At 57.3% G+C, this 230,686-nt stretch carries 180 protein-coding genes and 16 pseudogenes (2 of these 196 only partly in view); 128 read left to right on the top strand and 68 right to left on the bottom strand.

Annotated elements, in window-relative coordinates; genetic code table 11:
• The 8 genes and pseudogenes from QA645_RS39645 to QA645_RS39605 form a co-directional block, all read left to right on the top strand.
• Positions 1-693: the end of an amidase gene (locus QA645_RS39645; RefSeq protein ID WP_283046429.1), read on the top strand. Its footprint begins 735 nt before the window's first position; only the last 693 of its 1,428 coding nucleotides appear in the window; its start codon lies beyond the left edge, outside the window; it ends in the stop codon at positions 691-693.
• A 1,049-nt stretch (positions 694-1,742) separates the two neighbouring features.
• Positions 1,743-2,072 carry an SDR family oxidoreductase gene (locus QA645_RS39640; protein ID WP_283046428.1) on the top strand — a complete coding sequence of 110 codons (330 nt, stop codon included), beginning with the start codon at positions 1,743-1,745 and terminating at the stop codon, positions 2,070-2,072.
• Positions 2,073-2,696: 624 nt separating this feature from the next.
• Entirely contained in the window at positions 2,697-3,068 is a 372-nt protein-coding gene (locus QA645_RS39635) for a reverse transcriptase domain-containing protein (protein WP_283046427.1), read from the top strand.
• A 274-nt stretch (positions 3,069-3,342) separates the two neighbouring features.
• Positions 3,343-3,654 (top strand): transposase, encoded by a 312-nt coding sequence (locus QA645_RS39630; protein ID WP_349253197.1) that lies wholly within the window; start codon positions 3,343-3,345, stop codon positions 3,652-3,654.
• A 230-nt stretch (positions 3,655-3,884) separates the two neighbouring features.
• Positions 3,885-4,751, top strand: coding sequence for a Crp/Fnr family transcriptional regulator (locus tag QA645_RS39625; RefSeq protein ID WP_283046426.1), 867 nt, complete (start codon positions 3,885-3,887; stop codon positions 4,749-4,751).
• Positions 4,752-5,848: 1,097 nt separating this feature from the next.
• A pseudogene (locus tag QA645_RS39620) lies at positions 5,849-6,112 on the top strand (transposase); the annotation flags it as partial.
• Between the two features lie 1,256 nt (positions 6,113-7,368).
• Positions 7,369-8,880 (top strand): porin, encoded by a 1,512-nt coding sequence (locus tag QA645_RS39610; RefSeq protein ID WP_283046424.1) that lies wholly within the window; start codon positions 7,369-7,371, stop codon positions 8,878-8,880.
• Positions 8,881-10,685: 1,805 nt separating this feature from the next.
• Positions 10,686-11,183 (top strand): hypothetical protein, encoded by a 498-nt coding sequence (locus tag QA645_RS39605; protein ID WP_283046423.1) that lies wholly within the window; start codon positions 10,686-10,688, stop codon positions 11,181-11,183.
• 161 nt (positions 11,184-11,344) lie between these two features.
• Here QA645_RS39605 and QA645_RS39600 read toward each other — a convergent pair whose 3' ends face one another.
• The 3 genes and pseudogenes from QA645_RS39600 to QA645_RS39590 form a co-directional block, all read right to left on the bottom strand.
• Positions 11,345-12,589: a CoA transferase gene (locus tag QA645_RS39600; RefSeq protein ID WP_283046422.1), complete on the bottom strand. Its 1,245-nt coding sequence runs from the start codon at positions 12,587-12,589 to the stop codon at positions 11,345-11,347.
• Between the two features lie 1,403 nt (positions 12,590-13,992).
• Positions 13,993-14,976 carry an ATP-grasp domain-containing protein gene (locus QA645_RS39595; RefSeq protein WP_283046421.1) on the bottom strand — a complete coding sequence of 328 codons (984 nt, stop codon included), beginning with the start codon at positions 14,974-14,976 and terminating at the stop codon, positions 13,993-13,995.
• Between the two features lie 1,010 nt (positions 14,977-15,986).
• Positions 15,987-16,274, bottom strand: a pseudogene (locus QA645_RS39590) (transposase); the annotation flags it as partial.
• A gap of 1,003 nt (positions 16,275-17,277) precedes the next feature.
• Between QA645_RS39590 and QA645_RS39585 the strand changes: the two are divergent.
• Positions 17,278-18,876, top strand: coding sequence for a class I adenylate-forming enzyme family protein (locus tag QA645_RS39585; protein ID WP_283046420.1), 1,599 nt, complete (start codon positions 17,278-17,280; stop codon positions 18,874-18,876).
• A 64-nt stretch (positions 18,877-18,940) separates the two neighbouring features.
• Here the strand turns inward: QA645_RS39585 and QA645_RS39580 are convergent.
• A pseudogene (locus QA645_RS39580) lies at positions 18,941-19,090 on the bottom strand (transposase); the annotation flags it as partial.
• A gap of 99 nt (positions 19,091-19,189) precedes the next feature.
• Positions 19,190-19,369, bottom strand: a complete 180-nt coding sequence (locus QA645_RS39575; protein WP_283046419.1) for a hypothetical protein — start codon at positions 19,367-19,369, stop codon at positions 19,190-19,192.
• A 513-nt stretch (positions 19,370-19,882) separates the two neighbouring features.
• Between QA645_RS39575 and QA645_RS39570 the strand changes: the two genes are divergently transcribed.
• The 4 genes and pseudogenes from QA645_RS39570 to QA645_RS39550 all read left to right on the top strand — a co-directional run.
• A complete protein-coding gene (locus tag QA645_RS39570) occupies positions 19,883-20,389 on the top strand; it encodes a hypothetical protein (protein ID WP_283046418.1) in 507 nt (168 codons plus the stop codon).
• Positions 20,355-20,858 carry a 3-keto-5-aminohexanoate cleavage protein gene (locus tag QA645_RS39565; protein WP_349253154.1) on the top strand — a complete coding sequence of 168 codons (504 nt, stop codon included), beginning with the start codon at positions 20,355-20,357 and terminating at the stop codon, positions 20,856-20,858. Before QA645_RS39570 ends, QA645_RS39565 begins: the two co-directional genes overlap by 35 nt.
• Positions 20,858-21,907 carry a 3-hydroxyacyl-CoA dehydrogenase NAD-binding domain-containing protein gene (locus QA645_RS39560; protein WP_349253153.1) on the top strand — a complete coding sequence of 350 codons (1,050 nt, stop codon included), beginning with the start codon at positions 20,858-20,860 and terminating at the stop codon, positions 21,905-21,907. Before QA645_RS39565 ends, QA645_RS39560 begins: the two co-directional genes overlap by 1 nt.
• A gap of 707 nt (positions 21,908-22,614) precedes the next feature.
• Positions 22,615-22,996, top strand: a pseudogene (locus tag QA645_RS39550) (transposase); the annotation flags it as partial.
• A 58-nt stretch (positions 22,997-23,054) separates the two neighbouring features.
• Here the strand turns inward: QA645_RS39550 and QA645_RS39545 are convergent.
• From QA645_RS39545 to QA645_RS39525, 5 genes and pseudogenes are all read right to left on the bottom strand, one after another.
• Positions 23,055-23,666 (bottom strand): annotated as a pseudogene (locus tag QA645_RS39545) (IS110 family transposase); the annotation flags it as partial.
• A 249-nt stretch (positions 23,667-23,915) separates the two neighbouring features.
• Complete coding sequence (locus QA645_RS39540; RefSeq protein WP_283046416.1) at positions 23,916-25,403, bottom strand: lyase family protein; 1,488 nt, start codon at positions 25,401-25,403, stop codon at positions 23,916-23,918.
• Positions 25,363-26,625, bottom strand: coding sequence for an ATP-grasp domain-containing protein (locus QA645_RS39535; protein ID WP_283046415.1), 1,263 nt, complete (start codon positions 26,623-26,625; stop codon positions 25,363-25,365). The genes QA645_RS39540 and QA645_RS39535 overlap by 41 nt, the downstream gene beginning before the upstream one ends.
• A gap of 11 nt (positions 26,626-26,636) precedes the next feature.
• Positions 26,637-27,674, bottom strand: coding sequence for a pyridoxal-phosphate dependent enzyme (locus QA645_RS39530; RefSeq protein ID WP_283046414.1), 1,038 nt, complete (start codon positions 27,672-27,674; stop codon positions 26,637-26,639).
• Positions 27,675-27,683: 9 nt separating this feature from the next.
• A complete protein-coding gene (locus tag QA645_RS39525; RefSeq protein WP_283046413.1) occupies positions 27,684-28,715 on the bottom strand; it encodes a hypothetical protein in 1,032 nt (343 codons plus the stop codon).
• 1,216 nt (positions 28,716-29,931) lie between these two features.
• Between QA645_RS39525 and QA645_RS39520 the strand changes: the two genes are divergently transcribed.
• The 5 genes from QA645_RS39520 to QA645_RS39500 all read left to right on the top strand — a co-directional run bounded on the left by QA645_RS39520 (position 29,932) and on the right by QA645_RS39500 (position 34,216).
• The gene (locus QA645_RS39520) at positions 29,932-30,999 is read left to right on the top strand and encodes a lysine 2,3-aminomutase (protein ID WP_283053550.1); all 1,068 of its coding nucleotides are present in this window, start codon (positions 29,932-29,934) and stop codon (positions 30,997-30,999) included.
• 497 nt (positions 31,000-31,496) lie between these two features.
• Positions 31,497-31,865 (top strand): aminotransferase class III-fold pyridoxal phosphate-dependent enzyme, encoded by a 369-nt coding sequence (locus QA645_RS39515; RefSeq protein ID WP_283053548.1) that lies wholly within the window; start codon positions 31,497-31,499, stop codon positions 31,863-31,865.
• A 31-nt stretch (positions 31,866-31,896) separates the two neighbouring features.
• Positions 31,897-32,229, top strand: a complete 333-nt coding sequence (locus QA645_RS39510; RefSeq protein ID WP_283053546.1) for an aminotransferase class III-fold pyridoxal phosphate-dependent enzyme — start codon at positions 31,897-31,899, stop codon at positions 32,227-32,229.
• A gap of 610 nt (positions 32,230-32,839) precedes the next feature.
• Positions 32,840-33,586, top strand: coding sequence for a hypothetical protein (locus QA645_RS39505; protein WP_283046412.1), 747 nt, complete (start codon positions 32,840-32,842; stop codon positions 33,584-33,586).
• Positions 33,587-34,012: 426 nt separating this feature from the next.
• On the top strand, positions 34,013-34,216 hold the full coding sequence (locus QA645_RS39500; protein WP_283046411.1) for a hypothetical protein: 204 nt from the start codon (positions 34,013-34,015) through the stop codon (positions 34,214-34,216).
• Between the two features lie 918 nt (positions 34,217-35,134).
• On the opposite strand, the gene aepX is transcribed toward QA645_RS39500, so the two are convergent.
• Positions 35,135-35,947 carry a phosphoenolpyruvate mutase gene (gene aepX, locus QA645_RS39495; protein ID WP_283053543.1) on the bottom strand — a complete coding sequence of 271 codons (813 nt, stop codon included), beginning with the start codon at positions 35,945-35,947 and terminating at the stop codon, positions 35,135-35,137.
• A 525-nt stretch (positions 35,948-36,472) separates the two neighbouring features.
• On the opposite strand from aepX, the gene QA645_RS39490 reads away from it, so the two are divergent.
• Positions 36,473-36,724: a helix-turn-helix transcriptional regulator gene (locus QA645_RS39490; protein ID WP_283046410.1), complete on the top strand. Its 252-nt coding sequence runs from the start codon at positions 36,473-36,475 to the stop codon at positions 36,722-36,724.
• Between the two features lie 794 nt (positions 36,725-37,518).
• Positions 37,519-37,674: a cold shock domain-containing protein gene (locus tag QA645_RS39485; protein WP_283053541.1), complete on the top strand. Its 156-nt coding sequence runs from the start codon at positions 37,519-37,521 to the stop codon at positions 37,672-37,674.
• Positions 37,675-38,864: 1,190 nt separating this feature from the next.
• Here QA645_RS39485 and rpoN read toward each other — a convergent pair.
• Both rpoN and QA645_RS39475 read right to left on the bottom strand, forming a co-directional pair.
• Positions 38,865-40,282: pseudogene (gene rpoN, locus QA645_RS39480) on the bottom strand (RNA polymerase factor sigma-54); the annotation flags it as partial.
• Between the two features lie 40 nt (positions 40,283-40,322).
• Positions 40,323-40,748, bottom strand: coding sequence for a hypothetical protein (locus QA645_RS39475; RefSeq protein ID WP_283046409.1), 426 nt, complete (start codon positions 40,746-40,748; stop codon positions 40,323-40,325).
• A gap of 393 nt (positions 40,749-41,141) precedes the next feature.
• Here QA645_RS39475 and QA645_RS39470 point away from each other — a divergent pair, with 393 nt between their 5' ends.
• The 3 genes from QA645_RS39470 (at position 41,142) to QA645_RS39460 (ending at position 46,365) form a co-directional block, all read left to right on the top strand.
• Complete coding sequence (locus tag QA645_RS39470) at positions 41,142-42,773, top strand: CoA transferase (protein WP_283046408.1); 1,632 nt, start codon at positions 41,142-41,144, stop codon at positions 42,771-42,773.
• Between the two features lie 223 nt (positions 42,774-42,996).
• Positions 42,997-44,529 (top strand): alkaline phosphatase family protein, encoded by a 1,533-nt coding sequence (locus QA645_RS39465; protein ID WP_283046407.1) that lies wholly within the window; start codon positions 42,997-42,999, stop codon positions 44,527-44,529.
• Between the two features lie 1,074 nt (positions 44,530-45,603).
• Positions 45,604-46,365, top strand: a complete 762-nt coding sequence (locus QA645_RS39460; RefSeq protein ID WP_283046406.1) for a LuxR family transcriptional regulator — start codon at positions 45,604-45,606, stop codon at positions 46,363-46,365.
• A 600-nt stretch (positions 46,366-46,965) separates the two neighbouring features.
• On the opposite strand, the gene QA645_RS39455 is transcribed toward QA645_RS39460, so the two are convergent.
• Together QA645_RS39455 and mddA are read right to left on the bottom strand one after the other, a co-directional pair.
• A complete protein-coding gene (locus QA645_RS39455; protein ID WP_283053539.1) occupies positions 46,966-47,706 on the bottom strand; it encodes an outer membrane beta-barrel protein in 741 nt (246 codons plus the stop codon).
• A gap of 659 nt (positions 47,707-48,365) precedes the next feature.
• The gene (mddA, locus tag QA645_RS39450; RefSeq protein ID WP_283046405.1) at positions 48,366-49,145 is read right to left on the bottom strand and encodes a methanethiol S-methyltransferase; all 780 of its coding nucleotides are present in this window, start codon (positions 49,143-49,145) and stop codon (positions 48,366-48,368) included.
• Positions 49,146-50,454: 1,309 nt separating this feature from the next.
• Between mddA and QA645_RS39445 the strand changes: the two genes are divergently transcribed.
• On the top strand, positions 50,455-52,554 hold the full coding sequence (locus QA645_RS39445; RefSeq protein ID WP_283046404.1) for a prolyl oligopeptidase family serine peptidase: 2,100 nt from the start codon (positions 50,455-50,457) through the stop codon (positions 52,552-52,554).
• Between the two features lie 888 nt (positions 52,555-53,442).
• On the opposite strand, the gene QA645_RS39440 is transcribed toward QA645_RS39445, so the two are convergent.
• From QA645_RS39440 to QA645_RS39395, 10 genes are all read right to left on the bottom strand, one after another.
• Positions 53,443-54,639, bottom strand: coding sequence for a PLP-dependent aminotransferase family protein (locus QA645_RS39440; protein ID WP_283046403.1), 1,197 nt, complete (start codon positions 54,637-54,639; stop codon positions 53,443-53,445).
• The gene (locus tag QA645_RS39435; RefSeq protein ID WP_283046402.1) at positions 54,636-56,216 is read right to left on the bottom strand and encodes a class I tRNA ligase family protein; all 1,581 of its coding nucleotides are present in this window, start codon (positions 56,214-56,216) and stop codon (positions 54,636-54,638) included. Before QA645_RS39435 ends, QA645_RS39440 begins: the two co-directional genes overlap by 4 nt.
• 1 nt (position 56,217) lies before the next feature.
• Entirely contained in the window at positions 56,218-56,547 is a 330-nt protein-coding gene (locus tag QA645_RS39430) for a cupin domain-containing protein (RefSeq protein ID WP_283046401.1), read from the bottom strand.
• Between the two features lie 24 nt (positions 56,548-56,571).
• Entirely contained in the window at positions 56,572-57,351 is a 780-nt protein-coding gene (locus tag QA645_RS39425) for a phytanoyl-CoA dioxygenase family protein (RefSeq protein WP_283046400.1), read from the bottom strand.
• A 22-nt stretch (positions 57,352-57,373) separates the two neighbouring features.
• Positions 57,374-58,519, bottom strand: coding sequence for an MFS transporter (locus QA645_RS39420; RefSeq protein WP_283046399.1), 1,146 nt, complete (start codon positions 58,517-58,519; stop codon positions 57,374-57,376).
• Positions 58,520-58,611: 92 nt separating this feature from the next.
• Positions 58,612-59,928, bottom strand: coding sequence for a SidA/IucD/PvdA family monooxygenase (locus QA645_RS39415; protein ID WP_283046398.1), 1,317 nt, complete (start codon positions 59,926-59,928; stop codon positions 58,612-58,614).
• Positions 59,929-60,323: 395 nt separating this feature from the next.
• A complete protein-coding gene (locus QA645_RS39410) occupies positions 60,324-60,908 on the bottom strand; it encodes an aminodeoxychorismate/anthranilate synthase component II (protein WP_283046397.1) in 585 nt (194 codons plus the stop codon).
• Positions 60,905-62,299, bottom strand: coding sequence for an aminodeoxychorismate synthase component I (gene pabB, locus QA645_RS39405; protein ID WP_283046396.1), 1,395 nt, complete (start codon positions 62,297-62,299; stop codon positions 60,905-60,907). Before pabB ends, QA645_RS39410 begins: the two co-directional genes overlap by 4 nt.
• A 110-nt stretch (positions 62,300-62,409) precedes the next feature.
• Positions 62,410-62,739, bottom strand: coding sequence for a Dabb family protein (locus QA645_RS39400; protein WP_061849684.1), 330 nt, complete (start codon positions 62,737-62,739; stop codon positions 62,410-62,412).
• 122 nt (positions 62,740-62,861) lie between these two features.
• Entirely contained in the window at positions 62,862-63,515 is a 654-nt protein-coding gene (locus QA645_RS39395) for a GntR family transcriptional regulator (protein ID WP_283046395.1), read from the bottom strand.
• 114 nt (positions 63,516-63,629) lie between these two features.
• On the opposite strand from QA645_RS39395, the gene bioB reads away from it, so the two are divergent.
• From bioB to QA645_RS39345, 10 genes and pseudogenes are all read left to right on the top strand, one after another.
• Positions 63,630-64,625 (top strand): biotin synthase BioB, encoded by a 996-nt coding sequence (bioB, locus tag QA645_RS39390; RefSeq protein ID WP_283053537.1) that lies wholly within the window; start codon positions 63,630-63,632, stop codon positions 64,623-64,625.
• A 52-nt stretch (positions 64,626-64,677) separates the two neighbouring features.
• Positions 64,678-65,031, top strand: a complete 354-nt coding sequence (gene panD, locus QA645_RS39385; RefSeq protein WP_283046394.1) for an aspartate 1-decarboxylase — start codon at positions 64,678-64,680, stop codon at positions 65,029-65,031.
• A 79-nt stretch (positions 65,032-65,110) separates the two neighbouring features.
• Positions 65,111-66,265 carry an 8-amino-7-oxononanoate synthase gene (locus tag QA645_RS39380; protein ID WP_283046393.1) on the top strand — a complete coding sequence of 385 codons (1,155 nt, stop codon included), beginning with the start codon at positions 65,111-65,113 and terminating at the stop codon, positions 66,263-66,265.
• A complete protein-coding gene (bioD, locus tag QA645_RS39375; RefSeq protein WP_283046392.1) occupies positions 66,262-66,906 on the top strand; it encodes a dethiobiotin synthase in 645 nt (214 codons plus the stop codon). Before QA645_RS39380 ends, bioD begins: the two co-directional genes overlap by 4 nt.
• Positions 66,893-68,176, top strand: coding sequence for an adenosylmethionine--8-amino-7-oxononanoate transaminase (locus tag QA645_RS39370; protein WP_283046391.1), 1,284 nt, complete (start codon positions 66,893-66,895; stop codon positions 68,174-68,176). The genes bioD and QA645_RS39370 overlap by 14 nt, the downstream gene beginning before the upstream one ends.
• 572 nt (positions 68,177-68,748) lie before the next feature.
• Positions 68,749-70,824, top strand: coding sequence for a HAMP domain-containing methyl-accepting chemotaxis protein (locus tag QA645_RS39365; RefSeq protein ID WP_283046390.1), 2,076 nt, complete (start codon positions 68,749-68,751; stop codon positions 70,822-70,824).
• Between the two features lie 64 nt (positions 70,825-70,888).
• Positions 70,889-71,194 carry a hypothetical protein gene (locus QA645_RS39360; RefSeq protein WP_283046389.1) on the top strand — a complete coding sequence of 102 codons (306 nt, stop codon included), beginning with the start codon at positions 70,889-70,891 and terminating at the stop codon, positions 71,192-71,194.
• 350 nt (positions 71,195-71,544) lie between these two features.
• Positions 71,545-72,417 (top strand): 3-methyl-2-oxobutanoate hydroxymethyltransferase, encoded by an 873-nt coding sequence (gene panB, locus QA645_RS39355; RefSeq protein WP_283046388.1) that lies wholly within the window; start codon positions 71,545-71,547, stop codon positions 72,415-72,417.
• Between the two features lie 14 nt (positions 72,418-72,431).
• Positions 72,432-73,337 carry a pantoate--beta-alanine ligase gene (gene panC / locus QA645_RS39350; RefSeq protein ID WP_283046387.1) on the top strand — a complete coding sequence of 302 codons (906 nt, stop codon included), beginning with the start codon at positions 72,432-72,434 and terminating at the stop codon, positions 73,335-73,337.
• A 244-nt stretch (positions 73,338-73,581) separates the two neighbouring features.
• Positions 73,582-73,989 (top strand): annotated as a pseudogene (locus QA645_RS39345) (LysR family transcriptional regulator substrate-binding protein); the annotation flags it as partial.
• 168 nt (positions 73,990-74,157) lie between these two features.
• Here the strand turns inward: QA645_RS39345 and QA645_RS39340 are convergent.
• Positions 74,158-74,308, bottom strand: a pseudogene (locus tag QA645_RS39340) (5-deoxy-glucuronate isomerase); the annotation flags it as partial.
• A 1,542-nt stretch (positions 74,309-75,850) separates the two neighbouring features.
• Here QA645_RS39340 and QA645_RS39335 point away from each other — a divergent pair.
• Positions 75,851-76,054, top strand: coding sequence for a hypothetical protein (locus QA645_RS39335; RefSeq protein ID WP_283046386.1), 204 nt, complete (start codon positions 75,851-75,853; stop codon positions 76,052-76,054).
• Positions 76,055-76,542: 488 nt separating this feature from the next.
• Here QA645_RS39335 and QA645_RS39330 read toward each other — a convergent pair whose 3' ends face one another.
• Positions 76,543-76,704 carry a hypothetical protein gene (locus QA645_RS39330; protein ID WP_283046385.1) on the bottom strand — a complete coding sequence of 54 codons (162 nt, stop codon included), beginning with the start codon at positions 76,702-76,704 and terminating at the stop codon, positions 76,543-76,545.
• Positions 76,705-77,904: 1,200 nt separating this feature from the next.
• Here QA645_RS39330 and QA645_RS39325 point away from each other — a divergent pair.
• Positions 77,905-78,603, top strand: a complete 699-nt coding sequence (locus QA645_RS39325; RefSeq protein ID WP_283046384.1) for a lytic polysaccharide monooxygenase — start codon at positions 77,905-77,907, stop codon at positions 78,601-78,603.
• 175 nt (positions 78,604-78,778) lie between these two features.
• Here the strand turns inward: QA645_RS39325 and QA645_RS39320 are convergent, their stop codons facing one another.
• A complete protein-coding gene (locus tag QA645_RS39320) occupies positions 78,779-79,366 on the bottom strand; it encodes a GNAT family N-acetyltransferase (protein ID WP_283046383.1) in 588 nt (195 codons plus the stop codon).
• Positions 79,367-80,574: 1,208 nt separating this feature from the next.
• On the opposite strand from QA645_RS39320, the gene sfnG reads away from it, so the two are divergent.
• Complete coding sequence (gene sfnG, locus QA645_RS39315) at positions 80,575-81,681, top strand: dimethylsulfone monooxygenase SfnG (protein ID WP_283046382.1); 1,107 nt, start codon at positions 80,575-80,577, stop codon at positions 81,679-81,681.
• A gap of 605 nt (positions 81,682-82,286) precedes the next feature.
• On the opposite strand, the gene QA645_RS39310 is transcribed toward sfnG, so the two are convergent.
• Positions 82,287-83,522, bottom strand: a complete 1,236-nt coding sequence (locus QA645_RS39310; protein WP_283046381.1) for a diaminopropionate ammonia-lyase — start codon at positions 83,520-83,522, stop codon at positions 82,287-82,289.
• 870 nt (positions 83,523-84,392) lie between these two features.
• On the opposite strand from QA645_RS39310, the gene QA645_RS39305 reads away from it, so the two are divergent.
• The 4 genes from QA645_RS39305 (at position 84,393) to QA645_RS39290 (ending at position 88,466) form a co-directional block, all read left to right on the top strand.
• Positions 84,393-85,109 (top strand): toll/interleukin-1 receptor domain-containing protein, encoded by a 717-nt coding sequence (locus tag QA645_RS39305; protein WP_283046380.1) that lies wholly within the window; start codon positions 84,393-84,395, stop codon positions 85,107-85,109.
• Positions 85,110-85,251: 142 nt separating this feature from the next.
• On the top strand, positions 85,252-86,097 hold the full coding sequence (locus tag QA645_RS39300) for a hypothetical protein (RefSeq protein ID WP_283046379.1): 846 nt from the start codon (positions 85,252-85,254) through the stop codon (positions 86,095-86,097).
• Between the two features lie 521 nt (positions 86,098-86,618).
• A complete protein-coding gene (locus QA645_RS39295) occupies positions 86,619-86,825 on the top strand; it encodes a cold-shock protein (RefSeq protein WP_061849669.1) in 207 nt (68 codons plus the stop codon).
• Between the two features lie 768 nt (positions 86,826-87,593).
• Complete coding sequence (locus QA645_RS39290; protein WP_283046378.1) at positions 87,594-88,466, top strand: hypothetical protein; 873 nt, start codon at positions 87,594-87,596, stop codon at positions 88,464-88,466.
• Between the two features lie 376 nt (positions 88,467-88,842).
• Here QA645_RS39290 and QA645_RS39285 read toward each other — a convergent pair whose 3' ends face one another.
• From QA645_RS39285 to gmd, 3 genes are all read right to left on the bottom strand, one after another.
• The gene (locus QA645_RS39285) at positions 88,843-89,325 is read right to left on the bottom strand and encodes a MarR family transcriptional regulator (protein WP_283046377.1); all 483 of its coding nucleotides are present in this window, start codon (positions 89,323-89,325) and stop codon (positions 88,843-88,845) included.
• Positions 89,326-90,373: 1,048 nt separating this feature from the next.
• The gene (locus QA645_RS39280; RefSeq protein WP_283046376.1) at positions 90,374-91,321 is read right to left on the bottom strand and encodes a GDP-L-fucose synthase; all 948 of its coding nucleotides are present in this window, start codon (positions 91,319-91,321) and stop codon (positions 90,374-90,376) included.
• Positions 91,302-92,387, bottom strand: a complete 1,086-nt coding sequence (gmd, locus tag QA645_RS39275) for a GDP-mannose 4,6-dehydratase (RefSeq protein ID WP_283046375.1) — start codon at positions 92,385-92,387, stop codon at positions 91,302-91,304. The genes QA645_RS39280 and gmd overlap by 20 nt, the downstream gene beginning before the upstream one ends.
• A 693-nt stretch (positions 92,388-93,080) precedes the next feature.
• Here gmd and QA645_RS39270 point away from each other — a divergent pair.
• Together QA645_RS39270 and QA645_RS39265 are read left to right on the top strand one after the other, a co-directional pair.
• Positions 93,081-93,281 (top strand): hypothetical protein, encoded by a 201-nt coding sequence (locus QA645_RS39270; protein WP_061849665.1) that lies wholly within the window; start codon positions 93,081-93,083, stop codon positions 93,279-93,281.
• 27 nt (positions 93,282-93,308) lie between these two features.
• Positions 93,309-93,557: pseudogene (locus tag QA645_RS39265) on the top strand (hypothetical protein); the annotation flags it as partial.
• Between the two features lie 546 nt (positions 93,558-94,103).
• On the opposite strand, the gene QA645_RS39260 reads toward QA645_RS39265, so the two are convergent.
• A complete protein-coding gene (locus QA645_RS39260; RefSeq protein ID WP_283046374.1) occupies positions 94,104-94,286 on the bottom strand; it encodes a hypothetical protein in 183 nt (60 codons plus the stop codon).
• A gap of 1,431 nt (positions 94,287-95,717) precedes the next feature.
• Here QA645_RS39260 and QA645_RS39255 point away from each other — a divergent pair.
• The 8 genes and pseudogenes from QA645_RS39255 (at position 95,718) to QA645_RS39225 (ending at position 107,760) form a co-directional block, all read left to right on the top strand.
• Entirely contained in the window at positions 95,718-96,578 is an 861-nt protein-coding gene (locus tag QA645_RS39255; protein WP_283046373.1) for an electron transfer flavoprotein subunit beta/FixA family protein, read from the top strand.
• Between the two features lie 40 nt (positions 96,579-96,618).
• A complete protein-coding gene (locus tag QA645_RS39250; RefSeq protein ID WP_283046372.1) occupies positions 96,619-97,899 on the top strand; it encodes a dicarboxylate/amino acid:cation symporter in 1,281 nt (426 codons plus the stop codon).
• Positions 97,900-100,672: 2,773 nt separating this feature from the next.
• The gene (locus QA645_RS39245; RefSeq protein WP_283046371.1) at positions 100,673-101,155 is read left to right on the top strand and encodes a response regulator; all 483 of its coding nucleotides are present in this window, start codon (positions 100,673-100,675) and stop codon (positions 101,153-101,155) included.
• Positions 101,156-101,371: 216 nt separating this feature from the next.
• Positions 101,372-102,031 carry an FkbM family methyltransferase gene (locus tag QA645_RS39240; protein WP_283046370.1) on the top strand — a complete coding sequence of 220 codons (660 nt, stop codon included), beginning with the start codon at positions 101,372-101,374 and terminating at the stop codon, positions 102,029-102,031.
• Positions 102,032-102,479: 448 nt separating this feature from the next.
• Positions 102,480-102,552: pseudogene (locus QA645_RS43410) on the top strand (hypothetical protein); the annotation flags it as partial.
• Positions 102,553-105,277: 2,725 nt separating this feature from the next.
• Positions 105,278-106,294, top strand: a complete 1,017-nt coding sequence (trpD, locus tag QA645_RS39235) for an anthranilate phosphoribosyltransferase (protein ID WP_283046369.1) — start codon at positions 105,278-105,280, stop codon at positions 106,292-106,294.
• 5 nt (positions 106,295-106,299) lie between these two features.
• On the top strand, positions 106,300-107,127 hold the full coding sequence (trpC, locus tag QA645_RS39230) for an indole-3-glycerol phosphate synthase TrpC (RefSeq protein WP_283046368.1): 828 nt from the start codon (positions 106,300-106,302) through the stop codon (positions 107,125-107,127).
• 132 nt (positions 107,128-107,259) lie between these two features.
• Complete coding sequence (locus QA645_RS39225) at positions 107,260-107,760, top strand: flavin reductase family protein (protein WP_283046367.1); 501 nt, start codon at positions 107,260-107,262, stop codon at positions 107,758-107,760.
• Positions 107,761-107,853: 93 nt separating this feature from the next.
• Here QA645_RS39225 and QA645_RS39220 read toward each other — a convergent pair whose 3' ends face one another.
• Together QA645_RS39220 and QA645_RS39215 are read right to left on the bottom strand one after the other, a co-directional pair.
• Entirely contained in the window at positions 107,854-108,882 is a 1,029-nt protein-coding gene (locus QA645_RS39220) for an LLM class flavin-dependent oxidoreductase (RefSeq protein WP_283046366.1), read from the bottom strand.
• A gap of 44 nt (positions 108,883-108,926) precedes the next feature.
• Positions 108,927-110,018, bottom strand: coding sequence for a histidinol-phosphate transaminase (locus QA645_RS39215; protein WP_283053535.1), 1,092 nt, complete (start codon positions 110,016-110,018; stop codon positions 108,927-108,929).
• A gap of 949 nt (positions 110,019-110,967) precedes the next feature.
• Between QA645_RS39215 and metC the strand changes: the two genes are divergently transcribed.
• A complete protein-coding gene (gene metC, locus QA645_RS39210) occupies positions 110,968-112,212 on the top strand; it encodes a cystathionine beta-lyase (RefSeq protein WP_283046365.1) in 1,245 nt (414 codons plus the stop codon).
• A 108-nt stretch (positions 112,213-112,320) separates the two neighbouring features.
• On the opposite strand, the pseudogene QA645_RS39205 reads toward metC, so the two are convergent.
• Positions 112,321-113,218: pseudogene (locus QA645_RS39205) on the bottom strand (LysR family transcriptional regulator).
• Between the two features lie 1,407 nt (positions 113,219-114,625).
• On the opposite strand from QA645_RS39205, the gene QA645_RS39200 reads away from it, so the two are divergent.
• On the top strand, positions 114,626-115,018 hold the full coding sequence (locus tag QA645_RS39200) for a MerR family transcriptional regulator (protein WP_245318526.1): 393 nt from the start codon (positions 114,626-114,628) through the stop codon (positions 115,016-115,018).
• A gap of 119 nt (positions 115,019-115,137) precedes the next feature.
• Complete coding sequence (locus tag QA645_RS39195; RefSeq protein ID WP_283046364.1) at positions 115,138-116,247, top strand: branched-chain amino acid ABC transporter substrate-binding protein; 1,110 nt, start codon at positions 115,138-115,140, stop codon at positions 116,245-116,247.
• A gap of 264 nt (positions 116,248-116,511) precedes the next feature.
• Here the strand turns inward: QA645_RS39195 and QA645_RS39190 are convergent, their stop codons facing one another.
• On the bottom strand, positions 116,512-117,501 hold the full coding sequence (locus QA645_RS39190; RefSeq protein WP_283046363.1) for a LysR family transcriptional regulator: 990 nt from the start codon (positions 117,499-117,501) through the stop codon (positions 116,512-116,514).
• A gap of 972 nt (positions 117,502-118,473) precedes the next feature.
• On the opposite strand from QA645_RS39190, the gene QA645_RS39185 reads away from it, so the two are divergent.
• From QA645_RS39185 to nifA, 10 genes are all read left to right on the top strand, one after another.
• Positions 118,474-119,067, top strand: a complete 594-nt coding sequence (locus QA645_RS39185) for a NodA family N-acyltransferase (RefSeq protein WP_283046362.1) — start codon at positions 118,474-118,476, stop codon at positions 119,065-119,067.
• A gap of 41 nt (positions 119,068-119,108) precedes the next feature.
• A complete protein-coding gene (nodB, locus tag QA645_RS39180; protein ID WP_283053533.1) occupies positions 119,109-119,717 on the top strand; it encodes a chitooligosaccharide deacetylase NodB in 609 nt (202 codons plus the stop codon).
• Between the two features lie 15 nt (positions 119,718-119,732).
• Entirely contained in the window at positions 119,733-121,097 is a 1,365-nt protein-coding gene (gene nodC, locus QA645_RS39175; RefSeq protein ID WP_283046361.1) for a chitooligosaccharide synthase NodC, read from the top strand.
• A gap of 13 nt (positions 121,098-121,110) precedes the next feature.
• Complete coding sequence (gene nodS, locus QA645_RS39170) at positions 121,111-121,740, top strand: nodulation methyltransferase NodS (RefSeq protein ID WP_283046360.1); 630 nt, start codon at positions 121,111-121,113, stop codon at positions 121,738-121,740.
• Positions 121,741-121,753: 13 nt separating this feature from the next.
• The gene (gene nodU / locus QA645_RS39165) at positions 121,754-123,475 is read left to right on the top strand and encodes a nodulation protein NodU (RefSeq protein WP_283046359.1); all 1,722 of its coding nucleotides are present in this window, start codon (positions 121,754-121,756) and stop codon (positions 123,473-123,475) included.
• Positions 123,463-124,377: a nodulation factor ABC transporter ATP-binding protein NodI gene (nodI, locus tag QA645_RS39160; RefSeq protein WP_283046358.1), complete on the top strand. Its 915-nt coding sequence runs from the start codon at positions 123,463-123,465 to the stop codon at positions 124,375-124,377. The genes nodU and nodI overlap by 13 nt, the downstream gene beginning before the upstream one ends.
• A complete protein-coding gene (locus QA645_RS39155) occupies positions 124,377-125,165 on the top strand; it encodes an ABC transporter permease (protein ID WP_283053531.1) in 789 nt (262 codons plus the stop codon). The genes nodI and QA645_RS39155 overlap by 1 nt, the downstream gene beginning before the upstream one ends.
• A 164-nt stretch (positions 125,166-125,329) precedes the next feature.
• A complete protein-coding gene (locus QA645_RS39150; RefSeq protein WP_283053529.1) occupies positions 125,330-127,378 on the top strand; it encodes a carbamoyltransferase in 2,049 nt (682 codons plus the stop codon).
• Between the two features lie 268 nt (positions 127,379-127,646).
• Complete coding sequence (locus tag QA645_RS39145) at positions 127,647-128,633, top strand: nodulation protein NodZ (RefSeq protein ID WP_283046357.1); 987 nt, start codon at positions 127,647-127,649, stop codon at positions 128,631-128,633.
• 1,224 nt (positions 128,634-129,857) lie between these two features.
• Entirely contained in the window at positions 129,858-131,675 is a 1,818-nt protein-coding gene (nifA, locus tag QA645_RS39140) for a nif-specific transcriptional activator NifA (RefSeq protein ID WP_283046356.1), read from the top strand.
• A gap of 264 nt (positions 131,676-131,939) precedes the next feature.
• On the opposite strand, the gene QA645_RS39135 is transcribed toward nifA, so the two are convergent.
• Complete coding sequence (locus QA645_RS39135) at positions 131,940-132,185, bottom strand: hypothetical protein (RefSeq protein ID WP_283046355.1); 246 nt, start codon at positions 132,183-132,185, stop codon at positions 131,940-131,942.
• A 647-nt stretch (positions 132,186-132,832) separates the two neighbouring features.
• The gene (locus QA645_RS39130; protein ID WP_283046354.1) at positions 132,833-133,486 is read right to left on the bottom strand and encodes a transglycosylase domain-containing protein; all 654 of its coding nucleotides are present in this window, start codon (positions 133,484-133,486) and stop codon (positions 132,833-132,835) included.
• Positions 133,487-133,853: 367 nt separating this feature from the next.
• On the opposite strand from QA645_RS39130, the gene QA645_RS39125 reads away from it, so the two are divergent.
• Complete coding sequence (locus QA645_RS39125) at positions 133,854-135,053, top strand: IS256 family transposase (protein WP_283046248.1); 1,200 nt, start codon at positions 133,854-133,856, stop codon at positions 135,051-135,053.
• Positions 135,054-136,066: 1,013 nt separating this feature from the next.
• Here the strand turns inward: QA645_RS39125 and QA645_RS39120 are convergent.
• The 3 genes from QA645_RS39120 to QA645_RS39110 all read right to left on the bottom strand — a co-directional run bounded on the left by QA645_RS39120 (position 136,067) and on the right by QA645_RS39110 (position 139,329).
• Complete coding sequence (locus QA645_RS39120) at positions 136,067-137,602, bottom strand: AMP-binding protein (RefSeq protein ID WP_283046353.1); 1,536 nt, start codon at positions 137,600-137,602, stop codon at positions 136,067-136,069.
• A 273-nt stretch (positions 137,603-137,875) separates the two neighbouring features.
• Entirely contained in the window at positions 137,876-138,544 is a 669-nt protein-coding gene (locus tag QA645_RS39115) for a hypothetical protein (protein ID WP_283053527.1), read from the bottom strand.
• Between the two features lie 35 nt (positions 138,545-138,579).
• Positions 138,580-139,329: a hypothetical protein gene (locus QA645_RS39110; protein ID WP_061846398.1), complete on the bottom strand. Its 750-nt coding sequence runs from the start codon at positions 139,327-139,329 to the stop codon at positions 138,580-138,582.
• Between the two features lie 259 nt (positions 139,330-139,588).
• Here QA645_RS39110 and QA645_RS39105 point away from each other — a divergent pair, with 259 nt between their 5' ends.
• A complete protein-coding gene (locus tag QA645_RS39105; RefSeq protein ID WP_283046352.1) occupies positions 139,589-139,870 on the top strand; it encodes a hypothetical protein in 282 nt (93 codons plus the stop codon).
• Between the two features lie 235 nt (positions 139,871-140,105).
• Here QA645_RS39105 and QA645_RS39100 read toward each other — a convergent pair whose 3' ends face one another.
• Genes QA645_RS39100 through QA645_RS39090 form a run of 3 tightly spaced genes read right to left on the bottom strand, consistent with a single transcriptional unit; the run spans position 140,106 to position 143,695 of the window.
• Complete coding sequence (locus QA645_RS39100) at positions 140,106-141,713, bottom strand: carboxyl transferase domain-containing protein (protein WP_283046351.1); 1,608 nt, start codon at positions 141,711-141,713, stop codon at positions 140,106-140,108.
• Position 141,714: 1 nt separating this feature from the next.
• Positions 141,715-142,218, bottom strand: coding sequence for a biotin/lipoyl-containing protein (locus QA645_RS39095; RefSeq protein WP_283046350.1), 504 nt, complete (start codon positions 142,216-142,218; stop codon positions 141,715-141,717).
• 1 nt (position 142,219) lies between these two features.
• Positions 142,220-143,695, bottom strand: coding sequence for a biotin carboxylase N-terminal domain-containing protein (locus QA645_RS39090; protein WP_283046349.1), 1,476 nt, complete (start codon positions 143,693-143,695; stop codon positions 142,220-142,222).
• Between the two features lie 1,445 nt (positions 143,696-145,140).
• Here QA645_RS39090 and QA645_RS39085 point away from each other — a divergent pair.
• On the top strand, positions 145,141-145,509 hold the full coding sequence (locus QA645_RS39085) for a hypothetical protein (protein WP_283046348.1): 369 nt from the start codon (positions 145,141-145,143) through the stop codon (positions 145,507-145,509).
• Between the two features lie 383 nt (positions 145,510-145,892).
• Here the strand turns inward: QA645_RS39085 and QA645_RS39080 are convergent, their stop codons facing one another.
• The 3 genes and pseudogenes from QA645_RS39080 to nolL form a co-directional block, all read right to left on the bottom strand.
• Positions 145,893-146,534, bottom strand: a complete 642-nt coding sequence (locus QA645_RS39080) for a hypothetical protein (protein WP_283046347.1) — start codon at positions 146,532-146,534, stop codon at positions 145,893-145,895.
• Between the two features lie 1,003 nt (positions 146,535-147,537).
• Positions 147,538-148,641 (bottom strand): annotated as a pseudogene (locus tag QA645_RS39075) (IS3 family transposase).
• Between the two features lie 154 nt (positions 148,642-148,795).
• Positions 148,796-149,935 carry a nodulation factor fucose acetyltransferase NolL gene (nolL, locus tag QA645_RS39070; protein WP_283046346.1) on the bottom strand — a complete coding sequence of 380 codons (1,140 nt, stop codon included), beginning with the start codon at positions 149,933-149,935 and terminating at the stop codon, positions 148,796-148,798.
• Between the two features lie 1,601 nt (positions 149,936-151,536).
• Between nolL and glmS the strand changes: the two genes are divergently transcribed.
• Positions 151,537-153,363, top strand: coding sequence for a glutamine--fructose-6-phosphate transaminase (isomerizing) (gene glmS, locus QA645_RS39065; RefSeq protein ID WP_283046345.1), 1,827 nt, complete (start codon positions 151,537-151,539; stop codon positions 153,361-153,363).
• A 134-nt stretch (positions 153,364-153,497) separates the two neighbouring features.
• Complete coding sequence (locus QA645_RS39060; RefSeq protein ID WP_283046344.1) at positions 153,498-154,820, top strand: glycosyl hydrolase family 28 protein; 1,323 nt, start codon at positions 153,498-153,500, stop codon at positions 154,818-154,820.
• A 219-nt stretch (positions 154,821-155,039) separates the two neighbouring features.
• On the opposite strand, the gene QA645_RS39055 is transcribed toward QA645_RS39060, so the two are convergent.
• Complete coding sequence (locus QA645_RS39055; RefSeq protein WP_283046343.1) at positions 155,040-156,008, bottom strand: pectinesterase family protein; 969 nt, start codon at positions 156,006-156,008, stop codon at positions 155,040-155,042.
• Positions 156,009-156,647: 639 nt separating this feature from the next.
• Between QA645_RS39055 and QA645_RS39050 the strand changes: the two genes are divergently transcribed.
• From QA645_RS39050 to QA645_RS39035, 4 genes and pseudogenes are all read left to right on the top strand, one after another.
• Positions 156,648-157,961 (top strand): LLM class flavin-dependent oxidoreductase, encoded by a 1,314-nt coding sequence (locus QA645_RS39050; RefSeq protein WP_283046342.1) that lies wholly within the window; start codon positions 156,648-156,650, stop codon positions 157,959-157,961.
• Positions 157,962-158,046: 85 nt separating this feature from the next.
• Positions 158,047-158,197 (top strand): annotated as a pseudogene (locus QA645_RS39045) (6-carboxytetrahydropterin synthase); the annotation flags it as partial.
• A 678-nt stretch (positions 158,198-158,875) separates the two neighbouring features.
• A complete protein-coding gene (locus QA645_RS39040; protein WP_283053525.1) occupies positions 158,876-159,667 on the top strand; it encodes an SDR family oxidoreductase in 792 nt (263 codons plus the stop codon).
• A gap of 222 nt (positions 159,668-159,889) precedes the next feature.
• Entirely contained in the window at positions 159,890-160,084 is a 195-nt protein-coding gene (locus QA645_RS39035; RefSeq protein ID WP_061846412.1) for a 4Fe-4S binding protein, read from the top strand.
• 643 nt (positions 160,085-160,727) lie between these two features.
• On the opposite strand, the gene QA645_RS39030 is transcribed toward QA645_RS39035, so the two are convergent.
• Entirely contained in the window at positions 160,728-161,198 is a 471-nt protein-coding gene (locus QA645_RS39030) for a response regulator (RefSeq protein ID WP_283046341.1), read from the bottom strand.
• 338 nt (positions 161,199-161,536) lie between these two features.
• On the opposite strand from QA645_RS39030, the gene nifH reads away from it, so the two are divergent.
• From nifH to fdxB, 9 genes are all read left to right on the top strand, one after another.
• Positions 161,537-162,427, top strand: coding sequence for a nitrogenase iron protein (gene nifH / locus QA645_RS39025; protein WP_061850877.1), 891 nt, complete (start codon positions 161,537-161,539; stop codon positions 162,425-162,427).
• 68 nt (positions 162,428-162,495) lie between these two features.
• Positions 162,496-163,998, top strand: coding sequence for a nitrogenase molybdenum-iron protein alpha chain (gene nifD, locus QA645_RS39020; RefSeq protein ID WP_283046340.1), 1,503 nt, complete (start codon positions 162,496-162,498; stop codon positions 163,996-163,998).
• 47 nt (positions 163,999-164,045) lie between these two features.
• Positions 164,046-165,605, top strand: coding sequence for a nitrogenase molybdenum-iron protein subunit beta (gene nifK / locus QA645_RS39015; protein WP_283053523.1), 1,560 nt, complete (start codon positions 164,046-164,048; stop codon positions 165,603-165,605).
• Positions 165,606-165,711: 106 nt separating this feature from the next.
• Complete coding sequence (gene nifE / locus QA645_RS39010; RefSeq protein ID WP_283046339.1) at positions 165,712-167,370, top strand: nitrogenase iron-molybdenum cofactor biosynthesis protein NifE; 1,659 nt, start codon at positions 165,712-165,714, stop codon at positions 167,368-167,370.
• 22 nt (positions 167,371-167,392) lie between these two features.
• Positions 167,393-168,775 carry a nitrogenase iron-molybdenum cofactor biosynthesis protein NifN gene (gene nifN, locus QA645_RS39005; RefSeq protein ID WP_283046338.1) on the top strand — a complete coding sequence of 461 codons (1,383 nt, stop codon included), beginning with the start codon at positions 167,393-167,395 and terminating at the stop codon, positions 168,773-168,775.
• A 23-nt stretch (positions 168,776-168,798) separates the two neighbouring features.
• On the top strand, positions 168,799-169,194 hold the full coding sequence (nifX, locus tag QA645_RS39000; protein ID WP_283046337.1) for a nitrogen fixation protein NifX: 396 nt from the start codon (positions 168,799-168,801) through the stop codon (positions 169,192-169,194).
• Positions 169,195-169,206: 12 nt separating this feature from the next.
• A complete protein-coding gene (locus tag QA645_RS38995) occupies positions 169,207-169,677 on the top strand; it encodes a NifX-associated nitrogen fixation protein (RefSeq protein WP_061846416.1) in 471 nt (156 codons plus the stop codon).
• 8 nt (positions 169,678-169,685) lie between these two features.
• On the top strand, positions 169,686-169,886 hold the full coding sequence (locus QA645_RS38990) for a CCE_0567 family metalloprotein (RefSeq protein WP_061846417.1): 201 nt from the start codon (positions 169,686-169,688) through the stop codon (positions 169,884-169,886).
• 10 nt (positions 169,887-169,896) lie between these two features.
• Positions 169,897-170,181 carry a ferredoxin III, nif-specific gene (gene fdxB / locus QA645_RS38985; RefSeq protein WP_283046336.1) on the top strand — a complete coding sequence of 95 codons (285 nt, stop codon included), beginning with the start codon at positions 169,897-169,899 and terminating at the stop codon, positions 170,179-170,181.
• A gap of 228 nt (positions 170,182-170,409) precedes the next feature.
• Here the strand turns inward: fdxB and QA645_RS38980 are convergent, their stop codons facing one another.
• A complete protein-coding gene (locus QA645_RS38980; RefSeq protein WP_063690387.1) occupies positions 170,410-170,724 on the bottom strand; it encodes a hypothetical protein in 315 nt (104 codons plus the stop codon).
• A 435-nt stretch (positions 170,725-171,159) separates the two neighbouring features.
• Complete coding sequence (locus QA645_RS38975) at positions 171,160-171,750, bottom strand: hypothetical protein (protein ID WP_283046335.1); 591 nt, start codon at positions 171,748-171,750, stop codon at positions 171,160-171,162.
• Between the two features lie 314 nt (positions 171,751-172,064).
• Between QA645_RS38975 and QA645_RS38970 the strand changes: the two genes are divergently transcribed.
• The 16 genes from QA645_RS38970 (at position 172,065) to QA645_RS38895 (ending at position 181,030) form a co-directional block, all read left to right on the top strand.
• A complete protein-coding gene (locus QA645_RS38970; protein WP_061846421.1) occupies positions 172,065-172,385 on the top strand; it encodes an iron-sulfur cluster assembly accessory protein in 321 nt (106 codons plus the stop codon).
• A gap of 36 nt (positions 172,386-172,421) precedes the next feature.
• Positions 172,422-172,715, top strand: coding sequence for a NifU family protein (locus QA645_RS38965; RefSeq protein WP_061846422.1), 294 nt, complete (start codon positions 172,422-172,424; stop codon positions 172,713-172,715).
• A 12-nt stretch (positions 172,716-172,727) separates the two neighbouring features.
• Positions 172,728-173,951, top strand: coding sequence for a cysteine desulfurase NifS (nifS, locus tag QA645_RS38960; RefSeq protein ID WP_283046334.1), 1,224 nt, complete (start codon positions 172,728-172,730; stop codon positions 173,949-173,951).
• On the top strand, positions 173,923-174,147 hold the full coding sequence (gene nifT, locus QA645_RS38955) for a putative nitrogen fixation protein NifT (protein ID WP_061846424.1): 225 nt from the start codon (positions 173,923-173,925) through the stop codon (positions 174,145-174,147). Before nifS ends, nifT begins: the two co-directional genes overlap by 29 nt.
• Positions 174,144-175,010 (top strand): SIR2 family protein, encoded by an 867-nt coding sequence (locus QA645_RS38950; protein ID WP_283046333.1) that lies wholly within the window; start codon positions 174,144-174,146, stop codon positions 175,008-175,010. The genes nifT and QA645_RS38950 overlap by 4 nt, the downstream gene beginning before the upstream one ends.
• A gap of 317 nt (positions 175,011-175,327) precedes the next feature.
• Positions 175,328-176,884: a nitrogenase cofactor biosynthesis protein NifB gene (nifB, locus tag QA645_RS38945; RefSeq protein WP_283046332.1), complete on the top strand. Its 1,557-nt coding sequence runs from the start codon at positions 175,328-175,330 to the stop codon at positions 176,882-176,884.
• A gap of 13 nt (positions 176,885-176,897) precedes the next feature.
• Positions 176,898-177,122 carry a 4Fe-4S binding protein gene (locus QA645_RS38940; protein ID WP_283046331.1) on the top strand — a complete coding sequence of 75 codons (225 nt, stop codon included), beginning with the start codon at positions 176,898-176,900 and terminating at the stop codon, positions 177,120-177,122.
• A gap of 14 nt (positions 177,123-177,136) precedes the next feature.
• Positions 177,137-177,442: a hypothetical protein gene (locus QA645_RS38935; RefSeq protein WP_283046330.1), complete on the top strand. Its 306-nt coding sequence runs from the start codon at positions 177,137-177,139 to the stop codon at positions 177,440-177,442.
• A 19-nt stretch (positions 177,443-177,461) separates the two neighbouring features.
• On the top strand, positions 177,462-177,995 hold the full coding sequence (locus tag QA645_RS38930; protein ID WP_283046329.1) for a hypothetical protein: 534 nt from the start codon (positions 177,462-177,464) through the stop codon (positions 177,993-177,995).
• Positions 177,985-178,758: a 4Fe4S-binding leucine-rich repeat protein gene (locus QA645_RS38925; RefSeq protein WP_283046328.1), complete on the top strand. Its 774-nt coding sequence runs from the start codon at positions 177,985-177,987 to the stop codon at positions 178,756-178,758. Before QA645_RS38930 ends, QA645_RS38925 begins: the two co-directional genes overlap by 11 nt.
• Positions 178,755-179,114, top strand: a complete 360-nt coding sequence (locus QA645_RS38920; protein ID WP_283046327.1) for a nitrogen fixation protein NifZ — start codon at positions 178,755-178,757, stop codon at positions 179,112-179,114. The genes QA645_RS38925 and QA645_RS38920 overlap by 4 nt, the downstream gene beginning before the upstream one ends.
• A complete protein-coding gene (locus tag QA645_RS38915; RefSeq protein ID WP_283053520.1) occupies positions 179,092-179,304 on the top strand; it encodes a nitrogen fixation protein NifZ in 213 nt (70 codons plus the stop codon). Before QA645_RS38920 ends, QA645_RS38915 begins: the two co-directional genes overlap by 23 nt.
• 16 nt (positions 179,305-179,320) lie before the next feature.
• Positions 179,321-179,674, top strand: a complete 354-nt coding sequence (locus QA645_RS38910) for a hypothetical protein (protein ID WP_283046326.1) — start codon at positions 179,321-179,323, stop codon at positions 179,672-179,674.
• A 557-nt stretch (positions 179,675-180,231) separates the two neighbouring features.
• The gene (locus tag QA645_RS38905; RefSeq protein WP_283046325.1) at positions 180,232-180,489 is read left to right on the top strand and encodes a BolA/IbaG family iron-sulfur metabolism protein; all 258 of its coding nucleotides are present in this window, start codon (positions 180,232-180,234) and stop codon (positions 180,487-180,489) included.
• Positions 180,486-180,683 (top strand): hypothetical protein, encoded by a 198-nt coding sequence (locus QA645_RS38900; RefSeq protein ID WP_283046324.1) that lies wholly within the window; start codon positions 180,486-180,488, stop codon positions 180,681-180,683. The genes QA645_RS38905 and QA645_RS38900 overlap by 4 nt, the downstream gene beginning before the upstream one ends.
• Before the next feature lie 8 nt (positions 180,684-180,691).
• Positions 180,692-181,030 (top strand): (2Fe-2S) ferredoxin domain-containing protein, encoded by a 339-nt coding sequence (locus tag QA645_RS38895; RefSeq protein ID WP_283046323.1) that lies wholly within the window; start codon positions 180,692-180,694, stop codon positions 181,028-181,030.
• Positions 181,031-181,169: 139 nt separating this feature from the next.
• Here QA645_RS38895 and QA645_RS38890 read toward each other — a convergent pair whose 3' ends face one another.
• A complete protein-coding gene (locus tag QA645_RS38890) occupies positions 181,170-181,583 on the bottom strand; it encodes an arsenate reductase family protein (protein WP_283046322.1) in 414 nt (137 codons plus the stop codon).
• Between the two features lie 727 nt (positions 181,584-182,310).
• Between QA645_RS38890 and QA645_RS38885 the strand changes: the two genes are divergently transcribed.
• From QA645_RS38885 to QA645_RS38755, 27 genes and pseudogenes are all read left to right on the top strand, one after another.
• On the top strand, positions 182,311-183,006 hold the full coding sequence (locus QA645_RS38885) for a nitrogen fixation protein NifQ (protein ID WP_245318589.1): 696 nt from the start codon (positions 182,311-182,313) through the stop codon (positions 183,004-183,006).
• Between the two features lie 5 nt (positions 183,007-183,011).
• Entirely contained in the window at positions 183,012-183,530 is a 519-nt protein-coding gene (gene irrA, locus QA645_RS38880; protein ID WP_283046321.1) for an iron response transcriptional regulator IrrA, read from the top strand.
• Between the two features lie 114 nt (positions 183,531-183,644).
• A complete protein-coding gene (nifV, locus tag QA645_RS38875) occupies positions 183,645-184,820 on the top strand; it encodes a homocitrate synthase (RefSeq protein WP_283046320.1) in 1,176 nt (391 codons plus the stop codon).
• Positions 184,821-184,958: 138 nt separating this feature from the next.
• Positions 184,959-185,285: a nitrogenase stabilizing/protective protein NifW gene (gene nifW / locus QA645_RS38870; protein ID WP_061850882.1), complete on the top strand. Its 327-nt coding sequence runs from the start codon at positions 184,959-184,961 to the stop codon at positions 185,283-185,285.
• 800 nt (positions 185,286-186,085) lie between these two features.
• On the top strand, positions 186,086-187,198 hold the full coding sequence (locus QA645_RS38865) for an electron transfer flavoprotein subunit alpha/FixB family protein (RefSeq protein ID WP_283046319.1): 1,113 nt from the start codon (positions 186,086-186,088) through the stop codon (positions 187,196-187,198).
• A 12-nt stretch (positions 187,199-187,210) separates the two neighbouring features.
• Positions 187,211-188,518 (top strand): FAD-dependent oxidoreductase, encoded by a 1,308-nt coding sequence (locus tag QA645_RS38860; RefSeq protein WP_283046318.1) that lies wholly within the window; start codon positions 187,211-187,213, stop codon positions 188,516-188,518.
• A gap of 36 nt (positions 188,519-188,554) precedes the next feature.
• On the top strand, positions 188,555-188,851 hold the full coding sequence (locus QA645_RS38855; protein WP_283046317.1) for a ferredoxin family protein: 297 nt from the start codon (positions 188,555-188,557) through the stop codon (positions 188,849-188,851).
• A 414-nt stretch (positions 188,852-189,265) separates the two neighbouring features.
• A complete protein-coding gene (locus QA645_RS38850) occupies positions 189,266-189,505 on the top strand; it encodes a hypothetical protein (protein WP_283053516.1) in 240 nt (79 codons plus the stop codon).
• Between the two features lie 482 nt (positions 189,506-189,987).
• Entirely contained in the window at positions 189,988-190,347 is a 360-nt protein-coding gene (locus QA645_RS38845) for a hypothetical protein (protein ID WP_283046316.1), read from the top strand.
• Between the two features lie 851 nt (positions 190,348-191,198).
• Entirely contained in the window at positions 191,199-191,411 is a 213-nt protein-coding gene (locus tag QA645_RS38840) for a hypothetical protein (RefSeq protein WP_283046315.1), read from the top strand.
• A 73-nt stretch (positions 191,412-191,484) separates the two neighbouring features.
• Positions 191,485-192,810, top strand: coding sequence for a DUF3422 domain-containing protein (locus tag QA645_RS38835; RefSeq protein WP_283046314.1), 1,326 nt, complete (start codon positions 191,485-191,487; stop codon positions 192,808-192,810).
• Between the two features lie 880 nt (positions 192,811-193,690).
• Complete coding sequence (locus tag QA645_RS38830; RefSeq protein WP_283046313.1) at positions 193,691-194,782, top strand: hydrogenase small subunit; 1,092 nt, start codon at positions 193,691-193,693, stop codon at positions 194,780-194,782.
• An 18-nt stretch (positions 194,783-194,800) separates the two neighbouring features.
• Entirely contained in the window at positions 194,801-196,594 is a 1,794-nt protein-coding gene (locus tag QA645_RS38825; protein WP_283046312.1) for a nickel-dependent hydrogenase large subunit, read from the top strand.
• Between the two features lie 8 nt (positions 196,595-196,602).
• Positions 196,603-197,337: pseudogene (gene cybH, locus QA645_RS38820) on the top strand (Ni/Fe-hydrogenase, b-type cytochrome subunit); the annotation flags it as partial.
• Positions 197,338-197,355: 18 nt separating this feature from the next.
• Positions 197,356-197,934 carry a HyaD/HybD family hydrogenase maturation endopeptidase gene (locus QA645_RS38815; RefSeq protein WP_283053514.1) on the top strand — a complete coding sequence of 193 codons (579 nt, stop codon included), beginning with the start codon at positions 197,356-197,358 and terminating at the stop codon, positions 197,932-197,934.
• Between the two features lie 32 nt (positions 197,935-197,966).
• Positions 197,967-198,254 (top strand): annotated as a pseudogene (locus QA645_RS38810) (HypC/HybG/HupF family hydrogenase formation chaperone); the annotation flags it as partial.
• A gap of 385 nt (positions 198,255-198,639) precedes the next feature.
• Positions 198,640-199,491 carry a hydrogenase expression/formation protein gene (locus QA645_RS38805; RefSeq protein WP_283046311.1) on the top strand — a complete coding sequence of 284 codons (852 nt, stop codon included), beginning with the start codon at positions 198,640-198,642 and terminating at the stop codon, positions 199,489-199,491.
• A 260-nt stretch (positions 199,492-199,751) separates the two neighbouring features.
• Positions 199,752-200,162, top strand: coding sequence for a [NiFe]-hydrogenase assembly chaperone HybE (hybE, locus tag QA645_RS38800; RefSeq protein ID WP_283046310.1), 411 nt, complete (start codon positions 199,752-199,754; stop codon positions 200,160-200,162).
• A 71-nt stretch (positions 200,163-200,233) separates the two neighbouring features.
• On the top strand, positions 200,234-201,259 hold the full coding sequence (locus QA645_RS38795) for a hydrogenase assembly protein HupF (protein WP_349253152.1): 1,026 nt from the start codon (positions 200,234-200,236) through the stop codon (positions 201,257-201,259).
• Positions 201,252-201,593, top strand: a complete 342-nt coding sequence (gene hypA / locus QA645_RS38790; protein WP_283046308.1) for a hydrogenase maturation nickel metallochaperone HypA — start codon at positions 201,252-201,254, stop codon at positions 201,591-201,593. The genes QA645_RS38795 and hypA overlap by 8 nt, the downstream gene beginning before the upstream one ends.
• A complete protein-coding gene (gene hypB / locus QA645_RS38785; protein WP_283046307.1) occupies positions 201,593-202,498 on the top strand; it encodes a hydrogenase nickel incorporation protein HypB in 906 nt (301 codons plus the stop codon). The genes hypA and hypB overlap by 1 nt, the downstream gene beginning before the upstream one ends.
• On the top strand, positions 202,495-204,753 hold the full coding sequence (hypF, locus tag QA645_RS38780) for a carbamoyltransferase HypF (RefSeq protein ID WP_283046306.1): 2,259 nt from the start codon (positions 202,495-202,497) through the stop codon (positions 204,751-204,753). Before hypB ends, hypF begins: the two co-directional genes overlap by 4 nt.
• A complete protein-coding gene (locus tag QA645_RS38775) occupies positions 204,753-204,989 on the top strand; it encodes a HypC/HybG/HupF family hydrogenase formation chaperone (protein ID WP_283046305.1) in 237 nt (78 codons plus the stop codon). Before hypF ends, QA645_RS38775 begins: the two co-directional genes overlap by 1 nt.
• A complete protein-coding gene (hypD, locus tag QA645_RS38770; protein ID WP_283046304.1) occupies positions 204,986-206,128 on the top strand; it encodes a hydrogenase formation protein HypD in 1,143 nt (380 codons plus the stop codon). The genes QA645_RS38775 and hypD overlap by 4 nt, the downstream gene beginning before the upstream one ends.
• Entirely contained in the window at positions 206,125-207,165 is a 1,041-nt protein-coding gene (hypE, locus tag QA645_RS38765) for a hydrogenase expression/formation protein HypE (RefSeq protein WP_283046303.1), read from the top strand. The genes hypD and hypE overlap by 4 nt, the downstream gene beginning before the upstream one ends.
• Positions 207,166-207,378: 213 nt before the next feature.
• Positions 207,379-207,717 (top strand): hypothetical protein, encoded by a 339-nt coding sequence (locus tag QA645_RS38760; protein ID WP_283046302.1) that lies wholly within the window; start codon positions 207,379-207,381, stop codon positions 207,715-207,717.
• 134 nt (positions 207,718-207,851) lie between these two features.
• Complete coding sequence (locus QA645_RS38755) at positions 207,852-208,124, top strand: DUF3551 domain-containing protein (RefSeq protein WP_283046301.1); 273 nt, start codon at positions 207,852-207,854, stop codon at positions 208,122-208,124.
• 2,649 nt (positions 208,125-210,773) lie between these two features.
• Here the strand turns inward: QA645_RS38755 and QA645_RS38750 are convergent.
• The 11 genes from QA645_RS38750 to QA645_RS38700 all read right to left on the bottom strand — a co-directional run bounded on the left by QA645_RS38750 (position 210,774) and on the right by QA645_RS38700 (position 220,968).
• A complete protein-coding gene (locus QA645_RS38750) occupies positions 210,774-211,283 on the bottom strand; it encodes a hypothetical protein (RefSeq protein WP_283046300.1) in 510 nt (169 codons plus the stop codon).
• Positions 211,284-211,324: 41 nt separating this feature from the next.
• Positions 211,325-211,693 carry a hypothetical protein gene (locus tag QA645_RS38745; RefSeq protein WP_283046299.1) on the bottom strand — a complete coding sequence of 123 codons (369 nt, stop codon included), beginning with the start codon at positions 211,691-211,693 and terminating at the stop codon, positions 211,325-211,327.
• A 349-nt stretch (positions 211,694-212,042) separates the two neighbouring features.
• Positions 212,043-212,693: a chloramphenicol acetyltransferase gene (locus QA645_RS38740; protein WP_283046298.1), complete on the bottom strand. Its 651-nt coding sequence runs from the start codon at positions 212,691-212,693 to the stop codon at positions 212,043-212,045.
• A gap of 147 nt (positions 212,694-212,840) precedes the next feature.
• Positions 212,841-213,530: an ATP-binding cassette domain-containing protein gene (locus tag QA645_RS38735; protein ID WP_283046297.1), complete on the bottom strand. Its 690-nt coding sequence runs from the start codon at positions 213,528-213,530 to the stop codon at positions 212,841-212,843.
• Positions 213,517-214,263, bottom strand: coding sequence for an ABC transporter ATP-binding protein (locus QA645_RS38730; protein ID WP_283046296.1), 747 nt, complete (start codon positions 214,261-214,263; stop codon positions 213,517-213,519). Before QA645_RS38730 ends, QA645_RS38735 begins: the two co-directional genes overlap by 14 nt.
• Positions 214,260-215,276 carry a branched-chain amino acid ABC transporter permease gene (locus QA645_RS38725; protein ID WP_283046295.1) on the bottom strand — a complete coding sequence of 339 codons (1,017 nt, stop codon included), beginning with the start codon at positions 215,274-215,276 and terminating at the stop codon, positions 214,260-214,262. Before QA645_RS38725 ends, QA645_RS38730 begins: the two co-directional genes overlap by 4 nt.
• Before the next feature lie 4 nt (positions 215,277-215,280).
• Positions 215,281-216,144: a branched-chain amino acid ABC transporter permease gene (locus tag QA645_RS38720; RefSeq protein WP_283046294.1), complete on the bottom strand. Its 864-nt coding sequence runs from the start codon at positions 216,142-216,144 to the stop codon at positions 215,281-215,283.
• Positions 216,145-216,228: 84 nt separating this feature from the next.
• On the bottom strand, positions 216,229-217,464 hold the full coding sequence (locus QA645_RS38715) for an ABC transporter substrate-binding protein (protein ID WP_283046293.1): 1,236 nt from the start codon (positions 217,462-217,464) through the stop codon (positions 216,229-216,231).
• Positions 217,465-217,580: 116 nt separating this feature from the next.
• A complete protein-coding gene (locus QA645_RS38710; protein WP_283046292.1) occupies positions 217,581-218,816 on the bottom strand; it encodes an ABC transporter substrate-binding protein in 1,236 nt (411 codons plus the stop codon).
• A 123-nt stretch (positions 218,817-218,939) separates the two neighbouring features.
• The gene (locus QA645_RS38705) at positions 218,940-219,776 is read right to left on the bottom strand and encodes a phosphodiesterase (protein WP_283046291.1); all 837 of its coding nucleotides are present in this window, start codon (positions 219,774-219,776) and stop codon (positions 218,940-218,942) included.
• 19 nt (positions 219,777-219,795) lie between these two features.
• Positions 219,796-220,968: a cobalamin-independent methionine synthase II family protein gene (locus QA645_RS38700; protein WP_283046290.1), complete on the bottom strand. Its 1,173-nt coding sequence runs from the start codon at positions 220,966-220,968 to the stop codon at positions 219,796-219,798.
• 816 nt (positions 220,969-221,784) lie between these two features.
• Here QA645_RS38700 and QA645_RS38695 point away from each other — a divergent pair.
• Together QA645_RS38695 and QA645_RS38690 are read left to right on the top strand one after the other, a co-directional pair.
• Positions 221,785-222,669, top strand: coding sequence for a LysR family transcriptional regulator (locus QA645_RS38695; protein ID WP_283046289.1), 885 nt, complete (start codon positions 221,785-221,787; stop codon positions 222,667-222,669).
• An 885-nt stretch (positions 222,670-223,554) separates the two neighbouring features.
• A complete protein-coding gene (locus QA645_RS38690; protein ID WP_283046288.1) occupies positions 223,555-225,207 on the top strand; it encodes a Ulp1 family isopeptidase in 1,653 nt (550 codons plus the stop codon).
• 278 nt (positions 225,208-225,485) lie between these two features.
• Here QA645_RS38690 and QA645_RS38685 read toward each other — a convergent pair.
• From QA645_RS38685 to QA645_RS38670, 4 genes and pseudogenes are all read right to left on the bottom strand, one after another.
• Positions 225,486-226,131 (bottom strand): annotated as a pseudogene (locus tag QA645_RS38685) (FMN-binding negative transcriptional regulator).
• 215 nt (positions 226,132-226,346) lie between these two features.
• Positions 226,347-227,789 carry a phosphonoacetaldehyde dehydrogenase gene (phnY, locus tag QA645_RS38680; RefSeq protein WP_283046287.1) on the bottom strand — a complete coding sequence of 481 codons (1,443 nt, stop codon included), beginning with the start codon at positions 227,787-227,789 and terminating at the stop codon, positions 226,347-226,349.
• Between the two features lie 150 nt (positions 227,790-227,939).
• Positions 227,940-229,100: a phosphonopyruvate decarboxylase gene (gene aepY / locus QA645_RS38675; protein WP_283046286.1), complete on the bottom strand. Its 1,161-nt coding sequence runs from the start codon at positions 229,098-229,100 to the stop codon at positions 227,940-227,942.
• A gap of 66 nt (positions 229,101-229,166) precedes the next feature.
• Positions 229,167-230,243 (bottom strand): methyltransferase, encoded by a 1,077-nt coding sequence (locus tag QA645_RS38670; protein ID WP_283046285.1) that lies wholly within the window; start codon positions 230,241-230,243, stop codon positions 229,167-229,169.
• 433 nt (positions 230,244-230,676) lie between these two features.
• On the opposite strand from QA645_RS38670, the gene QA645_RS38665 reads away from it, so the two are divergent.
• Positions 230,677-230,686, top strand: the beginning of a protein-coding gene (locus QA645_RS38665) for an NAD(P)/FAD-dependent oxidoreductase (RefSeq protein WP_283046284.1). It continues 1,628 nt past the right edge of the window; the window shows 10 of its 1,638 coding nt (coding positions 1-10); its start codon is at positions 230,677-230,679; its stop codon lies beyond the right edge, outside the window.

The raw sequence follows: 230,686 nt of genomic DNA, 5'->3' as shown, positions 1-230,686 counted from the left end.
GAGTCATTCGTGGAGCTTTCTACTAGGGAACCACGACGGTTGCGCGTTGGTCTCGCTACCTCGTTGCCGTTGGGATTCAAGATTGACTCTGAGATTGCCGCTTGTCTCAACCAAACAGCTCGCCTTCTGGAGAATGCTGGGCATTGGGTCGAACCCTGTGAACTCAACCTGTTCACAGAGGCCTGTCGCGTAGCGCGAGGGCGAATCATTGCGGTCCAATTAGCGCAGCGGGTCAATGCGATGGAAACTGCGTTGGGTTCGCGCATGCTCGATGACGACTTTGAGCCGACCACCCTCTCATCAATCGAAGAAGGCAAATCAGTCAACGCGATCATACTAGCCAGCGACATCGAGACGGTTCGCAACAGTGCACGCGACATAGCCGGACGACTTGCAGCTTACGACGTCGTGCTGTGTCCGGTCTATCCCGCTCACACCTTCCGTATAGGAGAAGGTGCCTATGAAACCCACTCTTACGAGCAGCAGTTCGCATTCTGCGAATATCTCTCAACGATCAACACATGCGGGGTGCCCGCGATTTCACTTCCAGTGGGCGTATTCCACGATGGGCTGCCATTGGGCGTACAACTAGTAGGGCATTACGGGGATGAGGCGACGCTACTACAGGTTGCAGAATGCTTGGAACAGCAGCTTGGCTGGCACGAACGACGACCCCCGCTTCTCAGAGGATGAGTGTCACGGCGTTCGAGTTACTTGTTACTCCGCGGCTTGGGTGCTTCGGGCACACTTTTTTGCTGACGCAATAGCAAGGCGTCCTGGCTCTAAGGGTACCAGGAACGAAGTCTCGTGTAAGGGGTCGCTTTCAGGCACATGGAGATCGTCTAGTTGCAGCCGACTGCTGCTGCTGCAAACAAGCGTTGGGCGGAGCAATACAACGATCAGTGCAATCTTTCGGCAAAATCGGCGGAATGATCCGTGCCGTGCTCAAGATCATCTCGCCGGCCGGTTGCTGCGCTTGGGGGTGAGTCTGATAATGCCGAGCGCTTCGCAGATATCCGCGAGCTTCATGGGAGAGTGAACAGCTACCGCTGCCACGGTGGGCAGCCTATAGCTGATCACGGGTCCGCTCCGCGCGGTGGTCGCACGGACGAGGCGGGACATTGGCCTTGCGCCTGGGCTCGTTTAGGGTTGCGCACGGAGCATTCCATTCAGAAGGACCGGACAACGTTATTTTGCTTGCACTCAGGTGGGCTCAGATTCTGGAGATGTTGCAACCTTCTATAAAAGGGGTAGTCGCGCGGTGGAAATAATGAACAAAGGGGGCTTAAGGCAGTACGAAATGTCCCTGAGCTGCATTTAGTCAATCAGGACGGCGCGCTACCATGCAGGACGATAGAGCAACTTCTGGGTTGGGATGGGTCGATGATTTCTTATAACTTGAATGGAAAGGCTGCACTCGTGACTGGCGCTGCAAGTGGCGTCGGGGTTTGCTACTGCCAAAATGCTTGTCGAAAGCGGTGCAGCAGTTGCACTGAACTTTCTCCCTGACGATCCCCGAGGGCCGCAAGCCGTCACGGAGCTTGGGGGGTACGGTAAAGAAATCGCGGCTCCCGGAACGTCGGCGAGTCAGCATCAGCCGATCGAATGATCTCGAATGCTTTATCTGAACTGGACAAATTGGATTTGCTTGTCAATAATGCCGGTCCTCCGGTAGTACAACGAACGATTCCGCCGGAGCGTCTCGACCTCATGACGGAATAACTTTGGAACGTTCTTGTTCGGTGGCTGCATTTGACCTGCGCGGTAGCACCATCGGCTACGCTGCTATAAAAGCCGGCGTGGTAAATCTGACGAAGAATCTCGCCCGAGCTCTTTCTCCTGAAGTGCGCGTTAATGCCGTCTCTCCTGGTTTCATTAATAGCACCTGGATGCTCTGGCCGGAGGAGACACTGCGCGCTGGTGTTGAAAAGCCCCTGCTGAAGCGCAGTGCCGAGCCAGCCGATATTGAGGAAGTCATCGTCTACCTTGGTTTCGGGCCAAGATGGTTACGGGCGCCACCCCGCGGAACGAGTACCCAAATCAAGTTTACGCGCGTGAGCGCATTGGGGTAGTAGCGTCACTCGTTTCGGGATTCCGTCCCAAGGGTTCATCACCTGTTGTAGCACCTTGCCCTCGGCCGGCCTGCGCCGGTCAGACCGTACAAGTAGCAAGGCAGAATAAAGAGGAGAAGTTACTAAGCTCCGGCACCATGTCAGGGTCAATCTGCTCGAGAAGGCGTTCTAAGATCTCAAGGCGGACGCCGCGCCTTGGATTGACGTGTAAGGACTACGAGGCAGGCCTCGAACACCATCTTGAGGATTTGCACGCAAGGTCCACCGGGAAGCATACCGGGCACTGCCGTCACGGCGCGTGTCACTTACCCAAGCCGGATGGCCGGCAACGCCCACTCGCAGTCCCCGCGCTGGAGGACAAGATTGTTTAGCAGGCGAGGGTTGAGGTGCCGAATGCGATCTACGAGGAAGACTTCCTCGGGTTCTCATACTGATTCCGGCCCGGACGTGGGACACACAGAGCTCTTGATACGCTCGTGGTCGGAATCAGCAGCAAGAAGGTGAACTGGATACTGGACGCCGACATTCGCTCGTTGTTCGACACTTTGAGCCAGGGATGGCTCATACGCTTCGTCGAGAACTGGATCGGCGACCAGCGCATCATCCCCCTGATCCAGAAAGGGTTTGAAGCTGGGCATCCTGGAAGATGCGGTCGTGAAGGCTATTGGCAGGAGAACGCGACAGGGCTCGGTGATCGCGCTGCTGCTCGCCAACATCTACCTGCACTACGTCCGCGATCTCTGGGCCGAGCGCCGGCGACGGCGCAAGGCTGGGGGCGATATGATCATCGTGCGCTATGCCGACGATATCGTCGTGGGCTTTGAGCACGAGACGGATGTCCGGTACTTCCTCGACGAGATGCGCGAGCGCTTTGAGAAGTTCTTGCTGTCGCTTCACCCGGACCAGACCCGACTGATTGAATTTGACCGCTTTCCGCGGCCAATCGCAAGCGGCGCGAGCTCGGCAAACCGGACACCTTCAACTTCCTGGGCTTGATCTTCATCTGCGGCAAGTCTCGCCGGGGCAAGTTCCTTGTCAGGCGTAAGAGCCGGTGCGACCGCATACGGGCGAAGCTGCAAGCTATCAAACAAGAATTGCGACGGCGGATGCACCGGCCGGTACCCGAGCAGGAAAATGGCTGAGGCAGGTAGTCAAAGGCCACTTCAACTACCACGCGGTGCCGATCAACCGTAAGCGCTGTTCAGTGACCACCTACCGGACGACGGGCGATCTGCGAGTTTGCGGTTCGGTTTCGACCGTTAGGCTTAAAATGGACACAGTGCATACTGCTATCACGGAGCCGATGCGGCGGCTTGAGGTCTTCACCGGAGCCGGTCGTCGGCGGAAGTGGAGCGGCAAGGACAATGCGCGGTTCGTCGCGGAGATCGTGGCGAGTGGCGCCTCGGTGTGTTCCGTGGCTCGACGGCAGGGATTGTCACCGCAGCAGCTGTTTGGCTGGCGGCGTCAGTTGCGAGAAGCTGCAGCCAGTCATTCCGAGGCAGACGAGGTACAGTTTGTGCCGGCGGTGGTGGACCAGCATTTGATACTGTCCCCGAGAAAGGTGGCCCAAGCTGAACCGTAGGCCTCCTCCATTGAGTTGGACTTCTATTTTTAAATAGGATGTTGATATGCAGAAAAGCATCGCACGATGGAATACATCGCTGATCTGGGTTTATCGAAGGATTTACGCGTCATCCAGGCATTGATTGCATGGAACGGAGCCGGCCGAAGGCTAAAATTTGGAGGCAATGATGCTGAAGGTCAAAAGGGTTGACTGCTCAGAATTTCACTCACCAAGAGACGGACCGCAGTATGACCGATCAGTTCCTATCCGTCTCCGGCGGGCGCAAATATTTGGAAGCCGCAACTTTTAAACAGGCATCTGATATGCAGGGATTGCTCTATCGACGGAGTCCGGTTTGTTCCGGGACGCGGCCCTTTGTGAAAAACGGGATTCTTGCGAGCATTGCCCTTGAAGAACTCGCGGCAATAGGAGAATACCTCGAGCCGGTCGTTCTGAGAGAACGCATGATCCTTCAAGAACCTAAAAAGCAAATTGAGCACATTTACTTTATAGAATCGGGCCTCGTGTCGCTAAGGATCCTCGCGGCGGAAAGCATCCTTGAAACAGCCGTAATAGGCCATCGAGGCGTGGTCGGGGCCTCGCTTCTCGCCGAAGGGCATCTTGCCACACGTCAATCTGTTGTCCTCGTTTCCGGAAGCGCATACAGAATTCTCGTCCAGGAGTTGCGACGGCTCTTGCCCAAGTGCTCCGAAGTACGTGAACATCTCGTTCGGTATGTCCAAGCGCAGAACTTGCATTGCGCTCAGACTGGATTGTGCGGTGTTCGACACGATCGGGAAAAACGGTTGGCGTGCTGGCTCTGTTTGGCGAGTGACGCTCTCCAGGCTGATGTGCTTCCAATCACCCATGACTACCTTTCTTCTATGTTGGGATTGCGCCGCCCTGGGGTAACGGAAACGCTGATCCGTTTCGAACAGCAAGAATTGATTCGAAAAACGCGTGGCATATTGCAGATCAGGGATCGGCGTAGCCTCGAACAGAAGGCATGCAGTTGTTACAAGCTCATTACCGGCGCCTATTTTGCGACCGAGTTCGTTAGCTCAGCGACCGATGGGGTGTGTGCCAGCTTCGATTCCCACGTCAGTTCAATTTAGCGGACAATTACAATTGGACTGTTGCATCCGCGTATCGGTCCGTCGCGGATCTCCCCTCCGCATTGCTACCAACCAGACATGTTTGCCGGCTGAAGTTCTACAGGTCCTCCCGAACGGCGGCCGATCGGGCTGAGCACACGCACGTTGCAACTTGGGTTAATATACCAGCTGCCGAAAGGATGACCAGCGCGTTCAGCTCTCTAAAGGGTCAGGGATTTTGGACAAATGCGGTCTGTATTGATCCTCACGGAGAGGAGCCAATCCCAGCGCGGCTGCTCACCGATAATTCCATGCAAGCATAGGGCAGACCTGAGGGAGCCGTGAGGCTACGCAATCGGCATCGCGGCGGCTTAAGCTCCTACAAGCCTTTTGAGCCAGGCTGCCACTGCATGCCATTTCCATTCGCTCATAGTCCATCGGAAAGACCAAATCGATCTTCGCCGTGCTGTTGCTCGCAGCAAGTTGAAGCCGATGGGTTTAGCCTCGATCTCGCCTCAGGCAATTGCGATTTGAGCGGCTCAGGAAGGCGCACCAGTTTGAGGACGTCCAACGGCGGTAACAAAATTGAGCTCCCGCCTCAGCGTAAGTATCCGGTGAGGCTCATAAAGTGCAGGCCAAGGTCACCGCCAGATTACATGGCCTTTTGCTGCCCGTGCTCGCATCTTGGGTGTCGCCTGGATTGGAGTCGGCAAGGAAGGGGAAATGCTATCAATCGGTTTGTGTCTTCGTTGGTCTCGACATACACACAAGGAGAAAAGTTCTGTGGCGGACGTTGGGCGAGCGGTTGAGGTTCGGCATGTCGGCACTATCAAGAACGATCCGACGGCAATCGGCAAATTCGCTTGGAGTCGGGCGCGTCGACATGGTGTCGTCGAGTTCGTCTACGAGGCTGGATCATGCGACTACAACGTTCAACGTCAATTCTCGACAATGGAGATGATCTGCAGAGTGTGCGCGCCCGTCGCTGACGCCACGCAAGCCGGGCGAGCGGATCAAGAATGACCGGCGCGACGCCATCATTTTGGCTCGTCTGCGTCGGGGGCAAATCCGCGAACTACTCGCGAACTCCCCGTGGCCAAACGGATGCAGGCTCTGCAGCCTTGAAGGGCGTTGGTCCGATCGTCGCCGCTACTATACTCGCCGAGATCGGATACTTCTCCCGCTTTGCTCATCCGCGGCAGCTCGTTGCCTCGGCCTCGCCCCAGGCGAGCACAGCAGCGGCGGTACAGTAAGGCCGCGCGGCATCACCAAGGCGGGCAGTTCGATCGCGCGGGGTTGCTCGGGCCTGGAAAGCGCAGATACGTCTGCACAAGACATATCGGAAGCTTACCGCGCGCGGAAAGCGCTCAGTCGTTCGAATTCATTTTCATTTTGGACAGCGGAAACGCCCACGTCCGAGGCCAGAGCGAGGCAGCCCTTCGAGCACCGTCATCATGGGGTAGCCAATCCCCGCATAGGAGTCTAAGCGACCGTCGAGAACACTCGGCGTCCTCACCCATGCGGATCGTATGCATCAAATATCCACGTCCCCAAACGGGCGATCGGGAAGCTGTGTTCAAAATAGTTGACAAAGGCCATAGGAGATGAACCGGCCACGGTCCAGTCGCTTGGCGTAGAGCGACAGCCCGACTCCGTCGCGCCAAAGGGCTTTGATCAGGGTGCTAGCACGACCACGGAACACAAAGACATCACTGGCAAAAGGATCTTGCCCCAGTCCCTCTTGCACCAGCAATGGCAGGCCCGCATGCCTTCGCGCATGTCAGTGTGACCGGTTGCGATCCAAATTCTCGCCTCTGCCGCGATCGGGATCATCGCCGTTCCAGCAGATCCAACACGCAAGACAACGCGGTCATATCAACACCGGCGTCCACCCGGCAGCCCTTGCCGATGATAACCTCCATGTCCGATCGCTGGCCACGCTAAAGCTATTGGCAGCACCGCCGGTTAGTCAGCACCCTCATCGCCGGCACAAACGCTGACTGAGTTGTTCAGTACCGCTCGTCCGCGTCCCACTCGATCGTCGTCAAGTCAATAGGAGCGAGCGCGAAATGCCGTATCGTCGTACTGTCGACGAGACCGCACGCGCTGCCTTCAAACTCTCCAGAACGATCTTGACTTTCTCATCGTCGGTCCAGCGACGGCCAGTCTCGACAACCTTGAACCGTTCAATCTGAGCACCGAACTTATTGCTGTCCATAAGGGCTGTTACACAGCACTCGTCTTAGCCCGACAAGACGGCCCTCACCGGAGAAAGACGCTTCAGCTTTGCCTGAATCGTTGCAATTGTTGCGCGAAGTATGGGAGCGGGTACGAAACGTACATCTGTTAGTAGATAAGGTTCAAATCGTACGATTGTGAAGCGCTCTAAACACGCTGTCCGCGCTAGCGCGCGCGTTCGTCCGTTTCGGACGAACTTTTCGCGCCATTAAGTAGCGCAATCTGTCAACGTAATAACGCGAGCGGCGGAATGGTCCGCACCGCGACATCAGTGGGTTCGATCAATCCGTGGTGTTGGAGCAAGGCCCTGTAGGTCGGGAATGATTTGGGGGCGAAGGTGGCTAATCTCCTGAATGCGAGACGAGCCATTCTTGAGTTAAAACAACTGGAGGTCTTTATAATGAAGATGGCGAAGAGCCTTTTTCTAGGTTCAACGGCAGGTCTAATCGCTATCGGCGGTTCGCAGGCGGCCGATCTCCCCATCAAGGCCAAGGCGATCGAGTACGTCAAGGTCTGCTCATTGTATGGTGCTGGATTCTACTACATACCGGGCACCGACACCTGCATCAAATTGGGCGGCTATCTGCGTGCTGAAACGACATTCGGCACGAGCTATCATTATGACGCGCCAACCAGTTTTGTTGGAGGCGCGCAGAACCGCCTGAGCGAATATTACAGCTGGCGCGCTCGTCAAGACATTACGGTGGATACGCGCACTGCCACCGAATACGGTATGGTCCGCACGTTTGGTGAGTTCGCCTTCACCTATACTGGGGGAGCCTATAGTGGTGCCGGGACAGGTGGTACGACGTACACGTCATCGATCGGTAGTCAAGTCGCTTCCGGCACCCCCGGTCTTTACTACGCATTCATCCAATTCGCTGGCTTCACGATCGGCAAAGCTACGTCCCAGTTCAGCACGCCGTGGGGCCAGTATGCGGCCAACGCCATTGAGCTACCAGGCGCCGGCGGCTGGGACCCGGCGAACCAGGTCGCGTATACGTTTGATTTCGGTCAAGGCGTCATCGCGTCGGTCTCGGCCGAGGATCCGGTGTCTCGTAGCCAACTTGCTATCTGGAACGTGAGCGCGGCGACGGCTGGCGGACTTGCCGCCGGTGCGTACGGGGCCAGCGACTTCGGTGGTGCGAGGGCTCCAGACCTCATCGGCTCAGTCACTGTTGACCAGACATGGGGTTACTTCAAGGCCTCTGCTGCGGCGCACAATAATCATGCTGCCTACTATGGTGCGACGGAGGTGACAGGTCACCCGGCTGACAAGTGGGGCTGGGCCGGTCAACTGGCGTTGTCGATCAAGAATATCCCCACGGGTGCGGGGGATTCAATCAGCGTGACAGGCGTTTATACCAATGGCGCAAGCCGCTACAACTTTCACGACTATACGGGCGCGCCAAGCTACGCGATGTACGGAGGTACTGGCATTGCCGGTGCTTATCAGAGCGTAGCGGTATCTGGTGTGTCTGACGCGGTATTCGTGGCTGGCTCCGGTCAGGAGCTAACCACAACCTACGGCATCTCAGGGGGCTACAACCACAACTGGAGCCCGCAATGGGCTTCCAGCATCTTCGGCGCCTATGCTGCCGTGCGCTACAACACGACTGCCAAGGGCTATATTTGCGGCGCATTTGTCGCAACTCTCGCGCTCTCGAGCGGTCCTGGAGGCTGCAATCCTGATTTCAACTACGCGGTTGTTGGCACGAGGACGGGCTGGACTCCGGTTAAAGGCCTTACCTTCTCGGCCGAGCTCGCATACACGATGCTCGACCAAAAGTATGCGAGCGGAAGCACGGTGGCGTTGCCTCTGCAGACATCAATCGCCAAGCCCGCTGCTACTTACGAGCTCAAGGATCAGAATGCTCTTACGCTTCTGCTTAGAGCTCAGCGGACTTTCTGATTTCTCTATCAATCTACTGGAAGGAGAAAAGGCAGTTTTACTTATCTAAGTGTTACCTCCAAGAAGGCCTCCGGCATGCCCGCCGGAGGCCTTTCGTATCAGGTCAAAAAGCTCATGCGTTCGGGGGCTTTGAACGTCGATCGCTTGCTGTCCCGCCCGGCCAGCCGCTATTATGCCGATATCTAGCGGGAGAGCACCACACTCTCTGTTGCATCGACGGTGCATCAACTGTATTTTCAGACCCGGTCGCTCCGCCGGGCACGGTCTGGCTCTTTCCGACAATCGCGTTCCGAGCTTCTCACGCCCGAGAGGCCGCCGCTGTTCACTTCGGCCTTCAGCGTGCCAGTGGCGCATTCCTGCATCACGCCAACTCACCATTACCATTGGCAGCGCAAGGCCCACCCCTTTAGGAGAAGCTACAGCCGAACGTGCCAGACGGGCGTACGGGCTCATCTGCATAGCAAACTGCAGCCCAGCGGTCGAATACGCTCCCTCATCAATTCCTGGCACAGCAGTGGCAATCCACTCGCGCGGATGCTGCGCAGAGACCAGCCATCTGTCCTCTCTAAACGCCATCCGGAACTGCCCCGCATTGTCTTGCTAAAAATGTCACCGAACAACTTACCTGTCCTGTCTGGGGCGGAGCTGCCGAAAAAGTTCAGTGGCCGCTAAGGCAGGGAAGATCAGCATGCGCGCAAAGCGCGAGATCACATCAGCGCTGGCCGAGCGTTATCGAGCGAGCGGGCGGGCTCGAGAAGGGAAGAAACCTAGACGAGCTATGCGCCGTTGCGGGATGGTAAGCACACGATCCGAGCGCTGTCATTTGACGGGGCATCGGGATCGGCCGTGCCGCGGCGGCGTGGCCGGACCTACGGAGCTTCCATTCGCATGGCAATAATTGTGCTATGGGACGCGTCTAACCGGCTCTGCAGCAAGTGGCTCGTCGCGATGATCCCGTTCTTGCTTGCGGCTCTTCAACGGCACGGCAAATTGAGACTTTCTGCCGATGGTTTTGAGGGTGAGCGCGGCGACGATCGATCGCCTGCGGAGCGACGTAAGGATCGCAGCAGCCGGAGGACGACGACGGCGGGCGGGCTTTTCTAGTGCTGTTACGGCGCCAAGCGCCGGTGCGTACATTCAATGACTGGGGTTCCGCCGGGGTACTGCGAAGCGGATCTGGTTGCGCACGGTGGCATGTCCGTATTCGGCTCGTTCATTAAGACGGTAACAATGGTGGATATCGCAAAGGGGGGGGGGGACCGAATGCTTTCCGCTGGCCGTGCCAGCTCTTGTGGTCGAAGCTCTCGAGCGCGCGCAGAGCCTATTTCCCTGGCCCGTTCGGGGACTCGATTTTGATACGACAGCGCCTCATGAACGACACGGTCGTATCGTGGTGCCGTCCTCACGATGTCGAAGTCACTCGTTCGAGGGCCTACAAAGAACCATCAGTCATTTATTAAACAAAGGAACGGAGCTATCGTTCGCCGCCTGGTGGTCTTGGCGCCTTCGCGGTGCTTCTTCTTCAGCGTAACCGAGGGCTGGAAGAACTTGATGTGCAACCGTGCAGCCGCAAACAGGCGAGCAAATGAGGGAGCGGCATCAATGACTTCAAACCGAATGATCAAGCGCTATCTTGCTCCCGCTACACCGTACGAAAGAGCGTTAGTCCACCCAGGCTCAATGAGGCGTTCAAAGGTCGGCTCGAGGATATACCGGACGCTTGATCCGGTGGCATTGCTGGCACAGATGCGGACGCTCAGAATGAGCTGGGTAAGCGCGTCGATGAGCGGGCTGGGAAGCCAGCGATGACTGCCGCGCAGGAGCACAGCGACTTGGTGGCCTGTGCCCGAACGCTCGGCGATGGTTGGAAACAGGGTGAGCAGCGGAGTATTCATCGGCGTCGCTATATGCGACGCAAGCCCGTGCCATGTCGACCATCGATGCTCGACCCCTACATTCACATCATCGAGGAATGGCTCGCCGCGGCTCCACAGTTGCCCGCGGTCGATCTTCTCTCCGGGTTGGAAACGCACGCGCCTGGTCGTTGCAGCGACCATGAGCGGCGCACGGTGCAGCGATTGGTGAAGAATTGGCGATCAACGGCCGCTCGACAGCTGATCAGCAGCAAAGAGATCACACATCGGTCCAGGCTTCGTTCCTTAGTAGTTAATCCTCAAAGGTTCCTTCGCCGAACCGCCGCAAGCCGCTCGCTCGCTACGGCGCGCTTCGCGAGCGGCTTGCTCGGACTCGCGGTGTCCAATTCAGCAGACGCCAAGGTGCGCTTCGATGACATTATCATCTGAGGTAATATGAGCGGCACTTTTCCATGACGCGCGACAGTCTCCTGAAGTCGTCTGGGGCAGCGAGGTGGCGATTCAGCGCACGTGCTCTGCAGACAGGCCAGCCTGGCGTGCAATTCGTGCGATAAAGGCTGCCTACTCAAAGGAAATACGCGGATTAAAAATCATCCGACAGCGCCTTCAGCGCGAAGTTGCGCAATCATAGCGGAGTTGTAGCCGATTTCCGTGAGGAGTTGTTCCGCATGCTCTCCAAGAATCGGACCGGGTGTTGCAGATCCGGGGATAGGTTCGCCATTGATGTGAATGGCGCTAGCAACGGTTTTGACGATTCCGCACTTCGGATGTTCGAATTCAACGATCATACCACGAGAGCGTGTGTGTGGATGATCTAGTGCTGCACCAATGCTAGCAATCGGAGCATGCGGAATCCCTGCGGCCGCAAATACGTCGCACCATTGTGCGACTGTCTTCGCTTTAAGCCGTTCGCCCAGAGCAGAGTCGACCTCTTGCCGTCTTTTGAGACGACCAGCATTTGTATTCAGCTCTTTATCTGCGGCGAGTTCTGGTAGGTCGATGGCGCGGCACAGGGAATGCCACAAGTGATCGCCGTAAGCCGCGATGACGACGTCGTCGTCCGCAGCGCGGTAGACACCATACGGGACCGCCATAGCGTCGCCGGAGCTTGTCGGAGTGGGTAGTTCACCATCAGCCAAGTAGCGACTCGCAAAATAGGGATATGTTGTAAGGAGAGATTCAAACAAGCTGAGATCAATCACACAGCCTTGACCAGATCTAATGCGGCCGACCAGAGCCGATGCGATCGAAACAGAGCCATACACGCCGGCAAGAATGTCACCAATCACAATACGCAAGGGTGTTGTACCCTCTTTACTCAGGCTTATCAGCCCTGTCATTGCCTGGGCTACGAGGTCAAAGGATTTGTAATCCCGCAGAGGGCCAGTCTGGCCGAAACCCGAGATCGAACAGATGACGAGGGCGGGATTCAATTCCAGGAGATGATCGTACCCAAAACCGAGGGATTCGAGCGTGCCTGGGCGGAAGTTTTCAACGAGGACGTCCGCTCGATCCACCAATTTTTCAAGGACGCGTCTGCCCTCATTGCGCTTCAGATCAAGGGCCAAGCTGCGCTTATTCCTGTTTAGCGCGGCAAAGTAATAGCTTTCCCCCTCGCGGCAGGGCTCGACCTTGCGCGATATATCTCCGTGACCGAGCCTCTCGATTTTGACGACATCCGCGCCTAGGTCCCCAAGGATGGTGGTGCAGATTGGCCCGGCTAGAACGTGCGAGAGATCCAGGACGCGGATGCCTTGGAGCGGTCGCCGGGCAAGAGTTTTCGTATCTTCTCCTTGCGACGTCTCCGGCCTGCCGGCTGCTTGCTCAGCAATCATGATAAGGATCCCTTGGTTGATGCCCTACACGTAAGTCTCCAATTCCCTCGGGGTAGTCGGATGCCTTCCTCTTCCGCAGAAGGTCCAGCCACGTTATTTAGCCTTAAGCCACAAACCGAATTTCGCCACCTGGGTAAGCGATGATTGCACTTTACCAATTTTCATACTCCTAAACATAAACCTCAAATGGGCAGCGCGATGCGCAGAGGTCCGGTATGTGTATGATTTGACTCTGTCGAACGTTGGCGGCGACGCTAGTTTGTTTTATTGCTTGGAGATGACGTGCTCCGCGCAACGATTAACTGCTAGAATGGTTGCGCATTTGTGCACGGAGCGAGAGTTCCGGGACGGCTGCCAATTATTGATAATTGATTTGGCGGGATCGAGAAACTACCTACTCTGGTGGCCGACGTTGCATCAGCCATCTCGAGAGCCGGTGTTGTGGTGGTGTGTAAGGGCCGCGGTTGTGGAGTATGAGGGCGATCAACTCCGATGAGCCTCATTGTTACTCTGAAAGCCCCAGGATTTATCCACGATTGCGACGCGCTTCCGGTTAGACGATTGATTATGCACAGGCTAGTCGCCATAGCGGCGTGGACGGCTACACGGGATCTTACAGGGATTAAGGGAGCAGAGGTCTGTCCTGTGAGATAAAAGCTTCCCACACGTTAAATCATAAGCGATTCTCCAGTATCCAAGGCTGCCGTTTGCTGTCTCGAGGTATTCACGAGGATTGCGTGAGTGTACTTTTGGGGAGCGCCAAGATTGGCACCGCAGCATAAATCAGTAGCGGAGAGTGCGCCCATCGCAATTGGTTGAGTGCTTGTGCTAAACAGCGGCATGTCACCGTGGCTGGCTAATGCAGCGTATCGAGGGAAAGACATTGACGATGCAGCGTTGTTACCGCATTTGCAGTCGACCAATTCGGCACGAGATTGTAGCGCTTTGGCCCAGGCGGTTCGATCCACGCTCTGAGCAGCCCATTCCGACGGATCGATGAATCAGTCAGTTGGGCGATCGTTACGTATTTCAAAGACATTTCGGTTGATAGAGCCGAATTGTACGCCTTTATGTTAACATGCGCGCGCGTCCCCCAACCAACCAGTTCCCCTTGCGAAAATCAACGGCGAATCCGAGATCGGCGACCTCCGCCAAGTGTCACCAGATAGCTGTCCGCGATCGCATTTCGGGTTCCTCTGTTTCGCGGAGTAGAAACCCTGCGACGAGCCAACCAACTGCTCCGCGGCGGTCAAAAGACATTCAAAATACATTCATATTCCACTCCACAACAAATGAAGATCGCTAATCTCGGCGCTGGTAGCGCATGCGAGCTTCTGTCAGTTGAAATTGGAAAGTGGCAGACCGAGACCCGTGGCCGGGTTCGGCGATGTCGGTCCTCCAATTCACCGCGTGCTTCGCGCGGCGATACCAACTCCGAAATACCGGTTGTGAGCGAGATCGAGAATGCGATCGGTCAAATTCGCAAAGCTGTATCCGCCAGCTATCGCCGCCCGAACGTAAGAGTGCGTGCTGTGGAGTGACGGGCTGAAGTTGATCTCGAGCACAAAAGGGTGGCCGGAGCGATCGATGCGAAGGTCAACGCGAGCATAATCCCGGCCAAGGCAGGCGCGGAAGGTCGCAAGCGAAATATCCCGCAGTTTCGAAGCAAGCTCATTTTCGATTTGAGCAGGGCAAATCTTCCGGAGCTCCGCGATCGATCGATGACATTTGTCTTCCTGGGTGATAACGTGTGTTTCGCGACTGCCGAAGTCGTGTTCAACTGGAGGCAAGATCTCAACCCCTTCGTTTCCCAGTAGGGAGATACAGATTTCCCGCCCCTCGATGTATTCTTCCACGAGCGCATCCTGCGAATATTCGGTGACCGTCTCTTCTACAGCTTGCTTCAGCCGGCTAGTGTCCTCTACCAGTTGTACTCCCAGGCTGACGCACTCGTAGCGTGGCTTCACTATCAACGGAAATCGCAGGTCGCCGATGCTCTCGATCCCGGTACGCATCACTCGAAAGTTCGGTGTCGGCACTCCGTCGTCTCGCATGAGCTTCTTAGCAATCACCTTGTCGAGCTCAAGTGCAGCCCCGAGCGGACTCGGTCCAGTGTAGGGGATGCCAGCCATCTCAAGCATGGTCGGAACCTGGCTGCAACGCCACTCGCCCTTATTTCCGTAAGCCATGTTAAAGGCCATTCCGGAAGCGCTGCCTTGCGGATCGGCCGGCATGAACTGCTCCAGCGTGGTGAGCAGTCCTCCATCACTCGCGCAAAGCAGCGTCTCGTGCCCGCTCTCTTGCAAGGACGCCATTACGTTATCGACTGTTGCGTCATAAATCGCACGGCCGGATAGATCCGACGTATTAATGACAGGCTCTTTCACGACCGCTACTCGCATAAGCTACTCCGTTTGGCTTGAAAATGCGCAAAATTAGAAGCCTGTTGATCAGAAGCACGTAGTCGCAGTGGGACCGGAAACGAATGACGACCTCCAAGCTGTCTCGGCTAGGTGGTCCACGTCCCGCCCCTAATTGTGCACCATAAACGGTGTACAACAGGCGTTTCAGACGGAGAGGGACTAAAGCCCGTCGGGCGACTGATGGGCAGTCCGCGGCGAAAACTATGAGCCGCAATTATCAAACCGCACTCAAGCAGTGGTGCACCTAGCGCATCAGCTAGGATGGTTCGGGCAAGCTTCATATGGCCCTCTCCGGCGCAGATTGCGAGACCGCTATAGCCGTATGGTCTCCACTGGGTCTAAGCAATCGTTGTGCCAACAGAGCATCTGCGAGTAGTAACGCCAAAGCGGTGTATTTCGCATCACACCCATCGAATACCGGTGCCGCGACGAGGCTGATTCCGAACATAAACGTCTTCAACCGGACGAGCCTAAAGCAGGCAAACGAACTTCGAACCTCGGCGTCGGCACGAGTTCTCGTCGAGTAAACGCAAGGGAGTCCTACGTGAAGGGGAACGAAAGATCTTTCGGCGCTGGTTGCTTCGAGAAATCAATTCCGATAATCGTGTCCCATCGTGGCGCCGAGTTCCCTATATCTCCATGCTCGCCTGAACGACACGGTCATCGATTGGCGCTTTATCGCGGCGGGAAAGTCGATGCAGAACGGCTTCATCGAGAGTTTCATGTATAGACGGCCCCCTGATGCATGGGCTTTTTGCAGCATTTTGGATATCTGTCGGGTGCGTTCATGTATACGGCCTGTCATTGCGGCCGATAGCATGGTCGTGGCCCCGATGGCGATCGCGGATCGAGGCCTCATCAACGGGCCGCACTTGTTGCGCTTAAAAGTCTTCGGGCTTTCTCGATCCCCAGCTCTGCCGGTTTCCATCACGCTGTCAGCTGCGCTCACACCTTAGGGTGGCCATCGCGGCGGCTCAGGCCGCGAGCTTAGGCCGATAGAACTCACCGCTCGTCATCATTGCCCAGATGAACCGAGCCAACTTGTTGGCGACAGCGACAGCAACAGCCATGGGCCGGCGCCCGTTCAAGCCGAGCTTCGATCCAGCCACCTCCCACCCGGGACCGGCCTTTGCATACCGAACGACGTTGCGTGCCCCGATGACAAGCAAGTGCCTGAGATAGGAATCGCCTTGCTGGGTTATGCGGCCGAGCCGGTCCTTCCCGCCGGTGGAATTCTGCTTAGGCGTCAGGCCAAGCCAGGCCAAAAGCGCGATCAACAGCTCAACGAGCCCCTGTTCTTCGATCTGGATGACCGCCGCCCGAAGATGGGTACTTTGATCGCCGACTACAGTATCCGGCGGCATCGTTCGTGCCTGAATTGCCTGACGCGCGCCGCCTCATTGCAACGGACGGCCGGCTACACAACCCCGACTAGCTGCGCCGATCGTCCGTGGCTCCGAAACTCCGGGATCTAACCGCGCTGGATGAGACTTCGTGGCAGATCATGGCTTCTCAAAGAGCAGCGGTGCGGGCTTCTCAGCCTCCGAGTTGCGGCCCTATCCCAAAGGCGCCAACTGGAGAGCTGGGTCTGGTGTAGGGCGGGGAGCATATGAGTCTGCTCAAGTTGATCGGTGGTTCGGGGGTAACGCCGACGGTACGACCTTGAATGCCAAGCGCGCGCCACTCCAGCATCCGATGCAGGCCCTCGCTCAGTTGAGATGCCGCCGATAATGCCTGACGGCAGCCGCTCGCCTTTGAAGATGACGGTCTTCATTGAGCAACGCAATGCCGCCCCCATACACCAGAGTTGGTAGTGTCTCGGTCGTTGAGAATAGGGCAAGGTCAAATCCTGAGCGGTCGGGCAGGCCGTGAAACATCTCAACGATCGTCGAAAAGGTACGGCAATGGTATCGCAATTTGTTGCACGTCTCGCGTTGGTTCAAAAAAGCTTGGCGCCCAATCAAGCATCAGGATCTCGAATATCACGACAATGCGAGGTAACCGCGAATTCTTCGGCGGCCGATCGAATGACCTGGGTGAGCTGCGTGCGGACAAGTTCCTTGCGGTTCCCATCATGCGCCTAAGTGCAATCTGGTCTAGATCTTGAGATCGGCGGCGTGGTGACGGCTGTGAATGAGAATTCCTAGTGAGCTGTCCGTACAGAATCGTGCTCAATAGCTGAGCTTTGGTTGCCTAGTATGAAGTGCAATAATGCCCCTAAGAAAACTGAGCTCCTGTCACCCCAGCGACCGCGTTGCTCGTGTGATGCGCAAGATCGAAGCGCTGGAATCCGCCTATAAGACGATTACAATAGGTCAACTGGTGTCAAACAGAGCGAGCTCGCACGGCGCGGCGACTGCAATAAACGTTTTCGAACGCGGCCAGCAAGCAAGCTACTCAGAGCTTGACCAACTATCTAACAAATATGCGAATGCGTTTCGTGCATTGGGTGTGCGCAAAAGAGATCGCGTTGGGGCAATGCTGTCCAATCGCATCGAATTCCCGATAATATGGTTTGCGCTTGCTAAGCTCGGTGCAGTGATCGTCCCAATCAACATGCGCTACACTCCAAGGGAAATAGAATATGTTCTTAGCGATGCACAGGTCGAGTTCGCTGTTGTCGACGAGTCAACGTGGTCAGTGTTCTGCGCGATGGAGCCTTGGCCGGAGCACCTCGCTCGTGAGCGAGCAATTCTCGTTGGTAACGCTTCTGATAGCACAACGACTACCCTCAATAAATTGCTCAAAGGTGCGGATGAGTGCCAGGTGGAGGAGGATGTGCACCCTGATGACGTGTTAAACATTCAGTATACTTCGGGGACGACGGGCTTTCCGAAAGGCTGCCTGTTGACGCACGACTACTGGAGTGTGTTCTCATACCAGGCCGCAAATTGGGACGAGCAGCCTTACCAGAAGTACCTCTCTGCCCAACCATTTTTCTATGTGGATGGGCCATGGCATCTTCTGCAATCGTATCGACATGGGGCTACTCATTACCTAGCTCCGCAGCTCAGCTCAACTCGTTTCATGGGTTGGGTTAAGCAGCACCGCATCGAGTGGTGCCAGTGCCCCGAGCTGGTCGCGCGACAAGCGGAGGCCCTCGAGGAAGACGGCGCGACAAGCCTGAAGCAGATCCTGAATTGGGGCTGGGGGCCTGACACCGTCCGCCAATTCCGGAAGCGCTTTCGGGTGCGCACCCAGGAGGCTTACGGGATGACGGAAATCGGTTTCGGTACAAGAATGCCGAACCAATTTGACGAACTATCCGACTCGGGCTCCGTGGGGATTCGGGCACCTTTTCGGGACTTGCGGCTCGTAAACGAAGATGGGAGCCCCACGCCGGTTGGCGCTGTCGGCCAGCTGTGGGTGAAGGGGCGTGGGATTTTCAAGGGCTACTGGAAGAAACCCGACGCAAATCTTACTTCGTTTGAGGGCGGATGGTTCAAGACCGGTGATCTTATGCGCTGTGACGAACTCGGCTTTTATTGGCTGGTAGGGCGCACGAAGGACATGATCCGCCGGTCAAGCGAGAACGTCGCCGCGCGCGAGATAGAAGCAGTGATCCGCGAGATTCCCGAAATTTCGGATGTGGCGGCGGTGCCTGTTCGCGATGCAAAGCGCGGCGAGGAGGTTAAGATTTACGTTGAATTAAGGGAAGGTGTCACGCCAGACAATCTAGCTGTCAAACGCATTCTCGAACATGCTCGTGCGCATCTTGCTGCGTTCAAAGTGCCGCGGTACATAGGCTTCACTTCAGTTCTTCCCAGAAGCACGTCCAGCAATAAAGTACTTAAACGTGAGCTGATGGCTGTGAGCGATCCGCTTGCCGGCGCTTACGACACTGAGAAGAAGTGCTGGAGGTGAAGCCAGATCTCGCATTAGGTAGCCCGCCTAGAGCGGCGGTTTCTCTTCAATGCGGATCAATCTTTTCATCGACACAGAGCTTCGAAGAGGCGAGCAGAAGCTGGCGCGGACGATGCCACAACAGCTTCAATTCTTGGACGGCGTAGCCGACACAGAAGGCGAGCGTGGAACGGTCGATGGCGATACCGTGCGTCGCCAGCGTCTGCGCCTGACGTCAGCATGAACGTGCCCGTCGCAGTGCCATGAACACATCACTAGCACCGCAATGCCAGGCGTCCCCGTACCTCCACCCGTGCACCCTGGAGCTCAACAGTCACGATTCCGGCAATCCGGTGGGCTCTGTGGACGCCGGTAACGCTGATTCCGATACCACTGGCACGAACGACGGCGCGTCCGCCGAACCGGGTAGCATCAACTGGCCCAAACGCGCCCGGCGTCGCCAATCATGCACCTGCTGCGGCCGGCAGCCATGGCTGCGTGCGATATCCGTCACAACCGCACTCGGCTCGAGGCTTTCCGCGACGATCTGGGCTTAGATCATCGGGCCAATTCTTTCTAAGCCAGCTAGCGGCGCTCGAAAGACCACGCACAAACAATCTGAATGCCTCGGCGCTACGCTTAGCTGGAGCAACGTTCCCCCAGGATGAATCGACTTCCAAAAGCTGGCGCTCTTATGGCCTACAAGGTCGCCACCAGGCGAGAGCGACTCCCTGCTCAAACCATAACGAGGCGCTTCTAAGTCTGCCTGAGTTCCGTGTGTCCTATCTGCGGAGAGTCGCCAATGCGCCGCTCGATGATGGGATGTTGCGATTGCTTTCCGTAAAAGTTGAACTGTGGTTTGATGTAGGCCAAACACAGTTGCCGCTGGAGGGGGCAACGTACTAACTAAGTCTGGAGAACCGATACCGCGGCGTCTGTCTCGACAAAACACGTGACCCGGCCTTGTTCGACGGGTCACAGTCTAGCACCCCGATCCTTTGATAGTCTTATCTTGGAGGTGTCGAGCGTGAAAAGCTGGCTGCTTGATCACGCACCCGACTCAATGGCAAGCTGGAACCATCGAGCCCTCTCGACTGCGGATGGCTATGACGATCTTCGTCGTCAAATGGCGCGTCAAACTCGTGCGACGGCAATTGTTTCATTGTTTCTTTATACACGCCATGTGCAATTAATTGCGGGTTGTCGGAAGTCTGACACCCCGCAGCCTCATCCACTAGCTGGTAGCCGCTATAAGTGCTTTCGCTGCGTCGGGCGCGAGAATTTTATGGTTGGCACACCGATTGCTGTAGTGAACTCTGCCGTTGCTGACGCATTCACAAGGCGCATCTCAGGGGCTGCCGGTGATACCCAGCTAATCGCTGTTGCTAAATTGGCTGGGCGACACATGATCGTGAAACTTACTAAGGTCGTTTCGTTGCGAAAAGACCAAACGTTGAAGCGAAAAAAGATGACGATGCTTTCCGAGTTGTCCATCACGTGTGCCGTTACTGGAATCGAAAGCGGGGGAGCGTAGTCCCTATGTGCCCGTCACACCAGAGCAGATTGCGGACTCGTCTATTGCAACAACGCGAGCAGGTGCTGCGGCTGTGCACAGCCACATGCGTGATTGTAGTACTGCGCGGGGCTCGCGAGATCTGGCGTTGTATCGGGAGGCGGTAAAACGTATTCGAAACTCGGATCTGATGATTAATCTTGCCACAGGCATGAGCAGCGATTTCATCCGACGTGGAGTGAACTTTCCTCACCGATCGCCCGTTCGAACATCTGGCGCGCTGGAGGGATTTGTGCATCACCTAGATCTGTACGGCACTGCAGGAAGCCGACGCTTAGCGACGGGAAGAGTACTTGATGTTCACACCCCAGGCTCGGTTTGCGATGGTTGCTCGCGTGCAGGAGCCCCGAGTCCGTCCTGGAGTCGAGCTGTTGATATCGGCCAGCTAACATTTTGGCGGGACCGTTTACCACAAGTCTGGAGAGTTTAATGTCGGAGAATTCAAACGAAATGTCAGAGAGTTCAGCGTCCCCATCAGAAGCGCGTCCCCGAGCAGTTGGGTTGCTCGGGGGGGGGATCGTTGGCGGCGGCTGGGCCGCGCGATTTATTCTAAATGGGGTGGATGTGCGACTGTATGGTCCATCCTCTGGTGCAGTCGAACGCGTGCAGAAGGTGTTGGCGAAGGCCCGCCGGGCTTACGCGCGACTCACACAGGTCCCGCTCCCAGCGGAGGGGGCGCTGACGGTGGTGGATTCAGTGGCGGACGCGGTTCGCGATGTAGAGCTCGTGCAGGAATCCGCCCCGGAACGACTAGACCTGAAGCAGCAGCTTCTCCGAACCGCCAGCCGGGCGGCGGCGCCTGGAACGCTTATCTGCTCTTCAACTTCCGGTTTTCCTCCAACATTGCTACAGAAGGAGATGGAATTCCCCGAGCGACTGCTCGTTGCCCACCCTTTCAACCCGGTATATTTGTTGCCGCTAGTTGAGTTGTGCGCCGGACAGCGCACGGTGCCGGTCTCTTTGGCGCGAGCCGCGGAAATCTATCGTGCCGTGGGGATGCACCCACTCGTCGTGCGCAAAGAAGTAGATGGGTTTATAGCAAACCGCCTGCAGGAGGCAATGTGGCGTGAGGCACTGTGGCTCGTACACGACGATGTGGCCAACGTCCAGGAGGTCGATGATGCGGTCCGATATTCCTTCGGGCTGCGCCGAGCAGTCATCGGTCCTTTCCGAATCGGCGGCGGTGCGATCGGCATGCGCCGCTATATGGAGCAATGGGGACCCATGCTGAAGTTTCCGTGGACGAAGCTCACCAACGTGCCTGAGCTGACGGAGGCCTTTCTGGAAAAGCTGGCCGAACAGTCGGATGCTCAGGCTGCCACGGAGAATTTGACCGTCGCAGAGCTGGAAGAAAAGCGCGACGACGGTCTCGTGGCGGTGCTGCTGGGGCTCCGAGCTCAGGGCTTCGGCGCGGGTGAGACGTTGGCGCGCTGGGAAAGAGGTCTGCGCGACCGTGTTTCTCCAGCCACTAGTAGCTGAAGGAATCGTCAAAATCCTGCTCCGTTTAGATCTACTCTCGGCGATGCTCCTCAAGCAGGGCAGCTCCCAAGTAAGAATCAACTTTTCCACGTGGGGGAGCTGTACTCCCGCGACCGACCTGAACTGCTTACTTTGACCCTCGCCGTAGAGCACAAGCACCCGCATTAAGAGCCGGCGGTCACGAGTGCACAGAGGCCGGTTCATACAATAGCCGTTCCGGTTGGTGGCAGGCTCTACCTGCAATCTTACTTCCGATCCGATCGGCGCAGTGGTCGAGCCGCTCTCCGCCTGATACAAAACGATCGTCGGCGCCAGCGGCTTTACCGAACTACTTCTTTACCCTGCTATCTGCGAATTGGCCGCGGTGGACGTACTTTCCGATCGTCGAGCGATACTAACTGTAGGGTCCTTGGTCCACAGCTGACCCTCGCACGTTACCTCTTCAACATCAGGCACGCCGCTGGAACATCCGGAAAAAACCGCGTCTTGGCAGGTGTGCACTAGTATTGCAAAGCACCGGAATACCCGTGATCTTCCAGTACTCGACGAAAACCTCGAGATGTTGTGCTAAGAAGTCCGTGATACCATCTGCAATCGTGCAAATTTATCCAGACGTGCGACCGCGGCGATTTTGCTGCCATACCGCTCGCGTCTGATGGTCAAAGAGCATGTACTTGAAGGCGGCGATGCGCGAGCTCGCAAGCGCCGCCAACCGTGGCGCGTTGCCGGTGCACCTGCCGCGTATCGAGGTCATCGTCGACATCAAGAACAAAGCCCGTCCCTGCTGCCAAGGCGAGTTTGCACCGGATCGAGTGAGGGCAGAAGCGAGCGGCTGGACCTAGTCCCGACGCAGTTCCCGATCCTCGTGACCCGCCGCCCAAATACACCTGCCGGGCCTGCGAGGATGGCGTCATGCAGGCGCCAGCCCCCGGCTAGGCTGATCGAGGGCGGATCGCCCGACCGACGCTACCGTCACCAAGGTGCTGGTCTCCAAATATGCCGATCACCTGCCGCTCTACCGGCAGGCGCAGATTTACGCCCCCCAAGGGCATTGAGCTCGATCGTTCGACACTGGCGGACTGGGTAGGCGGGCCGTCAAGCGGCTCTGCACTTTCCACGCAATCTCACGAACGGCTGGCGATGCCTATTCGAGCCGGTATAGCTTTGTCTTGCCTATCTTCGGCGGGTGTCGACAGGTCCAGGCGCTCTCGACCAACAATATCACCGCGACGATCAGATCGATCCCTCGTAATGTTTGAAGCGCCCGCACGAGCGACTCCAGAGAACAGGCTGAGACGAACTCTTCGATCGTGCGCGCCAGACGTTCGACCCGCTCCCGGGCGACGCGAACTGCTTCGACCGTCTCCTGGAGCGCGATCTGGTGTGCGCGGTGATCGAACTGCTGTTCCTGAAGCCAGCGCAGATAGCGTATCGTCCAGCCCTTCTTGCGGGGATAGGTGCGGCCGTGCTTGAGCATGAAGGCGCTCATCTGTTGCCGGTGGACCCGCAGTGCCTCAACCGCTGCCGCTCGGGCGCGAACGAGTTCGCGTATCGCCTCGTGGCCTTCATCGGGAGCCAATACCGCCGTCAGTTCGCCAGCGCGCAGCAACCGGGCGAGAGAAACGTCTCGGCGGTTCGTCTTCACCCGATCGCCGGCCTTCCTTGGGATCAACGATGGCGCCACCACCGTGCATTCGTGGCCGAGCGACCGGATCAGACGATAAAGGCCATCGCCCGTCGGGCCGGCCTCGTAACAGAAGGGGGGCGGGCCCCCTATTCAGGTTAAGAATTCCAAGAGGACGAGAATTGTTCCTTGTCATAAAAGTTTCCGAGTGATAGCTGGTTATCAACGTGCGTCCGCTGGCGGACAGTAAGTATGTCAAGCAGCCCTTGTTGCCTGGCCGCGTCGGTGTAAAAGTCATGAGCCGCACGAGCTGAGCATGGCCAACAGTGGTTGCGCTCATTTTGTGCTCAGAAGCTGTTCGGCTCCCGTCTGCTGGCTCGGGTCTCATTGTTGGGCTTCTTCTCCGGTATCGATCCCTTGTCGTGTGGGTCTCTTGACATTCGCAATGGCTGTCCGAAGCTCTTCTTCAGCGCGGCTCCAGCCTTTGCCGAGATCACGCAAAACGGCGGCCGCTCGTTCAATCCCGCTCTCCAGCTCCTCCAGCGATGTCACTATGGCATCCGGCGCGGGTCCTCCACCTGCCCGAGCCGTTCGCGCGATAACGTCCGGGGGGGGGGAGGTCTCTGAGTTGAGCCTCCAATCGTGTTGCACGATCGTCAAGAGGCTCGGCGCGCCATTCTCGATCGCTGTGGTAACCAACTGCCCGACTTCATTGTGGGCGGAACGAAAATCGAGATCTCCACCGAGCGTGAGGCGAGTTGCCGTTTCCATGGCATTCACGAATGACGTTTCGAGCATTGCGGATGCTGTGTCTTCGGCGATGATCAAGCCCGAGAGACACAGGCGGACGAGGCGCGTCGCCCCAATGGAATGGTCGATCCCCGGCCAGACATTGCGCGTAGCTTCCGTTCCGACCGCGACACAGTTCGTGAAGGGCGTGCTATGCATCGCAGCGACTGCGGCCACGAAATACCCAAGGATCCCGCCTGCTTTTCCTTGGGCTTGCTCAAGAAGGAAAGGGTTGCGCTTGTGCGGCATCGCGGAGCTAGATCCAACTAGCTCGTCAGGTAGAGTGGCCAATCCAAGATCGCCCACCCACAGCAGCAAAGTTTCGGCGATGCGGCTTAGAGATGATCCTAGGATCGCGCAAGCTGCCAGGACGCGAAGAACCAAATCCCGAGAGGCCACGCTGTCAATCGAGTTAAGTGGCGGGCTCGAGAAGCCAAGCAGCCTGGCTGTCAACTCCGGGAGGATGGGCAAGGTCGTGCCGCCGCCGGCGCCGGCCCCGAGGCAGGAAAGGTTGAGAATCGGATGCACGCTAAGGAGCGCATCTAGATCGCGCGCGAGCACGCTGGCGAAGGCCGTCAGATGGTGCGCAAAAGTGGATGGCAATGCTGGCTGACGGTGGGTGTGCAGCGGGAAGACGGTCTCAAAGTGCTCGCGAGCCAGACTGCACAGCAGTCGCAGAAGTTTTAGTAATTCGTCTGACAGTTCTTGATACGGCGTTCTCAGCTTTAGTTTCAACAGGGTCGCATTAATATCGTTTCGGCTCCGGCCAAGATGTAGATTGCTGGCTTCGTTGCCAATTACTGAACGGAGATGATCCTCATAAGCGAGATAGGAGCCACGGGGGGCGGGGCGACCTGCAATGCTCTGAAAGGATTCAGCTTGCAGTTTGTCGAGCTCGGTCAGCACTTTTAGGGCGAGAACGCGGTCAATCAATCCTACTTGCTCAAGCATGATGGCCTGGGCGCGATCGATATCGGCGTAGAATGATAGCTCGTCCTTCGCTGCGCGCTGTAGATCACTGTCGAAAACGATCGCGCTGGCTTCAGGATGAAGAGTCGATTTGATGCGGCCTGTGCTCTGCAACGATCTCTCCACATGCGCCAAGGATAAAAGCGACGGCAGCTTCGGCGCGCCGTGCAACAGCAGCTGGGTCGTCGCCAACTGCAATGACGTGACCGATCCGGTCGCGGAAATCGTTGCACCGCCTGAACTGTAATGGGGGAGTTTGATACAGCACGAACTCCGTCACTCCGAAGCGGTCGACGAGCTGCTCGCAATTCGGGGGAAGGGTGAAGAAGCCGTCACGCTCCGGAACAATGAATCGTATCGAGCCGTGTGCGCCTCCGGCCAAAGCAGGCGGGGACATTCCGAGTAGGCTACGGAGGACCGCGAGGACCGGGTCAAAACCCGTTGTGTAACGAAAAAGGGTGGGGATCGAACCGCCAGCGAGGCGTGGATTGACCTCGATTATCGTGACGCGATCCTCGCCGACCCGGAGTTCGACATGGGCTGGTCCTTTCGCGTGCCCGAGAACTTGGATAGCACGCAGCGCCTCATTTTCGATCTTCGCGCGCAATTTGGACGAGATCGGCGCTGGTATATCATGTCCAACTTCAACGAAATGCGGCAAATGTCCAAGGTGTTTCCGCGTTACGCCGATTATCTTGCTATCGAGAATCTCGACTGAATACTCCTCGCCGGCGACATACGACATAAGAAGTGCACCAGGCTGAATAGCGCGGCCACGCACGTCCTTCGTTGTCCCGAGTAGCTTGCGCAAGGCATCCCCTGCGCCTGTTTCGGTCTCGGCGAGGGTGACCCCGATGCTGCCGGTCCCGCTGATCGGCTTGGCTACTGCAGGCACCCCGATTTGTTTGATCGCGTTGCCGATATCGCACTCCGCTCGCACTGTCGCGCTATAGGGCACGCCGATACCTGCCATCCGCAGGGCGGCGGCCTGGCGATCCTTATCTTGACAAAGCGCGATTGCGTTCGGGTCCGGACCACTAAGTCCTAACCGCCTAGCTTCCAGCGCTGCTGTATAAAGGTAGAAATCGCTGGAAGTCGTGAGCAGCGCGATCGGCGTGGTCGCGGCGATGCTGTCGATCACAGCTCTAACAGCGGTTTCTGAAGATGTATCGCATTGACGCAGTTCGAGGTCCGAAATGCGACTCAGAAAGGAATACCGTTCGGTTGACGCTGTAACAAAGATCGGAACAAGCCCAAGTTCTGGTGCGCGCAGAAGAAAGTCGGCGCCCGAGCCTGTCGTGTTGGATTCGATGAAGATCGCAGCTGAGTTGATCACTTGTGTATACTTCAATTGGAGGAGGGTTGATCACCCATTACCTCGGTCAACGAGCGACGGCTCCAGTTGAAGCGGCACCATCCGCTATCAGCATGGAGCGGATGATGGACAAGGACAGGCTCGGTCGCGGCGAGTACGGCCTGATAGCCGTTGGCGGACATCCACGTGGGATCGTAAACGTTGTGCTCGTAGCGATTACTGTCGTCTGGAAAGACGGCGAGCACCTTGCTTTTGGTAAAGCGCTCAGCGTACCACTTAGCGACGAGAAAGGCCGCCCCGCTCGTCGGCCCACGCCTTAACGAAGTCTCGCGATGAAGCCGATGCGCAGCTTGATATGCTTCGTTAGCACCGAGCCAATGAATTTCATCAAACGCTTCGTGGAACAAGTTGCCGGGTAGAACGCTATTGCCGAGCCCCCGCAAATCACGTCGGCTCGCCGGTTGGCCGAACAAGACGCTACCGAAGGTGTCGATCCCGATGAGCTTCATTTCGGGAAAGAATGCTCGACAATAGCGGGCAAGGCCACAGGATGAACCTCCGGAGCCCACAGTTGCGACCAGAATGTCGATCTTCCCGAAGTGCCTTATCGCTTGCTCAGCTGGGCGCGCATACGAAAGATGGTTGCCGAGGTTGTCGTACTGTCGTGACCACGTAGCTCCGGTCCGATCCATAAAGTTGAGGAGGGCCTTTTTACGGAGCTGCTGGACGTTCGGGTCGCACGCTGTCGCCTCGACGAGGTGAACTTTAGCGCCTAACTCCTCGATCGTGCGTTTAAGGGGGGGCTCGATGGCGCGGTCGCCGAAGATGTGTAACCTCAGCGAGAATTGCATGCAAACGATGGCGAGAGCGAGAGCCATCGTTCCGCTCGACGTTTCGACAATCGTCGTGTTGGAGCTGATTGTGCCATCGCGAAGGCCTGATTCGATGATGTTGAATGCAGGAAATACTTTCATGACCCTGAAATCGATCGCGGCAAGGTTTTCTGGCCGCAGGGAAACGATCTTGAGGGGCGCATGGGCGTCGATGGTATCGGAGAGCGTGTGCGCCATCGCCTATCCTCAGTAAGGAGTCGAGAAACTGCGGAGGATATCGAAGCCAAGGCGACCGATCGCGGATTTAGCCTCATCCAGTCGGCTGCGAAGGTCGGCTAAATGCGGGTCGAAGATCAGGCCGGCGACCGTACCGCTATGGGCAACAACAATACCGGCCGATCCCGTGTCTTCCTTGATGCGGAGAAGTTCGTCAAACTTCGGCTTCTTGTGGGGATTCTGCAGGGCGGTCTCGCTCTGTATAGCGGAGAAAGTCGCCACCCGGCCGGCGAGTGCGACGCTCTGCTCTGCGATCGCACGCTCCAGGACGGCCAATGCGCAGCCGAAGGCGGCGATCTGATCACGCGAGTAGCGCGCTCGCGGTAGGCAGTCCGTTCCAATGCCTCCGTTGGCCGCGCCGGTGTCGAACCCCAAAATGTACATTTGTGGGAGCGGGCCGTTGAACAGCTGCACAACTTTGCCCATTCGTTGAGCGAAAAGAATGGTGCTGCTTGTGCAGTCGAACATCAGCGAGTCGCAGGCATGCTCAGCCGCCACGGCAAGCTCCGCCTGAAGATGGGGCGCCAGAAGCACCCGTGATCCCCGATAGGCTGTTACGCACTTAGCGATCGCACGGATAGAGGCCACTACGCCGCTCGTCGATGAGCCCATGCCGGCGCCTTCCGGAACAAAAGTCCTGACATCAAGAGTGGCTGCCATATTCCTCAATCCAAAGGCATCGAGGGCAAGTCGAGCGGCGAGCTCACATTTGTAGAAGTGACTTGGTGTCACTTGGATGCCGGTGCGGCCGACTTGCTGCACAAACTTCCCGATGCGGCTCGGCTCCAACGTCGCACGGGCTTCCGATCCATCGGCGTGCGGCATGTGAACTGAAACGAGCGCGCGCACCGTGCGGCGGTCCGCCCCTTTCTCAAGGGCGAAAGCTCCCTGGAGCAGCTCGCCGAAGTGAGGGTGGCAGGTTGCCACCCCGCTTGGCTTCGCGAGTGAGTGGGAGCTAGCAATCTTGCCGTCCCCCGGAGTCCTCGTCAGCATCTCCATCATATCATTCCCCCTACCGCGGCCGCGCGGCCGAAGAGCAAGGGACTTGCGTGAAGATGGCATAGAAGCCGATGGAAGCGGCCGTCATCCTGTGATGTCCTTTACGAAGAGTGTCATTGAAACCAACCTAGAGCTTCATCTGCATCACCGCCGTCTCATTACTTACGCAAATATAGACCTCAATCCAATCATGCTCCGCAAAACTATGCCTTTGAATCGACGATTGTAGTCATGACAGCGTCCGGTTCTTTGGTGCCCGCATGCTTTCGCGTCGTACCATGCCAGACCGACTTACTGGATTAGCAGCCGCACATTTAGCGAAGCGTACAGATGTGCGCACCTACCAACAGAGGGAGTTCGCGCGTCAAAATCGCGTTCAGCGACCGTCGGCGCTGCTCGACGTACAAGATTGTGGCGTAAGAGCCAGGCAACGCCAGTGTTTAACGGACATGTTCGTATCCGCAGCCATACAGTAGAGGCGGTGAGCAAGGTACGAAAATCTTAAGAAGGTAATTCGGGAGGCAGTGCGGATATATCTTCATATTGATTCAGATGCGGTGGGGGTAGTGCTCTCATTCCAATGTCGTGCAGACCGATTGCCCTGTTCGAATCTCGCTTTGACCTGAGTTCAGAAATCGCTGATCAGTTGGCTGACTTGGTCTCCGCCTAGAAGTGCACGATCTATGCGGTGCCTATTTCGATCGGCGCAAACGATCCTTTCGCGATCGCCGGTCTCATGGGATGAGTACGTCTACCAACGCTCTAAGAGTCCGTCGTAGCGAGGAGGACCTTTCTTGTGATCTCCCAAACATTGGGACGATGGTGTCTGATCGATCGGACCGTTCTAACGCGTCCAGTGGGGAACGGTTGAAGCAAATGAGCCTTCTTGTCTCATCGGAGCTTATGTCCAATCGAAATCATCCTGTTTGAAGCCCGACAAACGGACGACCATTGTTTACTCGACAGCCGAGAAGTCGGTTCGAGTCTGATGTGTTGCGCTGATGCTGCGCCAAATCTTGTTGGCATGCGGATTGCTGGAAGCTGAGAAGCACGTCACTACGGGACGATCTCCCTCCGTTTCGAAGGAGTTCAAATGAAAACCTCTCCGTTGACTCAAATAGCTGACGCGGGCAACGCACCAGGCGAATTGACGGCCGCTGGAGATCTCTCGCCTCTGTTGTCGTCGGCCCAATCAGAGGCATCCCCCGGCACCGTGGTCATGAGATTTATAGAAGGTGAGCGCAGGATTAAGGAGACGGAGCTGCAAGCCCGTAGCATCACACGCCATCATGTCACAAAATTCTACCGCCAGCAGATTGCCAACAATAGTTTCTACGAGCAGCTAAGACGTATTGTGGAGCCCTCAGTCAAGGAGCTCGACAGCCCGGGGGTTTTGGACACGAGTGGTGAGCACGACAACACCGTGGTGCGTGGACTTCAGCACAAGTACGCACAGACCGGATTGCTGCTGGTGACTAACCGTTGTGCCTCATATTGTCGTTTTTGCTTCCGAAAGCGACTTGTTGGCCGAGAATCAGATGAGATCGTACCAGATGTAGCGAAAGTTGGTCGGTACATCAGCTGCCATCCTGAGATGACAAACGTGCTGCTGTCGGGAGGCGACCCCTTTATTCTTAGTACGGCAAAGCTCGACGAGATTCTTGCTCATCTGCTCTCGATTCCACATTTAGCTTCCATTCGAATCGGCACGAAGCTGCTCGCCTTTGAGCCAAAGCGCTTCGAGGATCCTGCTCTACCTGCGTTCTTCCAACGAATACGTGATGCGGGCAAGACTGTGGTGCTTGTCACGCACTTCGATCACATCGGTGAGATCTCGGTCGATGCTGAGCAAAATATCAGATCCTTGCGTGCACAGGGAGTGCAGTTCCTCAATCAATCTGTGCTTCTTGCAGACATAAATGACAATCCCGAAATTTTGGCAGATACCTTCGCTAAGTGCCACCAAATCGGCGTCCGCCCCTATTATCTCTTTCAAGCAAGGCCGGTGAAGGGTGCGTCCCATTTTCAGGTCCCGCTTCGTCGCGGAATAGAGATTGCGAACGGGGTCAATCAACGTCTGGCAGGAATGGAAAAGACTTTCAAGTATATCATGTCGCATTACACCGGAAAGATCGAGATTCTTGATCTGGGTGACGATGGAAGAATCTATATGCGATATCATCAAAACAGGATCCCAGACAAAATTGGAAAGATCTTCTCAAGGCAATACGTCGAGTCCGCTTGCTGGTTAGATGATCTGCCGGAGGATGATCGATTGAAGAACTAGAGGCCGCCGTGGGACGACGAAAAGCACCTCCGTATTGGGCGGAAAAGTGCAGAGGAGGATCAAACCATTGGGCGGCAGATCCTGGGTTGCGGCCTCAGCTACTCGGCGGCAACAATTTACCAAATCGTCATCCAGGAGCGGAACGCAAGGGGTCGGTCGCTCCGATCTCCGGTAAGTGAGCGAACTAATTCAGGAATACATGCTGTCGTGCCGAGCAGGCGCCGGGCTGATTGCTGTTGGAGGCGCGCTGCACGAAGTGGGTAGCGAACCGTATAAAATGCACGACTTGAGGTCGCTAGAATGGAACAGCCATCTTGATAAGGGGACCTCTCCTGTCATTTTAAGCCGAGCACGCGGCTCCGTTGCTTTGACGGTGGATGCCGAAGAATTGTCGACTTTTACTCAGGTGCCGGGTCGCTAAACTATGGCCACAACAATCATCAGAGCAGGGAGGCTATCCTGGGCCCGTCGTTAGCACAACCGACTATTTGCAAAAGGTGCTGCTTGACCAGCACACCGGCATTGATCGTCCGGCTGCCATTCTGGTCGAAGCTGTGCAGCGACAAAGTGGCATGGTTGTCGCGCGGAAAGAGTGGTTGCTGTCGCTCCAGGAAATGGCGAAAGAGATTGGCGCCGTTCTGATACTCGACGATAGAGAAATGGGCTGTGGCAGGACAGGCCAATTGTTTAGTTTCGAGTTCGCAGGCTTATCTCCGGATATCGTTGTGATGTCGAATTCTCTGAGCGGCTGTGGTCTGCCATTGTCAATGCTGTTGATTAAAGATGAGATCCACCACACTTGGCCTGTGCAGCACGCGGGTACGGAAAGACTGACATTGCGTTTGCGGCTGCAACCGCCGCCATAGATATCTATTGGCGCGACTGCATCCTCTCGAGGTGCAGCGCTTGGGAGAGCTTGCGCGCTGCCGGCTCAACGCCATTGCATGCCACTACGGGAGCAGCTTATCTGTTCGAGGGAGGGGGCTGGCGTTGGGATTTGATTGCCAGACGTCCCAAATTGCAGAAACGACCACACGTAGCGCATTCGCGAGGGGGCTGTTTATTGAGAGATGCGCTTCGGTTGGTGAGGTCATACAAATCTTGCCGGCACTCACGATTGACCGCGAGACTCTCACTCAGGGCCTTGAAATATTTGAAGAGGCCTTGGCAGAGGCCCTGGATCGAAGAGGGACTTCGAGGGCTAAATCAGACAAAGATGATGTGACCTGACCTGGCACTGAACTGCGTGTCACCATTTTGTTCGCAAAGTAGCGTGATCAATGGACCTCCGGATTGCGCAGACCATGTCCTTTGCGGCGAGATGGGCGGCATCGGCAGTTGAATGGTGATACAGGAAAGGGTTTGCAAGCAAGCGAGGGTTGCGCACATCTGACCGAAGGGCAGAACTATTTTGAGTGAAGAGCAGTTTAGCCGAAAATACATCGGACGCTAGGCGCAGCTGGATCCAAACTGAACGGGAAGTTAAAGCATGGAAGTATCGTCAGCCAATGCAGACAGGCAGGACGACCAAAATGATTATGCTGCGTGAGGCGCGGCTCAGGTGAAGCTTGGTGAACGGGTCCCGTGTTCCTCGAGAAAACATGCAAGCTGAAGCGAAAGAAGTTCGCGATTGCATGCGCATTGGTCCGTCCAACAAGACTTGCGAGCTGTTTGATTTCGGTTAGTTCAATGTGAACGCCACCAGGCTCGTCCTCTCGCGCGTACCTGCGTACGAACGATCCCACAACCTGGCCTGTAAGCTTGCCCACGAGAAAAGGTAGTACGACGTTCATTGTCCAGAGCATATCATGTTTGATCGTTATAGCGTGCGAGGTAACCCATGACGGTCGACGAGCGAGCGGCAGCAATGTGCGCAACCATTCCGGTGCATGTCTTACGGTCAATTCCGATATACGACACCATCGCGGCCCAGAAAGACATCAACCTGTTCTTGGGATTCGATTTTTATGAATATGTCTCAATTACCCAGGCAACTCCGACGAAGGAGCGAACATTTCCAAACTTTCGGCCTGACCGATCGACTATTCGCCCAGGCGAGGGATATTGGGTGGTTGGCCTCGACAAGAACAACGACGTCGTGCTTACAAATGCTACTCGGCTCTATGACCTTTCGCACAGTAACTTTGCAGAGCATCTTCGGACGCTGAGAGCATTTTACAGTGAGCCGATCACACATGCGCATCATCACGATCGTTGCGCTTGCATAGCACCCGCCGCAGAGGAGATGACCGGAAAAATAGCCTACAATGGGGATCTTTGGGTACGCACGGATCTCAGAGGACAGGGTCTGCCGAGGATGATAGCCCGAATTACGCGCCGCATCGCTTATGCTATATGGGCTCCCGATTTCTTATGCGCGCTTGTGGCTCGCTGGCGAGTGGATAAAGGGCTTCCACACTATTATCATCATGAACCTGACGGATCGATCTTGCGGCTGGTTAGAGAGAATATTGCTGAGGACAACTGGCTTGTGTGGGTAACTGGTGAAGAGTTGAAGAGCGAAGTCCGTTGCGATCCTTTCGCCGCACCCTCAAACGTTTCGTGGTCCGATACAGCAGGCGGTTGAATCCGTATTGTCCGCAACCATGATTGAAATGCCGATCGATAAATTTGGTGAGGTGCACTTTGCGCACCAAAAATCAGGTTCAGATTCGACTTTAAAGAGATTGGTTCGGAGGAGCAGTCGCTTGCAGGAGAGCCTCGATCCGGAAAAGCGCAAGCGAGCAAATCGAAGTCATCCGGCTCCTTCAAATCGTAGATGTCGTCCCATTCCTGCGGCAAAAGCGGCCGCGGGCCACAACTGTTTACCTTGCCACCATCGCTTGCACGCTCCATGCCGGGACGAACCGGTCGCGTTCTGCTGAGACAATAACCGGCCGCGTTTGGTTACGGCCCCCGTTAAGCTTGCGAGTCTTAAGGGCTTTTACGCGCCGGCAACAGACGCAGCCACCAAAGTGATAAACAGGTGCTGCGGCAAAGTTCCGTGACTATCATGAACCTCAGCCTCGGGCGGCTGGATAAACGTATGGGCTTTCCCGAAGATGCGCTCGGCGGTACACAGACCTTCCGCATCATGGCTTTGGTCCACCTGAGACTATCGACCTCACGGTCAATCAGCAGGCCTGTGTTCGGCGCGATAGGAAAGCAGCTCGTCGCTTTAGGTCTGGGTAGCTCCGGCCCTGATCATATCACCTAGGACCGGAATTATCTCCGTTCGCAGAGTAGACGCTGTTCGCCGTAAGAGGTTCTTCGTCTTGGAAAGAGCAGTTCCATCTGCATGAACTCTCTCTCTCTCTCTCTCTCTCTCTCGGTTTGCTTCAAATTAAATTCTGAAATGAACTCAAGATCCGACAGCAGGACCGCATTGATCCATGCATCAGATCATGGAAGGGCGCGACAGCAGCCGCGTCGGGCGCTTCACTGATGATCAGCTGCCGCAGGGCATTTTCCTTGATGAAGACGTCGCCTCACGAGAAGGAAGTGGTCCCCGGAATTGAGCGCGTCGCGCGCCAACCAGAGCGAATAGGCATTCCCAGCACGGTCGTAAACAGGCAATTCGACCTACTTAATTGCAACACCGCCAGAGCGCCTGGCGCAGGCATTTGGATCGCCTCTTTGCCATACCGACATCATTGTCGCCTGTTCCACGCCGGCACACCCAAGGTTATGTAGCGCGTTGTGCAGGATGGGAGTACCATGGATCTGGACCAAGTGTTTCGGGTTGAGATCCGTTAGTGGCCGCAGACGAGCCCCCACTCCAGCGGCAAGAATGAGCGCACGCTTGGGAGCATTCAGGGCCTTTCATCTGCGTTTTTCATCCCGAATTTCACTGCTGAAGGCGTCGTGGACCTCCATTCGGGCTTGCCGCGAACGTGCGAGATTTCCTCGTCGATTGAATGAGAAATGCATGATTTGTAGTCGAGGCATACACTGGCATCAGCCGCTGTGTGTGCTTCCTTAAGCTGTAGGGACAGCTGTTTGCGATGCCCATAGCGTGTCCGGGAGTTTACATCGCAGCCCGGCGGGTGACACTGGTGCGGGACCGACGAGAGTGAGAGCGCATCGGGCAGGTTTGAAGAAGGGCAACGTCAGGCGCCAACCCTGCTGTCCTGTGCTATCGGGGATGTAGGTATTGCTGTTCGGCTAAGGCGAGTTCGTCATACTTCAGGAGCTCGAAAATCTCGCTGAGCGGTGCAATATGAGATTCAATGCTGGCAACGCTCTCCTCAGCTGCGATTCTATCGCAGACCCGTCGCATTGCAGCTGCCGCAGCTCGCATAGAGTGATTGGCCCAAACGACCGTGGAGATGCGCGCATCGCGATAGGTGGAGACTGGCGTTCGATAGTAAGTCGTCGGAACGATCACGACAGGAAGCCGGTTTCCCCACTCGGTGACGAACGAAAGAATTTCGTCCGCGGTGCTCTTTCGCGAGTGAATCAAGATGGCATCCGCTCCGGCGTCGGCATAGGCGTGAGCACGAACGATAGCATGGTTCAATCCGTGACCCGCGATCAGCGCTTCGATCCTAGCCACGAGAAGAAGGTGTTCCGCGACCTTATCCTTCACAGCCCGCAGACGCCCGGAGAATTCATCGATATCGGCTAGGGGATGCCGCTCACCGATGAGCGAGTTCATCTTCGGGAAGCGGCTGTCCTCAAGCGAGACGCCCGCGGCGCCAGCCTGGCAGAGCTTGCGTGCAAGGAGGCGGGCATTGTTGAAGTTGCCGAAGCCCCCATCCCCGTCAACGAGCACCGGTATCTCAGTCGTATCCACGATGCGTTCGACGCGCTCGACGAGCTGGCTCCATGAAGCTTCGTTGGCATCGCGAAAGCCCAGCGAGCTGGCAATCGACAAACCAGAAGCCCACAGCCCCTTGAATCCCGAACGCTCGGCGATTCTAGCCGAAAGGCCATCATGCGTCTCCATCAGAAACGAGAGCTCACCATTCGAACAGACCTCGGCGCGAAGCCTTTCGACAGGGGATGGCCCGGTGTATTGCAGACCTGCGGTGGGCCGAACGGCTTGTGGTTGATACCGCATTCACAAATCCTGAAAGCTGAGCTTCGGTTGACGCAAACGCCGCTGCTAATACCCTTTTGGATTGACGGCTATCAATGACCATCTTTGGTAGTTTATTTTGACGTAAAGGGCTTGCATGATTGCCAAAGATTGACATGAAACGCAAAGTCGCCGCTATGAGTTATGGGCGTAAATCAATGCTCTCTGGCGCGAGGAGCGCTTAGTGAAGGGATTATATTCCACGCAGAGTGTGGTATCGACCGCTGCGATTGTCGTGATGCGGTTGCAGCGTTTACGACATGTGGCGAGAGCTCTTCTACATGGCTGGCTTGAGATGGCAGCCTCGCGCCAGAGTGGAGCCGCTATCTCCGAAGAGCTTGCTCTGATTCGGCGGGAGTTTGCCTGGGCGAGTGAATGGTATGGCATTTGCTGATGCCGTTCCTGTTCTCTCAAGCCCAGGAAAAAGTCATGGCCGATGTCGAAGAGAAAGTGGCTGTACTGTCGGAACGGGAAGTACAGTGTTTGCGATGGGTCGAGAAGGGGAAGTCATCCTGGGCGATCGGGGTCATCCTGAACGTCAGCTATAACACCGTCAACTTTCATATCAAGAATGCGATGCGAAAGCTCGAAACGAGCACCCGTACCCAGTGTGTCGTCAAAGCGCGACGTCTGCGTCTGATTTAGACCGCCGTTCGCGGTAGGGCTAATAAGGCCGTGGATTGCTGTGTCGAAATACGAAGCAAGTTGCGTCCTGCCAACTGTATGCGATCAAAGAGGCGCCGATATGGCGTGCTTCCAGGTCGTAGCCTATCGTAATGGTGAGGCGCAACGCGGACGAGTGAGTTGACATATGCCACCGGCACGTCACGCTCTTGAAAGCTCGACGGTGAGCCCGGCCGGAATCGTCTGTCTCCCTGTTGCGAACCTATTGGCATATACCTGTCACAGGTTGAAGTCCGTTGGCTATCCAAAGGCGGCTTGGACAGCGTGGGCCGGACATTTCGAGGCGGCAGCGAAGGCCGGCAGGCGCATTTCCAAAACCCGCTGCTGTTAGACGTTCCTCGAAGTCTAGGGATCTACACGCCTCACCATATTCGGCTGATGCTCACGGCGCTTTGCCGGCCCGGCAAGCGATCCTCGCGGCCCACCAATACTCAGCTCGTCTTTGGTATGATCAGAGCGACGTGTGCTAAGCATGCAATTCTCTAAACCGTTAGACACAGCAACCGAAGGAGACAAAAGCGTCATCAGGGTCCTGAGGCCTCGCGCCAGCGACGTTTCTATCGTTCTCGTATTGAGCCTAGCTAGGCCATCCGACAAAAAGAGCGCGAGCCCTTCGCATCGAGTCCGCGGCGTTAGTTGTCGCTGCTCTTGATGATCGGAAGACTCTTCGCTAGATCACAAGCGTTCCGTATGGAGGTGCCGCCGTGGCGATGGGTTTTGTGAAGTAGTTCAATCCGACCAAGGGTTATAGGTTCATCAGGCCCGAGGATGGAGGCCCCGATGTCTTCGTGCACCTTAGTGCCGTTGAAAAAGCTGGTTTCACCACCCTCGAAGAGGTAGCCCGCGTAAGTTATGAGCTAAAGACGGGCGTACGGGCAAAATTGTCAGCTGAGGATCTCCGGGTTGGCTGATACGAGCAAGCTGATGATGCCCTAAACGAGAGCACGGCTTGTTGAGGATAATTGTGCAGTGATGGTGACGTCTCGCTCACGTGGCCACCTCTTTTCCGCGCAAGGAACATAACTTTGACGTGCTCCGCCGGAGCATTGCGATGGTCAAGGAGGTGTGGCCCTAGTAACACAGGAGTCATTAGCTTGTCGTGGGACAAAAGGGTCTCTCAGCGCGGGCCAGTACGCGGTCGTGGTCTCAGTGCAGCGATCTTTTCACCACGAGATCTGAGTTACAAGAACGCGCCAGTATAGCTCCGCACCGTGCTGTGTTGTTGGTCCGCGCGTTTTCTTTGGCTGGATTGCCTGCTCAAGAATCTCCGTCAATCTCAGTATTGGTAAGCACCTCCTGAGACGGGACATCGCGTAAGTTTCGCGAGCATTCGCTAATTGCTGATCAAGGAGCTCTTGCGACTTCTAGCCGGTCTCGCGATCATTCCACGCGTGCTGGACCTTCATCAAAAGCGCCCCCTTAGATGGGTATGTTTGTCCCGGGCTCACCATGCCTTTCGTAAACAAGGACGGCTCCGTTACCCCAGAAACTTTGCGAGAAGCTGACGAGCGTAGCCGCTGGCTCGGAAAAGGGCGAGGCGGCCCGTGCCGCTTCCGCTCCTGCCGTTCGCGGGCTGCGATTGTCATAGCGCAATTGTCTAGACCACTGCCGGCGGCTTTGCCAACCTGCTTGGGACCGAAACGTTTAAGCGCACGAGAACGGTGCCAACTGCCTTCTGAGCGTTCTCGTCATCGACCTGGCGCGCAAAGTCTCTGAGGCGAAGAAGCCGCGTCCTATCGCGATCGGCGGTGTTGCCTCGAGCAACGTTACTAATGATCTAATCCAAAGCCGCGCGTTGGTAGCAGCGGCCCGCCGGGATCATCATCTGAACCTCCCCGAATTGCACCCTCTAAGAGGCCTAATAAGCCCTCCAGCCACGCGTACCAACGGATTTCATCTCGATGATGTGATCGAGCCAAGCCGGGGAAAGTCTCGCTCTCCAATATCGCAGCAGCCCAGTCGTCGCTTATCGCTCCTGGCCATCGCAGTCCGCGGCGAGTAATAGCGCCCGACGAAGTTCAAGGCCGCTTTTCGGTAGTGCGACAAAGGGTCGCCTTCGGCCTCCCCAATCAACGGCTTGGGGAGGATGGCGAGATATGGCCGATGCTCGGCTGTTGATTGTTGCCCACTCTTTGTCGTGACGGCGGTGCACTGAGGACGGAATGCGCATGGCTTCGCGGTACTTCGCGACCGTGCGGCGATTAATATATCAATCCCCGAGGCGCGCAAGCGTTCCACGATGGTATCATTCGACAGGATCGCGGACGGTGCTCCGAATCGATCAGCTGCTTGATTTGGTGACGCACGACTTCCGCTGATGCGCCTCGCCACCGTCGGCCGACGCGATCGACGCCATGAAGAAATATTTCAACTCGAATGTGTCGCGAGTTGTCGCCATGTATTTGTTGGCGGTAACGCGCGACACTGTGGATTCATGCATCTGGATGCCTCGGCAACCGCCTTCAGATTCAGCGGCCTTAAGTGCGCGACATGGGTGAAGAAGCCGTCCTGCTGGCGCACGATCTCGGTTGCAACTTTCAGGATCGTGCGGGCGCGCTGGTCGAGGGCGCGCACCAGCCACGACGCGTTCTGCAGTGCATCAGTGAAATACGACTTGTCGCCGTCCCTGCCGATTTTCTTCGACAGCTCGGAATAGTAAGTCTGGTTAACTAGCACGTGCAGCAAGGTGTCGCTGTTGAGCTCGACATACCAGCCCCCGTCCGGACGCGGTCGGACATAGACGTCGGGCACCATGGTCTGGAGCCGCGCCGAACCGAACTTCATGCGGCGCTCCGGATTGAGCCGGGGATCTCGCCGATCATGTCGGCGATGTTCTCGTCGTCGACGCCGCAGAGCTTGCGAAGGCTGGCGATGTCGCGCATGGCGAGAAGATAAAGGTGCTCGACGAGGGCCTGCATCGTGGGATCGTAGCGGTCGAGCTCACGCAGCTGGATCGCCGGGCATTCGCCCAAATTGCGCGCGCAGACGCCAGATCGAATTTTTGCAGCACGGCAAGAACGTCCTCGACGTCCTGTTGCGTTACCCCAAGCCGCTCGGCCGCCCCGCCGAGATCGGGCGGCAGATAGGCGGCTTCATCGACGAGGTCAATCAAATACTGCCTGATCATCCGCTGCGTGGGTGAGGTAACGGCGACCGAGAGCTGCTCGGCGAGAGAGCCCAACAATGTTGTCTCGGCAGCGACAAAAGCGTCAAGATTGTAGCCTTCGTCACCCGATGTGCCGGCGCCCCATCGGTGTAGACGGGCGCCGCGTCCTCGGCGTTCGGCGCGGCCGCCTCGGCCGGCTGTTCGCCACTGACCTCACCGACCCCAGTCGGGGATCCGACGCCGGCTGCCTCGCCACTGGCGCGCTCGAGCACAGGATTGCGCTCGAGCTCCTCCTCCACGAACGCCGTGAGATCGAGATTGGACAATTGCAGCGGCTTGATCGCCCGCATTAACTGCGGCGACATGACCAACGATTGCAAATGCCGGTACTCTAATCTCTGCGCGAGCGACATAGAGCCGAACCAATACTGAACTTAGCCGAGGTTCCTTCATCTAGTCAGGAGCTGATCCAAGCGCTTTGACGTGGCGCAAAAGAGAGTCGAGGCGGGATTTCTGGTGCGAACGACTGGAAGGACGGCAGGTATGCAGGAGGAATTTATGGGTAATTCCGGATGCTCGCCTCGTTCCAGCATGATGCGGATCGTTGCTTCTCCGACCACTGCCGGCCGGCGCTTTACTTGGTCCGATTTCCACTTCATCTTCGCTCTTGGTGGCGATCAGGAGCCAGGAACTCTCGCTCAGTGCGATCGTGCCACCACAATCGAAGATGTTCGCGACATTCGGGTATTTAGGCTTGTCCGGCAGATAACCGAGTGCAAGCTGGCGCTGTGTCTCATTTCGCACATTTTGTGTTAGTCGCTTCAGTGCGGTCAATCGCATCGGATGCGCTGTAAAATCCGTCCGGCCTTTGTCTCGCATCGTGAGTTTCGGGCTCGACGTAATTGGTACGATAGTTGCTGGCGCTGATCTCACTTTCTCTTCAAGAGCGAAAAGAGCGCACACGGCTTTGTTTGCATCCAGCTGTTCCTATATTCCGCATAAATCCGGCAATGCAGCCCACCGTGGACAGCCGAGCGCCGGCCACTTGATGACATCGTGCTTGTTCGAGCCAGATGTTGAGTATCCTGATCCGGACCCGCCTGATGTTGGCCGTGCTCGGGCTCGCTTCCGAGTACCGGCTTGTGCGTATCTCACTGGATCTAGCAACCAACGGCGGTATGAGACGGAACGCGGCCCTCGATCGCTTGGCCGCGACGGCCGGGGTAGCCATGGCCCCGTTAAGCAGCGGAACGCTCGCTGTTCGAGGCACGCATGGTAGGTGATATTCGGGGGCATTGTATAGATAGGAAAGAGAAGCAGTCTCCCGGGGGGCTGTCCCATCTGAGCGTGATCGATATCGGCAGCTCGGACGCGAGCAGCTATTGCGCTCGATTGTTCGGAGGTTTCGGGGTTGACGTTCAGAAGATCGAGCCGCGGCTGGGAGATCGAATGCGCCCTACTGCGCCAGTCACTCTCAAGGATCAAAGTGCGTGGTTCGTATTTCGCAAGTTTAACAGATCGATCACTATCCTCGATCCTGCTGAGGCGGGCGCGATCACCCGACTAACAGCACTGATCGAGGATTGCGATTTCTTGATCGATGGTCGGGATGTTGATTTCGCGAATTGTCCTTTCATTGATGCCGGACGGCCGCCGTTGGATGGGGGGCGCGTGGTAGACTTTTCGATGGGGTGGGCAGGACCGTCGTGTACGCGTATCCCGGCGGATCTTGGTGCGGACGTCATCAAAATCGAGGCCATCCAAAATCCGGATTTGGGGCGCGGCGTTGACCGACGCCCAGCTGTCATCGAAGACAAGATGTACGAGGGGGCGCCATGCTTCTGCAACATGAACCTCGACAAAAGCGGCATTAGGCCCGACCTCACGCGGCCACGGGGTCTCGCTCTTGTTGAGCGCCTTTTGGCGAAAGCTGATATTGTTGTCGATGATTATCCAGTAGATTTCCTGCCCAAACTCGGACCACGTTGTGATGTGCTCCGAGCGCTCAACCCTCGATCTGCTAAGTTGTCGATGTCCGCGTTTGGCGCGGATAGTATTTATCGCGATTGTCGGACTTACGGCTCGACACTCGAACGGAGCTCGGGTTTGTCGGGCGTAGTCGGAAAGTCCGACATGTCGCCCGTGATGAGCCATGTTGCCTTCGGAGATGCTATCGGCAGCTTGAACGGCTGCGCCGCAGTTCTGATCGCGCTGGTTTGTGCCCGCTATGCCGGGCAGGGGCAGCTTATTGACCTTGCCCAGATCGAATGCATGCGGCCAATTGCGGCGCCATGGTTCACTATCCACTCGATCGACCCTATGTCGCCGAAAAGATACGGCAATCGAAATCCGCAGCTCGTGCCTCACGGCTGCTTTCGATGCGCGGGCGAGGATAACTGGCTTATAGTAGCCGCCACCGACAATGAGATGTGGCAGAGGCTTGCCATTTTTATTGGTCGACGAGACTGGGCTGTGGACGCGTCGCTTAATGCTGGGGAAGCCCGCCGTTGCGTTGAGGACAACATCGAAAACGCGATCGAAGCCTCGACGCGCACCCGCAATGCAGATCAGGTGATGTTCGAATTGCAGTCGGTAAGTGTTGCGTCCGGCGTAGCTCGGCACCCAATCGACCTGCTCCAGGAGCCCCCTAAGGTCGCGCGCATTTCTGCAGCAAGTCGAGCGCCCTGTCATAGGCGCGCATCTACAGCCATCGATGCCGAACGGCGAAGGGTCGGACTTTATACGATTCGCGCGGCGGCGCCGACGTTGGGGCAGCACAATAGCGAGATCCTAATGGGCTTCTCGAGCTCTCTGATAGCGATGCTGCAGAGTCGGCGGGAGAGGCATCGTCGGAACGACAATGCTCTGCGAGAGAAGTTAAGAAAGAGTGTGTCTTCAGGATAACCGGCCCAGTTGTGTCCGGGAGCGGCTGTCAAGTGTGATGATCGCACGATCTCTCGTCCTGAGCGCCAGTCGTGATGGGATGAGGAAAGGTTCAGATAGACGGCGCGAAAAGTATCGGTGGCATAGTCTCACCCAGCCTGCGCCGATCTCTCAGCGTGTTGCGGCGCTTCAAGCGGGCAGCCGTGGAGACCCTTGAAACAGATAGCTAAGCGAGCATGCCATTATGTCAGATCGATCAGGTCCAAACCGCGTTATCATCGTGCTATTTGGCGGGCTTCGGCCCGATCTTATTAGTCGATCGCTGACGCCGAACTTGGATAGACTTAAGCGCCGCGGTGCTACGTTAGCGCGGCAGCGCACCAGCTATCCCAGTGAGACCCGGATTTCGCTGACCAGCCTCATCACTGGCGCGACGCCGGATCGTCATGGCATTGTCGGCAACAGGTTTCTCGACCGCGTGGCCGCAGCGCCGCGCTTGATCGATACGAGCGACGACCGCCTAGTCGAGGACCTCGATGCCGCGAGCGGCGGCCATCTGGTCGGCGCGCCGTCGCTGGGCGAGATCCTCGCGGCGAATGGCAAGACGTTTGCGGTTCTCGCCTCCAATTCGGCCGGAGCAACTCGCATGCTGAACCACAAGGCTCGATCCCTGAGCCAAGTGACGCTCTCGGGTCATTTCGCTCGCGTCGCCACGTCGGCCGCAATGCTCGAAAGGGTAGAGGCGCGGCTTGGCCCGACGCCCGCGCCGACGCCTCACGGTACGCCGGATCTTGCCGCTCAAGCCTTTCTAACTTCGGCGTTGCTTGATGAGGTCTGGCCTCAAATTCAGCCTGATGTCGCAATTCTCTCCTTCGGCGAGCCTGACACCTCGTCGCATCATTGTGGAATCGGCGCGACGCCGACGCTGGAGGCGATCCGCTTTCTCGACCGCCAGTTCGGCCGGGTGCTTGATTGGTGGGAATCCGAAGGGGCACCCAAGGGCGTGCATCTTCTCGTAGCATCCGGGCATGGCCATGTCACGGTGCACGCGCAGGCTGATCTCTTGGAGACGTTAAAGGCGACTGGGATGCGGTGTGACCAAGTGCCCGGACCGGGGGTCGACGCGGTCGTCATATCGGGGCAGGTTGGCGCCATTTACCTGACCGAGCCATCCGACCGCGCCATCCGCCGCTCGGTTGCGGCAATGATGGAACGGCCCTGGTGCGGACCCGTTTTTACGGCCGCTAGGAGCGGGGAGGATGGGATCGCCCCAGGTAGCCTTGCCCGTCATCTGGTCTTCGCCGATCATCCCCGATCGGCTGACATATTGTTTTCGTTTCAGGGAGACGATGGTCTCGATTCCTTCGGTCTTCCCGGCCGCTGCTGGAGCCCAAATTCGCCGGTTGGGCTCGGTGTGCACGGCGGGCTGCACGCCAAGGAAATGTCGTCGCTCGGCATCCTAGCGGGCCCATTGATCAGAGGCGGCGTGGAATCGCATGTGCCTTCAGGTATCTGCGACTTTGTGCCGACCGTGCTCAGCCTACTTGGCATTTCGCGACCGTCCACGATGACCGGCCGCGTCCTCGCGGAGGTCCTTATCTTCGGTGCAAAGGATCCTCCATCCATCGAGACGGTTCATAAGGCGAGAGCCGGTGGATACCGGCAGGACCTGCGTCGCGTGCAGGTTGGCGCGACAATTTACGTCGATTCGGCGGATGCTTCTTCATCCAATCAATCACCGCAGTTGATCGTACGCGAAGGTCGATCCCCACCGTGAAAAAACGCCGCTGATGGCCTTCCCATAATCAGCCCTGATCTACGTCGAGGGGCGTCGTGGCTCGTACAAGCAGCGCTGTCGCAAATCCGACTAGTGTCGCAGTGCTTCTGTTAAGACCCATCAATCTCTTCCAAGTGCTTGTCTTGACGACTTAGCCCTCCGAGGGCGCGACTGGTACGATACTTGCTGTGCTCATTTCGTCCCTTGCAAAGTTCTCGCAAAGTTCTCGGAGAAGCGGATGCTCAGCGTCTTTTACATCAATCGGGCTCCGGGGCTTGCCCGTACCTCCGCGGAACATCTCGCCAATCTCAGCGAGCAGCACGGCGGTGACCAGCATGAACGGCTTCGATCGGCTCGTGCTGAGAGAAGCGGTGGACTTAAGGGAATAGTTCGACGGCAACATCAGCGTTCTCACAATAAGGGCAACAAACGTGGCGCATTCTTTACCCAAACCCCGGTCCCTTGGATCCGGGGCCGCCGTGCGCTTCAAAGATCGCGTCTGCGCCGCCCCCGGCTCGCTGCCGAACAGCTATGCGCCGCTGTTCGTGATACGGAAGAACTGATTGGCGATAGAGTGAGGACTAAGTTATCCTCGCTTGCAACCGGGTCATTGATGGTGGGAGCAAGCTGCTGGAGCCGGGTATCAAGAAAATCTGCGTACCGCGGCTCAGGTGCCTGCCTAAGCCTTGGAGTCTCGATCTCGCCCAACGCGCGATCGAACAAGTGGCTGGTGCCTGCAGGGCGTAGCGGGAGCGACAACAAGGCCAATCGACCTGCGACGAAATATAGGCGCAGGCATTTCCCTCGCGATCCGCCACGATTTGATCGCCGACGGAAGCAATCTGGACACGGTAATGCAAACAGGCCGGAATACGCCGGCGCTCCGATTTTTCCGATATCAGCAACGCGTGCATCTCTACCTGCGCCGACGGCCCTTTCAAACCCTGGCTATCGCCGCATTCGTGCGACTGCGTTGCGATCTGGAGCATGTCAGAACCGCAACGAACCTCGTCTGAAACAGACCAAATCGAACGGCGCACAACGGCCTTTCGGCGCGATCGCGTGAGGCGCCATATGAATCTCTTTAGCTTCGTCGAATGCGCTGAGCGAACGCAATCTCAAAAAGCGCTGTTTGATCTGCTTGTGAGCTGTACGAGCGAAGAGGGGTTTACTGAGGTCGCTTACGGAGCACTCACCTTCCCGGAGCCGCTTCGTCTACCGGGGTGCCCACCGCCTCTGGTAGCTATGAAGGTTCCGCCTGAGTGGTGGCGGCGCTATCTGGAACGCAAGTACTACACTCTCGATCCGGTGGTCCGGCGGACGCCGATGTTTGCGGGTCCGTTTCTATGGGACGAGCTCGCCAAAGAGCATCGACTGCAGGCATGTGAACAACGTGTACTACGGGAAGCGAGAGAGGCAGGCCTGAAGAATGGTGTCAGCGTGCCATTGTTTGGGCCATCAGGGCGAATATCTGTGATCTCGTTTGCATCCCGCTTTGATGACGCCGATCCTCAGAGGAATGTGAAGCATCTCAACGCGCTGGCCTGGCAATTCCATACCGCCTTTGCGGAGATCGCGAGGCCCTCGGACAGCGGTTCGAACAGAGTGAGCCTATCCGAGCGCGAGAAGGATTGCCTCCGATGGGTGGCGGAGGGCAAATCGTCCTGGGAAATCGGGAAGATACTGAACGTGAGTGAGAATACGGTCAATTTTCATATGAAGAACGCAATACGCAAGCTCGGCACGGCGAACCGGACTCATGGTCTTGTAAAGGCGATTCGTCTCGGGCTCATTGAATTTGCCGAGCCTGCGTTGGCAACGCCTATGGTGGCCTAACGGGGTCACCTCCGCTCGCAGAACGCCGCCACACGAATGTCGCAAGCTGATCTGCGGAAGAAGCGAGCCGCGCGCTGGCGAAGTGACGGCCGCGAGCTCAACGCAATTTTCGCGGCAACTAGAATCGCTAACGTGCGCTTCACAGTAAATCAGGCGCGGGCAAGATAGTCCACGTCACACATCATCCAACCTTGCAGATCGCCCTGGAGCGTGCCTCGCGGGCATAATGGAAAGTCCTCTGCTGCGATTGCCGAACCCCAGGCCATCGGGGGATTAAATGCGATCAAGCAGGCAAAAAGCCCAACGGTCGCGGCGTTTGACTTGTTTTATGGCGCTGGATCAACGAAGGCGAAGCTTTTGCGTAGATCGGCAGTGACACACCTCGAACGTAGTTGTGGAACGGTCACACTGCGGCGCCTCTCGCGTTCGGTGTCGCTCAGCACATAAGCCGAGACGACCTGAACGGACATGAAATGCGTTAGAGCTGGCACTTCTAAAACATGGAGGCACCTAAGCGACCTTGCGCTCTTGAATTAATCAAGAAGGAGCCCCGACCATAGGGCCGGGGCTCTGGATCGCTGTTTGGAGGTAGGGAGATCGTTACTTGAGAGCTACGGGCCAGATAAATTTGTAATTGACTCGCGCGGTCACGACGTCGAAATCCTGGCGGATGCGATCGTTCCCAAACGAGCCGCCACCGGCGGCGGTGAAGTTCACGTCGCTAGTCGGCATGAACACGTGGTCGTACTCGAGTCCAGCTGTCCAGTTGGGCGTCAAGTTGACCTCGAATCCGGCGCCAACGACGCCGCCCCAACGTGTGGTGTCCGCGCTCCCAAGCTGCGTGCCTGAAGCAACGGAGTTAACCTGATAGCTGCTGCCAACGATCGCGGTGCCCCCTTTCGCATACAGCAGAACGTTGCTGACGGCATATCCGATCTGGCCAGTGATCAGGCCGAACGCATCGACCTTTGTCTGGTTCCTGTTGCTTGGAAAAGCAGTGCTGACATTGGAGCCGTTGAAATCGGCCCAGTTGCCCTGGCCTTCGACGCCAAGCACTGTCTGGCCGATCTGCCAGCGATAGCCGATCTGCCCACCCACCGTGCCGCCGCTTGCGTCGTGGGAGCCCTCAGGGGTCGTGCCTGCGAAATCCCACGAGTTATGGCTCGAACCCCAGCCGCCGTTGACACCAGCATAGAAGCCGCTCCAGTCGTAGAGTGCGAACGCAACCGGTGGGGCTGGCGCCTTGGTGTAAACGGGCTGTGGAGCGAGATCCGCAGCGATTGCAGGCGCCGCAGCGGTGAGTGCGACGATGCTCGCAGTCATAAGCAACAAGTTCTTCATTTCGAGCTTCATTTCCTTTAGTGGCCCCCGGCCTCGCGCGTGATAGCAGCGCCAACGCGAATTGCTGTAACTGTGGCGCAACATTCGCTCTCAAAGAAAGGACTTGATCCTGACGCTGCGTGAGGTTGTACGCTTGATTGTCGAAGAGCAATGAACGCATCGATCTGTACCAGACGCGCGCGCTAATTCGGACAATGGAGTAGGTGGCTGTGTGTCGAAGCTCGTTGGTGAACGCTGGCCGCCCCCAATGCGGTCGCTTATGAATAAAGGATAGAGTGCGGCACGAGTGCATTTGGACCGGCAACGGCAACAAAATGTGCCCTCCTCGAAGCTGTCGCTCATCTGCGAGAGAAAAGGTCGGGGCAGCGGCCGCGCAGTATTGCCAATCGGTCCATGGAGAGCTGCGCGCTGTATCATCATGGCTTTAAGGTACCGAGGCGGCCGCGCGCTGAAACAATTTGCTGTACCGACTCGGACTCATGTGATGCGCTTCTGTATGCGCAGCAGCGAACGTCAGAGTGCTTAAGAAGCGGTCTGTCTTTGGTTGCTTCGGACATCCTGGTGGCTGAGACGGAGCTGGGCCGCTCGCGAGCTTTCTAGGGCGACTGCGAGTCTGGCGATGCGCCATTTCGGTCGGGTCCCCATTATCTATCTGATTCCTATGAGCGTACTTTTCGCCACGGGATGAGCATGCAGGCTTGTCGCTTGTACTGGTGGTACTGCTCCCCGTACAGTTTGAGAAGATCTCGCTCTTCGAAGAAAATCCCGACAAAGATGTAGATAGTGGTTACGGCCGCAAACAGTAAATGCCCGATTGTCATGACCGGCGCGGCCCAGAAGGCGATGATAAAGCCGAGATAAAGGGGATGTCGCACGTATTTGTAGTATAGCGGCGTCCGAAACTGAGGTGCCGGTATGCCGCGACCCCTGAGTTTGGCGTAGACCTGACACAGTCCGAACAATTCGAAATGATCGATAAGAAACGTGCTGGTAAACACGAGCGCCCAGCCAATGAATGATAGCGTCGCAACCATTACGAATATGTCGGGGTCCTGGACCTGCCAAACAATCGCCGGGAGCGGTCTCCACTGCCAGAACAACAACATGAGGCATAGGCTCGCTATGAGGACGTAAGTACTTCGTTCAATGCTGTTCGGAACATATCGCGTCGACCAGTTCTTGAACCACTTGCGGGCCATGCCGGTGTGCTGCGTAGCGAACAGAGCCATCAATAAGAGATTTATGGAAAGCGAATGGATGACCGGCGCGCTGCGCCCGCTATCAATCGTCTTCGGCACAGCTATGCCGCTTACGAAGCCGACCGCGTAGACAATCGTGAAAAGGAACATCGCGTAAGCCATCAAACCGTAGAGGAAAAGGATAAATCGAGCCGATCGTATTTGGCAACCTGCTCGTCTCTTAGAGTTTATCTTGAGCATTGATCGGCTCCGGTTTTAGGCAACGGCTCGCTCAAGGCCGTGCCGCACTGATGAAACACGAGGATCATCTGATCAAAGGCGCGTGGTCCTCCAAATCCGTTGGAGATGCTGCCGATATGCGGCGCTGAGCGAATGTTCGATGATCTTCATCACCAGCAGCGAGGCACTGAATGTACCGGACCGCGGGGCAATGCGGGCCAGGGCAAGGCCATGTCTGACTAGCCTCAGAGCGGTATGGTGATGCGCAGCTTTCATCGTGAACTCCTTTGCTCCTTCTGCAGTTCGCTGCGAGCAACATCAGTTTCAGGGCCTTCGTCATCAGCCGAGGCAAATGGCATGCCGATCGCGGAGGAGGGCGTGCCTCTAACCTAGCGCGAGAGCGGGCGTGCCATCAGCGGCTCCAAAGTAGGAATACTGAAGCTTGTGGGATTTCTGACACCACCGTAGTCACCGTGCAGTGCTGGCAAGATAGGCAACTATGTGACGCCAGCTATCCTCGCGCCGCGCTTGTGCGAGTCATGAGGATAGTGCGATCGAGGGCGCGAGTCGGTGCCGTAATACTTCGGACACGCTTCAGAATACAACGCGACGGTGGCTCAAGTAGGCATGTCCGGACTTCCAATGCCTCACCTGGTCAGCGCAATTGACACCGCCAGCCGCTCGGTAGTTCCGCCAGCTTTTCGAAACGCTCATCACGGTCGATGACGCCCGCGGTAAGGCGGTGCGGCCGTGCCTTACTGAGCATTGGGAGCGGATCGATGGTCAGCGGCTCGGCATTCCGTTTTCACGACGAAAGCCCGGTGATGCTAGAAGACGTCGCTTTGAGGCTCTGTCATTATCTTTTGAGGTCTCGCCGTGACGGAGGAGGCGCGGCAGTCGCTCGATCGACTTGAGAAGAGGTCCGCTTGCCCTTTACGGTGATCGCACACGCTCATGGCGGCGAGACACTCCTCGAGCAGCGTCTTGGGCGCTCCGGTCGCGGCAGTTCCGTGCTTAGTGGCCACTGGAGACAAAAGACTGTTCGCCATGTGCGAGGGCCGCGGCTGCGAAGCACGCCGCGGATCCCGAACCTGCCCGTCAGCGACCCGTTCACATAAAGCGGCGATCGGAACAACGATGAGAGCGCGAATCTTCTTCTGATGCGCAGACAGATCCTGCTCCTCAGAACGGCAAAGCCTGAGGCGCGGACGTTCCACTGCTATTAGTTAAGGAATGAGCTTGAAGTGACTAGCGCGTCAGGTTGTAGCCTGAGGGCAAATGAAGCATGCATTGGCGGCGTATCGAAACGCGGTTGAGGTAGGAGTGAATTGTGTCTGAAGCGAACTCGCCCCTCGAGCAGATAAGCCATGGAAGGCCAACGCTATCCGTTCCTGACGATGATCCGTATCTCTGGCTGGAAGAGATAGAGGGGGCGCAGGCGCTCGAATTTGTCGAGCAGCAAAATGCCAAAACTCTGGAGGTCTTTGGCGGAGCCACATTCATGCAGGATCGCGACCAACTGGCTTCGATCTATGACCGGGCGGACAATATACCCTATGTCAGCCGGCACGGTGATCATCTCTACAACCTTTGGAAAGATGCAGACAATCCGAGGGGGCTTTGGCGGCGGACGACTTTAGCAGAGTTTCGAAAGTCGAGGCCGTCATGGGATGTTTTACTCGATGTGGATCAGCTCGCGGCCATTGAACGGAAGGACTGGCTTATAAGCTGGATCGCCATGCTGCCTGGTAGCTCGCAAGTGATACTCGCTCTGTCACTGGGCGGTAGCGATGCTGTGACGCTGCGCGAGTTCGAACTGACTAAGAAGAGTTTTGTGCCTGATGGTTTTGTGCTCGATGAAGCGAAGGGTAGTGCCGCTTGGGTCGATCAGAATGCGCTGCTATTGTCCAGCGCCTATGGCGAGGGCATGGCGACATTGTCGGGCTATGCGCGGACCGTCCGATTGTGGCGCCGCGGTGAACCCATCGAACGAGCGCGCGTGGTGTTTGAGACGATCGCCGATCACACGGGCGTCAGCTGCAGAATCGATCGTACCGGCCAAGAGAAGCGGGTCTGGTTCACCAAACAGCTGAATTTCTTCAATTCCCACACATGGCTTGGAACCGAACAAGGGGCGCACATCAAGCTCGACCTTCCTACCGATATCCGGCTGGAAGCGCATCAGGATTGGCTAGCAGTGAAGCTCCGCTCGGCCGCGACAATCGAGGGAGTAATCTACCCGACAGATACCCTGCTCGGCATATCGCTGACCGCCTTTCTCGCTGGAAAGCGCAACTTCTCGGTCCTATTTCTGGCAAACTCGCCGCGGCGAGCACTGCAGGGATTTTTCTGGGTCGATGGTAAGCTTGTCCTCTCCCTCCTCGACGAGCTGCGGCCGGTGTTCGAGATCTGCACGCCTTTCCCTACGACTTGGGGCCGCGAGCAGCTGAGCAGGCTTCCCGATATGGGCCTCGTCAATGCCTGGCCGCTTGATCGCGATCCATCCGAGAGTAATGGTGACCTGCTCGCAAAGATCGAGGATCCGCTCACGCCCCCGTTACTGATGCTCCTGGAGCAAGGCGTCGCAAGTCCAGCCGTGCTGAAGGAGGCGCCCAAGACCTTTGTCGCTGATGGTCTGGTGGTCACCCAGCATGAGGCGATCTCGGTCGACGGCGAGCGCATTCCCTACGTCCAGACAGGACCGAAACAGGAGACCGGCGAGGCGCCCGTCCATATGAGCGGTTATGGCGGGTTCGGCATTTCAGTCAAGCCGTACTACAATTCGGCGCTCGGCAAGCTGTGGCTCGAGCGTGGTGGCACAACGGTGCAGGCACATTTGCGCGGCGGCGGTGAGTTCGGCACACGATGGCACGATGCTGGACGGCTCGCCGGCAAGCGGCTCTCCCATGATGACTTCGCAAGCGTTGCGGCCGACCTTGTCCGCCGCGGCGTCACACAGGCAAAGCGGATCGCGGCCGAGGGCGGATCGAACGGCGGCATTCTCATCAGCAATATGCTGACGCGCTATCCTGAGCATTTCGGCGCTCTGTTCTGTACTATCCCGCTGATTGACATGCGCCGCTACACGAAACTGCTTGCGGGCGCGAGTTGGATCGCGGAATTTGGTGACCCTGATAAGCCCGAAGAATGGGAATGGCTCAAGACCTATTCCGCCTACCATATTGCTAAGCCCGGGCAAGGCTACCCGCCAATCCTGATCGCCACGACGCGGCGGGACGATCGGGTCCATCCCGGACACGCCCGCAAGATGGTCGCCAAGCTTCAGGGGATGGGCTATGAGGCTTATCTCTACGAGCCAGCCGCGGGCGGTCACGGCTATGGCAGGGACAATAAGGATCATGCCGGCTTTCAGGTGCTGGGCTTCCAGTTCCTGAAAAGCAAGATCGGCTGGCTGGACGGGAAGGCGTAAGTGAGCGTCACCCCTACGATCTTGCAAACACGAGCCGAAATTGCTGGCCGGATTTTTAGGCGACGCAGACCAGCGCTGGGTCCGAAGTGAGCGCAGGCGTCTCGAGTTCAGTACTTTGGGAACGCTTGTTGGGCGGTGCGTTCGTGCACTATCAGTGTGTACCGCTCAGATTTCTGCTTGGCAGTGGACATATGGCTAACTGACAGAGCAGCTTCAGGTCGCCCCTAAGCTTCGAGTGAGGGCATCCGATGGGTTCAGGAGGTTTCGCGCATGCAACCCTGGCATGCTTGGCAGCTCCACTTCATCCCTGCTAGATGTGTGCACAGAATGCCAACGGAGTTGTTATGCCCAAGACGCTGAACAAGAAGATTGTACGTCGCGAGTACACGAAGACGGATGTAAAGGAACTGCGCGCACACTCTAGGGCGAAGACACCCGTTACGAAGATCGCAAAACTTACAAAGCGAACGGTTGGATCGCTGCGGCAGAAGGCACTCAAGTTAGGAATCCCGCTCGGGCACCGCCGCTAGTCAGCGCGCCGTGTGGGTAAATGCACCGCGCGGAAGCCCCGAGATCGAGCGCATCGGCAGGAAGACGCTCAGCGTCTTCTGGTGCGGCCTCATGCACTCAGCGCGGTCATCCAAAATCCCGGCCTAGTCTTCGCCGAGCTGGAGTTGCTGCTGCTGTCCAGTCCTTAATGCTTTGCTCGGCTGGTCGCCGCCGCAACCGCGCTCATCACGGAAGACAATCGTTGCCAGACGTCGGACGTCATCCCTACCGTTCGGGAGGCAATCTTAAAGGTTGCAACGCATCTCGATAGGTGCAAGTCGTCGAACTTGCTTAGGTATTGAACCGGCGCGTCACTGCTAGGCAGAAAAGTAGAGCATGTCACAGTTCGAGTCGGCCGTTTTCGGCGAGCGTTCGTACCGATCTCCCGTACAGCTTCGCATGCAGCTTATCTAATCTCCTTAGTCCCTCCTCGATGAGATTCATCGGAAGATAGCTAAAGCACAGGCGTACATGGTGGCCACTCCGCGGGCCATAATGACCGCCGTGCACCAGGTGCACGTCGTGCTCGCAGCGCGCAGCCTCGATGAAAGTCTTAGCCTCAATTCCGGGGTTAAGCCGTACCCAAAACGAGAAGCCACCGCTTGGAAGGAGATATTCTGGTTCGCAAAAGCGGCTACCCTGCAGAAGCGTGTGCATGCTGTCCCGCCTGGCACGATAATGCTGGCGTAATCGCGCAATGTGGGCACCGAGTTCGCCCGTCTGCAACAATGCTAAGACGATATTACTGACGATAGGGCTGACGCCGCCGTCGCATTTGAGGCGCGCCAATCTGTTGATGATATCCGAATCTGCAAGCACCCAGCCCAGCCGCAATCCCGGTCCGGCGACCTTGGAGATGCTATGTACATTGATGACGTTGCCGCCCGATGGAAGCCAATCAGCTACACCGTTGTACGGCAACTCCGAATAGACGAGATCCTGTACCAACGCCACCCCATGCTGGGCTAGCATCGCTGCAACCCGGGCCATATGGGCGCGCGATATCTGGCGCCCAGTCGGATTGTGAAATGCTGGTGTCGTGTAGAATATTTTCACGCGCGCATAGCGGCGCAAGGTCGATTCAAGCTCGTTCAGATCGACCCCGTCAGCGCTCATCCCGAGCTGGACGATAGTTGCCCCCGCAATCGAAAAGATGCGCAGTGCACCCAGGTAGGAGGGGTCCTCGGTCAGGACAACATCGCCCGGGTCAAGCCAGGCATCGCCGAGCAACTGCAAAGCCTGTGAAGCACCAACGGTAAGGATAACCTCCTCATGCTGCACATTATACCGCTGTGCGAGACCGCTCCGGAGCTTGGGCAAACCGACCGCGTCCGTATACTGAAGCAGATCGGCGGTCTCGACACCGAAATTTTGGCTTAATGCGTCTGGCCAGGCCAGCTCCGAGAACATCACCGGGTCGGGAAGCCCATATCCAAAATTGATGACGTGCTTCGCACCTGAGTAGTTGAACGGTGCGAAGCCCTGAGCGAGGGAGCTGCGCGTCGAGACAGGCAGGTTCATGGCTTTCTCGTTCATTGATTTTGCTTGGCTTGGTGCTTACGAAAACGCTCATTATACGATGCGATGAAATGCGCGGGCACCGCGGCGCTGAGGCATGGAAAGTCTATCTTTGGTGGCAGGCCAGCTTTTGGTGCCAGTTTGTCGAAAGACGGCGGCCATGCTGCACCGAAGAAATGCCGGCCATATCGGATCGAAAGCTCGGGTACCACGGGATACAGTAGGCTCAGGAACAACGAAATCTCCATGGCGTTCCACAGGCCGCTGTCGTCACGCGCAAAATCGGCGACCTCGAAGTACCTATCGACGATATCAAGCGCATCCCAAAATCGGAGTTCCTCGATTGCATCCGCGTAGCGCTGAGTGAGAATGCGTAGACGAGATCTAAGGCGTCTACTGTCCAATGTGCGGGCGTTGTTCGCACATTGGCGCAATGCATCTTCCCAAACCCGAAGGCGTGATGCCGCCGTGACCAATCCGTCGACATCGAACTCGTTTTCGTCACGGCCGAATGGCCGTGCAATTCGAGCGAGCGCGTAACGAAGTACATTGGGGTCTACTTCGCGCGCTACCTCGTCGGCCCAAAGTGCATGGTCGCGACTGGTCGAAAACTTCCCGCCCTCGATCTTGTAGAAGTCCTGGATCGAGTGGTTTGTGGGAATAGGATAGCCGCGTGCGAGCAGGGCGCCGGACACACCGATCGTGTAGTAGAAGCGGTTGTCCTGGCCCATGAAAAACAAAAGCCGGGTGCTAGGGGCGTGCATCGTTGATTCTGCGCTCAGAAAGTCATTGGCGCATTGCTCGCGGATCCCGGTCTCGAAGCACCACAAGCCTTCAAACCATGTGAGCAGGGTTTGGCCGAACAGATCTTCAGGGTGCAGTAGCTCGACACCATGACTGAAGTGGCGGGACATCGGTAGACCATGCGCATCGCTGGCGAGCCAAGCTCGCGCCTTATCTCGTATGGGTTCGGGCCAGGCGCTTTGTCCGATCGCTGTGTCGAGCGCCCGGGCAAGGCGGGGCGTATCGAACACGGCCTGCTCGATCCGCCTTAGTACAAGATTGTGGCCGCACGTCGTATGCCGGGCGTTGCATAACGTGTCGTGCCGAATTGCCAGGCCACAGTTCTCACACAGATTACTGTCGGTGGCCGAATTGCATGCCGGACAATTCCCGGCTGCCAGCGAGTCCGCGACAAATTCATCGCAGTGCTCGCAATAGAGTTGGACACCCTCGCGGATTTGGACGTAACCGGCCTCCTGTAGCGCGCGGAAAATCGCCAGAGCATTGTCCTTGTGGATCTCGCTGGACGTGCGAACGAACACATCAGGTGTGATGTGCACCGCACGCAGGCACTGTAGGATCTCATCAATGTGCTCTTGCGCGACCTCGCTAACGGGTTGGCCGAGCTTTCGCGCCTTTACGAGCGTATACGTGCCGTGCTCATCGGCGCCCGTGATGTAATGCGCGCGATGGCCGGCCATCCGTTGAAAGCGCACGAAGATGTCGGCGAGTAAGTACACGCCGCCGATGTGACCGAGATGCAATTTGCCGTTAGGGCAGGGGGGAGCTGGACATACGAAATAGGTGCGCATGTCAATCCCACCAGATAGCCAGGAATTTCATGGTGTTCTCCTGGCTGAGATTGCGGATAGCGTGCGTCTGATGTGGTGGCATGTAGAATAAAGTCATGTCCTTCACCGAGCGAGTCTGACCGCCAGCTTCGAATTCTCCCTCACCTGAGATCAGCACCCACAATTCGTGCTCATGGTGCGCGTGCAGATCGACCGCGCCACCGGGGACGACCTCAACAACCGAGGTACCAAATTCGGGGCTGAGATCATCCGGCAAATGCTCCAGCAAGCGACAAACCAGCACGCCATATTCGCTTCGCATTAGGGAGCGATCGATCTGCTTCGTATACACGTGGTCTTTCCTTATGAGTTGCGATCACTCGCGATAGAATATGCCGTTAGGCGCTTTCAGATCTTCAAGCTCAGATACCTTGCCCTCAGGTGGGTTATAGCCACGCTTCATACGGTTGTATTCGGCACGATCAGGCCCCCCAGTGGATGCCCGCTGGAACACCAAATAGAGCGTGCGACGAGAGCGATCGCTCTTGTTCGGTAGTGAGTAGTGGGGCGCGTAGTCGTCGAAAATAAACACGTCGCCGGCCTTCCACGGCACCGGTTCCCATTCAAAGCTCTCGGCCACTTCCGGGTTGATGACACCGCCCGCATCCATGGGAAAAACACCCTCCTTATGGCGCCCCGGAGTGAAGAACAGACCTCCATTGTCCGAATCCGAATCATCGATAGCGATGGCTGCTATGGCATGCACCATTCGCTCCGGGAGCTTGTGGGGGATATGATATATGTCCTGATGTGGGCGGTACCCGCCGCTATCAGGATACTTAAAGATCAGCAGCTCTTTGAGCATCCGCGTGTCTTCATCGAGTAATTTCTCGATCGCGCTGACGATGCGACCGTCGGCAAGGAGCGTCTGGCGTAGAGCGTCATGGTATTCCAAGAAGTTTTCGACCTTCGAGATGATTTTTCGATCATCATCGGTCTTCTCGAACCACATCATCCATTTGTCGACGCTTACGTCCCAGCGCGAGACGTTGTCTACGAAATCAGAAATCTTGTCGCGCGTAGGTGGATCGAAGAAACTTTCGAGTCGAAGATATCCATCCTGATGCCATTTCGCCTTTTGTGCGTCGGTCAGCATTTTGCGAGCTCCTTATTTGAGGCTACAGAGAGCCAATTCTTGCCTTTGGGCGGAGTGTGGTTGCCAGCACTCCGTTGAAGGCAGTCCCACCCAATAGCGTGAGCAACATCGCATCGGGGCCAAATTCGCGGATCAACTGCCCTCCAAGGAACGGAAAGCCAAACAACCCGAGAAAATAGGCTAAGGTGAAGATCTGTGAGGTAACTGGTACGGAGAGCCCACGCTCGCCAGCGAGATTGACGGCCATTCCGTTAAGGGTGGAATAGCTGAGCCCGTAGCCTGTGGCGAAGATTGTGGCGGCCAGGATATAGATCAAACTGTCCTCAGTATTGACAATTAACAACGCCAAAGAGGCGCCGGTCGCGATAAAGAGCGTGAGCGCAAGCCGGTGTACAGGCACCCGGTCCAGCAGATGGGCGACAGAAAACCGGAGCGCCACGCTGGTAAGGGTGAATACCAGGAAGAAGATGTCGGGATTGAGCTGACGTGATGCTGCATAGGCGCTCTGATAGGTTGACAGCCCCGAGAAGATACAGGCCGCAACCACGATCATGACAATCGGTGCGGCCGTCGCGTGTCGAAGCAGAGCGACAGTCGTGGCCAAGGTGACCTCGATGTGCGGCATAGATAATGAGGGCATGCTCAACATGGCACGTCGCGCCACGCCTACGCAGATGGCTGCGATGACGCAGGCGATCGCGAACAGTACGTACATGATCGCCATTGAGCCTGTGTAGGCTGCCAAAAGGTGGCCGAGCGGAGTTGCGAGGCCAAGGCCGGCCATCTGTGCGCCAGACAAGATCGTCAGATGTTGGATACGGACCGTCGGGTGTAGATGGCTGATGATCTGCAGCGGCGACAGGATGAACAATACGGACCACCCTACGCCAACGAGCATGCCGCCGGCATAGGCAAGACGCTTGTCGACGACTGCAGCGGCAAAGGCTGCCATGGCCAGCGCCATCACGATCGAGGCGGCCGCGATCGTCGGCATAATTCCAATACGCTGAGCCAGGCGACCTGCCAGGCAGCAACACACGATTGTTGTAACCATGCCACTTGAAATTATGGAGCCCGCGACGTCATGCTCCATGCCGAGAATTTCCATATATTCCGGCAATATGAAGCTCGTGCCATAGGCTGCGGCAATGACGCTCGATGCCAGCAAAAATGGTCCGGAAGCGCGGTAGGGCAGTCTGCAAGCGAGGCGGTCTGCAGCTGCAGGGGGGGCGATACGCAAGATAGAGGACCGTGCCGTGTTCATGTGATCACGCCCATCTTTTCTGCCATTGTCATTGCATCGAACACGGCGTTCTGCTCGGCCGGACTCTCGTAGCCGCCGAGGAGTTGCCCCGATTGATCGACATAGAATGGCTGTCCGAGCAGGCTGTTGATAATGAGGCTATTGCGGTAAGCCACCAACGACAGGTTTGCGCTCTGTAATCCGTGCTGGAGACGGCTTTGATTCTGCAAATAGACCGGTCCTGGCATGTTCTGCGTGAAGCTGACGGCGTAGTCAGCGCCGAGCACGGGCAGGTCGTCCTCCATGTGCGCGTTGCTAAGGAGCGACTGCAAAAAGAGGGGAGTGCGCGGCTGAAAGCCCGTAGCGAGGACTATGCGATCAACGACGATCCTGTGATGCTGCTGCTTCGTGAGACCGGTCAGATCTACTTGCCAGCGCTTGTTGAGTGGCGTGATTTGCTTGACGGCGACACTGGGGAGTAAATGGAAACTCTCAGACAATGCACCTTCCACCGCGCGTTCATACAGAACGTCATAGAGCCGATTGCACAATTCGGCTGAAATGCCATCGCTTGTCAGCTTTTCATTGTCGATGATGGCACGGCGGTGCTGAAGCGGCAGGGCGTGAAAGCGCCGGCTGTAACGGGGCATATAGGCCTCGTTGACGAAACTGGTATCGTCCATCGCAAACAGGTTTGAACGCGAAGTGACCCAGGTTATCCGAGGAGAATCGGCGCGATTGAGCATGTGCTCGGCAATCTCCGCGCCGCTCTGACCACCTCCCACAATGAGCACATGCTCGTCCGGTCGAGGTGAGCCACGGCCAAGATAGTCGGCCGCATGGTAAACGCTGTCGCCAATGTAGGCTTTAGCGCACGGGGGGATCTTTGGCTCGACGCCAATTGCTACCACCACGGCGCGTGCCAGGTGTGAAGTTGTGCTCGTACTGACGCGATAGGCGTCCCCGAAGGGGGCAACGTCTAAGACTTCTTCGTTGAAGCGGACCGTGCCGAGTTGACGTGCGACCCACCGATAATAGTCAGTGAACTCCCGCCGCGAAGTCGAGCCGTTGCGTTTGTTGATGAAACTGTAGAGCCGCCCGTGGTGTGCGAGGTAATTGAGGAAAGAATAGGGACTGGTAGGGCTTACCAAGGTCACGCAATCCTTGAACGGCGATACTTGCAGGCGGCTGTTTGGAAGCGCCATCCCCGGATGCCAGCAGAATGCTTCGCGCTTCTCCAGGAATAGTGCGCGTAGAGGTGTAGGTTCAATCAGCGCTGCTAAGCTGAGATTGAACGGACCGATTCCGACGCCGATGACATCCAACGTATCCACGAAGTTCTCTCTCACGCTTTTGTAAGGTCCCGCTTGAGGAAGATTGTCAGTTGCAGCGTATGAAAGCCTACAATCTGACGCTGCGTGAGATGCAAGATGTTTTGTCGTCCTCCGTACCGAATGTTTTGAGTGAGGTGCCGCCTCTCCTCGCCGACTGCGTCTCACACACGGACGAATCTGATCGACCGCGAAAAGACATAGATCGGCATAAAGCCCTGCCAGGACATGTATAGTCACCAGCCGCGCGCAAGCGATGTGAGCGACTGTCGGATCTGCTGAAAAGCGTTATCTAGGGGCTGCTGGCGGACACAGCTTGCTGAGGATGCGGTACGACTTGAGGTGTTGCGGCTGCCGCCATCTAAGTGAGGCGAGGCGTGCGATAGAAAAGCCTATCGTCAGGCTCGAAAGCTCTTTGCTAGTCGCAAAAAGTTCTTCAGCAGAGCATCCCCTTGTGGGGTCAGTATCGATTCGGGATGGAACTGGACGCCAAAGGTCGGTTGATCGCGATGCGCAATGGCCATGATCTCGCCCTCGTCCGAGCGTGCCGTTACCATGAGGTGTGAGGCGTGTGACTGATCGATCTCAACAATAAGAGAATGGTAGCGCCCCACGCGGAGAGGAGAAGGCAGTCCTTCGAATAGCCCTGCGCCGCCATGCGTGACGTAAGAGGACCGGCCGTGCATGGGGCGACGTGCACGTGCCACCTGTGCGCCGAACACACTCCCGATGCACTGGTGCCCAAGGCAAATGCCGAAGATCGGGACACGGCCTGAAAGTTCGCGAACGATCGAGGTAGATATTCCCGCCTCTGATGGGGAGCAGGGGCCGGGGGATATGACCACGGCGCGTGGCTTGAGACGGGCAATATCATCGACGCCGATCACGTCATTGCGAACCACTTCCGTTGATTCACGGAGCCTGCGGAAGTGGCGGGCAATGTTGAAGACGAAGGAATCGTAGTTGTCGATGATGACGATCAAGAATCACCGAAATAATTTGTCGCAAATGCGTCAAACATGCGCTGTGCCTTTACGATTGTCTCCTCGTATTCGGCCGCTGGATCCGACATCGCCGTCACCCCGCCGCCTGCGTGAAACACAGCCAAGCCGCCATCGATCGTGACAGTGCGGATTGCAATATTCGTATCCATGTGGCCGTTGAAGGCGATGAAGCCGATCGCCCCGCAATAGACTTCACGTGCCACCCGTTCGATTTCAGTAATAATTTCCATCGATCTCACCTTCGGCGCTCCGGTGATGGAGCCGCCCGGAAAGCAGGCGCGAAGAAGGGCCACCGCATCTTGGCTGCTTTTGAGTTCACCCGTAACGACCGACACGAGGTGGTGCACCGAGGCGTAGGATTCGAGATTGCACAGCGCCGTAACGTCAACTGAATGCGAAGTGCATACACGTGACAGATCGCTCCGCAGAAGATCGACGATCATGATGTTCTCGGCACGATCTTTGTCTGAAGCGACCAGGAGTTGAGCCCGACGCTTATCTTCCTTGGGATCAGTAGAGCGCGCGCACGTGCCTTTGATGGGGCGCGTTTCGACCCCTCGTCCGTCGAGCTTCAGGAAACGCTCCGGCGAGCTTGATGCAATAGCGAGAGTGCCGTAGCGCAAGAGCGCTGCAAACGGTGCCGGGTTCAATGACCGCAATTGGCAGTAGAAGGCAACGGGATCAAATGAGGTCGGTAGGCGCGCGCTAAAACGCTGCGCAATGTTGACTTGAAAGACGTCTCCGGCCTGAATCAGGTCGATCACGCGATGTACCGCCGCAATGTAGCCCTCGCGGCTAAAGTTCGAGTGCCATGGTCCGACCGCGCCATAGGTGTCATTCTGCGCCGGATCTGAGGCGGCAAGAAGAGCTGCGAACTCATTGGCTCGATGGCGCGCACGGGCGGCTCGGCGCGTGGGATCCTGCTCCGGCCACCCTGTAGAGACGATCCAGCATCTGTTCTCCTGGTGATCGTAGCTGATGACCACGTCATAAAAATGCAGAATGGATTGAGGCGAGCGGTGTTCGGAGGCTGCCGGAACTGGCAATCGCTCCAACGTCCTGTTCAGGTCGTAGCTAAAGTATCCGGCCGCACCGCCTTGAAATGGCGGCAGATCAGGGCGACGCTCTTGCGGATAGTTAGCAAGCAGGGTGCGAAGGACGTCCCATGGATCACGCTCAACACCCTCTCCGTTCCAACTTGCCCGTCCGTCCGCAACCATATAGGTGCCGAACGGATCGCAGGTCAGATAAGAGTAACGTCCAAGGATCCCGTGGCTTGCTGCGCTGTCAAGAAATGTAAGATGGGGGCGGCGGGCGAGGCGCCGCATGGCCGTGACAGGGGCAATCCATTGCAGTTCCTGGACATGCATTGGCTATCAGTCACCAGCGAGTGGTATTCGCGCGCTTCCGATTGTGGCCCGACAGGCGAGAGCGAGGGTCGATCGGAGACAAGCTCGTGAGACCGGCGGTCAGCTTAGCCTCAGCCAGCAGAGACCGCGCGCCGAGTGAGGAGCCGGACATCGGTCGATACACAGTAGTCTACCGCGAACCGCAGTTCGCGCAGCGGCCGTACTCGCCTGATCGATTCCTGGTAAAGATCATGCGCCTTGTAGGCTGCGAGTTCCGCCTCGCTCTCGAACTCACCATAAACGATGACGTCAATCTCGTTGCCGAGCTGGTCGCTCTTGCGGTTACGAGCAACCTCCAGCCGGCTTGCATGCGGGATATTCTTTAGAACCGATAATCCTTCGATGATCCGGTCAATGTGCGCCTCATCCTTGGCGGTGAACAGAACGATGTGACGGATCATGGTTGGCTCTGGGAGTGCTATTAGAGATGGGGCGCATAACTAGCTTGGGATCGTGCGCCGCGCAATGCAACTCTGCTGCATCGTTGCTTGATGATAAATTGTGCGCTGTTGCACTCCGCAACTTACCTTGGCATGGGTGTTTCTTGATCAAGAGGAAGGGCCAAGCGCTCAATGGTTTGAATGTGACGCGCGAGCAGGTTACAAGCTTGATCAAGGTTGCGCCCTCGCAAGGCCTGCAAGATGAGGCGGTGATCTTGGTTGGACCGTGGGCGCCAGCCGGCCGTCCGTGCCATCGCGAACACTAGCCTAGAGTTCGCAAGTTGTAGTTCATCAAGGCTGGCGAGCAATCGCGGCATCGCACAGGGTGCAACCAGAGCGTAATGAAAGGCCCGGTTGGCCATCTCAAAATCCTCAATGGTCTTGGCGTTGTCTCCTTCAAAGAGGGCGAGTTCAATGCGTGCCAGGTGGACCGATGAGAGCTTTGGAGCTGCATTGCGTAGCGCGACCACCTCCAGCGCAGCACGCATCTCCGCGATCTCCTTGACCGAATTCGTATCGAGCGGAGCAACCCGCACGCCGCGGCGAGGCGCACTCACAACAAGATGTTGAGCCTCCAATTGTCGGAAAGCCTCGCGCACCGGGACGTGGCTCGAGTTGAATTCCCGTGCGACATGATCCTGCCGAAGTGGAGAGTCTGGCTGCAGCGCGCCGTTGATAATGCGCTCACCAATCGACTCGGCGATGCGTCCTGAAGTCGTTCTGTTCTCGCCCATCATAGATTATCTACTGGAAAAATGCGTGCGCCCCGATAACACATCGATTAGCATCGATCCAATGTCGCTGACGATGGATAATTTGCGCGATTATCTATGATTACGGGCTCGATGCTTATGGACGTTTGTGCGGAAGTTGACCAGAAGGAAAGCTGCGAGCTCGCGCAGGTCGGCGGGAAATGGCAACGTGCCGAGGCCGAGGCGCTCTATGGTCAGCCTTTCGCTGAGCTGGTGTTTCGATCGCAAAACGTTCACCGCAATAACTTCGATCCAAACCACGTCGAAACAGCTAGCCTTCTCAGCGTCAAGACGGGTGGCTGCCCGGAAGACTGCGGCTACTGCTCGCAGAGCGCGCACTACGAGACGGGGGTGAACGCGACCCGCCTGATGGATTGCAGCGATGTGGTCGCGAAAGCGCAGCGCGCCAAGGAGGCAGGCGCGACCCGGTTCTGCATGGCTGCGGCTTGGCGAAGTCCGAAGGACCGCGATCTCGATCGGGTCTGCGAGATGGTTAGCGCCGTCAAAGAGATTGGCCTGGAAACCTGCGTCACGCTCGGCATGCTGACGCCGAAACAGGCGACGCTGCTTTCCGAGGCGGGGCTCGACTTCTATAATCACAACGTGGACACCTCGCCTGATTTTTACGGCAGGATCATCACCACCCGCACGCTGCAGGACCGCATCGATACGCTTGAGCACGTGCGCGAGGCAGGCATCAAGATCTGCTGCGGCGGCATTATCGGTATGGGCGAACGTGTTGAGGACCGCCTCGACATGCTCGTCCTGCTCGCTAACCTCCGAACACCTCCGGAAAGCGTGCCGATTAATCTTTGGAACGAGGTCAAGGGGGTTCCTGTCGTTGACGCCGCGGAGGCTCCCGATCCGATCGCGCTGGTGCGTCTGGTCGCAACCGCCCGGATCATGATGCCGAAGAGTGTAATCCGGTTGTCCGCCGGACGGCGTTCCATCAGCGACGAATTGCACGCACTGTGCTTTTTGGCAGGTGCAAATTCAATGTTTATCGGGGATGTGCTGTTGACGACTAGGAATCCGACAGCCGACCGCGACGCAAGGTTGCTGACCAAGCTCGGCATCACATCCGCCCTTGCCTGAACCAAACAGGCAACGAGCGCGCTATGTGCAGACCTCCAAGATTAGGTGAGAAATGCAGATTACCTTGTTGAAAGGCAAAATTCACTGCGCATCGGTGACCGAAGCCGATCTGCACTACGAAGGCTCGATCTCGATTGATCGTGGGCTGCTGGACGCGGCAGGGGTCCTGGTGAACGAGCGCGTCGAAATTCACAACGTCGAAACCGGCGCGCGGTTCGCCACTTTTGTCACTGAAGCGCCGAGCGGCTCGGGTACCGTAGACTTGAACGGTGCGGCTGCGCGACTGGCGTTACCCGGAGACAAAATTAGCATCTTTGCATACGTCTTGCTTGATGAGGCGGAAGCCAAGACGTTCAGACCCCGCATTGTGCTCGTCGATCGAGAGAATCGAATATTGCCGGTTTGATCGCCAAGCGACCAACTGAAGCCGTTTTTCTGCGCGCTGGTCAGAATTTTGCGCGATTTCAAAGCCCTCAGAGTGCACAATGAATTCAATCCAAGAGAGAAATTGTGCCCCTTATACCCTGGCGTTGAACGTCCTGAAGGAAGACCACCGGTTGCGCAGCCTCACTCCGCGTGCAGGAATTGATTTCACCTCGAACGACTATTTGGCGCTCGCGAGCGCGCCGCGCATGAAGAAGGCTGTCTTGGGAGCGATCGAGGCCGGCACACCGATCGGGGCCGGCGGTTCGCGGCTCCTGCGTGGCAACTGCGAGGAACACGAAAGTCTTGAAGCCGAAGCTGCAAGGTTCTTTGGCGCCGAAACAGCGCTCTTCTTTGGCAGCGGTTATGTCGCAAATTTTGCGGTCCTGACGACGGTGCCGCAGAAAGGCGATCTGCTCGTTCTCGATTCTCTGGTGCACGCGAGCATCCATGAAGGCGCGCGAGCTGGCCGCGCTGACTTTCGGATGAGCGCGCATAACGACCCACAGTCGGTTGAAAGCACGATTTGTGACTGGCGGGCAAAGGGCGGAGTTGGCCGCATCTGGATCGTGGCCGAGAGTCTCTACAGCATGGACGGCGATTTCGCGCCCCTCAAAGAGCTGGTTGCGCTCGCCGATCGACATGATGCGTTCCTGATGGTGGATGAGGCCCATGCAACAGGTGTTTACGGTCCGAAGGGGCGGGGGCTCACCGCCCCTTACGAGGCGCGAGAAAATCTCCTGGTCGTTCATACTTGCGGCAAAGCGCTCGGCGCTGCGGGGGCACTTGTCACGGCATCCGGCATCCTGCGAGACTTCATGGTCAATCGGTGCCGTCCCTTTATCTTCGCCACCGCCCCCTCGCCGTTGCTTGCCGTCGCCGTTCGCGAGGCGATTCTGATCCTGCAGCAGGAACCCGAGCGTCAGCAGCGCCTCATCGAGCTCGTCGCGTTCACTCACCGGCAGATGAAGCAGTGCGGTCGGAAAAGTTCTTCGGACTCGCAGATCGTGCCATACATCGTGGGCGATAACGCGCGTGCGATGCGGCTCGCCTCTGCGCTGCAGGCTCGCGGCTTCGACATCCGTGGAATTCGCCCGCCAACCGTGCCGGCGGGCACGGCCCGCTTGCGAGTTTCGCTGACGCTCAATGTCTCCGAGGGTGACATACGCGCAATGCTCGATGCATTGGTCGAGGAGACGGAAGGCATTCTTCAATGAGTCCAAGGATCGTGGTGACGGGCACAGATACCGGAATCGGAAAAACGATATTTTCGGCTGGGCTTGCGAACCTTCTCGCTGCAAATTATTGGAAACCGATCCAGGCTGGCCTCGACGGAGAGACCGATACCGAGACAGTCATACGATTAGGTGGCTTGTCGGCCGCTCGCATCATCCCAGAGCGCTACCGCCTTCGAACCCCCGCTTCGCCCCACTATGCCGCTGAGGTCGAAGGAATTCGCCTCGAGGCAGATTCGCTCGATGTGCCAGACACCGGGGAGCAGCCATTGGTCATCGAGGGCGCGGGCGGGCTGATGGTGCCGCTGAGTGGCGATACACTTTATATCGACGTGTTCGAGCGCTGGCGGATTCCTGTTGTGCTCTGCGCGAGCACAGAGCTGGGCACTATCAATCACTCACTGCTCTCGATAGAGGCTCTCCGAAAGCGTGAGATCCCCATTCTCGGAATGGCCTTCATCGGCGAGCGAAATTCCGAGACTCAGACCGTCATTCGCGAGATGGGGCGGGTGCGTTGGCTGGGGCGGTTGCCATGGCTCTCTCCCCTTACGGCGGACACGCTGCAGGCGGCGTTCATAACCTCATTCCGGGCAGATAGCTTCAAGTTGCATGCCAAAGATTAAGTCTCCGATCTGGCATCCGTTCACGCAACACGCTCTTCAAGCCGAAATGACAAGGGTTGTTCGTGGTATTGGTACCTATCTCTACACTTCGGATGGTCGCCGTATCATCGATGCAATCTCATCCTGGTGGGTGGTGACGCATGGTCATTGCCATCCACATATTGTGCGCGCGATTCAGGAACAAGCAGGCAAGCTCAATCAGATCATCTTTGCCGGCCATACCCACGATCCTGCGGAGGAAGTTGCCGCCCAGCTCCTGAAGCTCGCCCCACGCGGCCTCGAGCATGTCTTTTTCTCGGACAGCGGCTCAGCAAGCGTCGAAGTGGCGCTAAAAATGGCGCTTGGCTATTGGCATAATGTAGGCAAGCAACGAGTACGCATCGTCGTGATGCAACATTCCTATCATGGCGACACCATAGGTGGGATGTCGGTCGGTGCCCGCGGCGTCTTCAACGAGGCGTACGGACCCTTGCTGTTCGACGTCACCTCAGTCCCGTTTCCCACAACAGGACGTGAGCAGGACACGCTGGACGCCCTTGAGGCGGCTTGTCGAAACGAAATTCCGGCAGCGTTTGTTGTGGAACCTCTGATACTAGGGGCCGGCGGAATGCTGATGTATCCAGCCTGGGTGCTCAGGGAGATGAAGCGGATCTGCGAGGCTTCTGACGTCCTTTTCATTGCCGATGAGGTCATGACCGGCTGGGGTCGCACGGGAACACTCTTCGCGTGCGAGCAGGCCAATATCACACCAGATATCGTCTGTTACTCCAAGGGCATTACGGGAGGAGCGCTTCCCCTGGCGGTAACACTCTGTCGCGCGGATATTTTCGACGCCCACTATTCGAAAGATCGGACGCGCACGTTCTTTCATTCGAGCTCATATACCGCAAATCCCGTGGCCTGCGCGGCCGCAAGAGCCAATCTGGATCTCTGGCAAGATCCAAATACTCGTCAACGCTTGGCGGCAATCGCCGTGATGCAAGAACAGGCAATTGAGCCATTCCGGGCCGATGCACGCTTCGAAAACGTTCGTCGAACTGGCACGGTTGCAGCACTCGATCTGAAGACCCGCGATTCGGGCTATCTGGCGGACATCGGTCCGAAGCTTCACGCCTTCTTTAAGAATCGAAACCTGCTGCTGCGGCCGCTCGGCAATACGGTCTATGTGATGCCGCCCTACTCCGCGACAGCGGCAGATATTGATGAGATCTATGCTGGCATCTGGGATGCCGCGGATGCGCTGGCTGGAAAGGACGCACTGCTGGCATAGGAAGGCGAAAGCGAGTGTTTATTACTTTCTCGGCGCTGTTGCGATGATCGCAATCGCCTAAACCTTACCCTGCCGAACGCGTCAGTAAGGACTGACACAGCGCTGAAATTGGCACGCGTCCGATCCGACCCGACGCGCTATGCTTTCAGCCATAATAAAATGCAGCCCGGAAGTATCAAACGTCCTTCGTCATGCTGGATGAACGCTGATCTGCACCGTGGCTATCGGTCGCTTGTCCAAGCGGACCCAGCAAGATGCAACGTCTCGATCCGCCCGCCACGATCAGCGGACCGACCTCATCGACATGAATTCTGCGCGATTGCTCCTAAGTTCGCGCTATTTATGCGCGTCTGCGGCCTACGTAGCGAGTCTGCAGCGAGAGGGCGTGATATGCCGATGTCCTCATCGGTCTTGGGACTGTCGACGATCGGCCAGGAGGCCGGTCGATCGCGCAGAGCGAGCCACGCAAGGACAAAGAACGCAAAGCAAACTGCGTGGCTGTTGTCACGGCCTGCCCATCGACCCCGGTCTTTCGTCAATCTCGTGTAACAAACCCAAACTAGAGGCTGCGAATGGTCGACATCTCGCCCAGCTCTCGCTTCGAGCGTGCTGATCAGAAACGCAGCGGAAATGAGCATGGACTGAATAGCATTCTGATGCGTGCCTCAATTATTGCAATACGGCTCATACTACCAATTCTTCGTCGTCTTCGCCCGAGCCTGCGAACCGAGATTGCCATGCTTGGAATAGGGGGCGTGCTCGTCACAGGGGCAATGAGTGTCCTTGGGCTCGATTATATTGCTCAGGTTCAGCGAGAGGCAGACCGGAGCATTCACCTTCGTGCTCACCTGGCGGCGATTTCAGAAGCGTTTCTTGAGTCGCAGCAGCTTGCGTTGGAGTTTCTGCGCAAGCACAATGAGGCATTGATCACGCGGCAGGCCCAAAGCCTCAGCAAGGAGCTGGTCGGCCTCGATCAGATCGAGGAGTACGTTGCCCCCTTGCCGGAAGGCGATCCGTTAAAGGACGTATCGTTCCTGCGCGCCGGAATTGGCCTTTATGCGACACGTTTCAACAATATCGTTTCAGCGCAGCGCGTGCTCGGGTTCGCAGAAAATGATGGCCTCCAGGGCAAGCTGCGCGAGGCCGTGCATCAGGCCGAATCCCGGCTTACGTTGATCGATCAACCCCAGCTAACTGTGTTGATGCTGAAGATGCGGCGACACGAAAAGGATTTCATGCTCCGGCGCGAGGAGAAGTACGGCGATGAGCTCGACAAGCGGGTCGCCGAGTTCCAGGCTACCCTTGCTGCTTCGGAGTTGGCGCCCTCCGCCAAGGCGGAACTCAAGAGCCTTATCGAGTCCTACCGGTCGAGCTTCGTCGCCTTTCTGGTGGCTCAACAGGCGTTGGATGATCAAGTTGACGATCTCGGCCAGATCTACGGCCGGAATCGTCCTCTCCTATTGAAAGCGATGGCGACAGCCGACGCCCGCGCTGTCGCTGCGGAAGAGCGCGCATCGCGGATCCGCCAGATGCTGGGTGTGGGAATTGGGCTTGCCACGCTCGTCATCGGTTTTGTTGCCATCGTTGTCGGGCAGACAGTGGCCCGGCTGATCACCCGTATGACCAAAGCGATGCGTCAACTGGCGGCGGGCCAGTTCGAGGTGACTCTGCCTGGGCTTGGCCGTTCGGACGAGATAGGCGAGATGGCGCAGGCCATGGAAGCGTTCAAGCTTAAGTCAAAAGAAACGGCGCAGGCCGAGTTTGCTGCGAATCTGGAACAGGATCGCTTGGCGGGAATGCGACGTAAGGAGGAGCTGGAGAAGCTTGCCAAGATCTTTGAAGATGCGGTCAGCGGCGTCATCGACACACTGTCATCTGCCTCGACCGAACTGGAGGCCTCTGCCCGCAGCTTGACTGACACGGCGCACAATACACAGGAATTCTCTGGCAAAGTCGCCTTTGCCTCGGAGGAAGCTTCGGGCAACGTTCAGGTTGTCGCTGCACGTACCGCGGAGATGATGGCGTCTGCTACGGAGGTTGAACGCCAGGTCGAGCAATCTGCAGTAATCGCCAGAGGCGCCGTGCGTCAGGCCGAAGAAACCAACCGAAGGATAAAACACCTGTTGGCAGCGGCCCTAAAGATTGGTGGCGTGGTTGAGCTGATCGCCGCAATTGCGAGGCAAACAAACCTTTTGGCTCTTAACGCGACGATCGAGGCTGAACACGCGGGTAGGGCCGGCCGCGGCTTTGCCGTCGTGGCGCACGAGGTAAAGTCGCTGGCAACACAGACGGCGAAAGCGACCTCTCAAATTGCAGAGCAAATCGCAGGCATCCAGGCGGCCACGGAGGAGTCGGTCAGCGCTATCGCAGAGGTCGGCAACAGTATCGGCAGGATCTCGCAAATCGTATCGACGATTGCTGCTGCGACCGAAGCGCAGGGTACGGCAACCAAAGATATTGCACAGAATATCCAACATGCGGCACAAATGTCGACGCAAATCGCCGGCACCATCCGGCAGGTTGCATTGAGCGCCTCAAGCACCGGTGCGTCATCCTCGCAGGTGCTGACATCTGCGAATGCGCTGGCCCAAAGCAGCCATCGCCTCAAACTGGAAGTCGATGGCTTTCTCGCCGGGGTCAGGTCGTGATCATCTGGAACTACTGCAGGACTATTTCGCGATGTGATTATTTGCTCTCATTTGGGGTCTCAGAATGCCTGCCTATCTAGCGTCGTATGATTTGAAGGAGACCAAGCCCGATCCTCACCCTACCTTTTTGAAACAAGCAGCGGCGCAGGGCTGGAAACTGTGGATCCTTGGCTCGAACAACGTGCGCTATCGGCTTCCAAACACGACCTTGGTCGGCACATTTGACAGTTTGGCCGTTGCCGAGGCTAGGCTCGAAGCAGCCCGCTTGGCAACAGAGAACGAAATGGGGGGCACCGTCACGACGAGCAAGCGGATTGTTGCGGAATACGGACCAACTCGGTTCAATTCTGACGAGCGGCTGAGCGCGTAAAGGCAAAGACCAACGGAGCTGTGCTGGCTGCCGATCTCTTGCGTCCCTCGTCAATATGCGAGCGCCGGCCCTGTCAGGATCCTGTGCACAAGCCGTCGTCTTCGTCTCTGGCAAGGCGAGTAAGGGACGGGCCTCCTCTGTTGCTAGGCGCATGTGTTAAGCAACCGGTCCCCATTTGCAGGCTGACCCGGAATCTTTTTTTATGGTCGCGCAATCATTGGATGTACCGGCGCATCTATTCTTGACTTTTGAGGCGCACGTTTGTTGTTTCACGCTGATATCGACAATTCCTGTCTTCCTGGCGAAGCGACGACTCTGGATATGGGGTCGGATGACGGATCGGACTTAAGATGAGCCACATTTCAGAATCGCCTGTTGAACGCGTCACGATTCCAGTATTGCAGCGGTGGAAAGGCGAGGGGCGGCGTGTCGCGATGACCACCGCTTACGATGCAGTCGCGGCACGCATCGCCGACCCCATTGTCGACATTATTCTTGTCGGGGATAGCGTTGGCAATGTCTGCCTCGGTTTCGACAATACGCTGCCGGTCAGCATGGCGATGATGAACCATCACCTCGAGGCGGTAGCGCGCACAAAACCTCGTTCATTGCTTGTGGCCGACATGCCCTTTCTAAGCGTTCACCTCACTCCCGAGGCGACAATTCGGAACGCCGGAGGCTTCCTGCAGGTTGGAGCCGATGCCGTGAAACTCGAGGGTGGGGCAAAACGTGCCGAAATCGTACGTACCTTGGTCGATTGCGAGATTCCAGTGATGGGCCACCTCGGCCTGACGCCGCAGAGCGTCAATATGATGGGTGGATTCAAAGTGCAGGGCCGGAAAGCCGATGATGCGTTGCGTCTGCTCGACGACGCCCACCGACTGCAGGAGGCCGGATGTTTTGCTCTCGTCTTGGAGGGTATCCCGGCAGAGCTCGCCGCCCGTGCGACCGAGTCCCTGAGGATACCGACGATTGGAATCGGGGCCGGCCCCAGTTGCTCGGGCCAGGTACTTGTACTGCATGATGTGCTCGGCTTGACCGAAAGTCATCGGCCAAAATTCGTTCGCACCTATGTGGAAGGTTTTCGGCTACTTCAGGAGGGGCTGTCGCGCTGGGCCGCAGATGTCCGCACCGGTGCATTCCCGACGCCACAAGAATCCTATCGTCTTCCCGAAGGGCTGAGTGATGCGATCGCAAACTGGGCACCTTCCAATCCAACCTGATGTAAAGCTCAAACATGCAAACGATTGCGACGGTCACAGAGCTTCGTAGCGCTCTTGCAAGAGTTCGGGACAAGCATGTTGGCTTCGTACCGACAATGGGCTACCTGCACGACGGCCACATGGCATTGGTCAAGGCGAGTCGTGCGCGATGCGACGTCACCCTCCTAAGTATCTTCGTCAACCCCACTCAGTTCGGGCCAACCGAGGACCTCAGCACTTATCCGCGCAACTTTTTGCGTGATGAACAGCTGTGTCGCGACGCTGGAGTTACGATCCTCTTCGCCCCAGATGCACACGAGGTCTATCCGGCTCAGTTTGAGACCTTCGTCGAACCCGGCGAACTCGCAAGATCATTATGCGGGGCTTTCAGGCCTGAACATTTTCGCGGTGTGGCAACCGTCGTCTGCAAGCTGTTCAATATGGTTCTGCCGGATATCGCATTTTTCGGACAGAAAGATTTCCAGCAATGCGCGGTCGTGCGTCGGATGGCCATTGATCTCAATCTTCCGATCGAGATCGTCACCGTGCCAACCGTTCGGGAGCCGGACAGGCTCGCCATGAGCAGCCGTAATCGATATCTCAATAAAGAAGAGCGGCTGCGAGCTCTTGCGATCAGTCGCGGTCTATTCGCTGCGGAGGCCGAATTTCGCGTAGGCGAGCGTGAATGCGAGAAGCTTATGGCAGTCGCCAGGCGGCATTTGGATGCAGTTGACCGTCTGCAGTACCTCGAGCTCGTCGATGCCGACACGCTTCAGCCGGCCTGTAGTCCCCTGAGCCAACCTGCGGCTCTGTGCGCTGCGGCCTATGTCGGTTCGACGCGGCTTATCGATAACGTGATTCTTTCGGCCGGAAGTGAGCACGGATCACGGCCCGATCAAACTCGAATGACACTATCGAGGTGTGACGACGCTGGGCGGTAGAACCACTACCCGCTCTGCTCGCTTATGACTGCGGCTGTCACAAGTCCATATATAGCGAACCAAGGGCCAATGGGGCATTCCAATTCGGCCGGTCTTGCTTTTGGCGCCCGCAATCCGCCTTAAAGGTTAGATGTCAGCTGGCCCGCAGTGACGATCCTGACCCAAGTGCTCGAGACGGGAATCGGATTGCCGCCCTTGATCGTGCGCGCTGCTGGGTGCCTTCGCCTTGGCCCATCCTGACCTGGTGGTGCAACTGGTCGCGCCGCCCAGGACCTTTTCGCTGTCGCGGCGCGCCGACATCGTGGTGACGTTCGACCGACCAAAGCAGGGACGTCTCTTCGTGCGCAAGCTGACCGACTGCTCGCTCGGAATCTACGCCGCCCGCGACTACCTCGATACTCATAGGGCGATGGAGGACAAGGCCGATCTCGCCGACTACCCTTTCGTTACGCATGTCGACGATTTGGCCCACAGCCGCGCACTCGACTATTCGGCCTCCCTCGCAAACCGCATGAGGCGCCGCTTCGAGTGCGGCAGCGTGATCGGGCAGGTCGAGGCCGTCCGCGCCAGTTCAGGAATCGGTATCCTGCACGACTGCATCGCCCGAGAGGATCCGGACCTGGTCCGGGTCCTGCCCGCGATCCGCTTCACGCGCAGCTATTGGCTCCTGGCTCACCCCGACACGCGTGACCTGCGGAGCGTCGCCGAGGTGCAGCGGGAGATTGTCGACAGGGTGAAGGCGGCGCAGCGTTCGGTTTCTGGTCGACTGAGGCGCGACACCCCTGGATCTTATGCGTCGCCAGCAATCCACTCGACCAAACCATTTGCGCAGGAGGCCGGCCATGACATTCAAGCCGTAGGGCATCCCGCAAGGATGATGGCCGCGCGGCACCGTACGACGTCGCCCCGGAAACAGCCATGTTCGCCGCAAGCTGCTGGTCCTCGGTGTAGAAGCGCTGGACTCTGAAACCGTGGCGGAGTGCAAAATGGTTGCGATCGGCCATCTTAAGCTAAAATCCGTTGGGAATCATTTTCCGTCCGCAGGATTTCGGCCCAACTCCCCTCCGGATTGCAGTAATCACAATTGGATTGCCTTTATAGTCAGTGACCTCGGTAGAGCCCCTCAAATGGAGCGGTTGCTTCCACATCATACGCTGTCGAACCTGATCTCCTCCGTACGGCCCGGCAGCTTGACTAGTGCCAGAGTCGCGCGTGCTGCGCGTAGTGCTGCGCCGAAGAAATAACGCGGGAAGGTATCCACCAATACGCCTACAGGAGGCGAGAATGCGTAATGGCTTCCAGAATTCGGAGCATGGTTCGGCAAACGGCTGTGCGGTCTGCGGTGGCCGGTTCGGTCTGATCCGCTACTATTGCTGGCGAATGGCCCTTTGCTCCAAGAAATGCGTCGATCGGTCCAGGGCGCGTCGGGAGGCCGATCAAAAGTGGCTTCACTGGTCGCGAGCGGCCTAACACGTGCCGTGTATCACATAGACCTCAAAGGCGTTTGCATTCTTCGTTTCGGATGCTCCACGACTGCGTTACCGGGCATAGTCATTTGTCTGCGAGACAGTCGGAAAATATCCACCGCTATCGCCGAAGCCGCATGTGATTGCGGCCGGAACGAGAATTGGCGCGCCTTCGGACCTTGAACGCCAAACTCTCAAGACCGCACGGAGTACACTAACGAGCCCATGCTATGAAGTTCATTCTCGTGAATCACCGGACCCCGCACGGCGAGCAAAGCTGTACCGCCTGTTCTCGGTCGTTAGGTCCTGGTTACCTGCGAGATGTTGTCACGCGTAGAGAATATTGCGGCTACGATTGCTATCAGCGCTGTCGCTTAAAAGACCTTCCCCTTCTTTTCCATACTCCGCGTGCCTTCCTTGGACATGATAGGAAGGATGCTTTTCCAGTTGGGTTAGCGGCCCTGCTGACTGCGGCTTCGTGCTGGATAGAGGTCGGGGTAGCCACAATCTCGTGGATCAATACAGTGGCGTGTTCCGCAGAACCGTCTAAATCTGAAAGACCTCCCTCGGTTTAAGCACGGAGGGAGCGTGGGGAGGCCGCGCGTTACGGCCTGGTGATTGCAGGTCGAATCGTTTGGACCTCGCGTGATGCCGAGAACGGCCACCAAAGCCGACCTGCGGTTGATTTTCGAGGGAGAGTGAAGTTGCTTCCTTGCGTTGAGCCGTATGCCAACACCATCGACAGAGAAGTCGCGAATGATAAAGTGGCGCGGGTTCTGTCATCTGGTCGCCGCTCTGGAACGGTGCTCGCCCCGGCGGGGCCGCCGCTCGTCGAAGCGGCGGCCCCTTGCCGCGAAGGAGCCGGCTACGCGAAACATCGGCTCCTCGGCGGCTCATCAGGATGGCCGCGGTTGATGCTGGCGACAACGAGCTTTGCCCATTAGCGTTACCGATTATGGTTTTCGGCGTGCAGTGTTGCAGTGCTGCATGCTACTGTCGTGATGTGATAAATGGGCCATTTAAAGCAACTGCTTGTTTGAGAGATAGATGACGCTTTCGGTTGAGTTGATCGTCAACGGCTATGTCAGGCTGAGGGATCGTGGGGCGCTAGAGGACCTTCTTCCGCATCGGCGCGAGCTGCTGAGGCAACTAAGAAGCGTCACCGGCATCGATCCAGGGCCAATTGCCGAGCAGGTAACCCAAGAAATCTCAGTTATCGAAGCTGGACTTGCGACGATCGCGCCAGAATGATTGGCGCCCTCCGACCATTGAGTTGAGCCGAGCAACTTGCAGCGGCCCCGTCGCTCCTTGCCTTCCACTCCCTTCCCGGGTTGACCAGGGATCGACAAGGGCGAGTAACGCGATCCTGAAGCAATATGGGCAGCTGCGGACAGCGTCTCGCGCAATAGCGCTTTTCAAACAAGCAAAGCGCCGCGCCTAGTATATCGGCGCGACGACTTCGCCTTGGGTGAACCAGGACGGGTAATGTCCGGTGTGTGGAGCTTAGTGCCCTGCGGAACCGCCGCAGCCAAACGCTTGCATTCAGTTTGATGTCGCCGCAGCAAGTTAGTCCTGGTACTGGCATCTGCAGCCGACGTTGGCTGCACGCGTGTCAGCTGGGTCGGCAAGCATATGGCCTATCGGGAGAATTGATGGCTGCCAAGGCGCCGCGGCCACGATCAGAATGAAGCCCTCGCTGGAAATCCAAATCACGGGCCGCTGGGCTTTGGTCTTGCGGTTCACTCGCTCACCTTCTTAGGCGGATCGAGAAAATCGAGGGCGGTTCTTATCTTTTCAAGCTGTTGCTCGATCTCTTCGCGCTGCCGAACGTCCTGGGTAGAATCAAGTTGTTCGATGAGCTTCTGCTTTCGGGCAAGCAGATTCTTTATAACCGTAGTCATCTGACCTCCGTGTACAGCTCGCAATCTATCGCGGATGCTGCCTATTCCTTATCTTGATCCAATGCTGCTACTTCCATGAGCCAGGAAGCAAAGCAATGAGCTTGCGGTCGCTGAAAACGCAGCACGAGCGCCCGATTTAGACAGTAGAGACGATCGACCTGACGCATATAACAACATTTTGCCCAGCTCGACTTTCTGGGCAGTGACAGGATTATCTTTAATCGCGGGGACAGCAGGGAGGAACGGCTTGAAAATCTGTCTAGCCGCCATCATCAAATCGACATTTGCAATAGCGTGGGATGAGATGAGCACTACAACAGCAGCAATAGACGGCTTGCGCATCGCGTGGGACTTCCGGATTTATTGCCGCAGCTACCGAAAACTGTTTGTTCAGAGGGCGCTCACTACATGATCACTGCCGCCATGCAGGAACCGAGCCATCCCCGCGAGTGAATCGTTACGGCGTTTCCCTGCTCAATGTTGGCTTGGCGACACATTGCCGCCAGCCCGACAAAAATACGTTCGGCGCGGCATGAAATGTCGGTTGCCGCTCTTAGAGCAGGCGCAAAGCAGCTCTCTCGAACGGCACATCAATTGCAAAGAAGCAAGCACATCGCGGACGCCTGTCCGACGAATTCAAATGAAGTTTTCTCAATCGGATCAAACTCGATGCCAGAAATGCTGCATTATCAACTTGGTCCGGCCGATTGAAGCTATGCCGTCTCCATCGCTGCACCGCAGTCGTCTCCAACCAATTGGCTTCCATATCTACGCGTCTGCAAGGCGGTCGGCTTGGCGGAGTTCGATACCGCTGGCTTCTTGTTGAGCCAGATGCATGCTGGCGCGCGTCATGACACCCAAGTGCTATGACATCGTAGGAGACTTGAACTCTGATGAGGTGTGAAGGAGAGCAGATTAAGCGTTCCCATGTGAAAGAGAGGTCATTTGAACCATCGGCCCGCCGCCGTCGTACAACCTAACTAACCAGCACGCGTGTGGTCATCGGACAATGTTCGGAGGCCAGATAGCTGGGTTCGGCTCGCCAGGCGCTCTCGAAATCGCGGCGGGCGCGTGGAAGAAGCAGCACGGGCGGCGACCGCCTTGCCTAGCAACCTGCCGCGTCCGCCTGCCTGGTGACGGACGTCTGAATCGATTTGGCGGCCCTTCTTCAAGAGTCAATCGGACATTGTGAGGAGAACCATGAGGTATGTATTCCGGCACTGGCCCAGTGCGCGCTTCAGTGCCGCAGTATCGCTGCTCGCTGTTGCGGAGGCGTACGCACAGGGACGTCTCACCGAACCGGCTTCACGCGTTGTGCTGTGTGTCGAACATAGTAACAAAGACTGCCCAGTTGATTTGCGGAGGGCAAACGCGATGGAAAGCGGCAAGTTCTTTCCCGCGATGAGGGGAGAGATGTTAGACCAAACTGCGGCGACCGATGTGCAGAACGCGGCGCCACCAACGGACGGTCACATCGCCGGCAGCAGCGTGAGCGGCGATGTACCCTTGCTCGATGAGCAGACACCGACGCGCTGGGAGAAAGTTCGGCTACACTCAGGAGCGAAGCAAAAATTCAAGTGGGAATACGCTACGGCTCGACCGACACGGCGTTGGAACTACTTCATTACACGGGTCGACTGGAATTCGTCTTCTCCGCTTACGCGCGCGCAGTTCGAAGTGAAGCCGTTCTGCACGATTCAGAATCCTGGCCAGCCGTTTTGGGATCCGAATGCCAAACTGATGCCCCAGGAGCCTACCGTTCATATCTGCGACCTGCCAAAACGCACCGGCTATCACATTATTTTGGCGGTGTGGGAGATCGCCAACAGCCCGATGGCGTTTTATCAAATCGTTGACGCGACGTTTGAGGAACCGAAGTCGTCGAGCTCCAGTCACTAGGATTGACGGCGCGACAGGCGCCTGTCGCCGCCGAGGTTCAGCAAACGCTTCGCCGACCTGCACGGATCCACCACGGGCAGCCTTTTCGAGCAAAGGAAACGGCGATTGAAGCTGACTTCGACGGGACGCTCAGGCTACCGCCAGCCCTCATTCGGGAAATGTGTGCGTATGCCACTCAATGGGCTGTCCGCAACATTGGCGTTAGCGAGGGCGAATCACCATACTGTATCTCACCAATGACCTCGAAGCCGTGGCGCTCGTAAAAGGAAATGTTCTCCGGATTTGAGCTTTCGAGATAGGCGGTGGTACCCTCCGAATCACATCGTTTAAGAGCGTGTTCCATTAGCAATCTGCCAAGCCCGTGTCCGACCCAGTTCGGATCGGCGGCAATGAGCGGCAGATACCAATGTGGCTCGGGTGGATGATGTTCGGCCATTCCCAGCCGTATCTGTGCCATAGCTTCGGTGATCTCCGGGCGCAGGGATCGAGCCATAATTGCGTCGAGTGCCTCCTCATCTTGCTCCACGCCGGGTGGCAGCCAGAGCGCCGCGGCTCGAACTCCTCCCGTCACGTATGCCGTGCCATGCTCGAATGCTCGTCCACCACAGGCCTTAACGAACTGAGGCATGATCGTAAGATATTGGTCTGAATCAGGCCAGCTCCATCGAGCCAATGGGTCAGCGGCAAAGCCGAGCACAAGTGTCCAGACGGTGGTTGCCTGCATTTTCGAGGACGCCGATTTGATGTCAGTCTCCGCTGTCATGACTTCTGTTCCAGGTCTCTATTTGGGCGCCAGAGTTGCAATGCTAGAACGCACGACACGTGCCTCTGAACGGCGCAGAAGGGTGCGCTAATGGAGGTTTCGTCCGCTTCATCTCGTTTTCCGTTTCGAGCTCTTGTCTTTTCTCAGACTTGCGCTAACGACCCGGCGAGACAAAAGCTCGTCAGCGGGTTTAACCCTTGAACTGAAATTTCTTGGCGAGCTTAGGTGCTTCGTGGGTCTAGGAGCGTCAACTTGAGAACGCACTTCCGAAAGTAGGCTGGCCTCTCGTATCGATAGAGCGTCGGCCGCCCCAATCGCTCGTAGCGAGAGACACGGACGTTTTCGAGTTTGCGATGAGAGGATATCGCGGGCCGACGCTTGGTAGGAACAGCTGCGCCTGAATCGTGTTCCGGTATTCGCCGGGCAGTTAGCGAGCCTCGTACGTGGAGGTCGCAGATACGCAATGACCTTCGATAACACCTGGACTCCAGTGGTCTATTCCGGATGAGGTCTCTCTATCAAAACGCGTGCCAACTGCGCGCCTCGGTGAGGCCATCCTTTGCATGTTCGAGCCCAGGCATTTTTGACATAAGTGGCGCTTGATCAGGAATTAGCAAGCCTGATCCTTATCGATGTCGTGCTGGCGATGCCGAGCCTCGAGGGCCGGCACAATCTGGATGAAGCGTAAGGGCGACTAGATAGACGAACCTCGATCTGGTGAGAGACGCGAGCTATCCCTTCCGACAAAAGCTGATCGCGAGCATAGAGACAAGATTGTCGCCTTTCATCCAATCTGAGCTTCTCTTCGCAATAAACGTCGCGTCGAATGGAGAATTACAAAATTGGATTATCTCAACGGTCGGAAAAATAGTTCGTCTTCGACTCGCGCGGGCGCAAGTTCTTTGCGAGGATAGTCAGGCAATGATGCCGGCCAGGGACGCTCTTGATGCGCAACAGCATTGTCGACCAAGCGAGTGATTTGACGAAGTCCGCAGCTTGCCGCTGCGTTTGGGCGTCCTCGTGTTGACGCCATTGTAATGCGCGCGCTCGGATTATGTCCGAGGATTGTAGTGCTCCCGAACCAATAGCTTAAACGACGGACGTGAATAGCACGTGAGCCCCGTCTTGCCGAGCGCGACGGCTCGGCGTTGCCTGTCTCAGATTGTCGCTTTTCTCCGCGCAAGCCTAACTCTTGAGGGACAAACAAGATGACTGTGAACAACAATCCGATCAGATTCGCTTACTGGGTGCCGAACGTATCGGGCGGCCTCGTGATTTCTTCGATTGAACAGCGAACCAGCTGGGACATCGATTACAATCGCAAGCTTGCTCAGATCGCCGAGAAAGCCGGCTTCGACTATGCTCTGAGTCAGATCCGATTCACCGCCGGTTATGGCGCCGACAATCAGCACGAGTCCGTCAGCTTTTCCCACGCGCTCCTTGCCGCAACCGAGAGGCTCAAGGTTATCGCTGCGCTTCTTCCTGGGCCTTGGAACCCGGCGCTGGCCGCAAAGCAGATTGCGACGATCAGTCAACTCACCAATGCGCGCGTTGCGGTCAACATCGTCTCAGGGTGGTTTCGCGGCGAATTCCACGCGATCGGCGAGCCTTGGCTGGATCATGACGAGCGTTACCGCCGCTCGGAGGAATTCATCAACGCGCTTCGCGGGACTTGGACCGAGGAAAAGTTCACGTTGAAGGGCGACTACTATCGGTTCAACGACTATTCGCTCAAGCCAAAGCCGCTCGATCCGCTGCCGGAGATCTTTCAGGGCGGTTCATCGCGGGCGGCTCGTGACATGGCTGCTCGCGTGTCCGACTGGTACTTCACCAATGGTAATACGCCAGATGGCCTAAAGACCCAGGTCGATGACATCAGGACGAAAGAAAAGGCTTTCGGCAAAAGCTGGCGTACCAAGATTGGAATTAATGCTTTCGGTATCGTCCGACAGACGGAAAGCGAGGCGAAGGAGGTTTTACAAGAGATCATTGACAAAGCGATCCCGGATGCGGTGCGCGGCTTCCATCATGAGGTCCAGAATGCTGGCAGTGCCAGCCCCGAGCGCGAGGGCAATTGGGCCAAATCCACATTTCAGGACCTCGTTCAATACAACGATGGCTTCCGCTCGAATCTGATCGGGACCCCGCAACAGGTCGCCGAACGCATCATCGAGCTCAAACAGGCTGGTGCCGATCTGATCCTGCTCGGCTTCCTCCATTTCCAGGAAGAGGTCGAAGATTTCGGTAAGCATGTGATCCCGCTGGTCCGCGAACTCGAGGCGAACCAATCCGTGCGCGCTGAGGCTGCTGAGTAGGTGGAAGGAGAGGCGGCCAAGTGACTGAGATTGTGACTGAAGCGAGTACGCTTCGTCTGGATGAGGCCGCCCCCAACCAAAGTGTCCGTGCCTCGAGGCGCGAACGTAGCGAGTTAAGTGGGCCGGACGGATCGTGTTGCGCTCATATGCCCGGCCCTTTGCGAGGGGGCTCGCCAACTCGTAAAGAGTAGACCCTCTCGATCCCGTTAGCTGAACAGAATTCGACGGTCGCGCTACGCTTTTCGGTTCATGCAGTCGGCCTTGAGAGCGGACCATGGTGTCTCTTCCAGCGCAACAATCGCCTTGCGCAACCGCGACGGCATTTAAGGCGCTTTATTTCGGCGGCTCACCGCAAGCTCCTCCAGAAAGAAAGGGCTGACGCACGCCGTTGCTTGAACTCGCGGAAAAGGAAAGACTGACCATGGGTACCAGCCAAGCTGGCACACAACTTCGACCTCTATTCTCGAATCCATCGCTGCGCAGACACCCAAAGTGGAATAAGCAGGGTGCAAGGGGAGGAGAGCTCGGGACAATATGGAGCGATAACGCGGCGATCGTTGCCGCGGTCTAGAATCGGTCATCATTTATCTCGGTTCGTTAAAAGCTCACGAGCGAGCTTCATCCATCGACCTGTTGTCGTCAGCTCTATCGTGCTTCGCAGTCACTTGCGCAGGCGCTGTGCCAACCAACTCTTCATAAAGGCTGGGATCGGTCGCACCCTCGGTGTTGATCAGAAAAACTCGTGCATTCGGTCCAAGACCAATCTTGGCGCGCAGGATCGGATTGGAGGCAGCCTTCAGTAACGCTGCAAGGCCAACACCACCGCTTTCGCCAGCAACAACAGCCGGATCGCCATCGTTCGGATTTGCCAACCGCTTCATGACGCTGATTGCGTCTTCATCGTCGACCGTCATGAAAGCGTCCGCTGTGCGCGAAAGGATACGCCACGCGATGAGGGAGGGTTCGTAGCATTCGAGCATTGCCATCACGGTGGATTGCCCGGAATCCACTTTGACAGGATGCCCCGCCTGCGCGCTTTCGAGGAGGCACGCCGCCCGTGAGGGGTCGACAACGGTGAAGAACGGCCGATCGTTGCCGAACAGGACGGAAAAATGTCCGGCAATCGCACCGGCAAGCCCACCCACGCCAGCCTGAATGAAGACATGAGTAGGAGGTTCACGCAATTGGCGCAGAGCCTCACTCAATAGAGCAGTGTATCCCTGCATCACGAGCCCCGGGATGCGCTCGTAACCGGGCCAGGACGTGTCAGACACCGTAATCCATCTGTTTTTCGCCGCTACTCTGGCTGCCTCAGCTACCGAGTCGTCATAGTTGCCCTCGACGCGGATCATCTGCGCGCCAAAGCGAGCAATAGCGGCGACGCGCTCGTTGCTCACGCCTGAATGAACAAAAATGGCGCACTTCGCCGTAACTAGCTGGGCGCCGTAAGCAACTGATCTGCCGTGGTTGCCGTCCGTGGCACAGCAGACCGTCATGCTTCGCGCGACGGCCTGAACGTCAGGTCCATGCAATTCGGACAGCTCAACATTGCGACCGAGCTGACGAGCTGCTTCCTCAAGCACCAGGCGGATCACAGCATAAGAACCGCCTAGCGCTTTGAAACTTCCAAGGCCGAGACGATGACCTTCATCCTTGAGATGGATCGAACCAACTCCGATGTCACGAGCAAGGCCCGCCAAAGAAACCAGTGGAGTTTCCTTGTGTCCATCGCGACGCCTGAGAAACCGCTCGACCTCGCGAGCGGCTTCGACGCTCAGCATGTCGGCGTCTGAAGCATGGAGGAAAGTGCGATGATCGGCGTGAGAGTTGGGTAGAAACATAGTTCAAATCTCCGCTCGTTGGCACGTCTTTATGGATTATTACATCGCGATGACAAAGTAATTGGCTTCACCAGCAGCAGAAGCCGGAAATCGGCTGGTGAAATTCATCTAAAAAGCGTCTCGGGCGCCGAATTTGGGCGTCCATGCGCAATTCATTGCATTAATCAGTATCAATCAACCGCTACCATGCAGGGCTAGGCACAGTAGTTTGGGGTCGGCAAGAACGGCCGATCTCAGTCCCGCAGCGGCAAGGAGCGGAACATGGCCAGCCATTTCTACGGACTCCATATCGCCCGCGTGCCGAGTCGTTGTTTCGGCATAGCAAGAGCGATCTGCAGCAATGGCTTTGGCTACAATACAACCTGATGCGGCTCGGGAGCGAACTACTAGCGCGATCCGGCGAGGCGGACCGCTTGCCCGGAATGCACATAATGCGGCCGAATGGTCATGAGCTGAATTGACTTGATCAGAGGCGGTAAGAAAACTCTCTCATGGCTGAAGCAGCGGACGGGCGAGCTTCTCACAAAATGTGCACCTGAACGTCGAAGCCGCCAGGTGGATCGGACCTGACGGCTTCAAACCCACCCCATGTGGTCGAGAGCCGTCATGGGATAGGCCTGGTAAGGCGACCTGATGTTCTTCTGGTCGTTGCCCGCGGTCAATCCCGGCTCTCGTTAGGAGAGGCGCATGGCCAAGACATTTACACCGGGTGAAGAAGCCCAACGATCAGGACAATACGAGCGAGTCGGCCGCCCGTGGCGGACGGACCGGAGAGGAGCGCACCTTACCCAGGGCGAACCACTTCCTCCGACTACCGCTCCGGGCATGGGCTACGCCTTGTCGACTCGCGGCGGACGGTGAGAGGACATCATGGCTAGATGCACAGCACCAGTAAGGGGCCATCGCACAGCGAGCGCAGCAGCGGACTGCCCAGCATGTGGTGGCCGCTATGGCGGCTTCAGGACGCACCCGTCCTATACCCCCTCTTACTCGCCATCGTACGCCACGCCGTCCTACTCCGCGTCGGGGAGCAGCGGGGGCGACCGAAGTAACGGCGGCGGGTCTGGCAGCCGCGCAAGAGCGCGATGGTCGCGACCCGGTTCGCCCGTGATGTACACGCCGACCGAGGTGCGGGAGCTCACGCCGGTTCGCGAGGCCGTCGAAAAGCAGGCGTTCCTTGATCTTCGGGACGTCTTTCTTTGCCATGCGTGGGACGACCGGCAAGGGGCAGCTAAGCAATTGCACGACCTGCTTGAGGCACGCGGTGTCAAGGTATGGTTCAGCGAAAAGGACGTTGGCCTCGGCGTGCCATTACTTCGCGCCATCGACAAGGGCCTAGCGAACTCGCGGATTGGGATCGTATTAGTGACCCCTGCGTTGCTGCAACGCCTCCCAAAAGAAGGCATCGCCGACAAAGAACTTTCGGCACTCCTGGCCGGTGCGCGTCTCGTTCCCGTTGTGCATGAGACGACGTATGAAGCACTCCGGGAAGTCAGCCCTATGCTCGCCTCGCGAACCGGCCTCGACACTGCGGAAGAGTCAATGGTTGACGTCGCGGCCAAGCTCGCCGATCTGGTAGCCCTCTAGCTCTATCGCCGGGGTTTGGATTTGGAGCACATCGCTGCATGTCCTTGAATAACAATGCCTGGCCCCAAACTTCGGACTAACGGTTTGAGTTTTCAAGAAGCAGTTACCGCCACACGCAGCAGTGAACAAGCTGGCCTACAGGATGGCTCTGATTTTCAACCCCGGTGCAGAAAGGACGGCTCTTCCCGAAGATGTCGTCAATGAAGGAAACAAACCCGCTTTGCTGAAGGGAGTATCGGATCAGGTTCGATTGGCTGAGTGGCTCGCCGCGCGAATCGGGGGAATCGATCGCCTTACGGGAACTATGCCATCAATGGCCGTCCATGGTTGCATGGAAGAAGGCGTCGAGCCTCTTGCAAGAGAACGCGGCGCGGCCCTTGCAGATCGCAGCCTTAGCGCCGTCGCTTGCGCTCGTGGGCAGAGCGTCGGACAGGACAAGGACATCCGAGTCTTCGACGTGCAGCACATCAATGGCCTAGAGTTCGAGGCCGTGTTCTTTATCGATGGCCTGGCCGATCGACTTCCAGACCTGTTCGATAAGGACCCGTACGTCGGCACGGCTCGGGCGGCGACCTTTCTGGGAAGAACCCGTCAGTGGTTTGGCTCTGCCCGAGGCGATCAGGTCGCTGGCGGAGCATTTCCAAGAAAGTTGCATCTCGTGATCGGAGTCCATGAATCTTGGACGAGTGGAAGAGTTCGGTGCTACCCTCGCAGGCGCTCGCAAAGTCGGCGTGATGAAAGACCCGACCGAACGATTTATCCGCGTTCTTCGAGGAGATCGTGCGTGTGGTCAACGGACGCGCCGGTACGCCATCGTCACACTTGTTCGAAATCGAAAGAGCCTCAGCGCGTGACAGCTCATGAGAAGGAACCGCGCTTTACTAAAGTACATCCGGGTGAAGCGTTTGTGACGGGCCTCAGGCAAAAATCGCAGCCGCTCCAGCGCCTTATCACACCGTGGGACGTGTTGGCGTCCTCTCTGGAGTGAAGCTCAATTGAAAGGAAGCGGCGCTCTAGCCGCCGTCAGATGATGCTCGTGCGCGGTTGCCGCCAGGCGGCGTTCCTTGCGAGGTGTTGCGTGAAAGCCGGTCAAGATCCGCTCATTGAGCACGACCAAGCGCTCGGCCCCCAGACGCCGGTGCAAGTAGCTGCTTACGATGCTGTCCGATAGCCTCGCAGTCTTTGTTGCGGACTAAATTACATTCCGTATGCGACTTCCGTTCCGATGAGTACGATGAGGCCCGGTGGGATTTGGATAGGTGAGCACCTTCCACTCGGGCGTCTCGATGTCGGCGAAGGAGACAGCCGCAGCACCTTGCTTCCCGAGTTGCTTCGTCGATATTGATCGTCATTTTGAGTTCTGCGACCGCTATGATCCCGAGCAACGCGCGCGAAATAGGGCGGCTTTAGAATTCGTAGAGTGGGCTCCGGCTACCACACACTGCAGATGACCTTGATACGGAGAGGAACTCTGGCTATATCCCCCGCGTTCAATTCGGAGTTACTTTCGTGGCAATAGGTACTGTGAAATGGTTCAGCCCTACTAAGGGCTACGGCTTCATCAAGCCTGACGATGGCGGCGCCGATGTCTTCGTGCACGTTCGGGCCGTTGAAAAGGCCGGCTATACCGAGCTGGCAGAGGGTGCAAGGATCAGCTACGAGATAAGAGCCGGACGTTCTGGCAAAATCTCCGCGGAAAATCTTGGACTTGGATAGTCTTGTTCGCGCGAAACATTGGTACGGCCTTAGCATATCCCCTCGGAGCCGCTGAGGCCGTTTTCTTGTCTGGCGCCGTGAGCCTCCGTGCCCTGAATAGACAAGACGAATTGCGTGAGTGCGTCATCAAACGCTACGTTGAAGCATTCTGGGCGCTTGCTTTGGTACGAATGTCGGGGCCCTAACGAACAGGAGCGAGAGCCTTCCAAGGGCAGTCTCGCCGAGAACTCTCGAGCGCATCAACAATGTGACTTTCAGCCGCTCCATTATCTTAACTAACTCGCGCATTAGCTGCGCTTTTGTAGTGGCGCTCGCGCGGCAATGGCGCCAAATTTCATGCGTCTGGCACTTTAGTGAAAGCAGTTGCTAGGCCCGCTCAAGGTTATCGAGCCTCGGATCGATTCGAGAGGCGGTAGGCCGACGCTCGGTGGGAGGAAAAAATGCGCGCTCTCGCGAGCGAAGGCAGAATTTCGGCGAAACAACGCATAAGAAAGCGAAGTTTCTCATGCGTTGCAAAGGTACCTTGTGCGACGCGTGGAGCTAAGCTGGCGCTAGAGAACCGGCTATCCATTATGATCCGCACAAGGGGCAAATGGGATGGACGGCGCTGCTTGGCCTCAGGTGAGGGGCGATCTTTCATCGACGCGGTGGGGTGCGGCCGCGTTCCTCAACAATCTCGAAGCCGCTTGCACAACCATAAGCCGAAGTGAATGGGCTGTAAGATGGGCTAATATTGGGGACGCCCACCGCCTTCTTGGTGATACGAATATGCAGAAGGGGCACCGCGATGAGGCGGCAGAAGATTCGCTATGCGCCCTAATCGCCTTTGAAGTTGCCAGGCGATTAGCTTATGACGACGCTTCGGGAACCGCAGGCATTTCGGGCAGGATCAACGCCGTCATTCAAAAATTGGGAACGCTGAACCAGAAGATCGAACGAGTACAAATTAATTGCTGCGATCACTTTGAAATCCCAGCCTACTACTTGTCCGCTTGCGGTCCGAATACAAACGCCCCAGCAATCCTTTGCATCAGCACGGAAGAGGAAACCGCAACGATACTGCTCGGAAGGATTTTGCCCGTCGTGATGGATAGAGGCATGTCCGTCCTGGTGATCGCTCATGATGACCTGTCAGACACTCGACGCAGTCAATCGGACATGTTCATGTCTTGCTGTATGGACTATTTATCAACCCGGTCTGACGTTGATGCTACTCGCATTGGCGTCTACGGAGACGGGTTGTCCGCTCCCCTGGCAACCGACCTCGCCGTATTTGACGATCGTGTCGCTGCCGCTGTCTGTGATGGCGGTCTCTGGAACCTAGCTCGCTCGTTGGCGTCGGTCGACTGGCTTACTCGAACTGCAGATGCACCCGACGAAGAAGTGGTCTCAGCCCGTCGCTTGCGAGTGGTCCGGCGACTGAGATGCCCAGTTCTCGTGGTGGCCGGTGGGCGCGGTATCGTCAGTGCTGCGGAAGCGATGAAACTACTAGTCGATGACACCCCAGATCTGCAGTTGGCCATACCGAGGATGATCACGACGGACGGAGACGAGGTCGAAAATTTTCTGACGGCCGACGACCGCATCTTCGGGTGGCTTGAGCATAAGCTTGTGCTGAATTCGCCCTCGAGCAATTGTTAAGTTGCACGATAGCGGAAGCCTTTGTGATTCGCGGCACTATGGCGATCATGCCGTAGACGGCGTCTCATCAATTTCTGTTCCAAATCTCAGGCCAGCAGCCGCCATTGAGCTCGCCGCTGAATTTGTCTTGCAACCAAACTTGCCGCAATTTGACTATGGCCTCGACGTGCATGGCCGCTGATAGCCGGAACAAGCTCATGCCGCTTGTAGAAGGTCGCTTAGGTCATTAACCCTTGAGCCTGCCAAATCAATTGCGCTGCCACGCTATGCTCGCGTGACGCTTCGTGCCGTCATGAGATTGCGGGGCAGCGCAAGGGTCTCCAGGAGTCCAAGCGGTGCCAAGCAATCGAGCTGTAATGCTTGCACAGGACGTAATTTACAAAATCCCGATGCTGAGCTTTTGAGATGCCAACCGGCTATTTCTGGCGATTAGCACTAGCCGTTTGTTGACGTAGTGAAGAGCCTCCTCGTCGAGTCCTTCGAGCATGGTGGAGTTGAGGGATTGTCTTTTGATTGACAGCTTCCTGACTTCCGCCTGCGCCTTTGGGGTCAGTGATATCCGCAAGTATCTCGCATCTTCGGGCGAGGTCACGCGAGAGAGGAGCTCCATTGTTTCGAGTCTCTTTGTTTGGTTGGTAACGAAGGCGGGATGAATTCGGAGCTTATTCGCAACCGCTGTTCCAGAGACCCCGTTGCCTTCATCGAGTTCGTCGATGGCCATCAAGATCAGCCACTGCGCCTGCGTTATGCCTAGTAGCTGGGCCCAACTCTTGTGTATTTCCTCGAGTTGGGAATGGACCTCGACGATATTCCAGATGAAGTCATTGACGGCTCTATCGAGTTGTTCTTTCACTTGCATGTTTGTTTTCCCCGGCAGCTCAGGTTGGCCGATATGCGCACTCCGGCAGAAACGTAAGTATCCTTGTTGGGCCACCAAAAAAAGAGCTCACACAACACACTCGCATCAAAAACAATTGAGACGTGCAATTGATCTCAGAGTGCATTGACGTTGGATATCGAACAGATGTCAACTCTGTGTGTAAACGTACTTGGGGCGGCCGTTGTCCTCCTGCCGATGTACTTATCCGCCCAACTGGCTTCGTCCACTGGATCGTCTTGCGATAGAATAATATTGCCCTTATCGAGACGCGTGAATTCCGATATGCCAGCTGATCTTGAGTTTGCCGTGCGGCAAGTTCTGGCGAAATTTCTATGCTTCAGCCGGCTGCTGTCTGCGAACAGCAGTTCAAGAGAATGACCTTACTTGATAGATTTTGCTTCAAGTCTCCGACGAGCATGCTGACAACGGCTGCGCGTTCTAATCGTTGTCATCCTTAGGACATGACGCGTTTCTAAAATATAAGCTGCGCAGCGACTTATCCCTTAACAAGGCTAGGGTGAAGGCATGCGGCGCAGGTCGTGCTGCGGCCGCTCGGGAATCTTGCCCGTCGTGTGGCGATTTGTTGGGCTCGTAGGTTCCCGCGCATCCAGCAAAGGCACAGCTTGAATGGTGACGCCGGCTTTGTCCGTTCAGCTCTAGTCTACCGTGATGATCAGGAGCCAGCGAGTGCGTTGGGAGGCTCTTTCCAAGCAGGCGAGATCGTTGCGCGGAGACAGGAAGCCTCACTCGATCGTCTGAGTGATCTGGTGTAACGTCACTATCGCAATGCACACGTTTATCGCGATTGCGCATAGAGTCGCAGGCCAAGTGCGTGGCACAAAATTGGCTGCGTTGACGGCTCAGATCTCGTCGGGTCGCGCTCCGAGAAATCGTTATTCGAGAGGTTACCTCAGTCTGCGATCAGAATCGCAATGACCTGACCGCTTACCAGCAGCGGAGGATCGCGGTATGCCAAAAAGAGTTGCGGAAGCGAACGCCGAAGACGAGCCCTTAGGCGCAATCATCTTCAGTCCTCGCCTAATGTCAGAAAGGCGTGGTAAGCCTGCTGGATACCGTCCTTCAGGGAAGTTTTCGCGTGCCAGCCCAGCTCTGCGAGACGGCTGACGTCGAGCAACTTACGCGGCGTACCGTCGGGGCGAGAGGCATCGAACGCGATCTCGCCTTCATAGCCAACAATCTCCGCCACAAGCCGGGCGAATTCTGCAATCGTTATGTCTTTGCCGGTTCCTATATTGATGAGCTCCGCGCCCGAATAGGTCTTCATGAGGTGGACGCAGGCATCCGCCATGTCGTCGACATAGAGAAATTCGCGACATGGTGTGCCGGTGCCCCACACCAGGACGCGTTTTGCACCAGAGACCTTGGCTTCATGAAAGCGGCGGATCAGAGCTGCGACCACATGGCTATATTCGGAGTGATAGTTGTCGCCGGGACCGTAGAGGTTGCTCGGCATCACGCTGATGAAGTCGCTTCCGTGCTGACGGCGGTAGGCTTCCACCATCTTGATGCCGGCGATCTTGGCGATCGCGTAGGGCTCGTTGGTCGGCTCGAGCGGGCCGGTCAGCACCGAATCCTCGCGCAAGGGCTGCGGCGCCAGCTTTGGATAGATGCAGGATGAGCCAAGGAACATCAGCTTTTCCACCCCATTCAGATGCGCGGCATGGATGACGTTCGTGGCGATCGCGATGTTGTCGTACAGAAATTCGGCGCGCAGCGCGTTGTTGGCGACGATGCCACCAACCTTGGCGGCAGCCAAAAATATCACCTGTGGCCGCGTCTTGGCGAACCAGCCGAACACCTTCGCCTGGTCGCGCAGATCGATCTCGTTTCGCTCCACGGTGACGAGCCGCACCTCCTCCTGTGCAAGCCGACGCGCGAGCGCGCTGCCGACCATGCCGCGGTGGCCGGCCAAATAGACTGTCTTCCCTTTCAGCTCAAACGGTGCGCTTGCCATTTTCCGCTTCCCGTTTCGCCTCGGCAAGATCGCTCGCGACCATCTCCTTCACCAGTTGCGCAAAGCTGCGCTTTGGCTTCCAGCCAAGCTGTTCGCGCGCCTTGCTGGCGTCTCCTATGAGAAGATCAACCTCCGTCGGCCGGAAATAGGTCGGGTCGATCCTGACCACAGTCTTGCCGCTCTTGGTATGGATGCCAGTTTCCTCTACGCCCATGCCACGCCATTCGATGCGATGACCAACCTCCGCAAAGGCGAGCTCGACCATCTCCCGCACCGACCGCGTCTCGCCGGTTGCGAGCACGAAATCATCGGGCTTTTTCGCCTGCAGGATCATGTGCATGCCTTCGACGTAGTCGCGTGCATGCCCCCAGTCGCGCTTGGCTTCGAGGTTGCCAAGATAAAGCGTATCCTCAAGGCCGACCTCAATGCGCGCAACGGCGCGAGTGATTTTGCGGGTAACAAAGGTCTCGCCGCGAATTGGGCTTTCGTGATTGAACAGAATACCGTTACTTGCGAACATGCCATAGGCTTCGCGGTAGTTCACCGTGATCCAATAGCCGTAAAGCTTTGCCACACCATAGGGCGAGCGTGGATAAAACGGAGTGCTCTCCTTCTGGGGGACTTCCTGAACCAGGCCGTAAAGCTCGGATGTGGACGCCTGGTAGAAGCGCGTCTCCTTTTCCAGACCAAGAATCCGGATCGCCTCGAGCAGGCGCAGCACACCGATCGCGTCAGCGTTTGCGGTATATTCTGGGCTTTCAAAGCTAACGCCGACATGGCTCTGCGCGGCCAGATTGTAGATCTCGGTCGGCCTAATCTGCTGGACCAAGCGGATCAAGTTGGTCGAATCGGTCATGTCGCCGTAGTGCATCAGAAACGGCACATTGCCGGCATGCCGGTCCTGATAGAGATGATCGACGCGCGCGGTGTTGAAGGAAGATGACCGCCGCTTGATGCCATGCACGACATAGCCGAGCGACAGTAGATATTCGGAGAGATAGGCGCCATCCTGCCCGGTCACGCCCGTAATCAGCGCGACCCGCTGTTGAGAGTTCTCGTCAGTCAAATTCTACCCTATGCAAACGAACTGATCAGTTTTCCGTCCCCACGCTCACCAACCGGTCGTACGTATCCGGCCGGGACTCTGTTCGAGAGGCAAAACCGACGCGGTAATAAACAAAAGGCTGCCGAAGGACAGTATACGCTAGTATAGACGCTTACGACGTTTTTGCCGAGCTTGTAGCCGCTTCGTAGTGTTTGGCCATGCCAAAGTTTCGTCACAGTCGCCACGAGCGTGCCGCCCGGCCGTAGGCGCTCTCCCGTTTCTACCCCTATCGGCAATCGCAGGCTCGTCACCACTGTTAGCTCGGCGCCGCAATCTCCATAGCTAAAAAGATAGATCGATATCGTGAGGATCACGGTCAGAGCGAGCCAACGAAATCCGTCGAAAAAGGCAATCAGGCGCGGAAATAATGCGCCGATGCAGGACCCCTTGCATCAATCCAATTGGAAGTCTTTGCCTACCATCCAGCGAGACCTCCAACCTTTTGCACGCGCCTCTCTGCCGGTAGCTAGAGAGAATGAGGCGGCGAAGCGGCGAAGGCGACGGGAGCAGCGTGTCGCTCGCGTGATTCGCATAAGAAGTTGGGGGCCAGGCGTGGATCAAGCAGTAGTAGAAGCGATGTCGTGATCTAATCCCACTTGAATTTCGGACCCCGCGATCTGATTATCGTGGTCATGAGGGGGAGGGGGATCTCCAATGTTGGATGCCGCTACCGCCGAGCTTCTGCGCGCTGTCCTCGACGAGGTCTGCGCGAGCATTTCCCGCTATGAAACAGGCGTCCGCGCACATGTTGCCGCTAGGCTTCTCGAAGCCGCCACTAGAGGTGAAAAGACGCCCAGCCGCCTCAAACAGATCGGCGTCGAAGCGCTTCGCGAAGCACCGACCATGTGGCGGTAGGTGCGGACAATATGATGTCTCACTCAGGTGAATTTCCAAGTTACCGTCCTAAAGATCCTTGTGAGTTATCCGAGCGGCTTCGCATCGATGGCGGAGCTTAAGCGCGACATGGCGATTCTAGCGACGAGCGGTCCAGAGTGGGCCGAACGCACGGCGAGAATGGCCGCCCGCGTCCCTAGCCTTGATATTTTTTCCCATAAACTCATTGAACGGACGAACGGTGGCTGGCGTATCACTGACGAGGGCCGTGCCGTCCTCGATCTGATGGAGGCGCGACACGTCGCTGCGCAGCTTCCGCCGGAAACGAACGAATCCGGCTCCGAGCAAGGAGAGACCGATCACGAATAGAAAAATTCGAGCCGGTGGTGTGAACGCTAAATTCAGCCACGTGGGAAAGTTGCGTCCTAATGTCTCAGTTCTATGCTCTCTGCTTATGCTTTCGGCCCCGATAGGTCGCCGCGCCTTGTCCTTCCCGCTGACGGGGGATGGTGTAGCGCTCAGTTTTGCGGTCTCTACAGAGGCCGTCGGAATTGCCTGATGCGACAGTTAAGAAAAGCAACCGAAACCATCGAATGATCCGACCTGTGCGGTGTCCGGCCGCCTTTTTTGGCTGCGCGCTCGGGCCTTACTACCTAGAGAGTCGACCAACGTTCTCGGATCTACTCAACGCTCTGACCGAGACTCTGCGCCCGTCTTGCATCGAAATGCGCGTGAAAACGCCACTATCAGGACTGGGGAGCGATTCGCGGCGCCTCTCGCGTCAAGTATTCCTGTTGGGTTCGGGGCGTGTTCATGCGATCGCACCCTACTTGGATTTCTCGATCAAGCCTCAGCCGCGCCCATTATGCGAACGATGAAGCATAGCAGAGCGATTGAGGCGGCCCACAGCGCGAGGTATTCCCAGCAATACGACTCACGCTCGGACGTCTCGCGTGCGATGGCAGCAGCCAAGCCACCCAAGCTCATACCGGCCATGACGACTACGAATAAATCAATGGCTTCCATACGTGCTCCGTTCAACCAGGCGTGCAAATGTAGCCATCGTATCTCCAGCTGCCTGTTGGGCATCCTGCGTCTGCGCTCGAGCGGTCGTCTTGAGGTTGAGCGTTGGGTTCGCTCCACGGAGGGCTGATTGCGCGTTGTCATCGATACAGCGCCTAGCCCTCTAGGTTTGATTGGAGGGCTGACGGATCAGTGTGAGCCCACCGCGGTCGATACTCGGGACAAACAGGAAAGCAGGATCAGGCGAACGCCCACACGACGGGCTAAGGAAAATCCAACTATGCAGACGAGTTCACCCGGTCGGAAAAGCCCAAGTGTCCAATCCTTGTCAGCATCATTTGCTTTGCGGTCCCCGGGGAAGCGGCGCGTCGTTAGCGTTGCTATAGAGCTGAGAGTCGCGGACTTAACCGAGAAAGCGACTTCGTTGAACCATCCCTACAACTTGACGTCACGTACGATTCAATTCCCCAAATCGTTCGTGAAAAGTTGTCCAACGACAATTCGGGCGCAGGCACAATCCTGAATCGCTCGCGGCATCCTGTTGCACGATCACCGGTCGGCCGCTATTTGCGATATGATGTTTGCCTACCCAGCTTGCCGACACGCAGCTCTTGAGCGACATCAATGCGCATTAAGAGCGTCTCCATCTACGGTGCATATGTAGCCGAACAACCGTCCCTCTCGGGTTGCTGAGGCTATGGGCTCGGATTGCTGCGCAGTCCGGGCCCACCGCTTGGGAAAATCTGCATGGACGGCACGTCGCTATTGAGGACAAGAATTGCTCCTTGGTGGCCGCCGGCACACGAGCTGATTCGAAAAGCAGCAAGCATTTCTGATTGAAAAGTTGCGGGTAGACGATTGCCGGGGTGCCAGGCTGTTGCCAAACCTACGTGGGAGACCGCAGCCAGTTGTTGGCTTGGTGACAATTCGAATGACTTGATGCTCAGAAAAGCTGCCCCTTGAGGATGCTCGTGCGAATTGCTCGACAAAGCAGCGATGCGGCACGCTACTTGCTTTGTTCAACGTAGCATCGCCACCGAGCCTGGTGATGCAGGGGCGGGCCGGCGCACCCCTGCTCGTCCGTCAGGCCCGCCCTGTTCAGCTCTGTGAGTCAGAGACTCGCATCGGCGTGGCGGCAATACAAAAACTTGAGACGGCCTAAGATTGAAGGCCGCCCGAAGGGATAGTCGAATGAAACGCCTGGACCAAACGCAGCCGCAGTATCGGCCGCAGTATCGCTTGTTGCATACGGGCCTCCACATGCGAAGACCATTGTCCGGTCTGCTACGTATCGTCGGCATTGTTGCGTTGCTGCCACCAAGCCTGGCCTTCGCTTAGACAGCGCCAATCCAACGTCTGATCCGGGATGTCCGTCTCCCGGTCTGAGATCTGGCATTTTATCCCAATTCCTCACAGCTATTGGAGAAATAGCCGATGCACATCGTCGTCTGCATAAAGCAGGTTCCGGACTCCGCGCAGATTCGGGTCCATCCCGTAACGAACACCATTATGCGCCAGGGCGTACCGACAATCGTCAATCCTTTCGATTTGTTTGCGCTCGAGGCCGCCATGGAGCTACGCGATAAGTTTGGCGGCGAGATCACTGTTCTGACGATGGGCCCTCCAGCCGCCGAAGATTCGCTGCGAAAAGCGCTGACCTTTGGTGCAGACCGCGCTGTGTTGCTCACCGATCGTGTTTTCGCAGGCGCTGATACGCTGGCGACGACTTATGCGCTAGCGGCGGCCATTCATAAGATCGGAGAAGAGTACGGCCCGCCAGACCTCATATTCGCTGGTAAGCAGACGATCGATGGCGACACCGCGCAGGTTGGGCCCGGTATTGCCAAGCGGCTTAGCGTAGTTCAGCTCACTTACGTCGCCCAGATCACGAGCCTGGATCTCGAGGCCCGCGCAATCGAGGTGGAGCGACGTTCGGAAGGCGGCGTACAAGTGCTGCGTACAAAGCTTCCATGTCTCATCACCATGCTGGAGGCGACGAACGAGATCCGGCGAGGTGGAATGATCGATGCGCTGCGCGCCGCACGTACTGACATCGTAAAATGGAATGCTCATGATGCGGGCATTGCAGACATCTCGAAATGTGGTCTTAAGGGCTCGCCGACTATCGTCAAACGCGTTTTCGCCCCCTCCAAGCGCGAGGAGAAGGCAATGCTGGTCGAGGGTGCCGATCAACCCGTGTCGGCATTAATCGACGCAATTTTCAAGCACCGGCCGAATCTTGAAACTGAACTTTCAGCCCTGGCGTACGCTTCCGACGTGAGCTCGGAGTGCTGAGCCTGAAATCTCTTTCGACTTTCGCGTCGTTGTGTCGCCCATGAAGCCTTGGTACAAGATCCTGTATGCCCAGGTGCTAATCGCCATCGTGGCGGGCACCGTCGTCGGCTGGCTATGGCCCTCCGTCGCCACCAACGACTGGGTCAAGGCAATGGGCGACGGTTTCGTCAAGCTGATCAAGATGGTGATCGCCCCGATTATCTTCTGCACCGTCGTCTCCGGCATCGCCCATATTCAGGACGCCAAGAAGGTCGGTCGCATCGGCGTCAAGGCGCTGGTCTATTTCGAGATTGTCTCGACCTTCGCGCTCCTGATCGGGCTTCTCGTCGGCAATCTCGTCAAGCCCGGCGCAGGCTTCGGCAGCGCCGCGGCGAGCGCGAATGCGGTCGCCAACTACGCCAAGCAGGCCGAGGGACAGAAGAGCGTCGACTTCATCCTGCACATCATTCCTGACACCGTGGTCGGCGCCTTCGCGCAGGGCGAGATCTTGCAGGTGCTGCTGTTCTCCGTGCTGTTCGGCTTCGCCATCATGGGGCTCGGCGAGCGCGGCCACACCATCCGCAACTTCATCGATGATGCCGCCCATGCTGTGTTCGGCGTCATCTCGATTGTGATGCGGGCAGCGCCGATCGGGGCGTTCGGCGCGATGGCATATACGATTGGCAAATTCGGTACCGGCGCGATTCTCAACCTGATAGGTCTGATCGCGACGTTCTACCTCACTGCCGCACTGTTCGTGTTCGTTGTGCTCGGCAGCATCGCGCGGTTCGCCGGGTTTTCGATCTTCAAGTTCCTGGCCTACATCAAGGACGAGCTGCTGATCGTGCTCGGCACTTCGTCGTCCGAGAGCGCGCTGCCGTCCTTGATGGAGAAGCTCGAACGGCTCGGCTGCTCGAAGTCGGTGGTCGGCCTCGTGGTGCCCACGGGTTATTCGTTCAACCTGGACGGCACCAACATCTACATGACGCTCGCGACGCTGTTCATCGCGCAAGCGCTCGGCTTCGATCTGACCTTAGGTCAGCAGATGACAATTCTGGTCGTGGCCATGCTGACCTCAAAGGGGGCATCCGGCATCACCGGGGCGGGCTTCATCACGCTCGCCGCGACACTGGCGGTGGTCGATCCGCGGCTCGTGCCCGGCATGGCGATCGTGCTCGGCATCGATAAATTCATGAGCGAATGCCGCGCGCTGACCAATCTCTGCGGCAACGGCGTGGCCTGCGTGATCGTTGCCTGGTGGGAAGGCGAACTCGACCGCAAGAAGCTAAACGGGCGCTGCCAAAATCGATCCCAAAAGCATCAGGAAATCAGGTTAGATTAGGGGCGTTACGCATCGAACATTGGGATAACAAAAGGGCACGAGACGGCAATCCGGGCGGCTGACGAACTGGGCATGACCGGAGGGTCACCCACCGATTCGAATTTCGCTGCCAAACCAAGATGCCAACGGATTTTCGAAAGCCGGACATAGCCGCTTTCTTGTAGCGGACATCGGCCGCTAGCCGCAACCGAAGGGTATCTTGAAGAGGCGTCATCATATGCAGGATGCGCAACCATCTATGCGGCGACACAGTTGCTTTGCTACGGCGCCGCATCGAGACGAGCTATTTCCGGAGATGTGTTGTTAGCGCGTCAGCGTCTGCCGAGCACCGAACATCCTCAATGTCCCGAGATAGCGTGAGTGCGCCTCCCCTAATAGCTGCTATGGCCGAAAGATCTGGAATCTGACACTCAAGTTCATTCAGGCGTTGGTTGAGGACTTCTAGCTGACTCTGAAGTCTCTCGATGTCCGTATCTCGGCGTGTTGTTGGAGATTTAATAGTCCAGACACGCCGCGCTCGCATAAGTCGTCCCCTTTTTAGCTCGCGCTGTATTTTAACGATGTTTCGTGGCCGAATTGGGAACTGCTCGTCGAATGCCTAGCGCTTTGAAGTCCCACTAGACCCGCTTGTATCTGCCATCTTCGCAGCCGCTACCGTCGTGTGGACGGGCAAGCTAGGGCTTCGCCAAGCCAGCCGGTCTGGCTGGTCGTGAATAAGCGTTGGGAGTGGCTTGAATCTGACGCTGCGTTAGGTTGTAGGATGGGAGACATTCGCGATCGGCTTACGCGCCAATAGGTGGGTCGAGTGGTCGGCGCTCGGAGGAGAGTTGACCGGCTGTGGGGGATCAAACACGTGTCAAGAGCGTTCAAATCAATGCGCGATGAATGGTACAAGCGAGATCAAGGTAGCTGTGGTCGGAGCGCTCGTATCGAAGCGCCCGCACGCGGACCCCAAGGGTGGAAGGAGCCCTTGAGGTCCGACGCGGCGCGTCCGTCTCGCTGGGGCGGATGCTTGGCGACCTCGGTAGGCTCGGCAGAATGAAGATAGGACCGTGATGGCACCTTCGGATTAAGTGTAACGACCGTTGGTCGACTGCGCCATGTCCGCCGCTTTCTCGAAAGTCTGCGGGATGTCTTGGTCTTATCGAACGACGGCCGCGCCGAACATATCGTCCTACCGGATAAGGGGCGCTAGTAGGGCAATCGCACCCCACGGGCCGCTCGGAGATTCGCGGCGAACTTACAACGGAGCTAGGCGTTAAGGTCACCGCTGATCGCTTATCGGCGAGCGAGTGCCTTGATGCTTGTGCTTGGGAAGCTCGAAGCGACGTTCAAATCGTAAAAATCGCGAAGCCAACACAAGTGCGGCAAACGTGGCATTCCCTGTCGCTGCATTTGGGCGTCTCTGCCCAGTTTCTACGCGATCGCGCATTGATCCAATTAGGACGAGTACGACAGAGCAGCTGGGACAACGGCGCATCGCGATTGATGATTAAAAGTGAACGAATCAGGAAGCAGAATGGTCTTGTCAGTCAGGAAAGGTGCGCAGCTTGAGTCCAGGCAGGACGTCCTGCCACATCCGCTTGTAGATCGAGACATTAGAAGAAAAGTACAGGCATCGCTCGTCAGTGCTCGTCTGGCGCGAAGGATGCGTCTGAGCGCGACGTGATAAGTCAGAGCGGTGTATCTACGCGGCAAAGGAGGTAGCATGAGAGCGCAAATTGGGGACCAGCTCGAGGGCGGTCGTGTACGATATGGACAATTCGCCAGCGCACCGGGATCAGGACCTTGCGGTCTCTTCATTGTGCAGGGGCCTTGCGGCTGTGAACTAAAGATCATTTCGCTACTCCATCCGCGTTGGGAACATGTCTCCGTGTCGATACCGCGGCGCTGTCCGAATTGGCAGGAGATGTGCTTCGTCAAGGATCTGTTTTGGGATGGGGAAGAGTGCGTCATGCAGCTTCATCCGCCTCGGTCCGAATACGTGAATAACAACCGTTACTGTCTGCATCTTTGGAGGCCGACTTGTCAGGAAATTCCAACGCCACCTTCGGGGCTCGTTGGCATAGTCGGGATTGGTCCATCTGAGGCAGCGAGCTTGGCGGCACAAATACGGGTCGGATGACCCGACGCATGGGAACTGTGTTGAGGGAGCTCGCCCGATCAAGGGTTGAGGCCGCTTATCTTCCGCGGCCAGTGCGCCGCATGCGGGTCCGCGGACAGGAAGCATAGACGGTTACATCGATCTATTTTGCCGTTCTCAGGAACTGGGCGTGGATACATAATCCGTCGCGCTGGCTCACCGCGCTTGCAGTCATGCGCCGGTTTTTGCCCGCGATGCGAACCCATCCAACGTTCAGATATGTTCTATCGATACAATCGATTTTACGAGCCGCCGAGAACAGCGGATAACAAAAGTCACTTCCAAGACGCGAATTCCGGTCTATCAGGATGGCACCGAGAAGAATTCTGAGGGGCGCCTCGAGCGTCGAGGGCGGTTGCCCATTAGGGCAACGGCTTCTCGGCGGCTTGCGTAAACCTACCAGAGACGCGTGGTCCCGCCGTCAGCAAACCTTCGTATAGATGTTGCAACCATTTCGATGTCGGCCACCTACTTCCGTTCGATTGAACCAACCATGCGTCCCGTCCTAGCCTCGCGGCGAAGGCGAGAACTGCCGATTGCAGGTGTTAGATGTTGCTTCAGAAGGATCGAGTGCCGTGCGGTCAGCTCGCGCCGAAAGTGCAAAAGAAGTCGTTCCTAGATCTAGTGCGAATGGCCCATACGCTCGATATCACTTCCGTCGTGTGCAATGATCCGTCGGTTTTTGAGCCGCTATTGCAGATGCTCATTTCACTTGGCTGCGTGCCAGAGCTCTTCCAGAGTGCCGATGAGTTCCTGAACTCGAAAAGCTCCATCAGCACATCTTGTTTGATCGCGGACGTGGATTTACCGACCGCAAATCCGCTCGAACTGTACGAGCGGGTCATCGCATCCGGAATCTCAATTCCCACCGTTCTGCTTGTGGCCGAGCCCGATGACGACAACTGTGCGGGCGCGTTGCAAGCCGGCGTGTCACATCTCCTGCGTAAGCCGCTCAACAGTAGCGAATTGCTCGCGTGCATCAACTCCACACTCAAAGGCGGAACGACGCTTCGAACGCGCTTCGAAAATCGTCGCGCGCCGCTTGGAGACGCCAGGGTGCGGGAGCCAGTTGAGCCCGCTCCTGGTAACGGCGAAGGAGTTGAGGGTTCTTAAATCAGCCAGCTCAAATCGTTTTGGGAGCAACGATCCCGCCTTTTCCAGCGCATTGAAGGCGATCAAACGCAGTGTGCCATAGCGTCGGCCGATAGTCGCACGGCAGGAGTCGCACGTGCATTAGCTAAACGAGAGGTCTAACTTAAACATGATGCCGTTGTTCAGGGAAAGTCTACCGACGCCGTTAACGCAATCCGGGCATGGGGACCACAGCGCATGCTAGAATCGACCTCATCATTGGATGTACACCAGCAGCTTGTTTCACTGCTGGGAAATCCAAGCCCTATTATCTTGGACATCGGCTGCAACGATGGAACCGACTCAAAACGGTTTCTCGAACTCTGCCCCGAGGCGCGGCTCTATTGTTTTGAGCCGGACCCCCGTGCGGTGGTCCGCTTTAAGAAGAATCTGCATCGGTATCTCGAAAGCGTCAGGCTCTTTGAGATTGCGATCAGCGATCGGAATGGACAGATTGAATTCCACCCCAGCAATGCAGATGCTGAGGTGAAAGACTGGGACCTCTCGGGTTCAATACGCCGGCCAAAGAATCACCTTACTGAGTATGAGTGGGTTCGATTTGATCAACCGATCTCAGTTGAAACTCGACGTCTGGATGACTGGGCCAGTGAAGCGAACGTAAACCAGCTCGACTTGATCTGGATGGACGTTCAGGGAGCGGAGTCCGATGTCATCGCTGGTGGCGGGCGGACCTTAAGCAATACGCGGTATATCTACACGGAGTATAGTGACCGCGAGCTTTACGAAGGGCAGCTATCCCTGCAAGCCATCCTTGAGCTCTTACCTTCATTCGAAGTGGTAAGGCTCTATCCCCGCGCAGTTGAGGGTGATGTATTGCTTAGGAATACGGGCTGTTAGCGCGTTTCCCTGGCGGCCAGGCAGCATCACGCGATCGCGTGATGCTGCAGACTATCGCATTATACCGAAGTCTCAGTGATGCAGCCGCTGCTGCTGATCATGGACGCTAGTCCAAGGAGGTCAGTTTTAATGAAGCCATTCGCCCCGCTACTCGCGCTAGCGCTTGCAGAGTAGTTCGCGCGAGACTATTTCTTTGATGAAATGTCTCGCGCTGGCAGTTCGCAATGAAGCGGAATGACCTGAAGGCCATGAGTTGTTGATCTCCACGAGAAGATCTCCGCTGCTCTAACCCAACGGATTACGGCGAAAAGGTCAGGCTCGATGAGCGGCTGCGGACTATGGGAGCGATCGGTAAGCTCACCCGGCTAACCCCTGAGCGTCGACCCTATCCGCCTGTGCGGCCAGAGTAGCGAAATCCAAAGAGCCCGCCGGAAACCTGGTCAGGGCGTGGGAAAATGCCCAGGTGGCTGGACCCGCAAGTTCGATCCGACCGAAAGTTGGGTGAGTTTCTCATTGGCTGATCTGCGCGTAAGCGCAGCCAAAAGTCCTGACACGTCCGTCAGTAATGCTGATTTGACTGTATGCGACGATGCTTGTTTTGAGTCGTTCGCGGGGCAATTACGGCTTTCTTCACGCGTGTCTCGCAAAGGCTTGATAATCGGCCCTCCGCGTCCGCACTTGCCAGGCCACCAATAACGAAACAGGAGCGCCCAACGCCGTCCGGCGAGGCCAGACAACCTAGGTTATAGACCTTTTCGACAATTCTCCTCGCGAAATCTATCGATGGCTTGAAGCTGGCTATATCAACGAGGTTAGCGGTTTCTGAGGTGCTATTGGATTGCGAGTACAGGTCCACATTTTGGACCGAGCAACCTAACGCCACGAGCTAAATAGCTACCGCGCGGCGGCTCAACATAGTCGACCCCATCGATCCAAAAGGAGATATCGTCGATCGCAAGCTGTGGATTAAAGGTCCACCCAGTCTGGACCGCTTTCACCACGGCGAAGGCCCCGCGTGATGAAAACGAGTCTGGGATGACGACGTCGGCGTCCTGCTCGCATCTTGATAGAAGCTCAATAAGCTCTTTCACCTTCATTTCACGGCCTTAGGATCGCAGTTGCGAAGAGTATCCATCTATGACTTTTGTAGGATCTGTAAACCCCACGTCAAGCTGCAAGCGACCGATCGCGATCAAGCGCCGCCTCGACTTTTGAGTCCGAGCGTGGTGCCATCGCCATGCCCGGACCAAAAGCTCAACGCGGCACCGCGTTTGCGGATACCTGTCATGATTGATCCGCGGCCGGAATTGATCCGGCCAGCGCCCATCACACAAACAAAGCTGGGCGAGAGGACGAGTGGCGCATTACGAGAAGGCAGGCTTAGTTCCCTGCAAAGCTGATTCGTTTTTCTGGGCTGCCAAACAGCAGTACTTTGGGCGATCCGGACTTGAGTGAAGCAATATTGGCCTGCGGCTTCCGCGGCAGCATAATATTCCACGCGAGAAGGCTTGAATCGGACCCAGCGTCAAGTTGTAGAGTCGACAAGGGTAGTGTCAGCACAAACAACAAGGCGCTTCATGATGTCTTCGCTTGTCGCCCCGGAAAGCGCAATTGCTTTGGAAAGAGAGACTTCTCAATGACGCTGTTTCTAGTGCTGCTTCCGATTTTGTTTGTGGGTTTCGCAGCTGGGTACGGTATCCGTGCATGGCGTTCTCGAAAGAGGCGTGAGCGCTATCGTTTGCACACGGTCCACCTGCGGCCGACATCCCGCATTACAGAACGCCCGACTGAATTGTCGAAGCGCAGAGCGTTCTGATACTCATAACAACAGCGGAGTGTGGGAGAGCGTGCGTACTCGGCGGTTCATTGGACAACGCCGATGGGCGTCTTTGCGCAACCGAATCTTTTCTTATCGACCATACGCGATCATGGACGTAAGGCGCTGATGCAAACAGCTGGTGGTCATAGCGTCCGATGAGTGCGGGTCCTTGATGCGACACCTCCTTCGCGAGCCTCGCGTCATCCACCTGCAGAGCCCCCGCCGAGTAAATCGGCGGGGGTTTCTTCTGAACGCCTCCGTCTTAAGACTGCATCGTCCGGGCCTCGGCAATCACCTGGACACCAAGCGCCGGGCTATCACTGGTCTTTGGGCAGGTGGAGTTTCTCCGTTCGGGCGCATGCGTTGCTACTCAATTGAAGCCAGGTGTCCCCTTTTTCAGGGGGCAGGAAAAGCAATATCCGGCGCGATGGTGCCCGCATGAGCCGTGATGCGGGCGAAAGGAATGAAGCTCGCAAGCAGTGTCACAAGGAATGGAGCGCACTGCCGGAGAAGGCGGTGCGACGAATAATGCCCGTCCCTTTAGTCACCTGATTGACCTTCCCGCTACGGGCGCGAGGTCAAACAGGCGAACTTCTCAAGGTAAGCCCGGCAGCTTGGAGGTGTCGATCGCAATTTCTTGAGCCGCAGAGCGACAGCCCGTTCGCTCCTCTCGAGCAGGATAGAAATTCTCTTCGGCGGCTCCTTGTTTGACGCGAGGTCGAGAAGTCGTCCGTCGTCTTCTTTGCACCATCGACGAGATCGGTTCCTAAGCATTGCCTACTTGTTGCTAAGCCGAAGCAGGCTAGGCAGTTCCATTCGGATGGGGGAGGAGGGAATACTCTCCTATTTCGTGAAGCGCAGCCTTTGTTTTAGGCTGACCAGTCCCCGAGGCGACCAGCCCGCGGGAGGATGGTCTCGGCAGAGATATTGACCAAGGTCCGGTACGCGAGGCCTCCTGATCGCGGGTCGGAAGGGCGTCGAGGCTAATCAGTGTGGCAAATGTATGCCAGGTTCATGCACGCCCGGTGGCGGCGCTAGTCTGCTTATTTTTGTGAGTATGGCCTCGAGGTCGCTCACCGAAATGGCTTGAAGCTGCCGCAGCGTCAAGTTGTAAGCTTTGAAAATCGATCGCGAGGCAAGGTGACTGGCTCGCCAATGGCGCAGCTACGCTCGTGGTGCACATGAATGCTGATATGAAGGTAGCGGGCGTGGCAAAAACGCGATCTGGAGCATCTTACAGCTGCCGCGCGCTTCGCTGGATGTTGCCGGACAGTAGTCGGCGCGGCCTTTGTGGAGGCCAGAAGTGTCGCCGGACAGGCGGAAGGCCGTAGGCAGCCAAAGCTCCAGTCTTTCACGTCGCTCGCATATGAGCACTTAATTTCCCGAACTTCCGTAAGCGTTACTAATACCGACAGGCTCAAGAGCACGTGATGGATCTCAAATTGATCATGGGCAAAGTCGCTAGCGGCGTCCCGTTGGGCCACCAGGAAATGGCTTTGGCGATCGACATTATGACGTCGGGCCAGGCGACGCCCTCGCAGATAGGCGGGTTGCTGCTGGCGCTGAGGGTGCGCGGCGAGACAGTTGAAGAAATCACCGGTGCGGTTTCCGCGATGCGCAGCAAAATGCTGCGGGTCGATGCACCCGCCGATTCGATTGACATTGCGGGCACGGGCGGCGACGGTCTGGGCTCGTTCAACGTCTCGACATGTACCTCTTTTATCATCGCGGGCGCCGGCATTCCTGTCGCCAAGCATGGCAACCGCGCACTCTCCTCACGCTCGGGCTCGGCCGATGTACTGGTATCCCTGGGCGTGAAAATCGACTTGAAGCCAGAAGATGTCGCTCGCTGTGTCCGGGACGCCGGCATCGGGTTCATGTTTGCGCCGGACCACCATCCGGCGCTAAAAAGCGTTAGCGCAACCCGGGTCGAGCTCGCGACCCGCACAATATTTAATCTCGTCGGGCCGCTCTGCAATCCCGCGGGGGTGAAGCGGCAGATGATTGGCGTGTTTTCGCGCCAATGGGTGCAGCCTTTAGCGGAAGTCTGCAAAAGGCTCGGTGCGGAAGCGGCGTGGGTGGTGCATGGCTGCGATGGGCTTGACGAGATGACGCTCACCGGTCCCACCTTTGTCAGCGCCCTCGACAAAGGCCAAATTCGCACGTTCGAGGTGACGCCGGAAGAAGCTGGCCTCCCGCGTTACGGAAAGGAGAGGCTGAAGGGTGGGGACCCTCATACCAACGCGATAGCACTACGAAGCGTGCTCGAGGGCCTACCAGGCCCATATCGCGATGTTGCTCTCTTGAACGCGGCAGGGGCCTTTATAGTGGCCGGTCGGGCCACAACTTTGAAGGAAGGCGTCGCTATCGGGCGGGAGTCACTTGACAGTGGTGCCGCCGCAGCGCGCCTGAAGCATCTGGTCGCAGTCTCCAACGCCGAATAGACAAGATGGCTGAGCCCGACATTCTGACGAGAATTGAGATCTATAAGCGGGAAGAAATTGCAGCGGCAAGACGCGCGCTTTCGCGCGCCGAGCTCGACGCGCGCGCACGGTACGCGCCATCCCCGCGAGGCTTTCTAAACACAATTCGCAAAAAGCACGCATCTGGCGGCTATGCCCTGATCGCTGAAATCAAGAGAGCGTCGCCGTCGAAGGGGCTCATTCGCGCCGACTTCCATCCGCCTTCGCTCGCCAGATCGTATGAAGCAGGGGGCGCGGCTTGCCTTTCAGTCTTAACGGACAAACCCTCTTTTATGGGTGACCTTGACTTTATGGAGATGGCGCGCGCCGCCACAAACCTGCCGGTCTTGCGCAAGGATTTCATTTTCGACACTTACCAGGTGGTCGAAGCTCGCGCCCGTGGTGCCGACTGCATTCTGCTGATTATGGCCGCGCTGGACGACGAGGCTGCCCGCGACCTCGAGGCTGCGGCCTTAGCATACGGTATGGACGTGTTGATCGAAATCCATGATCGCTGCGAACTCGATCGCGCCCTGACACTTCGCTCGCAGATGATTGGTATCAATAACCGCAACCTACGCACGTTTGTGACAAATCTCAAGACAAGCGAAATGCTAGCACCCCTCATCCCGAAGGATCGACTGATTGTCAGCGAAAGCGGAATCTGTGCGTTCACTGATCTCGAGCGGCTCTCGCGAGCCGGTATAGCAACCTTCCTTGTGGGCGAGAGCCTAATGCGGCAGACCGACGTAACGGCAGCAACCCGCGCGCTGATTTCAAATAAATCACGCTGGAGTCAGGGGGCGCATCAATGACACGCAAAGTCTCAAGCCGGTTACTTCGACACGCGCGCCGAGAGCCGCAAGCAAGACAATGCCCGCACGCAGCTAAGCCGAGAACTTGCACATCCCCACCAGGGGGATGCAAATCCTCGGTTGTCTTGCCACATGAGTGACATTCAATCAATCGAGGCGGCCGAGTTTCGCCAGGCCATGCGAAATCTGGCCAGCGGCGTTGCCATCGTGGCGACAGGAACGGCGCTCGCACGGCGTGGGTTAACGGTGAGTTCTATTGCCTCGATTTGCATAGAACCGCCCTGTTTGCTGGTGGGCATCAACATCAGTTCCGGGACACACGATGCGATACTTGCGAACGGCAGGTTTGGCGTGAGCCTCCTTGCTATTGATCATCAGGACATCGCTCTGCGATTCGCCGGCCGGGATGGCTCTAAAGGAGCCCAACGGTTCGACACGGCTCCCTGGGTCCAGGGGATTCTCGATGTACCTTTATTGCAAAGCGCAATATGCGCTCTCGAGTGCGTTTTACAGCACTACCAAGTCATCGGCACGCACGGAGTATTCATCGGCCGAACCGTGGCGGTCCGCTCAGGAGACGGCTATCCGCTTATCAACTGTCGCGGCGAACTTCGAACATTACCGCTCGGCTGAGCGTTTTGCTTTTCACTTCAAAACTGGCGGTCGCCCCCCCCCGAAATGAAGCGCCGAAGGGGGCTGCCGGCAGCGGGACGCAGAGCCTCATGTTCAGCCAGCGCCCGCGATGATTTCGGAGCGAATGATCGTTGCCGTGGCCAATGAAGCATCCAGAGAGAGGTCCCCAAATGCGAGCTGACAAAGAAGGTAATTGGCACCCGCCTCCTCTAGATGGTTAAGAAGAGTGTGCCTGATCGAAGAGGCGGTCCCCGCGACGCACAGCTCACTCTCGATTGCTGCATCGAAAGTCAGGGGGAGGTTCGGTGGAGTGGGGATCTTGTTGCGCTCATAAAGAAACTTGAAGCTCTCGAGCCAACGATCGTAAGCCGGCGCAGCAAGTGCATAAGCATCTGCTTCAGTGTTGCCCACCACAACCATGCGGAGCAAGCCAAGAAACGGCGATTGACCATTCACATCTGGACGTACCTCTCGACGCGAGCGGTACGCATCAGTAATCCTCCGAACAGAGGATGCAGGTCCGATACTTGCGATGTTTGCGCCAATCTCAGCGGCCCAGCTTGCCGAGCCGGGTTGATTAACGGCGATCCATGTCGGCGGATGCGGTCGCTGATAAGGCGTTAGCGTCAATGGAACGTCGTCCAACCGGAAGTGATCCCCTTCGTAGCAGAGCGAGCCGCCTCGCATGGCTTTGACAAGGATTTCGCTGGCCTCTGCATAACGGCCTGGTGCCGCCTCGGCGCTAACCCCGAAATAGCCCAATTCCACTGGAAGTGAGCCGCGTCCGATGCCAAGCTCAAGTCGGCCGCCGCTCAAGTGGTCCAGCATACACGCCTCTTCGAAGGCCCTCAGCGGGTGATGAAGACTAAGCAGCATGACCATCGGACCGACGCGAAGCTGTGATGTGCGCTGTGCGACGCTCGACAAGAACAGATTTGGTGCGGGGCTTCTCCCATGCGGAGTGCAGTGGTGCTCTGCTAGATGATACGCATAGAATCCCAGTCGATCGCATGCCTCGGCAAGTAGGAGGCGATCGCTATACTGTTTGGCTACGTCATGACCGTCCGCGTCCAGGTGATCGAAGATGCCGAACGAAAGTTTTGAAGGGAAAGTACTTGTCACTCGATCACCTCATGTAGTGAAGCAGGATGGCTATTGGTTTGGGGTCAGTTCGGCGACGAAAGAATATCACTGACGGTTGAAAGAAGCGCATCCATTTGCCCTTCTGTGCCGATGCTAATGCGTATGAAATTCTCCAGACCGCTTTCGGGAAAGAACGCAACAAGCGCGTTCCGTCTCTGCAGTGCGGCTTGCCACCACGCGCCGTCGTGTCCTTCGGGCACGCGAGCTAGCAGAAAGTTGGCGTGGGACGGCAATGCGGTAAATCCAAGTGCTGATAGCGCGACGCTTGTTCGCTCTCTTTCACGCACGACATATTGATGGTTCTCCTCGAACGCGTCTCGATGCTCGATGATGCTCATGCCGACCGCATGACCAATCACGTTCATGTTGAAGAGGTTCTGCATGGTACGAAGCCTGCCGATGAGCTCGGGATGACCGAAGCCAAAACCAATGCGGAGGCCGGCCGTGGCATAACTTTTCGAGAACGTGCGCAGGAGCAGAACATTTGAATAGCGGTTGACGAGCCGTAGTCCATTGTCCGGCGCAAAGTCGACATACGCTTCGTCAAGGACGATCAGTCGATCAGATTGCGCTACGAGCCTTTCGATTTCGGCGATCGCAATAAACGTTCCCGTCGGATTGTTCGGATTGGCTAGCACGATAAATTTGGCATCGCGAACGGGGCCGGAAAGCAGTTGCTGCGTCGGCAAGGAGTGATCCTGACCCCACCCAATCTCCAGAAATTGGGCCTCGTGCAACATCGCGAGCTTGCGGTTGAACGAAAATCCGGGCGACATCATCGCTACGGCGTCACCTGGAGCGAGGAACGCTTTGTAGATGATGCCGAGAAGTTCGGACGATCCGTTCCCCGCGATCACCTGTTCGGCGGAAAGCCCGTAAGCAGAGGCGGCAGCCTCTCTTAAGCCTACATTGTCATCTTCCGGGTATAAATAATGCCGCTCAAACGCTGCAATCGCGCTTTTCTTGACAACTGGCGGCAGTGGAAACGGGTTCTCATTCATGTTGAGTTTGACGCAAGTTGCGTCAAGCGCGGGGAGAGCAGGTGGCGGAACTTCTAACTGCTTTGCCACGTGCGAAAGAGATGAGAGTGCGCTTAGCAGCCTTGCGTCTGACATGTGGTCGCTCCGTCGAAGGGCATGGGTTTTGAGCATGGCTATGATCCTATCTGGGTGAACACTCCGGGACATGCGCATGAGCTTGCGCGTCAGCAGGCCGACCTTGTCTCGCCAGAGCCGGTCAGCGCGGAGCTTAACCCGATTTTAGAGTCCGATCCGAACAGTTGCACGAAACCAAACGCAAAGCTGCAACTTGCATAGGGTGTGTCATGCATTGCGAACGGTGCACCAGTCGGATGTGTGCTCTCTGATGATCACGCAGAGAAGGGCGCCCAACTCGGGTGCTGTTTAACTGCTGCGAGCAGTCATGGCCGAGTTCCGGAATCTCGGCGATACTGCGCGGTAAGCTATTGGCATAGACCTCAGCCACACCTGTTCGGCGATGGCTGCTCGCAAGAATGTCCGTCTGGAGCCTGGTCACGCCTCGAACGAAGGGGCATTGCCGTTGTTCTCCAGCAGGCACACGCAGGTATTTGCGCGCGTCTTGCCGGAGCTGATCGGGGGGCGTGACGGATGGTCGTGGCGCAAACATTTGCGTTTGAGACATTCACAATCCTCGTTCGCGAGCTGTCGAAGGCCCCGATGCCTCCCCAGTTTTGGTAGTTTACAACTTGACCTTACGTTCGTTTCAAGACCTTTCGATCATGATCGGAAAATGTCTCACTCCTTACAACGAAAGCCGATCTCGATGTGGGCGAGCTGAATTGCAAAACCAAAAGTAATCGCAGAAGTCAGCGCGGCTGAGCATGCTGCTCGTAAATGTCAGCGGGGGTCAAAGTCGCATTGAATACGGCAAATCACCGTTCAAGAGGAGTCACGGATGAGGTCGCAGTCGCATTGCTCGAGGTTGGCATCGTTGTTGCACCAATGCAGCCGAAGCAGGCAGGTGGCCCCGCAGCCTGGCAACGTGGCGCGAGCGGGAAGGCAGTGCGATTGAAGAGAAGTTGTCATGAAGTATTTGCAGGACGAAAAGGACGTAAGAGACACCGAAACTCTACTATGTCGGCTCGGCCGTGCGCCGGCAGAACATGCTGGGATGGTGAATGTGCCGATCTATCGCGGATCTACCATCGTATCGGAGACCTTAGAGGAATGGGACATCCGGAACAAAGACAATCCCAGCTACGGTCGCTTCGGTACGCCCCTGTCGCGTGCTCTGGAGACCGCGATCTGTAAGTTAGAGGGCGGCTACCGTTCGATTCTTTTCCCATCCGGGCAATCGGCTTGTAGTCACTCGCTGCTTGCGTGCCTGAAGGCGGGCGATTCGGTTCTGATCAGCGATGGCGTCTACGCGCCTGTGAGAGCCTTCGCGGACAATGTTCTTGCCAGGCTGCAAATCAAGGCGGAGTATTTCTGTCCAACCAAGCCGTCAGAATTGGCCGCGAAAATCAGCGCAAAGACACGGGCCGTCTACTTGGAATCGCCCTCGTCCATGACGTTCGAAGTGCAAGATGTACCGGCGCTCGCGGCGATCGCACATCTGTCGGACGCACTTGTGATCATGGACAACACCTGGGCGACTCCTCTGTATTTCCGGCCGTTCGAGCATGGGGTCGACATTTCGATCCAGGCTGCGACGAAATATATCGTTGGCCATTCCGATGCGTTTCTTGGCGTTGCCACTGCGAACGAAGCGGCATGGCACGCGCTAAAGTCAACTGCGCAGCATTTCGGCGAAATAGGCGCACCGGATGATATTTATCTCGCCCTCCGGGGAATTCGTACTCTAGGTCTGCGTATGAGGCGGCATTGGGAAAATGGCCTTGTCCTGGCGCAGAATCTGCAAACTCATCCAGCCGTCGACAGGGTGCTGCACCCGGCTCTTCCCAACGATCCAGGCCATGTCATTTGGAAGAGGGACTTTCTGGGCGCCAGCGGACTCTTTGGAGTTGTTCTGAAGCCCATGTCGCCGCCGCAACTTTCGGTTCTGTTCAATAGCCTACGTCTCTTTGGGATTGGGCTGTCGTGGGGCGGGTACGAAAGTCTCGCGTTGCTCGTCGAGCCGCCGAAACGAATGGAGGGGTCGCTTCCTTTTCCAGGCCCGTTGCTTCGCATACACGCGGGAATGGAAAGTCCAACCGAGCTGATCGCAGACTTGCATAGCGCACTGAACGCCGCCTGCAAAGTTGCAGATGACACTATCGTGCCCCCGGAAACGAGTGAGCTCGTCAGTCAATGTCAAATAGTCAGTTAGTCTTCGTGCGGCGCTAACGATCGTTCGCCGGCCCCTCGTGGTATAGGTGGTATACGAGATGCAATGCGCATTGCACGCGATAGGACGGTATTGACGTTCGGTAGCGATTCAGTCGTTCTCGGAACGACTTTCGGCGCGCGTGTAAGCTACCAGATCCAGCCAAGCCCTCGCGGCGGGCGACAGACAAGCATCGCGCCGCCAGATCTTGCAATTTGCCAGTCTGTATCAGCTTCGTGGAGCGGTACCCAAGCGAGCGAACGATGCGTGCGTTGCTCAGCAATTATCCTTGTCAGAAAGGCGGCGCCCATGCCCGCCGCAGCAGGCTCGATGATGAAATCAACCTGGTTGGTGCGCGCTACGACCCGCGGTTCAAAGCCGTGCCGTCGGCAAGCGTCCATAACCACGCGGTTCAATGCAAACCCGGTTTCGAAGAGAATGAACGGAACCACGCGCAATGTCGAAAGGTCAAGGGATTGACACTGCGAAAACTAATGGTCAATCGGTTAGCAGAACAGCAAGGGGCTCGCGCTTGACCTCATTGCCATTCAAAAGCTTCCGATACAGGAAGAACGAGGTGGCAAGTTCGACCTCGCCTGATAGCAAAATCTCCTCCAGTCGCTCGCTTCCGTACTCCCCGAGCGGATCTCGACGCCTGGATAACGTTGCGGCAGATCGCAAATAGCTTCGCGAAGAGTATGCCACTCTCAACTGGTGGCAAACCGAGCCTGAGAATGCCGCATTTGAGGCCGCGCAGCTCGTTGAGTTCGGATACTAGATCGTCCCGTTCAATCAGAATCCTGATTGCACGGCGGTAAACAATTTCGTCGGCAGCGGAAAGTTTGATGCGATGGCCGATCCGGTCAAGTAGGGGGCACACCGATCTCATGTTCCAACTGCTTGACCGCCTTGCTGACCGTAGACTGGGTCCGAACACCAATCTGACGGCCTTGGAGAACCCGCCCTGCCGTACGACCTCGACGAAGGCGCGTAGTTTCGGAAGCTCCATGTGAATTCCGAAGCCGAATAGACTCTGTTCGATCAATTCATTCGCTGCGCTAACGGCGGTTCTCTACGTGAGTCATCGCCGAGAGCAATCTCTGCACCGGCCTGCCAGGACATCGCAACTCTGCAGGCCGAAAATCTATTCCTGTTTTCGCTCGTTTGGAGTGATTCTCTGTTTTTTGACCGGTGGTATTACATGCTGATCCTGCTCTTGCAGTTTGCGGGATCAATGTGAGTCGCGCACTTTTCTGCACGATGTTGATCAGTCGCAGCGTGGTACGATGTTTGAGCCGATTTACGACCGCGGTCACATCAGTGTGCGCTACTAACAGCTTTCGGTCGAATGCAATCGGTATTGCGGTGCTTCTAACCGAACTCTTGCGGATCGTCTCTTTCTAAAGCCAACCATGGCCGTCGGATCGGACCACGCCGTGCGTTGGCGCAAAACCCTGAAACGGCGATACGACGTTGACGTAGGTCGAACAGAGTCATTCCCGTGTATGCAGCCTTGTGTTCCAGGCAGCGATAAAGCGTTGCCTTAGCGCGTCGGAGGCGCGGCTCAGACTTCGGGCTCGTTCATCACGAGCTGCCCGATTGCGTGTGAGCAGGGTCAGAAAGTTCGAACCAATTTGGAAGAACACGCGGCAATTCGCGATCTCCGTCCAAGCTGGCGGGCAGAAGGATTTCGCCATGAGTTCGAGGCTCCGCGCGCTTGGTTGCGCAGTCAAAATCCAGTCGACATTGCATTTTTCCCGCATCGATCACGCCAGTGCGATTCCCTGCCGAAGCGCGCAGCAAGTCGCCATGCTCATGCCCGACGCACCGCAGGTCGGTCTTCTTTTCGCCCCAACCCTTTGCAAGGAGCCGAGCCGCCGGCGCGATTTTCGATAGGAGAGACGGTGGAAGTTTTGCAGGTACGAAGTGGGGTCTTCGATCCAGAAGACCTTTCAGTGTTGGGAAAGATCTACGATGAAGTGGTGGCGGCGATACCTGCAAGCATGCGGACTCCCGTCAATCGAACAGAGATTGCCAAGCTTGTACTTGGACGTACAGCCGCTAGTGAGGCCCAATTGGTTCTCTTCCGAAGGCTGATGGTGGCGATTGCGTCAGCCGCCTAGTCCCGCGGCGCTAGAATGCTTCTTCTTCGATACACCGTGTCGGCTTTATCCGGCGCTATGGCAGTAGAGTGGTTGCTTGTATCATGCATGTCACCCAGCCTGAGTAGCCGCTCCAGGAAAGTCGAGGTTCGATATTGCCGGCGGAAAGTTGGCAACACGAGCACCAGGTGGTGGAAACCCCCTTGAACCTCACGTGACGTTAGGTTGTAGGTTTGAAAAAGAGAAACATGACCAGACCTACTGTACTCAGGCGTCGGTGGCGACGCATCGGTGAACTTGCGGAGGCGACCGGCGTGACGGTACGCGCCTTGCGCCACTATGAGCATACGGGATTGCTCAGAGCGTCGCAGCGCACGGGCGGCGGTCACCGAATTTATGACTCTGAAAGCGTCAGAAGAGTTTATCACATTCTTGCGCTTCGCGAGCTTGGATTCTCTTTGCAAGAGATCAGGAAAGCGATGGAGGGCAGGTGCTCGCTTCCAAACTTGTTGAGTGAACAATTGGAGCGGGCGGAGATTCAGGTCGCGCGAGCAACCAAGTTGCGCGATCGTTTGCGCAACATTACGAAGAACGCCGAATCGGACGTGAGTGTAGAGGAGCTACCTACTCGCCTGGATGCGATGTCGCAGGAAGGCTGCGGACATGCCCGCCGGCGGGCGCGCGCCCCGGATGATGCTGATCGATAGGCGCGTAAGAAAGAACAAACGAGCGATGCGGAAGATCTTCTGTGCGGCAGTTGATGTCGCTACAGAGGCGGGCCTTGCCACAGCAGGTCCTAAGGGCAAAACCATATCAGAGACGTCAAATGGCATTCTTTAGCAAGATCTCGGTTGCCGGCGCTGCGGTCCTCGCTTCTGTATTGATCTCGGCCGCGTCCGCTGACGATGTCTATATTGCAGTGGCGGGCCCCATGACGGGAAGCAACGCCGCGGTTGGTGAGCAGATGCGGTATGGTGTCAGTGCGGCGGTGGACGATTTGAATTCTTCCGGAGTGCTTCTCGATACAAAGATCAAATTGATCGTTGCCGACGACGCCTGCGATCCGAAGCAAGCCGTTGCAGTCGCGAATCGATTGGTGGCGGACCAGGTCAGGTTGGTCGTTGGTCACTATTGTTCCTCTTCCTCCATTCCTGCCTCCGACGTTTACGCTGAAGCCGCAACTATCCAGATTTCGCCTGGATCAACTAATCCTCAGTTGACCGAGCGGGGCCTCAAGACCGTTTTTCGGATCTGCGGCCGTGACGACCAGCAAGGCGTCGTCGCCGCTGACTATATCTTGCGGCACTATTCCAAGAGCAAGATTGCCATCCTTGATGACAAGAGCACTGCCGGGAAGGGCATCGCCGATATCGTTGCATCTCGTCTTCACGATGCGGGCCTGCAGGACCTGATGCGGCAAAGCTATATGGCCGGCGAGAAAGATTACTCGGCCCTGGTGTCGAGGCTGAAGAGAGAAGGAATTCAGATCGCCTATATCGGCGGCTACCACACGGAAATCGGCTTGATTGTACGGCAAGCCGCGGACGCACAAGCCGGGCTTACCGTCATGGCTAATGATCCTCTGATGACAGGCGAGTTTTGGGCGATTGCGAACAGCGCCGCAAACGGCACTCTGTTCACATTTATGCCCGACGCCACCAAAGGGCCCGATGCGGCCGACGTCGTCGCTCGCTTGAAAGCATCAAATAGGTCGGCCGAGGGCTATACACTTTACGCCTATGCCGCCGTGCAAGCATGGGCCGACGCGGCGAAGCGTGCTGGCTCGTTCAACGCTCTGCGCGTGGCGAAAGCCCTTCGGGCGCACGAGGTTGACACCGTGGTCGGCCAAGTTCGTTTCGATGCAAAAGGCGACAATGCGTCTCCCGGCTTCGTAGTAAATCGCTGGCGCGACAACACGACCGAGATGGTCGAGTAGCATCGACGACGAAAGGCGGTCTATGCACGTGGGGCGCCACATGACCTGATCAGTCGTTCCCCCAATGCCTTGTGTGGAGGGCAAGATGGGGTCTAGGGCTAACGAACGCTCGAAAGAGAGGATGCGGCAGCGAGATGGATCAATGCGGCGAGCGCGGAACGGCCGAGACTGACCTTGCGGAATCGCTCGATACGGCAAGCTGCTTTGCCTGACCATTGTCTTCAACAGCACTTCTCGGAGAAGCGAGCGCGCGAGTGGCGGTCGTCATTTTGAGCCATCTGAAGCCGCGTCTGTAGCTGACGAAGAGGAGTTCGATCGATGGCCTACGAGAGATTTAGAACCAACAGGGGTCAGGCGCGCTGCTTCCTCTATCAAAACCTCGCGCATCCAAATGCTCGCTGGATCTGTATTGTGGACCGAAGGCCACTGGAGCGCCTCGGTGAAACCAGGAAGCGGTAGCGGAAGGCTGTTGGTTCGCAGTGGCATCGTCTTTGCGAAGTACTTCACAAGCGTCAAGGGCATCGTGGCAATTCGGTTGGTGCCCACGAGCATATGCGGGATCATGCCAAAGCTCTGCACGACGACCTCGACCCGTCTCTTCAGGCCGTGCTCCTTCATGTACCAATCATCTATGGAGGGCACTCGGGAGCGCCCAAACTTCACCGCAACGTGCCCCATCGACATGTATCGCTCGAATGTCAGCTGTCGAGACAGCTGCTTATTCGAACGGCAACCGACGCACACGACGCTTTCCTCAAAGAGCACCGCTCTGGGATGTGTGTGCGACATGTATACCTCGGGCACTATAAGGAAATCGATTTCTGCGCGTTCAATCGGCTGATCGAACGGGTCCGCATGAGGCATGAACTCGAATCTGATGCCGGGGGCCTCTCGCGCGACACGCTCAACCACGTTTCGGAGTAGTACGATCGTGGCAAAGTCGGACACGCAGATCTTGAAGCGACGATTCGACTCGCTCGGCTTGAACGTATTGCCCGACGTAATGGAGAACTGGATGTGAAGCAGAGCCTCCCGAGTTGGAGCGGCGAGCGCTTCCGCACGTGGAGTAGGGATAAGTTCGCGCCCCCTCATCGTAAAGAGCTCGTCACGGAAATACGTGCGCAGCCGGCCAACCGCAGCGCTCATGGCCGGTTGACTCAAGTTGATGCTGCGCGCTGCCGCCGTGAGGTTTCGCTCGGTCATCAAAGCATCGAGCGCGACAAGAAGATTTAGATCAAGGCCCCGAAAGCGCATTGTCACCTATCCGCAGTGTGGATGTTTTTCATCCAAACAATCGATTTACCAGTTCGCGCGGCGCCAGTTAGGAAGCTGTCAGACTTTAAGAACATGGTAGGTTTTGGAGAAGCGGAGCGTGGCGCGGCATATCGCAAAGAGTGGCGATGGGATTTCGTCCGCAGCCGAGCGCAGCTTAGCTCGACGATCGTCATCTTATTGTCGTCTTCGAAGGCATCGCATCGCTTCCAATGGTAACCATTCGTGCGAAGGATCTGCGAGCGCTGATGTAGCGATCCATCAAGCTCTTCTTGAGAAGATCACTCAAGGGCACGAAAGTCCTCGCGTGCGTCATAGTCCCTGCCAGAGGTTGAGCCGGGCGAATCCAGCCGCGACTAGGGTTGTCCCGTTCCGTTTTCCTTACACGCAAGCAGCATTTTCGCTGTGCAAGCTGGGAAGGGTGCTGCTTGGCGAAGCGCAGTTGGGACGCCTTCGCAACACAATCCGTCGCGAGGTAAGTTCTACATCACGGTCGTGTTTTATTGCAACCGCATGCCGCCCAATAGCGCGTGCAGGAGCGCGGTTTAAACCATCGTATAGCCGCTACATACGCTTCTATGGAAGGCGTCTACCCCGATATGATTGGGTAGGTGCATGGCCCTCCGCTACCTTGCGGGGACCGGAAAATCATCGCGCAGAATGGACGTCTAGGCGCAATGGCAACAAACTAGGATGCAGAGCAGTAGATGACGCAATTGTTGTAACAGCACCGACCGCTACTCGCCTGAAGGAGACGACGGCAACAGTTAGCTGCGGCACGCAGAGCATCCGGAGTATTCAGAAAACGCCTGTTCGCCGCGACAACTCAAGCGCCGTCAATAAGTCAACATCATCCACAGTCGCTGACGCCACCATGGAACGAGCAACGTCACGCGGCTCGTCGCTAGGCTCGTGCGTGCCTCAGGAACACTGCAAGAAGCAGGAGAAACTTTCATGCGCCCTCAGATCAAGTGGAGGACGTGTTGGGAAAATGACTTGCAACTCGCCGACCACGCCGAGATATCCGAGTTCTTTCGCAATGCCTACGGGCCGACAGGGGCGTTTAATGCAAAGCCCTTTGAAGGCATTCGAAGCTGGGCGGGCGCGAGACCTGAGCTCCGTGTCATCGGATACGATGAACGCGGCGTGGCGGCCCATATCGGAGGGCTGCGCCGGTATATCAAGGTCGGCGAAGTCGACCTCCTGGTGGCTGAACTCGGATTGTACGCAGTGCGTCCGGACCTCGAGGGGCTCGGAATTTCCCATTCCATGCGCGTGATGTTTCCTGTGCTGCAGCAGCTTGGTGTTCCGTTCGGCTTCGGTACGGTTCGACATGAACTCAAAGAGCATATCTCGAGGCTACTCGGCCGCCCGGGTTTGGCGACGATTGTTCCGGGCGTTCGCGTTCGCTCCACTCTTCCGGATATCTATCCCAACTTGCCGCCGACTCGCGTCGATGAAGCACTCCTCGTCGTATTCCCTATAGCGCGGCCGATGAGCGAGTGGCCGACGGGCACAATCATCGAGCGAAATGGGCCAGAGCTGTGAAAGACGCCAATTGCTCCTTCGAAGCGCAGACCAGGCGCGCCATGGATACCCGCAGCGTGCATTTGACGTTTGATGACGGACCGAATCCATACTGCACGCCGGATATTCTTGATGTGTTGGCGGAATACCGCGCGCCGGCCACCTTCTGCGTCCTTGGCACGTATGCGGCGAATGAGCCGAGTCTAATTCGACGAATGATCGCGGAGGGGCACGAGGTGGCTAACCACACGATGACACATCCGGATCTATCCAGCTGCGAACCAGACGAAGTGCGATACCAAATCCTGGCGGCAAGTCGGGCTATCAGATGCGCATGCCCGCAGGCAGCGGTGCGACGCGTGCGTGCGCCTTATGGCATTTGGACCGAAGAGGTGCTCGCGCTGTCGGCGAAGGCGCAACTAGCCGCTCTGTACTGGTCAGTAGATCCACGGGACTGGTCCTGCCCGGGCGTCGATGCGATCGTCGACGCGGTACTAGCGTCTGTCCGCCCCGGCGCGATTGTGCTCCTGCACGATGGATGCCCTCCCGATGAGTTGAGGCGGGGCATTCATGCCGGTCTACGCAGCCAGACCCTGAAGGCGCTTTCCCAACTCATTCCAGCACTGCGTGAGCGTGGATTTGCGATTAGCCCGCTTCCCCAACTTCACTGAACAAAATTGAGCCCAATGAACCTGCTTGCCATAACCAGCACCGTAGTCGTATCGTCTTACGCGCTGCTCTCCGCAGTCTACAAGACCGTGCAGGCTTTCCACGCCTCTCCGTCACACGCGCCGTCGATTCCGACACATGCAATTCGTCCCGAAGCCATGCCGAGCGTGGATGTGATCGTGCCATGCTTCAACGAGAACCCGCAGACGCTTTCGGCGTGTCTAGAGTCGATCGCAAGCCAAGATTACGCGGGGCAGCTCCATGTTTATGTGGTTGATGACGGTTCGTCAAATCGCGAGGACGTGGCGTATGTTCATCAAGATTTTGCGCGTGACTCGAGGTTCAATTTCATTCTCCTGCAAAACAATGTCGGAAAGCGGAAGGCGCAGATTGCCGCAATTCGCCGCTCATCCGGAGATCTTGTACTCAATGTCGACTCGGACACGATACTCGCGACCGATATGGTCGGGAAGCTTGCGCTGAGAATGCAAGACACCGACGTCGGTGCCGCCATGGGGCAATTAACAGCGAGCAACCGGAACGCCACTTGGTTAACTTCCTTGATCGACATGGAGTACTGGCTGGCGTGCAACGAAGAGCGTGCAGCTCAAGCGCGCTTCGGCGCGGTCATGTGCTGCTGTGGCCCATGTGCGATGTACCGGCGATCGGCGCTCGCTTTGCTGCTGGATCAGTACGAGGCGCAATATTTTCGAGGAAAGCCAAGTGATTTCGGCGAGGATCGCCATCTCACGATCCTCATGTTGAAAGCGGGATTTCGGACTGAATACGTTCCTGACGCCTACGCTGCAACGGTCGTTCCGGATAAGTTGACCCCGTATCTGCGCCAACAGCTGCGCTGGGCGCGGAGCACTTTCCGAGACACGCTGCTTGCGTTGCGGCTTCTGCCAGGTCTCGATCCATACCTGACATTAGATGTTATCGGGCAAAACGTAGGCCCCCTTCTTCTGGCCCTTTCAGTTGTAGCGGGTATCGCTCAACTCGCATTCACGTGCACAGTGCCATGGTGGACATGTGTGATGATCGCATCAATGACAGTGGTACGATGCAGCGTCGCGGCCTTTCGTGCTCGCCAATTACGATTTCTCGCCTTTTCCCTCCACACTCCCATCAATATCTTTATGCTACTTCCGGTCAAAGCATATGCCCTGTGTACCTTAAGCAATAGCGATTGGCTCTCACGAAAATCGACGAAGGCGACGGTGTCTGGCGGGGAACAGTCGCTCAAGCAGAGCCAAGAGTCTCAACCAGACGCTGCCTGGCTCTCGGGACCGACTGCGCCGGTTTGCAAGCGCGATGGCTTGCGTCGACCTTCTGGTGGTGACGCGGCCGCCCTAGCAGCGGCCAGCGATCGAGCGGACTAAGGAGTGGCTGGCCATGAAGCCGGATGAGAATTACCAATTGTTAGAGCGCGAACTGGCTGCCGGGGATCCGTGGCGACTGGACGGAAATCCGTTCGAGCGAGAGCGCCACGCGCAAATGTTGCGGCTTTCGCTTTTGGATGGTTTTGTCCTGAATGCGCTCGAAGTCGGATGCGCAGCTGGCGCCTTCACGGAAAAGCTCGCGCCCCATTGCGAACGACTTACAGTCATCGACGTCGTACCGCGAGCGATCGATCGGGCGAGCCTACGGACGAAGCAATGGTCCCACATCACATGGATTGTCTCTGACATCGAACAGTTCTCAAGGGCAGAGCAGTTCGATTTGATCGTGGTGGCGGAAGTTCTCTACTATCTCCGCGATGTCGGCGAGATGCGTGCGGCCGTCAATAATCTGCTGCGAATGCTCGCGCCTGGTGGTCATCTGGTTTTCGGATCGGCGCGTGATGCCACCTGCCAAGGCTGGGGGCATGTCGCCGGCGCGGAAACGATCATCGCAATGTTGAGCGAAACATTGGTCGAGGTCGAGCGGGTGCAATGCCAAGGGCAATCGACCAACGAAGACTGCTTGCTGGCTCGTTTTCGGAATTCGAAGTCACTCTCCCTTCTACTCCAAGATCCATCTTAAGCATTGAGGCACTATGCGCATCTGTGGCATCAAGCTGACGCATGACGGGTCCGTCGCTCTTGTAGAGGATGGACGCCTAGTCTTTTGCATCGAGCAGGAGAAACGCGAGAACAATCGGCGGTATCAAACCATCGAGAATCTCGACGCAGTTGTGCTTGCTTTGGCGGAGCACGGGCTGGATCCCCGCGACATTGATCAGTTCGTCATTGACGGCTGGGACGGCGAGACCGAATCGGAATTCCAGGTCTTGAGTGGGGCCGATCTGCTCACACTCAAAGGTGCGCCCTATGTTGAACGTCCCGAGGGCCTCCTCTCTGCCCGCGAGAGGCTTGGCCTTGTGCTCAACGGGAAGAGTTTCTCTTACCGAAGCTATGCACACGTCACAGGCCATGTTGCCTCCGCATACTGCACTAGCCCGTTTGCGAAAGCTGGGGAACCCGCCTTTTGCCTGGTGTGGGACGGCTGCATCTTTCCGCGTCTCTATTATGTAGACGCCAGTGGCGGCCGCTTCCTGGAATCCTTATTCCCGATGATAGGCCACGCCTATGCTGTTGCGGGCCACCACTTCGGGCCGTACCAGCAACCGAACCGGAAGAATTGGGACCTTGGCGTCGCGGGCAAGCTGATGGCCTATATCGGCCTGGGGGCGCCTGATGAAGACATCGTAACGGTGTTTAAGGACGGCTATGAGAAGCACTTTGCGGCGAACACGGAGGCTGCTCGGCGTTACCGTGCAAACATTAATGACGCCGAGGCGTCACTTGCCGCTACGCACGACTACTTCGGAGAATGCGCCCTTCGATTAGACGGTAAGCGAGCCGAAAACATTCTTGCATCGTTTCACGTTTTCCTTGAGCGTCTGCTCGTGAGCGAAATGGGCCTTGCTCTGCTGCGGCATTCTAATTTTCACGGACCGCGCAATCTTTGCGTAGCGGGTGGTTGTGGCCTTAACATCAAATGGAACAGTGCGTTACGTGCGTCCGGCTTGTTCGAAGGTGTATGGGTGCCGCCTTTTCCGAATGACAGTGGCTCAGCAATCGGGGCCGCTTGTTCGGCAATGGTGGCGGACAAGGGTTTCGTGCCGCTGGAATGGTCGGTCTATAGCGGGCCGTCCCTCACCAGCGGCGATACATCAGCGGAATGGGGGGCCACGCCGTGCAACATCAGCGAGCTTGCCGCGCTGCTCGCAACCAATAAGCCCGTGGTGTTCCTGGCCGGTCGCGCCGAACTCGGACCGCGCGCCTTGGGGGGCAGAAGCATTCTTGCTGCGGCGACCTCGCCAGCCATGAAGGACTATCTCAACGACATCAAAATTCGCGAGCATTTCCGACCGGTTGCCCCGATATGTCTGGAAGACCGAGCGCCGGAGATTTTCGATCCTGGAACGCCGGACCCTTATATGCTCTTCGACCATCAGACGCGGCCAGAATGGCGAGACAAGATCCCGGCCGTTGTGCACCTTGACGGATCTGCACGATTGCAGACCGTTGGCAGAACATCGGGGCATAAGGTTGCTGAGTTGCTCATTGAATATGAGAAACTCACAGGCATCCCGCTGCTTTGCAATACAAGCGCCAACCATCATGGACGTGGCTTTTTCCCCGATGTCGCAGCCGCCTGCGAATGGGGACGCATCGAACAGATCTGGTGCGATGGTCTGCTGTGGAGCAGAAGGCCAGCAACAGAAGCGTCGTTGTCTGATCGACCAGCCGAGATGGACGCATGTCGAGCGTAGCGATCGACCTTGCCGCTGTACACAAATCGTATCGCGGGAAAGTCGTTGTCAACGGGCTAACGTTCAGTGTTGCGGCGGGAGAGTGCTTCGGTCTGCTTGGACCGAACGGCGCGGGCAAAAGCACCATCGTGCGTATGATCCTCGGCATGGTGCCGCCGGACTCTGGCAAGATCGCGGTGCTCGGCAAGCAAGTGCCGGTACAGGCTCGCCTGGCACGCGCAGGCGTGGGCGTGGTCCCGCAGTTTGACAATCTCGAGAACGAGTTCACCGTACGCGAGAACTTACTGGTGTTCGGGCGCTATTTCGGTTTAAGCGCGCGTGAAATCGAGGCGGTTACTCCATCACTGCTCGATTTTGCCCGCCTCGAGATCAAAGCGGATACGCGCGTTTCCGAGTTATCAGGCGGCATGAAGCGGCGGTTGGTGCTGGCACGTGCGCTGATCAACGATCCGCAACTGCTCGTGATGGACGAGCCAACGACCGGGCTCGACCCGCATGCCCGCCATTTGATTTGGGAACGACTACGATCGCTACTTGCGCGTGGCAAGACGATCCTGCTGACCACTCACTTTATGGAAGAGGCTGAGCGGTTGTGCGACAGGCTGTGCGTGCTTGAAGAAGGACGCAAGATCGCCGAAGGCGAGCCTCACGCGCTGATCAATGAACAGATTGGCTGTGACGTCATGGAGATCTATGGCGGAAACCCGCAGGAATCCATTGAGCTGATCAGGCCCTACGCACAACGCATCGAGCAGAGCGGCGAGACTATTTTTTGCTATGCACCAGATCTGGAGCAGGTGCGTAAGCAGTTGCGGGGGCGGGCGGGTTTGCGCCTTCTGGAGCGTCCGCCGAACCTCGAGGATGTGTTCTTGCGACTTACCGGACGCGAGATAGAGATATGATGAGAATGACTTATAGCGCGGCCATGCCGGCCAATGCGGTTAACTGGGTCGCAGTATGGCGTCGCAACTATTTGGCATGGAGGAAGATTGCGCTTGCATCGCTTCTTGGCAATCTCGCCGATCCTATGACCAATCTACTTGGTCTTGGCTTTGGCCTCGGGCTGATTGTCGGCCGCGTGAACGGGACTTCATATATCGATTTCCTGGTCGGGGGCATGGTTGCGACCAGCGCGATGACTTCCGCAAGCTTCGAAACCATTTACGCCACATTCGCCCGCATGCACACCCAACGAACCTGGGAGGCAATGCTGTGCACACAGCTCACGCTCGGCGACATCCTGCTTGGTGAAGTGGCATGGGCAGCCAGCAAGGCGGTGCTGGCTGGCACAGGAATTACGATCGTTGCCGCGGGAATGGGTTATGCGGCATGGCCCTCCATGCTCTATGCGCTACCCGCAATCGCTCTCACCGGGTTCGTCTTCGCGAGCTTGGCGATGGTGATCGTGTCGCTAGCGCCTAGCTACGACTATTTCGTGTTCTACCAAACCCTCGTCCTAACACCCATGGTGTTCCTGTGCGGCGCGGTATTCCCGATCAGCCAGTTGCCGGCCGCCTTCCAGATCGTAGCAGGCATCTTACCCCTGGAGCATTCGATTGAGCTCATTCGTCCGGCGATGCTTGGCCGGCCGGCCGCCAGCGTCGGAATCCATATTGGCGCACTCTGCATTTACGCGGTCTTGCCGTTCTTGCTGTCGATTGCGCTTCTTCTCCGACGCCTCATGCGCTGAGCGGGGGGCGTGGCGAATCTGATGAACGCGAGAGCCCGAACTGTGGAGATCCGGCAAGGTCGCATCTCGCTTAGGCTGTTCATGTCGGGCTGGTGCATGCAGCAGAGATCGGTTGTGAGGCTGCTGGTACCAACTGAGTCCTCTTACAATAAACGGAGAGTATGATGCTGTGTCTCGGCGTGAGCGGCGGACTAGATCGGGTTTATGAATGTCGACCCGAGCTTCCAAACACATTTCTGCACGACGGCGCCGCGGTGCTCGTGCGCGACGGACGTGTGATAGCGGCCGTCGAAGAAGAGCGACTCAACCGGGTCAAACATTCTAATAAATTTCCGAGCCAGTCCATCCAATACTGCCTGGAAGCTGCAGGTGTTGAACTGAAAGACGTCGATCGGATCGCGTTCTATGCGACCGAGGCCTACTGCAATGCTATGCTGGAGCGCTTGTTTGTTTCGCAGCCGTCGGACGCTATTCCTATGGATGCCAGGCTTTTGCTGAGGACGATGCTGGGGCAAGAGTTCGGCATCGAAGTTGATCCGTCCCGCATCTCGTTCGTAAGTCATCACCAGGCGCACGCTGTTAGTGCGTTTGCAATGTCTGGATTTGAGCAAAGTCTGGTGCTTGCAATCGACGGCGGTGGTGATTTTCTTTCTGGTCTCGTGGCCATCGGGTCCGGAACCGAAGTTAACCTACTCCAGAGCTTCCCGGAGAGTAACTCATTGGGGTTGTTTTATCTCGAGACGATCCGGTATCTCGGCTATAGCTTGTTCGATGAGTACAAGGTCATGGGACTTGCTCCTTATGGTGACCCCGCGCCCTATCGCAATCTCTTTGAGCAGTTCTACGAGCTTTCTGAGAACGGGTGCTACCGGCTCTACCTGGATCGCATCGGTCCTGCGTTGGTCCGCAATATTCAGGTCCGGCGAAAAGGAATGCCATTCACCCAACAGCATCGCGATGTCAGCGCTTCGCTGCAGGAAGCGCTTGAGCGGATCGTGTTCCACATACTTAAACATTATCGAGAAGCCACAGGCATGAACCGGCTGTGCTTGGCTGGCGGAGTGGCCCACAACTGCACCGTGAATGGTAAGCTACTTTATTCAGGGCTCTTCGACGACATTTTCGTGCAGCCGGCGGCCCACGACGCCGGTTGCGCACTAGGCGCCGCGCTGATGGCGTCTCTCGAGGGTGGTCGACCCGCGCCGCGCGAGCGGCTCCAGGACGTCTATTGGGGTCCCGATCTCGGTACCGAGCATGCCATTGAACAGGAACTGAATGCGTGGGCCGGGCACCTCGACATTGAGCGAAGCGATGATGTGTCGGGCAGAGCCGCCGATTGGATGGCAAGCGGCGCAGTGATCGGTTGGGTGCAGGGTCGATCGGAGTTCGGACCACGTGCCCTGGGTAACCGCAGTATTCTCGCCGATCCCCGACCTGCAGCTAACAAGGACCGCATAAACGCGATGGTCAAGAAGCGCGAGGGATACCGACCATTTGCGCCTTCCGTGTTGGAGGAGGATGCACCAGAATATTTCGATCTCCCGGCCAGTGAGACGGAATTTCCATTCATGAACTTCGTAGTTCGCGTGCGCGATTCCAAGCGCGACTCGCTGGGCGCCATTACGCATGTTGATGGCACTGCACGGCTACAGACAGTGTCGCGCAAGTCAAATCCGACCTACTGGAGCCTTATCGACGAGTTCAAAAAACGGACGGGCATTCCGGTTCTGCTCAATACCTCGTTTAACAATAACGCCGAACCGATCGTAGATTCGGTTGCAGACGCCGTCGCCACATTTCTGACCACCGAGCTCGATGCCCTCGTAGTTGGTCCGTTTTTAGTCAAAAAGCGGGCGGTAACGCTAGAGGACTGGACTTCGCTCGCGGTTTCATTGCCGCCTTATGTATCTCTGTATCGCGTCCGCGCTCATACAGCGCGGGATCGGCAAGAGACGGTATGCGAGATCCGCACCGCGTTTTCTGGCGGCGGGACAGTGCGTATCTCAGGAGTGTTGTTCGATCTGCTGATGCGGATCAAGGGCGAATCCGTCCTCCGCGACCTCTTCGATTCGATGATGATGGACCACGCCGAGCGCGAAACTCTCGTCGAAGAACTGAGAGGCCTGTGGGAGCAACGCCGCGTCCGCCTACATCCTCCCTCAAGCGTCATTCACTTGAAGAGTGAGTCCCATCAGATGACAGAGCAAGCTTAAAGCGGGCCCAATATAGTGGAGAACCTTGCAATATAATCTTCAGGGCTCAAAGGAGAGCGTATTCCGGCAATACGCTTCCCAGGCGAGAGGAGCCGACCGACGCGCGCTCTATCAAATGCCATAGCGTTCGAGCGGATTGCCACTCGGCCCGGCCCTAAGCAGGTTTGAAGGTTAGTGCAAGGCCGCGCCCAATGCGATGAGGGGCTGGAGCCTAAAGTTAAGGCGACCTTGCTGATCGATCGGGTACGTTGCGACGAGGAAAGTTAAAATGCTTGTTGGTGTTACGAAGGAAAGGTTCGTTGTTTCTCGACGACGTACTGGTCTCGGCGACTGCCTGTGGTCACTCGCGGCAGCCTGGCAGTACGCCAAGCGGACAGGACGTACACTGGTTATCGATTGGCGCGGCTCTTGCTATCTCGATCAACCCTTTACCAACGCTTTTCGAGTGTTTTTCGAATCGGTTCATGACATCGCCGGCGTACGTGTGATCTGCGATGATCGGGTCAACTCCCTTTCTCTTCCCGGGCCGTTTTTTCCAACCTGGTGGAATCGACCATCCATCGATTGCGTTTATCGACCGGACGAACAGATATTCCGAGAACGCGACGAGCTGAGGCAGCTCTTCGAGGCCAAAGATGATACTCACGCCAATACCGTGGTGTGTGATGCTTGTTTGATGTGGGCTTGCGATCAGGACGCCGAGCGACAGATATTTCGTAGCATCAAACTGCGGTCTGAAATTCAAGCTCGGATCGATGCGATACATCGCGAGCACTTTGAGGGTCGCAGCGTAATCGGCGTTCATGTTCGACACGGAAATGGCGAAGATATCATGGGGCACAGGCCATACTGGGCCGATCCGGAGCTTGCCGTTCGGCAGGTATGCACTGCCATCCAAAAGGCAAAAGCATTGCCCCATGCAAAACCCACGCGGGTCTTTTTATGCACCGACAGCCCGAAGGTTTTGGATCAGGTCTCGGCTAGGTTCCCAGACATCTTCACGATCTCAAAACGCTTTCAGGCCGATCAAGCAGGCCCGTTACACAGTGCCGAATTGGGAGCGGACGGGGGATCGTCGGCTCTCATCGAGATGTACCTTCTCGGACGATGCGATACCGTGATTCGCTTTCCGCCAACCAGCGCCTTTACCCGCTATGCCCGACTTGTTGCCCCGCGCAGCATCGAGTTCGATTTGAATGATCCGACCCGCCTAATCCTGATTGACGAGCCGCCCAAGGATTACCCGGTCGCCTAAACCACATAGCATATTCTCGCCGATCCTACGACGATGTCTCATGAGCTTGTTGGCTCCGTCGATGAAGTGTTTTCCCGCCGAGCCGGGTCGGCTGTCCTATGGGGAGACTTAGCGTCGACAAACGGGCTTGCTGGTGAAGGGCCAAGGAGCCCTGGAGCGAGTGCGCCTCTAGATCACTTCATGAAGTCAAAGGTTGCAAAACCCCGGAGCGAAGCTTGCTCATATTGTGTCGTCTGTGGGATGGCTAACGGATAAATCGGACGTATTAGGCTGCCACGTCTGATTCCTGATCCCGCTGAAGGACGCCAAGACAATTTACCCTTTTGGAGCCGATCTGCACGCTTACATTTAAGCTGCCGTTCTCGATGGCCACAGCCTCCTGGCAGTCAAGAGCCCGGTTTGGAGCAAGAGAGAGGGCAAATTGAAAGGCATCCGGCCGCAGCCTCATTCTCAGATCACCGCGGCGAAATCTTGCAGCCTCGTTTCCTGCGCATCGGAGGCTCTCTGCCATCGATGCTCCAGCGGACGTGATGCTCGTCGGCTCGCAAACAAATTGTCAGCCTTTGCATGTTTTGAAGCATTTCCGACAACGCGCACGATTGTCCAGGTTGCGCTCATACGAAACGAGGCGGGCGCACGTGTCCCCGATGGGACCTTTCAAGCGAAGAGCGGATACACCGCGGTTACTGCTGTTCGGAACGGCACGCGCCACATGTCCGGAAGGTGCTAAGTTGTTTGCGCGGCGTGACACTGCGTCGCAATCATGTCAGCTTTCTCCCTATCGCATTGGTCCAAATCCTGCACGCCTTTGGCGAGAGTGAATGCCACCAGGGCGAACGGGGAGAGTCGCTCATTTGTCGAATGTCAGACCGCGATGAACATGGACGCCGACATCTATTGTTGTGGCTTTGATTGTGCGTGGAGCATCTGCAGAAGATCATAGCCACAAGGCGGATCGCGCGAATGGAAAGCTGATCTTTGTTTTGGAGTTAAGACCAAGTCACGCAAGTTCTTTGTGCTGACGTAGAACAGATGTGGTCGGATGCGTAGACGCGGTAGAAATTGCTGCTCTGCTTTGCTGGCTCGACGTCGGTCGTATTTCAACGGAGTTCCCACAGAATCTTTTTAGAGGAGCATGAAGCAAATGAAAGCTTGTTTATCATCGTGCCATGAACAAGTGTTATCTCCTGGCGCCGTTAGTGTAAGCGCGAGATCGAGAGTGAGATGCAAGACGATGTTTCGAAGTGCGAACTAACTGCAAGCAAAGAGAGCAAGGGCGGCGTCGAACTTGTCAAGGTGCAGAGTGAGTCCGAATGCGAATGGCACGGCCCTGAAGAAGGCTCGAACGATCCCGTGGTCTTGCCGGTGAACGAAATTGCGCTCAGAGGAGTGTTCGAAATATCGAACATGCTCGCCAGTCCTTCGCGACTCGAAGTCGCGCTGGCAAACGTCATCGATTTGCTGCAGTCGTCTTTGCAGATGCGGCACGGTGTCGTGTCTCTCCTAGCGGACGATGACGAACCCGAGATTGCGGTTGGCGCTGGGTGGAGCGAAGGAAGCGATGAACGCTACCGCATGCGCCTACCGCAAATGGCGATTGAGGAGATTGTGACAACGGGCATGCCGTTTGTCGCTGAAGACATCGCCAAGCATCCCGCATTTAGCGCAGCTGACCTGGATGTGCTCGGTGCGTCCGACCACATGCGATTATCGTTCATTGGGGTTCCCATAAGCATTGATGAAAAGGTCGTTGGCACCCTATCTATTGAGCGTGTGCCCGACCTGGACTCGATGTTCCCACTCGATTGCGATGTCAGGCTACTCACCATGATCGCAAACCTGATTGGACAGGCGGTGAAGCTCCATCGCTTGGTCGCGCGCGACCGCAAGCGCCTCATGGCGGAGAGCTACCGGTGGCAGAAGGAGCTACTCGAATTCAAGCAGCCAGCGCGTGAGCGTAAAAAGGTTCACATCGATGGTATTATCGGTACCAGTCCGGCACTCCGCGGGTTGCTCGACAAGATCGCGGTGGTAGCCAGGTCAAATGCCACGGTTCTGCTCCGAGGTGAATCAGGCACCGGCAAGGAGCTGGTGGCCAAGGCAATTCACGAGCTATCCCCGCGTGCAAAACGGCCGTTCATCAAAATGAACTGCGCGGCGCTGCCCGAGACCGTCCTGGAATCCGAATTGTTCGGCCATGAAAAAGGAGCCTTTACCGGCGCCCTTAATTCGCGCAAAGGGCGCTTCGAACTAGCCGACAAGGGAACCCTTTTTCTAGACGAGATTGGCGAGATCTCAGGGGCTTTTCAGGCGAAGTTGTTGCGGGTTCTTCAGGAGCAAGAGTTTGAGCGGGTGGGTAGCGGCCACACGATGAAAGTTGACGTCCGAGTGATTGCTGCAACCAACAAGGACCTGGAAGGGGCGGTCACAAAGAACGAGTTTCGCGCTGATCTCTATTATCGTATTAGCGTAGTTCCGTTGATGCTGCCTCCCTTGCGCGAAAGGCGCAGCGATATTCCGCTGCTTGCCGCTGAGTTTCTCAAGAACTTCAACTGCAAGAACAGTCGTACATTGACGTTCGATCAGAGTGCCTTAGACGTGCTAATGAATTGCGGATTTCCAGGCAATGTGCGTGAACTCGAGAATTGCGTGCAACGGACGGCTACACTGGCGCCGGGGCCATTCATCGTCAGGAACGATTTTGCCTGCTGCCATGGTCAATGCCTTTCCGCGCTGCTGTGGAAGAGCGGATTGGATGAAGCGAAGCCTCGGGCCGCGCTGATCGGTGAGTTAACCCCCACGGCAGTTACGCCAACACCTGAGGCAGCAACGCCGGTTGCGGTCCTGGGTCCGCCTGTCGCGGCTGAGCCGGTCGATGGAGGCATCCTGAGCGGTGGCAAGCTGACGGATCGCGAGCGCCTCATTGCTGCCATGGAGAAAGCTGGCTGGGTGCAGGCAAAGGCGGCGCGCCTACTCGGACTCACACCGCGCCAAATCGGATACGCACTGAGGAAATATTGCATCGAAATTAAGCGCCTGTGAGTCGCTTCTGAACCTGGTCGACAGGCTTGGTACGCGAGACACTGGCCGGCCGGCGGCATACCAAGTGCCAATCGGGTGCACAATGACGGGGCGCATCTTTATGCTTACCTACAATACTTCAACGACGGAGTATGTGCGACGATTGGTCGGTTTCGCGAGCTGCGACAGGAGGCGCTCAAGGTAATGCAAGTTGGGTGCGTCGTACGGCGGCAGTCGCACTTGCGGTCGACTTCGCGGCCTCCATTGAGGCGGCATTATAGTCCATTATAGTTCGGGCCGCCGTCCAAGTTCTGTACGCAAATTCCAGATCGCGTTGTTTGCCAGATGAAGCACGTTTTTCTCACCCATTTTCAATGAACGTTCAAGGTGGAGACGTAGCCGAGCGCGCAGCAATGCCTCGGCATTATGGGTCAGGAATGGGTCTTTCTCTACGAAACGCCATGATTTCTCAAATGCCACGCTCACTAGAGCGTCCAATGTTTGCTTCTGTTGTGAAGACGTTTGATCCATGAATGAAAACTCCAACAAAATATCCTTTCAGCAGGGCGTGCTGCTGAAGAATTGGGAGGTCGAAGACTGACGCTTGGATGCTCAAAAGAGCCGCAGTCATTCAGCTCACGTTATTGCATGTTGATGCGTTGATCGGAGCCTATACATGCGTTTGTTGAAGCCATGATGACTAGTTGGAGCTTTTGGATTTCATGTAATTCGGTATTTTAGTATTCTGAAAGTGAAATTGATGCGTCCTTCAAGACAGGCGTGGCGCCCCTTTTCGCGAAGCGTCGGCAGTTGTACGGGCTGAGCACTCTTGCAGCTTTATAACAAATTCAAGCAACAGACTCAGCGGGACAGAAGTCGAGAAGCCCAGAGGATCTTTGCCCGGGTGCGGCTGTGGTTGCTAGCGAAGTAAGTTTGCGTAGACACACACAGCACTCGAAGTTCGATCGGCGACGTCGTTGGCGGATTAGGTACGTAATTATCGCCGCCTAACAACAGCCGACAACGAGAAAGATTGAGTTCACCATACTTCACCTTCAGAGTGAGCTCGGGTGAGCCGTTGCAAGAATCAAGGTGAGTTGGATCTTGCGATGGAACAACCGCTTGTCTGTTCGCAGCGCGCGCATCTTGGAAAATCTTAACGATTCTGAGCTGCACGTCTAATTTGGCCGAGTTTCCTTACCTCTCAGGACCACTCTGGCTGCGTTGTGGCGTGCTTCGAGCACTTGGTCTTCAGTCATGAATCCGGCTTCGACCAGGTTATCCAGTACCGCATTAGCGCGAGCCTGCGCGGCCGTTCGGTCGATGTGAGCGGTCGGCGCGTTGATCAGGCCGACCAGCGTCGCAGCTTCAGCGAAAGTGATATCGCGGGCAGGCTTATTGAAGTAAAAACGCGACGCACCGTCAACGCCGAGAATGCCGCCGCCCATATCAACACAGTTTAGATAAAGTTTCAGAATTTCATCTTTGGTCAGATTCCATTCAAGCCAAACCGCAAGCAATGCCTGTTTGATGGGGTGTCCAATGCCGCGCCCGGCATTCAAAAGAAAAGTCCGGGCGAGTTGCTGGCTTATGGAGGAACCATCCTGGTCGCGGACGCCGTTCTGCCCCCCCAGCAGCAGTACGCGGAGAGCTCGTGGGATATCGATCCCGACGTGGTCATAAAAATGGCGGTCCTCGGTTGCGAGCGCAGCCTTGATTAGCGCGTCGGGAAAATCCCCAAGAGGAATCGGCACGCCGCGGCCAATCCCCCCGCCAACCATCGCATCGTTCAACTGGCCGAGAAGACAAGCCGTGACATCGGAGGCCTTCAAACACTCCTCTTGAGAGCGGGTGCGAGTAGTCGAAATGGCAAGCGCCAGCAACAGGAGCAGCCCGCCGAAAGCGAGCGTCAGGACTTCGGAAGCAGGTTCGAGAAGGAGCCAGCGCTGCCACCGGCCGAACGAGATGCCGTCAACTAGCCTTGAGTATCGGTGGTATAATTCCCGCAACTGCCTTGCGCAGGAGAGTAGAGCCGAGTCGGAAGGTCGTGCCCCCGGTGGTGGTGTAGCTCGGTAGAGCAAAGCCGCCCGGACGCGCGCCTCAACTAGCGCCGTAGCGGGCGGGCGGCTTTACGGTGGTCACCGGCAGTTCTCCGGTAGGATCGGGTTGCGACACGCCAACGCAACCGAGGAACCACCGATGACCGACGATATGATGAACCTGCGCACGCTCGTGGAGAAGACCCCTGATGCCGATCTCTTGCGCGAGATGATCGGCTTTGCCGCCCAGCGGCTGATGGAGCTGGAAGTCGAAGGCCAAACCGGTGCAGCCTACGGCGAGAAGAACCCCGAGCGTCTGGCCCAGCGCAACGGCTACCGCGACCGGACCTGGGAGACCCGGGCCGGCACAGTCGAGCTGCGCATCCCCAAGCTGCGCAAAGGCTCCTATTTCCCGGGCTTCCTGGAGCCACGCCGGATGGCCGAGAAGGCGCTCACTGCCGTGGTTCAGGAAGCCTATGTGCAAGGCGTTTCGACCCGCTCGGTCGACGATCTGGTGCAGGCGATGGGGATGAGCGGCATCTCCAAGAGCCAGGTAAGCCGGCTCTGCGCGGAGATCGACGACAAGGTGAAGGCCTTTCTCGCCCGTCCGATCGAGGGCGACTGGCCGTATCTGTGGATCGATGCCACCTACGTGAAGGTGCGCCAGAACGGGCGCATCGTCTCGGTCGCGGTGATCATCGCGGTCGGCGTCAACAGCGATGGCCGGCGCGAGGTGCTCGGCATGGATATCGGCCCGTCCGAGGCCGAGACGTTCTGGACCGCGTTCCTGCGCAAACTCGCCCGCCGGGGCCTGCGCGGCGTCAAGCTGGTCGTCTCCGATGCCCATGAGGGCATCAAGGCCACCGTGACCAAGGTGCTCAATGCCAGCTGGCAACGCTGCCGCGTGCACTTCATGCGCAATGCATTGGCCCATGCCGGCAAGAGCGGCCGCCGCGTCGTCTCCGCCTTCATTGCCACGGCATTCGCCCAGGACGATGCCGAGGCCGCACAAGTACAGTGGCGGAAGGTCGCCGACCAGCTTCGCCCCAAGCTTCCCAAGCTTGCCGGTTTCCTCGACGAGGCCGAGACCGATGTGCTCGCCTATATGACGTTCCCGCCGCAACACCGGACCAAGCTGCACTCGACCAACCCGATCGAGCGCCTCAACGGCGAGATCAAGCGCCGCACCGAGGTCGTCGGCATCTTCCCCAATGAAGACGCCATCGTCCGCCTCATCGGCGCGATCCTGCTCGAGCAAAATGATGAATGGGCCGTCCAGCGCGCCCGCTATATGACGCTGGAAACCATCGCGCCGTTGAGCGATGATCCCACTGTCAGCCTTCCGGCGATCGCCAGCTGACCTGCCCGGCTCTTGCCGGCGAACGCGGTCTCCCGCCGCCAGCTACACCACGCAACGGGACACGATCGAGTCGGAAGGCGGTTTCCGATCGGACAAGCAATGTCGGATGGTGGGTCCCTCGGGTGGTTGAATCTGAATCACGTGGATCTTTCAGGTTTGGGTAAATGGGCGTCGGGAGACGGCGACCAAGGCGCCTTTCGGAAGTGCTGCGGCGCAACTCAGGACATTTGCATGTCTCAGCTACCCGCTACTTCCATTTGGCGCGGAGGCAGAGGCCACCGCGCTGTTCAGATAAGCGGGCCGCCATCTGTCGCGGCGACTGACCTTTGCTGCGCGAGTGCGAACTCATCAACACACGGCCCGATTCTATGAACGTCACGCCAGCCAGCGGCAATGATATTTCGAGCGGCCCCAGGATGAGAGGGGAATCGGGTCGTGCACGTCAGTCTTACTTCAGATCGACACACCTTTCGAAAGTCCAATTGTCGGTCGCAATGACGATCTGTCGCTACCCCTGGAAAGCTGCTGAGCGTTCGCTTTCTTTGCTTGCCGTAGTCCGCGAGCTATATCGAAGCAGATGATGTTTTGAACGGGTATCGAGTAGTCTCCGGCCGTCTCATGTGCATTCTGCTCTGCAATTCTTCAAGCAACCTCGGCCGACTTCATACCGAGCAAGTGTGGCGCCTTCGCGCGCTTGTTGAAGCGACAAATCGACAAGACCTGACATCTTTCGCGCGTGTGTCAACTTCCGTCCCGAAAACTCGGTGATGACTCGTGACACACAACTTAAGTCGATCTGATCCTTGGCTCGACGATGGTTGATTCGCCGACTATGCAAAATGCCCGAGGCAACGGCTGCCCGGAATATTGCTCTTCCCCGTGTCAAAACGCGATCGCTGCAAAACTGAGATGCCCGCTGGTTCTTTTGACGCATGCGGGCGACCACCGCGCGCGGATGAAGCGTATGAGGGCGAGGGCGCAGGCAGCATGCGACCACGCCAAGAGTGGGGTCATCAGTCGCCGAAATCCTTTTTATCTAATCGAGAATCCAGTCTTTTGAGTATAGCGTGCTGAACCTTGCCCAGTGCCGTTCTAGGCAATTCCTCCGTAAAGAGAATTTCGCGCGGAGCCTTGAAGCGCGCAAGATGCAATCGCACATGCGTTATGAGTGTTCCCGCGTCTATACGGGATCCGGGCCGCCTGATCACATAGGCTATCGGCACCTCATCCCATTGGGGATCGGGTCGACCGATCACAGCGCATTCCGCAACATCAGGATGCTCCAAAAGTACGCGCTCGACCTCCGCCGGATAGATGTTTTCTCCACCGGAAATGATCAGGTTTTTCTTACGGTCATGGACCCAGAAGTATCCGTCGGCGTCGCGACGGGCGATGTCGCCCGTACGGTACCACCCGTCATGCATAGCCTCGCGCGTGGCGGGAAGATTGCCCCAATATTCCTGCAAAACGTTGGGCCCGCGTACAACGATCTCACCGGGAGTCCCTGCGGGCGGCTCATTACCGGCATCATCCATGACAACAGCTTCACAGCATAGCCCGGGCAGGCCGGTCGAGCCCTTCCGCGAAAGGTCTCCGCCAAGCCTTGTATAAATCGCAATGGGGCTCGTCTCCGTGGAGCCGTAAACCTGGAGGACCGGCACGCGGCGGGCAACCAGGCGATCAACCAAATACTGCGGCACCGTCGTTGAGCCGACGGAAATCGCCTTCAGTGATGAAAGATCGGTACTGGACCACGTGAGATCGTCGGTCAAGGCCTGGATGGTCGCAGGCACCAGGACGGTCAAAGTGGGGCGGTCATCTTTTAGCGCGGCAAGGGTAGCCTCAGTCGTAAAGCGCGGATGGATCGTGACAGTCGCGCCGAGATGTAGTGCAGGCGTCGTCTGAATGTTGAGCCCACCGACGTGGAATAACGGCAAGACGGTCAGCACATGATCGTCGGGTGTCAGGGCGTGCATGTGTTGACTCATCACGCCATTCCAGAGCAAGGCCTCCTGGCGCAGCACCGCTCCCTTCGGCCGGCCAGTGGTGCCTGACGTGTAGACGATCAGAAGTGGGTCGGCCAGGCCTGCGCAGGAATCGCAGCTGTCTCCCGCTGTTTGATCCAACAAGCCTTCCCATGTGCACGCACTGCAAGACGCAAAGCCGAAGCCTACGGTTGCAATATCGGGCAGTGTATCCAACAAAATCGGCAGAACCGCTTCGAAAGCCTGCTCAAGGACCAGAACCTTAGCACCAACGTTGGACAGGATGAAAAGCTGCTCGGCCACCGCCAATCGCCAATTCAACGGAACCAATATCGCCCCGAGCCGGGCACAAGCGTAGAGGAGAACTAGATATTCGGGGCGGTTGAGGCTCAGGATGGCGACGCGGTCGCCTCTCTTGACGCCAAACGCACTTTGTAGAGCTTGTGCAGCCTGGCCGATGCGTCCATTAAGGTCGGCGTAACTTAAGGTGCGGCCCTCAAAATTGATCGCAGCTTTGGTAGGAGCGAACGCTGCATTGCGCTCAATCAATGTGGAGAGATTCACTTATCATTCCCTGTGTCGTAGGTCCCGAGACGGCTCGCCCTCATTCGCGGGGCCGATGCGTGTCAGCACCCGTTAAAGGACGTGACCGGTGTTACGCCGCTCAGGCGAATGCACCTAAACTGCATGCCAAAGTGTTCGAGCTGAGACGCAATCGTGCGAGTGAATTTGGCTATACCCGCGTTTGGGATCAGAGGTATTAGGCACACCTACAATTTCTAGATCCTCGCAACAGATCGACTCCAATTCCCGCCTTCGGACGACCTGTGTTCTGCGTCAAGACGACCATTGGGGGATCACGCTCATTTCGATATTGCGAAAAATCGTGTAATTCTGCCGAATCCACTGATGAAGTTCCGACGTAGGGTCCCTCTCATGGCGTAGATAGCCGGTGAAAGACAGGCCTAGTCGGCAGATGTAGTTATGTAGAAATACCGGCAGTGCCGCCAAACGGATGACGCGGCCCTGGTTCATGGCCTCGAACAAGTCGCCGCGGACGAAGAATTCGTTATGGACGGTGATCAGAATTTGCGTCGGAATCAGCCGCCGCAGCATTTCATGCGCACGGGCCGAGACACGGTCAGTATCCGCTACGAATAGCACGATTGGTACGACCCTTTGTTGTATCGCCTCGCTCAGGAAGCCGATCTCGCCACACATCTTGAAGAACTCGTCGAATGCGTGGAAGCCAAGGTCGATCACCTTGGCCACTCCGTCGTTTAGAACAAGTCGATCAACTAGCTGCATTTTGCCATAGGTATCCGTGACATCCGCTGTCTCTGTGATGGAAGGGAGATAGTCGAGCAAGGACGGCTCCCTTAGGTTGATGTCGAAGGAGAGCACCGCACCGTTCTTCAGCAGCAAGAATTCGCTCAAGAGCCGAGCAATCAGTGTCTTTCCGACCTGCGGGCTTGCAGAGCAGATGATGTAGACGGGGGTGGGCAAAATCGCCAAACCAGTGCGCATGGGTCCGCAAGCGGCTATCTTTCGCCCGCACGGGTCACCGACTTCGCGCCCGCGAGGTCTGTTAGGTTGATCCGGTCATACTCGCTCCAGACATTGGCAAGCCAGTGCCGTACGTAACCGCGCAACACAAACGAGAAGTTCGCGGCGTCCTCGTGTTGTCCCTTGTTCGCAACGAAATTGACGAACGGAACAGAGGCGACCTCGACCTGTTCATAGGCCATCTCGTTAAGTTTCGGGATGGTCAGATCAGTGGCGTCTTTGATGCGGTTGAAGTAGGAATTGTAGGTCGACTGATCCCACTGAAAGAACTGGGTGTCGTTGATGAAGTTCTTGACCAGGAAGTATTTTGCGCCCCCCATGAAATCGCTTGTTTCCGCGATCTCGTCTAGCGAGGCGATGGACGATCCCAACACATGAAACACGGCGAAGGTGAGTTGGCCAGATCGGGCGGCGTCCAAAAAGCCGATGTCTCGTAGGGACGCCAGGGCTGGTGACATCAGTCCGGCTCGAACGTCGATGACCGTGACGGACAGGCCCGAGTTCAGCGTATCGAAGATCTTCATCTGGTCCGCGGTTCTCGTCATGTCGACGATTTCGGTAATCGCAGGGTGAAAGCGCTTCAGTGTCCCGCGAGGCGACTCGGTATCGAATGCGCGGGTTTGCACATTATTCGCGCTAAAATAATCCAAAAGCGTGCGAGATACGGTCGTTTTTCCGACCCCGCCTTTGTCCGCGCCGACCACAATTACAACTGGCTTGCCCATAGAAGTCCTCTCAAGATGCTTGTTCTTCAATCCACGCGACCGCGAAGCGCGTCGTCTGTGTGTTTCCAGTCCTGCCTTCGACACTACGATGGCCAAAGGAGGAGATCGTCCGATTTTCGAAACATCGACAGACGCTATAGTCGCCGATGGTGCGATCCATTACGGTCAGGGAAGCGCGCGTAGCTCGGTTCATGTTGGAGTTTGTATGTTTTGATTGCCATCAGAACGTTCTCTTCAGTTGGGGATTACGGAAGCCATCATGGTAGATGGCCTTGCCGCGGCTAAGTTGATCAATCAATCGTCGTCTACGGCGAGCTTCAGCGAGTCAGGCGCGATGAATCGTCATGCCGGCACTCTTAAGAGCTTCGAGGATCTCGCATGCGACGCGCTGAGCGCCACCCTTGTGCTCGCCAATCAAGTGAGATGCCACGACTCCGGTGATGATGGCGTATGCTCTTTCGCGCTCGATCAACTCGTTCTCAACAAAGTCGCCGCAGGCTTTACAGGCGATCACAGGGCGACCGCTCCAGGGATCATGTGACACGTTTTGATCATTGGCATGACATTTCGGGCATTGCATGGGCGGGACTTCGGCAGGTGTCAGCTTGTTACTGGTTTCGGGTCGGTGGAAATAAGTGCGTTCCGCCGAAGGGAGTAGCGCGTCGGGTGGAGTGGAAAGCTCGACTAGAGTTGCAGCTCTCCGACGTGTGAAGTCAGCGTCAGCGCGACGGATCGTAGTCAAACTGTGCCCAACTCGCTGCGCGCGAACCGCAAGGCTACATTCGAAAGACACCGTAGTGGGGCGATTCGATTGGAGCATTAAGCGACGCGCTTAAGGCGATTGAGAGCGCGTTTCGGGTATCTACGGGATCAAGAATGCCGTCATCCCAAAGCTCCGAAGTCGCATAATAGGCGCTTGATCGCGCCCGATACTCCTTCATAATTGGTTCTCGAATGGCTGCCAGTTCTTGGTCCGACAAGCGCCCTCCTTCACGAGCCAATTGCTTTGCTTTGACATGGGTGAGTACGCCTGCCGCTTGCTCCGCGCCCATGGCCGAAATCTGCGATTGCGGCCAGGTAAACATAAAGCGGGGGTCGAACGCGCGACCCGCCATAGCGAATGTTCCTGCTCCGTGAGAGGCGTTGCAGATCACTGTAAGTTTGGGGACCGACGCTGCGGCAACGGCCATGATGAGGTTGGCGCCATTCTTGGTGATGCCATCATGTTCGTATTCTCGTCCGACCATAAAGCCAGTGGTATTCTGCAGGAAGAGCAATGGCGTTCGGTTCTTATCGCAGAGTTGGATGAAGTGAGCGCCCTTCAGAACACTGTGGTTCTGCAGCACGCCATTATTTGCAACAATCCCGATTTGATAACCTTGAAGACGCGCGAAACCGCATATCAGGCTTTGGTCATAGCTAGGCTGATACTCATGGAACCGGCTACCATCCACGAGGCGAGCGATGATCTCCAGAATGTCAAATTGAACGCGGGGATCTTTTGGAATAATGCCGTATAGCTCAGATGCGCCGTAGACGGGAAGCTCCGGAGCGGCCCGATTAACGGCTTCTTTCGTTGGACGCTTCATGTGAGCGACAATGTCCCGCGCGATGGCAATCGCATGCATTTCGCTTGTAGCGAGGTAGTCACTCGCTCCCGACACGCTCGTATGGATTTCAGCGCCACCGAGCTCTTCGGCTGATACCACTTCTCCGGTGGCGGCCTTTACGACCGGAGGTCCGCCGAGAAAGACGGCTCCATTCCCCCGCACGATGATGTTGTAATCGCTCAGCGTCGGAACGTAGGCACCTCCTGCAGTACAGTGGCCCATGACGATGGCTACCTGCGGCACTTCCATCTTTGAGAGAATTGATTGATTACGCAGGATTCGGCCTGCGTGGTAGCGATCTGCGAAGAATTCCGCTTGCAGAGGCAAGAAGCCGCCGGCGCAGTCGCAAAGATGCACCACCATAAGACGGTTCTCGATTGCAATGTCCAGCGCCCGCACAATTTTCTTGACGGATAACGGATACCAAGCGCCGCCCTTCACGCTGGCATCATCCGCGTGAACGATGACCTCGCGACCAGCAACAATGCCAACGCCGACAATCTGCCCTGCGCCTGGCACCTCACCATCGTAGGCCTTGTTGCCCGCGAGCGTTGATAGCTCGAGAAATGGAGTTTCTGGATCAAGCAGCGCATCGATCCGATCGCGAACGAAGAGCTTGTTTTGCTGCCGCAGACGCTTAAGGTCTCTCGCGGGTCGAGCGAAGCGAGCGGAACGCTGTCGTTCCTTCAGTTCGGCCGCAAGTCGTCGGTTATGGAGCTCGTTGAGACGAAATTCTTGCGACGTGGTGTCCACCCGAGAGACGATCCGCTGCATGTCAGCGCCCTTCCTCGGAAAACGTAACCAAAACCACGCCTCGCTCAAAGCTTTCGCCTACACCAAAGTGAATGCGCTCGATTACACCGCCACGAGGGGCACGTACGACAACTTCCAACTTCATACTCTCGACCACCATCAGCGTCGCGCCTGCGCAGACCACATCACCGTGGCAAACCGCGATCGCAATCACGACGCCGGGCATTGGCGCGCGGGCCACAAGATGACTTGCCTGCTCGTCCGAGCTCCCAAGTTCTCGCAATGGATCGCGGTATCGCAGGATGTGTGTCCTGCCACGGATATGCAGGTGAAGTGTGTCACCTTCGATTGCAAATCTGACCGGCACGGCCTCGCTTGCAATGACAAGGTGAGCGCTTCCGTCTAAATGATCTGAGAGTGCCACCGGCGCAATTACCTCATCGCCCAAGTGAAGGCGATAGTCGTGTTGGCCAGGTGAAAGCCACAATTCATAGTTCTCGTCATTGAGCCCAAAACAGTGCTTCACGTCAGTTTCTCCACTTGCCGAGCTCCGCGTGAAGCCTGGGCACGGCGTCTGCCGAATTCCGAACGCTCCTTGTCAGGAGTGCTCCGGCTGCCAAAATGGCGGGCAGGTCGCTTCCACATGGGCCTTTGGCCAGGTGCGGATGTTCATCGAGATAACCGGTATGGATCTGGCCGCTCAAAAATGTGTCGTCCATGAGCAGGCGGGCCAGAAAGTCGGCGTTCGTCTCGCAGCCAAGAAGAACTAGCTGTCGCATCGCATGTGCCGCCTTCAATGCGGCTTCACGGCGTGTAGTTGAATGTGCGACGACTTTTGCGAGCATCGAATCAAATGCGGGCGTGATCTGCTGACCTTGGACGATACCGCTATCGATGCGCACGCCGTCGCATTCTGGGTACTCCAACATGAGAATCTTGCCGGTGGTTGGCGCGTATTCGCGTTCAGGGGCTTCGGCGTATAGCCTCGCTTCAATTGCATGACCTTTGGAGACGATGTCGGATTGCGAAAATGTGAGTTCGTGCCCCGCGGCGATATGGAGCTGTTGGGCAACGAGATCGACGCCAGTGACCATTTCAGTCACGGGATGCTCGACTTGAAGCCGAGTATTCATCTCAAGGAAGTAGAACTCTTGTCCATCAAAGATAAATTCGACGGTTCCTGCATTTCGATAGTTGGCGCTACGAGCGATGCCGACCGCCATTTCACAGACCCGTTCCCGCAATTCTACGGATAGGGCAGGCGAAGGCGTCTCCTCGATGATCTTCTGAAAGCGGCGCTGTACCGAGCACTCGCGTTCGAACAGGTGGACGACATTTCCGAAGAAATCGCCTAGCACCTGCACTTCGATGTGGCGCGGTTTCTCAACATAGCGCTCCACGTACAGGCGGCTATCTCCGAAGTAGCGCAGCCCCTCGCGTCCAGCTTGAGCAATTGCGTCGTCGAGGGTGTCGAGATCGCGCACGATCCGCATGCCCTTGCCACCACCGCCTGCCGAAGGCTTCACCAGCAAAGGTAAGCCAAGGGCCCGAGCTCTGGATGCGAAGGTTTCCGGTTCGTCTTCTTCGATAACTGAGGGGCCTACCGGAAATCCGATCTGCTGAGCAAATCTCCGGGCGCGGATCTTATCACCCATCAGCTCGATGCTTTCGGGGGCTGGCCCGACGAATGCAATGCCGGTCCCTGCGACGGCTCTCGCAAAATCGGCGCTCTCCGACAAGAACCCATAGCCAGGATGCAACGCGCCGGCGTTAGCTCTGCGGGCGGCGGCGATGATTTGCTCGGCGTCAAGATAGGCAGCAATTGGGGAAGAGCCCTCGATCGCGATTGCTGTATCCGCCATGGCAACGGCTGGTGTGGCCGCATCCACATCGTGGTAGACGACAGCTGAACGTAAGCCCAACTGTCGCAAGGTCTTCAGGATACGGACGGCGATCTCGCCCCTGTTGGCGATCAGAACTGTATCGAATGGAAATTTCTGCATTCGCGCATTCGCTCTAACACAAATCGAGTCTTCGGCGTTTGAGAGCCGTCGGGTCTACGCGAGACCCTCGAGGCTATTTCTAGTCACGACGCGCTAGCCACGATCCTGTGGATCGGGACACGTGGCGCGATTGCGACACATTGGTTCGACCGTCATTTCGAGTCCGTCTTCACTTTTGTGCTGTCATGCGCCGACATCACGTACCGACACGGGTCACTTAAGCTGTTGAGCTTTGTTCTTAGACAAGCAGTGATTGCAGCGACATCCGGTATGGCGCCGCTACACAACCGAAACACATCCGGGGTGCACGCCCGTTTCTCCTCCTCCGTAGCCCCTCGATCTCGGGCCACAGCACCTAGAGAGCTCATCGCCACAAAAGCAATGAAAGCGGTCACATGCCGACCTGCTCTATAGCTTCGAGGAGAAAAAAGTAGCTGCCTTCGATTCACGATATCCTCTTGAGAGTGCTTGGCGCCGCACTGGCCTTCTTGTGAGTTTCAACGGTGCGTGTCTGAGAAAGTAGGGTAAAGGCTCGGATTGGCCGCACTTCCGGGAGGACGGCTGAACGCGCCGCCGGAACTCGGGTTTGAACCATCAGTCGGTTCACCGCGACGGAGAATGCATCCGAGGGTGGCTGATAAGGGACAATCGCTACTCGTCATGGATGCGAGTTAACTGCGCCCCACTATCGCCACCAAAAATGTTCTGTGTCGGACAGCCTCGTGGCGCATGGGAGCGTGCTGCATCATACCAAGTCGATTTGTGAGGAGGGGTACACGGTCCAAGGCGGCGTTGAGCGTCTGAAGGGACCCGAACTCTCTCACAATTGGCGAAAGGAGATGCGCTCAACTCCGGCGTCCCTGTGGTTCGGCCAAGATGGACCAAAAACGGCAGGCAATTCCACGCATGTAGGAGGTTTGGACCGTCATAGTGTCGTGCGGTGTAGATCTGAACAGGCTGAGACATCGGCCATCCTTGAACTCGTCAGAGGCGTCGGCCCGCCGGAGACCATCGCTACTTGTTCGAGATCGTACAATTTGACGTTACGTGCGGTTCAACCCCTCCGAGCCGGTTGTCCGATGAAATTTGTGAATTACTATGCCGGCGGCAGCCGCTCACGAGCGACTGTCTACAAATTTGCTTCACGGTAGACGGAAGAGACATTCGAAGCGGCTCGCCCGATGGCAGCGTACCGTGCAGATCCTGCGAAATCGCTCAGAGCTTGGGATTGTTCTGCCGCAAACGCGGCCAATAGGAGGTGTGCGGACTGCTGTTGGCCTACTCGGCTAGCGATTGCTGCGTCGCCAGTTGAAGGCGCTCAGGTTCGAAATGTGAGCAAGGTTGCAGCCGGGACTACTAGATCTGGTCAAGACGAGAAGAATAGCTTGAAACTCACGTAACGTCACATTGTAGGCGTGGATAGCGGAACACGAAAGGTGCGCGCCATGCCCCACATGCTACCAATTTACACGCTCGGTACAGAGCACAGCATCATCTTGCCCGGAGCTCATGATACCGTAGCCGACAAATGCGGCCGCTCTGAGGACGAGCAGGAGAGAGCACAAAACATATGGGCCTACTGCTTCTCACCTCAGGATCGAATCAAGTACATCCGCAAAAATCGACAGCAGTTTGAATTTCACGACTACCGTCAGATGATCGACGTTGTTCGGGGCCGCTGCTTTACCGGGTGCGCATCAGACCTGGTCAGCTGGCGCCGTCAAGTCAGGGTAAGTGCGTGGCGCTTCGCCTTATTGTTCTGCGTCGCCACGTGGATAGCTATTGTCCTTGCCGTGATTCGCGCGTTGAGTTGAACGGCCGCGGGCAGGGAAGCTGCGAGCAAACGGACCTTAATGAATGGGCTCGGATCCAGAGCGCGAGAAAGCTTGCGAGTGTTTGCGAAACCGAAACGATCGCTGCCAACAATGGATCAGGTGATCTCTGTGGATCAGCGGGCTCAGGCAGCGGTTAGGCGAAACAGCAGCTTCGATGAAGATCCAGCCATACCTGGCATTGGTTCGCCTGGCCGCGAATTCGGCGCGCGGGTGAGCGGATTAGACATTTGCGATGTGCTCGAGATCGCGGAAGTGTCGAGCCGTCCACGCGGAGGCGAATGCGGCTCGACGTCACTTCTTGTAAGAATCAGTTCTCTGTCTGGATCGCGTTATGGCGCGGCAGAGGAGGTGGATCGGCTATATCAGGCGGCAGCGACAAGGGCGGTAATCAACTTAATAAGAAGCTCCGGATCGGCTTGGTCAATAGATGCGCGTTCTAGAATGAGTTTGGCGATCTCGATCCGGTTAATTGGAGTTCGCATGCTTGGAGGTAATGCCAAGACGGCCCCATCAAAAAGCCGTCCCAGGGTAGAAAGTTGTTCCGGCTCGTACAGTGTTCCGTGTTTCTGTTCGAGACGATTTGCATTGCCTCTGTTCAGCGCACTACCGGCTCGCTCGTCGAGGTGTGAACACATGCCGAGCTTCGCCTTTACCAGCTCGCTTGTAAGCGCGTTGAGGAATCGGGTCGCTTCGAGCGCGCTCTCGTCCTCACAGATCAGTCTGGCAACCTCTTCAATTTGCGACTCAATGGTTTGTTTTAGATATTGAACGTGCGAATCGCATAAAGGAGGGTGATGAGCACATTCTCCTGAGGGTGACGCAGTGACGATATGTGTGGGAGCATCAGCCTTCAGTCTAACGGAAATTGAGTTGGTCAAAACTCGGAGAGGAAAAGCGAAAGATCGAATGAGTTGCGTAAAAAAACCAAACGTCATCTCCCGATAGGCTTGATTTAGGGGCTCCGCCGTCGTGGATTTACTGGACCCGTATACACTCATAGTCATGGCTGCCTCATGCATCGTTCTGGCACACGAATCTACCTTCACCGTGCTGACCTCCAGCGCGGCGTAGTTGCGGCTTGACAAGACACTGCTGGCAACCGTTCAAAAGGCCATTCTTGAGCCTTACCGTTGCGTAGGGGCCAACTAGGCTGCCCAGAGCAACTGACCTTAACAGTCGACGGTTAATCCTCACGACCTGCACTATCCCCCAGCTCAATCGCCGTTTTGACTAGCAGCCTTCATCAGGGTTGGTAAAATAGATTGTTATGATGGAGGCCATTCACCTCGTGGATAGAACACAGGGCCTATTGAGTCTTCCGGCCTCTCTCCGACCTGATGACTTCAGTGGACGCGTGCTGCGCGCTTGCCTGCCAAATTCGGGCCGCGACGGGGAGGGGCTGCGAGAACGACCGATTCATCAAATCATTCGTTCTATCCACCCGACCGTCTACGCGGCGACGTGGGTCTCCTTTGTCATTCTTGATCCTACAAGCTGACGCAGCGTACGTTTCAACCCCTTTCTGCGGGCTCGCATAAGTCATCTTAATCTGCCATGAGCGCATTTGCATCTTGAGGGTGAGCTGAGGCGGCGTTTTCGCGGGCATAGCACAGAAGCGAGATGTTGATCGGAATTGGCCGCAACGCGATCAACTTTGCCGCGCAGCCAATCAAATCCGGCAGATCTTTTCAACAAAAGTTGCCCACTTCAGAAGTGTTGCGGAAAACGGAGAGGATTGGAGAGAGGACAATTGAACCTATTCATTGCAGCTGCCTAGGTGCGATCGCTATCGGAAGCCTACAGCGCGCTTCTCAAGGACTCGTCGGTGATCACGCCATTCGCTTATCTCACGGTTAGCTTAAGTGTGGAGACAAGCTTCACAAGAAGCCGGACCGCTACAGCCGATGGCCTGCCACTGAAGTTTCATCCAGCGGCAATTAAAGTCTCGGAGTTTTTGCAGCGAGACCGAACTTTGGACCACCGAGAACTAGAGTTTTGCGCCTCTGATCACGCCGGCAGGCTGGTGGCGCCGACGTGGTTTTGCAGCAAAATCGGCGGCTGATTGCCGATCGCCCCGTGGGGCCGTTCCTCATTGTAGTATCTGCGCCAAGTCTCCACTTTTTCCTGGGCGTCCGCAAGGGACAGGAACCAGTGGGCGTTGAGGCATTCAGCTCGGAAGCGCCCGTTGAAGGCTTCGATGAAGGCGTTATCGGTCGGCTTGCCCGGCCGTGAGAAGTCCAACGTGACGCCGCGCTGGTAGGCCCACAGGTCAAGGTCGCGCGACACAAACTCGCTGCCTTGATCGACGCGGATCGTCGCCGGGAATCCCACTTCATTGCAAACCCTTTCCAGTATTGCCACGACATCGGTGCCGCGGAAGGTGAACCGCGGCTCCAGCGCCGGCGAGAAGCGGGAGAAAATGTCGATGATCGTAAGCACCCGGAGCTTGCCGCCGGTTGCCAATTGGTCATGGACAAAGTCCATCGCCCAGGTTTCATTGGCCCGCGTCGCCGGCCGACGGTCATCGCGTAGTTTGGCCTTGACCCGACGCTTGGGAGACTTGTTGCGCAATTGCAGGCCCAATTCGCGATAGATGCGGCGGGTCTTGTTCTGGCCGTGACGCCACCCCCTCACGGCGCAGCATCACGTGAACGCGGCGATAGCCGTAGCGTACACGGACATGGCAGATCTCCTTGATCCGAGTTTCCAGAGCCGCCTGGCCGGAGCGACGAGACTTGTAGTGGTAGGTCGACCGATCGAACTCGAGGGTCGCGCAGGCCTTGCGGATCGACACCTGCCACTCACCACAAACTTCGTCGACGAGCTTGCGCTTCCGACCAGGCTTCACAGCTTTCGGCGGATCACGTCCTGCAGCATCTCCTTGTCGAGCGACAGATCCGCCACCAGCTTCTTCAGCTTGGCGTTCTCGTCCTCAAGCTGCTTCAACCGGCGCATCTCGGTCGGCAGCAGTCCGTCGTACCTCTTCTTCCAGTTGAAATAGGTCGCCTGGCTGATCCCGGCCTTGCGGCAGATGTCCGCAACCGGGACCCCGTCATTGCCCTGCTTCAGGATAAACGCCTTCTGGACGTCCGAAAACTTCGAGGCCTTCATCGTCTTCCGCTCCTCCCAGCCGAGTGGATTTACGCAGCGCAAGACTCTAACCAAAAATGGTCCAGTTTTCCGGTCTCAGATCACCGACGCCGAGCAAAGTCGAGGCCGGGCGGTTGCGCGACGACGCCGAGCCTTCAAAGTGCGCTTGTGCCAGCTATCGCTTGGTAGGTTGCGCAGTATAGCTCTCGCCACAGTTTGGCACAGCAAACTGAGTGTTTGGCAGAGTTGAGCGTGGCTTCGCTCCGAGGACAAGTCGCGACATGAATCCAAGGCCGCCCACACTCCGGCGAACGCTTATCCCGATCACAACAATCGTGATGCAAAGCGCAATTGCGATAGCTATTCTAGCCGGAAAATTCCAAAGTTCTCCAAATTGGACGAGGTCCATGAGTCGAAAGAGGCTTGCTTGGATAAGGTAGAGAACCAACGTGCTCTGACCCAGCTCCACGGCGATAAAGCGAGCAATCCGACTTGAATGGGAAAACTGCCAGCATCGCAGCACCACCTCAAAGGCAACAGCAGAGGCAGCTGCAGAGCCAATGAACATCAGCAATACTTGCTTGGCCGACTGCACATCGTAGACCAGAACGAGATTGTTGTAGACATAGGTCTCCTTGCCCCAGGCAAGGAAGCATACGAGAGCCAGACCAGAGAGTAAGAAGAATAAAATCGATTTGTGACGTATAAGAGCGCTCGTCCGCCAGTCAGACCTGGCGAGTAGGAGTCCGAGGCAAAAAAACGGATAGGTGTACCTAATCAACGGAGCAATCGAAAATGTAACGGGCGCGAACGCGACTAGGACTGCAGATATGGATATGATCCTTGTCGAGCCCAGACCGGCGGCGCTGAGAAGCCCAACGAGAAGAAAAGAAGCAAAGTTTGCCCAAACGAACCAGTATGCGCCTGCCAATTCGCTTGGAAAGCCCAGCAGACCGCTTGGCAGAGCGGGCGTAAATGCGGCCAACTTAACTGCTTCCATGAGCGTGGACCAGAAGAGCGCGGGCAACAGTAACTGAATCGCGCGCTCCTGGACGCCCCGAGTAAAAGTTTTTTGCAAATGCGCGCCCGAGGAAAGATATCCGCTTATTCCCATAAAGAGAGGCATGTGAAACATGTAAATTGATTTGAAGTACGGCGAATACCAATACTGATTATCTCGGTACATGATATATTGTAAAAGATGGCCAACAATGACCAAAATAATGAGAATTCCTTTAGCGAAATCAAAACTCAGGTCTCTGTCGGGTGAGGTCGACCTGCGTTCTGTCGCGGCTGTTGCTGTTTGATCAGTCATCAAAGCTCTAACCATTTGTACGTGCCGGCGTCGTGCGCGGCGCGTTCCGAACTTTATGATTTCCATTCATCAAGGAAGAGGATCGCGGCTCTTGCGAGGGGCGACAGAGGCCGCAGAACGCTTTCATAACATTTAGGGTTCTCCGGATAAGCCCAGAGGGGCTCTCATAGCAATGGGTCCTTTGTCAATCCGGAACGTATACGGGTGGGCGGCTGATCGGATATTTATCGCACGGATCTCTGGTCCGGCTTGCCCTGCAAGAACACGTTCGGTGTTCCCCCAGACTGACCTAGCAGGGCTTTAGAAACTTGTGATCCTGCTCTTTCCGAGTCCAGAAAACGGGATTCGGCTCGTCGAGCGGCTTACGTTTAGTTGGTGGGTGTCATTGCTGTCGGCGCAGCTGCACGATTAGAATCGAGCTTGGGTCAGAGGGCATGCCGGCCAGATCGCCGGCCTTTCCAGATTATTAAGATGCTGTAGCCGTGCGATCTCGAGGTCGAATGAGAGTAGATGCATTATCCATAGTGTAGATGCGGCCCATTTACACAATCGATTTTACCAGTCCCGTAGGATCTTGCATAACGGAGGCCTCGGTTTGGAGAGGAGCCTTCGGTCTAATCTGAATGGTCATCGATCTTCGGCTGCGCGAGCAAACGTTCGGTATCCAGCGCGCATAAGGTCAGTGCTCGTTCGGTCTGCCTTGTTCGGTATCTCCGACTTTCGAAACCACGGGGCGTGGCGGAAGAACTGAGCGTTGTCACAAAATTAGATGCGAGCACGAAGTCGAGTTCGTTGAATGGTCTAATGGAACAGAAGAAAGAAATACGACATTTCGTTGGAAGCGGACATCGGCCTTCTGTGGCTAAGGTTAGCGGCGAATGCCATCGCCGCAAATGGACCGCCGGTAGCAGCCCTCTCTCTGCCGGCGGAAGCTGGCGCGATGTATAGCAGCGTCGCTCCTCCGAGACTGACTTCTGCCCGGCCACCAAAAGTGGCCGGGCTTCTTTTGCGGGCGGAATATGAGCGACAGCATAAAGGCGGAAGCCTCAATCAGGGTTCGCTTCATTCCGGCAGCAGCGGTGCACCTCTTGAGAGCCGGGCTGTTGCATCATGAATGATCCTCGGCACATCCGGCGATTCGCGAAGTTCATATTGGTAAATTATAGAACACCTAACAACGGGTCGATCTGTATCGACTGTCATCGACCGCTAGGTATCGGTTACTTGCGAGATATGTCCACGCGGCACGTCTATTGCGACTACAATTGCTATCGTCGTTGCCAGGAGAACAGACCAAGTATGTATCGGCTCGCGACCAAATGGAGCATCGATGGGCTCCGACATGGCTATCTGATTTACCTCGAAACTGTCGTGTCATTTGCGACAGTTGCGTGCTTGTATTCTGTCATGCTCGCCAAGGTCGCGCTGCGGTTCGGCGAGCCGAAATTGATGAATAGACCTCACGCGTAGAAACACATGAGAGTAACTGGTCCGACAGCGGGCGCGTCTAACTTAAATGTTAGCGCAGGCAATCGAGTGTCGCAAAACAGTGACGCGGAAGTGAGAGTCAACTTTTCAAAGATCGGGGGATATTGATCCGCATGTGCGGGATTATCGGCATTCTCGGGCGCCGGCCGGTTGCAGAGCAATTGGTGGAGTCGCTCAAGCGGCTTGAATATCGCGGTTACGATTCCGCGGGTGTGGCTACGCTCGAAGGCGATCACCTGGAGCGCCGCCGCGCCGAAGGCAAGCTGAAGAACCTCGAGGCGCGGCTGCGTGACAGGCCGCTGAAGGGGAGGAGCGGCATCGGCCACACCCGTTGGGCCACCCACGGCAAGCCGACCGAGCACAATGCCCATCCGCACACCACCGAGCGCGTCGCGGTCGTCCACAACGGCATCATCGAGAACTTCCGCGAGCTGCGTGAGGAGCTCGAAGCGAGGGGTACGGTGTTCCGCACCGAGACCGACACCGAGATCGTGCTGCACCTTGTCGACGATCTCTTAACGCGCGGCAACAAGCCGGTCGAGGCGGTGAAGCTCGCCTTGAGCCGGCTGCGCGGCGCGTTCGCGCTCGGCTTCATTTTCGCCGGCGAGGGCGATCTGATGATCGGCGCCCGCAACGGTCCGCCGCTGGCGGTCGGCTACGGCGATGGTGAGATGTTCCTGGGCTCGGACGCGATCGCGCTTGGCCCGTTCTCCGATACGATCAGCTATCTCGAGGACGGCGATTGGGTCGTGCTGACCCGCAACAGCGTTGCGATCTTCGACAAGGACGGCCGTGCCGCCCAGCGTGACAAGATTAAGCATGCGGCCCCGACCTCGCTGGTCGACAAGGCCAATTATCGCCACTTCATGGCGAAGGAGATTCACGAGCAGCCCGAGGTCGTCGGCCACACGCTGGCTCGCTATGTCGACATGGCTTCCGAGCGGGTGTCGTTGCCGGTGAGGCTGCCGTTCGAGTTCCGCGACATCCAGCGCATCACCATCACGGCCTGCGGCACGGCGAGCTACGCCGGCTATGTCGCAAAATACTGGCTCGAGCGAATAGCGCGCCTGCCGGTCGAGGTCGATGTCGCCTCCGAGTTCCGCTACCGCGAATCTCCCTTGCGCAAGGGCGATCTGGCGATCTTCATTTCGCAATCGGGCGAGACCGCTGACACGCTCGCCGCGCTCCGCTATGCCAAGGCCGAAGGCGCGCACACGCTCGCCGTCGTCAACGTGCCGACCTCGACGATCGCGCGCGAAAGTGAGACGGTGCTCCAGACGCTCGCCGGTCCCGAGATCGGCGTCGCGTCGACAAAAGCCTTCACCTGCCAGCTCATGGTGCTCGCCTCGCTCGCGGTCGTGGCCGGCAAGGCGCGCGGCGAATTGTCCGAGGAGGAGGAGACCAAGCTTGTGCACGGCCTGGTCGAGATCCCGCGCCTGATGGCAGACGCGCTGACCACCGAATTGCAGATCGAGAAACTGGCGCACAGGATCGCTAAGTCGCGCGACGTGCTCTATCTCGGCCGCGGCACCAGCTTCCCGCTCGCGCTCGAAGGCGCGCTGAAGCTGAAGGAGATCTCCTACATCCACGCCGAGGGCTATGCAGCCGGCGAGCTCAAGCATGGACCGATCGCGCTGATCGACGAGACCATGCCGGTGGTGGTGATTGCGCCCCATGATCGCGTGTTCGAGAAGACGGTCTCCAACATGCAGGAGGTCGCGGCCCGCGGCGGCAATATCATCCTGATGACGGACGCCAAAGGCGCGGCGGAGGCGACGGTCGATTCGCTCGCCACCATCATCATGCCTGACATGGCGGACGCCTTCACGCCGATGATCTATGCTATCCCGGTGCAACTACTCGCTTACCACACGGCCATTGTGATGGGCACCGATGTCGACCAGCCGCGCAACCTCGCCAAATCCGTGACCGTCGAATAAGCCGGACAGAACGCGCCGATCGTTTCTGGCATTCAAATGTGGACCATCCTAACTGCGCATCTCATGTCGATTGGAGACCACAGAAGGTTAAGTTGCTGAGGGACGCCGGTCAGCGACCAAGATGAGGCTGCGAGATGAGAGTTGGTGTGTTGGTCCGTTTGCACTATTGCGCCTTGCTGTCGATGATTGCTGTCGTGGGCCTTGCACAAGCCAGGGATCGCCGTAATGTCTCCGAGCCCGTCGCACCTAGCCGTATCTGTGCCCGGCTGGCGCCATCGAGCGAAAGCGTCACTGATAGGCTGCAAGATGCCATGGCCCACTGCCCCGCTGGATCGGCGGTTTATTTGGCGGGCGGTATCTTCCTCTCAGGCCCTCTCGAGATGAAATCCGGAGTGATGCTATGGATCGAGCATGACGCCACGCTTATCGCTCTCGCGCAGCCGAAGGCCTATGACAAAGGCTCGGGAAATTGTGGTCGCATCGGAGGCAAGGGCGACGGCTGCCGGCCATTCATTAGCTTCTTCAAAACACGGGGAGGCGGCATCTATGGCGATGGTATCATCGACGGCCAGGGCGGCGCGCTCATGGTCGGCGCCGGCGAGAGTTGGTGGCAACTGGCACGGCGCGCGCAAACCGAAGGTGGCAACCAGAACGCCCCGCGCCTCATCCAGGTCGACCGTGCCCAGGACATTACCTTCCATGGCATCACACTGCGCAATGCGCCCAATTTCCACGTGGCGATGAACCGGGTCGAAGGTGCGACGTTTTGGGGCGTCACAATCGATACACCGGCGGATGCTCGCAATACAGACGGCATCGATCCTGGCGCCAGCCAAGATGTGACAATTGCTCACTGTAAGATCCGTACTGGAGACGACAATGTGGCTATCAAAGCCGGAACCAATGGTCCCGTTCGCTATGTTTCCATTATCGACAACTACTTCGGCTGGGGGCACGGCATGTCGATCGGTAGTGAGATTAGCTCAGGTGTCAGCGACATACTGGTGCACGGCCTGACCCTGGACGGCACGACGTCCGGCCTGCGCATTAAGAGTGACGTCAGCCGGGGTGGACTAGTGGAGAGGGTCACCTATGAGAACGTATGCCTGCGGAACAACCGATGGCCTATTTATTTCGATACACGCTATGATCCCCAGGCGCACGGTGACGAAATTCCGGTATACCGACAGATCGCTCTGCGCCACGTGCGTGGCGGTGATGGTGCGCTGGTGATGCACGGACTCGATCTAGCCCATCCGCTTGAGATTGAGCTGGAGGATGTGCGATTTGCCGAAAGTGCGACTTGGCAGGTGGAAAATGCGAATGTGGTAGGTTCAGGCGTGTGGCCGCCTTTGCGGGATGGCCAAGGCCGAGTGTCGTCTAGCGTATGGGAAGGTTGTGCAAAGGCATTCTTCAAAACGCCCAGCAAACGCACGATCGGCAGCGTGCCCCAATAGAATCTATTGCATCGTGCTACGGAGGACGAACCAGAGGAGCTGGGTTCTCGCTTATATGGCCCCGATCACCTCACCGGTTATGATCGGCTGTTCCGAAAAGCTGACGAAGTGCGCGGGGGCAACCGTAATAAATAGTGGAGCGGTGCACAGGTGTGCGCGCGCGATCCAGAGCGGTGCACGTGCAGATAGACCAAATTCCGCGACCGCCTCATAGTTTCCCTATCTTGATGGAGGGTTCGGCAGCCAATTCGTGTCATCAGCAAAGAACGCTTTGAGCGACCATTGCTTCGCCTCCTGGTCGGTCAGCTGATGGGAATAAGCTTCTCGTCCTTTGGGATTGGCGCCGATACCGGTTGATTGGTATTCGGCATAGTAAGCGGTCTTCAGCCTGTTGGTCTTGGCGCGATCCCACTCGCTCCAGCCCTCGGCGATCACCGGCGCATTCATCCGGGTGGATAAAAAGATTACGGTAGCGTAAGAGCGCCAAGGTCGGCCAAGGGCGATGCCATGCGCGGCGCGATCGGCGGTCAGGGTGCAATGGTCGAAAACGTAGGCGCTGTCTTCGTCCGGCGCGTCTTTGCTTTGTGCTGTATAGACCACAGCCTGGTTGGCGATGCCGTGCAGCTCACAACGCTGGAAATAGGCCTTGGCGTTGCCAAATATGTAGTCGACATGTCCCTCAATGTAGCAGTCCGAAAAATATTGCCGTGTTGTTCGGCCGTTCGGCGCTTTGTTAGCGAATAGTGTATCCTGTGCGCCGAGCAGGCGGACGCGAGTGATAACGTCCTTGTCTCCGGTAACAGACAGCGCAACGGCCTGCGACGGCGGATTGGCCGGATCTAACGAATAGTCGTTTTGTATTGTGATATTGTCGAGCCGGAAGTCATCGCCTGATGCTTCCATGGTGGCGGAGTGAACGGTTCCGCCCACTTTGATGGCGCCGTCACCGTAGACGACCACCGTGTCCTGCGGCTTCTCGCCGCCGCCTCTGATGTGAACGCCAAGCTTGGCAACCTTGACCTTCTCGCGATAGATGCCCGGCGCGACCAAAATGTCTCCGCCTCGAGGGGGCAATGCGTCTACCGCCTCCTGGAGGGAGCGATACCCCATATGGCCGGATTGCGAAACCAAAAGTCTCTCAGCATGTGCCTCCGAGAGGTGGAAGCACCCGGCCAGAACGACGTACATCAAGAACAGTCGCACAATGCTCTCTCTTCGTTAGGCTAGCGTCAGGCTGTCTAATCTGGGCGCTGGACTCACCTGGATGCGCTGCTCATTCAAGCCTTGTGAACCTGCACCTTAGCGGCTTCCCTATTTTACTTTGAAACGCACCGTCGGCAATTCAGTCGTGAATGATGATCGACCGCGTCCGCGTCGGCCCGAGGGCGACATACAATATCATCAGACTTCGATGCTCGCATCGTCATGCTTATCTCCGTCAAAGAACTTCATGTCGGAAACACGACATTAGCGTGAAACTTCTTCGCCGGTCGACGCAAATCGTTGCCTTCTTTTCTTCAATTAGGGGCTTGTACGACATGGCACGCACATTGCTCGTAGACAGTAAGAGCCGTCACGACAATAGCCTTGCTACACTCGCTGGCGGGAGTTCAGACGCAAAAACTCGCCGTCCGGACGACGCCCTGCCAAGTCCAACTTCTCGTCAGCTTGAACAACGGCAGCAACGCTTCGTGGGGACGAGAATTGTGAAGTAGATCCGAACATTCGGTTACGTGGTGCCCCCTGTGGTGATCGACGGCGCGAGGGCAGTATCACATCTGAAAAATATCAACCGATTTACAACCGTTCCGCCACGGAGGGAAACAGATGAAGCTTGGAGTGTTCTATGAGCACCAATTGCCGCAACCTTGGGAAAACGGTGGCGAGGAACATTTGTTCGCAAATGCTTTGGAGCAGATCGAGCTCGCTGATCGGCTCGGATACGATTTCATCTGGCAAGTTGAGCATCACTTCCTGGAGGAATACTCCCACTCGTCCGCACCGGAAGTCTTTCTAGGTGCCGTTTCGCAGCGTACAAAGAATATCCGAATTGGCCACGGAATTTGTCTTTCCCCGCCGCACTACAATCATCCAGCGCGGGTAGCTGAGCGCCTCGCCACGCTTGATCTGATCTCCGGAGGACGCGTCGAGTGGGGGACTGGAGCATCTGCCTCGTTAATTGAGATGCATGGGTTTGGTATAGACCCCGACCAGAAGACTGCCATGTGGTACGAGGGCGTCGAGCAGACGGCCAACATGATGGCGATGCGGCCGTATCCTGGATACGACGGGCAATTCTTCAAAATGCCGCCCCGCAACATCGTCCCAAAGCCGATACAGAAGCCGCACCCACCGCTCTGGATGGCGTGTTCGCGGCGCGAGAGCATTTTGCGCGCCGCGCGTCACGGGGTAGGAGCGCCGGTTTTTGGGTTCGTCGAACCGTTCCAAGCGAAAATCTGGCGCGACGAATATTATGAGACGATAAGGTCCGACGAATGCGTGCCAATCGGTCATTCGGTGAACGCCAATATCGCAACACTCAACGGCATGATGGTTCACGAGAATGCCGAAGAAGCGATGCATCGTGGTATCGACGGCTTCAAGTTCTTCGGATATTCGATCGCGCATTACGCGATCTATGGCGAACATCGTCCTGGGCGCACGAATTTATGGCGGCGCTTCCAAGCGATCAAGGATGACGTGAAAGAGACGCCAGGCTCGGGAAGCATCGGCCGGCCCCAAGACGTTCGTGACCATCTCATGGGCTATGCCGACGTCGGTATCGACCAGATGATCTTTATCCAACAATGCGGACTGAATAAGCACGAACATATCTGCGAAGCGCTCGAGCTGTTTGCCAGCGAGGTAATGCCCGCACTTAAAGAACGGGAAGACGAGCGCGTTCGACAAAAAGAAGAGGAGCTGGCGCCCTACATCGAGGCGGCACTAGCCCGTAAGGCCTTGACGCCGGAGCTGAACGAGAAGGACATCCCAAACGTTGAAGCTATGGGTATCCTACTCGAGCGGCGCACAGGTAAGGACTATGCTACGGCGGGCGGTACGTTCGCGGATCCGACCCGCGGAGGCGCGATCCCGATGGTTTCGCGCGAAATATTTGCCAAGGCAGCAAAGGTCGAATGATGGAGCAGAACTTGCCTGGGGCCATGTTCGGTGACCGCCATATTCGCAACGGCTGAGGCTCCAAACTGCAAGCATCTGAGAAACGATGACGATACCACAGGCGTTCAGGTTCGAGGCAGCCCACTGCCTTCCCAATGTGCCGGCCACACATAGGTGCAGCCGCACGCACGGGCTCCTATCGACTCGGGGTGTGGCTTGATGGACACGTGGACCCGGTCACAAGAGTCGTCATCGATTGCTCTGACCCGGAGGAGTCCTTGGTCGAACTGGTGAATGCGCTTGATCATCGATATCTGACTGAAGTGAGGGACTAAATAATCCAACTGCCTCCGTTCACTAGGACTAGCCAGTCTCGTTGGAGAGCAAATGCCAAAAGGGAGATCATACAAATTGACGCTGCGTGCGATTCAAGCTTGCTGATAATTTTGTATCGGCGCTGTAGAGCCCATCTAAGGGCCTCAGTTTCGCCACGCTGCTCGCGTCAGTCAGGGCAGCATCATCACGGATGTACTGATGGTGCAGAGGCGGGACCCGGCGCATTTTATGACTGGCAAAAGTGCGCCGGGCGCCTCGGTTGACTCCGCGAGCGGCAATGGGAGTCCTGTCGATTGCACAAGACACAACGGCGTTGTCTAGGCAGCGCTTTGAGGTGGGAGCCTCAAGCCGCGCGCTATGAAATCTGGGCCGCGCCGGAAAACGTCTTGTCGGCCACTTCGTGAAGCACGCCGATGAAAGCATTGAGCTCCTGTTCGAAATCGACGCTGATGTCTCTTAGCTGACATTGGGCAGAGAGCACCCATCGCCATTTAACTGGCTGGCCCAATTGTTGCTAACGCCCACCAAAGATCATGCCTTAAGGAGCTCGCTTGTCTCTCGATAAACTGGATGCGCACAGTGTTGTTGGTCCGAGCTCTGTGCCTGGTCTGGCGCGCTGTCCGCTTCAAGAAGATAAGTCGCAGGGGCGACTTGGCCAAAGGAAGACGCTTGTATTGACGGGCGCCTCGCGCGGCATTGGTCACGCCACGGGCAAGTTGTTCTCCGAAGCTGGTTGGCAAATCATCTCCTGCTCCCGACAGCCCTTTGATAGCGGTCGATGCCCATGGGAATCGGGAATCAACAATCATGTGCAAGTGGAACTGAGCGATCACAGCGCGTTGCCGCACGCGATCGCCGAGATCAAGGAGCGGCTCGATGGAGAGCCGCTTCACGCCCTGATCAACAATGCCGCCATTTCTCCAAAGGCTCCAGGCGGTGGTAGGCTGAATTCTTTAACGACGTCCATCACCACATGGATGAGCGTGTTTCACGTGAATTTGGTCGCGCCGATTCTACTTGCTCAAGGCCTGTTCGAAGAATTGAAAATGGCATCCGGGTCGATCGTCAATGTCACCTCCATCGTAGGCACCCGTGTGCATCCTTTTGCGGGTACTGCCTATGCGACCTCTAAGGCGGCGCTCGCCTGCCTCACGCGCGAGATGGCACACGACTACGCGCCATTCGGAATTCGGGTCAACGCGATCGCACCGGGCGAGATCAAGACCGACATTTTGTCACCGGAAACTGAAGAAAAGTTGGCGCCGATTATACCGCTACACCGCGTTGGCACGCCCGAGGAGGTTGCGAAGGTCATTTTCTTCCTCTGCTCAAGCGCCGCGAGCTATGTCACAGGTGCGGAAGTGCCAATCAATGGGGGACAACACGTGTGATACTGCCGAAGTGGCTGATCGCGGAGTTGGTGCGCTAATTAAAGCGAGATGTCGGATGTGGCGGCGCAAGTTGATGTCGCGAATCGGCTAAGTGGCGAAGGTGACAAAAGGTTCCTAAACCAGACAGAACAGGTTGACTTCCAACGTGACTACTAAGGCACGCGTGTGGCACGAGGCTTGAAGGGAATTATCACCTTTCACCCTAGGAGGGAGTTGCAATCCATGGCCTATAAGATCGTCGCCTCGCAATGCTCGGTTTGTGGTGCATGTGAATTCGAGTGTCCGAACGGCGCGATCAGCCTAAAGGGCGATGTCTATGTGATCGATCCGAAAAAGTGCACAGAGTGCGACGGGCATTGCGATACGCCGCGATGCGCGGTGGTCTGTCCGATGGAGGGCACGTGTGTTCCCGCCTGACAATGCTGAGCGAAAAGCGTCGCCGATGCGTTCAATCGAACGATCGTTCTCACGCGCTCATCGAATCCGCGGAAATTGGGCGTCAGTGGCGTCATCGCCTGCGGGCAATATAGCGGGCATTGCCGGAAGCAGCCGAGGCGATGCATTGGTTAGCAAATAGAGTGGCGGCGTCTCAGAACGGTAGCGAGTAGGCGGTTTCGACGCCGAGCGAGCGCTATTCTGCGAGGCTGATGCAATACATTAAGGTCCTGAACGATTTATAGCGACCAAAGAAAACTCGCTTGGATGCTTTCAATGCCAGGGGGTATTGCCGCTCATTGATCATGATGGAGCCTATCGGTGCGTCTAATCCAGTGTTGGAGTTTCGGACATCCCATTACTACGTGCACCGAGATCGAAGGTCTCGGTCACCTCGCCTCCGCACCGAAATTGATATTCGGAAGGCCCACCAGAAAGTTGCTATTACTCACCGCGAGGTCGCCTGGAGATCTGCCCCGCTAAATCAGGGCCGAAGCGGTCTTTAAACCGGTGTGATATGCCGCGGACCTCAAGGCTGAAACGGCGTGAGTTTTACGCCAATTGCGAGGGCACCCGAGAGTATGTCGAGCTGAAACTACACCATCCGAAATTGCGCAAGGAACTCCTAACCGGACCTCGGAGGAATGAGAACGGGCGGCCGGTTGGGAAAGACTGGTGCGCCCAAAGCTATCCTGACGGCTCCGCGGACAGAATCGGTGGAGATTGGATTGCTGATGTACCCGTGTGCACCTCGTTCAAGCCCCGTCTGCACCAGAGGGTCGGATTTCCGCTCAGCTACGAGCAGGATCTTGGTACGCGCGAATACCCTCGCGACTTCTCCCAGGACTGCCTCTCCTCGGTCGTGCAGAATGGAAACGCCGACCAGGACTACGTCGGGGGTCTTAATTGGCGACCTCACGGCCTCATCCACGGAGGCAAAAGGATGTGTCTGGTAACGTTCACGCAGGATGTAATCGAGTGCGGAACGTACAACCTGCTCAGGCTCGATCAGGAAAATGGTTGGACGCTTGCTACTCGTATAAGCCTCGGTGTCGAACAGCATAATGGCCTCTTTGCATTGATCGATGCGCAGCAAGCAAGCACCATACCGTAGCTGTTCACCTGTGTGCGTACCAGAGCTGTCGTTTCCGGAAGGAAGTAAGCAAGGCGTTGCCTTGTTTCAGACAAACGCGTGCGACCGCTCATGTCGAGAAGTGCCGATGTCGGACTTGCGACAGCACCACCCTGTGCACCGGTATCTATCTACGCTCGCATAGTGATTTGTTTTGAGCGAGCGCTGGCACGCTCGTTGCAAAAGTCGCTCTGCAGGGGCGCGGTTGTCTGCCTTTGTAGCTCATCGAGCTGCGAATGCTGCGAGCCGAGTGATGGATTGCGACGCAGACGCAGATCGTCAATCGATTGATGGAGAACAACATGGCTTCGCTGAGACAAATCGCGTTTTACGGCAAGGGTGGTATCGGCAAATCCACGACGTCACAGAATACGCTGGCAGCTCTTGCCGAGATGGGCCACAAAATATTGATCGTCGGCTGTGATCCGAAGGCCGACTCGACCCGCCTGATCCTGCATGCCAAGGCACAGGACACGATCTTGAGTCTCGCGGCGAGCGCGGGCAGCGTCGAGGACCTCGAGATCGAGGATGTCTTGAAAGTGGGTTACAAGGATATTCGGTGCGTTGAATCCGGTGGTCCGGAACCGGGCGTAGGCTGCGCTGGCCGGGGCGTCATTACATCGATCAACTTCTTGGAAGAGAACGGCGCCTACGAGGACATTGATTACGTATCTTATGACGTGCTCGGAGACGTCGTCTGCGGCGGCTTTGCGATGCCGATACGCGAGAACAAGGCGCAAGAGATCTACATCGTCATGTCCGGCGAGATGATGGCGATGTACGCCGCCAATAACATCTCTAAAGGCATTCTGAAGTATGCCAATTCCGGCGGCGTACGGCTGGGCGGCTTGGTTTGCAACGAGCGGCAGACGGACAAGGAGCTGGAGCTGGCGGAGGCGCTCGCCAAGAAGCTCGGCACCCAGCTGATCTACTTTGTCCCCCGGGACAACGTCGTCCAGCACGCAGAGCTACGCCGAATGACGGTGCTGGAATATGCGCCGGAGTCCAAGCAGGCGGAACACTATCGCAATCTCGCGACTAAAATTCACAATAACGGCGGCAAGGGCATCATCCCGACGCCGATCAGCATGGATGAACTTGAGGACATGCTGATGGAGCACGGTATCATGAAGCCGATCGACGAAAACCAGGTCGGCAAGACCGCTTCCGAGCTCGCCGCTGTTTCGGCCTGAACTGATACCTCACATTCAGCACAAAAAAGTGTCGGCCCGAAAACGCTGAGAGCAATAAGGACATTTGCATGAGTCTGGCATCCACCCAGAGTGTCGCAGAGATCAAGGCCCGCAACAAGGAATTGATCAACGAAGTCTTGAAAGTCTACCCCGAGAAGACAGCCAAACGGCGTGCCAAGCACCTTAGCGTGCACGAGGCTGGCAAGTCTGATTGCGGTGTTAAGTCGAATCTTAAATCGATCCCTGGTGTAATGACCATTCGAGGCTGCGCCTACGCCGGCTCAAAGGGCGTCGTATGGGGTCCGATCAAGGACATGATCCACATTAGTCACGGCCCTGTCGGTTGTGGCCAATATTCCTGGGGGTCGCGACGCAACTATTATGTCGGCACCACCGGAATCGATGCTTTCGGGACCATGCAGTTCACTTCCGACTTCCAGGAGAAAGACATCGTCTTCGGCGGCGATAAAAAGCTCGCCCAAGTGATCGACGAGATCCAAGGCCTGTTTCCGCTCAACCACGGAATCACCATCCAGTCGGAATGTCCGGTCGGTCTCATAGGCGACGACATAGAAGCAGTGTCGAGGGCAAAGTCGAAGGAATATGATGGCAAGACAATCGTGCCGGTGCGCTGCGAAGGGTTTCGCGGTGTATCGCAGTCCCTTGGCCATCACATCGCCAACGACGCTGTACGCGACTGGATTTTCGACAAGCTTACCCCGGAAACCGAACGGCGGTTCGAATCCACGCCATATGACGTTGCCATCATCGGTGACTACAACATCGGTGGCGACGCCTGGTCATCTCGCATCCTGCTGGAGGAGATGGGCCTGCGCGTGATTGCGCAGTGGTCTGGCGATGGCAGCCTCGCTGAGCTTGAGGCGACGCCGAAAGCTAAGCTGAATATCCTGCACTGCTATCGCTCAATGAATTACATCTCGCGCCATATGGAGGAAAAGTTCGGGATTCCATGGTGCGAGTATAACTTCTTCGGCCCGTCGAAGATCGCGGAGTCGCTGCGTAAGATCGCGAGCTTCTTCGACGACAAGATTAGGGAGGGGGCCGAGCGCGTCATAGCTAAATACCAGCCGTTGGTGGATGCCGTCATCGCCAAGTACCGACCGCGTCTAGAAGGCAAGTCCGTGATGCTCTTTGTGGGCGGCTTGCGCCCTCGGCACGTAATTGGCGCCTATGAAGACCTCGGTATGGAGGTTATCGGGACCGGCTACGAGTTCGGTCACAACGACGATTATCAGCGTACGGCCCAGCATTACGTCAAGGATGGGACATTAATTTACGACGACGTCACGGGATACGAGTTCGAGCGCTTCGTCGAGAAGATCCAGCCCGATCTCGTTGGTTCTGGCATTAAGGAGAAATACGTCTTCCAGAAGATGGGCGTGCCTTTCCGGCAAATGCACTCCTGGGATTATTCGGGCCCCTATCACGGCTATGATGGGTTCGCAATCTTTGCTCGCGACATGGATATGGCAATCAATTCGCCGATCTGGAAGAAGACCAGGCCGCCGTGGAAGGAGGCCCCGCGGCCGAGCCTAATGGCGGCGGAATAAGGCGGCCGGGCCAGACGATCGAACACGAATCCAACAAGGATGCCATGATGACTCAGAATGCCGAAAACGTGCTCGATCATCTCGAGCTGTTTCGAGGTCCGGAATACCAGCAAATGCTGGCGAATAAACGCGCGCTCTTCGAGAATGCGCATGATCCTGCGGAGGTCGAACGTATCCGCGAATGGGCTAAGACACCCGAATATCGCGAGAAGAACTTCGCGCGCGAAGAACTGACCATCAATCCGGCCAAGGCCTGCCAGCCGTTGGGCGCCGTGTTTGCGTCGGTCGGTTTCGAGGGTACGTTGCCTTTCGTGCACGGCTCACAGGGCTGCGTCGCCTACTATCGAAGTCACCTATCTCGGCACTTCAAGGAGCCGACCTCCTGTGTTTCCTCGTCGATGACCGAAGATGCAGCTGTATTCGGCGGTCTCAACAATATGGTCGACGGGCTCGCCAACAGCTACAATATGTACAAACCGAAGATGATCGCGGTTTCGACCACCTGCATGGCGGAAGTCATCGGCGATGATCTCAACGCCTTCATTAAGACGTCGAAGGAAAAAGGCTCGGTGCCGGCCGAATTCGATGTTCCCTTCGCGCACACGCCCGCCTTCGTCGGCAGCCATGTCACGGGCTATGACAACGCTTTAAAAGGCATCCTCGAGCATTTCTGGGACGGTAAGGCCGGTTCTGAGCCCAAGCTCGAGCGCAAACCGAACGAAAGGATCAACTTCATTGGCGGCTTCGACGGCTATACCGTAGGCAATATCCGCGAGATAAAGCGCATTTTCGAAGTGATGGGCGTCGATTACACAATTCTCGCCGATAATAGTGACGTGTTCGACACGCCGACGGAGGGTGAGTTTCGTATGTATGATGGAGGGACCACGCTGGCGGACGCCGCAAATGCCATCCACGCCAAAGCAACCATCTCAATGCAGCAGTATTGTACAGAGAAAACGCTGTCGTTCATCGAGAGCCATGGCCAAAAGGCCGTTTCGTTTAATCATCCGGTCGGCGTGAGCGCGACCGACGACTTCCTGATGACTCTGTCACACATTACGGGCAAAGCAATCCCGAAGATTCTAGAACAGGAGCGCGGCCGTCTCGTCGACGCCATGGCGGACTCCAGTGCACATATTCACGGTAAGAGGTTCGCAATCTATGGCGATCCCGACCTTTGCTATGGCTTAGCGGCCTTCCTGCTCGAGCTCGGCGCCGAACCGACCCACGTCTTGTCAACCAACGGGAACAAGGCCTGGGAAGAAAAGATGCAGGCGTTGTTTGCCAGTTCGCAGTACGCCAAGGACTGCCATGTCTATCCGGGCAAAGACCTTTGGCACATGCGTTCGCTGCTGTTTACCGAACCGGTCGATCTTCTGATCGGCAACACCTACGGCAAGTACCTGGAGCGCGATACCGGTACGCCGCTGATTCGCATCGGCTTCCCCGTGTTCGACCGGCACCACCACCACCGCTACCCAGTATGGGGCTATCAGGGCGGCCTGAATGTGCTGGTGAAGATACTCGATAAGATATTTGAGGAGATCGACAAGAAGAGCAACGTGGTGGGTAAAACCGACTACAGCTTTGACATTATACGTTGATGCGAGCGTGTCTCCACCTCATGGCCACATGTCGTGGTCTTGAGGTGGGGCTCTGCACACCTGCTATCGATCATGTAGACAAAAACGTTTGCGGAAGGAGACTAACGTGAGTTCGCTGTCAGCCACGATTCAGGACGTCTTCAACGCGGCGGGTTGCCCTAAGAACGCCAACAAATCGGAGGCTGAGCGAAAGAAAGGCTGCACCAAGCAGCTGCAGCCAGGCGGGGCCGCCGGAGGGTGCTCCTTTGATGGCGCCAAGATTGCGCTACAGCCATTTACAGATGTCGCTCATCTGGTTCATGGCCCGATCGCGTGCGAAGGCAACTCCTGGGACAATCGCGGCTCTGCCTCGTCAGGACCTGATCTGTGGCGCACAAGCTTCACGACCGATATGAATGAGATTGATGTCGTATTCGGCGGCGAGAAGCGGCTGTACAAGGCCATCAAGGAAATCATCGAGAGGTATGATCCTCCGGCGATCTTCGTATATCAGACCTGCGTTCCGGCCATGATCGGTGACGATATTAATGCGGTCTGTAAAATTGCGGCAGCGAAATTCGGCAAGCCCGTCATTCCGGTCAATTCGCCGGGATTTGTCGGTTCGAAAAACCTTGGCAATAAGCTCGCCGGTGAAGCGCTGCTCGAGTATGTGATTGGCACGCAGGAGCCCGATTACATAACGCCCTACGATATCAATCTCATAGGTGAGTACAATTTGTCCGGCGAGCTCTGGCAGATCAAGCCGCTGCTGGACGAAATCGGCATTCGGATCCTGTCCTGCATCTCCGGCGATGGCAAATATCACGAGGCCGCCTGCTCACATCGGGCGAGAGCCGCCATGATGGTGTGCTCCAGGGCCATGATCAACGTCGCGACCAGGATGAAAGAACGTTACGGCATTCCATTTTTTGAAGGATCTTTCTACGGCATTCAAGACACCAGCGAGGCTCTGCGAAAGATCGCGCGCATGCTTATCGAGCGCGGCGCGCCGCGTCACTTAATGGAGTGCACTGAGGCTGTAGTCGCACGCGAGGAAGCAAAGGCTTGGGCTGCAATCGAGCGATTCAGGCCGCGGTTTGCCGGCAAGAAGGTACTGCTCGTCACTGGCGGCGTGAAGTCATGGTCCGTGGTTGCTGCTCTGCAGGAAGCAGGGCTCGAGATTGTCGGCACTTCTGTCAAGAAATCAACCAGCGACGACAAGCAGCGTATTCAACAACTGATGGGGCATGATGCTCACATGATCGAGGATCTTACGCCCCGTGAAATGTACAAGATGCTTAGAGAGGCTAAAGCAGACATCATGCTCTCGGGCGGCAAGTCGCAATTCGTCGCTCTAAAAGCGGCCGTGCCATGGCTCGACATAAATCAAGAGCGTTGCCACGCCTACATGGGCTATGTGGGCATCGTGAAGCTCATGGAAGAGATCGATAAGGCGCTTTACAATCCGATGTGGGATCAGCTCCGTATGCCCGCGCCGTGGGATGTCACTGAGGTGACCCGGCATGCTAAAGCGCTTGGGCCAATGGAGGTGCCTGTCGCCGGAGGCCGGCCGAATTCGGTCGGGGCCGAGAAAGCCGCGCGCGCCAAGAGAACGCACTCGTGCAGTACAGTCGATTTCAGCATCATCAACGATCGCATTCCCGCTCACGGATCCAACGCTCCCGATGCCATGGCCCATGACACCGAGGCTTCCGCGGCCTGTATGCGGCGGACCGAGGAGAACACGCCGGCCCAGCCGACGTCCGCGCTGCAGGCGGCGGAGTAGGGCCTCAACAAGGGTGCAAGCTATGGCTATCGTGACCTGTTCCGACAAGGCCTGCACGATCAACCCGCTGAAGATGAGCCAGCCGATTGGCGGCTCCTTCGCCTTCTTGGGACTGCGGGGGGCGATGCCACTCTTACACGGTCCTCAGGGCTGCACGTCTTTCGGATTAACCCTGTTTGTCCGCCATTTTAAGGAAGCGGTGCCCCTGCAGACCACCGCAATGAGCGAGGTGTCGACTGTGCTCGGTGGGTACGAGAATGTCGAACAGGCAATTCTCAATATCTACAAACGCGTCAAGCCGGAGATTATTGGCATCAATTCGACTGGCGTCACCGAGACCAAGGGCGACGACGTCGAGGCGTTCATTCGCCTTATTCGACAAAATCATCCGCATCTCAAGAAGTTTCCGCTCGTCTACGTCTCGACGCCCGATTTCAAGGACGCCTTTCAGGATGGCTGGGAAAAGACCGTGGCGCGAATGGTCGAAGTGCTTGTTGATTCCGTTGATGCGGCCGCGCCGCGCGATTCCTTGCGGGTTAATGTCCTACCTGGCTGCCACCTAACCCCCGGCGACCTAGACGAGCTACGAACGATCTTTGAAGATTTTGGGATCAGGCCGTCCTTCCTTCCGGATATTTCAGGTTCGCTCGACGGTCACATCCCCGACGAATTCACGCAGACTACGATCGGCGGAATTGGGGTCGACGAGATCGCAACTATGGGGCAGGCGGCCTGGACGATCGCTATCGGAGCGCAGATGAGGCGCGCGGCTGAGGCGATGCAGGCCAGGACTGGCGTGCCGTTCCGGCTATTCGAACGGCTCTGTGGCCTTGTTCCCAATGATGAATTCATCACTTTCTTGAGCGATATCAGCGGCAAGTCGGTGCCGAAAAGATATCGTCGGCAACGTGGCCAGCTCGCGGACGCCATGCTGGATACGCATTTCCATATCGCGGGTCGAAAGCTCGCGATTGGGGCTGAGCCGGACCTCTTGTTTGACATCTCGAGCGTGTTGTACGAGATGGGTGCGCAGGTGACTGCGGCGGTGACGACAACGGCATCCCCGGTGCTCGAACGCGTCAAGGCCAAGGAGGTTGTCATCGGCGATCTCGGAGATCTGGAGGATCTTGCCAAGGCGCGGCAGTGTGATCTGCTGATCTCTCATTCGCACGGCCGGCAGGCGGCCGCCCGGCTGGACATTCCCTTCTACCGTGCCGGCTTTCCGATATTTGATCGCCTGGGCGCAGGTCACCGGATGAGCGTGGGCTATCGCGGTACGCGCGAGCTTATCTTTGACCTCGCAAACCTCATCATTGCTGACCGCGAGGACAACCGCCAGCCCACGCCGGCAACCTGGCGGACCGTGGGCGCCGGCCTGCATGTCGTTCCGCCGCAACTGAACTAGCGCGAAAATAGGAATCAGAGCCGATGAAGGTCGCATTTGCCACGCAGGATCTAAAGCGCGTCGACGCACATTTTGGCTGGGCTAAAAACATCGCCATCTACGACGTTAGGCCCGAAGGGCACCATTTGATTGAGTCCATCCAGTTCGACGGCGATCTTAAGGAGGACGGCAATGAAGACAAGCTCACGCCGAAGATCGAGGCCATCAAAGACTGCGCGATCCTGTACGTTGCTGCGATCGGCGGCTCCGGCGCCGCGCGTGTCGTGGCAAATAATGTCCATCCGATGAAAGTGAGTAGGCCTGAAGCGATCGACGATCTCTGTATTAAGCTCGAAGGTGTATTGAAGGGCTCCCCGCCACCCTGGTTGCGCAAAGTGCTAGCCAAGGGCCAGACTCGCTCGTTTCATTTCGAGGACTGAGGGAAAACGATTATGAACGAGGCGGGTGGATTGATCCGAGCTGGCCGGGCGGAGGAGGCGCCCTTTGTGAAGGAGCTCGTCAAGATCTGGCGCGCCGAGGACGGCCACGGTGTTTGGGAGAGCAAGAGCGATCTCGAGCTGCTCGAGCCCTATATTCTCGACAGCGAGAAGCGCCGGGCCTTGCCGATTGTGGGCGATCCCGATCCGGACACGATCTGGCGATTGGAATTGTTCTTCAACGCTGTTGCGTTATCCATCGAGAAGGCCACCGGCGTGATGGTTTCGCCGATGCTGAAAATGCACCATGAAGGCTTTGGCCGCATTGTGCTGATAGGTGGTCGGCTCATTGTCGTAAACAAGCAACTGCGCGACGTGCATCGTTTCGGTTTTGACAATCTCTCAAAGCTCGCTACGGAAGGTGACAAACATGTCGACAGCGGGACCGAGATGATCCGAAAGTTTCCGGAAGTTGCGAACTACTGAGGTAATGGATGAGCAACTTAGAAGCACTGAAAGCCGAGATCAAGAAGCTCTCGGCTAAGGCCACTCAGGCAAAGATGGATCTCCACGACCTGGCCGAGGAACTGCCCGCCAACTGGACGTCAATCCTTAGTGTTGCCCAACAGGTTCACGACGCCTTCGACGAGCTCGAGCGCAAGCGCGAGGATCTCAAGGCGCAGGAACAAGCATAAGGATCGTGACATGTCATGTGCAACACGGGACGGTCGCAATTGGAAACCCGAGTATCTGATTTCAATCGATCCCAAAAGGTGCATCGGATGCGGCCGTTGCTACAAAGTGTGCGGGCGCGAGGTTATGATGCTAAAGGGCATCAACGAGGCCGGTGAGATCGTCGATCTAGAAGACGATGATGACGAGATCGAAAGGAAGGTCATGGTGCTGAAGAATGATGGAGCGTGCATCGGCTGTGGCGCCTGTGCACGGGTGTGCGCGGCTAGCTGCCAGACCCACGCTTCAGCCTCTTGAATGTAGCCCTCGCGACAGGCGAGGCGATGATAGCTTAAGATGCTTCCAAATTGGGTCAAGCGCGGTAAAGCTCCGAAACGAGTGACATTTCCTCCTCCCGCCGCAGCGGCTTGGAGAAAATCTAACGAGGGGGCGGGAGAGCGGCGCCGTTATTCCGCGGGGATTCGGTATGCAACAGGGAGCTCGGCGCTTGGGCACCGATGCAGCTTCGAGGCATCTCAGGTCACGCTACTCAATCCCCTGTTCACGGGCCTTCGTCATCGCAGCAATGCGAAACCGCTCGTGGATAGCGACGGGATTGCCGAGCACGTCGGCCTCCGCTTTGTTGAAGGCGGCGAGAACGATCTCCGCCTCCGCGCGCGTCAGCGGGACGCGGCCTGCCATGTGGGTGGCCTCTGGTACCGTGGCCAGAATCGTTCGGCGGTAAGGGTGATCCTTGACTTCGATGAGTTCGCTGGCTTCAAGCTTGCCCGCAAGCATGATTGCGAGCCCCACAACTTCGAGTTTGCGGCCGTCCTGAGTGGTCTTGATCAGTGTTGCCATTTCCATTCGGTCTCCTGCGCGGTAAACCAGATATAGGTCCGCGATCCCAGAAGTGGCGTCAAGGCACGGTCAGAGTTCAAAGCGTCGTCGTGCGTCTGACCGCGCGACAACCCTGTTGGAAGCGTGCGGTACCATGAGGTGTCTGGGGGCAGATCCACAATGGGAAGCTGCCTTGGGCCGCAGCACAGAATCGGGCAGCTTTGATGAGGCAGCAACTCGAATTCCGTCTCGTCAAACCCCAACGTACTGGCACCTCACCCATCTTCGCACTCGCTCCTCGACGCGGTAAGAGTATCGGTGTGGCGAAGCCTGGGCGTTGGCGGGCATTTGTCGTTTGTCGGGCCACTCCAGCCGTCCTCAGCGATGATTGAAAGACCCCATTCCCGTGCGAACGAGCTTGGCCGTACGAGAGCAGAAGAGATCTGACGCAAAACGCTAGACAGGACGGTTCTCGTTGCGATTCTTCACTGGCTTCATCTTCGCGAGAGCTTCCGCGTATGAGATCTCGGCATAACCGGCGTCGACATTCTTGGCGGCATCGAGCAGATAGTCGAGCTTGCCTCCAGTATCCAGCTTCTTAATGTCGTTCTTGTCGACACCGGCGAGATCCATCATCTCCTTCCAGACCGTCGATTCGTCACATGGCAGCACGTTGAATGTGATATCACCGATCTTGGTGCGATATTTCGCTAATAGGTCGATGTTGTTGCAGAAAATGAAGTAGCTACCCTTCTGGCTCAATGCGCCATCCAACACTTTTGCGACGTCGGCTAGATAAGCAAAAGAATGGAGGTAGCCGGCCAAGACCGGGATCGTTGTCTCCCCCACGTTTGCGATAGTCAATACTTGCTCGAGCGAATAGTCGGGCGGACGCTTCTCATCGGCAAGCTGAGTTTGGAACTTCAGGGCGATATCGCCGCGGAAGCCGAAGCGGCCGGGCTTGGTGGTTTCCCCCTTTAGCACCGCATTTAGTAGACGGCCTTCCCTGTCGAGCCGACCGAAAACAGTGTTGTCAATGAACGTCATGAATCCTCTCGTTTGATGTGGCCGGTGCAGATGTCGCATCGCATAAAAACGCCTTGCCCTGTATGCAAATTGTTTGCCGGCTCCCCACGTGGGCAACGAACGTTAAAAATGACAGCCCTTCGTCCTTGCCTAGGCAGACATTTCCTTCTCAACACGACACTCGCGGCAAAGCCGTCCCGAGCTGCCAAGCCTGGTGTCGGAAGTTCTACACACCTTGGGCCGCGGTCAGGCGGCAAAAGACAAGGGCTGTTAGGAGTACGATCCTTGGCATGGGACTTGCCAATATTTTACCAAATCAGCGCAGAGGGAAGGCGATGATCAATCTGACAGAAACCGCGCAAAATGCGGTGAAGAGCGCGATCTCTACAGCAGCTCGGCCAGTGAGCGGCCTGCGGATAATAGTCGAAGGGGGCGGCTGCGCCGGGTTCAAATATTCGATGGGCCTCGCGGAGGCACCGAAGCCCGACGACACTGTGATCGAGCGAGGCGGCATCAAGCTGTTTATCGACAACGACAGTCGCGAGCACCTTGCCGGGACCACGATCGATTTCGTGATGTCGCTCGAGAGCTCGGGTTTCACCTTCGACAATCCAAATGCAAAATCGAACTGCTCATGTGGAAAGTCATTTAGCTAGGGCCGATTTGCGCGGAAGACTGCAGAGAGGCGACAAATGCTCGTCGAGACTGAACAATCCAGAGAAATGAGAGCCAACGAGGATTTGGAGCGCGAGCGGATCGTCCGTGCCGTGCTCGACGAAATCCGGCCTAACCTGAAGCGTGACGGCGGAGATTGCGAGCTTATCGGGATCGAGGGCAACAAGATCATGATCAAGCTCACAGGTGCCTGCGTGTTCTGCAAGCTCGCAAATGTGACCCTCGAAGGCATTCGGGCGCGATTGATCGAACGGCTGGGCGAGTTCGTGCGCCTGATCCCGGTCGCGGGATCTGCCAGAAATGGAAACTAAGGAAGACGAAACGTGCGGCCGATCTACCTCGATAACAACGCAACCACACGCACGGATCCGTCTGTGGTAGCGGCGATGCTGCCATTTTTTTCTGAGCAGTTCGGCAATGCCTCCTCAGCGCATGAGGTGGGCAGGAAAGTCGCGGAAAGCATAAGGGCAGCTCGCAGCTGCGTGCAGACGCTGATTGGTGCTGCCTCTGATCACGAGATCGTCTTTACCTCAGGCGGTACCGAATCGGACAATACCGCGATCCTCTCGGCGCTTGCTGTGCAGGAGCACCGCGGTGAGATCGTCACCACGGCTGTGGAACATCCCGCCGTCCTCTCGCTTGCAGACGAGCTCGGACGTCGCGGCAACAAGTGTCATCTAATTCCTGTCGATCGCGCCGGCCGACTGGACATTGATGCTTATCGCCGTGCGTTGTCTCCGCGTACTGCGGTTGCTTCGGTCATGTGGGCCAATAATGAGACCGGCACGATCTTTCCGATCGAGGTCCTTGCCAAGATGGCGCGCTCCGTCGGCGCGCTGTTCCACACTGATGCGGTGCAGGCTGTTGGTCGAGTTCCAATCAACGTGAAGTCAACCGAGGTGGACATGCTGTCGCTTTCTGGTCACAAGCTTCATGGTCCAAAAGGGATTGGCGCGCTCTATGTGCGCAAAGACACAAAATTCAGGCGGCTGATCTTCGGTGGACCGCAGGAGCGTCGCCGACGCTCTGGCACTGAGAATGTGCCAGGCATCATTGGGCTGGGTAGGGCTGCGGAGCTCGCTGCGGTGGATCTCGGACGGGAGCGGATGGAAATTGCCGCGATGCGCGATCGATTGGAGCATGGAATCCGTGATCTCGGCAACTGCGTGGTGCTTGGCGACCAGGAGAACCGGCTGCCAAACACATCAAACATTGCCTTTGAACATATGGAAGGTGAAGCCATCACTCATCATTTGAACCGCGCCGGCGTTGCCGTGTCGCTGGGATCAGCCTGCAGCGCCGGCTCTATGGAGCCATCGCATGTGCTGCGCGCGATGAACGTACCGTCGGCCCGATTGCGCGGCGCGATCCGCTTCTCACTGTCTCGCGAGACTACCAGCGAGGAGGTCGATCATGTCGTTGTTGCGCTCCGGAAGATCATTATGAAACTGAGAGAAGCATCTTCTGGGCTAGCTGGAGCGCGCAAGAAGTCAACTCTCGATGCAATGAGTCCATTGGATGAAAGTAATTATTCGTCGTTCTCCTGAAATTGGTCTTTCGATTTACGTGCCCAAGAAGGATCTTGAAGAGCCGATTGTTGAATCCGAGTACGAGACGCTCTGGGGCGGCTGGATCAGAATCGCTAATGGCTGGGTGCTCGATCTACCGCAGATGAGGAGCGACACAACTTTGCCGATTACGGTCAACGCAAAGAAGCGTGGCGGGGACCGGGAGGAAGAATGAATCGTCCCGATCCATGCAGCGAGTTCGTTCATCTCCCGGCTGCCGAGGCCGTGCTCCGCAAGGTTAGCAAGGGGCTTCGTGGCGGCAATGTTGTTCCCTATCTCGGGACCGGCTTAGCGGAGTTGTCGAACACGGGTGTGCCGATGAACCCGGAGGACCTAGCGGCATTCTTCGCCGCCAAGGTGGCCTTGCCAAGGCGCGCGCGAGGGAACGCCTGGGCGTCCGCGCAGTACATCGAAAACACAAGGCACCGCACCGCGCTGACAGCGATGATGGCGGACGCTTTTTGCAAGCCCGTCGAGCCAACGCAGCTTCACCGACTTCTTTCAATGCTGCCGCTGCCGCTTATCGTCGACAGCTGGTACGATGGCGCGATGAGAAATGCCCTGGCTGGGCATAGCAATTGGGGCGAGATTCAAGGAATCAGCCGCGCCGGTCTCAGGGAGCATCGCTGGTATCGCTTCTATGATGCCGCGGGCGCCGAAGTCGATTCCGCTTCGGCAAGAAACTGGAGAATCATCCTCTACAAGCCGCACGGCAGCGTCGCTCCGGCCAAGAATTTTCTGGTGTCCGATGCCGACTATGTTGAGGTGCTAACCGAAATCGACATACAGACGCCGATTCCTAAGGAGGTGATCGTTCGCCGTACCGGCCGCAGCTTCCTATTTCTTGGCTGCCGCTTCAATGACCAGCTTCTGCGGACCTATGCGCGGCAGGTTTCGAAGCGATCATCCGATGTACACTACGCAGTTATCGAGCCTGACACGGTCTCCAAGAATGAATGCCGTTTCCTGCTCGAGCAGGGCGTGACGCCACTCGCAATTCCGCTAACCCATGCTGTGGAGATCCTCTCGGCCAATTAGCGGGCGCATCGCGCAATCATTCTTTCCAGCAGTTCGCAAGGAAGCGCCCTGCATCGCAACCACGCGGCGAGGCATCCTTTCACGGAAAATATAAGCGAATGAGGGCGATGGCTCAGTCAACGTTTACGCTCGCGCCGGCCGCAAGTCGTGTTCGCCACAAAGCATGTCTGCTTTCCAGCATACCTTTGCAACACTCTCTCCATGTTTCTTATAACTAATTGAATACGTTCGTGAAAATCTCCTGCTTTGCCATGGCACACCGGTTGCTAAGACCTGGATACGTCAAGCCGTTCAGGCCGGAAGGGAGAACTGGGCATATGGATGCTCCAACGCAACAGGAAGCATCGAGCATCGGTAACGAGATCGGCGAGATCACGCAATTGAATGCGGTGCAAATGCGCTGCGGCAGGAATAGCGGAGGCGGCACGACTGGTTGCGGTTCGCCTGCGGGCCGTGGCGATATACCAGCCGAGACATGGGAGAAGGTAAAAAACCACCCATGCTACAGTGAACAAGCGCATCATCACTACGCGCGCATGCATGTCGGGGTCGCGCCAGCCTGCAATATCCAGTGCAATTACTGCAACCGCAAATATGATTGTACCAATGAATCGCGCCCCGGCGTGGTGAGCGAGAGGCTGACACCCGAGCAGGCCGCTAGGAAAGTGATGGCGGTTGCTTCTACCGTCCCGCAGATGACCGTGGTCGGCATCGCCGGTCCTGGCGACCCGCTCGCCAACCCCGAAAAGACCTTCAAGACGTTTGAGCTCATCCGTGAAGTAGCGCCCGATCTCAAGCTGTGTATGTCAACGAACGGTCTAGCGTTGCCCGATCACATCGACACCATTAAAAAACTAAATGTCGACCACGTCACAATTACGATCAACATGGTCGACCCCGAAATCGGCGCAAAGATCTATCCCTGGATTTTCTACAAGCACAAACGCTACACCGGCATCCAAGCTGCAAAAATCCTCAACGATCGACAGCTCCAGGGAGTGGAGATGCTCGCTAAGCTCGGCATCCTCTGCAAAATCAACTCAGTCATGATCCCCGGGATAAATGATCAGCACCTCATCGAGGTCAACAAGGCCGTGAAATGGCGCGGCGCCTTCCTGCACAACATCGTGCCGTTGATTTCCTCGCCCGAACACGGAACCGTGTTCGGCCTGCGTGGCCAGCGTGGCCCGACCCCAGGGGAACTGAAGGCGCTACATGATAGCTGCGAGGGTGACATGCACATGATGCGCCATTGCCGCCAGTGCCGGGCCGACGCGGTCGGCCTTCTCGGGGAAGACCGCAGGGCGGAGTTCACAACCGAGAAGATTATGCAGATGGATGTCAAATATGATGTCGAGAGCCGCAAGATCTATCAGTCCAATATCGAGGAGGAGCGCTCCGCCAAGACCATTGCCGAGCGCGCAGATCTTACGAAATGCGCAGATGACGATAGCGACATTAAGGTGCTGGTGGCAGTCGCGACGAAGGGTTCAGGTCTGATCAACGAGCACTTTGGTCATGCCAAGGAATTCCAAGTCTATGAGCTCTCCACAAGCGGCGTCAAATTCGTTGGCCATCGCCCCGTCGATGTGTACTGCCAGGGCGGCTATGCCGAGGAAAGAAACCTCGGGACCATAATCCGCAGCATCAACGATTGCCACGCGGTATTCATCGCCAAGATCGGCGGCTGTCCCAGGGCCGAATTGATCGGGGCTGGCGTCGAGCCGGTCGATCTATACGCTTATGAGCCAATCGATAAGTCGACGAGCGCTTGGTTCGAAGCCTATCTCGATCGGGTCAACAGCGGCGCGATCAAACATATAGAGCTCGGCGATCCAGCGATCTGCCGAAGCACGCTGATCTCCGCGGCGTGAAATGGGAGAAATAATGCCATTCAAGATCATCGCATCGCAGTGCACGGGCTGCTCCGCATGCGAATCAGAATGTCCGAACGTCGCGATCACAGAGAAGGGCGGGACGTTTGTGATTGATCCTAAAAAATGTACCGAATGCATCGGCCATTTCGATGAGCCGCAATGCGTGGCCGTCTGTCCAGTCGATAACACTTGTGTCATCGATACTTCGTTTGCGCGCTTCCAGGTGCGCGCATGAGCAGGAGACAGGATATGAAGCGCAGGATTGTTAAAGCTGTACGTGCCATCCGCAAAATTCTCCAGTCCGACGGCCTCGCCTGCTGCGACTCCTGCCTTGCGATTAGCCCTGGCGGATGTTCCGGGCTTGCTTGTCAAATGAGCTTGTTCCAAAAGCCGCGGATCTTTGACCCTGAGGCCGGGCGCGAACACGTCAGACCCCTCAAACGCAGGATCGGACGGCTGCCGCTGCACGGCGGTGCGACGGTCGATCCCGATAAGCTGAAGCGGACTTGGTCGCTATTACCACAGCGCAAGAAAGTCTCCAGCACGGGCGATTGATTGGAAGAGGCTGCCAGCGATGCCAGATGCTCCGTTCAGCCCACAATCCGAAATCAATGAGGCGCTCCTCACCAGCACCTTGCTCGGACATGGGTTGCCTAGCGAAGCTGAGCATCACCTGTGGGAGGCCAGCCTTTTCTATCACATCGACGACATTGCCGAAAGCCACTTGCGCCAAGCGGAGGCGCTCGCGCCAGGGCACGCGGCAGTGCTGATAGGCCTCTTTCGCTTTTATTTCTACAAGGCGCGACTTGGCGAGGCGCTGCAGGTTGCTCAGCGCTGCATAACTAAGGCGGCTGAGGTGAATAGTTTTTCGTCCGACTGGCGCCTTGTGCGAGCCAGTGACGCGGAGTTCGGCCGGTATGAAAGCATTCTGCCGCGCTTCTTCTTATTTTCGCTGAAAGGATATGCATATTTGCAAATACGCCTCGGTCAGATCGAGGAGGGGCGGACGGCTGTTCAAAAGCTTCTTGAGCTCGATCCCAGCGATAAGATTGGAGCCAAGGTTCTCCTGCATGTGCTTAAACGCATGGGGCAATACGATGAGTGGTGACATCGACGAGGCCCGAAATTGGCAGGACGACCCGATTGATTGTACGCGCTGCGCGCATGTCGATCTGAAGACCTCCGGCCGCTGTCAACCAAAACAGGCTTGTATCAACGACCGCCATGCTCAACGGATTGATCGTTTCTTCGACTCGAATCCAGAGCTTGCGGACAGCTACCTCGCTCACCCGTATTTTGAGGTGCGCGCGATAGCGGCGAAATTCGCCAGCCTCTTTCTTTTGCCGCCATTACTCGCCGATGAGGATGGAACTGTGCGATCAAGCGCTGTCCGTCGCCTACCCGGACGCGACGTCCTGCATTTGCAGAATGATCCCTGTGATGAAGTCAGGATGAGGGTCGCAACTCGGCTCGAAGGAGACGAGCTGCTGCTGATGGCTCCGGATAAATACTATTACGTCCGCCTTGTGGTAGCGCGGCGGATCGCGCCATCGCTGCTCGGCGGATTGATCCACGATGAGGAAGCCGAGGTCCGCCGTGTGGTAGCACGGCGTATTCCAGAAGATTGGTTGCTTCGCATGGTCGATGACCGTGACGCGTCGGTGCGGTTGACGATAGCCCAGCGGCTGTCTCCGCAGTTATTGTCGCTTCTGCGCCACGACCAAGACTGGCGTATCAGGCACGAGGTGGCGAGCCGGATCGCACCGTCTGAGCTCATAGGCCTTATCGATGACCCATACAGCCTAGTGCGGGACGTCGCGCGCTCGCGGCTTGCAGTCGAGGCAGAACGAGGACCGCGGGCATCAGCATGAGCAGTGGGGTTCCTAATAACGACCTCGTCGAGCTGACCAGCGCGCCCGCTTTCGACTTCGGCGAGAAGGTGCGGGCCAATCGCACCATCCGCAATGACGGCACATATGCCGGTAGAGAAATCGGCGACATCTTGGCCAAGAAGGGCGAGGTCGGCTACGTCGTATCGATCGGCACCTTCCTGCAGAAGTTCTACATCTACGGAGTCGAATTCATCGAAAGCGGCAACCGAGTCGGCATGAAGCGTGAGGAGCTCGATCGAATCGCGACGGGCGGCGGAAGGCCTGCTGTTGCGCAAGAGCTAAGCACAATGATCGAGGCCGAACCGCCAGAATATCAGCGGGGGCCAGCGCGTTAAGGCGAAGTTCGATCTAGTTAATGACGGGCCATTTTCAAATGCTCCAGCCGAAGGCGTCCTGGTCAGGCTTGGCACAATGGGCGAGATCGCCCGAGTTCGCCGGCACACTGAGGCGAACCTGCCGATCTATCTTGTCGAGTTCGGTAAAAAAAATTGGTCGTCGGCTGCTTCGAAAGAGAAATCGGCCTGATCGAGGAAGAGGGCGCATGACCGTCGGCTTAGGCATAAATTCAGCGAGACCGGCGCACCCTAATGAGGTTGATCGCAGGCGAATCGAGCGCGCGCTGAAGTCTAGACATCGCTACCGGTATGTTTCAGCAAGTATCACAGCAGTTGGCGGCGGCTACTTGGTCGAAAGCCCATGCTGCTCTCGCAACATCGACATCCAAGGAGGCCTCATTGAGGTGGCCCTGCTGCACCACGACAGCGCAAGCGCGTGCTGGAAGGTGTTCCGAAAGGATCATAGACAATGCGTCTGGAAGCTACACTCGACGCACCGGCGCTTAGCAGCGGTTACCGATCTCTTGAATGCCGATCCAGAACGTGTCTTCTGGCAATAAGGAGCCGATCGATGGCTTTGGGGGCAGGTAAAATCGCGAAGATCGAGCAGGAACTCGCGTCATTCGATGACGTATCTCAAGTCTTTGCGACAGAGATACCCGCATCTGGCTTGGATCCGCTGCGACTCGTCCCACCTACCGAAACACCCTTTTGTAGCATTAGGCAATTCGACCTGCATTTACTCGATTGCGCGGATCTTTGTGTGTGGATCACGGATGATCCGAAGTGTGCGGCCGGCATCGCCCTGGCCAAAAAGGTGACCCCGGCTCACGCTTAGCTGTCGTAGAGGCCGACGAAGAGTTGGGTTCAACGGGCTCGGATGATTAACTCCGTTCTCATGACCCTGGCCGAAATCGCGGCAGTCGATCGCGTGTTGCGCTCAGAACTGCTCTCCAACGGCACTCTCGTAACCATTCAAGGCGGCATTCGCCGCCTATCTCGGGCTCAAGTATGCCGTCGCGCTACTCAGCGGGACTATTGGCCTCGTCGTCGGGTGGCAGTGGTATAGTTGGTTTAGAGTTTGCATGGAGCCGTGCGAGAGCAGGAGCGAACGACCATGGTGATGGCTGGACCGGCGATCGAGGCTTTGATCCGCGAAGCGTTTCCGGACGCGGAAGTGATTGTGACCGAGCTCGCAGGCACCGGGCGCCATTGTGGGGCACGAATCTTGTCGCAGGCCTTTGCCGGCAAAAGTCGCATCGAACAGCATCAGATGATCTATGAGGCGCTAAAGGGCAAGATAACCGACACGGTCCAGGCGCTCGTGCTCGAAACAGCCGTTCCAAAGAGCTACTTGCAAGGAAAGACTCAATGAGCGACCTAACCGAAATATGCACTAAGCACGTCAGTGCTGGAGACGACATCACAGCGATTTCGAACTGGCCAATGATCCTGCCGCTCTACGTTGACACAGGAATCCTCGGCGACTGCAAGATTTCTCTCAAGATGTCCAGAGACGGGCAGCTCACCAGTTCTGACGATGGCGAAATCACGGTAACACCAGTATGAGCAGCAATATGAACGAGCTTGAAATCCCACAGCTCTACCGGCATCACGTTTTTGCCTGTCACACTGAGCGCCCCGCCGACCATCCACATGGCAGCTGCGGGGCGGCGGGCGGTGGACCATTGTGGGAGCGGCTCGGCAAAGCGATTGAGGCGAGAGGCCTCACCGATGTCGGCTTCACTGCAGCTGGGTGTCTCGGCTTCTGCAGCTCCGGGCCGCTGATGGTCGTCTATCCTGATGGTGTCTGGTATCGTCCGCGCACCCCGGAAGACATTGATGAGATTGTTGACTCCCATCTGAAGAATGGCAACCGCGTCGACCGCCTTGTTATCGTGCTCAGGCGAAGTTAGCACTCCCGCCTCGAGCGGTATGAAGACAGACGCCGCTGCGTTGGCGCGGGGAGCGGACCCCTCTCCTCGCACCTCAGCGGCGGCGACGGCTTGTTGTGACCGATGCCGCGCATGGTTCCGATGCCTAGAAATGCTGCTTTCATTCGGACTTACAAGACGGCAACGCCGCTGTGCGCGTGCAGCCCTGAAGCTTCCGACTCGGGCTTGCGCCTAGGAGCGACAGTACCGGCTCGCGGTCAAATCCGGCACATTTCCGACTAATCGCGTCTATCAGGGGACGCCTGATCAGCAGCCGGTCCTCAAGCATCAAGGCGATCGCGTCCATTGCGTTAATCGCCGCCGGGTCAATCGCACCCGATGTCACCCGCGGCGCGACGGGATTGAACCATGACGGAATCGGCGAGCCACCAAAGAAAGGAAGCAGAGTTGGCGCGGTCCAGAGCTCGGTCATCAAGTTCTTCGCAATGACCTGATGGCCCGCTGACTCCAGCGCGCGAATCTGGCGCGCGTTCGTGCCGTAACCGGGCTTCTCCCAAAACAGAACGGTAGCCATGTCAAAATTCCTATCCCGTTGCTCCGAGCTGGATCACTGGCGCCGTTGTCCATCCTTTTGCGGACGCGTCGAGCGTTTGGAGGATCACCGCAGTGGTGTGCACCGGACCGCGATCATCTCGTCGTGTTTGTCTAGGCGATCAAAATGCAGATGCCTTCGAAATCCGGTAAATTGACCGATTGCGGAGTCCGCCCCTCTTCAGTAGCGCCAAGCGGCACGATATCGGGCTGAGCGAGTTGGTGGCGCTAAACCTGGCTTGAGATGCCAACTGCAATGCAGCGCGCGAGTCATCTTGTGCTCAGCGTCGACGAGAAGCACCGGCGGTCAACTGCGTTGGTTGCCTCGAGACCGATCTGCAAGTCGCGAATTTACTCAATGGTCGCTTGGCAAGCAATTTTTGTTCCGCACAGTTTATGGTTAGATTCGCTTCAGAATTCCACCTTCGCAACGGACTTTGTCCAGCTTCTAACAGGAGCGCTATTAACGGGATCGATGTCGGTCGGCGGCGCCTGGCCGCCGTGAACCTCAACGGTCGTTTGAGCGCGATCAAGCACCTAACGCACGCGCGCGAATGGCACGCCAGTTGCTAATTGGATGCTGCAGCATCGACTGAGGGCCGGGCATACCGGCGCCTCTGCCGAGACCTCGCGAGCAAGGCCGGCGTCGAAACTGAGAGCCTGACGCGATGGAGTTATTTGTGATTGTCGAAGATAGGCCAATCGATGCGATGTCAACTCCGTCAGGCGGCTTCCCCGCGGACAGACGACAGGCCGGAATTGAACTCTACAATCTCCTAACTGGCTGCGATCCGGCAGACGCCGACGTAACAGATGACCGAGGGTTTGACCGGCATGTACTTGCCTCCGTCCTTTGTGCCGCTGTGATGGATGGCGGGCCGCTCCCCGAGCGAGCGGGCCTGACCGCGGAGGACCTCAACGAACTGCTAGCGCAATGTTTCTCATCGGCGCCCGTGCGCACTGTCGTTTCGATGGACAATGCCGGCTCGGCCAGCGACGAGGAGATTATGGTGCGCGATCTTCTGCTTGCACAGCGGTCGACGGAAGGCGAGATCAGCCGCTGGTTGGCAGCCATGATCGCACGGCGAGCGATGGAGCCGAATCATTTGTGGGAAGATCTCGGATTGCGCGAGAGGCCCGAGTTATCGCGCCTATTGGCGCGCCATTTTGCGCCGTTGGCGGCGCAAAATACCAACAACATGCGTTGGAAGCGCTTCTTCTATCGCAGATTGTGCGAGGAGGATGGTTTGGTCATGTGCACGACGCCCGTGTGTACGCAATGCAATGATTTCAATCACTGTTTCGGTGAGGAGGTCGGCGAGAGCCGGATGGCTCAGCGCCGCCGCGACTATCTGCGCGGAGTCGAAGTCACATCAGAGCCGCCAGCAATTCGCAAGGCCGAGTGAAGATTATGGACGGGCGCTCCGCCAACAAAGTCGCAGGAGCCCGGGAGACTGCACAGCCTGAACTCGCGCCGCTGCATTGGACCGGATATTCGGCGAAGTCGTGTATCCGCCGACTGCGTGAGGCGGGCATGCGGCCGACGCGCCGGCGTGTACTGCTGGCTCAGTTGCTCTTCGCAAGGGGCCCCCGCCACGTCACCGCCGAAATGCTCTTCAACGAGGCGATCGAAGCCCATATCGAGGTCGCGCTTGCGACCGTATACAACACGCTAAGCCAGTTCACGCAAGCTGGCTTGTTGCGCCGAATCATGCCCAACCGCTCAAGATCGTTTTTTGATACCGACGCCCGCATTCATCCGCATTTCTATCTCGTCGGCGAAGACACCTTGATCGATATCCCCGAAAAGCGTCTGTTCGAGCAGATGCCGGAGGCCTTACCGGGCTATGAGATTTCCCGGCTCGACATCATCGTCCACATCCGCCGTACGCGCCCCGACAATCTGACAGTCGGGCTCCCTACATTGTAGCATGTGCGACCGACCAGTTGCTGCCCATAATGACCTCAATTTCAGGAGTTCTCCGTCATCAATTCCGCTGGCACAGCCGTTGCTCACGATTCAGCGGGGAGGCGTTATCCGCGCATGACCTTTCAAACGACTGTATCTGGCAGGTTGCAGACAAGACGGATTGTCCTAAATGACACCACATTGCGCGACGGTGAGCAGGCTCCTGGCGTGGCCTTCACTACAGCGGAAAAAGTATCCATTGCACGTGTCCTGGCAAAGGCCGGAATCACCGAGATTGAGGCGGGCACGCCGGCGATGGGTCATGAGGAAGTCAGCGCGATCCGTGCAATTGTCGAAGCCGGCTTAGCCGCGACGATCATCGGCTGGTGCAGGCTGAAAAAATCAGATGTCGATGCGGCAATCGATTCCGGCGTCTCCATGGTGAATGTCTCGGTCCCATCCTCTGACCTGCAACTAGCTGCCAAGCTCGGCATCGGTCGAGGCGCCGTGCTCGAGCAGTTGAAGAGGGTCGGGGGCTACGCTCGCGACAGGGGACTCGATGTCGCAGTCGGAGGCGAAGACTCCTCGCGGGCAGATGTCGACTTTCTGGTCGAGCTAATCGCTGTGGCAAAAACTGCCGGCGCCCGGCGCTTTCGGGTCGCCGATACGCTCAGCGTGCTCGATCCCGATGCGAGCTTTGCGTTGGTATCGGAGCTGTGTGCAAACACCGATCTCGAGCTCGAATTCCACGGCCATGACGACCTGGGCCTCGCGACGGCTAACACGCTCGCCGCAATCAAGGCCGGCGCAACGCATGCCTCAGTCACCGTGATCGGCCTCGGCGAGCGTGCTGGCAATGCGCCGCTAGAAGAGGTCGCTGTCGCGCTCAAGCAGCTGTATGGATGTGATACAGGCGTCGTGCTGTCGGAGCTCGAGAATGTTGCGGCCCTCGTCGCAGGGGCCGCCGCACGCACTATTCCACTCAACAAGGCGATCGTCGGCGCGCATGTCTTTACCCACGAATCCGGCATCCATGTCGATGGTCTGCGGAAGGATCGGCGCAGCTATCAGGCGCTCGATCCTCAACTGCTCGGTCGCTCAAACCGCTTTGTGATCGGTAAACACTCAGGGCTCTCTGCGATCACGGCGTTGCTGTCCGAATTGCAGCTTTCAGTCAGCGACGAGGAAAGCAGAGCGATCCTTGCGCGTATCCGAAAGCATGCCGTCGAGCACAAGGGCGGGGTTGCGCCCGAGACCGTGATGACAATCTGGCGCGAGGTCCACGATCGCTCGCTGCTCGACGGAATGTAGGGCCGGCATGTCCCGAATAGCCGCCATCTCAGTCCTTGAACGGGTGGTTAAGCCAGCACGCCTGGGTCTTGGCGTCTTTATGACGCGCATTCTGGGCATACCTAGCATCGCGCAATGCTGGATTTGCGGAGAAAAATTATGCCTAGCGGAATTCTGTTTCGATTGAGCAAGGCCGCTGCGGCCGAAGAGTTTTTTGAATTGCTGGGTGTCAAGTACGATCCTAAGATCATCAATGTGGCGCGGCTGCACATCCTGCGGCGCATGGGGCAGTATCTCGCAGCTGAAGACTTGACTGCTGCAACTGACGCGGAGGTCGCAGAACGGTGTAAAGCCGTGCTGGAACGGGCCTACGCCGACTTCGTGGCTTCCTCTCCAATCGACCAACGCGTTTTCAAAGTTCTTAAGGAAGCTGTCGCTCCACGGCCGAAGAAAGCGCCCTTCGTGCAACTGGACAGGCTAAAGTGACGGCATCACCTCACTTGCTTGCGTTCGCTGCTTCTTCCGCGTCGTCTCGGGAGGGCTGCGGAGGCGGGAACCACGATTTACTCGAAGGCTTTTGTGGTTGCGTTTGCGACGTCATGCTAACATTCCCAATGCCTTTCGAAAAAAGATACCCTTTGAAATAGGGCCACTCGACCGCAACGATACCTGATTTTCGGCTCCTTCTGACACAGCCTCTCTCAGTTCGTCCGACCGACCTTGCAGCCGTGGCTTGGTAGACTTCGACAGTCGCGAGCTGAATGGCCCTGGGCACCAACCAGTCAATATCGCTGTGTCTTGGTTAAAAGTGGCCCTGTTCGATTTCCGACGGGTGGTCCCCGTATCTTTGTCGGGCCTCCGGCCCCCCTCGGACGAAGGGCACGCCGCGGGCTTCATACGCCCTGTCTTTATACCGCAATTCGACTGCGTACCCAGTTGGTACGACCCTTGCTGTATCGCAGCAAAGCCTTGGAGAAGCGCATGCACATCGTAGTCTGCACTAAACAAGTTCCTGTTTCCGCGCAGATGCGAGTGCACCCTGTGAACAAGATCGTCGTGCCACAGGCGGGAAGGCCCAACGTGCAAGGACCGTTTGCACGTCGCTCGGCGTCTTTGCCGAACGCCTATTTGGGCCTCGGTCACACAGCAAGACTTTTCTAATCGAAGTTCGGCAAGCAACCCGGCCGCGGCGCTTATTAGAGGGGTGATCCTCGCTGGCCAGACGAACTCGAAAGCTGATCTCGCGGCGTCGGCGCGTGGCTAGTATAGCAAGGAAAACCGATACCATGAGCACCACCTCCAAAAGCCGCGCTCCGGCCGCAGCTTCTGGCCGCGCCGCGACCAAGAAGGAGTTGCCTGAGCGCTTTAAGGCCTACAAGCACGTCTGGGTCTTCATAGAGCAGGAACGCGGTATTGTGCACCCCGTATCGTGGGAGCTCATGGGGGCCGGCCGTAGGCTTGCGGACAAGCTCAAGGTGGATCTCGCGGCAGTTATCATCGGACCAGAAGGCGAGGCGACACAGCAGGCGGTTGCCGAGTCTTTCTGTTATGACGCTGACCTCGTTTACATCGTTTCCAATAATCTTTTGGCCGACTATCGCAACGAATCATACACGAAGGCTCTGACCGACCTCGTCAACGGCTATAAGCCGGAGATCCTGCTGTTGGGCGCCACTACGCTCGGCCGGGATCTCGCAGGCTCCGTCGCAACCACGCTGCTCACGGGGCTAACTGCGGATTGCACCGAGCTCGACGTCGACGCCGACGGATCGCTCGCTGCGACGCGCCCCACCTTCGGCGGCTCTTTACTGTGCACAATCTATACGCTGAACTTCCGTCCGCAGATGGCAACTGTCCGCCCGCGTGTGATGCCGATGCCAAACCGCATCGCGCGCCCGGTCGGTCGCATCATCACGCACTCACTCGGTCTGGTCGAACACGACATCGTCACAAAAGTTCTCGATTTCCTGCCCGACCGCAACTCAGCAAAATCCAACCTGGCTTATGCCGACGCCGTCGTCGCGGGCGGCCTCGGGCTCGGATCAGCCGAGAATTTTCAGCTGGTACACCAACTGGCGAGCGCGCTTGGTGCCGAATATGGCAGTTCGCGGCCGCTGGTGCAGAAGGGCTGGGTCACCTCCGATCGCCAGATCGGCCAGACGGGCAAGACGATCCGACCAAAGCTCTATATCGCTGCCGGCATTTCGGGAGCGATCCAGCACCGAGTTGGTGTCGAGGGGGCCGATCTTATCGTCGCTATCAACACTGATAAGAACGCGCCAATCTTCGACTTCGCTCATATAGGCATCATTACCGATGCCATTCACTTCTTACCGCCGCTCATCGCTGCCTTCCGCGAGCGGCTGTCGCCGCATGCCCGCGATCGGATAGCAGGTTAAAGGAGTACGACCATGATTGAGGAAAGATTCGATGCCATCGTGGTTGGCGCAGGCATGGCCGGCAATGCGGCCGCGCTCACCATGGCCGAGGGCGGCATGAAGGTGCTGCAGCTCGAACGCGGTGAGTATTCGGGCTCGAAGAATGTGCAGGGCGCGATCCTCTATGCCGACATGCTCGAGAAGCTGGTCCCTGATTTCCGTGAGGATGCTCCGCTTGAGCGACACTTGGTCGAGCAGCGCTTCTGGATGATGGACGATCGCTCGCACACCGGCTTGCACTACCGATCCGAAGATTTTAACGAGGAGAAGCCGAACCGTTACACCATCATCCGAGCCCAATTCGACAAGTGGTTTTCGCAAAAGGTTCGCGAAGCCGGGGCCACGGTATTATGCGAGACCACGGTCACCGACCTCGTACGAGACGACTCAGGCAAGGTCATCGGCGTGAAGACCGATCGCCGCGATGGGGAGATCCACGGTGATATCGTCGTGTTGGCGGAGGGCGTGAACGGCATGCTCGGTACGCGGGCTGGCCTGCGTGAGCGGCCAAAGCCCGAGAAGGTCGCGCTTGCAGTTAAGGAAATGCACTTCCTGCCGCGCGAGACCATTGAAGCGCGTTTCAATCTCAGGGGTGACGAAGGGGTAGTGATTGAGGCCGTAGGCACCATTTCTCGCGGCATGACGGGCATGGGCTTCATCTACGCCAACAAGGAATGCATCTCGCTGGGTATCGGCTGCCTGGTCGCCGATTTCCAGCGCACCGGCGAGACGCCTTATGGCCTGCTCGATCGTTTCAAGCGTCATCCTTCGGTCGCCCCACTGATAGAAGGCTCTGAGGTGAAGGAATACTCCGCGCATCTAATCCCGGAGGGAGGCTTCAAGGCGATACCCCAACTCTACGGCAAGGGCTGGGTGGTGATCGGCGACGCCGCTCAGCTTAACAACACAATTCATCGTGAAGGATCAAACCTCGCGATGACTTCGGGTCGAATTGCGGCGGAAGCGATTCTTAAGATCAAGTCGAGGGCCCAACCGATGATCCCGCAGAACCTAGCGCTGTATAAGAAGATGCTCGATGAATCTTTCGTGATCAAGGATCTAAGGAAGTACAAGGATATGCCGGCGCTGATGCACACTCGCTCGCAAAACTTCTTCCTGACCTATCCGCAGCTTGTTTCCAAGGCTATGCAGAATTTTGTGCGGGTCGATGGCACGCCTAAGATCGACAAGGAAAAGCTCACACTCAAGTCGTTCACAAACGCGCGCTCACGGAGCGGCCTGTTTGGTGACGCCTTTCGCCTCGTGCGCGCATGGCGGTGAATGGAAGAACTGGATGTCAAAAACGGGGACCTAACTATGCCGATCGAGCTATTCACGCGTGTCGAGGACAAGCTATTCAACAACCGTTATCTCGTCGATACCGGCCGCCCCCATATCAAGGTGCGCCCTCATGCCAAACCATCGCCGCAGCTTTTGTCGATGCTGAAGGCTTGCCCGGCGCGATGCTATGAGCTCAGCGAAGATGGCCAAGTTGAGGCCACCGTCGATGGCTGCATCGAATGCGGTACTTGCCGAATAATTTGCGAGGAGAGCGGCGACATTGAATGGAGCTATCCTCGAGGCGGTTACGGCGTGCTTTTCAAGTTCGGCTAAGGCAAATTGAGAGGTTTCGAGGAAATTCGAGATTTTCCATATCAAGATCCGATCGAACCCCCGAGGGGTCCGTGAAACTGTCCGAAGAATAAGCGTGATCGGGCTTTCGGGCGAACAGTAAACCTCCGGCATATAATCGGAGCAGACCTATTTCGATCGCCGCAGGATTTCGATGAGGACCGAAGATCGTGAAGGTTCAGTCTGTCGCTTGGCATTACGAGCTAGCTTCACCAATGTTTGAGAGCGCATGACGATGGTTCGTCAGTGCATGACGTTGGGAGTGCTGCTTGACCATCCGCCGCCGACCGCACGAACAGCAATTTGACGCGAAAACATGTGCTGCGAAAGCACGTCAGGGTCTCTCGCCAATCAGCGCATTGGCACGATTGAAGCACGGACAAACGCGTGAAGACGATGATGAGCGAGGATTTTGCAGCCATGCGCACTCACCGCAACCGCATACATCGATATCGCCGTTTACTGAAAGCCAAGCCAAATGGGCCCGAGCGCCAATATCTCGAGCGACGTTTGCGGGAGGAGCGTTGTGCTTTCGATGCCTTGGTGGCCTGTAGCTTACCGCTAGTTTTCGAAATTCCGCATGTGGCTGACCGAGAGACGTCTGTTTCAGCGGCGACGGAGGGCGCTATCCTGTGACCAAAGTTGCCAAGACCGCGGCCGCCTCAATACCATTCTCTTCTCCGGCGACGATTGTAATTTGTCGACATTCGTACGCTGTAATGTCCACAAGACTGTTCGTCTTTGCTAGCCGGGTGCCCGCGCCAGCTTGCTTACCACCTTACCGGTTCTGAGCTTAGCTCCTGCGGGGCCCCGCTCGCGTCTACTGAAATCAGAGATGCTGGCATCGACGGTCAGACGCTGTAAGCGAACTAAGAGCCGCCGTTCTAGTCGAACTAGATGGACGTTACGTCCCTTCCGAAGGGGGTTGAATCTGACGTTGCGTAAAGTTGTACATGGGGTGCGAGAATCGTATTTCAGAAGACGTAACCAAAATGACACGAGCCTCTCTTGCCACTATACTATGTTCCGCATTCGGCTTGATCGGGATGGGTGGAGTCACGCTCGCTGGCACAATCGGGCGCTACGACTGCACCATAGTCGCTTCAACTCGATATCCAGTGGGTGATCGCAATGAACACGACGTCATCAGCTTCCAACATGCGTGCACAGGCGTTGATGGGGTATTCCATGAAGCCGTAGTGACAGCAATTACTGTCGTCGAGCTTGATAACGAGGAAGGAAAGTTTTTGGCTTCGTTCAGTCTTCACCGCTCCCCCGATGGTTTTGCAGCCGAGCAGCTTTTGGAAGGCGCGGGGGACATTGTCCTAGAGGACGACAAAGCCGTTGGAGTCGAGGCGTACGGTAAGACGTCGTTTAAATTCGCATCAGGTACCCTGGAGTGTCTCGCAGATAAGACGGTCAACTTCAAAGCAACGCCAGCTGGTTTTGGCAAATTCAAGCTTGAGTTTACAGACTGATAGTTCGTCAACAAGCCCTCAGCGCAAACGGCTGTTTAGGTAGCAAACTCTTGACCAACTCGACCTATCGCGCCAAAGCTGAAGGGCACAGAAACGCTTTAGGACATGCTTCCACTTTAAAAGAGAGCCGCAGCGGTTTAGTGGTATATGCGACATCCATGTTCCTGGCATTGATCTGCTGAGTTATGCATATCCGGTGCTGAGGCGAGGTTTGTCCAAAGTTGCTCCGCGACTCCGCTAATTTGTGGCAGTTCAAAGTAGACTATCGACCCACAGGTCATTCTGTGCGCGTCATGTGAAAAGCGAATGTAAGACCGGCTTCGCTGCAGGGCGCTGATTTGCATGCGCCCCTTAGACGTTAAAGTGGCGATGATAGTGTTCTTCGACGATCGTATTCAACCAGCTCGTCGATTGCAGCTCGCAACGCGCGGGCCCCGAACAGGTGGCCCTGGCGCGATCGATCGGGCTCAATTCGCTCACAGGGAAGAAATTCTGCAGCCCGCGGCGCTTGTCTCGGTGTGCTGTGTAAGCGTGTTACTCGCTCCTGCGCATCGAGCAAGCTGAGTTGTAGCTTAACCAGCCTTCTGGGTCGCGACGTGATTAATCATACGGCGAAGGACAGCTGTGCCAGAGCGTTGCGTAGCTAGGCGAGAAGCGTACAGGCCGTTTTGTTCGGTGTCGTGCGTCCGATTCCGACCATAAGTGCCGATGCCAGGAGTGACCAAGTTGTCGCGAGACTGACATGGTGCCTGAAAGGCAACGCGCGTGTTCGCGTGTCCACTGGCCCAAATCCTGCACTGCACAAAAACGCAACGCCGAGGCTTACGAAACGGAGGCGCATTTGAAACTTAATGTATCAAAGCGACGATGCGGATGTAGCTCCACTGCTGGCGCAAAATGGCGGCAATTTGTCCAAAAGCCTGCAGCACGTAGAGCTGATGGCTCCGACAACTTCAACAGACGCCTCGAGGACCGCGTTCGAGATCGATTGCCTGGCGATCTGGCTCGCGCAAGGTCTCATTTGCAAGCTCAAGGCCGTCGATCCGAGCTTGATCTCTTGCTAGCGGTCGCACCGACTCGGTGGCGCCGACCATGCCGCTCTCGGTGATGCGAATGCTGCTGACTCGGGAGGCCTCAATGGGCAATGAATTGGATTTGGCATCATTCAAACTACATCCGGAGCGGAAGGCTGTCCTCGGCGAAGTGCATGCGCGGCCGTTTGCCAGTCTAGTTTCGTCGCTCGGCATGGTGCGTTTTGTATTTCTCGCGAAGGGCGACGATGCGGCAAATGATCGCCGCCGGTTCATCGAATTCTGTCGGCAGCACAAGGTAACCCCGCCCGAGCCGTCCGCGAAGCATCATCAGATCGAGTTCGGACCGGTGGCGCTACGCTGGGAGCAGCACTCGGAATTTGCGACCTTCACTTGGATCTGGAACACCACGAACAGTCTAGCCGCTCGTCAATTCGGCGACGTCCATAACTCCGCGCAGTCACTAATCCGTGCACTATCGCAGGCTGGAGAACTACTTGCCGCGATCAAGTTAGAGGCAGAACGGGGCACTTGTCCGACCGAGCGCGCCGAGCAGATTTTTGAGAAAAGTAGCCTGGCGATGGTCAACGTCAAAGGCGGGGCGAGCGTTGTGGCCTCCGACTTTCGCACTGACGATAAGGGTTTCACCAGAATTCTGGTCCACGATCGCGGATTGACTCCACACGATCTCGGCGCGCTGGTGCAGCGTTTGTTAGAAATCGAGACCTACAGGTCCCTAGCCCTGCTTGGTCTATCGACGGCGCTGGAGCTTGGCCCATCGGTCGATCGAATAGATCGCCGTCTCGTCGAGGTGCTCGAGGAGATGCAGGGCGCGGAAGGGCTAAAGGTCAACAACCATCTCCTTCAGGAGCTGACGGCGCTGGCAGTCTCCTTTGAAAAAGATGTGGCAGGCAGTTTGTTCCGTTTCGGAGCGAGCAGAGCATACAACGAGCTGGTTCAATCGCGATTATCGATCGTTGAAGGCGAGAGCGTCGCGGATTATCCAACTTGGTCGGCCTTCCTTGCGCGCCGTATGGCGCCTGCTATACGAACCTGCGCAACGATGGAGGAGCGTCAGGCGAATCTATCGGACAAGCTGGCCCGCGCCGCGGACCTGTTGCGAACACGCGTGGACGTTGAAATCGAGCAACAGAATCGCGACCTTTTGCGCTCAATTAATGAACGGACGAGGCAACAGCTTCGCCTGCAGTCCACGGTCGAGGGACTGTCAGTCGGGGCCATCGGATATTATGTGGTCAGCCTATTTGCCTATCTTGCCAAAGGCGCGCAGGATGTCGGACTGCACGTAGAGCCAGCGTCCGTAACCGCGGCTTTCGTGCCGATCGCCGTCGGCGTGATTTGGCTGGTCAGTTACAATGTTCGAAAACGGCATCTCAAGCCTGACGATGCGTCGTCCAGGGCTGGTGATTAGGTTTTCCTGAGACAACATCGCTGCGGGGGCTCCGTCGCGAGCAAAAGGCGGCAACATCGACTGGGTTGTGTGCCTGTTCGTGGGGGCGGGCTGTATTGTCCTGAACACAACAGGCACGCTGCGTTCGTCGGGCCGAGCGCGTGGCCGATACTCCTCAAACCATAACGCGAAACAGAACTGCGACAACGAACCGAATATGCGGTCGCAACGGTTTGATGAAAGGGATCGTCCTGGGCATTAGCACTCAATGCACGCAATTTCTCTCTCTTCCGAGCTTCATCCCGTAAGGGCGGCTTGCCTAAAGCTGCCTCCGTCTGGCACGCTGCTTGCTCTGCCAAACACAGCATCACCGGGCCCCCCCATGGTGGTGTTGGGGCGGACTCGACGCATCCCAGGTCCAGGCGTCGGGGCCGCCCCGCTGCGCCTCGGTATAGGCGGAGACGCGCGTCCTGCAACGTCGCGCAGGGAAGTGCGTTTCGCAGCGCTGTATTGGATCCCGACGCTGCGTGCGTTTCAAGTCCCCAAGGGTAACCGCGTTGAAATGTTCGGACTCCGCAGGACGAATCGTAGAATGGAAGCATCAAAAATGTCCGGCTCGAACCGAACGTAACAACTCTTTGTTAGAAATCGCACGGCGGGTTGGGTCAGTTCGACTTGAGCCGATCTCCACTTACCTCTTGATGCTGCGCCACGAAAAACACAATTCGGCGAAAATTGTTTTCGCCTGCGAATCGGTTTTCCGTGGGGGCGTCGTGCGATGTGATTTGGTCGGTTCAAGATTCTAAAATATTGGAATCTCTCCTGTTGTGGGCACGGAGCCGTTGGCCTGCTTCTTGCTGTCATCGATAACCGATGTATCGGCACAGTCGGTGGGAGGCTCATGGGCCCGGTGACGGAAACGTTTTATGGCGTGATTAGACGGCAGGGCATAACCCGTCGAAATTTTCATAAATTCTGCAGCCTGACGGCGACGAGCCTCGGGCTTGGGCCGCTGTCTGCGAGCCGCATTGCAAATGCGCTTGAAACAAAGCCGCGCATACCGGTGATCTGGTTGCATGGCCTCGAATGCACCTGCTGCTCGGAGAGCTTCATCCGCTCAGCCCATCCCCTTGTGAAGGATACGATGCTGTCCATGATCTCGCTCGATTATGACGACACCATCATGGCCGCGGCTGGCCATCAGGCGGAAGCGATCCTGGATGAGACCCGGACCAAATATAAGGGGCAATATCTGCTGGCGGTGGAGGGCAACCCGCCGCTGAATGAGGGTGGCATGTTCTGCATCCAGGGCGGCAAGCCGTTCGTAGAGAAGTTGAGGATGATGGCCGAAGATGCGATGGCCATCATTGCCTGGGGCTCTTGCGCTTCATGGGGGTGCGTTCAAGCGGCAGCGCCCAATCCGACGCAAGCCACGCCCATCGACAAAGTCATCACCAGCAAGCCTATCATCAAGGTACCGGGGTGCCCGCCGATCGCGGAGGTGATGACAGGCGTGGTGACCTTCATTACTACCTTTGGCAAGCCCCCCGAGCTCGACCGGCAAGGTCGGCCGAAGATGTTCTACTCGCAGCGCATTCACGACAAATGCTACCGGCGGGCGCATTTCGACGCGGGCCAGTTCGTCGAGGAATGGGACGATGAGGCGGCGCGCAAAGGATACTGCCTTTACAAGATAGGATGTAAGGGGCCGACCACATACAACGCCTGTTCGTCGGTGCGCTGGAACGGCGGCATCTCTTTTCCGATCCAGTCAGGCCACGGCTGCATCGGCTGCTCAGAAGATGGCTTCTGGGATAAGGGCTCGTTCTACGACCGCCTGACCAACATCAAGCAATACGGGATTGAGAAGAATGCTGACCAGATCGGCATGGCGGCGGCGGGCGCGGTCGGCACAGTGGTCGCGGCACATGCGACGGTGACGGCGCTAAAGCGCTTCGCTGGGAAACGCAAAAATGCGAACCGACGCCACTGAGCGGTCTGAGGTATGACAATGGGCCTCCGGACATCCAAAGGCGTCATGTCTAACCATTCTGGCAAGCGCATTGTCGTCGATCCGCTGACCCGGATCGAAGGTCACATGCGGGTCGAGGTCAATGTCGATTCCGACAACGTGATCCGCAATGCGGTCTCCTCGGGCACGATGTGGCGAGGCATCGAGATCATTCTGAAGGGCCGCGATCCGCGCGACGCCTGGGCCTTTACCGAGCGGATCTGCGGCGTCTGCACCGGAACACATGCGCTCACCTCGGTCCGTGCGGTCGAGAACGCGCTAAGTATCTCCATTCCGGAGAATGCCAGCTCGATCCGGAACATCATGCAGCTCTGTCTCCAGGTGCACGATCATCTGGTGCATTTCTATCACTTGCATGCGCTGGACTGGGTCGATGTGGTCTCGGCACTGAAAGCCGATCCAAAAGCGACCTCGGCGCTGGCGCAATCGACCTCGTCTTGGCCGTTGTCCTCTCCCGGCTATTTCAAGGACCTCCTGATCCGGCTAACGAGGTTCGTCGAGTCCGGTCAGCTCGGGCCGTTCAAAAACGGCTATTGGGGCCACGCCGCCTACAAGCTGCCGCCCGAAGCGAACCTGATGGTGGTCGCCCATTATTTGGAGGCGCTCGATTTTCAGAAGGAGATCGTCAAGATTCACGCCGTCTATGGCGGCAAGAACCCCCATCCGAACTGGCTGGTCGGCGGCGTGGCCTGCGCGATCAATATCGATGGCACCGGCGCGGTGGGCGCCATCAACATGGAGCGGCTGAACCTCGTCTCCTCTGTCATCGATCGCTGCATCGAGTTCACCGAAAAAGTCTACTTGCCCGACATCGTCGCGATCGGCTCTCACTATAAGGACTGGCTCTATGGCGGCGGGCTCTCTGGCAGAAGCGTGATGGCTTATGGCGATATTCCGGAGGACGCCAACGACTATTCTGCGAAGAACCTGAAACTGCCGCGCGGCGTGATCATCAACGGCAATCTCAACGAGGTGCTGCCCGTCGACCATGCCGATCCCGAGCAGATACAGGAGTTCGTCACTCACTCCTGGTACAAATATGCCGACGAGTCGAAGGGCCGGCATCCCTGGGACGGCATCACCGAACCGAATTACGTGCTCGGTCCCAATGCCAAAGGTACCAAGACCGACATCAAGGAACTCGACGAAGGCGGCAAGTATTCCTGGATCAAGGCTCCGCGCTGGCGCGGAAATGCAGTCGAGGTCGGGCCACTGGCCCGCTACATCATCGGCTGCGCGCAGAACAAGCCGGAATTCAAGGAGCCGACCGAGAAGCTGCTCAAGACGCTAGGCCTGCCGTTCTCCGCATTGTTTTCCACGCTCGGTCGCACCGCGGCACGCGCGCTGGAATGCGAATGGGCGGCGCACCAGATGCGCTACTTCCAGGACAAACTGGTCGCGCGCATCAAAGCCGGCGACTCCTCGACGGTCAATACCAACAAGTGGAAGCCGGAGAGCTGGCCGAAGGAGTCCAAGGGCTATGGCTTCACCGAGGCGCCTCGCGGCGCGCTCGCGCACTGGATCAAGATCAGGGAGACTAAGATCGACAACTACCAGTGTGTAGTGCCGACCACCTGGAATGGGTCGCCAAGGGATCCCATGGGCAACGGCGGCGCCTTTGAAGCGTCGCTCATGGATACTCCGATGGCGAATCCGGAACAGCCCCTGGAGATCCTGCGCACGATCCACTCCTTCGATCCCTGCCTTGCGTGCTCGACCCACGTGATGAGCCCGGACGGCCAGGAAATGGCAACCGTCAAGGTCAGGTCATGAGGGTGGCCATGATTGATGTAGTAGCGCATCCGGCGAAAACCGAGCCGGCCCGCACCGCAATAGCGATCGATGCCGCTGGCGAACGCGTCGCCGCTCAGCCGGCCGTTTATGTCTACGAAGCCCCGGTGCGGATATGCCACTGGGTGAATGCGTTGTCGATCCTGGTGCTTATTGTGAGCGGTTATCTGATCGGCACGCCGCTGCCGACGGTCGCCTGGTCCGGCAACTTCGTGATGGGCTACATCAGGTTTGCCCATCTCGCAGCCGCGCAGGTGCTCGCGGTATTCTTTCTTTTGCGCATCCTGTGGGCCTTTTTCGGCAACTACCACTCTCGCCAGATATTCTACGTTCCGGTGCATCGCAAGCAGTTCTGGATGGCAGTGTTGCGCGAGATCCGCTGGTACGCCTTCCTCGAGCGCGAGCCGAAGATGTATGCCGGACACAATCCGCTGGCGCAGACCGCGATTTTTACGGGTTTCACGTTAATCGGGGCCTTCATGATTGTCACGGGCCTTGCGCTCTATTCGGAAGGCGTCGGAAGCGACAGCTGGCAGCACCAGCTGTTTGGCCAGGTGTTCGCGATCTGGCCCAACAGCCAGGATGTGCACACCTGGCACCATCTGGGCATGTGGGCGCTGATCATATTCTTGATGTTCCACATTTATGCTGTCGTTCGCGAAGACGTCATGTCGCGCCAGGGCATCATTTCCTCGATGATCTCGGGTGCTCGTCAGTGCCGGGAGCTGGAGGAGAGCAGGCTTATGCCGACGTGTTTACAGCCAAAGCGTATGCTCGTGCTCGGTATCGGCAATATTCTTTGGGCAGATGAGGGCTTTGGGGTGCGAGCTGTCGAAGAATTTCATCGCCGCTATGCCGTGCCCCATAACGTCATCATACTGGACGGGGGCACGCAGGGGCTCCAGCTTGTGAATTATCTTCGGGAATCTGACTGCGTGATCGTGTTCGACGCGATCGATTATGGTCTGGAGCCCGGACAGTTGAAGCTCGTGCGCGACGAGGACGTGCCGCGCTTCGCCGGCGTTAGAAAGATGAGCCTGCACCATACTGGTTTTCAGGAAGTTATCAGTGCATGTGACCTGCTTGGACATTGCCCGAAAAACCTCGTGTTGATCGGCTGCCAGCCGCTTGATCTCGATGGCTGGGGTGGGCCCCTGACGCCGGCCGTGCGCAATCAGATCGACCCTGCGGTCGAGCTTGCCAGCTCCATTTTAGCTGCGTGGGGCGTGCAGGTCTCGCCACGCAGCACACCGTTAGGGGAATCCGAGCGGTTGCTCGCCAATGGTATTGATCACCCGCATTACGAGATGAGAGCGCGGTAGTGGATGGCCAGCGAGGGTCGGAGACATGACAGATGTGTCTTGGTTTACCAATGACGATTATCGAAACAGACGGTATCTCTGCGCTTTGCGAGTTTCGCGGTAAACGGCGGCGTGTCTCGGTGCTCTTGCTCTCGAGGCCGTCTGCCCGGACCAAGGTGCTCGTCCATGTCGACACTGCGATCCGCCTTTTGGATGATCAGGAAGCGCAGCTAATTAGCAGTGCTATTGAAGGCATCGGCGCAGCGCAGAACGGCGAGGATTGCGACCGCTTCTTCGCCGATCTGATCGACCGCGAGCCGACATTGCCTGAGCATCTCCGGCTCGACACGGCCTGTGGTCACCTTCGACATTCCATGACGAACCGTGTGACAAGCACTGGTGCAACTACCGGCGAAGCGCGAAGACAAGTCTCTGATCCAAACTGTCAGCTGTTCATGACAGCGGATGTTCCATCTGAAGACTCGGCTTCGGATAGCTGATCTGGCTCAGATCTGGAGGAATGATGAAGCTTGAGCAGGGGACGCCGGATATCCCACGACGCGGCCGTTCCGTGCTCGATAAAATCCCCGCTGGTCGTTCTCAAGCAGCGTCCGATGAGGTGGGGCAATCGACCACATGTTTACGCCCACCTGCCGACCCCCGCGGAGGCGCGGCCGCAGTCGTAGGAACAATCGCCACATACCAAAGCTCACAGGATGTCGGACTATGAAGGTGAGTTTCCGGACGGCGGCTGAAGACAATGAGCAGCCGATGCGCGCCGAGGCGAGTCCAGACGAGGCTGCCGGCAGCCCCAGCGCCGCGGGCGGCCTGGTAAAACTTGCATTGCTCGACAGTACCGAGCTCGCGAAGAGCTGCTCCAATGGAATCGAGTTCCTGTCGAAGATGGTAGACGCTATCGCGAGCCAGAAGGCAGACGCGCGGACGCGGCTGTTCGGGCTTGGCGATCTCAACGATCTGGAACGCAAGCTCATCGCTGACGTGATCGGCGAAGGCGAAGTGGCCGGCGTCGTGACCCTGCCGGATGGGTCTCTGGTGCAGGTCCAGGAAGCAATGCTTGCAGGCCTCTGGCGTGTGCGGATCAAGACCGACTCTCTACACGAATATCTCGAGGTCGGCGCGATTCCAGAGATCATCAAGCGCGCGGCCGCGGACCTTACGGCCGCGGACATTGAGATCGGCCAGCCACCAGCGGGCGCCATGAACGTACTGCCGGTGCTAGCCGAGATTCGCGAGCATGCGCTCGCTTGGCGGCCCGGCAGCCGCTCGCAGATCATCAATTTCACGCTTCTACCGATGAGCCCGGTCGACATAAGCTTCCTGCATGCGACGATGAGAAGCGGACCAATCCAACTCGTCTCGCAGGGTTACGGCACCTGTTGCGTGCATGCGACCGGAATCCGCAATGTCTGGTCGGTGCAGTTCTTCAATGCGACGGACACGATGATCCTCGACACGCTCGAGGTCGGCGGTGTGCCGGCGGTTGCGGTCGCGGCCGATGAGGATTTCGAGGACTCAGCCGAGTGGCTCACGGAGATCATCGAGGCATATTTCAAATGAACGGATTCGAGAAGTTTGACTTGCGCCAGGATGTCACCGAAGCCACGCGATTGGAATCCGCTTTACGATCCCGTCGATGGCGATGTTGGGGCGCGAATCGCGCCCCGGCACGCCGTTTTCGGCGCTGCCCGAGTGTTGGCGCGCTGTCTGAATTACGAAAGACCGAAATGGAAATTCATGGCGAGCTGAGACACGATGCCTGACACGCAACGCTGCGGTCCCAGGTCGAGCGACTGGCTAACGCCTATCTCGCAATCGGCATGCGCGCGATGCGCGATCCGCCGATCTACAATGACGCGCTCGGTGTCGAGGCGGGCGGCTTCCGCCCGTTCAGCGCTTCTACCATTGGCAAAATGGTGACACCCTGGTTCATGAAGCGCGCAATGCCGCGGGATGACATCGTCCGTGCAGCTTTCGGATCGAGCCTGCTCGTGCATCTGCCGACTGGAACCATCGAGCTCACGCTCAACGGGGGCATGCGTATCTCGCTGTTCTCCCCTATGCTCGACTTTGCCGACCTGGCCGTCGCACAGGCGGCGGCGGAAGCTGGGCTGGGCGAACTGAGGCGGCCGGCCGACTCTGAGGAAGCCGTCTGCTACCGTGCGCCTGCGATAGGGGCGATCGAGCGGCTTAACTTCCTGCGCGGTGTCTCAAGGGAGCCACGCGCATGAGCCCGGCGTTTCGCAACGCGATCGACATCACAGTGTGTCTCGCCGGGAGGACGATCGCCGACGTCGCGATCTTGCCACGCAGCCGGCCGCCCGTCATACGCCTGTTTGCGGGCAAGCCGGCGTCGTCACTGAGCTCGGTGCTGCCCCGGCTGTTCTCGCTTTGCTCGGTCGCCCACCAGGTGGCTTATCTATCGGCGGTCGAAGCCGCGCGGGGTGAAGGCGTCGCCGCAGATACGATGCAGCGCCGCGTCACGGCGATCATCGCGGAACGATTTGTGGAATTATTACGAGGCCTGTTTGTGGGGCAGATCGCGTTCGACGGCACCAGCGCCGCGGCCGTGCGCGCCGTGATGCAAGCAGCCACGGTCCTTGCCGGTGTTGCCTTCAACGGCACGCGGAGAATAGCCCGGCGCGAGGCGGTGTCGCAGATCAAGTCCGCGCTGAGTGCGCTCGGGATCATTTCTGAAGATCAATCTCCGGCGCCCGGCAGTCCACTAGCGGCGCATCTTGCGAACTGCGATGGCCAGGCGTTGTCGCTTTCGGCCGCCGAGCAATCATTCCTGTCGGCTGCTGACGACCTGGATGTCGTTGTGCCGTTGCTCACCGAGGGCGCGAGCTTTTCCGACGCGCCCGAACTTCACGGTCGGATTCCGGAGACCGGCGTCTGGGCCCGCAGGGCTGGCCGCGAGCCGATTCTGCCGTTGACCGCGGGTCCCGCCGAGCGCCTCAAGGCGCGGATCGCCGAAGTGGCCGGTCTCTTCGCCTGGATCGATGACGGCGAGGGAGAGTTCGACTTCGAGGGCTGTGCTATCGCCAGCTACGGCCTTGGCGCCCGGCGCGGGGCGGCCGCGGTCGAATGTGCGCGCGGCCGGCTCTACCATACCGTCGAGCTCGACGACGACGACCGTATCGTGCGCTTCGAATACTTGCCGCCGACCGAATGGAATTTTTGCGCCCGCGGACCACTAGTCCGGAGTCTCAAGGGCTCACTGCTCGCCGCCGGCCCGCGCGGACAAGATGCGGTTCGCTTGCTCATCGGGTCGTTCGACCCTTGCGTCGGCTTCAATCTCACCTTCCGCGCGATCCGCCATGCATGAAATGGCGCTGTGCGAAGGCATCATCGGGATCGTCGAGGAAGAGGCACGTAAGCGCCCGTTCTCGAAGGTGAAGGCCATCTGCCTCGAGATCGGCGTGCTCAGCCACGTCGCACCGGATGCGATGAAATTCTGCTTCGAGGCAGTTGCCGCGCGAACCATTGCGCAAGGCGCAAGGCTCGAGATCTTTGAGATGCCGGGGATCGCGTGGTGCATGGCCTGTTCGAAGAGCGCCGAGATCAAGCAACGTTACGAGCCATGTCCATCCTGCGGTAGCTATCGATTGCAGGTGACCGGCGGTGAGGAAATGCGCGTGAAGGAATTGGAGGTCTACTGATGTGTACGGTTTGCGGCTGCAGTGACGGAAAGCCTGTCGTCGAGCAAGCGCATGAGCACCATCGTAAGCATGGTAATGATGGTATCCAATACCATCATGGTTGCGAACATAGTCATCGTCACCATCATCAAGCCGGCGCCCACCACGATCATATGAATGACGGCGCCGGACTTAACGATTGCAGCGCGAACCCGGCGGGTCAGCAGATCGCTCGCATCGGCAGTGAACGTATCATTCAGGTCGAGCGCGACATTCTCGGCAAGAACGACCGCCTTGCCGCCAACAACCGCGCCTGCTTCCGGGCCGACGACGTGCTTGCCTTCAACCTCGTCTCGAGCCCCGGTGCCGGCAAGACTTCTCTGTTGGTCCGTGCCGTGTCCGAGTTGAAGGGCAGCTTTCCGATCGGCGTGATCGAAGGTGATCAGCAGACCTCAAACGACGCGGAGCGCATTCGCGCGACGGGTTTGCCGGCCATTCAGGTCAATACCGGAAAGGGCTGTCACCTCGATGCCGCCGCGGTCGGTGAGGCCTATGAGCGGCTGCCTTGGCTGGGCGGCGGCATTCTCTTTATCGAGAACGTCGGCAACCTCGTCTGTCCGGCGGCGTTTGATCTTGGCGAAGCCTGCAAGATCGTCGTGCTCTCGACTACCGAGGGCGAGGACAAGCCGCTGAAATACCCCGATATGTTCGCGGCTTCATCATTGATGATGATCAACAAGATCGATCTTGCGAAGGTGCTCGATTTCGATCTCGCCAGAACCATCGAATATGCGCACCGCGTCAACTCGGAAATCGAGATTCTGACGGTATCGGCACGCACGGGTGAAGGGTTTCCGGCTTTCTATGACTGGATCCGCAAGCAGGCGTTCAGGGCGAAGCCGGCCGCGAAGACTGTAATAGAATGACAACGGTCGGCGAAGCCTCAGCGCAGTACAGACGGCGGCTACGCCTGCATGTGCGTGGCGCCGTGCAGGGCGTCGGCTTTCGCCCCTATATCTACGGTCTCGCCATGCGCTACCGTCTCGGCGGCTTCGTCGCCAATGATCCGCATGGCGTCGTCATCGAGGTCGAGGGCGAGCGCGCGTCCGATTTCGTGACCGCGCTGCCCGTCGAAAAGCCGCCGCTGGCGCGGATTGACAGTATCTCGGTGCAGCCGATCAGCGCGGTGGCGAGCGAGGAGTTTTGCATCCGCCCAAGCGAGCAGGGCAGGGTGTCGACGCGGATCGTCGCCGACGCCGCAACCTGCCCGGAGTGCCTGGACGAGCTGTTCGATCCGGCCAGCCGCTTCCACCTTTATCCGTTTGTTAACTGCACCCATTGCGGTCCACGCTATACGATCGCCGAGCAGCTGCCCTACGACCGCCCGGCTACCGCAATGAAGCGGTTTGCGATGTGTGAGGCCTGTGCCGCGGAATATGCCGATCCCAACAGCCGCCGGTTCCACGCCCAGGCGATTGCCTGCCCCCAATGCGGCCCGAGGCTTAGCCACGCAGTCGCGGAGATCGCCGCCGCCATTGCCAAGGGCATGATCGTCGCCATCAAGGGGCTCGGCGGCTATCAGCTCGTCTGTGATGCCGGCGACGAGGAGGCTGTAGAGCGCCTGCGCCAGCGCAAGCAGCGCGATCAAAAGCCCTTCGCCGTCATGGTCGGATCGCTGGACGCGGTTACCGAGATCGCCGTTGCCAATGCTGCTGAGCTGGCGCTGCTCCAGACGTTAGCACGGCCGATTGTGCTGATGACGTCGCGTCATCGTCTCGCGTTTGCGATCGCGCCGGAGCTGTCGCGGGTCGGCGTCATGCTGCCGGTTGCGCCATTGCACCATCTGATCTTCGATGCGCTGAATGTGGACCATCCGCGAGACGCCGAAAGCTGGGCGATCGTCACAACCAGCGCCAATCTCGGCGGCGAGCCGCTTCTGATCGACAACGACCAGGCCACGCGGCGCCTTGCGGGCATCGCCGATCTCGTCGTCACCCATGACCGCGGCATCGTCACTCGCGCCGACGATTCCGTCGTATCGGTCGTGGCGGGCCGCACGCAGTTCATCCGTCGCGCCCGCGGTTACGTCCCCGAGCCGGTCAGGCTCGCGCGATCCGTGCCGTCGATCCTTGCGGTTGGGGGCGCCGTCAAGTCGACGGTGACGGTTACCCGCGGCAACGAGGCCTTCGTCTCTCAGCACATCGGCGACCTCCATACGAGAGAAGGCATCCGCTTCTTCGAGGAAACGGTGGGGCATCTACTTACCACACTGGATGTCGAGCCAGTCGTCATGGCCTGTGACCTGCATCCGAACTTGGCTTCGACCCGCTTCGCCGAAGCGAGCGGGAGAAGGCTGGTCGCGGTCCAGCATCACCACGCCCATGCAGCCTCCGTCATGGCGGAACACGGTATCGAAGGGCCAATATTGGCGCTGGTGCTCGACGGATTCGGCTATGGCAGCGAGGGCGGCAATTGGGGGGGCGAACTCCTGCTGTGCGAGCGCGCGCACTTCCGGCGGCTAGGTCATCTCGCACCGCTCAAGATGCCCGGTCGGGACCGCGCAGCGCGCGAGCCGTGGCGGATGGCTGCGAGCGTGTTACATAGCTTGCAGCGCGGCGACCACATTTCGCGCCGCTTTCCGGCGCAGCCGCATGCGGCGCGTCTCTCTGCCTTGCTCGATGGCCGCGACCTGCCGGCGACAACGAGCGCCGGTCGGTTGTTCGATGCGGCGGCAGGGTTGCTCGGGCTCTCCGCCGTGCAGAGCTACGAAGGCGAGGCCGCGATGAAGCTCGAAGCACGGGTTCGACGCCCCCGCGTTGTAGAAGATGGCTGGGTAGTCGAGAACGGCCAGCTCTCCCTCTCCCCGTTGCTCGATCGACTGGCGAGCGATGGGCTCGATCCGACTGAAGGAGCTGAGCTCTTCCATGGCACCTTTGCCGCCGCCTGCGTCGAATGGATCGTTCGCGCAGCGCGGCAGACGGGTATCACCACGGTGGTCTTGAGCGGCGGCTGCTTCCTTAACGCGATCCTGTCAGCCGAGATTGAGCGGGGTTGCCTCGTCGCGCATCTCGCGCCGCTGCTACCCCGCCAGATGCCACCGAATGACGGAGGCCTGAGCCTGGGGCAAGCCTGGATTGCCGCGCTCCGGCTTATGGAACACACGAGCCAAGGAGCCGCCTGATGTGTCTCGCCATACCTGCAGAGGTGACAAAAATCTTGCCAGATGAGATGGCTGTTGTCTCCATGGACGGTGTCAGTAAGGAGATTTCGATCGCCCTGATCGATGATATCGCCGTCGGCGACTACGCGATCGTTCATGTCGGCTACGCTCTCGCCAAGATCGATCCTGAGGAAGCCAGACGCACATTGGACTTGTTGCGCGAGCTCAGCACTGAAAGACAGGGGGCCGTGCAATGAAATATGCCGACGAGTTTCGCGACAAGGAGATCGCGGTGGGGTTGGCGAAAGCGATCCGCGCCGAGGCTAATAAGGCAAGACCCTATCGCTTTATGGAATTTTGCGGCGGCCATACGCACGCGATCTCGCGCTACGGTCTCGAGGACGTACTGCCGACCAACGTTCGGATGATCCATGGCCCGGGCTGCCCGGTCTGCGTGCTGCCGGCCGGGCGTATCGATATGGCAATCGGTCTGGCGATGCGGCCCGAGGTCATCCTGTGCGTCTATGGTGACCTGATGCGCGTGCCGGGGTCGCAAGGCGCCTCGCTGCTAAAGGCAAAGGCCCGCGGCGCTGACGTCCGCATGGTGTATTCCACCATCGATGCAATCCGGATCGCAGAGGAGAATTCCGCGCGCGAGGTCGTGTTCTTCGCTATCGGGTTCGAGACAACGACGCCGCCGACGGCCGTCATGATACGTATGGCCGAAAAGAAGCGGCTCTCGAACTTCAGCGTGTTCTGCAACCATGTTCTGACGCCGCCGGCGATGAAGAACATTTTGGAAAGCTCCGATATTGGCGATAAAGGGCAGTTCGAGATCGACGGTTTTGTAGGACCAGCCCATGTCTCAACCATCATCGGCACGGAGCCTTACGAGTTCTTCGCGAAGGAGTTCAGCAAGCCGGTCGTGATCTCCGGATTCGAGCCGCTCGACATGCTGCAGTCCATCCTAATGTTGGTCCGGCAAATCAATGAGCATCGCTACGAAGTGGAAAACCAGTATCGCCGCGCGGTGACCCGCGACGGCAATCTGCGCGCCAGGGAGGAGATTTCCGACGTTTTCGAGCTGCGAGACCGGTTCGAATGGCGCGGGCTCGGTCAAGTCCCCTACAGCGGGCTGAGGCTGAAGCGTAGCTACGCCATATACGACGCGGAACTCCGCTTCGAGATGCAAGAGTTGTGCGTTGCCGACAATCGGGCCTGTGAATGCGGCGCCATCCTGCGCGGGGTCAAAAAGCCGGTGGATTGCAAGTTGTTCGGAACGCTCTGCACGCCGGAAATGCCGATGGGATCCTGCATGGTCTCGTCCGAGGGCGCCTGCGCCGCGTATTGGGCCTATAGCCGTTTCCGCGATCATCGGCAGAGGCGGGCGTCATGAGAGGCCATCAGCGCAAGCTCGACATCAAGAATGCCTGCATCGACCTGTCTCACGGTTCCGGCGGCCGTGCGATGGCCCAGCTGATTTCAGGACTGTTCCATGAGGCCTTCGGCAATGAATGGCTGGCGCGCGGCAATGATCAGTCGGCCTTCGACGTCCGCGCGGGGCGCATGGTGATGTCGACCGATGGCTACGTCGTCTCGCCACTATTCTTCCCGGGCGGGAATATCGGTTCGCTGGCCGTGTACGGAACGGTTAACGACATCGCAATGGCCGGGGCGCAGCCGCTTTACCTGTCCGCGAGTTTCATTATCGAGGAGGGGTTTCTCCTCTCCGACCTTAAGATGATCGCCGAGTCCATGGGGGAAGCAGCGCGATCGGCCGGCGTCCACATCATCACCGGTGATACCAAGGTGGTCGAACGCGGCAAAGCCGACGGCCTATTTATCTCGACAGCCGGCGTCGGTCTGGTGCCTGACGGGCTTGATCTCTCCGCAGAGAACGCGCGCGTCGGAGACCGTGTGCTGATCTCGGGCACACTCGGCGATCATGGCATCGCCGTCATGTCCAAGCGGCAGAACCTAGCCTTTGAAACCGAAATCACATCGGATTCGGCGGCGCTTCACGACCTCGTCGTGAAGATGGTTGAGGCCGGAGGCTGCGGGATCCGCCTGATGCGCGACCCCACGCGCGGCGGCCTTGGCGCCGCCCTGAACGAGATCGCCCAGCAGTCCGGCCTCGGCTTTCGCTTGCAGGAAGAGGCGATACCGGTGAAGCCGGGTGTGGCGGCTGCCTGCGAGCTCTTGGGGCTCGATCCGCTCCATGTTGCCAATGAAGGCAAGTTGGTTGCGGTCGTGGCACCCGAGGTCGCGGATGCAGTGCTCGGAGCGATGCGGGCCCATCCGCTGGGCTGCGATGCGGCCGACATCGGCGAGGCAATCTCCGATGACCATCATTTCGTGCAGATGGCGACCAGCGTTGGCGGAGGCTGCATCGTCGATTGGCTGTCGGGCGAACAACTACCACGCATCTGTTGAGTCTCTGGCAAAAGATCGGAACGCTGCGGTGTCAGAAAATCGACTAGGGCACGTTAACCGATGGCATGGATTCGGTCGCGCGCGGCTCGAAAGCGTCTTGGTGCCGGCCACAATGAGAAGTAGGAGCCTACACATTCGAAGGAGTTGTTCCGGAAGCTGGATCGTGAATATAAAGCTCATAGCATTCTGCATTGAATGAAGGCCGAATGATATTTGACCAGCAAAGGCTCGATTCACATTGGAGAGCTCCGGCATGGTCCGCAGAATCGACTTTCCTTGCTCGCGCCGCAAGCCGGCAAACCCTCCTCAGATCGTGCCGGAAAACTGCACGTCTTCTCGGCAACTGCAGAATTATTGCGGCGGATTCAAGTAATGTTTGATGTATCAGGCGATCGATGGGCAAACCACGACCGACGCTTTCCCTCTTGCCGCGAAAACGAGGGCTGTATTATGAACAATTGTGACGACCTGATTTCCGGGAGCCTGTTGGCGCTGACCGTAATGGGCCTTGCGCTACTCTGCTCGAGCCTGCTCGCCTTTGTCTTCATTTGAAGTCAACGTATCGTCCGCGCCTTTTGACTTTAGGTTAGGCCCGGCAAACGGTGGCCAATTCTATTGACTAGGATCAACAAAACGCAGGTCGGAAGGTTTAGGTTAGAGAAAATTGAGTCAGACAACAGGGTCCCATGCGCTTTTTTCTCTTGTTTGTTATTGTGCTCGCAGCCCTCACCTTGGTTTGCTCTGGGGCAAGCTCGATCGCAACGCCGCGGGATCGCTCGGCGTACATGCCAACGACCCGACAAGACGTTTATTGTCTGCAAGGGCGTATATGGGGATACCCGGGCAATTGCCAGTTCTCGAGCTATAGCCAATGCATGGCCACTGCCTCCGGTACGGACGCTTATTGCGGTATTAATCCAGTCTATGCTTTCGAGCGACGCAGATCGCAATCACGCTGATGGTCCCGCAAGGGTTTGGTGTCAAGGCGCGCGCTGGGGGAGTGCTGAAAGCGCATGATGAGCTCATCTCCGAGTCGTGGAACCCTTGTGGTCTCCTCCTCCACCTCAGCCTCGTGCGCGTCGAAAAACGGCACGTCATAGCTATGAAGCGCCGTCGCGGGACGCTCAAGCGACGTCCTTGATCTGGGACTGGACATCGAAGATGAAGAGCCGCTCGGGGCTGATTTTCTGCCAATCATATGCAGCTCCGCGGAACTTCAACGTCGGGAATGGTCCGGCAATCGCTTTGGCCCTAAACTAGCCTTTGTAATCAAGGAAGCTGTCTACAAATTACATTCGCCGGTAACTGGCGAATTCCTGGCTTTTCAAGATGTCAGTGTCAGTACGGTGATCACACTGGGCTGTTCGAGCCCGAGATCATCAACCCGGAAAAACCGGCGAGTTTCGGCAGTCGAACAATCAATAGAATTTACGCGCCGTTTCGCGGAGGCATTCTTGCACCGGCCGTCCGATTTCGAGGCGCGTAATGTACCGTTGTTTATCGGCCGTCTTCGCGGCCTATAGATATCGCCACAGACAGTCGTCTGCTCCGGTCTTGGAGGTCCCGATGAGCGGCACGATCGGAAAGACGTCGAGCGACTAGAGCGGCAGATGGCAAATCCATACTGATACCAAATGCTTGCTGCAAGATCGTTTGATGCCCGATGCCGAACGCCTGGTCGTGCAGTCGCCCAGAAGTGGTTACGAGACACGATTACGAGGACTCGAATATCGCTCGCGGCCAGTGTCCAAAAGCGGCCGGCCGCTCTCCTATTGGGTCCGCGTCGGGGTTGCCCTGGAGCCACAGCCGCTCCTCAATCGGAAAGAAGTTTGGAAGTCGCTTAGGACCAGTGGACTAGTGATCCGAAGCTGACGCGATCGGACCGCTCCGGAGATCGCTTCCTTCGGTGCCTGTTGGTAGAGCTGGAGCAGCGGCGCGCGCCCTCGGCTACCGTCCTTCAGGCGGCTGTCTGGTTGCACTATGAGAGCGGCAGACCCTTGCCGTCCGTCCGACGACTGCTGATTTGGAGGCCGTCCACAGCTCAGGGTCGATATCCAGGCCGGCCGCGTGCCCTGGACTGATGATCCCCTAATTCAATCGAAAGTCGACCATTGAGTCATGAAGGATGCGGCGAAGCTGGATAGAGAGCGCGGGGCCATTTAGCTCGACACGCCCAGAAATCTCCTTGGGAGCGGTGAGACAGCCTCGATCGGGTTGAAGGCTGACGACCTGATCGACCTCGACCCGCTCCTGATCGAGAAAGAAACGCCGGCCTATCGCGACTTGTGGCCGTCGGTTGCAGCGCGCCCAAACTGCGTTTGTCGCAATAATCATAGCGCCGCCATGGTTACGGCGTCACCCCTGAACTCTATATTCTCGAATCCACGTAGCCGTCTGCCGAAGGCCACCGAACCCAAAGAAGTGCGCTCGTAATGATCGCAACTGAATGCTTGCTTCCATTTGTTGCAAGATTCGATTAATTAGCTCCCGCGGCTCATAACCGACCACAAGACGGCTTAGTCGATGACCCTAAGCGCGCAACGCGTGAGCAGAGTTTGATACGCCACATATGAGCGCCAAGCGCATGACGCTCTTTAGCGTGGCAGGTCCGGCCAATCCGACGCGAACATCGTTCACTATCCCTCGCACCCGCAAGCGTTCGATATGCGCTGTTATGGCGTCTGGCTCGAAACAGAACTGGCTCACTACCCAGGGCGTCATCCCCTGCCGAACGGTGAGCGAAACCTTTTGATCGAGTTCGGCATTTAGCAGGTCGGTCGTGATGTGCGGGTGGCGTTGCGGATAGGTCGCGAAGCCAAGACGTTCGAACCCATAGCGAGCGAATAGGCCGTTTCAAGCAGCGCTCGACTGGAAGGAAAGGGACCGACAACGTGCGCGACGTCGCCACCCAGCAACAGTGCTCGATCGACGCCGACCTCTTGCAGTCGGCCCAGGGTCGTCTCGAGTTGATTATGGCTTCCGTATCTGCGCGCAACCACGTGAGGGACCGGAATGAACCCCGAGATCCTGAGTTCTTGCGCTCTTGCAATCACCGTCTCTACCGGCTCTCCTGATACACTCGGAAGGTAAGTCTCTGTCCCGGGCGAAAGGGCCTGCCTCGCCATCTCAACCGCGCGGCTATCGCGCGGTATGATTTCAATGGAGTACCGACCGAGGAATTGCTGGCAAGCGTCCGCCTCGTCGCAAGCATGAGACGTTGGTCTGGTCATGAACTGTTCCTATTTCGGCCGCAACGCGAGTGCGCGGCAACTCCCGCTCAGAGGCTCGGTGTCAGCGGCCGGGTCTGCATTGAGGTTGGAAGCGTGCGTAGGTGCCGCCTCAGCGGAGGAGTGAACTACTACGGCTCGGGAGATGACGTAAGACTCGTCTCAGAACCAGAACCCATTGTGCTTGCGAAGGATCTCCTTAGTGCATGCCAGGTACCGATCGTCCGTCATCGCCCGGGCCAGTCGCTCGTCCTCAATCTGTGCCACGTTTTGCATTATTCCAGGCTGCAAACAGGGTCGACGCACCGATGGATGTGGCGTCTGCGTCAATTTAGTTGGGCAACGTATACATCACATACTTGAATTTTGACTGCTTATCGCTCAGCGCATTGAAGCTGTATTGACGCGCGTCCTGCCCCATGGCGAGCATCGTTTCGCGCAGTCTATCTCGTCGATCGTTTGCGAAGGGTTCTTCCTTGGGCCACACGGTCTGAATGAGCTCCAGACCTGGATCCTGCCGCACGAATGAATGCCAACCAATCGGCCTCCTGGAGCAAGCGCGAGCGCCAATGGCGCAACGACCTTTTTTGCCTTGAACTCCGCCGAGGCCCGTGCCCGATAGGGCTGCGAGGCGATGACAAGATCGTAGTTCGCCCTGATCGCGCCTTGTCTGGGAATGATCTGGTCCAACAGGAACCGGCAGCTTTGCAGATACAGCACCAGAACGACCTGGCGCTCATAGATCGGATTGCCGGATTTCTTGCTTACGCTGGCCTTCCAATGCTGAGCTAAGAACGGCTCAAGATCATTGATCTGGCGCTCGTACTCGGCCGCTGTCCTGCCGCTTAGCGCCACTTCATGCCAGATGAGGCTGGATGCGGGTGATGCCAAGCTTGCCGAAAGATATGGGGCTTCGTGATAGTAAAGGTTGGTCAGGACGATGACTGTGGCCGGGTGCTCTTGACCCGGTCAGGCAGCTTCTCGAGCGTCAGGCGAATGTCTTCAAGACTGATCTCTTTGCCGACGACGTAAAATGGCAAATGCTCGTAGCACCGATGCATTGAACGCAGGACGCGGGCCAGAACCGTCCCATCGCCAATACCGGCATCAAAGACCCGTACGGCCGGCGGACGCGGACGAATCCGATCGAATTCGAGTGCTTTTCGTTCCGATACGACGCGCTTCTCGCTGCACGTATCGACAAACATCAAGTACTTTTGTCGATTGTCATAAAATCGAAAGTTCTTTTCGGGTTGAGTTTCTTCAACCTCGGCGTTCCCAAGCTGTGCAACGGACAACACGTCAATCTCTTCCCTCATGATGGTGCATTTCATTCGCGGCGGAGCCGTAGCCAAAGCACGGCCGAGCTCCGCACAAGACCAATGAGCGCGATCAGATCTTTCGAGCGAGCTCTTCGTGGCCGGCCCGTAAGCTTCACATTTCTGACAAAGCGTCCCAAAGGTGGCGCTTGGCTTCCGGAGTGCGCGACTGGAGAAGTGCGCTCCGTTCCTCCGCCAAGCGGGAGCTACTGATCTTAGCGACGCAATCGGGACCGAAACGGGATCCCCATTTCAATGAGCGGTTGCGAGAGCGGCCAAGGGGAACAAGCCTCGAGCCTCTGACAACCAAAAGCCAATTTCCTCGAACCGATCAACGCGGAGAATCCAACCTGGCGAGATCGACTGCTTCGTATTTGCTCAGAAAATCTTCAATCGTTAGCTTGCGGAAATCCGCCAGCGCCGCATGCAGGCTTTCATGATCCCAGTCCCACCAGGCAAGCCTGGTGAGCCGCCCGGCGATGTCATCCGAGAACCGCGGCCTGACGGGGCGGGCCGGATTGCCCGCTGCAATCGTGTAAGGCGGCACGTCTTTGGTAACGATTGCACCGCCTGCGACCACGGCACCGGTGCCGATGTTGCGGCCTGGAAGTACGATTGCGCCGTGACCGATCCAGACATCGTGGCCGATGTGGACATGATGCTGCCTCCGCCAATCGAAGAAGTCTGCCTCGTCACTCTCACCGGGAAAATAGGCGCTCGCCCGATAAGTGAAATGCGATTGGCTCGCGCGGTGCATCGGATGGTTGCCAGGGTTGATGCGGGTCATTGCCGCAATCGAGCAGAATTTTCCGATCGTTGTGTAGATGATCTGAGAGTCGTTTTCGACGTAGGAATAGTCACCCATCGTCACTTCTCGCAGGATTGTGCGCGCACCAATCTCGCAATATGCACCGAGTGTTGTAACGTGCAGCTGCGCGGCTGGATGGACGGTCGGTTGGACTGAGAGGGTTTTGGCGGTCATAGCTGCTCTGCAAATCAACGGTCGGGGCTCGTTTTGAACGGATTGATCATGATTTTCGGACTTATAGAGGCTGTCTTGCGAAATCTTGAGCAGCAGGACACTGGTGACACTCCAGCATCGCCGGGACGGGGCAGCGCCAGCATGATCTCAGTCTCTGTCGAAGACACTATCGGCGAGGAGTTCAGTCGGGTTGCGCTCCGCCACGATCTGTCCCTTCTGGACGACAAGCGCTCGGCCGACCAGCGAGGCTACGAAACTGAGATCCTGATCGGCAATGATCATGGCCGTCTTTTCTAACCGGTGTATAGACAACAGGCATTCGGCGATTTCGTCTGTCACCGAAGGCTGAATGCCCTCTGTCAGTTCATCGAGTAGAAGAAGCCTCGGCGAGCGAACCATGGCGCGCGCCAGGGCCAGCAGCTGCCGCTCGCCGCCACTCAACGCTGAGCTGGGGCGAGAGAGAAGCTTTTCCAGCCTCGGAAAGAGACACAATATTTCGCCAAGCGGCTTTGCGTTGCCGACACCGGGCATCATGCCCGCGAGCAGCAAGTTCTCCTTGACGGTCAGGCTGGGAAAACCCGCACCGCCTTGCGGCGTGTAACTAAAGCCCAGACGACTGCGTCGATGGGCAGGCAGAGCCTCGATAGCAACCCCGTCCAGCACGATCCGGCCAACTTCGACCGGCAACAACCCCATGACAGTCTTGAGCAACGTGGTCTTGCCCATGCCATTGACGCCGATGATCCCCAGGATCTCGTGAGCGCCGAGATCAAAGCTTAAGCTGCGCAGAACCGGCGTCTTGCCGTATCCGGAGACCAACCGTTCACCTTTCAGCATGAATGGCGTCCTTCTTGCGGCCGAGATAGATGTCTCGAACAGTCTCGTTTGCCTCGATCTTATCCATCGTGTCCTCAACCAGCACTTTTCCCCTGTGCAAGACGGTAACTCGTTGTGCGAGGCGGGTGATAAACTCCAGATCGTGCTCGACCACGATCACCGTGGCGCGGGCATTGAGACGTTTGATGATATCGACGGTCCTCAGCATCTCGTCACGCGTCATGCCGGCGGTTGGCTCGTCGAGCAGCGCAAGCCGGGGATCAGTCGCGAGCAGCATGCCAAGCTCGCACCACTGACGATGCGCGTGCGAAAGCTTAACTGTCGATTGCCTGGCAAGACACGAGTCGAAGCCGATCTCGGCCAGCACCCCATCAACGACCCTCTCGAGCTCACGCTTTGCAGGGCTTCTGCGCAGCGCCGCAAGGCGGATGTTCTCCCGAACGTCGAGGTTGGCGTAAACGCTGGGGATCTGATTCTTGATGGCAATCCCCAATCGCGCGATACGATGGGTCGCCAGCCCCTGTAGGTCTCGACCCTCGAAAAGAACGTGGCCGCTGGTCGGCTGATGCTGATGCGTCAGGCATTTGAACAACGTACTCTTGCCGGCGCCGTTTGGGCCGATGAGGCAGCGGATTTCGCCGGCCGCCACATCGAGGTCGACACCGTCAACCGCTGCAACGCCGCCGAAACGCTTAACGAGACCCCGTGTTGCGAGAATCGGTGAGCCACTCATGCCGGTTTCTCCTTCCTCCGCAACCTGCCGAAACCGTTTGGGAACCTCAGATTCGACAGCTTGAGGATCATCGGCAGCAGGCCCTGCGGAGCCAGCAGGACGAACAGGATGATCGTCGCGCCGAAAATAAGTTCGGTATTGAAAACCGTGTTGGCACCGAGTTGGCTGCTGAGAAGCTGGAAACCGAAGCTTGCTACGACTGGTCCGACGAAGGTCCCGAGCCCCCCGGCAATTACCCACAGAACGAATTGCGAAGCTTGTGAGAGATCGAAGACGTTCGGGCTGACAAAACCCATCACTGCCGTGTAAAGCGCTCCTCCAAGGCCCGCAATGGCAGCACTTATGGCAAAGCCAACCAGCTTGTAGAGTCGGATGTCGTAGCCAAGAAGCTCGCTTCGCAACTCGCTTTCGCGAATCGCGGTCATGATCCGACCGGCATCGCTCATACGCAGGAACGAGAGCAGAATGTAAATGCCGGCGAGCGACACCAGGCATATCGAGAACGTTGCCTCGATCGACAGAAATCCTTGCACCTCACCCGGGATATTGAGCGACGGTACTGCTGTGATTCCATTGAAACCACCGAGCGGCACCGGACCGATGTGAAACCAGGGATCGGCCGTTGAGGTCATGAAGGAATAGAAAATCAGCGTCACGCAGAGTGTAATGACGCCGAGATAGACTTCCCCCAGACGGCTGAAGAATAGGAAGTAGCCAAGGACTAGCGAGAATACGACCGGCAATACGGTCCCAATCAAGACCGCAATCGTACTGTCGCCGACGTTAGATACGGACATGGCATAGGCGTAGGCTCCGAGACCGAAAAAAACCGAATGTCCGAGGTTCAGGATCCCGAGTGTCCCCCAGACGAAGGCGAGACCGAGAGCTGCAATCGCCATGGCCGAAAACGCTGACAGATTGACGAGGTCGAACGGCTCCAGAACGAACGGCCCAAGGATCGCGAACAGCACGAGAGCGGCCGGAAACAAAGCATATCTGAGTTGGAGCAGCATGATTCTATCTCCCTCCGGTCCAAAAGCTGGAGACGCCCGTCGGAAACAGGCGCAGGATGATCACGGCCAAAAGCAACAGCGAGGCCTGGCCGACGACCGGCGTCGCGAAATAGGAAAGCAGCGCCTCAACTGGCCCGAGGATCGTTGCCGCCGACAGGAAGCCTGTAATCAGGGCGCCACCACCGCTGATCACGGTGACAAAAGCGCGTGCAACGTAGGCCGCGCCCATGTGCGGAAGGACACCGGATATCGGCGCAAGCAGCGCGCCGGCCAAGCCGCTGATTGCGGCGCCGATGATGAAAGTGACAGCATAGACGCGATCACAATCGACCCCGAGGGTCGCGGCCATCTCCGAGTTCTGCATCGCAGCCCGTGCGATCAGACCGTATTTCGTCCCGTGCAATGCCAGGAGAGAACATAGCACGAGCAGAGCTGTGATCGCGATCAAGACGAGTTGGTAAGCACCGATGGAATATGCACCAATCGGAATATTGCCGAGCGGCGCGCTCACGCCCATCGTTGTATTTCCAAACATGGCGGTCACCGCGCCAATTAAGAACAGGCTGAGCCCCCAGGTCGCCAGCATCGTGGTCACCAGATGCCCGTAGAGCCGGCGAATAATGAGGCGCTCTACCAAAGCGCCGATCAGGCCGACGGTTATAGGCGCGACAACCATCATGGAGAGCCAAAGATTGAGGCCGGCATGATTGGCGATCACGGTGGCGTATGCGCCGAGCATGATAAACTCGCCATGGGCGAAGTTGATCACACGCATCATGCCGAAAATGACGGCGAGCCCCAGGCTGATCAGAGCGAGAAGCGCAATGGAATTGACCACCGCGAAGCACAATATGACGAACTGGTCCATAATTCATCTCGGCTCGTGAAAACGGAGACAGGCGAATCGGGCTGCGGCGCCCCGAAAAATGTGGTGCCGCGTGCGCCGGCCCACCTAGATCTGCGGCATTAGAAAATCGGTCTGATTGGGATTGGTGAAGACATTGCATTTGCCGCCATACGTATCCGGCGGAATCTGCTCCTTCTTCTCGATCAGGCTCCAGACGCGATTCTTGACCTTAATGATGTGAACGTCTTGGGTCGTGTTGTGGGTGGGGCCATCCGTGGTCATGATCCCGGCCGGACCGTCCCAGCGGATACCGCCTTCGAGGGCAGCCAGAACCGCCTCCCGCTCGAAGCTGCCGGCACGCTTGACGGCTTCGGCCCAGAGCATGACGCCGCTATAGCCGCCGAACACCTCGCCATTGATATAGGGATGGTCCTTGCCGGCCACGGCTTCGACCTTGGCCAGAAATTCCTTGTTTTTGGGCGTGTCGAGTTCCTGGAAGTAGTTGTAGGCGACGATCACCCCGTCGGTTTCTTCTGGAGCAAGAACTTCGTGTTCATTGCCTGCGGCAAACACGATCGAAATGATCGGAATCTTGTTCAGCATTCCGGCCGCCGCCCATTGTCGATAGAACGACATGGCCGGACCGCCAACGAGGCAGGAATGGACGATATCCGGCTTGGCCGTCTGGATTTTTGCAATCGCCGAGGTGAAATCCGTCACATCCAGCGGGTAGTAGTCGTCGGCTACCACTTGGCCGCCTTCGCGCTTGGCCAACACGTGATTCCAGGTGCCGAAGTTGCGGGGGGCGTTATAGTCCGACGCGATATAGTAGAGCTTCTTGCCGAGATTCTTGAACGACCATTCAAGCAGCGGAACGACCTGTTGGGTGCCGCCCGTGTTGACGCAGAACGTGTTCTTCTCGCAAAGCCCACCTTCATAGAAGGAGCCGTAGATGAATGGTATCTTGTACTTGCGTAACACGGGGCGCGTCGCCTCGCGCGCAGCGCCGCTGAGTGCTCCCTGGACCATGACGACCCGATCATTCAGTGCCGCCTTCTGCGCATATTGCGGGTACTTGTTGATATCGGACTGGCCGTCATAGACCCTGAGCTCGACCTTCTTGCCGAGCAGACCGCCGTCGGCATTGATCTCCTCGACGGCGACCTTCATGCACAAACTCGATGGTGCGCCGTAGATATCGAGAGGCCCCGACAAATCGTGCAGCGAGGCGATAACGACGGTATCTGCCGCGGCCGAGGCGCGTTCGGAAAAAGAGCCGGCGATGGACGCAGCGGAAAGCGCGGTGGAAGCACCAAGAAACGTACGACGGGACAATTTCACGAGAATTCTCCTTCGGCGGCCCGGTAAAAGAGCAATGCTCTCCTTTCGGGTTGTGAGAAACACAGGCATCAGGCCGAGGCGCCGCTTGGAAAATGCGGCGCCGCGAGCTCGATGTGCTAGATCTGCGGCATAAGGAATTCCGTCTGGTTCGGATGGGCGAACACGTCGCACCTGCCACCATAGCTGTCCGGCTGGATCTGCTCTTTGGTTGCAACCAGGCTCCAGACGCGATTTTCGACCCTGATGATACGCACGTCTTGGGTTGTGTGGTGCGTCCGCCCGTCTGTGACCATTTTTCCGCCGGGCCCTTCCCAGGTGATCCCGCTTTCCCAGGCCTTCATAACCGCATCGCGCTCGAAGCTATTCGCGCGCTTGACGGCTTCGGCCCACAACATGACGGTGTTGTAGCCACCGATCGCCTCGCCATTGATGTAGGAGTGATTCGGGCCCATCGCCTCGGCGAAGCGCGCCAGAAAGGCCTTGTTTTGTGGCGTATCGAGCTCTTGGAAATAGTTGTACGCCGCGTAGATCCCGTTCGTCTCTTCAGGGGCCAAGATCTCGTGCTCCTGCCCGCCACCGAAAATGATCGACACAATCGGAATCTTCTTCAACATCCCCGCTGCGGCCCACTGCCGGTAGAAAGACATCGAGGGGCCACCAACCAGACATGAGTGAATGAAATCCGGCTTTGCCGCCTGGATCTTGGCGATTGCGGCAGTAAAGTCCGTCACGTCGAGCGGATAATAATCGTCGGCCAGCACCTCACCGCCTTCGCGCTTGGCCATCACGTGATTCCAGGCGCCGAAGGTGCGCGGCGCGTTGTAGTCGGAAGCGATGTAATAGAGCTTCTTGCCGAGATTTTTGAACGACCACTCGAGCAGTGGCACGACCTGCTGATTGCCTTCAGTGTTGCAGCAAAAGATGTTCTGCTCGCAGGCTCCGCCCTCATAGATCGAACCATAGAAGTAGGGCACCTTGTACTTGCGCAGGACCGGCCGGGTTGCCTCGCGGGCAGCTCCCGTCAGAGCGCCCACGGCCATGACGGCCTTGTCCTTGAGCGCCGCTTGCTGCGCGTATTGGGGCCCCTTGTTGATGTCCGACTGGCAGTCATACGCCTTCAGGACGACATGCTTGCCAAGTAGCCCTCCAGCGTTGTTCAGCTCCTTCACGGCGAATTCCGTGCACATGTTGGACGGAGCGCCGTACACATCGAATGGTCCAGACAGATCGTAGACCGAGGCAATGGTCGCGGTGTCCGATGCTGCGGAGGCCGAACCGGCAAATGAGCCGACCACGGCCGCAGCCGAGAGGGCCGCAGAAGATTGGAGAAACGTACGGCGTGATAAATGCATGTGAATGCTCCTTCGAGTTCTGAAAATAAGAGCCCAATGGTGCGAACAACCGCTTCCGCCGGGGCCAGACGACGGACGGGCAGGCGTGAAATGGCCGGCGAGGAGCCCCCCGCCGGCTTGGGTTTAAGATTGCGCTCGTCGTGCCATTGGAACGACTTGCCTCTCGACGGGCAGGTCCGGCTCGTACAGGTATTTTGCGCTTGCATCGAGAAAGTCGTGGGTGTGGATCACCACGGCATCCGGGTTCAGGAACGCGATTGCGTAAGCGGGCGGCTCCATGCTGCAGGGAATGCCCCGCTTGTGACTGAAATCGAGCCACAATTGATGATTGAGCCCTCGCAGAGTGGAAAAGGGAATGTTCTGCCAGCTTCCGGCGATTGGACGATGCACATGCCCGAAGAACAAATGACGGATGGGATGTCCCTCGAGGATCTGTCCGAATGCCGCCCCGTGGTCGAGCATGATGTCGTCCGCGGGCCGGAAGTGAACCTGCAGCGGCGGGTGATGCATGAACAGATAGATTGGCTTGCCTTGCGCCTCCTCCAAACGAGCGCGTAGCCACGTCTGTCGGTCCTTACAATAGAGGCCCGCATGGCTGTCGGAGCGCTTCGTATCGAGGAAAAGAAAGCGCCCGGCCGGCGTGTCGAGCGCTGATTGGACGAAGCCGAAATCATCAAGGGGGCCGTCAGGAAATACGCTGTGGAAATTAGCGCGATCGTCATGGTTTCCCATGAGCAGCCGCACCGGCATCGGCAGCATCTCAAGCGCTTCGCGCAGGCGAACATAGGCGCTTCGCTCGCCATGGTGAGCGAGATCGCCAGTGATGACGCAAAGTTCTGCATCTGCATGGTGCTTGGCGACATCTGCGAAGCAGGCCTTCAGGCGCTCACCCGGGTCGTTGTCGAAGAGACGATCGCCAGGTGGAACCAGGTGTAAGTCGGTGATTTGAATGATTTTCATCTCAGCTATCTGCAAGCTGTCAGGAGGCAACGGCCTGAGCGGATGACCTGGAATTCGCGGTCCAGAGCCGGCGAGATGCAATCTCGGCGCCTTGCACAAGTGATTCGAGCTTGCGCCAGGCGATGTCGGGATCGACAGTGTGGAAGGTTGCAAAGCTTGCAAAGCCGCAGTCGGTACCGGCGATCACTCGTTCCCGACCAACCAAATTGGCGTATTGTTCGATGCGCTGAGCAACGACCTCGGGATGTTCAATGTAGTTCGTGCAGGTGTCGATGACGCCGGGCACGAGAATTTTGTCGTCGGGGAGCCGCGTCTCCTTGAAGAAGCTCCATTCGTGCGAGTGACGTGGATTTGCCGCCTCCAGCAGAAGTGCCATGGGCCGCGCCTTGATGATGATATCGAAGATCTCATGCAGATCGATATCGTGATGGTGGGGCGATTCGTAATTGCCCCAACATAGATGTAGTCGCATACGATCGGCGGGAATGTCGCGGAGCGCATGATTGAGGACTTCGACGTGAAGGGCAATTTCCTTGCGAAATTCCGCGACTTCCATCGGTTTCGCCCGGAAATGGCGTCCAAGCGCCAGATCAGGGCAGTCGATCTGCAGCAGGATGCCAGATGCAGCAATAGCGTCATATTCCTTCTTCATCGCGTCGGCCAACGCATAGAGGTAGGCCTCTTGCGATGGATAAAATTTGTTCGGCATGTAGTGTGCCATGATGCCCGGAGAGGAGGCGTTCATGAAGGCTTCCTCTACAGAAACCGTATTGAGTGCCGCGTTGAGATTGGCGATATCTGTCGCCACGGCAGCCTCTCCCTGATACTGGATGGGTCCCACACAGGCCGGAGTTTTGATATCTAGATTGACCCTCTTTGCGAAATTCGAAAACTCCGCGAGCTCGGATAATGCAAGCGGCTGATCAACGCCCGTCAGGCCAGTCATGCGCTCCCGCGCGTAGGTCGAATACGCGTATTTGCTCATCTCGCCATCATCGACAACCGATAGGCCAATAAGCGATTGCTTTCTTACGATGTCGACGACAGCTGAACTGATGCTTGGCTCCAGCAACGGACTGCGGTCGCCATCCAGTTCGCTTTTCTCTTTCGCCAGCAGCATCTCCTCCAATGCAGGGGGCCGCGGTAGACTGCCGACGTGGGTCGTGAGGATTCGGTCTTTGCTTATTTTCATTCGTCTCTCCTAGTTCGTAGCGAAGTCAGCAGACGGCGCCCTATCCCCTTTCCGATGGGGAGAGGATCACCTCCTCGACACGCGCGATTTCGTAGTGCGTAAGCGTTGCGCTCTCTGTGGTTCTTGAGAGTACAGCCGTTTGCGGCCTGCTTCCGGAGACGATGCGTAGCAAGCGGAGTTAACGCGGAAATGTCTTGTTATTAGCCCCGCTAATGGTGGAAGCATTGCTTCAATTAAATGGTGCGCATTAGATCGGCCACATCAATCTTATTCTGCACCACAGGGCGAGTATGTGCAGAAAATCATCGCGGATTCTTCTGATTCCGCCGAGAAAATGCGCCAAACAAGCAGTTTAAGTGCTCGAGAGGCTCCCTGCGGAAACGGTGCGCAAAGGGCGCAATCGAAATTAGAAAGCTTTTTTCTGTCGCGCCTTGCCGACCAGAGGCGACCATGGTTTTGCATAGGCTCTAAAATAGCAATAACGCGCCGCCGGTGGTGCTTGGACAAGCAGAAGTTTGACGGTCCCATCTGATGTTCATTTTCAGCTACCGCAGTAGGAACGCATCCGAGAGACGGGACAATCGTTGGAGAGCCCTCCCGCCGATAAGTTATTTCGATCGTCACTCGAAAATGCTGATCAAAATACATCAAGACGGAGGTTGAATATGTCCACCTCAATCACCTGAACATGTGGCGCTAAGGCCACCTTGGCCCGCACCTATAGTGTCGACCTCAAATGATAGGCAAGGGGCCGCAAAAGGGCCTTGCCGCGTCGGAAATTGGACTCGCGGCAACAGGAGGAGCAGGCGTCGGGGCATGAAAATCAGTTCTCACCAGATTGCGGCCTTCACAGAGGTCTTCCGGCAGAGAAGCGTTTCGGAAGCTGCAGCTGTTCTCGGGGTCACCCAATCGGCCGTCACCCAGCACCTTGCCAAGCTTGAGCAACATATGGGGACGACACTCTTTATCCGACATCGCAGCGGGCTCGAGCCGACCAAACCGGCTCAGGAACTGTTTGCGCTAACTGATCGCGTTCGCGTCCTTGAGCAGCTCGTCGGGGAGAAGATCAATGCCTACAGTGACCTATCGGCCGGACATCTAACGGTGATCGCAAACGCGCCGCGTCCGGCGATGCCAATTATTTCCGAGTTCAACCGGCATTTTCCCGCAGTAAGAATCACGTTCTCACTCGTGCCCTGGGAGCTTGCTAAGCAGCGACTCGAAGCGCGGGATGTCGATATTGCTATCATTACTGAGCCTGATGACATTGCCAACCTATTCCACGTGGAGTTAAGCAGAGCTCGGCTAATGGCGCTCATGCCGCGAGAGCATCGACTTGCCTCTAGACCGACACTCACTCTCGCTGAACTTTCACAAGAAAGAATCATCTTGACCGAGGATGGTTCGCTGACCCTCCGAGAAGTAGAGAAAGCGTGTCTTGAGAACAGTATAAGCACGCCTAACGTTATCAAAATGGCGACTTATCCTGTTCTGAAGGAGGCTGTTCTGCATGGAATCGGCATCGGAATTCTTCTCGAAGACAGCGTGTTTCCGGCAGAGGAGTTGGTCTATAAAACAGTCGACGAACTCAGCATCGATTTCAAAACGTACATAGTTACGACGTCCGACAAAAGACGCCTACGATGCGTTAAATCGTTTTTCGAAACCGTGGACATCTCCTTAGAAGGACAAAGGAAATAGTTTTCGTCGTTAGATAGATTTGGGTTGCCCGCGAAGTTTGGAATACATCGGAGCTCGCGAAGGACTTGCCGGAGCCTGGTGCGGCAAGGGGTCCATCAGCAAGTGCGCTGCCCTTGCAGAATGAGTTTGGCGCCTATCGAATTCAGGGGTGGCATATAATCTGGCTACGATCCAGGTCCGCTCGTCTATCACTGACCGGCCTTCAGCCGTCCGGTACGGGTGCAACGAGCCACGGCAATATTTGATAGTGACAATGCGATTGCTTACGGTGCTGCCGAACGCGATTGTAGGAAACGAATTGTCCCCTCCACGGCGCGCCACCGCGAAGCTGAAGTCATCGCGTCTATGCCTTACCTAAACTCCTAATCGCTTGGTCTGTTCTGCGGGAGGGGTATTTTTGCCATCAGCTCGCTCGCCAGATGCGACAGGAACTCGGCGATGAGGTCAAAGCCAGCTTCTCGCCAGCGACCGCCCCCGCGGCGCACGCCGTCTCTAGCGTGACCTGCTCACTTCGCCGGTCTGGCACTAAACCATCTCCGGGCATTCAAATCGGCCGGCGGAATCGCTCCAATGACAGGGCGAGGTAAGATTGCGGCGGAGACCGCCGCACAGCAGAGCGCCTCCCAGAGGCCTTTCAACTGGCCAGAGGAGCTCTCTCCCGGGGAGGATGACCAGAGTGTTCCTGAGCAAACCTTAGATTGGCCAGGGATGCCGTCAGCGGAGGATAACGACCAGCTGTCTCTCGATCTGACTGCGAGCGGGTACCAGGCTCGCGGCCCTAACGAGGTCTTCCCGGCTCCGAGCTGGCGGCATGAGCACCGGCAGGACTTCGACGAACTATTGCATGCGGTAGATATAAGCAACCTTCCGCGGGGCGAAGAGGTGATGATCAACTATGAGCATGGAACAGTGGATTCCGCGCCGGCGAAGAGGCGGAGGATCTTCAGTCCAGAAAGTCTTGCCACGGCCACTCACTCGGCCAGCCAAGTTGTGATGAGCGCAGGGGCCGTTGACGAGTCTCCCTATCCCGACGACGCGGATCTCATCAAGAAGTACAAACTGCAAGCTGCGACAGAGGGTACTTCAAGTACAGCTAACAGCTATGCGAGCCTGCTCATCGATTTCAGTCGCTACCTTCGCCAGAACAAGAAAAATAGCATTGCTGCTCAACTTAACGACACGTCCGTCGATGAACTGCATCAAGATGCCAACCTCTATAGAAAGGTCGGCGGCTATAAAGCTGTCAATGCGGCGCTGACTCATCTCCGGGACGGAGCGAGCAAACGCACTCCGGCTGCCTTTTACTCTGCGGACGCCTCCCTTATAACAGGTCTCGAGCCCGCACTGATCGGCGCGGGGTACGAGGCGATCACGGCTGAAACCCTATATGTTCGTCCTCTGCGCAGATTCAGTCAGTGGCTTTTTGCAAATAAAAAGTCGGGAATCGCTGCTCGGCTCAATGATGGCTCGCTGGACCTCGATGCCGCGAACTTCGAAAGCGGTCTTAAGAGGCGCGCCGTTCCTACGGCTCTAGATCGTCTCCGGGACTTCCGGTCCGAGCGCGGAATAGCGCCAATCGAAGTCCGCCAGAGGAACGTCGAGGGCGTTGCTCTGGAGCACAATTGGCCAGAGGAGCTCCCTCCGGACGGTGACGATCAGGATCTGCTTTGCGTGGTAGAGGAAGAGGGTCCACCGTACGGCATCACCATCCCTGAACAGACGCAGAAGGTAGAGCAAGCTCCACGGCAAGAGCCTGCCGGGTCCACCTCAACCTGGTCGCTACAGATACCGTCTGACTTTGATTGGAGTCTGTGGCCCGCCTGGGAAGCCGCGCCATCATTGCCTGTCGCCGCGCAGTCGCCGTCCACACCGTACGAGCTGCGTGACGATGCTCACAATGCATTTCCGCGCACGCCGTCCGATGCTGTAGTCGGGACTTGGGATCCGACAACCTCGATCCACGGACACCGCGGGCGCTTGCTCTGCGACATGGAATGGCTGGGCGACGAGCATATCGCGGCGGATTACGCACTCCTGCTACGGCACTTGCAGAGGGAAAATCCGGATCTGGCGGCCCGGACTCGGTTCGTAGAGCCCGTGACAGCCCATGTGCTGCGCAGGACCCCGAACGAGGACGTTCTCCTGGAAAACTGGCAGGGAATTGTCAACGACCAGGATGGTAACGATACCGCCCGCTTCCTCTTTCTGCCAGTGAACGATGATGAGGGCGATGGCGGTTGCCATTGGTCCCTGCTGCTCCTTGATCGTCACGCGCCGGAAGGGCCGGTTGCCTATCACTACGACTCCGCCGAGAGACGCAATCACACCCATGCAGAAAAGCTCGCAGAAGTGCTGCATGCTCGCCTCGAGCGAGCCCGCATGGCCCAGCAGCAGAACAGTTATGATTGTGGCGTGTACGTGGTGGATGGCACCCGAGAGCTGGTTAGCCAATTGGCTCAAGGACAACCGCCCGAGCTGCTGAACCTCGACAACCTCGTCGCGGATCGGCGGGCACTGCAAAACCGTCTCAGGGGCTGACCGCGGTATGTCCGATGGACGATCCCAACAACCTGGGCGGCCGGAGTTGCCCCAGTCCATCCTCGATCGCTCGGAGTCTTCAAGTATATCTCGCGGCTGAGCCGGGCTGGTGCCGGATGTCGGCGTCCCACGCTGCGAAGTTCTCGCATGTTCTCTGGGGCTGCCTCCAGCCCGGTGCGGGCGCCGCTCGCCAGAGCGCGTTCACAAAGATCTTCCGAACAGGGGCACGTCATCGATGAGATTTTTTCCTCTGAGAATTCCGGTTCAGTCAAAAAACGTCATCTTCCAGCGGTCGTTTCCGCTGGAAGCGGAATGATAGCCGCGACCTCGCGATCCCGAGCGTTCCCGCCCACAGCGAGGCCTGTAGCGACGCCGACACGATCCGCCTCCCGACGGTTCCGACTCATCTTGCGCGTGCCCTCGAAGCGAGTGACCGGCATCCGGATCCCCACGATGCCGCGCAGCTCGGATGCGACGAAATCCGGGGGCGTATCCGCGACAGCCCACGGCTTGCGGCGTCCACTCTCATGTTTGTTGGTCAGGCGCGTCACAGCACGCAGTAGCCCTTCCGGCTCCTGAAAGAGTTGGACAGGCCTGTAAGCATGGACGGCGACGTAGTTCCACGTTGGCACGACCTTATTGGTCCCTTGCTCGGTCGCGTACCAGGACGGCGACACGTAGGCGTCAGGGCCCGCGAAAATTGCGAGGGCCTCGCCCAGCAGGGCAGACGCCAGTGCGGATTAGCCCTCGCGAGGTGTCCGTACAGCGTGCCGTGTTCGCCCTCGCTCTCGTCAGGGAAAAGCAAAACGGGGGTGGCATCGGTCCGTCCATCGTGGCGGTAACCAGATTGGCCAAGCGGGCGTTCCGGATGGTGGTCCGATTGCTCTCGACCTCGTCGTCTTTGAAGGCCGGTGAATTATAAATCCTGCGTCTCCGTTCTTAGAAGGCGGGCTAGTCCGCATCTGCCTGCTAGACGACCAGTGCCGGCTGTGTGTTGTCTATTTCCCCAATGGCGACCCCGATACCGAGATCGGGAGCAGCGAGTTTTCGACAAGATGCCTGTGATTTAAGCTCAGGCGGCTGCCGCCGACTCTTGCAAGATCGTCATGAGATTGAGGCGGAGCGGTAAAGCCGCTGGCCTAGACTGCCCATGGAAGTGAGTAGGTCTTCAATTGCGTGAAGCTCCGCATCGCCTCCAGCACACCCTCTTTGTGCCCAAGTCCAGACTGCTTGATTCCCCCGAATGGGGTCAATTCGGTGCGATATCCCGGAACTTCCCACACGTTGACGGAACCTACGGCGAGACCGTTGATGAGCTTCGTCACATGATCGAGCCGGTTGGAGCACACTCCGGCAGAAAGTCCGAACTTGGTCGCGTTCGCTATCGATATGATCTGATCAACATCGTTAGGACAACGGATGATCGGCAGCACCGGCCCGAATGTTTCTTCCATAACAAGTTCAGACGCTGGTGAGACGTGATCCAACAGGGTGGGCGGATACGATGCGCCCTTAGGCAGGTTGCCGAGCAACAGGGTAGCACCCGCATCGATGGCATCGGAAACCCGCCGAGCAATCAAGTGGGCAGCCTCTCGATTGATGACAGTCCCGAGGTCAACCGATGGATCGCTGGGGTCGCCAGTCGAGAGTTTCCGCATGTGATGCAGCGCCCGTTCGGCAAATTCGTCGGCAACAGAATCAACGACCAACGCCCGCTTGACGGCTGTACATCGTTGGCCCGAATTCCTGGTCGCTCCTTGAACAGCCAAATACGCCGCCCGATCGACATCGGCATCCTCAAGCACGATGATCGGGTCGTTCCCACCAAGCTCCAAGACGAGTTTCCGGTAACCGGCTCGTTCCGCAATATGGTGCCCAACGCGAACGGAGCCAGTAAATGTCACGAGCTCAGCATTCGGATCGGTAAACATCGCGTCTCCCAAGCTGTCGGGAGCCCCTGTCACGATCGAAAGCATTCCCTCCGGCAGGCCCTGCTCGTAGAGAATCTTGCCAAGGGCTAGTGCGGTCAATGGCGCCCACTCGGACGGTTTCAAGACGACACGGTTGTTGGTGGCAATCGCCGGCGCCAGTTTGTGGCTGACGAGATTGAGAGGATGGTTAAACGGCGTGATAGCTGAGATCGCGCCTACGAGGGGCGTCCGCATGGAGAAGATGCGCCGATCATGTGGGGTGGCGCCAATGTCAGATGGGTAAATCTCGCCGTCGCTCTGGATCAACGTATGGGCAGCAAATGACCAGACGTCGCATGCACGGCCGGTTTCATGCAAAGAGTCCTTCAGGCACAGACCTGTTTCCGCCGTGATAAGCCGAGCAAGCCGATCTTGATCTCTTTTAATGGCGCCTGCCGTCCCCAGCAGGATATCCGTTCGTTCGCGGCGCGTGAGCCGCGGATGACTCCGCGCGGCTGCTTCAAATGCTAGGCGCGCATGTTCCGGTCTGCTTTGTGGAACTCTGCCAAGAAACATTCCGGTGAATGGATTCCTCACGTCGATCGTCGCGTCCGAATGAGCAGGCGCACCTGCGATAAGCATAGGATGATAGTCTTGATCGGTATCGTACATGTATAACTCTACTGAGGCGTCGATTTGAGATCCACGAGCCGTATCGCATTTCTTCGAAGCGGAGGTAGGAGGCCGACCTCCTTGACGACAACCAGCTTGATGGCTTTTAAATCAAAGCGACGAAGATCTGCCCCCAGGGCGGCCACGGACCTATGACAAAAATGTCGCTCGTTCGGTTGTCGCCATCTCGTTGTCGCCAATGCCGATGCAACTCTGAAACGTATTCTTGTTCTGAAGGGGAGAATGTCGGCAAGTGACGCGAGGGAGCTGAGAAGGATGACATCGGTTGACCTTGCAGACCACGAAATGAGGGCCGTTGCTGCGGGAGCATTTCCGCATGACTGTCGTAATTTGTTCGGCTCGCTCACAGCGATTAGCCGATCGATACCCGCAGGCTGACGCAACGACTTCGAGAGAGGTCGTTCGTGAGCTCGAGTGCTGCCCCCCTGTCGAAACATACGCCTCGTTGTCCAACACCACGTGGATGAGATTCCGGGGGCTGGCATAGCCAATTGTCGACAGCATTCCCATGTGCATCAGCACGCCGCCGTCTCCATCCAACGCTAGGACAGGTCGGGTCGGTGAAGCCAGCGCGATCCCTGCCGCAACCGCGCTACAATGTCCAAGTGAGCCCTGCATGTAGAAATTGGAAGGACGATCCTGGAGGCGGAACAGCTCACGAGAGATGTATCCCGTCGTGGAAACAATGAGAGTATCGGGTTCGAGTTGCCGGCTAATCGACTCAATGGCTTGACCTACACTCACCCCATACTGGATTACGTCAGCATGCCCTTCGGGCACGCTGGAGTCGGACAGCTGGCCCTTCCGAAACAGCAGTGCAAACGGAGCTCCGCGGCGAAACGAATCGTTGCCCTGCGCCAGCGCGTGATCCAGGCCGGACTCGGTCCCATCAAAGTCACACCACTCGACCGAGAGCTGATTCAAGAAAGATTTCGTTTTGGCGCCCATGATCGTGTGTTGCGGCTCGTCGGCAGGTTCATCGGGGTGGCCACGAACGGATAACAGGAGCAGCACTGGAATCTGGTTGACCATCAACAGAGACGTCATCGGATTTATGATGTTTCCGAGCCCAGAATTTTGAAGCGCAACCACCGCTCGTTGACCTGACAGGGCCACGCCAGCAGCGAGTGCAACTGCGCTGCCCTCATTGGCAGCAGGCACGGTCAGGAATCCCGAAGCTTTAGCGACTTGATCGAATAGATCGCCAAAATTGGAACACGGTACTCCGGAAAAGACCGTGTACCCGGCCGTGCGGAGCTTCGACAACAAAATACGTGTTGAAATAGGCATGGCGTGCTCACGCACCTCACTGGGGGCAGCAGCAAAATGAGGCGTTGCTCCAACGAGGCATTGGCGTCAGGAGCTCTTTCTCGCAACGATGAGGCTGCGATTGCAGATGGATTTGTGGTAGTTGACCTCCTGAAAACCGGTGCTCTCGAGCATGGCCCGCATGTCCTCGAAGGTGTAACAGCAGCCCTCGTAACCTGTGGTAAGGAGCACAGAGTATTCTGCTTCAGCCGAGGGGGATGGGCGCCCTCCGCGGTCATCAGGGTGGCAGCTGAAAATTGCTATTCGACCACCGGAGGCAATGCTCTTAAATGACTTGCTCAGGAGCAGATTGACCTTGTCTGGTCCCCAATTGTGTAGCACGTGCGAATAGAGGTGGAGGCTAGAATCTGCAGGCAGGGGATCAACGAACATGTCGCCAGCTATGACATTCGCGCGATCAGGGTATAAACTACGATCTTTCAGACACGTCCTTGCAAGTTGATCAACGGGTGGGCGCTCAAGGACTGTTGCCGAGAGTGAAGTATAGCGCATTAACAAATGCGCGGAATACACGCCGGATCCCCCAGCTACATCGAGTACGTGGGTATCGTTCGTGCAATCCAACAGCTCTGCGAGGTGCGGAGCAAAGATCCGTCCCCGTTCCTCCATCCCGCGTGTGTTGAGATCTGCGAACTCATCCGTCTGCATCAAGGCGTCCCAAGACTTGGTTACGCCGGGCTCAATGTGCCAGGTATTGGAGCCGTCCTGTCGCAGGATCTCATAAAGCTCCCGAACAGAAGGCTTATATTTCATCGTTGCGATATAGGACGAGATGTTGTCCGAGGACGTTCCACTCAGATAACGAAGGGCTGTTGCGGTTGCGTGCAGTCGGCCGGATTGTTTGGAGATGAGGCCCCACGATTCAAAGAGTCGAACCATGGTCCGTGTTGGCCGCTCGCGAAGAGAGAAGTGAACTCGCAGTTCCTCTTCGGTTACCGGCTGGCCATCTAGGTGAGTAAAGAGATCAAGCCATGAGACCGCGGCGATAAAGAGATCGGCGGCATAGGAGCTGTCGCGCCACTTGATGATCTGAGCAATATCGGGAGAGGGAACAGGTGCGGCTTCAGAGGTCTGTGCGCGTGACGTCAGTGCAGACGAATGCATTGCCGCAAGTCCTTCTCAAAGCGATTTTTGCATCTCGAATAGCTTTTGGTGCATGTCGGAAACCTGCAGTCCGACTTCAGCAAGCAACCAGTGACACGCGTCTGTCATCTCGATCAATTGCCAGTGTTGGTAGTTGACGGTTCACAAACTTGTTCGCGCGGTTTGGAGCAAAGGCCGTCACGCGAATAATCGGAAGCTCTTGTCGAGGAGGACAAATAAACGTCACGCGTACATTTCCCATGCGCACTCGTCTTTGATTGCTGGGGCGGTGTCATACTGCAGACGTATGTCGCAACTCCTTCAAAGCGCATAAGGCGTCGCAGTCGTCCCGACTTGCTAAGGGGGTGCCTTTCCGCTTGACTATCGCGGCCCACCAATTGGTACGATCCTTGCTGTCCTGCTTGCCAAGTCGCAAGAACAGCCGGGAGGAGAAATGATCCAGG

This window comes from Bradyrhizobium sp. CIAT3101 (genome assembly GCF_029714945.1).
Classification (GTDB): Bacteria; Pseudomonadota; Alphaproteobacteria; order Rhizobiales; family Xanthobacteraceae; genus Bradyrhizobium.
This window is presented reverse-complemented; position numbering and strand designations above follow the sequence as displayed.

Bases quoted from the DNA above. Each gene is read 5' to 3' on its own strand.
- metC (WP_283046365.1), top strand. From the start codon at position 110,968: ATGAAGTATTTGCAGGACGAAAAGGACGTAAGAGACACCGAAACTCTA.
- nifX (WP_283046337.1), top strand. From the start codon at position 168,799: ATGAAGGTCGCATTTGCCACGCAGGATCTAAAGCGCGTCGACGCACAT.
- QA645_RS39090 (WP_283046349.1), bottom strand. From the start codon at position 143,695: ATGCAGAAATTTCCATTCGATACAGTTCTGATCGCCAACAGGGGCGAG.
- QA645_RS38935 (WP_283046330.1), top strand. From the start codon at position 177,137: ATGAAGCGCAGGATTGTTAAAGCTGTACGTGCCATCCGCAAAATTCTC.
- QA645_RS39600 (WP_283046422.1), bottom strand. From the start codon at position 12,589: ATGATTGCTGAGCAAGCAGCCGGCAGGCCGGAGACGTCGCAAGGAGAA.
- QA645_RS38865 (WP_283046319.1), top strand. From the start codon at position 186,086: ATGAGCACCACCTCCAAAAGCCGCGCTCCGGCCGCAGCTTCTGGCCGC.
- QA645_RS38725 (WP_283046295.1), bottom strand. From the start codon at position 215,276: ATGCTGCTCCAACTCAGATATGCTTTGTTTCCGGCCGCTCTCGTGCTG.
- QA645_RS39490 (WP_283046410.1), top strand. From the start codon at position 36,473: ATGCCGTTCCTGTTCTCTCAAGCCCAGGAAAAAGTCATGGCCGATGTC.
- nodC (WP_283046361.1), top strand. From the start codon at position 119,733: ATGAACCTGCTTGCCATAACCAGCACCGTAGTCGTATCGTCTTACGCG.
- QA645_RS38975 (WP_283046335.1), bottom strand. From the start codon at position 171,750: ATGACGTTCATTGACAACACTGTTTTCGGTCGGCTCGACAGGGAAGGC.
- QA645_RS39530 (WP_283046414.1), bottom strand. From the start codon at position 27,674: ATGGCGCACACGCTCTCCGATACCATCGACGCCCATGCGCCCCTCAAG.
- QA645_RS39625 (WP_283046426.1), top strand. From the start codon at position 3,885: ATGACCGATCAGTTCCTATCCGTCTCCGGCGGGCGCAAATATTTGGAA.
- nolL (WP_283046346.1), bottom strand. From the start codon at position 149,935: ATGACTGATCAAACAGCAACAGCCGCGACAGAACGCAGGTCGACCTCA.
- hypD (WP_283046304.1), top strand. From the start codon at position 204,986: ATGAAATATGCCGACGAGTTTCGCGACAAGGAGATCGCGGTGGGGTTG.
- QA645_RS38855 (WP_283046317.1), top strand. From the start codon at position 188,555: ATGCCGATCGAGCTATTCACGCGTGTCGAGGACAAGCTATTCAACAAC.
- QA645_RS39245 (WP_283046371.1), top strand. From the start codon at position 100,673: ATGGCCCATACGCTCGATATCACTTCCGTCGTGTGCAATGATCCGTCG.
- QA645_RS39225 (WP_283046367.1), top strand. From the start codon at position 107,260: ATGAGTGACATTCAATCAATCGAGGCGGCCGAGTTTCGCCAGGCCATG.
- aepY (WP_283046286.1), bottom strand. From the start codon at position 229,100: ATGCCTATTTCAACACGTATTTTGTTGTCGAAGCTCCGCACGGCCGGG.
- QA645_RS38885 (WP_245318589.1), top strand. From the start codon at position 182,311: ATGTCAACTCCGTCAGGCGGCTTCCCCGCGGACAGACGACAGGCCGGA.
- QA645_RS39255 (WP_283046373.1), top strand. From the start codon at position 95,718: ATGCACATCGTCGTCTGCATAAAGCAGGTTCCGGACTCCGCGCAGATT.
- panD (WP_283046394.1), top strand. From the start codon at position 64,678: ATGCAGATTACCTTGTTGAAAGGCAAAATTCACTGCGCATCGGTGACC.
- QA645_RS39050 (WP_283046342.1), top strand. From the start codon at position 156,648: ATGAAGCTTGGAGTGTTCTATGAGCACCAATTGCCGCAACCTTGGGAA.
- QA645_RS38990 (WP_061846417.1), top strand. From the start codon at position 169,686: ATGAGCAACTTAGAAGCACTGAAAGCCGAGATCAAGAAGCTCTCGGCT.
- QA645_RS38900 (WP_283046324.1), top strand. From the start codon at position 180,486: ATGAGCGACCTAACCGAAATATGCACTAAGCACGTCAGTGCTGGAGAC.
- QA645_RS39610 (WP_283046424.1), top strand. From the start codon at position 7,369: ATGAAGATGGCGAAGAGCCTTTTTCTAGGTTCAACGGCAGGTCTAATC.
- QA645_RS38895 (WP_283046323.1), top strand. From the start codon at position 180,692: ATGAACGAGCTTGAAATCCCACAGCTCTACCGGCATCACGTTTTTGCC.
- QA645_RS38740 (WP_283046298.1), bottom strand. From the start codon at position 212,693: ATGACCGCCAAAACCCTCTCAGTCCAACCGACCGTCCATCCAGCCGCG.
- trpC (WP_283046368.1), top strand. From the start codon at position 106,300: ATGGCTGAGCCCGACATTCTGACGAGAATTGAGATCTATAAGCGGGAA.
- hypB (WP_283046307.1), top strand. From the start codon at position 201,593: ATGTGTACGGTTTGCGGCTGCAGTGACGGAAAGCCTGTCGTCGAGCAA.
- QA645_RS39305 (WP_283046380.1), top strand. From the start codon at position 84,393: ATGGCTAGATGCACAGCACCAGTAAGGGGCCATCGCACAGCGAGCGCA.
- QA645_RS39365 (WP_283046390.1), top strand. From the start codon at position 68,749: ATGGTCGACATCTCGCCCAGCTCTCGCTTCGAGCGTGCTGATCAGAAA.
- QA645_RS38995 (WP_061846416.1), top strand. From the start codon at position 169,207: ATGAACGAGGCGGGTGGATTGATCCGAGCTGGCCGGGCGGAGGAGGCG.
- QA645_RS38805 (WP_283046311.1), top strand. From the start codon at position 198,640: ATGAAGGTGAGTTTCCGGACGGCGGCTGAAGACAATGAGCAGCCGATG.
- nifB (WP_283046332.1), top strand. From the start codon at position 175,328: ATGGATGCTCCAACGCAACAGGAAGCATCGAGCATCGGTAACGAGATC.
- QA645_RS38950 (WP_283046333.1), top strand. From the start codon at position 174,144: ATGAATCGTCCCGATCCATGCAGCGAGTTCGTTCATCTCCCGGCTGCC.
- QA645_RS39475 (WP_283046409.1), bottom strand. From the start codon at position 40,748: ATGCGAGACAAAGGCCGGACGGATTTTACAGCGCATCCGATGCGATTG.
- QA645_RS39185 (WP_283046362.1), top strand. From the start codon at position 118,474: ATGCGCCCTCAGATCAAGTGGAGGACGTGTTGGGAAAATGACTTGCAA.
- QA645_RS39260 (WP_283046374.1), bottom strand. From the start codon at position 94,286: ATGGAAGCCATTGATTTATTCGTAGTCGTCATGGCCGGTATGAGCTTG.
- nifD (WP_283046340.1), top strand. From the start codon at position 162,496: ATGAGTCTGGCATCCACCCAGAGTGTCGCAGAGATCAAGGCCCGCAAC.
- fdxB (WP_283046336.1), top strand. From the start codon at position 169,897: ATGTCATGTGCAACACGGGACGGTCGCAATTGGAAACCCGAGTATCTG.
- nifH (WP_061850877.1), top strand. From the start codon at position 161,537: ATGGCTTCGCTGAGACAAATCGCGTTTTACGGCAAGGGTGGTATCGGC.
- QA645_RS39320 (WP_283046383.1), bottom strand. From the start codon at position 79,366: ATGACAGCGGAGACTGACATCAAATCGGCGTCCTCGAAAATGCAGGCA.
- QA645_RS39250 (WP_283046372.1), top strand. From the start codon at position 96,619: ATGAAGCCTTGGTACAAGATCCTGTATGCCCAGGTGCTAATCGCCATC.
- QA645_RS39055 (WP_283046343.1), bottom strand. From the start codon at position 156,008: ATGTACGTCGTTCTGGCCGGGTGCTTCCACCTCTCGGAGGCACATGCT.
- QA645_RS39145 (WP_283046357.1), top strand. From the start codon at position 127,647: ATGCTTGTTGGTGTTACGAAGGAAAGGTTCGTTGTTTCTCGACGACGT.
- QA645_RS38700 (WP_283046290.1), bottom strand. From the start codon at position 220,968: ATGAAAATAAGCAAAGACCGAATCCTCACGACCCACGTCGGCAGTCTA.
- phnY (WP_283046287.1), bottom strand. From the start codon at position 227,789: ATGTACGATACCGATCAAGACTATCATCCTATGCTTATCGCAGGTGCG.
- nifW (WP_061850882.1), top strand. From the start codon at position 184,959: ATGCCTAGCGGAATTCTGTTTCGATTGAGCAAGGCCGCTGCGGCCGAA.
- QA645_RS38910 (WP_283046326.1), top strand. From the start codon at position 179,321: ATGACCGTCGGCTTAGGCATAAATTCAGCGAGACCGGCGCACCCTAAT.
- nifA (WP_283046356.1), top strand. From the start codon at position 129,858: ATGCAAGACGATGTTTCGAAGTGCGAACTAACTGCAAGCAAAGAGAGC.
- QA645_RS39335 (WP_283046386.1), top strand. From the start codon at position 75,851: ATGACGCTTTCGGTTGAGTTGATCGTCAACGGCTATGTCAGGCTGAGG.
- QA645_RS39360 (WP_283046389.1), top strand. From the start codon at position 70,889: ATGCCTGCCTATCTAGCGTCGTATGATTTGAAGGAGACCAAGCCCGAT.
- hypF (WP_283046306.1), top strand. From the start codon at position 202,495: ATGACAACGGTCGGCGAAGCCTCAGCGCAGTACAGACGGCGGCTACGC.
- QA645_RS38965 (WP_061846422.1), top strand. From the start codon at position 172,422: ATGCTCGTCGAGACTGAACAATCCAGAGAAATGAGAGCCAACGAGGAT.
- glmS (WP_283046345.1), top strand. From the start codon at position 151,537: ATGTGCGGGATTATCGGCATTCTCGGGCGCCGGCCGGTTGCAGAGCAA.
- nifT (WP_061846424.1), top strand. From the start codon at position 173,923: ATGAAAGTAATTATTCGTCGTTCTCCTGAAATTGGTCTTTCGATTTAC.
- QA645_RS39190 (WP_283046363.1), bottom strand. From the start codon at position 117,501: ATGCGCTTTCGGGGCCTTGATCTAAATCTTCTTGTCGCGCTCGATGCT.
- QA645_RS38690 (WP_283046288.1), top strand. From the start codon at position 223,555: ATGATCAACTATGAGCATGGAACAGTGGATTCCGCGCCGGCGAAGAGG.
- QA645_RS38835 (WP_283046314.1), top strand. From the start codon at position 191,485: ATGGGCAATGAATTGGATTTGGCATCATTCAAACTACATCCGGAGCGG.
- aepX (WP_283053543.1), bottom strand. From the start codon at position 35,947: ATGGAGACGCATGATGGCCTTTCGGCTAGAATCGCCGAGCGTTCGGGA.
- QA645_RS39125 (WP_283046248.1), top strand. From the start codon at position 133,854: ATGACCGACGATATGATGAACCTGCGCACGCTCGTGGAGAAGACCCCT.
- nodS (WP_283046360.1), top strand. From the start codon at position 121,111: ATGAAGCCGGATGAGAATTACCAATTGTTAGAGCGCGAACTGGCTGCC.
- QA645_RS39060 (WP_283046344.1), top strand. From the start codon at position 153,498: ATGAGAGTTGGTGTGTTGGTCCGTTTGCACTATTGCGCCTTGCTGTCG.
- QA645_RS38735 (WP_283046297.1), bottom strand. From the start codon at position 213,530: ATGCTGAAAGGTGAACGGTTGGTCTCCGGATACGGCAAGACGCCGGTT.
- QA645_RS38705 (WP_283046291.1), bottom strand. From the start codon at position 219,776: ATGAAAATCATTCAAATCACCGACTTACACCTGGTTCCACCTGGCGAT.
- QA645_RS39270 (WP_061849665.1), top strand. From the start codon at position 93,081: ATGTTGGATGCCGCTACCGCCGAGCTTCTGCGCGCTGTCCTCGACGAG.
- QA645_RS39110 (WP_061846398.1), bottom strand. From the start codon at position 139,329: ATGGGCAAGCCAGTTGTAATTGTGGTCGGCGCGGACAAAGGCGGGGTC.
- nodU (WP_283046359.1), top strand. From the start codon at position 121,754: ATGCGCATCTGTGGCATCAAGCTGACGCATGACGGGTCCGTCGCTCTT.
- QA645_RS39240 (WP_283046370.1), top strand. From the start codon at position 101,372: ATGCTAGAATCGACCTCATCATTGGATGTACACCAGCAGCTTGTTTCA.
- nifV (WP_283046320.1), top strand. From the start codon at position 183,645: ATGACCTTTCAAACGACTGTATCTGGCAGGTTGCAGACAAGACGGATT.
- QA645_RS38830 (WP_283046313.1), top strand. From the start codon at position 193,691: ATGGGCCCGGTGACGGAAACGTTTTATGGCGTGATTAGACGGCAGGGC.
- QA645_RS38670 (WP_283046285.1), bottom strand. From the start codon at position 230,243: ATGCATTCGTCTGCACTGACGTCACGCGCACAGACCTCTGAAGCCGCA.
- nifN (WP_283046338.1), top strand. From the start codon at position 167,393: ATGGCTATCGTGACCTGTTCCGACAAGGCCTGCACGATCAACCCGCTG.
- QA645_RS39080 (WP_283046347.1), bottom strand. From the start codon at position 146,534: ATGACTATGAGTGTATACGGGTCCAGTAAATCCACGACGGCGGAGCCC.
- QA645_RS39560 (WP_349253153.1), top strand. From the start codon at position 20,858: ATGTCGGAGAATTCAAACGAAATGTCAGAGAGTTCAGCGTCCCCATCA.
- QA645_RS39370 (WP_283046391.1), top strand. From the start codon at position 66,893: ATGCCAAAGATTAAGTCTCCGATCTGGCATCCGTTCACGCAACACGCT.
- QA645_RS39470 (WP_283046408.1), top strand. From the start codon at position 41,142: ATGGTAGGTGATATTCGGGGGCATTGTATAGATAGGAAAGAGAAGCAG.
- sfnG (WP_283046382.1), top strand. From the start codon at position 80,575: ATGACTGTGAACAACAATCCGATCAGATTCGCTTACTGGGTGCCGAAC.
- QA645_RS39325 (WP_283046384.1), top strand. From the start codon at position 77,905: ATGAGGTATGTATTCCGGCACTGGCCCAGTGCGCGCTTCAGTGCCGCA.
- QA645_RS38720 (WP_283046294.1), bottom strand. From the start codon at position 216,144: ATGGACCAGTTCGTCATATTGTGCTTCGCGGTGGTCAATTCCATTGCG.
- QA645_RS39500 (WP_283046411.1), top strand. From the start codon at position 34,013: ATGAACCTCAGCCTCGGGCGGCTGGATAAACGTATGGGCTTTCCCGAA.
- QA645_RS38730 (WP_283046296.1), bottom strand. From the start codon at position 214,263: ATGAGTGGCTCACCGATTCTCGCAACACGGGGTCTCGTTAAGCGTTTC.
- QA645_RS39455 (WP_283053539.1), bottom strand. From the start codon at position 47,706: ATGAAGAACTTGTTGCTTATGACTGCGAGCATCGTCGCACTCACCGCT.
- pabB (WP_283046396.1), bottom strand. From the start codon at position 62,299: ATGCATGTCCAGGAACTGCAATGGATTGCCCCTGTCACGGCCATGCGG.
- QA645_RS38775 (WP_283046305.1), top strand. From the start codon at position 204,753: ATGTGTCTCGCCATACCTGCAGAGGTGACAAAAATCTTGCCAGATGAG.
- QA645_RS39520 (WP_283053550.1), top strand. From the start codon at position 29,932: ATGAGATTTATAGAAGGTGAGCGCAGGATTAAGGAGACGGAGCTGCAA.
- QA645_RS39400 (WP_061849684.1), bottom strand. From the start codon at position 62,739: ATGATCCGTCACATCGTTCTGTTCACCGCCAAGGATGAGGCGCACATT.
- QA645_RS38890 (WP_283046322.1), bottom strand. From the start codon at position 181,583: ATGGCTACCGTTCTGTTTTGGGAGAAGCCCGGTTACGGCACGAACGCG.
- panB (WP_283046388.1), top strand. From the start codon at position 71,545: ATGAGCCACATTTCAGAATCGCCTGTTGAACGCGTCACGATTCCAGTA.
- panC (WP_283046387.1), top strand. From the start codon at position 72,432: ATGCAAACGATTGCGACGGTCACAGAGCTTCGTAGCGCTCTTGCAAGA.
- QA645_RS39440 (WP_283046403.1), bottom strand. From the start codon at position 54,639: ATGAACGAGAAAGCCATGAACCTGCCTGTCTCGACGCGCAGCTCCCTC.
- mddA (WP_283046405.1), bottom strand. From the start codon at position 49,145: ATGCTCAAGATAAACTCTAAGAGACGAGCAGGTTGCCAAATACGATCG.
- QA645_RS39460 (WP_283046406.1), top strand. From the start codon at position 45,604: ATGAATCTCTTTAGCTTCGTCGAATGCGCTGAGCGAACGCAATCTCAA.
- QA645_RS38755 (WP_283046301.1), top strand. From the start codon at position 207,852: ATGCGCTTTTTTCTCTTGTTTGTTATTGTGCTCGCAGCCCTCACCTTG.
- QA645_RS39280 (WP_283046376.1), bottom strand. From the start codon at position 91,321: ATGGCAAGCGCACCGTTTGAGCTGAAAGGGAAGACAGTCTATTTGGCC.
- QA645_RS39290 (WP_283046378.1), top strand. From the start codon at position 87,594: ATGCAGAAGGGGCACCGCGATGAGGCGGCAGAAGATTCGCTATGCGCC.
- QA645_RS38850 (WP_283053516.1), top strand. From the start codon at position 189,266: ATGATGAGCGAGGATTTTGCAGCCATGCGCACTCACCGCAACCGCATA.
- QA645_RS39215 (WP_283053535.1), bottom strand. From the start codon at position 110,018: ATGTCAGACGCAAGGCTGCTAAGCGCACTCTCATCTCTTTCGCACGTG.
- QA645_RS39285 (WP_283046377.1), bottom strand. From the start codon at position 89,325: ATGCAAGTGAAAGAACAACTCGATAGAGCCGTCAATGACTTCATCTGG.
- QA645_RS38710 (WP_283046292.1), bottom strand. From the start codon at position 218,816: ATGCATTTATCACGCCGTACGTTTCTCCAATCTTCTGCGGCCCTCTCG.
- QA645_RS39105 (WP_283046352.1), top strand. From the start codon at position 139,589: ATGGTAGATGGCCTTGCCGCGGCTAAGTTGATCAATCAATCGTCGTCT.
- bioB (WP_283053537.1), top strand. From the start codon at position 63,630: ATGGACGTTTGTGCGGAAGTTGACCAGAAGGAAAGCTGCGAGCTCGCG.
- QA645_RS38860 (WP_283046318.1), top strand. From the start codon at position 187,211: ATGATTGAGGAAAGATTCGATGCCATCGTGGTTGGCGCAGGCATGGCC.
- nodB (WP_283053533.1), top strand. From the start codon at position 119,109: ATGGATACCCGCAGCGTGCATTTGACGTTTGATGACGGACCGAATCCA.
- QA645_RS39425 (WP_283046400.1), bottom strand. From the start codon at position 57,351: ATGCTGACCGACGCACAAAAGGCGAAATGGCATCAGGATGGATATCTT.
- QA645_RS39085 (WP_283046348.1), top strand. From the start codon at position 145,141: ATGCCCCACATGCTACCAATTTACACGCTCGGTACAGAGCACAGCATC.
- QA645_RS39100 (WP_283046351.1), bottom strand. From the start codon at position 141,713: ATGCAGCGGATCGTCTCTCGGGTGGACACCACGTCGCAAGAATTTCGT.
- QA645_RS38815 (WP_283053514.1), top strand. From the start codon at position 197,356: ATGCCGACGTGTTTACAGCCAAAGCGTATGCTCGTGCTCGGTATCGGC.
- QA645_RS39525 (WP_283046413.1), bottom strand. From the start codon at position 28,715: ATGATGGAGATGCTGACGAGGACTCCGGGGGACGGCAAGATTGCTAGC.
- QA645_RS38970 (WP_061846421.1), top strand. From the start codon at position 172,065: ATGATCAATCTGACAGAAACCGCGCAAAATGCGGTGAAGAGCGCGATC.
- QA645_RS39465 (WP_283046407.1), top strand. From the start codon at position 42,997: ATGTCAGATCGATCAGGTCCAAACCGCGTTATCATCGTGCTATTTGGC.
- QA645_RS38905 (WP_283046325.1), top strand. From the start codon at position 180,232: ATGGTGATGGCTGGACCGGCGATCGAGGCTTTGATCCGCGAAGCGTTT.
- QA645_RS39505 (WP_283046412.1), top strand. From the start codon at position 32,840: ATGACGGTCGACGAGCGAGCGGCAGCAATGTGCGCAACCATTCCGGTG.
- QA645_RS39605 (WP_283046423.1), top strand. From the start codon at position 10,686: ATGACTGCCGCGCAGGAGCACAGCGACTTGGTGGCCTGTGCCCGAACG.
- QA645_RS38840 (WP_283046315.1), top strand. From the start codon at position 191,199: ATGTATCAAAGCGACGATGCGGATGTAGCTCCACTGCTGGCGCAAAAT.
- QA645_RS38695 (WP_283046289.1), top strand. From the start codon at position 221,785: ATGAAAATCAGTTCTCACCAGATTGCGGCCTTCACAGAGGTCTTCCGG.
- hypE (WP_283046303.1), top strand. From the start codon at position 206,125: ATGAGAGGCCATCAGCGCAAGCTCGACATCAAGAATGCCTGCATCGAC.
- QA645_RS39195 (WP_283046364.1), top strand. From the start codon at position 115,138: ATGGCATTCTTTAGCAAGATCTCGGTTGCCGGCGCTGCGGTCCTCGCT.
- QA645_RS38920 (WP_283046327.1), top strand. From the start codon at position 178,755: ATGAGCAGTGGGGTTCCTAATAACGACCTCGTCGAGCTGACCAGCGCG.
- QA645_RS38925 (WP_283046328.1), top strand. From the start codon at position 177,985: ATGAGTGGTGACATCGACGAGGCCCGAAATTGGCAGGACGACCCGATT.
- QA645_RS39300 (WP_283046379.1), top strand. From the start codon at position 85,252: ATGGCTCTGATTTTCAACCCCGGTGCAGAAAGGACGGCTCTTCCCGAA.
- QA645_RS39395 (WP_283046395.1), bottom strand. From the start codon at position 63,515: ATGATGGGCGAGAACAGAACGACTTCAGGACGCATCGCCGAGTCGATT.
- QA645_RS39035 (WP_061846412.1), top strand. From the start codon at position 159,890: ATGGCCTATAAGATCGTCGCCTCGCAATGCTCGGTTTGTGGTGCATGT.
- QA645_RS38980 (WP_063690387.1), bottom strand. From the start codon at position 170,724: ATGGCAACACTGATCAAGACCACTCAGGACGGCCGCAAACTCGAAGTT.
- QA645_RS39630 (WP_349253197.1), top strand. From the start codon at position 3,343: ATGGACACAGTGCATACTGCTATCACGGAGCCGATGCGGCGGCTTGAG.
- QA645_RS39310 (WP_283046381.1), bottom strand. From the start codon at position 83,522: ATGTTTCTACCCAACTCTCACGCCGATCATCGCACTTTCCTCCATGCT.
- hybE (WP_283046310.1), top strand. From the start codon at position 199,752: ATGCGCGCGATGCGCGATCCGCCGATCTACAATGACGCGCTCGGTGTC.
- QA645_RS39380 (WP_283046393.1), top strand. From the start codon at position 65,111: ATGAATTCAATCCAAGAGAGAAATTGTGCCCCTTATACCCTGGCGTTG.
- nodI (WP_283046358.1), top strand. From the start codon at position 123,463: ATGTCGAGCGTAGCGATCGACCTTGCCGCTGTACACAAATCGTATCGC.
- nifK (WP_283053523.1), top strand. From the start codon at position 164,046: ATGACTCAGAATGCCGAAAACGTGCTCGATCATCTCGAGCTGTTTCGA.
- QA645_RS39135 (WP_283046355.1), bottom strand. From the start codon at position 132,185: ATGGATCAAACGTCTTCACAACAGAAGCAAACATTGGACGCTCTAGTG.
- QA645_RS38825 (WP_283046312.1), top strand. From the start codon at position 194,801: ATGGGCCTCCGGACATCCAAAGGCGTCATGTCTAACCATTCTGGCAAG.
- irrA (WP_283046321.1), top strand. From the start codon at position 183,012: ATGGACGGGCGCTCCGCCAACAAAGTCGCAGGAGCCCGGGAGACTGCA.
- QA645_RS39330 (WP_283046385.1), bottom strand. From the start codon at position 76,704: ATGACTACGGTTATAAAGAATCTGCTTGCCCGAAAGCAGAAGCTCATC.
- QA645_RS39150 (WP_283053529.1), top strand. From the start codon at position 125,330: ATGCTGTGTCTCGGCGTGAGCGGCGGACTAGATCGGGTTTATGAATGT.
- QA645_RS39435 (WP_283046402.1), bottom strand. From the start codon at position 56,216: ATGCGCACCTATTTCGTATGTCCAGCTCCCCCCTGCCCTAACGGCAAA.
- QA645_RS38930 (WP_283046329.1), top strand. From the start codon at position 177,462: ATGCCAGATGCTCCGTTCAGCCCACAATCCGAAATCAATGAGGCGCTC.
- bioD (WP_283046392.1), top strand. From the start codon at position 66,262: ATGAGTCCAAGGATCGTGGTGACGGGCACAGATACCGGAATCGGAAAA.
- QA645_RS39585 (WP_283046420.1), top strand. From the start codon at position 17,278: ATGCGCAAGATCGAAGCGCTGGAATCCGCCTATAAGACGATTACAATA.
- QA645_RS38940 (WP_283046331.1), top strand. From the start codon at position 176,898: ATGCCATTCAAGATCATCGCATCGCAGTGCACGGGCTGCTCCGCATGC.
- hypA (WP_283046308.1), top strand. From the start codon at position 201,252: ATGCATGAAATGGCGCTGTGCGAAGGCATCATCGGGATCGTCGAGGAA.
- QA645_RS39155 (WP_283053531.1), top strand. From the start codon at position 124,377: ATGAGAATGACTTATAGCGCGGCCATGCCGGCCAATGCGGTTAACTGG.